The following is a 209,675-nucleotide window of genomic DNA, read 5'->3' on the forward strand; positions in this document are numbered from 1 at the left end:
CGCGCCCCTGTCGACGACCAGGTCGCCGAAGGTGATGCGGTCGGAGGTGGCCGACTCGGCCCTGCGCAGGATCGCCCTGATGCGCGCGTCGAGCACGCGCGGCTCGACCGGCTTGACCACGTAGTCGTCGGCGCCCGCCTCCAGGCCGACGACCACGTCGAGGTCGTCGCCCCTGGCTGTGAGAATGATGACGGGCAACTGGTCGAGCTTGCGGATACGCCGGCACACCTCGACGCCGTCGATGCCGGGGAGCATGACGTCGAGGATGGCGATCTCGGGCCGGCGCGACCTGACGTGGTCGAGTGCCTCCTCGCCGGTCGCGTAGGAGGTGACGGAATGACCTTGGCGGGTCAGTGCCAGCTCGAGCGCGGTCCGAACGGAGGGGTCGTCTTCGACGAGGAGGATTCCTGCCACGCGCACATTATTCTTCCGACTTGGGGAGATGCGTTCCGTGTCACGAAACTGTGACACGCCACGCACAAGACTACAAAGAACACCAGGCAGCCTGAGGGGGGACCTCCCCTCGGCACGGGGGTGCGAGGGGCGGACCCCCCTCTGTGTGACGAAAATCACATGATCCGAAAAGTCCTGGTTGGTCAAGGGAACTCCAACCGAATGCCACGTTCGGGTTGCGCAGCACCCCCCAAGTCAGGGCAAGCTCATAGGTCGTGAACCCAGGTCCGCAGTTGAGCGAGCACCCCGCGCCCGAGGTGCCCCGCGGTCGCCGCCGCCCGCCACGTTCCCCCAAGCAGTCGGCCAAGCGCGCTGTGATCATCGGGCTCACACTCGTCGTCGTTCTCGGCGGCGGCGGTTACACCGCCTACACCGCCTACCAGAACGCCACGGCCCCGCCCCAGGCCCCGCTCTCCCTGCCGGAGCTGAACGGCCTGCTCGGCGGCGACCCCTTCGCCCCCGACCCCAGCGCCGACGTCCTCAAGGAGGCGGCGGTCAGCGCCATGCGCAAGGACCAGCTCGCCGCCAGCCGCAAGGGCAAGCCCAAGCTCAACCCGATCGAGGTGGCCGAGCAGGGCCCCGGCGGCAACGGCATTCCCGCGGCCAACTTCCCGCCCGGCAGCACCCCCTCGCCGGGCAGCAACAAGGCCGTCGCCAAGGAGATGCTGGCGGGCTTCGGTTTCGGCGCCGACCAGTGGGGCTGCCTGGAGAAGCTCTGGCAGAAGGAAAGCGGCTGGAACGAGCGCGCCATGAACCGCTACTCCGGCGCCTACGGCATCCCGCAGTCGCTGCCGGGCAGCAAGATGGCCAGCGCGGGCGCCGACTGGCAGACCAATGCCGCCACCCAGATCAAGTGGGGTCTGGGTTACATCAAGGGTCGGTACGGCACACCCTGTGGCGCGTGGGGCCATTCCACGGCAACGGGCTGGTACTGACACTCCCAGTGATGGGCAAGCCTGCTCGCCGCGGCTGACCGGACGGCTCACGCTGACCGTGTGAAGGTCAGCGTGATCGTGAATGTCCACAATCCAGGCGATACAGCCGACGCGTGCATCCGCTCGGTGCTCGAGCAGACGCTGCCGCAGGACCAGTACGAAGTGATCTTCGTGGACGACGGCTCCACGGACGGCACCGCCGAGCGGCTCGACACGGTCGCCTCCGTGCGGCGCAACGTGCGCGTCCTGCACCTGCCGCGCACGGGCTCGGCCATGCGCGGCCGTAACGTGGGCATGGCCAGCGCCAGGGGCGATTACGTCTACCTGCTCGACCAGGCCGACCGGCTGGAGCGCGACGCCCTGGCGCTGATGCACGAGCGCGCCGTCGAGACGGAGGCCGACGTGCTGGTCGGCCGGCTCGTCAGGGACGACGGGCCGCCGATGGTCGCCTTCGAGGCCAACCGGGAGCGGGCCGACATCCTGCGCGACAGGTTGCTCACCCTGCTCACCCCGCACAAGCTCTACCGCAGGGCCTTCCTCGAGGAGGAACGGCTCGGCTTCGCCGTGTCCGGGGGGAAGGTGGCCGAGCAGGCCTTCTCGCTCGCCGCCTACCTGCGGGCCAAGGTCATCGCCGTGCTGGCCGACGAGGTGTGCTGCCACCTGGGCGAGCAGCGGGAGGAGCCGGACGACCCCCCGGTCGTGCTCACCGAGCTACGCGCGCTGCTCGACGTCATCGACAGCGGCACGGAAGAGGGGCGGCAGCGCGACCGGATCTACGCCTTCTGGTTCCGCTCGATGGTGCTGCGGCCGTTCCTCAGCCCCAGGTTCGCCGGGTCGTCCGTCGACAGGGGCCTCATCTTCACGATGTTCAGGGAACTGATCCTGGAGCGGTTCCCCGAGCGGCTGGACCGCTATCTGCCCGTCCACCTGCGCGCCGTCGCGTCCATGATGCGCGCGGGCCGCCTGGACCAGCTCGTCAGCTTCGCCAACGAGTCGCGGCGCGCCGAGCTGTGGGCCGAACTGGGCGACGTGCGCTGGTCGGACGAGGTGCTGGAGCTCGGCCTCGAGGTGGAGATCCACACCTCCGCAGACGAGCCCGCGAGATTCCGCGAGGAGGAGGGCCGGCTGTACTGGCGTCCGCCCGGCTCGGTCGACCAGACGCTGCTGCCCGACTCGGTCACGGACGTCACCGAGGCCGTCGAGCGGGCCCACATCGAGGTCTACGTCAAGCACGACAAGACCGGCGACGTCTACTTCGTCCCGGTGGTCTGCGAGGTCGTGCGCATCAGGGAACGCGGCAGGGTCAGGGTCCAGGTGCACGGGCAGGCGCGTCTGGACGTCGCCACCGCCGCGCTCGGCGAGGCGTTGCCGTCCGGCCTCTGGGCGGTCCACGTCAGGATGTACGGCGGGGCGCACCGCGCGTCGGCCAGGGTCAGGCACGCCGACGGGCAACCGTCCACCTGCCTGGGCGTGCTGGCCGAGCGGCCGCGGCGGCGGCTGATCGTGCCGTGCTGGAGCGACGAGGGCGAGCTCAGCCTGTGCATCGAGCCGCGGACGTTCGCCGACTCGATCGCGCTCGTCTCCCGCGGCACGACGGTCACCAGGCGGGAGGGCCACGTCTACGTGGTGGTGCCGGTGCCGTACGTGCCGCCGAGCGGCGGGCCCGCCATGGAGCTCGTGCTGCGCGGCACCGGCCGCCGCAAACGGGAGGTCAGCGTGCCCGCGCTGGTCGAGCCCGGGCTGCCCGGCAAGACCGCGGGGCAGCTGATCGCGAAGGTGCCCATGGCCCGGCTGCCCGGCAAGGACCAGATCGGCCCAGGGAGGTGGACGTCGTCGCTGCGCACCGACGAGCAGGAGACGGGGCTGCGTTTCGCGCTGGAGGTGCGCGGCGGCAGTATCCAGGTCACGCCGACCGCGCCCGTCGAACTCCCGCGCGACCCCATGGGCGGCGACACGCTGCTGCGCAGGCTGGCCCGTCGCGTGCCAGGCGCACGGCACGCCGTACGGCTGGCACGGGCGGGCAGGCACCGTTACCTGCGCGACTGAAGGTGCTCCACGAGATGCCCGCGGAACTCCTCGGGCTGTTCGATGTGGGGGCTGTGGCCGCAGTCGGCCAGCACGACCTCGCGGTAGTCGCCGTAGCGTTCCAGCGCCGCCCTGGTCTGGGCGACCATGGGCTGCGCCGGGGTGCCGGGCGAGCCGGGCACGACACCGAGCTGCCCGAGGTGGGCCAGGTCGAACGGCGAGCCGTCGGCGACGATCACGTCGTCGGCGCCCCTGATCCACAGGATGGGCGGCTTGGGGTCGATGGTGTGCAGGTCGTCGATGCGGAAGTGGACCGGGGCCAGGGCGTTGAGCACGCCGCGGGTGCCCGGCCGCACGCCCGGCCAGGCCTCGGACGTCACGGCGTCACCCGGGTAGTTGTCCTCGCCGACCCTGGTGGACAGCATCGAGGCCACGTAGAAGTCCTCGTCGGCGACCGGCTTGGCGACGTAGGCCGAGCGGAAGACCACGCGGGGCGAGGTGGGCGCCTCGTCCGACAGGTCGCCCGCGGCGAGCCTGGCGACGAAGTCCGGGTTCGCGGCGCCCGCGCCCGACCCGGTGCCGTCGGCGTGGGTGAGCAGGCCCTCGGCGCCCTCCGTGCCGCTGTAGCCGTACGGGGAGACGGGGTTGACCAGGGTGAGCGAGCGGACCATCGCCGGCCGGTCACGCAGGAGCTGCAGGATGATGCCGCCCCCCATGCTCCAGCCGACGAGGTGCACCGGGCCCAGCCCCATGGCCTCGATCAGCTCGGCCAGGTCGTCGGAGAAGTCGCGCAGGCCGCGCGTCGCGTCGACCGGCGCGGGATCGCTGTCGCCGAAGCCGCGCAGGTCCACCGCCAGCGGCCGGTACGGCTGCGGCAGGGCGGCCAGGCTGTCGCGCCAGAAGGCCGCCGACGAGACGTTGCCGTGGACGAACAGCACGGGCTCGCCCTCGTCGCGCGGTCCGGTCAGGACGTTGTGGGTGAGCCGTGCGGTGGTGACCTTCATGCGACGACCTTTCCTTCCGCCAGGTCGCTGCCCTGCGTTTCACGGGCGGCGTAGACGGCGAACAGCGTAAGGGCCGCGGCTGCGGCCAGGTAGACGGCGATCGGCACCCAGGTGCCGAAGTCCTGGAGCAGCTTGACGGCGATGATCGGGGCCAGCGCGCCCGCCACGATGGCCGACAGCTGCGCGCCGATCGACACGCCGGTGTAGCGCATCCTGGTGCCGAACAGCTCGGAGAAGAAGGCGGCCTGCGGGCCGTACATCATGCCGTGGAACAGCAGGCCCACGGTCACCGCCAGCGTGATGGCCAGGAAGCCGCCGGTGTTGATGAGCGGGAAGAAGGCGAAGATCCACACGCCGACGCCCGCCGCGCCCACCAGGTACATCGGGCGGCGGCCGACGCGGTCCGACAGCGCGCCCCACAGCGGGATGGTGACGAAGTGGATCGCCGAGGCGATGAGCACGGCGTTCAGGATGGTCGGCTTGTCCAGCTTCACGACGGTCGTGCCGTAGGTGATGACGAACACGGTGATCAGGTAGAACGAGATGTTCTCGGCCATGCGGGCGCCGATGGCGATCAGCACGTCCCGCCAGTGGTACTTGAGCACGGCCGCGAGCGGCGTCTTGTCCTCCAGGGGCGGGGCCTGCTGGAAGACCGGCGACTCGCTGATGGACAGCCGGATCCACAGCCCGATCAGCACCAGCACGCCCGACAGCAGGAACGGCACCCGCCAACCCCAGGACAAAAACGCCTCGTCGGACTGGAAGGCCGCCAGCAGCGCGAGCACGCCGGTGGCCAGCAGGTTGCCGCCCGGCGCGCCGGCCTGCGGCCACGAGGCCCAGAAGCCCCGGCGGCTGGAGTCGCCGTGCTCGGAGACGATGAGGACCGCGCCGCCCCACTCGCCGCCGAGCGCGAAGCCCTGCACCAGGCGCAGCGCGGTCAGCAGCACCGGCGCGCCCGCGCCGATGGCGGCGTGGGTGGGCAGGCAGCCGATCAGGAAGGTCGCGATGCCCATCATGAGCAGGCTGATGACCAGCAGCGTCTTGCGGCCGAGCCGGTCGCCGAAGTGGCCGAAGACCAGGCCGCCGAGGGGGCGGGCGACGAAGCCGACGGCGTAGGTGAGGAAGGCCAGCAGGGTGCCGGTCAGCGGGTCGGACTCGGGGAAGAACAGCTTGTTGAACACGAGGGCCGCGGCCGAGCCGTACAGGAAGAAGTCGTACCACTCGATGGTGGTGCCGATCAGGCTCGCGGCCACGATCTTTTTGATGCTCATGAGCTTTCGCCTGTCTGGGGGAGTGGGGGGTTGTTGCTCACGGTAAGGAGTGACCGGCATCACTCATATGGGCGCGCGCCCCATACTCGGCGGGGGTGATATGTGGGTCAGCCGCTGAGGCGGTGCAGGCGGAGCGCCAGCTGGATCTCCAGCGCCCGCTCCGGCTCCTGCCAGCCGTCGCCGAGGAGCTGGGCGACGCGGTCCAGGCGCTGGGTGACGGTGTTGACGTGGATGTGCATGACCTCGGCCGTGCGCGAGGGGGAGCCGCCCGAGCCGAAGTAGGCGGCGAGCGTCTTCAGCAGCGCCGTGCCCCTGCGCTCGTCGTAGTCGACGACGGGCCCGAGCGTGCCGGTGACGAAGGCGCCCACGTCGCGGCCCTCGCCGATGAGCAGCCCGACGAAGCCGAGCTCGGCGGCGCTCGCGCCGTCGCCGGCCCGGCCGAGCGCCAGCAGCGACTCGGCGCAGCGCAGCGCCTCCCTGTGGGCGCGCGGGACCTGCGTCGGGTCGCTGATCGGGCCGGTCGCGCCCGCCGTGGCGGACGAGCCGAGCGAGACGGTCAGCTCCGCGGCGACGCGCTGCGCCAGCGCGCCCGGATCGGTGCCGGGCAGCAGCAGCACCACCTCCTGGCCGCGCGCGGCGGCCAGCCCGCCGGAGAGCGTGGCCTGCGAGGAGGCCCAGAAGGCGGCCCGCTCGCGCTGCCCCTCGTGCCTGGCCACCACGACCACGTGCGGCGCGGCCAGGTCGACGCCGAGCCGGCGGGCGCGGTCGGTCAGCCCCTGGGGATCCTCGGCGGCCCGGGAGATCAGGTCGTCGAGCAGCTCGCCGCGTACCCTGCCCTCCGCCTCGGCAACGCTCCTGCGGAACAGCAGCAGCAGGGCGCAGACCAGCGCCGCGCGTTCGAGGATGCGCTCGTCGGCGGCGTCCCTGTGGTGCGGGTCGCTGCGCAGCACCAGCGTGCACAGCGGCGCGCTGGCGGTGACCATGAGGTCGCCCCTGCGCACGGTCCTGCCCGGCACCGCCGCGTCGAGGACACCCTGCTCCACCTCGCCGACCAGCGGCCGTCCCGTCTCGTCGAGAACGGCCAGCGTGCCGCCGAGCACCTCCGTCACCACGGCCGCCACGTCCTCGATGCCGCCGCCGCGCAGCACGAGCGAGGTCATCCTGTCGTGGGCCAGCGCCGCGCGCTCCACCGCGTCGCTGTGCTCCCTGGCGGTCCGGTGCGCGTGGGACAGCTCCTCCAGGGCGTTGCGCGTCTCCTGCAGCAGCCGCGCGTTGTCGATCGCGACCGCGGCGTGCGCCGCCAGGCTGGCCAGCAGCGCCACCTCCTCCTGCGCGAACGGCCGCGCGCTGCGGTTGGCCGCCATCAGCACGCCGATCACCCGCTGCCCGAGGCGCAACGGCACGCCGAGGATGGCCACCAGGCCCTCCTCCTTGACCGCCTCGTCGATGTCGGTGGTGTGGCGGAAGCGCGCGTCGGCGAAGTAGTCGGCCGTGGAGTACGGCGTCGCCGTCTGCGCCACCAGGCCGCCCAGCCCCGCGCCCATCGCGAGCCTGAGCGAGCGGAAGGCGGCCGAGATCGAGCCGTCGGTGACCCGCATGTAGGTGTCGCCGCGTTCGGGGTCGTGCAGCGTCATGTAGGCCGTGTCGGTGCCCAGCAGCTGCCTGGCCCGGTGGACGATCGCCTCCAGCACGGCGTCGAGGTCGCGCAGCCCGGCCAGGTCGCCCGCGGTGTCGTAGAGCGCGCTCAGCTCGGCCTCACGCCTGGCCCTGCGCCGCAGCAGGGCGCGGACCTTGAGCGCCGCCAGCTTGGCCTCCTCGAGCTCCTCGAGCGCCCGCGGGCCGGCGCCCTCGGCCCTGGCCTTGAGTATCGGGCCCTCGAACTCGACCGCCGGCGCCTCACGGGCCAGCAGATCGAGGAACGCTAGCGAGCCGTCCATCCGCCGTCCAGGGGGAGGGAGACTCCGGTGACGAACGACCCGGCGGGCCCGCACAGGTAGGCGACCAGCTCGGCGACCTCCTCGGGCTCGATCAGGCGCTTGATCGCGGCGGGGGCGAGCATGATCTGCTCCACGACCTCGGACTCCGGGATGCCGTGCGAGGCGGCCTGGGCGGCGATCTGCCTCTCCACCAGCTCGGTGCGCACGTAGCCGGGGTTGACGCAGGTGGAGGTCACACCCTTGGCCGCCCCCTCCAGCGCGATCACCTTCGACAGTCCTTCGAGGCCGTGCTTGGCGGCCACGTACGCCGCCTTGTACGGCGAGGCCCGCAGGCCGTGGACGGAGGAGATGTTGACGATCCTGCCCCAGCCTGCGGCGTACATGCCCGGCAGCACCCGACTGGCCAGCAGGAACGGGGCCTCCAGCATGACCTTGACGATCTTGGAGAAGATCTCCGGAGGGAACTCCTCGATCGGCGCCACGTGCTGGAAGCCCGCGTTGTTCACCAGGATGTGCACGGGCTCGTCGGGCAGCGCGTCCAGGAAGCGGGAGTCGGACAGGTCGGCGACGACGGCGACGCCGCCGGTCTGCTTCGCCACGCGCTCCGCGGACTCCCGCGACATGTCCACGACCAGCACCCTGGCGCCCGCGGCCGCCAGCCGGACGGCGCACGCCCTGCCGATCCCGCTACCCGCCCCCGTCACCAGGGCGGTCCGCCCGGTCAGCTCGTCGGTCATGCCTCGGACCCTAGACCCTCCTCCGCCGACGGCACATGGAGGCCGCCCACATACCTTTTCGCGGCACTATGTGGACATCTTGATGAGGCCGCCCGCGAACGCCTTCTGGCTCAGCGCGCCCAGCTTCACCACCGAACTGGGGTAGACGCTGCCGCAGCTGGTGTCCTTGGCGACCAGGTCGGGCCGGATCACCGCGGAGTCGATGACGCCCTGGCCGTAGCCCATGAGGAAGGAGCGCAGCTCGACGGGGGTGGGATCCACGCCCTCCTCCTCCAGTGACCTGTCGATCTCCGCGACCTCCCGCGCGATGGCGTCGGAGAGCGCGCGGTCCTGGGCGGCCTGGGCGAGGATGTCACGCCCGAACCGGGCGTAGATGTGTTCGAGCGGCGTCGCCGACAGGTGCCTCGTCAGGTCCTTGGCCCTGGCGTGGCGCATGGCCTGCATGAGGCGAAGCATCAGGATCTTCATCTGGTTGGTGGCACCGCCACGGCCAGGGCGGCGCCACTCCTCCTTTCGCTCCTTCAGGGGATGGTGTCGAAGCTCGGAACCTCATGCCGCGTCGGCGGGCCGCGCTGAGCGGACCTGTGCAGTCCAGGGGTGCCCACACCGCCTCCCTCGGCGCCCCGCGGACGCGAGGCGGAACCACCGGCATCGATACCCCGGTCGCCGGTGCCGCCCTCGCTCGCGCGCGAAACGCAATCCGGTTGTTGCACGGGGGCGTCCTGCCTTTCGCCAGAGGGTCGATGCCTTCCTCTGACGACGTGATGGGGGGATCGGATGGCGGCGTTGGCGAATCGTTATCGCAGCCCGGGGGGAACGTTGGGATTTGCCGGGAAATACCTTTACCCCGCGCCGGGTCACGGGGACCCGCGGGGTGGGGCGGTCCCGCCGTCCCTCAGGAGGGCCCGGTCATCGACAGCACGTCGAGCAGCGCGTCCAGCTCGGCCTCGGAGATGGTGCCGTTGGCGACGTGGCCGCGCTCGATGACCACCTCGCGGATCGTCTTGCGCTCCGCCAGCGCCTGCTTGGCGATCTTGGCGGCCTCCTCGTAGCCGACGTGACGGTTGAGCGGGGTGACGATCGAGGGGGAGGACTCGGCGTACTCGCGCAGCCGCTCGGTGTTGGCGGTGATCCCGGTCACGCACCGGTCGGCCAGCAGGCGGGAGACGTTGGCGAGCAGGCGGATCGACTCCAGGACGTTCCTGCCGATCAGGGGCAGCATGACGTTCAGCTCGAAGTTGCCCGAGGCGCCCGCGAAGGTGATGGCGGCGTCGTTGCCGATGACCTGGGCCGCCACCATGGCCGCGGCCTCGGGGATCACCGGGTTGACCTTCCCCGGCATGATCGAGGAGCCGGGCTGGAGGTCGGGCAGGTTGATCTCACCGAGCCCGGCCCGCGGTCCCGAGCCCATCCACCGCAGATCGTTGGCGATCTTGTTGAGGGAGACGGCGACGACCTTCAGCTGGCCGGAGAGCTCGACGATCGCGTCCTGGCTGCTCTGGGCCTCGAAGTGGTCAGGGGCCTCGACGAACGTGATGCCGGTCGCCTGGCTGAGCTTCTCGATCGCCTTGGCGGCGAAACCGGGAGGGGTGTTGATGCCGGTGCCGACGGCGGTGCCGCCGAGCGGGAGCTCCACCACGTGGGCGAGGGCCGACTGGACGCGGGTGACGCCGTGCTCGATCTGGGCGGCGTAGCCGCCGAACTCCTGGCCGAGCGTCACGGGGGTGGCGTCCATGAGGTGGGTCCTGCCCGACTTCACGGTCTGCGCGAACTCCGTCGCCTTGGCCCGCAGGGCGGTGGCCAGGTGCTGCAACGAGGGCACCAGGTGGAAGACGACCTCGGTGGCGGCGGCCACGCGGATCGAGGTGGGGAAGACGTCGTTGGACGACTGCGAGGCGTTGACGTGGTCGTTCGGGTGCACCGGACGGCCGAGCCGCGCCTGCGCCAGCGTGGCGACGACCTCGTTGGTGTTCATGTTCGACGAGGTGCCCGAGCCGGTCTGGAACACGTCGATGGGGAAGTGCTCGTCGTACTCGTTCTCCGCCACGTCGGCGGCGGCCTGGGCGATGGCCTCGGCCAGATCCTTGTCGAGGACTCCGAGCTCGGCGTTGACCTCGGCGGCCACCGCTTTGATCAGGCCGAGGGCGGCGATGTGAGAGGGCTCCAGGCGGCGACCCGAGATGGGGAAGTTCTCCACGGCTCGCTGGGTCTGGGCGCGCCAGTGGGCGTCGACGGGGACGCGGACCTCACCCATGGAGTCGTGCTCGATCCGGAATTCACTCATGTGTCCAAGTCTGTGCGATCCAGGTCGAGCACGACATGCCGGGGTCAGGAGATGGCGGCGATGACCAGGATGGCGATCACGGCCAGCGCCACGATGGCGACGCCGATGAGGACGAGGACGCCCGCCCTGTTGGCCTCCGGCTGGGGCGCCGGCGTGCCCGCGATCGCGAACAGGTCGGTGCCCAGGCCCGGCTGCCGGTCGGGGTGGTCGCTCCCGCGCCCACCGGGACGAGCCGGTACGGCCACGCCGCCCGGTCCGGGAGGCATGCCGTTGTACGGCACGGCACCCGGCGGACCCGCGTATCCGGGAACCCCCGGACCACCATGACCCGGACCACCATGACCCGGACCACCATGACCTGGACCAGGCCCCTGCCCGGGACCCGAGCCCTGGCCGCCCGGCCCTTGGCTCCAACCGCCCTGCCCGCCTGGTCCCTGCCCGGGTCCCTGGCTGTGTCCCTGCCCGGGTCTCTGCCCTGGTCCCTGCCCGGGAGCCTGTCCTGGTCCCTGTCCTGGTCCCTGTCCTGGGCCGTGGGTGGCCTGGCCGGGGCGCGGGCCGGGAGCGGCGGGGCCACCGGGACCCTGCTGCCCGGAACCGCCCTGGGCGGCAGGCGTGCCGGGACCGCCCTGGGCAGTAGGCGGCGTGCCGGGGCCGCCCTGGGCGGCCGGTGCCGCGAAGGCGCCCCTGCCCTCCGGCGCCACGGGTCCCGCGAACGCGCCCCGCCCCTGCTGCCCGGCCCCGGCCGTCCCCGAGAACGCTCCAGGCGCGCCTGGCTCGCCGTGCGGTCCGGCGGCGCCCGGCGGCGGGAAGACCGGCTTGTCGGCACGCACCGGGATGGACAGCCTCGAGGTGACGACGGCCCCCTCGTCCACCGGCTCGGCCGGCTGGGGACGGGCGGGCTTGGGCCGCTGCACGGCCATCGTCCTGTCGGGGTCGAACTCCTCCATCACCTGCGGGATGTCGTTGCTCGGGGTGTCGGCCACCATCCGCAGCAGGGTCTCGGTCTTGGCCGCGGTCAGGCGCTGGCGGTGGTCCTTGTGCAGCATCCCCTCGAGCACCGGGCGCAGCGCCCCCGCCTGCGTGGGCGGGTCGGCGCTCTCGGTCATCAGCGCGGCCAGCGTCTCGGCCACGGTCGCGCGCTCGTAGGCCGGCCTGCCCTCCACGGCGAAGTACAGGGTCGCGCCGAGCGACCAGATGTCCGACTCCGGCCCGGTGTACTCGCCACGCGCCCGCTCCGGCGCCGTGTAGCCGGGGGAGCCGATCACCATGCCGGTCTTGGTCAGGCGGGTGTCGCCCTCGACCTTGGCGATGCCGAAGTCGGTCAGGACGACCCGGCCGTTCTCGGTGATCAGCACGTTGCCCGGCTTGACGTCGCGGTGCGTGACGCCCTGCGCGTGGGCGGCGCGCAGCGCGCCCAGCAGGTCGACGCCGATCTCGGCCACCAGCCGGGGCGGCAGCGGACCCTCCTCCTCGATGACCTGTTCCATGGAGCGGGCCTCGACGAGCTCCATGATGATCCACGGACTGTTGTCCTGGATGAGGACGTCGTGGATGGAGGCCACGGACGGGTGGCTGATCCGCGCGGCGGTGCGGCCCTCGCGGACCATGCGCTCGCGCAGTTCGGCGCGCTGCTCGTCGGTGAGCCCCGGGTCCTGGCGGATCTCCTTGATCGCCACCTCGCGGCCGAGGGCACGGTCGTGGGCCCGCCACACGGTCCCCATCGTCCCTCTGCCGATCGGGGTGATCAGCTCGTAGCGTTCCGCGAGCAGGCGCTTCTGCTGTTCCGGCATGAGAAGAAGATATCTATTCCCGCTTGGAGAACGCTTTACCCGCGCTTGCGAAGTTCGCGCGGCCACCAGCGTCGTGGAAGGAACAACTTTATCAAAGTGGCCATGAATCGGGCATAGCCGGACGGGTTGGGGCGCTGCTCGACGACCTTCCTGTGCACGCCCTCGCCCGGTCTGCGGTGGCTCCTGGGGAGCGGCACCACCGGGGTCGGCGCGGTCGTCTCCGCCCGGTGCAGGCCGCGATGCGTGGGCCGGCGGACCGGGCCTGGGCGGGGGATCCTGCTCCTGGTGGCCAGCGGGTCCTCCGCCGCGCCCCCGGCCGCGACGCGGGCCAGCATGAGCGAGGCGCGCACCGAGTCGAGCCGGGTGGCGGGGTCGATCCTCAGCAGGGCGTCGAGCACGGGCGCCAGCGGTCCCGCCTTGACCATGGGGATGGGCTCCCCGCTGGTGAGCGCGGCCAGCGCCGCGGCCGCCGTACGTCTGCCGTGCAGGCCCCTGCCCTCGACCGCGGTGTAGAGGGTCGCGCCGAGCGACCACAGGTCGGCCGCGGGGCTGGCCTTCGCGCCCAGCACGCGTTCGGGGGCGATGTAGCCGGCCGAACCGAGCACGATGCCCGCCTGGGTGATGGAGGCGTCGCCCTCCATGGCCGCCAGGCCGAAGTCGGTGAGCACCGCCCGCTCGTCGGTGACCAGGACGTTGCTGGGCTTCACGTCGCGGTGGAGGATGCCTTTGGCGTGGACGGCCCGCAGCGCGCCGAGCACCTGCCTGCCGATCTCCGCGGCCCTGCGCGGCGGCAGCGGGCCCTCCTGCATGATGAGCTGCTCCAGGGACCTGGCCTGGAGCAGCTCCATCACGATCCACGGCCGTTCGTCCTCGGTGACGACGTCGAAGACGGTGATCACCGAGGGGTGCGCGACCATCGCCGTGGCCCTGCCCTCACGCTCGGTGCGGGCACAGAGCTCGGCGCGCAACTCCTCGTCGAGGACCGTCGGCAGGCGCACTTCCTTGACCGCTACGTAACGGTCGAGCAACTCATCGTGCGCTCGCCAAACCGTGCCCATGCCGCCGCGGCCGACCGGCTCCAAAAGCCGATAGCGCGCGGCAAGGAGGTAACCGGACGGCGCACGCATGGCAGGCAGCTTACCTATTTGCGGAAACCGACCAGTAGAGGCCGGGCCGATAAAAAGTTGCGAACTTCGGTCAAGCCGCCTGACTCGTCACGTCAGCAAACCTCTTGGCGACATCGTTCCAGTTCACCAGGTCCCACAGCCTCTCCACGTAGTCGGGACGCACGTTGCGGTACTGCAGGTAGTAGGCGTGCTCCCAGGCGTCGAAGACCAGCAGCGGCGTGGTGTTCATGCCGACGTTGCCGTGGTGGTCGTAGACCTGCTCCACCACCAGGCGCCCGCCGAGCGGCTCGTAGGCCAGCACGCCCCACCCGGAGCCCTGTACGCCGGTGGTGGCGGCGCTCAGCTGCTTCTGGAAGGCCTCGAAGGTGCCGAAGTGCTCGTCGATCGCGTCGCGCAGCGCGCCGTCGGGGCGGTCGCCGCCGTCGGGGGACAGGTTCTCCCAGAAGATCGAGTGCAGCACGTGGCCCGACAGGTGGAAGGCGAAGGTCTTCTCCAGGCCGACCAGTCCGCCGAACTGGCCCTTGTCGCGGGCCTCGGCCAGCTGCTCCAGCGTGTCGTTGGCGCCCTTCACGTAGGCGGCGTGGTGCTTGGCGTGGTGCAGTTCGAGGATCTCGCCCGTGATCGCGGGCTCCAGTGCCGCGTAGTCGTAGGGCATGTCAGGAAGGGTGTAGGCACCCATGATCCACCTCCAGGTGATCAACGCCCTCCCGACACTATTGCAAAGAGTTCGCACCTGCATCGGTCCAGAGACTTAGGACTCCGCTTCTTGCAAGTTATTCGCAACTACTACATGATGGCGGTATCAGTTCGGTCCCTGCGTGGGGCGGGCGGGGCCGCCCCGCCCGCCCACGTGCAGGTGGCTTGACTCTCTCGATCGTGGTCGCGTCAGCGGATTGCAAGCTGTTCGTCAGCGCCCTGACGCACGCTGAATCCGTGAACCTCACTACCGCAAAACGCGTCGAAACTGTCAGCGTCGAGCGTCATGATGAAAGTAGACGGGTTCACCGGAACTAGGCGGGACCCCGGAGGCGTTGGGGGAGAAAAGAGACGATCTCCAGCGCGCCGGGGACCTACCAGGGCAACGAGGCCCACCACATGAAGGATCAGGAGAGTCATCTGAGAGGTACATGATGTGCAGTCACTCACCCGCTTGCCCGGCCGCCGACGCAGCCGACCGTGAAGCCTCGCACGTGATCGCAGCCCACCCCGACCAGGGATGGAGCCTGCTGTGCAACGGTGTGGTCCTGTTCGAGGACACCGGCCTGCTGCTCCCCGACGGCACCGTCATCGCACCCCACCGCGGCCTGGTCGCCGCCTGACTCATCCCGCAGGTGCGGTCGTCCGAGACCGGCCACACCGCGGTGAGCCGTCACCCGTCCGAGAGGGCGCACCCCCGACGCCGCTCACACCTGGCGCACCACCCACCGTCCTGAGGGCACCGCCCGGCATGCCGTACGCCGTCGAAGGGTGTCCGGCCACCGGCTTGGGATTCATCACCGAGCTGGCTGACCAGGCGAGGGCACTCTCGCGACTACGACCGTCAAGTGGACGCCGTCACCGTGCCCCTGTAGGTGGCAGGGGTGTTCGAGGCCGAGCACCGGCCCATCATGGAAGCCGGCGGCTACCGGCTGTCACCGGGGGCAGGGGTGGTTCACGTGCCTGTTCGGGCAGCAGACCATGCCGACCGTGATGAAGCGGCCTCCGGACAGCCAGGAGCCCCATTGGACATCCACCCCGCGCGGCAACAGGTCGGCAGCCAGAGCCTCACGGCACTCCAAAGGGATCTTGTCTCCCGCGTCGCGGTGCCGAGCGTACGTCTGGGACATCCATTCGACGGCTTTGACCGCGTCATCGAACGTCTCGGCGATCCGCGCAGCGGGTTTGGCCAGCCATTCACCCGTCCGCATCGGCGGCAGGACAGAAGTAACGAAGTCCGGTGAGGTGGGTCGGCGTTCAGCCTCACGAGCCAGGTCGGCCCCGTTGCCGAGCCACGTGTAAGCGTGCCAGTGCATCGTTCCCCGTAGTGTCGAAGGGGGACGGCCCCTGCCTGATTCAGGCGGGCAGGGGCCGTCTCTGGTGGCGTTCTAGATGGTCGCCTTCTGGAACGCCTCCAGCTCGGACCTGGTGAACCGGAGCGTCCCGGCATCCGGGCGCTTGCTGTCGCGCAGGGCGAACACATCACTCGCGCCAGGAATCGGGGCGATCTCCACGCAGGATTCGCCTTCGCCGTCCTCGTTGTTGTTGCCGCCGCACAGGCGGCGGAACTTCAGCGAACCGAGATCCTTCCCATACAGATCCATCTACCTGCCTTCCTTCGCACTCGGACCGGGCGGCCCGAGGTGGTGGCACGGCTGGCGGCTGGATTCGTCTGCCAGACGCCGGCCGCGCGTCTATGGGGGCGGCCGGTGCCTTGCGCGCGCCGCTTGCTCGTCCAGCCGGGGTGTCAGGCCATCCAGGTTCCGCGCGAGGAGGACAGGCAGTAGGCCATGCCGTCGGGAGCCGTACTTCGTCTTGAGTTCGTCAGGCGTCATCGAGCTAGCTCACCGCCCTGAGGGGCGCCCGCCTGCGGGGCCGGCGGGTAGCCAGTTGGAGGGGTGTGACCCTTTCGACGTCGGCAACTCGCCGACGCAGCGCCGGAGCATCGGCGGCGCACACGATGTCGTCCCTGTTCATTTGGGTGACGATCCGCAGCCGGAGCATGTGTTCCCGGTACTCTTCACAGGTCCACGACGGCGGCACGTCTGATCGCGCGTCTCTGGCTCCGCAGGGATGCCAGAGCTGGCAGACCGAGCCTGGCGATCGCAGTGACTCAGCGCTGTCTGTCCGGAGGGCATGCCCCGACGGTAGGAAAGCCCTGACAGCGCGGCCTAGGGGCTTTCCTGTCCTGTCAACAACTCGCCCCGGACATGCTCAACGAGAGTCGTCATCTCGTTGTCATGGACGGCTACCCGAGTGAAGCCCTCGAACTTGGTGACGTACGTTCCGACGTCGCGGGGATCGGTCGTGACGATCTCCGCGTGTGGCGTCTCCACAGTCGCCAGCCGCTCGTCGAAGATGCAGAACGACGTACCCGGTAGGTCGGTCTGGGGGACCGACAGCGGCACGACGCCTATCCGTACGTTGGCCAGGCGCGAGATGGATACGAGCTTGTCCAGCTGCCCGGCCATCATCGCCGGGGGAAGGATGCGCCACCGTAGAACTGACTCGGTGATCAGGAAGTGAAACGACCTTCCCGAGTCGTACAGAACGGTCTGGCGCTCCAATCGCGCTCCCACGGTGCGCGTCGTCTCCTCGGGCGTGAGGTTCCGTCGTCCGACGACGGCCCGTACGTACTCCGGCGTCTGGAGTAGCCCGGGGATGGCAGAGCACTGAAAGAGCCTTAGGAATGCCGTCTGAGCTTCTACGGCTTGGATCTGCATCTGCTTCTTGTGCGGCCCCATACGCCGGTACAGCCGCCATGCCGTCACCTCTGTTGCTGCTCTGCGGGCAGCTTGGATGACTCCGGCCTTGACCTCTTCGGAGACCTCAAGGGCCGTGAGGATGCGTTCTACGTCCGTGAGGGACGGGGCAAGATGCCCGTTCTCGATCTTGCTCAGCTTGGACGGAGACATGACGGCACTCCGGGCAACTGCCTTGGCGGGTAGGCCGCTGGCTTCGCGCAGTTCCCGGAGGGCTGTCGAAAGGTCTTCCTTGTTCAGCCGTGACGCTCCCAGAAGGAAGCGAACGGCTCGGCGTGCTTGAGGGCCAGGTCCCGGTGCTGGATGTACTTCGAAGCCTGCGCTTCGGGCAGGATCTCGGCCCCGGTGAATGCTCCCTGGCCGTCGTAGTACATGCGGACGACCGTCCGTTCGTCGAACATCCAAAAGTCGTGATCGGGAAGTCCGGACACGTCGTGCTCGGCCAGATCCAGGACGAAGAACTCTTCCCCCGCCTTGGCGTTGCGGTGGTAGCCCCACGCGAACTCGAACCGGAGGTAATCCGTAAGCGGAGTGGTCACCACATGCACCCGGTACATGCGCTTGCCCGCCTGTACGGCGTTGCTCACCGTCGTTACCCACGGAGAGTTCCTGAACTGCTCGGGCTCCTCCTCGCCGGCGAGGAAGGCAGGGAGGCCGATGCGGGTTCCCGCTGAGTCGTAGTGGTTCAGCGTCTCCAGCCGAAAGGCTTCACGGTCGAAGCTCTCGAAGAGTTGGCCGAACTCCTCAGGTGAGATCACGGGCAACCTTCCGAAGGAGTTCTTCGGGGATCTCGACAATCGTTTCGTGATCAGGAATCGCTAATCCGTGATCGTCCAGCACTCTGGCACCTTGGATCACGTACGTTCCCCGGTCACTCCGGAAGACGGTAGGGCAGGTGCCGTCGTCACAGCCCTCGGTACCGCCGACCTTGGTGAGCCTCATGCCCGCTCCTCTGTGTCTGTGATCCCATGCTTCGGGGATCACCGGGCAGGGTCAAGCGTCGGGAGTTGAGAGAACAGGAAACCCCGTTCGGCTGTGGGACTGGGGATAGACGGCAGCCCCCGCCCCGATGCGCGGGCGGAGGCTTGGACGGCTCTCAGCCGCGCCCCAAGGCGTGGGAGGTTAGTCCAGACGCCTTGACCGGCTGACGACGACGAGTCCTCTGAACTCGCAGGCCCTCGTCCGTTGGAGTGAGGAGCATCCAACGACAGCGCCCATCTAGCTGCGGTTTCGGGTGGGGATGCCCATGAAGGTGGCTCCGCCGTCAAGTTGCCGCTGGTCAAAGAAGTCGTCACCCTTGTCGTCGACGACGATGAAGGCGGGGAAGTCCTCGACCTGGATCTTCCAGACCGCCTCCATCCCCAGCTCCGGGTACTCCAGGACCTCGACCTTCTTGATGCAGTCCTGCGCCAGGCGGGCGGCGGGGCCGCCGATGGAGCCGAGGTAGAAGCCGCCGTACTTCTGGCACGCCTCGGTGACCTGCTTGGACCTGTTGCCCTTGGCCAGCATGACCTTGGACCCGCCCGCGGCCTGGAAACGCTCGACGTAGGAGTCCATGCGGCCGGCGGTCGTGGGGCCGAAGGAGCCCGAGGCGTAGCCCGTGGGGGTCTTGGCCGGACCGGCGTAGTAGACGGCGTGGTCCTTCAGGTAGGCGGGCATCTCGCCGCCGGCGTCGAGCAGTTCGGCGATCTTGGCGTGCGCGATGTCACGCGCCACCACCAGCGGCCCGGTGAGCGACAGGCGCGTCTTGACCGGGTACCTGGTCAGCTCGGCGAGGATCTCCGGCATGGGCCGGTTGAGGTCGATCTTCACCACGTCGTCGGACAGGTGCTCGTCGGTCGTCTCGGGCAGGAAGCGGGCCGGATCGGTCTCCAGCTTCTCCAGGAAGACGCCCTCGGGCGTGATCTTGGCGAGGGCCTGCCGGTCGGCCGAGCAGGAGACGGCGATGGCCACCGGGCACGAGGCGCCGTGCCGTGGCAGGCGGATGACGCGGACGTCGTGGCAGAAGTACTTGCCGCCGAACTGCGCGCCGATGCCGAGCTTCTGCGTCAGCTCGAAGACCTTCTGCTCCATCTCCAGGTCGCGGAAGCCGTGGCCGGAGGCCGCGCCCTCGGTCGGGATCGAGTCGAGGTAGCGGGCGCTGGCGTACTTGGCGGTCTTCAGCGCGTACTCGGCGCTGGTGCCGCCGATGACCACGGCCAGGTGGTACGGCGGGCACGCCGCGGTGCCGAGCGAGCGGATCTTCTCCTCGAGGAAGGCCAGCATGCGCTTCTCGTTGAGGACGGCCTTGGTCTCCTGGTAGAGGAACGACTTGTTGGCCGAGCCGCCGCCCTTGGCCATGAACAGCAGCTTGTACTCGTCGGCGTGGCCGTGGGGGTCCTCGGCGTACAGCTCGATCTGGGCCGGCAGGTTGGTGCCGGTGTTCTTCTCCTCCCACATGGTGAGCGGAGCCATCTGGGAGTAGCGCAGGTTGAGCTTGGTGTAGGCGTCGTAGACGCCGCGCGCGATCGCCTCGGCGTCGCGGCCGTCGGTCAGCACGTGGCGGCCGCGCTTGCCCATCACGATCGCCGTGCCGGTGTCCTGGCACATGGGCAGCACGCCGCCGGCGGAGATGGAGGCGTTCTTGAGCAGGTCGAGCGCGACGAACCGGTCGTTGCCGCTCGACTCGGGGTCGTCGATGATCTTCCGCAGCTGGGCCAGGTGGCCGGCGCGCAGGAAGTGCGAGATGTCGTGGACGGCGGTCTCGGTGAGCAGCCGCAACGCCTCCGGGTCGACCTCCAGGAAGCTGCGTCCCGCAGCCTCGACCTTCCGCACCCCCTCGCTGGTGATCAGCCGATACTCGGTGTCGTCGGCGCCAAGCGGAAGCAGGTCGGTGTAGTCGAACTCGGGCATGTCCCTCGATCCTTTCGGTCCTCCTAGAGGGTACGGCTTGGCGCGTGCGAGGAAGAACCACCGGTCACCAGAGGCATCCCATAACGGATTTTTCCGATTTATGGGGTCAAAGAGGTGTCTTGTGGGGCCGCTCCGCCGAACGCTTGAGGGAGGAGGACGTCATGGATGTGCCCATTTTCTTCGTGCTCGGATTTGCGCTCCTCATGGCCGGAGCCCTCGGCCTCGCCGTCGTCGCCATCGTGCTGACGGGCATCAAGAGCGGCCAGTGGCCGGCAGGGGAACACCACCCGCATCGGCGTACCTGGCGCCACCACTGAGCCCCACCATGATCCCGGCGATGACCAGCGTCGCCCCCAGCAGGTCGGGCGCGGTCGGCACCGCGACGCCGAGTGCGAGCCCCGTGACGATCGCGCCGACCGGGATGAGCCCGGCGAACAGTCCTGCCCTGCCGGGGCCCAGCTTGGGGAGCGAGGAGTACCACAGGAAGAAGGCGATCGTCGTCACGACCACCGCGAGGTAGGCGAAGCCGAGCCCCTCGGCGAGGGTGGGCGTCCGCAGCATGGCGGGGCCCTCCACGACCAGCCCGATCACGGCCAGCAAGGGGACGGCCAGCGCCGTCGAGTAGGCCGAGACGCGCATCGCGCCGAGCTTCGGCAGGAGGGGGATGGCCAGCATGGAGAAGCTGACCTCCCCCACGAGCGCGCCCAGGGACCACAGCAGCCCTGGCAGGTCGCCGCTGCCGAGACCCGCGGCCAGCGTGGCGCCCGCCACCACGACCCCCGCGCCCACCAGCAGCCGCGGCGCCGGCCGCCCGCCGGCCAGTGCCAGGACGAGCGGCACGGTGCCCAGCACCGTGCCGGGAAGGGCAGGACCCGCATGCCTGGTGGCCTCGATGACGCACACGTTGAAGATGACCAGGCCGAACACCGACAGGCCGATGAGCAGCAGCGTCTCCCGCGCGGTGAGCTTGACGAAGCGGTGGCCCGCCATGCGCGTGACGGCCAGCAGGATGACCGCCGCGGCCAGGTAGCGGACGGCCTGCCCGCCGTACACCGGGTAGTCCTGGATCACTCCGGAGACCGCGGCGAGCGTGCCGACGAGGAACATGGCGGAGGCTGCTCCGATGACGCCGTTTCTCATGTACGGCATGCTAGGAATCGAATGGTTCGCCCAGACAGTCCAATGATGCGGTGAAAGCGGGGACCAATTGGCCGACCTTCATATACCGATAAATCGGGATCTGGGGGCGATCTCCGCGCAGATCGCGGGGCACCTGCGCGAGTCCATCCGGCAGGGCCGGCTCGAACCCGGCACCCGGCTGCCCGCCAGCAGGGAGCTGGCCGCGGATCTGGGCCTGTCGAGAGGCGTCGTGGTCGAGGCCTACGAGCAGCTCGTCGCCGAGGGCTTCCTGCTGGCCAGGGTCGGCGCGGGCACCGTGGTCGCCGCGACCGCCCGCAGGGATCCGGAACCGGTCGCCGCGCGGGAGCGCGCCCCCTACTACGGGCACCGGCCGACCTCGCCCGACCTGAGCGCCTTCCCCCGCGAACGCTGGCTGGCCGCGGTCAAGCACGTGCTGACCACGGTGCCCGGCGACGCCTTCGACTACTGCGATCCCGGCGGCGTCATCGAGCTGCGCGAGGAGCTGGCCTCCTACCTCAAGCGGGTGCGCGCCGCCGACGTCACCGCCGACAACCTGGTGATCGTCGGTGGGGTGGCCCAGGGGCTGAGCCTGATCCTGCACGTGCTGAACGGCCCCAGGCTCGGCGTCGAGGACCCGACGAGCCACCGCCAGGTGCCGCTGCTCAGGAGGTCGGGCTCCGAGCTGGTGCCGATCCCGGTCGACGCCGAGGGCCTCGACGTCACCGCCCTGGACGGGGTGGCGGCCGTCCTGGTGACGCCCGCGCACCAGTACCCGACGGGCGTCGTGCTCTCGCCCGCGCGCAGGGCCGCGCTGATGGAGTGGGGCGGCATGGTGCTGGAGGACGACTACGACGCCGAGTTCAGGTTCGACCGCGACCCCGTGGGCTGCCTGCAGGGCCTCGCGCCCGACCGGGTGATCCTGTCGGGCAGCGTCAGCAAGTCGCTGGCTCCGGGGCTGCGGCTGGGCTGGATCGCGGCCCCCCTGGACCTGGCCGACGCCGTACGGCGGGCCAGGGCCGAGTTCGACCTCGGCTCTCCCGTCGTCGAGCAGTACGCCCTGGCCCACTTCCTGCGGTCGGGCGGCTACGACCGCAACCTGCGCCGGATGCGCAGGGAGTACAGGAAGCGGCGTGACGCCCTGGCCAGGGCGCTGGCCGAGCACCTGCCCGAGGTGAGCGTCGGCGGCATCGAGGCGGGGTTGCACGTCTTCGTCGGCCTGCCCGAGCACTGGGACGAGCGGGAGGTGGTGGCCGCGGCCGAGGCGGAGGGGCTGTCCGCCGAGCCCGTCGGGCCGATGCGCTTCGCCGGAGGGTCGCCCGCGATCGTCATCGGCTTCGCCCGCCTGCCCGTTCATCACGCCGCTGACGTGGTACGACGAGTAAAGGTAAGAATGTCTGGACAAAGAAAGGGATAGAAGGTTAGAAAGGGATCCGATACCCGACTCCTGGGAGGCGTCATGCGTGTCGGTCTGCTCGGTTTAGGAAGAATCGGGGCATTCCACGCCGCGACCCTGACCGCGCACCCGCTGGTGGACGACCTGATCGTGTGGGATCCGGTGCGCAGCTCTCCCTACGGCAGGGAGGGCGACCCGTTCGAGGCGGACGCGCTGGTCATCGCCACGCCCACCAGTACTCACGCCGATCTGCTGATCAAGGCCTGCCGCCTCGGGATCCCGGTCTTCTGCGAGAAGCCGGTCGCTCCCACGGTCGAGGAGACGCTGAAGGTGTTGGCGGCCGCGGAGGGCAACAGGGTCCAGATCGGCTTCCAGCGCCGGTTCGACCCCGGCTACGTCGCGGCCGCCACCGCGCTGCGCGAGGGAGAACTCGGCGACCTGCACAGGGTCCACCTGCTGACCGCCGATCCCGCGCCCCCGCCCGCCGAGTACATCCCCATGTCAGGGGGCATCTACAGGGACTGCCACATCCACGACTTCGACATCCTGCGCTGGGTGACGGGCCGGGAGGTGGCCACCGTGTACGCCACCGGCGCCAACAGGGGTGCCGAATTCTTCAGGGAGGCGGGCGACGTGGACACCAGCGCGGCCCTGCTCACGCTGGACGACGGCACCCTGGTCACCCTCCAGGGCTCCCGTTACAACGGAGCGGGCTACGACGTGCGGATGGAGCTGGCCGGCACCCGCCGCACGCAGGTCGTCGGCCTGGACCCGCGTGCCCCGCTGACCAGCGCGGAGGGCCTGCAGCCGCCCGGCGAGCCATGGCCCGACTTCGTCACCCGCTTCCGCGCGGCCTACGTGGCGGAGATCGACGGCTTCCTCACCAGCGACACGAGCCCGTGCTCCATCGAGGACGCGCTCGCGGCGCTGTACATCGCGGAGGCCGCCGAGAAGTCGCGCAGGGAAGGCCGCGTCGTCGCCGTCGAGGAGGTCAGGAGATGAGGATCGCCGGAGCGCCGATCTCATGGGGTGTGTGCGAGGTACCCGGCTGGGGGCACCAGCTGGACCGCGAGCGGGTGCTCACCGAGATGCGCGAGCTCGGCCTGACCGCCACCGAGCTCGGCCCCGACGGCTTCCTGCCGCCCTCGCCCACGCACCGCAAGGCGCTGCTGGAGGAGTACAGCCTGCACGCCGCCGGCGGGTTCCTGCCGGTCGTCCTGCACGACCCGGAGCACGATCCGGTTCCGGGCCTGCGGGCCAGGATGCGCGACTTCGCCGAGGGCGGCGTCGACGTCATGGTGCTGGCCGCCGACAGCGGGGGCAGCGGCTACGACCAGCGCCCCGACCTCGACGCCGCCGGATGGAAGACGCTGCTGGAGAACCTGGACCGCATCACCGCCGAGGCGCGCGCGTTCGACCGCCCGGTCACCCTGCACCCGCACGTGGGCACCATGGTCGAGACGCGCGAGGAGGTCGACAGGGTGGTGGACGGCTCCGCCGTACCGCTGTGCCTGGACACCGGGCACCTGCTGATCGGCGGCACCGATCCGCTCGAACTGGTCCGTCGCGACCCGGGGCGGATCGCGCACGTGCATCTGAAGGACGTCGACGCCGGCCTCGCCGAGCAGGTCAGCAACGGCACCCTCACCTACACGCAGGCGGTGCGGATCGGGATCTACCGCCCGCTCGGCCAGGGGGACGTCGACATCGCGGGCATCGTGGCGGCGCTGGAGACGAGCGGCTACGCCGGCTGGTACGTCATGGAGCAGGACGTGGTGCTCACGGGCGACCGCGACGACCCGCGCGACGGGGTCCGGCAGAGCATCGCCTACCTGGGCGGCCTCGCATGATCGACGTCCTGACGATGGGACGGGTCGGGGTCGACGTCTACCCCCTTCAGGTCGGGGTGTCGTTGCGCGAGGTCGAGACGTTCGGCAAGTACCTCGGCGGATCGCCGACCAACGTCGCCGTGGCCGCCGCCAGGCTCGGCGAGCGGGCCGCGGTGATCACCAGGACGGGTGCCGACCCGTTCGGCGCCTTCATCCACGACGCGCTGCGCTCCTACGGCGTGGACGACTCGTTCGTGACGGAGGTGGAAGGGCTGCCGACGCCCGTGACGTTCTGCGAGATCCGGCCGCCCGAGGACTTCCCGCTGTACTTCTACCGCTACCCCAAGGCTCCCGACCTGGTGATACGCCCGGAGGAGCTGCCGCTCGACGCGGTGCGGACGGCCAGGTTGTTCTGGTCGACGGTCACGGGGCTGTCGGAGGAGCCCTCCCGCGCCGCCCACTTCGCCGCGTGGCGGGCGCGCGGGCGCGCCGTCCACACCGTGCTCGACCTGGACTACCGGCCGATGTTCTGGGCCTCGGCCCAGGACGCCATGCCTCAGGTCCGCCGGGCCCTCGCCCACGTCACCGTGGCCGTGGGCAACGTGGACGAGGTCGAGGTGGCCACCGGCACCCGCGACCCCGACAAGGCGGGCCGGATCCTGCTGGAGGCCGGCGTCGAACTGGCGGTGATCAAACGGGGGAGCGAGGGCGTGATCGGCATGACCGCCGCCGAGCGCGTCGAGGTCCCGCCCGTCGAGGTCGAGGTCGTCAACGGCCTCGGCGCGGGCGACGCGTTCGGCGGCGCCCTCTGCCACGGCCTGCTGGCGGGCTGGCCGCTGGAACGCACGCTGCGCTTCGCCAACACGGCGGGCGCGATCGTGGCGGGACGGCTGGCCTGCGCCCCCGCCATGCCCACCGTCGAGGAGGTGCTCGCGCATGGGTGACTACCGGCGGATCAGGGAGATCAGGGCCCGCCATCCCGAGCGGGTGGCGCAGGCGGCGGCCGTCCGCAGGCGCAGGCCGCTGCTAGGCGAGCGCGACCAGCTCATGATCATCGCGGCCGACCATCCCGCGCGCGGAGCGCTCGGCGTCGGCGGCAGGCCGCTGGCCATGGGCAGCCGGATCGAACTGCTCGACCGGCTGCGCACCGCGCTGGCCAGACCCGGCGTGGACGGCCTGCTCGCCACCCCCGACATCGTCGAGGACCTGCTGCTGCTCGGCGAACTCGACGACAAGGTGGTCATCGGTTCGATGAACCGCGGCGGCATCCAGGGCGCGGTGTTCGAGTTCGACGACAGATTCACGGCCTACGACACGGCCGCGATCGTGCGCATGCGGCTCGACGGCGGCAAGATGCTGTGCAGGATCGCCGTCGACGAGCAGGACACCGCGGCCACACTGGCGGCCTGCTCGCAGGCGGTGAGCGAGTTGGCCGGGGAGGGGCTGGTCGCCATGGTCGAGCCGTTCTGGTCGCGGCGCTCGGGGCACGACCTGACCCCCGAGGGCGTCATCAGGGCGATCAACGTCGGCCAGGCGCTCGGCACCACCTCGGCCCGCACCTGGCTGAAGATCCCCGTCGTCGAGGACATGGAGCGCGTCATGCAGGCGACCACGCTGCCGACGCTGCTGCTCGGCGGCGACCCCGGCGACACGCCCGACCTGGCCTACGCCGCCTGGCGCAAGGCGCTGAAGCTGCCCGGCGTGCGGGGGCTCGTGGTCGGCCGCGCGCTGCTCTACCCGCCCGACGACGACGTGGCCGCCGCCGTCGACAACGCCGTCGCGATGCTGGAGGACTCATGACGTTCATCCCGGCAGGCAGCACCGCTCGCTCGCCGTGGGCACTGGAGATCACCCCGGACACCGCCGGGTGGACCTACTCCGGGCTGCGCACGCTGAACCTGTCGGGGGAGACCGTCTCCTTCACGACGGATTCGGAGGAGATGCTGGTACTGCCGCTGTCCGGTTCGTGCATGGTGGAGGCCGACGGCGTGCGGGTGGCGCTCCAGGGGCGCCGCTCGGTCTTCGCCTCCGTCACCGACTTCGCCTACCTGCCCATCAACGCCGAGGTCAGGATCGTCGGCGAGGGCCGGTTCGCGCTGCCGTCCGCGGTCGCCACCCGGCGCTTCCCCGTCCGGTACGGCCCCGCCGAGAAGGTCCCCGTCGAGATCCGCGGCGCGGGACACGCCTCCCGGCAGGTCAACAACTTCTGCGCGCCCGACGCCTTCGAATGCGACAAGCTCGTCTCCGTCGAGGTGCTCACACCCGAGGGCAACTGGTCGTCCTACCCGCCGCACAAGCACGACACCGCCTCCGAGCGCGAGGCGGTGCTGGAGGAGATCTACTACTTCGAGGGCGGGCCCGGCTACCAGCGCGTCTACGGCGGTCACGAGGTGCTCGCCGAGGTGTCGTCGGGCGACGTCGTCCTGGTGCCGCGCGGCTACCACGGCCCCTCGATGGCCGCCCCCGGCTACGACCTGTACTACCTCAACGTGCTGGCGGGCCCGGCCGAGGAACGCTCGATGGCCTTCTGCGACGACCCCCGCCACGCCTGGATCCGCGGCACGTGGGAACAGCAGCCGGCCGACCCCCGGCTCCCGTTCGGGAGGAACTGATGAGACTCACCGTGGCGCAGGCGCTGGTGCGCTTCCTGGCCCAGCAGTACTCCGAGCGCGACGGCGTCGAGCACCGGCTCGTCGAGGGCTGCTTCGGGATCTTCGGGCACGGCAACGTGGCCGGGATCGGCCAGGCCCTGGCGACGCAGGACGTGCCGCTGCCGTACTACCTGGCCCGCAACGAGCAGGCGATGGTCCACACGGCCGCCGGGTTCGCCCGGATGCGTGACCGGCTGTCCACCTTCGCCTGCACCTCCTCCATCGGTCCCGGCGCGACGAACATGGTGACAGGCGCCGCGCTGGCCACCGTCAACCGTCTTCCCGTGCTGCTGCTGCCCGGCGACATCTTCGCCACCAGGGCGGCCAACCCGGTGCTGCAGGAGCTGGAGGACCCGCGCTCCCTCGACGTCAGCGTCAACGACGCCTTCAAGCCCGTCTCACGCTACTTCGACAGGATCAACCGGCCGGAGCAGCTTCCCTCCGCGCTCATGCAGGCCATGCGGGTGCTCACCGACCCGGCCGAGACCGGCGCCGTCACCCTCGCGCTCCCCCAGGACGTGCAGGCGGAGGCCTACGACTGGCCCGCCGCGCTCTTCGAGCGGCGCGTCTGGCACGTGGCCCGCCCCGCCCCCGAACCCGCGGCGCTGGCCCGCGCGGCCGAGCTGCTGCGCTCCTCCTCGCGGCCGCTCATCGTGGCCGGCGGCGGCGTGATCTACAGCGGCGCCACCGAAGCGCTGCGCGCCTTCGCCGCCGAGCACGGCGTTCCCGTCGCCGAGACACAGGCAGGCAAGGGCGCGATGGCGTGGGACTCGCCCCTGGCCGTCGGCGCCATCGGACACACGGGTACGGCCGCCGCCAACGAGCTGGCCCGCACCGCCGACCTCGTCATCGGCATCGGCACCAGGTACAGCGACTTCACCACGGCCTCCCGCACGCTGTTCGGCGGGGCACGCTTCCTCAACATCAACGTGACGGCCTTCGACGCGGCCAAGAACGCCGCGACCATGCTCGTCGCCGACGCCCGCTCGGCCCTCGAAGCGCTGGCGGCCGACGGCTGGCGCGCCGCTCCCGAGTGGACCGCGCAGGCGGGCGCCCTGGCCGCGTCCTGGTGGTCCTCCGTCCGCGCCGGCGACTCCCTCACACAGGAGGCGGTGCTGGAAGACCTGTGGTCGGCGATGCAGCCGACCGACGTGGTGGTGAACGCGGCCGGCTCGATGCCCGGCGACCTCCACCGGCTGTGGCGGCCCCGCGACCCGAAGGGGTACCACGTCGAGTACGGCTACTCCTGCATGGGATACGAGATCGCCGGCGGGCTCGGCGTGAAGCTCGCCGCGCCGGCGCGCGAGGTGTTCGTGCTGGTCGGCGACGGGTCGTACCTGATGATGGCGCAGGAGATCGCCACCGCGATCCAGGAGGAGGTGAAGCTGGTCATCGTCCTGGTGGACAACCACGGCTTCGCCTCCATCGGCAACCTGTCGGAGTCCGTCGGGGCGCGGCGGCTGGGCACCGCCTACCGCATGCGCGGCCCCTCCGGGCAGCTCGACGGGGCCTACCTGCCGGTCGACCTGGCGGCCAACGCGGCCAGCCTGGGCGCCGACGTGCTCAGGGCCGACGACCGGGAGTCGCTGCGGTCGGCGCTGGCCAAGGCGCGGGAGGCGGCCAGGACGACGGTGGTGTACGTGGAGACGCTGCCGGGCGCGTCGGCGCCGCCGTCGGGGGCGTGGTGGGACGTGCCGGTCGCCGAGGAGCCGGGCGAGATCTACGACCGGTACCGGGAAGCCAAACGCACCCAGCACCCCTACCTGTAGCCGAGCCCTTCCCCTCCCCGCCCCGACCGGGTCCAGGTCGAAAGGCCGACACCGCCCTCATGGTCTGGCCGGCACACGCTGTCCACATCCCGTCAGGCCACCGGCTGGGCGGTGACGCGCGGCTCGAAGCCCCGGGCCAGCACCACGATCGCCCCCGCCAGCACCAGCGGCGCCCCGAACGCCACCCGCATGTCCGAGGAGTCGGCGATCCCGCCCACCAGCGCCGCTCCCACGATGAACCCGACGTAGTTGAACAGGTTGACCCGCGCGATCGCCACCCCGGTGCCTGCCGGGTCCAGCCGCCCGGCCGCGGAGAACGACTGCGGCGCCACCACCGCCAGCCCCATCCCCGTCAGCCCGAACGCCACGATCGCCAGCGGCTGGGAGGGGGCGAACACCACTCCGGCGAACCCGATCGTCGCGATCGCACCGCCGATGCGCACGATGGCCGCCGGGCCGTACCGTCGCACGGTGAGGTCGCCGCCGAGCCGGACGAGGAGGGTGGCCCCCTGGTAGGCCCCGTATGCCAGGGGCGCCACGCTCGCGCTCGCGGCCAGGATGTTCTCCATGAACACGCCGTGGAAGTTGGAGACGGCGGCGTCCCCGACGTAGAGGAAGCCCATCGCGAGGCACAGTGGCAGGATCGGCCCCCACCGGACCCCGCCCGGCGCGCCGCCCTTGGCCTGCGCCGGGGCCTTCTCCTCCGCGATCGTGCACAGGCGGGGCGCGGCGAGGAGGGAGCCCAGGACGGCGACCGCCATCGGGATGGCCATCATCACGGGCAGGGTGAGACCGAGCCCGTTGGCCAGCGCCACCCACAGCGCCCCGGCCAGGCTCGACGCGCTCCACGCCGCGTGGAAGCCGTTCAGTACCGCCCGGCCGTAGAGGCGCTCGACGGCCACGCCCTGCATGTTCATGCCCGCGTCGACCGCGCCCACCGCCAGCCCGAACAGCGCGAGCGCGGCGAGCAGGTGCGGGATCTCGGCGGCGAGCCCGGCGGCCACCACGGACACGGCGACGGCGGGCTGGGACAGCCGCAGCAGCCACCTGCTTCCCCTGCGGGCGGCGAGGGCGCCCGCCGCGACGCTGCCCACCCCCGCCAGCACCGGCACCACGAGCAGCAGGAGGGTCAGGTCGCCCTCGCTGAGGCCGTGCTTGTCCTGCAAGGTGGCGACCTGGGTCAGGAGCGTCGCGAAGCTGAGACCCTGGACGGCGAAGACCGCGAAGGTGGCCGTTCTGGCCTGGCGGTGACGCACCGATACCTCCCTGTTCGGGGGGAAACATGAGGCTGCGTCAGGTTAGTCCTCTGTCGGCCCTCCGCGCTAGAGCCTGCCGGCAATGCCAAGTAGTCAGTAGGTTTTTGGCTGTTTCGTGATCCTGTTAGGGTGTCCGGGTGCGTCGACGGGGATATGCCGCAGGCGAGGCGCGGCGCGAGCGCATCCTCGCCCTCGCCCTCCAGGAGTTCGCCGAGTACGGCTATCGCGGGGCCTCGCTCGCCAGGATCGCCGAGCGGGCCGAACTCACCCAGGCCGGACTGCTCCACCACTTCAAGAGCAAGGAACTGCTGCTCGTCGCCGTTCTGGAGTATCGCGACGAGGTCGATACGCGCAGGTTCGACCTCGGGGAGGCGAGCGGGGCGGCGGCGCTGCGGGCGCTGGCCGACGTGGTCGACTACAACTCCAGGGTGCCCGGCCTGGTCCAGCTGTTCTCGGTGATCAGCGGGGAGGCGGTCACGGCCGACCACCCGGGGCACACCTGGGCCCGCGACCGGTACCGGCGGCTGCGGCAGTCGCTGGCCGACTCGCTGCGCCGCGCGGTCGACAGCGGCGAGTTCCGCGCCGACCTCGACGCGGAGGCCCACGCCGACCGCGTGATCGCGATGATGGACGGCCTGCAGACGCAGTGGCTGATCGACCCCGACCAGGTCGACATGGCGACGATCTTCCGGGGATACGTCGAGGACGTGATCGACCGCCTGAAGGCCCGGTGACCTCGGCCTCTCCCGGCGTGCCGTAGCGGATCGGGCGGTACGGCCGGGCCCGGTAACCGGCACCCGTGTCGGCCGGGTCCGGATTGCCGGCGCACCCGTGTCGGCCGGGTCCAGATTGCCGGCGGCCTGTGTCGGCCGCGTTCGGATTAGCGTCGCGCCTGTGTCGGCCGGGTTCGGATTGTCAGGGGTACCCGCGGCGGCCGGTCCGGTTACCGGGGGACCCTTGTCGGCCGGGTGGTGGTGTCGCCGCCGGGGTGGGACGCGGGGCCGTGCGGCGCGGCGGTGGCGGGGCCGTTCGCCACCGCCCTGGTGGCCGCCCACACGCCCAGCGCGACCAGCGCGCCCACCTCGGTGGCCGCCAGCCCGCGCTCGACCAGCCCGAGCGGCATCACCTGCCACCACGCCAGGCCCGAGCTGTTACCGATCGCGATCATCGTGACGATGCCCGCCACCCACACCAGCGAGGCGCCGCCCAGCACGAACGCCGCCAGCGCCGCCCGCGGATGCCGCCGCCACGTCCGCGCGATCAGCATCGCCGCCACCGGCAGGCACAGGAACGCGACCAGGCTGCCGACCCGATGGATGCTGCCGCTCAGGCTCGGTCCGACCGACCAGTCGTGCTTCGGGAACCATGCGACCACCAGCAGCCCGAGGCTCCAGCCGAGGAGCGCGACGAGACCCGGCCCTCCCGCCAGCCTCCGGCGCAGCAGCGTGATCCCGATCGCCAGGGAACCGAGGGCCAGCAGTGCCACCCCGAGCCCGAACACCCAGGCCTGGTCGCCGAGGCCGTGCTCGCTGATCGTCCGCCGGAGCGGGTTGATCTCGCCGAGGTAGGCGAGGTCCAGTCCGACGATGACGACGGCGCCCGCCGTCACCGCGGCAAGCCCTGCCCGCGCGGGTCCCTCCACGACCGCCTCCTTTCCCTGGGTGGTGCCGGTGTAACGGACGGAAGGGTAGATCGATTCCCAGTCCTTGAACTCTCAAGAAACTCTGGCTACATTCATGAGCGTTCAAGCACTTCTGAAGGAGAGACCATGAACATCGGTGGCGACCTTGACGTGACCCGCATCGGTTTCGGCGCGATGCGGCTGGCGGATGCGGCGATCTGGCACGGTCCGGCCGACCGTGCGAATGCCCTGGCCGTGCTCAGGCGCGCGGTCGAGCTCGGTGTGAACTTCGTCGACACCTCCGACGCCTACTCCCTGGGCGCCAACGAGGAGCTGATCGCCGAGGCCCTGCACCCGTATGCCGACGACCTGGTGATCGCCACGAAGGCCGGGGTGACCAGGCCCTCCCCTGAGGCGTGGGTGCCGCTCGGCAGGCCCGAACACCTCAAGCAGCAGGCCGAGCTGAGCCTGCGCCGGTTGCGCCGCGACCGCATCGACCTGTTCTACCTGCACCGGGTCGACCCGCAGGTGCCGCTGGCCGACCAGATCGGGGCGCTGGCGGAACTGCGGCAGGAGGGCAAGATCCGGCACATCGGACTGTCGGAGGTGAGCGTCGGCCAGCTCGTCGAGGCGTCCGCGATCGCGCCCGTCGCGGCCGTCCAGAACATGTACAACCTGGCCACGCGCGAGCACGAGGACGTGGTCGACTACGCGGAGAAGGAAGGGATCGCGTTCGTGCCGTTCTTCCCGATCGCCACCGGCGACCACGCCCGCCGCGACAGTCCGCTGGCGACGGTGGCGGCGGAGGCCGGGGCGACGCCCGCCCAGGTGGCACTGGCGTGGCTGCTGCGCCGCTCGCCGACGATGGTGCCGATCCCCGGCACGGCGTCGCCGGCCCACCTGGAGGAGAACGTCGGCGCACTGCGGGTGTCCCTGACCGACGCCCAGTACGACCGGCTCTCCACCCTCGTCTGATCCGGGTACGGCCACCCTCGTCTGACGCGGGTACGGCCGGGCTCGTCTGGCGGCCACCCTTGTCCGACCCCGGTTACGGTCACCCTCGTCTGGCGGTCACCCTCGTCCGACCCCGGGTACGGTCACCCCCGTCTGACCCCCGGGGCGGCCGGCCAGGACCGGCGGGGTCAGTCGATCAGGCGGGCGCGCATCTTCCACACCGCCAGCGACCACATGAGCGCGGCGTAGGCCACGAGCACCGCCGTATGCCCGAGATCGTCCACCCCGAGCCGGCCGAACACCGCCCCGCGCACCAGCTCGACACAGTGGTAGAGCGGGTTGAGCTGAGCCGCCGTCGCCACCCAGCCCGGCAGCTGGGTCACCGGGAAGAACGTGCCCGCCACCATGAACATCGGCGTCAGCGCACCGGTGATGACGTAGTCGAAGGTGTTGATCGACGGGACGATCGCCGACACCCACACCCCGAACAGCGCGAACAGCAGCCCGGTCAGGAACCCGATGAACGGCACGAGCAGCATGCCCCAGCTCGGTTCGAGGCCGAAGGCGATGCCGACCAGCAGGGGCGCGCAGCCGTACACGCCCGCCTTGGCGGCCAGCCACGAGGCCTCCGCCGTCACCAGCTCCTTGACGTCGACCGGCGCCGCCAGCATCGCGTCGTAGGTGTGCTGGAACGTGCGGCGGATGAAGGTGTTGAACATGCCGCCGAAGGCGCCGATGAACAGCACCGCCGTCGCCACGACGCCGGTCGCGACGAAGTAGCGGTAGTCGTAGCCGTAGAGGGCGCCGACCACCGAGCCGAAGCCGTAGCCGAAGGCCAGGAGGTAGATGGTCGGCTCGGTCATGGCGGCGAACGAGGTCGAGGCCCAGTAGCGCCGGTAGAGGGCCAGCTCGCGCCGCCAGACGGCCCGCACGGGGGCGAACTCCATCATCACTCGACCGCCTCCCCGGTCAGCACGACGAAGACGTCCTCCAGGTTGGCGGGACGCCTGACGGTGGGCACGCCCAGCTCCGCCTCCAGCGAGCGGGGCAGCTGGTCGGCCTTCAGCACCGAGATGGACGGGCCCGTCCTCCTGGTCGGGACGCCCGCCGCGGCGGCCAGCGCGGCGATCTCGGCCTGGCGCGGCGGCGAGGCGTGGTGCTCGGCGACCTCGGCGCCGGCGTGCTCCTTGATCAGCTCCTCGGGCGAGCCCCTGGCCACGACGCGGCCGTGCGACATCAGCGCGCAGTCGTCGGCCAGGCGCTCGGCCTCCTCGATGTAGTGGGTGGACATCAGCGTCGTGACGCCCTCGTCGCGCAGCCGTACGATCAACGACCACAGCTCCTGGCGCACCTGCGGATCGAGGCCCACGGTCGGCTCGTCGAGCAGGACCAGTCTGGGCTGGTGGACCAGGCCGCGCGCGATGAGCAGCCGCCTGCGCATGCCGCCGGACAGGTTGACCGTGCGGGTGGCGGCCCTGTCGGTGAGCTGGGCGATCTCCAGCGCCCGATCGACGGCCGCGCGGCGTCGCGGGCGGGGGACGCGGTAGAGATGGGCGAAAACCTCTAGGTTCTCCCTGGCCGTGAGCTCCTCGTCGAGGTTGTCGAGCTGCGGCACGACACCCATGAGCGCCCGCGCCCGCTTGGACTCCTCCGGCAGGCGCAGGCCGAGCACGTGGATCTCGCCCTCGTCGGCCAGCGACTGCGCGGTGAGCAGGCGCATCGTGGTGGACTTGCCCGCCCCGTTGGGACCCAGCAGGCCCAGGCAGATGCCCTCGGGCACCTCCAGATCGAGCCCGTCGACAGCGGTGACCTCGGGATAGCGCTTGGTCACCCCGCGCAACACGATCGCGTGCATGAACGCCACGATAAGCAACGCCACCGACAGAAATCCGGGGACCGCGACACCGTTCCGGAGGGCTATCGTCGAAGTGTGAACGAGCGTTGGCTTCCCCGCCTGCAGGAGGTCGGTGAGCGGCTGGCCGAGGAGTTCGTCTCGGCCCGGCGGCCGAAATCGACCGAAGGACCGCGACCGCACGAGCTCCGCGCCTCCGACGACGATCGCGACCGGGTGGCGCAGGTGCTGAACGAGGCGGTCGCCGACGGGCGGCTCGGCATGGACGAGTTCGAGGAACGGCTGACCGCGCTCTACAACACGCGCACGCTGGGCGAGCTCGCCGCGCTGACCGCTGATCTGCTGCCCGACGCCGAGCAGCCGTTCAGGCTGGACGGGCGGCCGGTCTCGGCGATCTTCAAGCAGGAGCAGCGCGAAGGGCGGTGGGTGGTGCCCGCCGAGCTGCCCGTGACGGCGATGTTCGGGACGACCAAGCTCGACCTGCGCGACGCGATCATGCAGAACCGGCGGGTGGTCATCAACGCGACGCTGATGTTCGGCGGGCTGGAGATCCACGTCCCCGAAGGCGTCGAGGTCATCCGGGTGACGAAGGACAAGACGGTACGGCTGACGCGCGAGCAGGCCGACCCCGACTGCCCGGTGATCGAGGTGCGCACGTCCAACTTCCTGGGGGAAGTCAAGGTCAAGGAGCCACCCAAGCGCAAGCGCCGCCGCTGAGGCACGCCGCGCCTGGCCCGGCGCCGCGCCTGGCCCCGCACCGCGCCTGGCCCCGCACCCGCGCGGCACCGGACCCCGCACCCCACCCCGCACCGCGCCGGACCCCGCCGCGCCGGACCCCGCGCCGCGCCGGACCCGCGGGGCAGGCCCGGCGCCGGGCGGAAGGCTCAGCCCGCGGTGTCGAAGTTGATCGCGCTGTAGGCGCGCAGCTTCCAGAGCTGGTGCTCGCTCTCCACCTTGCGGATCGTTCCAGAGCGCCCGCGCATGACCAGCGAACTCGTCACGGCCACCCCGCCGCGGAACCGCACGCCGCTCATGAGCTCGCCCTGGGTGATGCCGGTGGCCGCGAAGAACACGTCGTCGGACGTGACCAGGTCGTTGGTGGTCAGCACCCTGGTGAGGTCGTGACCGGCGTCGAGGGCCCGCTGCCGCTCGGCCTCGTCCTGCGGCCAGAGCCTGCCCTGGATGACCCCGCCCAGGCACTTGATGGCGCACGCGGCGATGACGCCCTCCGGCGTACCGCCGATGCCGAGCATGAGGTCGACGCCCGTGCCGGTGCGCGCGGCCATGATCGCGCCCGCCACGTCGCCGTCGGTGATGAACTTGATCCGGGCCCCGGTCTCCCTGATCTCCTTCACGATCTGCTCGTGGCGCGGCCGGTCGAGGATGACGACGGTGACGTCGGCGGCCGAGCAGCCCTTCGCCCTGGCCACCGCCTTGACGTTGTCGGCGACGGGCGCGTTGATGTCGACCACGTCGGCCGCCTCCGGCCCGGTGACCAGCTTCTCCATGTAGAACACCGCCGACGGGTCGTACATCGAGCCACGCGAGCTCACCGCGATGACCGAGATCGCGTCGGGCATGCCGAGGGCCGTCAGCCTGGTGCCGTCGATCGGGTCGACGGCCACGTCGCACTCGGGGCCGCTGCCGTCGCCGACCTGCTCGCCGTTGAACAGCATCGGCGCGTGGTCCTTCTCGCCCTCGCCGATCACCACCACGCCGTTCATCGACACCGTGTTGATGAGCTGGCGCATCGCGTTGACGGCCGCTCCGTCGGCGCCGTTCTTGTCGCCACGGCCGACCCATCGGGCCGCGGACATCGCGGCCGCCTCGGTGACCCTGACGAGTTCCAGCGCCAAGTTGCGGTCGGGTGCGTGCTCGCCCGTGGCAAGGGCAGGAGGAACGGACGTCTCGGACATGGTGATGGGCCTCCTCGTGGGACAACTGACTCGATCGTAGTTGCCACTCCATGCCCGGTCAGCGGAGGATAATGTGCCTGCCATGAGCAGCGATGTGGAACGCCTGGCGACCGGACGCGGAGCGGCCACCCGCGCGGCCCTGCTCGACGCGGCTCGCGAGGTGTTCGTCGACAAGGGTTTCGCCGAGGCGGGTGTCACCGACGTGGTCGCCAAGGCGAAGGCCAGCGTCGGCAGCCTCTACCACCACTTCTCCGGCAAGGCCGACCTCTACCTCACGCTGTTCGAGGAGTTCCAGGCCAGGCAGACCCAGCGCACCAAGCAGGCGGCGCGCGAGGTGCGCGCGGCGGGCGAGAGCGATCCGATGCGGGTGTTCCTCGCCGCCGCCCACGCCTACCTGGCCGGCTCGCTGGAGGAGCGCGAACTGGCCGCGCTGTTCCTGCGCGGCGACGGGCCTCCCGGGTTCGAGGTGGTCATGCGCGACAGGCTGCGCACCTGGGCCAAGCGCAACGCGGCCCTGTTCGACGACGACGAGGGAGCGCTGGTCGTGGTCGTCACGGGCGCGCTCGCCGCCGCCGTCTCCGAGGTCGTCCTGTCCGACGACGAGGCCGTCGCGCGCCGCCTCGCCGACGACGTGCTGGCCATCATCGGCCAGATCCGACCGGTCGCTTCGGCGGGCGGCGCCACCAGCGGGTAACCTCGCCATTCGTGCGACGGTTCACTCAAGGTTTCTACGGCTACGCGTTCGCCCTTCTGGTGTGCCTGGCGCTCGCCGTGATCATCGTGGTGTCCGCGCCCACCGGCAGGCAGGGGCAGCACGTGCCCCGTCTCGACTACGCGATCACCGTGGCCAACTACAACAGGGCGGTGCCGCAGCAGGTGTGGGCACCCGCCAAGGATCCCGCCGACTGGATCCCGAACAGCAACAGGATCGCCAAGGGCGCCGACGGCACGCAGGTGCTGTCGGTCGGCTACGCCACCGCCCCCGACGCCGGCGACCAGCGTCACCACGTGATGATCGTGCAGGGCGCGGAGAAGCCCGCCGCCGCGTTCGCCAGCCGTATCGCCAACACCGACAAGCCCGTCGGCACCGTCCAGATCGCGGGCGCCGACTGGGAGAAGCGCTTCCGCGAGGACAAGAACCAGCGCACGCTGGTCCGCTTCCTGCCCGACGCCACGGTGATGGTGACGGGCACCGCCGACTGGCCCGACCTCTCCGCCCTCGCCGCCACCCTGAAGCCCCAGCCCAAGCCCACCAGCTGACATCCCCGGGTCTCGCTCGGGCGGCCGCCTCCAGGCGACCGCTTGTTCGGACACCCGCTTCTCGAGCCGCCCGCCTCGAGGTGGCTGCGTGTTCGGACACCCGCTTCTCGAGGGTGCTGCTTGTTCCAGCGGTGGCTTCTGAGGTGGCTGCTTGGTTCGAGCGGCTTCTGTTTCGAGCGGCCCCTTTTCGGCTGCCCGCTGGTCGCGGTCTGGTGTCGGGTGCGGGCCGTTCGGGGGAGCCTCGGTGATGTCGTCGGGTGCGGGTCGTGCCGGTCGCCGCCCGCCGTCCGGCCCCGGCCCGTACGGCACGCCGGTCTGGCCCGTACGGCACGCCGGTCTGGCCCCTCCGCCGTCACGGGGTCCCGCCCGCCGAAGGCGCGCCGCCCAGCAGGACTCCGGTCCCCGCCGTCACGGCACAAACCACGGCGGCTGGAGACGGCGGCTGGACTGTCCCGGAAGACCCCAGCCCCGTGACGTGATCCCCGACCTCGTGAGCCGTGCGGGGCTCACAGCAGGCGTAGCAGTTCGTGAGCCGTGCGAGGCTCACAGCAGGCGTAGCAGGTCGTCCATGCCGGCTTTGATCGCCTCGGCGGTCATCCCGCGTTCGGACTGCTGGTGGCTGATCAGGCAGGCGTTGATCGGGGCGAGCAGCGCGTCGGCGAGGAAGCGCGCGTCCGCCTCGGGACGCACCTGGGCGAGCAGCGTCGCCAGGTGCGTGTGGTGGAGCTTGTACGGCCCGCTGAACCTGCCCTTGGGCGGCCCCGCCTCCAGCATCATGAACAGCTCCCGCTGCGACACCTTCCTGTCGATCAGCGCGTGCAGGAAGGCCCGGACCCGCTCGGCGGGTGGCGCGCCCGGCCCGATCGGCGGCGGGCCCGTCATGAACGCGGACTGGAACTCGCGCTCCTTGGCGTCGATGAGCGCGTAGATCAGCCCGGCGCGGTCGCCGAAGCGGCGGTAGACGGTGCCCACGCCGACGTTCGCCTCGCGGGCCACCTCATCCAGGGACAGGTGCTCCGCGCCGTGCGACGCGAGCATCCTGGCCGCCACCTCGATGATCTTCTGCCGGTTGCGTGCTGCGTCCGCGCGTTCGGCGGGAGGCTGCCCGGCGATCGGCAGTTCACGAGTCATCGCTGCATCATAGTCCTTGTAACCGGAGAGGTCTCCGATTATCCTATGGATCCGGAGAGATTTCCGCTTATGGGAGGCGCAGCATGCCGTCGGAGTTCAACCAGAAGATCATCGAGGAGTTCCGCGCGAACGGCGGCCAGGTCGGCGGTCACTTCCAGGGCTCCTCCCTGGTGCTGCTGTCCACGACCGGCGCCAGGAGCGGCAAGCGCGTCACGACACCGGTGATGTACCTGCGCGACGGCGACAGGATCGTGATCATCGCCTCCAACGCGGGCGCCGACAACCACCCCGCCTGGTACCACAACCTGCTGGCCAACCCGGACGCCACGGTCGAGCTCGGCACCGAGACCTTCGAGGCCGCGTCCGAGCTGATCGAGGGTGCGGAGCGGGACCGCCTCTACGCGGAGATGGTCGCCATCGCGCCCACCTTCGCCGACTACGAGGCGAAGACCACGCGCCGCATCCCGGTGGTGGGGCTGCGCCGCGCATCCTGAGGCGCAGCCGCACTGTGCGCCGTGCGTCCTGAGGCGCGTATCCTGAGCGCGCCACCTCCAGGCTCCACGCGCTCCCGCCGGTCGCATGTCCGGTCCCGGCGCTCCCGCCGGTCGCACGTCCGGGTCAAGCGCTCCCGCCGGTCGCATGTCCCGGGTCAAGCGCTCCCGTCGGTCGCACGTCCGGTCCACGCGCTCCCGCCGGTCGGACGTCCGGGTCAAGCGCCCCCGCCGGGTGCACGTCCCGGTCCACGCCCGTGGCACCGGCGCCTTCCCCTGCACGCTCGCCATGTCCCACCAGGACAAGGCGCCGTCAGACCCCCGCGCCCGCACCGTCGCCGCGTGGGAACGGCAGCGCCTAGAAGGGGCGGTCGTCGTCCTGCGGGGTGGGCTCGGCCCGGCGCGCCATGGCGGCGGCCAGCTTCACCCGGGCGCCCTGCAGCCACTCCTCGCAGATGGCCGCCAGCTTCTCGCCGCGCTCCCACAGCTCGATCGACTGCTCCAGGGTGAGGCCGCCGGTCTCCAGGCGGCGCACCACCTCGGTCAGCTCCTCGCGGGCCTGCTCGTAGGACGGCGTCTCGTTGTTTGCCACCGCACCACCCTAGGCCGATCGCCCGACAGAATCGCCCTCGACCGCGTCCGCCGCGTCGGCGTCCCTGACAGAATCGCCTTCGACCGCGTCCGCCGCGTCGGCGTCCCTGACAGAATCGCCTTCGACCACGTCGGCCGCGTCGGCGTGCCCGTCAGAATCGCCTTCGACCACGTCGGCCGCGTCGGCGTGCCCGTCAGAATCGCCCCCGGCCGCGTCCGCCGCGTCGGCGTGTCCGTCAGGCCGGAGGTCGCCGGCCGGGTCGGCAGTGACCGCGACCCGGCCGTCGGTGAGGCGGATGGTGAGCCGGTCGCCGGGCGAGACGTCCCGCGCCAGCCGTACGACGTCGCCCGACGGGTGTTGCACGATCGCGTAGCCCCGCTCCAGCGTCGCCGCGGGGGACAGCGACACCAGCCGGGCGCGCAGGTGGGCGAGGTCGTCGGTGGCCCGGTCGAGCGAACCGCCCATGACGCGCCTGGCCCGTTCGCGCAGCGCGTCGACCTGTTCGGCCCGCCGTTCGAGCTCCCTGACCGGGTCGGCGAGCGACGGACGGGACCGCACCGACGTCAGCCAGGACATCTCCCGGTCGAGCCAGCCGCCCACCACCCGCCGCCCGCGGTCGCGCAGCTGCCTGATCAGCGTGAGCTGCTCGCCGACGTCGGGCACCACCTTCTTGGCCGCGTCGGTGGGCGTGGACGCCCGGACGTCGGCGACCAGGTCGAGGAGCGGACTGTCCTGCTCGTGGCCGATGGCGCTGACGACGGGAGTTCGGCAGGCCGCCACGGAGCGCACCAGGGACTCGTCGGAGAACGGGAGCAGGTCCTCGAGCGATCCGCCGCCCCGGGCGATGACGATGACGTCGACCTCGGAGTCGGCGTCGAGCTTGCGCAGCGACTCGGTGACCTCGCCGACCGCGTACGGCCCCTGCACCGCCACCTGCTCCACCTTGAACCGCACGGCGGGCCACCTGCGCCGGGAGTTCTCGAGCACGTCGCGTTCGGCCGCCGAGTCGCGACCGCAGATCAGGCCGATGGTGCCGGGCAGGAACGGCAGGCGGCGCTTGCGTTCGGCGCCGAACAGCCCCTCGGCGGCCAGCAGCTGGCGCAGCCGTTCGAGCCTGGCCAGCAGCTCGCCGACGCCGACCGGGCGGATCTCCAGCGCGGTGAAGGCGAACGAGCCGCGGTTGACCCAGAAGTCGGGCTTGACGTTGACCACGACCCGAGCCCCGTCGGCTGGACGGGGCATCGCGGCCTCATAGACCCCTCGCGGGCAGGTCACCCTGGCCGAGACGTTGGCGACGGGGTCGCGCAGCGTCATGAACACCGTGCCACCCCTCGCGGTCAGCTCGGTGATCTGACCCTCCACCCACACCGTGCCGAGCTTGCCGATCCATCCCGCGACCATCTGGAGGACCGTGCGGACCGGCAGCGGCTGCTCCGGTGTGGTTTTCGCGCTCATGACAACGAAGGCTACGGGGCGCGACCGACTATTCGGCGGCCTGCAGCTTGGTCAGGCGGTTCTCGTACATGCGCACGACGTCCGGGCGGGCGGTGGTGGCCTTCTCGTAGGCGAGCAGCTCCTCGATCTGGGTGACGGACTTGCCGCGCATCCTGGCCCGCAGCGAGGCGACGCTGAGGTCGGCGTACCCGGCCAGCGGCTCGACCGGCACGCTCGCCTCCGCGGTGGCCGTGGTGGCGGCCGCGGCCTTCGCCAGCTCGCCGTCGGCCTCCTCGACGCTCACCGGCTGTACGGCAGGCGCGGCGGCCTCGGGCTCGGCGGTGTCGGGCTCGGCGGCGGGCTTGGCGGCCTCGGACTTGGCGGTGTCAGGCTCGGCGACGGCCGTCGCGACAGGCTCGGCCACCGGCTGCCGGGCGGTCGGCTCCTCGGCAACCGGCTCCTCGGTAACCGGCTGCTCGGCCACGGCCGGGGCGGCCTGCTCGGTGGTCGTCGCCGAAGCGGCCTGGGGCCCGGCTGTCTTTCCTGCGGGCTCGTGCTCGGCGGTCCTGGCAGCGGGCTCGGGCTCGGCGGGCTTTGCGGTGGGCTCGGCGGTCTTGACGGCGGTGCCGTTCGCCGACTCCTCCTTCGCGGGGGTGAAGATGACCGGCTCGGGCCGTTCCGCCGCCTTCTCCTTGCGCGGGGCGAAGATGACGGGCTCCCTGCGGGCCGGCTTCTCCTCGTCCTCGACGCCGGACGCCGGCTGATCCGCCACCGGAGAACGCTCGCTCTCGTCGTCCTCCTTGTTGCTCCCCAGCCCCTTGACGGCGTTCTTCACGCGGTCGGCGAGCAGCAGCGCCTGGCCCGCGGCGCTGAGCGTGGTCTGGATGACGAAGAGCGGCAGCTCCTTGGCCTTCTCCTTGAGCTCTTCGCGATTGGTGACAGTTTTAGCGATGTTGCGGACAACGTCACTGAGAGACATGCCGGCTCCCTGGGAGGTCTGTTGTGGTGGGCCAGTCTGGCAAACTCCCGCGCGCGGCGTGACACGGGCGGCCGGGTGGCCTCTTCCACGTAGCATAGGAACATGGAGCCAAAGACCCCCGCCCGACGTGTACTCGTAGCCAAACCGCGCGGTTACTGCGCCGGTGTGGACCGTGCGGTCGAGGCGGTCGAGAAGGCCCTCGAGCAGTACGGCGCCCCTGTCTACGTCCGCAAACAGATCGTGCACAACACCCACGTCGTCAGGACGCTCGAGGAACGTGGCGCGATCTTCGTCGAGGAGACGGCCGAGGTCCCCGAGGGCGAGATCGTGGTCTTCTCCGCCCACGGCGTCTCCCCGATGGTCCACGCCGAGGCCGAGCAGCGGCGCCTGCGCACCGTCGACGCCACCTGCCCGCTCGTCACCAAGGTCCACAACGAGGCCAAGCGGTTCGCCGGCCAGGACTACGACATCCTGCTCATCGGGCACGAAGGCCACGAAGAGGTCGAGGGCACCGCCGGTGAGGCGCCCGACCACATCCAGCTCGTCGACGGCCTCGACTCCGTCGACCGGATCCAGGTGAAGGACCCGAGCAAGCTGGTGTGGCTCTCCCAGACGACCCTCTCGGTGGACGAGACGATCGAGACGGTCACCAAGCTCAAGGAGCGCTTCCCGACCCTGATCGACCCGCCGAGCGACGACATCTGCTACGCCACCCAGAACCGCCAGGTCGCGGTGAAGGAGATCGCGGCGCAGGCGCAGCTGGTCATCGTGGTCGGCTCCGACAACTCCTCCAACTCCAAGCGCCTGGTCGAGGTGGCCAAGGGGGCCGGCGCGGCGTCGTACCTGGTCGACAACGCCTCCTTCATCCAGGACGCGTGGCTCGACGGGGTCAGCACGGTCGGTGTGACCAGCGGCGCCTCGGTGCCCGAGGAGCTGGTCGACGGGGTGCTGGCGTACCTGGCGGGGCACGGGTTCGCCGACGTCGACGAGGTCGAGTCGGTGAAGGAGAGCATGCGCTTCGCCCTGCCGCACGAGCTCCGCAAGGACCTGCGGGCCGGCTGATCCCGGCCTGCCCGGTACCGGTTCACGGGAAGGGCGCCCGCGGCTGTCCGCGGGGCCCTTCCCGTGCTCGGTGAAGGAGCGAGGCGGGAGTTCGGGGCCGCCGCACGCGGCCGTGAGCCGGGGGCGGTCAGTCCTCGGGGGAGCGCGGCGTGCCGTACACGCGGGGCTCGAAGTAGCCCTCTGGCTCCGGCACGAAGCTCTGGTCCTTGGGCTGCCGGGGGCGGGGCACGTCCACGCCCGCCCGCAGCTCCTCCCGCAGTTCCCTGACGTTGCCCGGCAGCCCCCGCTTCAGCGCGATCCCGAGCACCAGCGCCGACCCCGCGAACAGCCATGGGGCGCCCGCCGACAGCGATGTGAACAGCCCCAGGGCGAGCGCCTGCGCCAGCGAGCCGTTGCCGAGCGCCCGGCCCAGCTCGACGATCAGGGTGGCGCCGAAGAACACCATCGGTGGCGTGACCACCAGCGACAGCAGCTCGCGCGGGTTGACCAGGATGACGCTGACCAGGCACGAGCCGATGAACGTGAGCCCGACCACGATCGGCAGGTCGAGCAGCGCGGCCAGGACGTATCCCGCCAGCGTGCCGATGAGGACGAGCGCGATGGCGCCGCGGGCGGTCAGCCTGACGGCCGAACGCGTGCCTTTGTCACTCATGAGCCCGCCCCCTTTACCGGCGACCTACCATCATCGTGCTTCAGGACAGGTCGCCAGCCAACTTACCGTTCGCGTGCGGGATCAGAGACGAGGTTTCCAGCAGTTCGGGGGAGGCCAGCGGCCGCGGGAGGCCTTCCAGCATGTCGGGGGAGCCGAGCTCGCCGTCCACGACGCCCAGATCGTGCAGTTTGCGAGCGGTGACCAGGACCCTGGTCTCCAGCGAGCCGACCGTCTTGTTGTAGCTCTCGACGGCCCTGCTGAGCGCCTTGCCGAGCGACTCGACGTTGCGGCCGAGCGACGACAGCCGCTCGTACAGCTCCTTGCCGAGCTCGAAGACGGCGCGGGCGTTCTCGCTGAGCGCCGCCTGCTGCCAGGCGTAGTGGGCGGTGCGGAGCATGGTGATCAGCGTGGTCGGGGTGGCGATGTGGACGCGCTTGGCCATCGCGTACTCCAGCAGCCCTGGGTCGCGTTCGAGGGCGGGGGCCAGGAACGCCTCGCCGGGGATGAACAGCACCACGAACTCGGGCGAGGGGTTGAACGACTGCCAGTAGGACTTGGCGGCCAGGCGGTCGATGTGCTCGCGGACGTGCCGGGCGTGGGCGTCGAGGCGGACACCGGCCAGTGACTCGTCGCCCGCCTCGGCCGCCTCCAGGTAGGCGGCGAGCGAGACCTTGGAGTCGACGATGATGTTCTTGCCGCCCGCCAGCCGTACGACCATGTCGGGGCGGTGGGCGCCCTCGACGACCTGCTCGTCGAAGTCGCAGAAGCGCTGCATCCCCGCGATCTCGGCCACCCTGCGCAGCTGCAGCTCGCCCCACCTGCCCCTGGCCTCGGGCCGCTGCAGCGCCCGGACCAGGGCGGTGGTCTGGGAGCGCAGCTGTTCGTTGCTCTGCCGGACGAACTCCATCTGCTGGGTCAGCTCGGCGCGGGCGGCGCGCTGGCCGGACTCGGTGTCGCGCAGCTGCGTCTCCACCCGCCCCAGGAGGTCCTTGAGCGGCTCGACCAGGTGCTCGACCGCCTGCCTGCGCTGGTCGAGGTCGCCGGTCGCCTCGGCGCGGCTGGCGGCCAGGCGGGTCTCGGCCAGTTCGAGGAAGCGGATGTTGTTGACGTCGAGCGCGCGCGTCGACAGCGCCTGGAACCGCTCGCTCAGCTGCTCCTCGACGTAGACGAGCTTGTCGGCGGCGGCCTTGGCGCGGGCGTCCGCCTCCGCCACCCGTACGGCGGCGCGGGTCCTCGCCAGCAAGAAGCCGACCGCCAGTCCGAGTGCCAGGCCGATGAGCAGCGATGCGACGTCCATTGTCGGCATCTTTCCAGGGGGCGACCGCTCCGGCGCGCTCGACACGCCTTCCGCATTCCGCTTGTGCGGACGCGCCATCGTCACCGACAGTACCCATATGATTACCGGTTCGAAGATGACGGTCGCGCTCGCGGCCACGGCCGTCGTGGCGGCGCTCGTGGCCGCGGCGGCGGGAGCGGTCATCGCCGGCCGCGTCGGCGACGCCGGGCGCCCCGCGCCGCCGGGCTCGCCGGCGCGGGGCACGCTGGTGTGGACACCGGGCGCCTGCGTGAGCAAGACCGGGGTCAGGTTCGACCTCACCGCCTGCAACGGCGGCCATGCAGAGGTGCTGGCCATGGAGGCCGATCCGCGGCGCTGCCCCCTCGACACCGACGAGATCGCCCGCGTCGACGGCGGCAGGATCGCGTGCCTGCAGTACTTCCTGGAGCCCCACCCGGGCGCGGGCGGCGCCGGTGGCGGACTGCTGCGGGCCGGTGACTGCCTCGACCGCGAGGGCCGCGAGCTGCCCTGCGCCACCCCCGGCTGGTACGGCAGGGCGGTGGCCGTCGTCGCGCGCATGGACCACTGCCCGCGCGGCACGGCCGACGCGCTCGCGATGGAGGGCCAGGCGGTGTGCCTGGCCCCCGGCGGCAAGGTGCTGGCCGAGGGCGCCTGCGTCGACGAGAAGGTGCGCAAGGTCGGCTGCGGGTCGGGGCGGGCGTGGGCCCGCGTGACCGCCTTCGGCAGGTCGGGTGGCGACTGCCCGGTGGGCTCGGATCGTTACGTCACGGCTCGCGGGGCGTATCGGCCGGTGACCTGCCTGCGTCTGATGGCCGGGTAAACTCCGTCCACGTGAGCCTCAGCATCGGCATCGTCGGCCTGCCAAACGTCGGCAAGTCCACCCTGTTCAACGCCCTGACCAAGAGCGCCAACGCGCTCGCGGCCAACTACCCGTTCGCCACGATCGAGCCGAACGTGGGCATCGTGGGCGTGCCCGACGACCGCCTGGCCACCCTGGCCGAGATCTTCGGCTCCGCCAGGATCCTGCCGGCCAAGGTGGAGTTCGTCGACATCGCGGGCCTGGTGCGGGGCGCGTCCGAGGGGCAGGGCAGGGGCAACCAGTTCCTGGCCAACATCCGCGACACCGACGCCATCTGCCAGGTCATCCGGGTCTTCACCGACCCCGACGTGACGCACGTCGACGGCGAGATCTCGCCCAAGCGCGACATCGAGACGATCAACACCGAGCTCATCATGGCCGACCTGCAGACGGTCGAGAAGGCCATCCCGCGCCTGCAGAAGGAGGCGCGCACCAACAAGGACAAGAAGGCCGCGCTCGAGGCCGCCGAGGCCGCGCTGAAGGTCCTGGAGACCGGCAAGACGATCTTCGAGAGCGGGCTCGACCGCGCCGAGGTGCGCGACCTCCACCTGCTGACGGCCAAGCCGTTCCTCTACGTCTTCAACCTCGACGCCGACGAGCTCGTCGACACCGCGCTCAGGCAGCAGCTGTCGGAGCTGGTGGCGCCCGCCGAGGCGGTGTTCCTCGACGCCAAGATCGAGTCGGAGCTCGTGGAGCTGCCCGAGGAGGAGGCGCTGGAGCTGCTGCAGTCGGTGGGCCAGGAGGAGTCGGGGCTGTCGCAGCTGGCCAGGGTCGGGTTCGAGACGCTGGGGCTGCAGACCTACCTCACGGCGGGGCCCAAGGAGACTCGGGCGTGGACGATCCGCAAGGGCGCCACGGCTCCGGAGGCCGCCGGCGTCATCCACACCGACTTCCAGCGCGGGTTCATCAAGGCCGAGGTCGTCTCCTTCGAGGACCTGGTCGCGTCGGGGTCCATCGCGAACGCCAGGTCGGCGGGCAAGGCGCGCATCGAGGGCAAGGACTACGTGATGCGCGACGGCGACGTGGTGGAGTTCCGCTTCAACGTGTGATCCGTCCCGGTGCGACCGGAGGCCGGGAGAAGCCCCAACTGGGGACGAGTTCCACGGCCTCGGTGAAACCGGGACAGTATGGGGCGTCAACCCCTTCCAACCCTGGCGCGTCGAATCGTCACGGCGATCACGCTGACTCGGGAGGACAGATCATGATTCGTCGCATACTCGGGAACCGGCGCCCCACGACGCCCTCGTTGGCGAGCATCAGCCTGGAGGAGGAGCTCGCCCTGCTCCGGGTCGAGCTGATGTACGGCCTGCGTGTCAACAGGGAGGCCTACCTCCGCAGGAAGATGGAGGAGCGGGAGGAGGTCGTGCGCCGGATGCACCACCGCGACGCCCAGGCCATGCTCGCCGACCTGCGCGGCCGGCTCGAGAGGGTCAAGCCGCAGAACGACGCGCCGAGAGTGATCGATCTGCGAACTCGCCGCCACCTGCGTCCGGTCGACGGCCCCGAGACGGCCTGATCACCCCCGCTGACCAGCGCTCCTGTTCCCGAACGGGCAGCCGCATATACCAAATGTGTGGTTCGAGACAGTGCCTATGCCCTTTGGACAGCAATCCCTGGCCGTCCGGTAATGCAGGCCACCTGTCTGGCCTGGTCACACGCCAATTCCACAGGAATGGGACAGGAACCGGCACTCCGTCCTGTCATGCCCACTCGGTTTGCCCACACGCGGCGATGCCTGCAGCATAGGCGTGGCTTTCCTGGAACAATTGGCGGGACTCGATAGGGTGACTGCTTCGCCACGGATGATGCGACATCGCGCCAGCCGGGGGGATCGGCGCGAGCGGAGGCGTGATGGCTCGTAGGTCAACTGTCCACGGTCCTCGGATCGCTGGCGACCCCGAGCTTTCGGCATACCCGGACTTCGACCAACCCCCCGCGGGCGGCAGGCGGGCGGGCAAGCGCGGCGGCTGGTCAGGTGGCGGCGGACGCTGGCTCGTCTGGACCGGCCGCGCCATTCTCTGGGCGCTTATTGTGGTTATCGTGGTCAATGGGGTTCGTGCACCATTTGAGCGATTCACTCAGCCGAGCACTCCAGCGGCGAATGTCCCCTCGCCGACGGGCCAGGCATTTCCCGCCGAGCGCGCCTCGGCGTTCGCCACCCAGTTCGCCAGCATCTATCTGAATATGAAGTCCGAGGAGCTCGACCAGCGCAGCAGGCAGCTCGCGCCGTACCTGCCGAGCACCGACGACCCGCAGTGGGGCTGGGACGGCTACGGCCGCATGTTCGCCGCCAACCTGCAGCCCTTCGGGGTGGAGACCGTCGACGCCGACAACGCGGTCGTCACGCTGACCTTCCAGTCGGGCGCCCGCCGCTTCCTGCTGTCGGTGCCCGTCTACCACTCGGGCGGCCGGTTCGTGGTCTCGGGCCGTCCCGCGCTGCTGCCCGCTCCCGGGGCCGCGGAGCTGCCCCAGGTGGCCCAGCCGGAGGGTGACGAGGCGGCGGAGGCCGAGCTGCGACCGCAGCTGCAGGGCTTCTTCAAGGCGTACGCCGACGGCAGCTCCGACCTGTCCCGCTACCTGGTCGCGGGCAAGGGCCTGCCGAGTTTCGGAGGGGCCCTCTCCTTCGTCGAGCTCAAGAGTGTCGTGGTGCCTGTGGGGGGTGCCACCCGAGAGATCCAGGCGGTCGTGGTGTGGGGCGTGCCGACCGGCGCCACCCCCTCGGCCACGCCGGGCGCGGCCGAGGCCGGTGTGTCCGGCGGCCGCCTCGAGCAGGCCTACCGCCTCACGGTCGAGAAGCAGGGCGACAAGTGGTACGTCGAAGACATCCGCGGCGCCGGTCGGGCCGTTGGATAGACGCACGGCCACGCCGCTGATCGATACCCCCCGGGAGGACCAAGAGTGAAAACCATCATCCTGCACCTGATCGAACTGGCGACGCCGTCACCCGCCCCGACCGGTCCCGACACCGCCGGGCTCGCCAACATGCTGCGCGGCTTCTTCGCCCCGCTCTTCCTCGTCGTCGTCTCGATCGTCGCGCTGTTCTTCCTCTTCACCCGCGAGATCACGAGATTCGTACAGTTCCTGATTCTGGCCGTGGCGATCGGCGTGATCTTCTACGTTCCCAACATCATCGAAGTCACGGCCAAGGCGATCGCGGGGGCTCTCGGCATCAAGTGAGCACCGCTCCCTGGCGATATCGGCAGGGTTGAGACCGCGCCCGCGCGGTCATGGAACGAAGGGCAGCGGCGGCTGCCAGCGAGGGCGGAGAGGAGGACCGCGTGGACCTGCCTACCTACACGAACATCTGGCGCATCGAGAAGCGGCTCTACAAGCTGTACGACCTTCGGCTGCCCATGCCGCTCCCCATCGTCTGGATCGGCGTGTTCGCCGGCGTGCTCGCCCCGTGGTCCCTGCTGCTCTGGCTGGTCGGCATCGGCTTCGAGGCGCCGTGGCACGTGCTCTACCTCGTGCCGCCGGGCATCGTGACGTGGCTGTCCACCCGCCCCGTCATCGAGAGCAAGCGGCTCACCGAACTCCTGCAGTCCCAGCTGCGCTACATGGGCGAGCCGCGCTCGTGGTGCCGCCTCATCCCCACCGCCGAGCCCGAGAGCGTCACCTTCTCCGGCAGGGTCTGGCGCGCCGCCCCCGCCCCCGTCCGCGTCAAGGCCAAGGCGAAGGCCGGCGCGCACAAGCGCCGCGCCGTCCCCGCCGCGGTCAAGGCCCGCCAGGTACGGCCCGCCGTCGCGGCGGCCGCCGCCGCGGCCACCCACGCTCCCGTCGCCCCGCCCGCCGCGGCCACCCACGCGTCTGTCGCCCCGCCCGCCGCGGCCCGGCCCGCCTGGGGCGGCGCCACGGGCCGCCGCCAGGGCGTCGCCCCCGCCCTGCCCTCCGCCGACGTCGAGTCGCCGTTCCCGCCCGACACCCCGGTACGGCACGCGGAACCGGCCCGGGTGGCCGACGAGATCGCGGTGGCGGCTCCGGCGGCCGGTGTGGCGACGCCGGACGACGGCCTGGCCGTCGAGGGCGCCGCCGCGCTCCCGCACATCGGTGAGGTGTCGGAGACCGGAGCGCCCGTCGCCCAGGACGACGACGCGCACGTCGACGCCACCCACGGACCCGGCAAGCACGCCGAGGGTCGTGCCGGCGCGGGGTCCGAGGTCCGGGCCGGTGGTGGTCGTGCCGGTGACGGGTCCGAGGCGCAGGCCGGGGTGTCGCCGGTCCGGTGGGGGTCCAGGATCGAGCCCGGTCCCACCGAGGCGCCCGCCCAGACGCCCGCCGCGCCCGCCAAGCCCATCGGCGCCGAGGCGCTGCGCCGGCTGCGCCGGTTGGCGGCCACGGCGGACGCCCCCGACCAGCCGTCCCGCCCCGAGCCCGCCCCCACCCAGACCTCGGTCACCCGTGCCGCGACCGCCCGCCACGAGTCCAAGGCGCCTCGGCCCCAGGCCGCCCGGCCGGAGCTCGAGGCGACCCCGGATGCGGCCGCGCCCGTGACGGCGGCGGCCAGGGCCGAGGAGAGCCCGGCCGAGGAGAGCCAGGCCGAGGGCGTCCCCGTCGTCGAGGCCGCGTTGCCCGAGCTTCCGCCCGCCCAGGAGACCACCGCCGACAAGTTCGACCCCGCCGAGCAGGGCACTGGCCGCCACAGCGCGGACAAGCAGGGCACCGGCAAGCAGAGCGCCGACGAGCAGAGCGCCGACAAGCAGGGCGTCGGCGAGCGCGGCGCCGACAAGCAGGGCGCCGGCGAGCGCGGCGCCGGTAGGCAGGGCGCCGACGAGCAGACCACTGCCAAGCAGGGCACCGACGAGCAGGACACCGCCAAGCACGGCGTCGACGGGCAGGACACCGCCAAGCACGGCGCCGGCGAGCAGGTCGAGGACCAGGCCAGAGACCAGCACCGCAAGGGCCAGCCCCCGCTGACCACCGCCGTCGTGTTCCAGGGCCAGGTCAGGCCGACCATCCCCTCGATCGTCCCTGGCACGCGCCCGCCCCAGCCTCCTGCCCAGTCCGGCCGGCAGGCCCAGTCGCCGCCCCCCATGAAGCCCTCCACGAAGCCCTCCATGAAGTCCCCCGTGACGCCCCCCGTGACGCCCGCCGAACGCCGCCCGAACCCGCAGCCCACGCCGGCCGCCCAGAGCGCCCCGCCGCTCAACATCAGGGCCGTCCAGGCGCCGACCACACCGGGCGGGGCCGTCCCCGGACGGCGTGACGAGCCGCGCGTGCGCAGGGTCGAGTCGGTCGTCGGCCGCGACTCCTCCGGCGGGTGGCGCAGGCTCGCCCAGGTGGTGGTCGGCGGTGGCGGCAGCCGTACGGACGGGTCGGAGATCGACGAGGCGCGGACGCGCGCGGTGTTCGGCGGCGGCAGGAGGATCGTGGTGCTCGGCTGCACGGGCGGCGCGGGCCAGAGCACGACCGCGCTGATGCTCGGCCACACCTTGGCCCAGTACCGCGACGACCGGGTGCTCGCGGTCGACGCCAGCACCGGCGGCAGCACGCTGACCAGCCGCATCAAGGCCGAGTCGCCCGAGACGCTGACCAGCCTGCTGTCGGGGCTCGACCAGGTCAACGGCTATCTCGGCATGCGCGCGTTCACCACCCGCACGGGCAGCGGCCTGGAGGTCGTGGCGGCCGACACCGACAGCGGCGCCGAACAGCGACTCGCCGACCGCACGCTCTACTCCGACCACCGGCTCGGCCAGGCGATGCACCTGTTCGACCACCACTACAAGCTGACCGTTCTGGACCCTGCGCCCTCGCTGGCGGCCCGCGTCCTGCCGTACGCCGACCAGCTGGTGCTCGTCGTCCCCGCCAGCGAGGACGCGGCTGAGGCGGTGGCGATGACGTTCGAGTGGCTCGACGGCCACGGCTGTGCCGACCTGCGCAGGCGCGCGGTCATGGTGGTCAACGGGGTGAGCCGCCGCAGCATGGTGGACGTGGAGCAGGCCGAGGCGGTGGCGCGCGGGAGGTGCCGGGCCATCGTCAGGGTGCCGTGGGAGGACGACCTGGCGCAGAGCCGTACCGAACCGGTGGAGCCAGAACAGCTACGACAGGCGGGACGGCGGGCCTACCTCGCTCTCGCCGGGGTCGTGATCGCGGGTTTCGCGTCAGCACAGAGCACCCGTTCCAGCGAGGAGGAACTGGCCCAGTGACCCCCAGGGCACCCAACGAGGAGCGTGCCAGGTCGGCTGCCATCGCATCCGGACACCGGCACGACGGAGGTATGGCGGTCTGATGAGCACGCTTCTTGCCGGTCAGCGGGGCTCATGCGCGGAGGGGGCGGCATGAGCAGGGCGACTCGGGCGCACCAGCGTCTGGCGGTCCGATACTTCGACGACCGCATCCTGCTCACCGAGGGCTCCGCGTGGGCCTACTTCCGGTTGCCGACGGTCAGCTACGAGTTCGTCACTCCGGAGGAGCGGGAGGCGCTGGCCACCAACATCACGATCGCGCTGGCGGCGATCCGCATGCCGGACGCCGAGGTGCATCTCAGGGTCGCGCACCGCACCTATCCCGCGGCCGAGTGGGCGATGGCGCTGAACGGCACCTCCGACGAGGGCCCCGGCTGGCGCGACTACCTGGAGGAGATGTACCGGCACGTCTGGGCGAAGGACTTCTGGTCGAAGGAGGTCTACCTCGGCGTACGGCTCGGCCCGCGCGGCCGCCAGCTCGGCGCGGGCGTGCTGGCGCAGCTGTTCGGGTTCTACCAGCGCAGTGAGAAGGCGCTCGGGCTCGAGGACGACCACGTGCCCGACGGCGAGCTCGCCCGCTGGACCGAGCAGGCCGAACGGCTCGGCCGGGCACTGGCCTCCAGCGCCCTCTACGCCCGCCACGCGACCTCGGGCGAGGTGGCGTGGCTGTTCAGGCACGCGGCGACCGCCTCGCTCGGCGACCCGCCGGCCAGCGCGAGCCCGAAGCGGCGCTGGGGCAGGGGCGAGATCGAGTCGCTGGTCGAGGGGCAGATCCACAACGGCAGGTCGTTCCTGCGCATCGCGCAGCCGCAGGGCGACTCCTACGTGGCGCACCTGTCGTTCGCCCGCTTCCCCGACCTGATGCCCTTCCCGGACGGCGAGCCGTGGATGCACTTCGCCGACCAGCTGCCCTTCCCCGTGGAGATCTCCAGCCGGATGCGGCTGATCCCGCCGGTCAAGGCGTCCAAGGACGTCGCCCGCAAGCTCGCCCACGCCCGCGACATGGACATCCACATCCGTGAGGCCGGCGCGGAGGCGCCGATCGCGCTGGCCGAGCAGATCGACGCGGCCCGCATGCTGGAGCACGGCATCACGAAGGAACGCCTGCCCTTCGTCTACGGCTGGCACCGGCTGATCGTGAGCGCCCCGACCGAGGAGATCTGCCTGCAGCGTGTCGAGGCGGTCGTCGAGCACTACCGCGACATGGGCATCGACATCGTCAACTCCACGGGCGACCAGTTCTCGCTGTTCTGCGAGGCGCTGCCGGGGGAGAAGGTGACGGTCAACGCCTACGCCCAGCGCCAGCCGCTGCGCACGATCGCCGGTGGCATGGCGACCGCGACCGTCGACCTGGGCGACCGGATCGAGACCGAGGCCGGCTGGCACGGCCCGTACATCGGCGAGACGGTGGGCCGCGCCCGCAGCATCGTCCACTTCGACCCGCTGGTGGCCGCCGCCCGCAACCGGCCGACGGCCATCGCGATCACCGGCGAGCCCGGCGGCGGCAAGACGACGCTGGCGCTGCTGATGATCTACCAGATGGCGCTGCGCGGGGTCACCGTCGCGGTGATCGACCCCAAGGGCGACGCCGAGTCGCTGGTGCGGCTGCTGCAGAAGCGCGAGCGCAAGGCCCGCATCATCCCGCTGGGGTCGGCCGCGCCCGGCCTGCTCGACCCGTTCTCGTTCGGCGACGACATCGCGGCCAAGAAGACCATGGCCACGGAGACGCTGCGGCTGCTGCTGCCGCGCATGTCGGAGGAGCGAGAGTCGGCGATGATCCAGGCGGTGGCGGCCGTCTCCAACGCGCCCGACCCCTCGCTGGGCAAGGTGGTCGACTTCCTGGAGCAGGCTGGCGACGCGGCGTCGAAGAACCTCGGCGCCGTGCTGCGCTCGATGTCGGAGATGCACCTGGCGAGGCTGTGCTTCGACGCCTCCGGCGGGGAGCAGATCGACAGCGAGGGCTGGACGACCGTCTTCACGCTCGGCGGCCTCACCCTGCCCGACGCCACCACGGCGCGCGACGACTACTCCTACGAGCAACGCCTGTCGGTGGCGCTGCTCTACCTGGTCTCGCAGTTCGCCCGCAGGTTGATGAACGGCCTCGACCGGCGCGCGCCCAAGGCCATCTTCCTCGACGAGGCGTGGGCGATCACCTCCACGCCCGAGGGCGCCAAGCTGGTGCCCGAGGTCAGCCGGATGGGCCGCTCCCGCAACACCGCGCTCGTCCTGGTCTCGCAGAACGCGGGCGACCTGCTCAACGAGCAGGTGACCAACTGTCTCTCGTCGGTCTTCGCCTTCCGCTCCACCGAACGGGTGGAGGTCGGCCACGTCATGGCGCTGCTCGGCGTGGAGGCCTCGGAGGAGCACAAGGCCGTGCTGCGGTCGCTAGGCAACGGGGAATGCATTTTCCGTGACCTCGATGGCAGAGCGGGCCGCATCGGCGTAGACCTGATCTCCGACGAGCTGCTCAGGTGGCTCGACACGAACCCGACGCACGACAAACCCGGGGAGAACGTGCATGATCAGATTCGCGGGGGAGTGACCGGAGCCCAGGAGGTACGTTCATGAAGGGCCGACTAGGTCGGCGGCTGACGTTGGCGCTGGTGCTGCTCATCGGCATCGTCGCGCTGCCCATCGCCCTGCCCTCGGGCACGGCGGCCGCCGCCGCTCCGTTCTGTGACCTTTCACCCGACCTCGCCCCGCAGCTCGTCGACAGCGGTGTCGACGGCCTGCTGCAACCGCCGCCGCCGGAGGGTACGGCGGCGGCGCCGCAGGCGACGACCAACTACGCCCGTTACGGCATGGCCGGCCTGTTCTGGCACACCGACGGGCTCGGCTGCAGCGACGTCGCGGCCGTGCTCGGCAACACGTGGGCGAACATGATCTTCGACTGGGCCAAGGCCGTGGACCGGTTGACGATCACCACCTACCAGGCCGCGGCCACCGAGGGCCCGCTGCAGTCGATCAAGGACGTGGTCGACGACATCGTGGAGAACCTCGCCGCCGCGATGTACTGGCCCTTCCTGCAGCCGATCATCATCCTGGCCGCCATCTGGCTGGCCTGGTACGGACTGTTCAGGCGCAGGGCGTCGGTCACCACCGAGGCCGTCGTCTGGATGGTCATCGCGGTCACCGCGGCCGTGTGGTTCTTCAGCCGTCCCGGCGACTTCACCGGGCTCGGCAAGATCGTCACGGACAAGACCACCGAGGTGGTCAACCAGGCCTTCTCCGGGCTGCCCGGCGCGGGCGGGACCTCGTGCCTGCCGGCCAAGGGCGCGCAGGGCGACAAGCCGGTCGAGGGCGGCTACGCCAGGACCGGCGTGCCGAGCGTCGACCAGAACGCCGACGCGCTGTGGTCCACGCTGGTGTGCAGGCCGTGGCTGGTCGGCCAGTTCGGCACCTCCGACCCGAACGCGCCCGTCATCCGCGACTTCGGCGCCAAGCTCCTCGACATCCAGGCGATCGACAAACAGGAACAGGCGGGCCAGCCGCCCAGCAGCACCGCCCACCAGGCGGCCTACAACGAGATCGCCGAACCGCTGCGCACCACGCCCATCTACTTCCTGTTCCAGGGCAAGGACTGGAGCGGCAGGCTCGGCATCGCCATCGGCGCGCTGCTGGCCGCGCTCATCGCCGGGCTCCTGATCTTCCTGGTGGCCGTCTCGCTGCTGGTGCTCAAGGTCGGCTTCCTGCTGTTGCTGATCCTGGGGCCGGTCTTCCTGCTCATCGGCGTCCATCCGGGCAGCGGCCGGATCATCGCGATGCGCTGGGTCGAGATGCTGATCGGCATGCTGCTCAGACAGGCCGTGCTGGCGCTGGTGCTCGGGGTGCTGGTGTACGGCTACGCGCTGATCATGGCCACGGCGCTGCCATGGGGCATCCAGATCCTGTTCATGGCGCTGCTGACGATCGCGGTGTTCTTCTACCGGCGACCGTTCCAGCACCTGTTCGCCTCGATGAGCGGCCACACGCTCACCACCAGGATGCTCGGCGAGGCCGCCTCCGCGCCGACCCTGGAACGCGCCGCCAACGTGCTGCCGCCCGTCGCCATCACCAAGGCCGGACGCTGGGGCCTGCGCAAGGCCGAACCGTTGATCCAGGCGGCCGCCGCGGGCAGTACCGCGGGGGCCACGGCCGTGGGCGCGGCCGTCGCCCAGGGCAGGGTCAGGGGCGAGGAGGGCGCGGCGGCCAACGCGCAGGCCGGCACCAGGGTGCCCGCGCCGCTGGCCACCGACGCCGAAGGCAAGGCGGGCGCCAGGCCCGCCGCCGCGCAGCGCACCGGCGCGGCACCCCCGCTCAACCTCGGCTCGGGCGGCCGCGCCACCCCGCCCACCCGCACGGGCACCGGCGGCGTCTCGTCCGCCCTGTCCGCCGGCGCCGGATCCGGCACCGGATCCGGCGCGGCCACCTCCGGTGGGTCCAGGACCGGCGGCTCCGGCGGTTCCCGCGGATCCGGCTGGTTCGGCAGCAGGTCGGGCGGCGGCTGGGCCGCCACGGGCGGCTCCAGCGGTACGGCAGGCGGCTCACGCTCGGGCCGCGGCGTCCGCTCGTCCGGTGGCCTGTTCGGAGGTGGCTCGGGCTCGTCCTCTTCGCGTGGCTCGTCGGGCTCGCGCGGCTCGTCCTCGTCGCGCGGGTCGTCGGGCTCGCCGGCCGGGCGCGGTCCGATCGGCTCGTCCGGTGGCGGGCGTCCGGCCGAGGCCCCGCAGGCCCGTTCGGCTGAGCCGCCGCCGCTGTGGCTGCCCAGCCGTAAGAGCGAGGGCAGGAGCGACGAGCCGCCCGTGCCGTTCTGGCTGCGACCCAACAGCTCCGACAAGGATTGACGATGGCACAGCTGGGTGACAGGAGAGGGCTGGCCTTCGCCGCGATCGTGCTGGTGCTGGCGGCGGTCGGGCTCTTCGTCACGATGTGGCCCACCTCGGACGAGCCCGTGCCCGCCGCCGGTCAGGAGGCGGCGGGCCGTACGGGGTCCGGGGCCTCGGCGGCGCCCGCCGCCGTCACCCCGCTGGCCACGGCGAGCGACGCGCCCTTCGACATCTACTCCTACCTTCCGATGACCAAGCAGGAGCTGGCCGCGGCGGCGGACCTGGCCGTGCGCTTCGCCGCCGCCTACGGCAGCTTCCGCTACGACGAGGAACCGGCCGCCTACGCCGACCGGCTAAAGGTGTTCACCACCGCCGACCTGGCCGAGGTGCTGACGCGGACCGTCACCTCGCCGGGCACCGTCGAGGCGAACAGGACCGATCAGGTGGTCTCGCAGGCGACCGCGAAGGTCAAGGAGATCAGGCAGGTCGACAGGACCTCCATCGTCTTCGTCGTCACCGGCACCAGGCAGGTGTCGGCCAAGAGCGGGTCGACCAGGCGCGACGAGGACTACGCGGTGACCGTGCAACAGATGGGCTCCGACTGGCGGGTCTTCGACCTGCAGCCCGCCGACCAGGGACAGGACGGAGACAGCTCCGGGTGAAGTTCTCCTCCCGCACGAAAATCGTCGGGGCGCTCGGGCTCGCCGGGCTGGTACTGGTGACGCTGATCATGTCCCCGATGCTGATGACCAGCTTCCCCTCCTTCATCAGTGACGGCAGTCTTTCCGACTGCGAGGAGATCACGCAGGCGGACGAACCAGCCTCGGAAGGGGCGACAGCCGACATTCCCCCCGACTACCTGGCGCTCTACCAGAAGTTCGGCAAGCAGGTGGGCGTCCAGTGGACGATTCTGGCGGCCGTGGGCAAGCGCGAGACCGACCACGGCCGCTCCACGCTGCCCGGCGTGCAGAGCGGCACCAACTACGCCGGCGCCGCCGGGCCGATGCAGTTCCTGGTGAGTACGTGGGGCGGGGCAAAGCGCATCCCGATCCCGTCGGAGTTCAACGGGTACGCCTCGGACGGCGACGGCGACGGCTGGGCCGACATCTACAACCCGGCCGACGCCATCCTGGGCGCTGCCACGATGCTCAAGCGCAACGGGGCCCCGGAGAACGTGCGGCGGTCGCTGTTCGTCTACAACCGGGCGTGGTGGTACGTCGACCAGGTCGAGGAGATCGCGCGCAAGTACGCCGCCGACGGCGAGGTCAAGGTGCCGCCGCAGGCCGACGCCGGATGCGACGAACCGCTCATCGAGGCGGCGCCGAGCGGCGTGGTGGCGAGGATCCTCGCCTACGCGCTCGACCAGCGCGGCAAGCCGTACCTGTGGGGCGGCACCGGGCCCGACGCCTTCGACTGCTCCGGCATCATCTACATGGCCTACCGGAGCGTGGGGCTGACGATCCCCAGGACGACGTTCGGGCAGTGGCCGTTCGGGGTGAAGGTGCCCGACGGGCAGGAGCAGCCCGGCGATCTCGTCTTCTTCAACGCGGGGCCAGGAACCAGCGCCGACAATCCCGGACACGTCGGGATGGTGGTGTCGAAGGGGAAGATGGTCGAGGCGCGCTGCCGGTTGTGCGGCCCGATCAAGGTCACCAGCTATCGGGGCAGGGACGCCATCGTCGGATTCACCAGGCCGCTGGAGAACCCGGCCGTCAAGGAGCAACTGGCCAAGCTCACCCCCGTGTTGTAGCACTGTGATCCTTCACCAACCGTTGGCCTTCCGTCCCCTGCCCCGGCGCAGGGGCGGATGCGTAAGGTTGGGAGGCTCGAAGGCAAGGAGATGCGATGGCGGTTCTGGTGGTGGGCGCGGCGATCATCGCCGACGGCAGGTTGCTGGCGGCGCAGCGAGCAGAGCCACCCGAGCTGGCGGGCGGCTGGGAGTTCCCCGGAGGCAAGGTCGACGAAGGGGAGAACGACATCGACGCGCTGGTCAGGGAGTGTCACGAAGAACTCGGCGTGATCATCCGGGTCGGCGAGCGCGTGGGCGGCGACTGGCCGCTCGGCGACGACTACGTGATGCGGGTGTGGCTGGCGTCGCTGGTCTCCGGCACGCCCCAGACCAAGGAGCACCTGGCGCTGCGCTGGCTCGCGCCGGAGGAGTTCTACGACGTGCCGTGGCTGGCGGCCGATCTTCCGGTGGTCAAGGTTGTGGAGACTCTGCTGCGAGAGGATTAATCCACTCCACTGCGTGACATAACCACTACGCAGTGTATTTGTTGGCGCGTCCCGTCTCGGGGGAAAAGCGGAGAAGCGCAGTGAGTTGGTGGCGTCGTGCCCAGATAGCGTCGGCTGTCGGATCAGGGGCGCTGATCTTGGCGACCACGGCCACGACGTCGGCGGTCGAGGCTTCAGAGATCGAGGTACCTTCTGCGGGGGTTTCCCGCGAAGGGCTGATCGAGCTCAGAGTGGAGCGGGTGGCCGATCCGGACGTGGGTCGATGGTTGCGAACCGGTGATGTGCTGCGCTTCAGGGTGGCCGTGGAAGGTCCGGCACAGGACACCAGTCTGGCGGTCACGGCCCAGCCGGCGCGGGCGCTGTCGCAGGTGACGTGCGCCGCGTCGCCCGCCACCGGAGCTGACGCCGTCACCGGAGGAGCGGACGCCGCGCCCGGCGCGGGGTCGGCCGTCGACGGTGCGGGCTCGGCCGGAGGCGCAGGGTCTCCGGCGGGCTCGGTCTCTGCGGATGCCGCGCCGGGTGCGGGTTCCACCGGTGGGGGTTCCACCGGTGCGGGAGGCACGGGCTCCGCGGGGGCCGATGCGGGGATGTGCCGGTTCGGGGACGCCCAGGGAGAACGGGCGGCCGATGTCAGGCTCACCGTGCCCGAGGGTGCGAGAGAGGTCGTGCTGACCGCGGAGGCGCAGGCACGACAAGGCGCCGACGGCGTTCCGGAGCGGGTCACCAAGACGACCACGATCCCGGTCGCTTCGCTGCCGCTGCCGTGGTTCGCCGAGCCGCGCCCGGCGAACTATCCCGTCCCCATGTTCGCCGAACCGCGTCCCGCGAACTATCCGCTGCCGGTCTTCGCGGAGCCGCGTCCCGCGAACTACCCCGTGCCCCTGTTCGCCCAGCCGCGCCCGGCGAACTACCCGGCGCCGGGATCGGCCGAGTCGGGCTCGGGGAACGTCCCGCCGGCGTCCGCCGAGTCGCGCCCGGCGCAGGCGTCCGCCGACTCGCGCCCGGGGAACGTACCGGCGCAGGCGTCCGCTGCCTCGCGCCCGGGCAGCTACCCGGCGCAGGCGTCCGCTGAGCCGCGCCCGGCGAACTATCCGGCATCAGGGGCCGCTGAGCCGCGTCCGAGGAACTACCCGGCACCAGGGCCAGCCGGACCGCGCTCGGCGAACCCGCTGCCGTGGTTCGCCGAGCCGCGCCCGGTCAACTACCCGCTGGCGGGCTTCGCCGAGCCGCGTCCGGTGCGGCATCCCTCGCCCGGATCCGTCGATCCGCGCCCGATGTTGCTCGCTCCCGGTGACGCGCGGCCTGCGCAGGCCGCCGAACTGCCGGAGGTGTCCGAGGGCGCGGGCGGGGGCGCGGACTCGCGCGCCCAGGCCCAGGGGGCGGATGGCGGTGTCCGGGGTGGACCGGTGCGCCGCGTCGACGACGGCGGCAGGGGCACGACGGCGTGGAGCGCGGGGGAGGCGACCCGGCAGCCCAGAACCCTGCCCCACCCTGCCGGGGTCGGAGCCCAGGCCATGACCGGTGTTCAGCCGTCCGTGACGGGCGTTCAGCCGTCCGTGACCGGGGTTCAGCCGCCCGTGACCGGAGTTCAGTCGCCTGCGACGGGCGTTCAGCCGCCCGTGACCGGAGTTGGGTCGCCCGTGACCGGAGCTCGGTCGCCCGTGACCGGGGCCGGGGTCCAGTCGCCTGCGACCGGGGTCCAGCCGCCGGGGGTGAGCGCGCGGTCGTCTGCGACAGGTATGCGGCTTCCCAGGTCCAGGGCTGTGACGGGCAGGAGGCTTCCGAGGACGGGCGTCAAGGCGCCTGCCACGGGCGCCCTGCCTGCCGCCACCGGGCTGCAGCTCCCGGCCACCCGGTCTTCCGGCAGCGGCGTGCAGTCTCCCGTCACGGGGATTCAGACGCCCACCAGCGGGGTGCGGTCTCTCGCCACCGGGGTTCAGACTCCGGCGACCGGCGTCCGGTCCCCGGCCACGGGCACGAAGACCCCCGCGACCGGCGTTCGGTCTCCGGTGACGGGGTCGAAGGCTCCGGCGACCGGCGTTCGGTCTTCGGTGACGGGGTCGAAGACTCCTGCCACTGGTGTCCGGTCTCCGGCCACGGGCACGAAGGCTTCCGCTGGCGTTCAGTCTCGTGGCACGGGGACGAAGAGTCCGGCCACCGGGGTCAAGGCCCCCGCGACGAGCCGGTGGGCCGCGGAGGCGACGCCGATGACCGACGCGGCGCTGACCGGGGCGCAGGAGGCGCAGCAGGCGTCGGGTGGATCGGCGTTGCGCCTTCCGCAGGTCGCGCCCGAACAGTCGGCGGCGAGCTCGCCGTCCGTCATGGCGGCGCCGCTGGCCCGCGAACTCGCCGTCTCGCCCGCGAAGCCGCAGGCCGCGAGGAGGACCGATCTCACCACAGGGCTGAACGGCCTGCCGTACGTGGGGGGCGGCATTCTGGTGCTGCTCGCCGCGTTGTGGGGCGTCGCGCGGGCCCAGCGGAGCCGCGGTGTCAGGAAATCACAGCCGATGTCGTAAATCGGACTTTGCGCTGACATTTACCGTCCTAGTATTCTCGTTGACCAAGGTTTCGGGAATGCGCGGAGGGCAGCGGTGGCACCCAGGCGACTGACGGCCGTCTCCGCCCTGCTGCTCTCCTTAGGGATCAGCGGCGGCGTCGTGCTCGCGGCGGTCCCCCTCATCAGCCAGGTCGCCAGCGCGTCGGTCGTGGCACGCGACCCGGGAGACGCGATCCCGCCGTGTGACGCGGGTGAGGCCTGCGAGCCGACCGAGGTCGTCACCACGGTCACGATCACCACCACGCTCGGGTCGCCGACGCCGACGCCTACGCCGACCGATCCCGTCACGACCGTGACGACCACGGTGACGCCGTCGCCGACGAAGACCAGCAAGGCGCCCGAGCCCGAGAAGACCACGGCCAAGCCGCCGGCGACGCAGGCTCCGCCCGTCCAGCAGCCGCCGCCGGTGGTGCCCTCGACGGACGTGAGCGTGCCGTCGGCCCCCGCGGACACCGCCGAGGAGACGCCGACGTTCTCCTTCCCGACCGTGCAGGACGACACGCCCTCGCAGGCGCCGAGCGAGCCCACGACGGCCGTCTCCGACTCCGAGGAACTGGTGGTGCGCAACGCCGCACCGGAGTACGACCAGACCACGCTCAGCCGCAAGCTCGGCATCCCCGCGCTGGTGCTGGTCCTGCTCGCGTTGTTCGCCGTGCTCATCTTCGAGGGACGGCTGCGCAGGATGGCCCACGCCGCCGCCGTCCGCAGGGCCGGGCCGCAGCAGCCAGGACACCACCGGGGCGAGCCCGCCGCCGAGCCGTATGGTGGCTACCCGGCCGGACCCGGTTTCGCGGGCCCTGTCCCGGCCTACGCGCCGATCATCAGCTTCGTGCCGGTGCAGACCTACCCGGGCGGTCCCGCCCAGTACCAGCCGGTCTACCAGCACCCGTTCCCGCAGGACCCGTCGATGTACGGCCAGCCGGGTCCGACGGCCGACTACTCCGCGCAGGCGGGGCACCCGCAGCCCGGGTACCCGCACCCCGAGTACGCCCAGCAGGAATACCCGCACCCCGAGTACACCCAGCCGGAGTACACCCAGCCGGAGTACGTCCAGCCCGAGTCCGTGGAGAGCCACGACCAGCCGGCCGGCGACTTCGACGCCTTCAAGCCGCGCGAGTTCCACGTGGCCGGCGACGACCCGCTGCCTCCTGACCTGGCGCCGGGGCAGCAGCCGCAGTACCGCGACCTGTTCGAGCCGCTGGTTCCGCCGGACCAGCCGTCGCTCGGCGACATCCCGCCGGGCGGTGACGCGCCCTACGACGATCCGCACCACAAGGGTCAGGCGGGTGGCCCGACGATCGTCGAGGCGGGCGACGCCGAGCCCTGGAAGCTCGACGACGCCGCTCCCGCGGCCGAGGACCGCACGGCGATCCTTCCCCTGCGCGACATCGACGACCACCGCGAGTTCTGACCGGCCACAGACCCGGACCGGCCCGTGCGCCTGGCGACCGCTTGAAGGGCGCTCGGGGCTCAGCGAGCGTGTGACGGCCTGCCGGGGGTGATCGGTCACTGGATCGCCGTGTGATGGTTCTCCACATGGTCGGCTCGGCGGGTGTGGACGGCCTGCCGGGGATGACGCGAGCGTACGTCGGGTCCCAGCGGGTGCCTGACGGGCTTGCCGGGTGGGTCGGTGCGTGGCCCCGGTGTGCGCCTGACGGGGCGCCGTGGCGGTGGGAGGCGAAGTCCTGCTGGAGGAGCGCACGGTGACGGGGGCGAGCCCACGACGGCGGTCGGCGCGTGACCCGGCGGCAGCCGTACCGGAAGGAGCCGAGGAGCCTGCTGTACTGGAAGGAGCCGAGAGGCCCGCTGTACCGGATGGATGCGGAGCGCGCCGTATCCGATAAGTCCGGTGCCCGGTGGATGCGAGGAGGGGCCGGGTGGGGACCGCCCGGATGGCCGGGCGGTCCTGGAGGGGCCGGTGGGGTCAGCCCTGGCGCTTGAAGATCTTGCTGCCGAGCCAGACCAGCGGGTCGTACTTGCGGTCGACCACGCGCTCCTTCAGCGGGATCAGCGCGTTGTCGGTGATCTTGATGTGTTCGGGGCAGACCTCGGTGCAGCACTTGGTGATGTTGCAGTAGCCGAGCCCGTGGTCCTTCTGCGCGGACTCCTTGCGGTCGGCCACGTCGTAGGGGTGCATGTCCAGCTCGGCGATCCGCATGAGGAAGCGCGGCCCGGAGAAGGCCGGCTTGTTCTCCTCGTGGTCACGGATGACGTGGCAGACGTTGTTGCACATGAAGCACTCGATGCACTTGCGGAACTCCTGCGAGCGCTCGACGTCGACCTGCTGCATCCGGTACTCGCCGGGGCGCACGTCGGCCGGCGGCGTGAACGACGGCACCTCCCTGGCCTTCTGGTAGTTGAACGACACGTCGCACACCAGGTCCTTGATGACGGGGAAGGTGCGCATCGGTGTGACCGTGATCGTCTCGTCCTCCTCGAAGGTGGACATGCGGGTCATACAGCCGAGCCTCGGCTTGCCGTTGATCTCCATGGAGCAGGAGCCGCACTTGCCGGCCTTGCAGTTCCAGCGCACGGCCAGGTCGGGCGCCTGGGTGGCCTGGAGCCGGTGGATGATGTCGAGGACGACCTCGCCCTCGTTGACCTCGACGGTGAAGTCCTCGAGCTTGCCCTCGCCGCCCTCACCGCGCCAGACGCGGAACTTCGCCTTGTAACTCATTCGATCCCGTCCAACTCGTCGTCGGTGAGGTACTTCTTCAGCTCGGCCAGGTCGAACAGGGCCAGCAGGTCGGGGCGCATCGGCTGCTGCTGCTTCTCCTCGACGGTGACGGACGAGCCGTCGGCGGCGGCGGAGCAGACCAGCAGCTTGCGCCGCCATTCGGCGTTCATGCCGGGGAAGTCGTCGCGGGTGTGGCCGCCGCGGCTCTCCTCGCGCATCAGCGCGGCCTTGGCCACGCACTCGGACACGAGCAGCATGTTGCGCAGGTCGAGCGCGAGGTGCCAGCCCGGGTTGTAGATGCGCCCGCCGGCCGCGCCGACGAGGTGGACCCGCTCCTTCAGCTTCTCCACGACCTCGAGCGCCTCGGCGACCTCCGAGGACGTCCTGATGATGCCGACCAGGTCGTTCATGGTCCGCTGGAGCTCGTGGTGGACCTCGTAGGGGTTCTCGCCGGAGCGCTCGAGCGGGGCGATCGCCTCGGCCTTGGCGCTGTCGACGCTCTCCTGCGACACGGTGGGCCGCGCGCTCAGCGAGTCGATGTAGGCGGCGGCGCCGGCGCCCGCGCGCCTGCCGAACACCAGCAGGTCCGACAGCGAGTTGCCGCCCAGCCGGTTGGAGCCGTGCATGCCGCCGGAGACCTCTCCGGCGGCGAACAGTCCCGGTACGGCCGCGGCGGCGGTGTCGGCGTCGACCTCGACGCCGCCCATGATGTAGTGGCAGGTGGGGCCCACCTGCATCGGCTCGGCGGTGATGTCGACGTCGGCCAGCTCCTTGAACTGGTGGTGCATCGACGGCAGCCGCTTGACGATCTCGGCGGCGGGCAGCCGGGTGGAGACGTCGAGGAACACGCCGCCCTGCGGCGATCCGCGCCCCGCCTTCACCTCGGAGTTGATCGCCCTGGCCACCTCGTCACGCGGCAGCAGCTCCGGAGGGCGGCGGTTGTTGGCCTGGTCGGTGTACCAGCGGTCGCCCTCTTCCTCGGTGGTGGCGTACTTGTCCTTGAACACCTCGGGGATGTAGTTGAACATGAACCGCTCGCCGAGCGAGTTGCGCAGCACGCCGCCGTCGCCGCGGACCGACTCGGTGACCAGGATGCCGCGCACGGACGGCGGCCACACCATGCCGGTCGGGTGGAACTGGATGAACTCCATGTTGATGAGCTTGGCGCCGGCCAGGAGGGCCAGGGCGTGGCCGTCGCCGGTGTACTCCCAGGAGTTGGAGGTCACCACGTACGACTTGCCGATGCCGCCGGTGGCCAGCACGACGGCGGGGGCGTCGAAGACGACGAAGTTGCCGGTCTCGCGCCAGTAGCCGAACGCGCCGGAGACGGCGTCGCCGTCCTTGAGCAGCCGGGTGACCGTGCACTCGGCGAACACCTTGATGTAGGCCTCGTAGTCGCCGTGGTTCTCGTAGTCCTCCTGCTGCAGGGCGACCACGCGCTGCTGCAGGGTGCGGATCAGCTCCAGCCCCGTCCGGTCGCCCACGTGCGCGAGCCGCGGGTACTCGTGGCCGCCGAAGTTGCGCTGGCTGATCTTCCCGTCCTTGGTGCGGTCGAACAGCGCGCCCCACGCCTCCAGCTCCCACACCCGGTCGGGAGCCTCCTTGGCGTGCAGTTCGGCCATGCGCCAGTTGTTCAGGAACTTGCCGCCGCGCATGGTGTCGCGGAAGTGCACCATCCAGTTGTCGTCGGGGTTGACGTTGCCCATGGCCGCCGCCGCGCCACCCTCGGCCATGACCGTGTGGGCCTTGCCGAACAGCGACTTGCACACGATCGCGGTGCGCTTGCCCTGCTGGCGGGCCTCGATGGCGGCCCGCAGCCCCGCGCCGCCGGCGCCGATGACGACGACGTCGTATTCGTGACGCTCGATTTCCACTTGAGATCCCACGTGTTCCGGGTCCTTACGCGTACGGGAAGGTGATGATGCCCTTGGCCACGAGGCGGACGTAGAAGTCGGCGCCCATCACCGAGAACATCGACGCCCACGCCAGCGGCTGGTGCTTGGCGTTGAGCTTGGAGACGAACGTCCAGGCCTTGTAGCGCAGCGGGTGGCGAGAGAAGTGGTTGAGCCGTCCCGCGGTGATGTGCCGGCAGGAGTGGCACGACAGCGTGTACAGGTTGATCAGGATCGCGTTGCCGATGAGGATCCAGGTGCCGAGCCCGAGCGGCTTGTGGACGAGCGCGAGCACCGCGTCGTAGGCGAGCACGAGGCCGATCACGATCGCCGCGTAGAAGAAGTAGCGGTGGATGTTCTGGATGATCAGCGGGAAGCGGGTCTCACCGGTGTACTTGCCGTGCGGCTCCTGGACCGCGCATGCCGGCGGCGAGAGCCAGAACGAGCGGTAGTAGGACTTGCGGTAGTAGTAGCAGGTGAGCCGGAAGCCACCGGGCAGGCCGAGGATCAGCAGCCCCGGCGGCAGGGTGTACCAGTCGCCGAACGGCGCCAGCCCGAGGAACCTCGCCCCCTCGTGACACGAGGTCGCCAGGCACGGCGACGAGAATGGTGCGATGTAGGGCTCGACGAAGTAGCTGGTGTCGAGAATCGCCCACACACCGTAGACCAGAAAGGACATCAGCCCTAGAAAGGTCAAAAGCGGGGCGATCCACCATCGATCTGTGCGCAACGTGCGCACCGTGATTCGGGCGCGCTCTCGTCTGACCTGGGGTTCAGGGGTCGTCTGGGTCATCGCGGACCTCTCCACCTCCCGCGGAATGGGTGCTGCGAGGGTGGTGGAATCACTCGCCTCTCGCGCATTGGTGGGGGATACGTTACGACGCTGGCATCGGGTTGTGTGAGAAGCATCACTCACCTTTTCCGATGCCTGGCTGTGATTCCCGTCACCCATCCCCGTTAGGGGGCAGTTTAACCACGCTCACGAAGAACTCGTCGATCTGCCGGACGACCCTGACGAACTGATGAAGATCCACCGGCTTGGTCACGTACGCGTTGGCGTGGAGGCGGTAGCTGTGCAGGATGTCCTCCTCCGCCTCGGAGGTGGTGAGGACCACGACGGGAATGCTGCGCAGGTCGGGGTCGCTCTTGACGTCGGACAGCACCTCCCTGCCGTCCTTGCGGGGCAGGTTGAGGTCGAGCAGCATCATGTCGGGCCTGGGCGCGGCGGTGTAGGCGCCCTGCCGGCGCAGGAAGGCCATGGCCTCCTCGCCGTCGCTGACGACGTAGAGCGTGTTGCGCACCCGGTTGAGCTCGAACGCCTCCCTGGTCAGCAGGACGTCGCCGGGGTCGTCCTCGACCAGCAGCACGTTCATCACTCGCCCCTGCCCGGAAGGGTCCACCGCACGGTCGTGCCGGGGCCCTGCCTGGTGTCATTGTCCACCCAGATCCGGCCGCCGTGATACTCCACGATCTTCTTGCACAGTGCCAGCCCGATGCCGGTGCCCGGATAGCGGTCGCGGGTGTGGAGCCGCTGGAAGATCAGGAAGATCCGGTCGGCGTACTTCTGCTCGATGCCGATCCCGTTGTCGGCGCACGAGAACTCCCACATGCCGTCGGCGGCCTCACGGGCCGCGATGTGCACGACGGGCGGCTCGTCGCTCCGGAACTTGACGGCGTTGCCGACGAGGTTCTGGAAGAGCTGGGTGAGCTGGCTCCTGTTGCCCGTCACCTCGGGCAGGCCGGTGCAGGTCACCTCGGCGCCCGCCTCCTCGATCTGGGCGGCGAGGTTGGCCAGCGCGGCGTCGAGCGGCAGCGCGGCGTCGAGCGGCACCTTCTCGCCGCCGATCCTGCCCACCCTGGAGAAGTCCAGCAGGTCGTTGATGAGCAGCTGCATCCGCTTGGCGCCGTCGACGGCGAAGGAGATGTACTGCTTGGCCCGGTCGTCGAGCTGGTCGCCGTAGCGCTGCTCCAGCATCTGGGTGAAGCTGGCCACCTTGCGCAGCGGCTCCTGCAGGTCGTGGCTGGCCACGTAGGCGAACTGCTCCAGCTCGCCGTTGGAACGCCTCAGCTCCTCCGCCTGCTCGTCCGACCGCCGCCACTGGGACAGGATCCTGCGCCGCATCGCGTCGATGTGGCCCGACAGCTCCGCCAGCTCGGCGGGCCTGTCGACGCGCAGCGGGTGGTCGAAGTCGCCGTGGGCGACCGCGCGGACCTGCGCGGCCAGCTCGGTCACCGGGCGCAGCACCATGTGCCTGACGATCAAGCCGATCAGCACGAGCAGGCCGATCAGGACGGCGGCCAGCACGCCGAGGGCGAAGGCGAACGTCCTGGCCCGATCGGTCAGGCGCCCGACGCCGCTGTCATGGTGCAGCTTCAGGGCGGCGCGCTGGCCGGACAGCGCGAACCTCACCTGGTCGAACCTGCCCCGGTCGGCCTGGACGCTCTCCTTGGTCAAGGCTCTGCCCTTGAGAATCGGCTCGGCGACCTCCGCCCGCCAGGCCGCCGCGGCCCGCGTGATGCTGTCGATCCGATGTCCGGGCATCAGGCCGTTGATGCGCGCGACGGCCCTGTCCTCGCTCGCGCGGGCCCGCTCGTAGGCGTCGGCGTACTGCGGGTCGGCGGTCAGGCCGAAGTCGGTGACCGCCTCCCACTGGCTCGCCAGCGCGCCGGCCAGGTCGAGGGTGGCCAGCATGGTCGGATCGACGACCTCGACCACCTCGTGGCGCGCGTCGGACAGCCGGCCGAGCGAGCTGACCGTCACCGTGGCGCCCGCGACGACGACGAGCAGCCCGACGATCGCGGCGAACAGGAACCAGCGCCCGATGGGCAGCCTGCCGTACCCCGTGGGCGGCCTCGGGGCGGGGAGCGGGCGCAGCGCGGACATGCGGCTCAGCCCTTCCTCGTGATCAGTACGGCTGCGAGGTCGTCGCTCAGGACCTCCCCGTTGATCTCGGTGACGCTCTCGATGAGGCGGTCGAGATCGATGCCGCCGTGGTCGGCGATGATCGCCAGCAGGCCCTCGGTGCCGAGCAGGTCGGGCCCGCCGTCCACGGTGGCCTCGATCAGCCCGTCGGTGTAGGCCAGCAGCGACCACGCGTCGCCGAGCGGCACGTCGATGGCCTTCCACTCCACGTCGGGGAAGATGCCGAGCGGCGGCCCCGAGGGGCCGCCCCTGACGACGTCGATCTCACCCCCTCGGATGAGCACGGGCGGCGGGTGGCCGACCAGGTGCATGGTCGCGCGGGCCAGGCCGGGGTCGATGGTGGCGGTGCAGAGGGTGGTGAAGATCTCGGGAGACTTGCGCTCGTGCCGGAGGACGGTGTCGAGCGTCTGGAGCGCGTCGTTGCCGTGCCGTCCCGCGAGCGTCAGCGTGCGCCAGGCGATGCGCAGCGCCACCCCCAGCGCGGCCTCGTCGGGCCCGTGTCCGCACACGTCGCCGACCACGGTGTGGATCGCCCCGTCGGGGCCCTGCACGGTGTCGAAGAAGTCGCCGGCCAGCAGCGAGCGCTGGCGTCCCGGGCGGTAGCGGGTCCGGTGCTCGACCGCGCCGGGCTCCAGCAACGGCACCGGCAGCAGCCCGCGCTCCAGGCGGGTGTTCTCCCTGCGGATCAGCTCCGACTGGATGAGCCGCTGGTGGGCCAGGTCGGCGCGCTTGCGCTCGATGGCGTAGCGGATGGCCCTGGCCAGCAGGCGGGCGTCGATGTCCTGCTTGACCAGGTAGTCCTCGGCGCCCTCTGCGACGGCCGCGATGCCGACGTGCGCGTCGTTGAGGCCGGTCAGCACGACCACGGCCACGTCGGCCGCCATGGCCAGCACATGGCGCAGCGCGTCCATGCCGGTGGCGTCAGGGAGGGAGAGATCGACAAGAACGCACTGGATGTCGCGGTTGAAGCGGTCCTTCGCCTCGGCCATGCTGCGCGCCCACGTGATCTTCGGCGGCTTCTCCACCTCCTGAAGCAGCTCCTCGACCAGGAACGCGTCGCCAGGGTCGTCCTCGATCAGCAGCAGGGGCGGCATTTCAGGAAGGCCGTGGGCTGTCACGTACACCTCTGATGAGCTCGACACCTTGGGGGAGTTCGCCGCCATGCTCCGCTTCGGCCAGGAAGAAGAGCAAGGTGGCACGGAAGGCCTGGGCGGCCCTGGTCTGTTCGACGTCCTTACGATGCGCCAGCGCGATCGTACGGCGCAGGCCGGGAGGGGCGAGGGGGATGCCGGTCAGGCCCGGCCTGCCGTCCAGCACCATGGAGGGCACCACCGCCACGCCCAAGCCGGCTTCGACGAAGCGCAGCACGGCGTCCATCTCGCCGCCCTCGACGGCGAACCGCGGCTCGAACCCCGCCTGCCGGCAGGCGGCCAGCGTGGCCTCCCGCAGGTCGTAGCCGCGCCTGAACATCACCATGGGACGCCCGCGCAGGTCCTCGATCCGCAGGTACGGCCGGCGGACCCGCTCGTGTGACGGTGCGGCGACGACCAGGTTCTCACGCAGGACCTCCTCCGTCACCAGGGCCGGGTCGTCGCTCTGCAACGGCATGATGATCACCGAGAGGTCGAGCTGCCCTCTGGCGAGCGCTCTGACCAGGTCGCGCGAGCCGCCCTCCTCCACGAGCAACTCGATGCCCGGATAAGCACGATGAAAACGAGCGAGCGCGTCGGCCAGCAGGCCCGCGCACAGCGACGGCGTGGCGCCGAGCCGTACGCGGCCTTTCCTGAGGCCGGCCAGCTCGGCCACCTCCTGGCGGGCGGTGTCGGCGTCGGCCAGCATCCGGCGCGCCAGCGGCAGCAGGGCCTCGCCCGCGGGGGTCAGCGTGACGTTGCCGCGCGCGCGGGAGAACAGCGGGGCGCCCAGCTCCGACTCCAGCGCCTTGATCTGCTTGCTCAGCGACGGCTGCGCCACACGCATGCGCTCGGCGGCCTGGGTGAAGTGCCTCGTCTCCGCCACCGCGACGAAGTAGGCGAGCTGCTGGAGCTGCACTTTCCACAGCGTAGGGGTTGTGAGATTGGTCGCACGGCAGCGGGTGCCAAGCGCCCCTCTGCCGGATGTATAGCCTGAGGCTATCGAAACCAGAACTGTGATGACTTGGACGGATAAACGCAGCGTAAATAGCGTCGGACGTTGTGACAGCCACGATTGAGCGCGGATCCGCCACCGCGCCGGTTTCCACCCCCGCCAAGGCACCACAGCCACCGGCGAAGCCTTCAACGCCCAAGAAGACCGGCGGGTTCCTGGGCTCCTCGAACGGCAAGAAGGCCGTGATGGCCGTCACAGGCGCCATTCTCGTGCTGTTCCTGCTGCTCCACATGGTGGGCAACCTCAAGATCTTCCTGGGGAAGGCCTCCTTCGACGAGTACGCGCACTTCCTGCGCGTCATGGGCGAGCCGCTGGTGCCGTACCGGACGGTGCTGACGCTCACCGAGGCCGTCCTGTTCGTCAGCGTCGTCCTGCACATGTGGGCGGCCATCTCGCTGGCCAGGCGCGCGGCCAAGGCCCGCCCGGTGAAGTACGCGGTCAAGAAGTCGCAGGCCAAGGGCTACACCACGCACATCATGCGGTTCGGCGGCATCACGATCGCGCTGTTCGTCGTCTGGCACCTGCTCGACCTGACCTTCGGCGTCGTCAACCCGGCCGGTTTCTCCTCCGCCCCCTCCGAGCGGCTGGTCGACGGCTTCCAGCCCGGACGCTGGTGGGTGACCGTCTTCTACGTCGTGGCCGTCGTCATGGTGGGCCTCCACCTGCGCCACGGCCTGTGGAGCATGTTCCAGACGCTCGGCTGGTCGAACGGCCGCCGCCGCAAGCCGCTGAACACCGTGGCCGCCCTGGTCTCGGCCGTACTGGTCGCCGGCTTCCTCGCGGTGCCGTTCGCGGTCATGACAGGAGTGGTGAAGTGAAGTACACCGAGGGTCCCGAGATCAGGGACGCCAAGGCGCCCTCCGGGCCGATCGAGGAGCGCTGGGAGAAGCGGAAGTTCGGCGCCAAGCTGGTCAACCCGGCCAACAAGCGCAAGCTGAACGTCATCGTGGTCGGCACCGGCCTCGCGGGCGGCTCGGCCGCCGCGACGCTCGGCGAGCTCGGCTACAACGTCAAGTCCTTCTGCTACCAGGACTCGCCCAGGCGCGCGCACTCCATCGCCGCGCAGGGCGGCATCAACGCCGCCAAGAACTACCGCGGCGACGGCGACTCGATCTACCGGCTGTTCTACGACACGGTCAAGGGCGGCGACTTCCGCGCCCGCGAGTCCAACGTCTACCGGCTGGCCCAGGTGTCGGTGAACATCATCGACCAGGCCGTCGCGCAGGGCGTGCCGTTCGCCCGCGAGTACGGCGGGCTGCTCGACACCCGCTCCTTCGGCGGCGCGCAGGTCTCCCGCACCTTCTACGCGCGCGGGCAGACGGGCCAGCAGCTCCTGCTCGGCGCCTACCAGGCGCTGGAACGGCAGGTCGCGGCGGGCACCGTGCAGATGTTCACCCGGCACGAGATGCTCGAGCTGATCGTCTCGGACGGCAAGGCGCGCGGCATCATCGTCCGCGACATGGTGACCGGCGAGATCGAACGCCACGTGGCCGACGCGGTCGTGCTGGCCACCGGCGGCTACGGCAACGTCTTCTACCTGTCGACGAACGCCAAGGGCTGCAACACCACCGCGATCTGGCGGGCGCACGAGCAGGGCGCCTACTTCGCCAACCCGTGCTACACGCAGATCCACCCCACCTGCATCCCGGTCTCCGGCGAGTACCAGTCGAAGCTGACGCTGATGTCGGAGTCGCTGCGCAACGACGGCCGCGTGTGGGTGCCGCTGGCCAAGGGCGACACGCGGGCTCCCGGGGAGATCCCCGAGGACGAGCGCGACTACTACCTGGAGCGGATCTACCCCGCCTTCGGCAACCTGGTGCCGCGTGACATCGCCTCCCGCGCCGCCAAGAACGTCTGCGACGAGGGCCGCGGCGTCGGCCCCGGCGGGCTGGGCGTCTACCTCGACTTCCGCGACGCGATCAACCGCCTCGGGCGCGACGCCGTCGGCAAGAAGTACGGCAACCTGTTCGAGATGTACGAGCGCATCACCGGCGAGAACCCCTACGACGTGCCGATGCGCATCTACCCCGCCGTCCACTACACGATGGGCGGCCTGTGGGTGGACTACGACCTGCAGTCCACCATCCCCGGCCTGTTCGTGATCGGTGAGGCCAACTTCTCCGACCACGGCGCCAACCGCCTGGGCGCGTCGGCGCTGATGCAGGGCCTGGCCGACGGGTACTTCGTGCTGCCGACCACCATCGGCGACTACCTGGCCGACGGCCCCTTCGGCGAGGTCGACGAGGAGGCCGTCGCCGAGGCCGAGATCAAGGTCCGCACGAAGATCGACAAGCTGCTGTCGATCAACGGCACCCGCACGCCCGACTCCTTCCACCGGGAGCTCGGCAAGATCATGTGGGACTACTGCGGCATGGAGCGCACCGAGGAGTCCCTGCGCAAGGCGCTGGAGCTGATCCCGTCGCTGCGCGAGGAGTTCTGGCGCAACGTCAAGGTCTCCGGCACCGCCGAGGAGCTCAACCAGGTGCTGGAGAAGGCCGGCCGGGTGGCCGACTTCTTCGACCTGGCCGAGCTCATGTGCCTCGACGCGCTGGTGCGCACCGAGTCGTGCGGCGGTCACTTCCGCGCCGAGTCGCAGGACGCCGACGGTGAGGCGCTGCGCGACGACGAGAACTTCGCGCACGTGTCGGCGTGGGAGCACAGCGCCGACGGTCCGGTGCTGCACAAGGAACCGCTCGAGTACGAGTACGTCAAGATGAGCCAGCGGAGTTACAAGTGAACCTGACCCTCAAGGTCTGGCGCCAGAGCGGTCCCGGCGACGCTGGTCGGTTGGTGACCTACCTGGCCAAGGACGTCTCGCCCGACATGTCCTTCCTGGAGATGCTCGACGTCGTCAACGAGCAGCTGATCCTGTCGGGTGACGACCCGATCGCCTTCGACCACGACTGCCGCGAGGGCATCTGCGGCATGTGCGGCATGGTGATCAACGGCGTGGCGCACGGCGAGCAGGTCGCCACCACGACGTGCCAGCTGCACATGCGCCACTTCGAGGACGGCGCCACCATCACCATCGAGCCGTGGCGCGCCGCGCCGTTCCCCGTGGTGAAGGACCTGGTCGTCGACCGTTCGGCGTTCGACCGCATCATCCAGGCGGGCGGTTTCGTCTCCGTCCCGGCCGGCTCCGCCCCGGACGCGCACAGCCTGCCGGTGCGCAAGGAGGACGCCGACGCCGCCTTCGACGCGGCGACCTGCATCGGCTGCGGCGCGTGCGTGGCGGCCTGCCCGAACGGCTCGGCCTCCCTGTTCACCGCGGCGAAGATCACCCACCTGTCGCTGCTGCCGCAGGGCCAGCCCGAGCGCGTCAGCCGCGCCAGGGCCATGGTCGACCAGATGGACGCCGAGGGCTTCGGCGGCTGCACCAACACCGGCGAGTGCACGGCGGTCTGCCCGAAGGGCATCCCGCTGGACACCATCGCCAGGATGAACGCCGACTACCTGAAGGCCAACGCCAAGTAGCGCCGTCACGCGGGCCGTACCTCCCTGGGCGGGGGTACGGCCCGCCGTGTTTCCCGCGGTACCGCTGTGACGGGTGGGCACGGAAAATGGTTTGCCTGGTCAGCCGGGCCTTTGTCAATCTTGACGGGCTATGCGCTCCCTACCCCAGGCCGATCCCGGCATCCCTGACTCACGCACGCCCACGCGCTACCTCCTCTGGACCGCGCGCAACCAGGCGGGCGCCCTTGCCGTCGGCATCGGCTTCGCCACCCTGTGGTGGTTCGCGCAGGCGCTCATGCCGCACGTGCTCGGCAGGGGCATCGACGCCGTCCTGGGCAAGGACTCCGGCGGGCTGGTGACCTGGTCGGCCGCGCTGCTCGGGCTGGGGCTCGTGCAGGCCTACGCCGGCATCATGCGCCACCGGCTCGCCGTCTACAACTGGCTGGCCGCCGCCTACCGCACCGTCCAGGTGACCACCAGGCAGGCGACCAGGCTGGGCGCCACGCTGCCCAAGCGCCTGTCGACCGGCGAGGTGGTCAGCGTCGGCAACTCCGACATCGCGCACATCGGCAACTCGATGGACATCCTGCTGCGCGGCACCGGCTCGATCGTGGCGATCGTCACGGTCACCGTGATCATGATCTCCACGTCGCTGGAGCTCGGCCTGCTGGTGCTCGTCGGCGTGCCGCTCATGGCGATCGCGGTGGGCCCGCTGCTCAAACCGCTGCACAAGCGCCAGCAGGCGCACAGGGAGCTCCAGGGCGAGCTGTCCACCAGGGCCGCCGACATCGTCGGGGGCCTGCGCGTGCTGCGCGGCATCGGCGGCGAGCAGGTCTTCGCCGAGCGCTACCGCGAGGAGTCCCAGCGGGTACGGCACGCCGGCGTGCGGGTGGCCGGTGTCGAGTCGGTCCTGGAGGGCGCGCAGATCCTGCTGCCGGGGCTGCTGATCGCGATCGTGACCGGCATCGGCGCCTCGTTCGCCGTCGGCGGGCAGATCAGGACCGGCCAGCTGGTCGAGTTCTACGTCTACGCGGTCTTCCTGATCGGCCCGATGCGCACGCTGACCGAGGCCGCCGACAAGCTCACCAAGGGTCACGTCGCCGCCCGCAGGGTCATCCGGATCCTGGCGATCGAACCAGAGGTGAGCGGCGGCGCCGAGTCCTCGCCCGGCGGCCTGCTCCACGACGTCAAGAGCGGCGTCACCGTCCGGCCCGGCACGCTGACCGCCATCGCGTCCGGCACGCCCGAGGACGCCATCGAGATCGCCGACCGCCTCGGCCGCTACACCGACGGCCAGGTCTCCTTCGGCGGCATCGACCTGGGCTCGCTCCCACTGCGCGAGGTCCGCGCCAGGGTGCTGGTCGCCGACAACAACGCCAGGCTGTTCGCCGGCCGGCTGCGCGACGAGCTCGACGTCCGCGGCGACGCCTCCCCCGAGGCCGTACGGCAGGCGCTGCACGCCGCCTGCGCCGAGGACATCGTGGAGGCGCTCCCCGACGGCCTCGACGCCCACGTGGCGGAGGCGGGCCGGGAGTTCTCCGGCGGGCAGCAGCAGCGCCTGCGCCTGGCCAGGGCGCTGGTGACCGACCCCGAGGTGCTGATCCTGGTCGAGCCGACCAGCGCGGTCGACGCGCACAGCGAGGCGCGCATCGCCGACCGGCTGGCCAAGGCCAGGGCCGGCAAGACGACGCTGGTCTGCACGACCAGCCCGCTGGTGCTCGACCGCACCGAGCACGTGATCTACGTGGAAGGCGGCAGGGTGCGCGCCGAGGGCGCGCACCGGGAGCTGCTGGCCACCGAACCCGCCTACGCGGCGACCGTGACGAGAGGGGAGGACTGAGATGGCTCGGGAGATCCTGCCTGTCGCCGACCAGGCGCAGGTGCGCGCCTACGCCAGGCGGCTGACGCTGAAGTACCCGCGCGAGCTGACCGTCGCCCTCGCGCTGCACGCGCTGGCCGCCGCGGCCGGGCTCGCCGTGCCGTGGCAGCTCGGCGACCTCGTGGAGGACGTGCGGCGCGGCGCCGAGGTCGACGGCACGCTGGTGGCCGTCGGCATCGGAACGTTCCTGGTGCTGCAGTCGGTGCTGGTCCGCTTCGCGGTGCTGGCCTCCTCCAGGCTCGGCGAGAAGGTGCTGGCCGAGCTCAGGGAGGAGTTCGTCGAGCGGGTGCTGGCGCTGCCGCTGTCCACGGTGGAGCGGGCCGGTTCCGGCGACCTGATCACCCGGACCTCGCGCGACGTCGACTCGCTGTCGAGGACGGTGCGCCACGCGGTGCCCGAGACGCTGATCGCCCTCGTCACGGGGGCGATCACGATCGGTGCGATGCTGCTGGTCAGCCCGCTGCTCATGGTGCCGATGCTGCTGGCCGTACCGATCATCTGGATCTCGACCCGGTGGTACCTGAAGCGGGCGCGCGACGGGTACCTGCGCGAGAACGCCGCCTACGCCGACATGACCGAGGGCCTGGCCGAGACGGTCGAGGGCGCCAGGACGGTCGAGGCGCTCGGCCTGCAGGAGCGGCGCCACGCCCGCACCGACGGCGACATCGGGCGCTCGTGGGCGGCCGAGCGCTACACGCTCGGGCTACGCACGGTGTGGTTCCCGGCCGTCGAGCTGGGCTACGTGATCCCCGTGGTGGCCGCGCTGCTGGTCGGCGGGCTGTTCTACATCAACGGGTGGGTGATGCTCGGTCAGGTCACCGCCGCGGTGCTCTACGCCCAGCAGCTCATCGACCCGCTCGACAGGTTCCTGATGTGGATCGACGAGCTGCAGGTCGGCGGGGCCGCGATGGCGCGCCTGCTGGGCGTGGCCAACGTGCCGGACGACCGTACGGCCGGGGCCGACACCCCCGACGGCGAGGACCTGGTGGCCGCCGACGTCCGCTACTCCTACCGCGAGGGCCACGACGTCCTGCACGGCGTCTCGCTGACGTTGCGGCCCGGCGAGCGCCTGGCCATGGTCGGCCCCTCGGGAGCGGGCAAGTCGACGCTGGGCAGGCTGCTGGCCGGCATCCACGGCCCCCGCACCGGCACGGTGACCGTCGGCGGCGTGCCGCTGGTCGACCTGCCGCTCGACGACCTGCGCGGGCACGTCGCCCTGGTGACCCAGGAGCACCACGTCTTCCGCGGCACGCTGCGCGACAACCTGCTGATCGCCAGGCCGTCGGCCTCGTCCGACGAGGTGCTCGGCGCGCTGCGGGCCGTCGACGCGATGGAGTGGGTCGAGTCGCTGCCCGACGGGCTCGACACGATGGTCGGCTCGGGCGGCACGTCGATCTCGCCCGCGCACGCCCAGCAGCTCGCGCTGGCGCGGCTGGTGCTGGCCGACCCGCACACGCTGGTGCTGGACGAGGCCACCTCGCTGATCGACCCGCGCGCCGCCAGGAACCTGGAGCGGTCGCTCGCGGCCGTTCTCGACGGCCGCACGGTGATCGCCATCGCGCACCGCCTCTACACCGCGCACGACGCCGACCGGGTGGCCGTGGTCGAGGACGGGCGCATCAGCGAGCTGGGCTCGCACGACGAACTGGTGGCCGAGGGCGGCTCCTACGCCGCCCTCTGGGCGAGCTGGCACGGCGCCCCGGCGCCGACCGCCCGCTGATCACTTCCAGAAGCGCACCTCGGGGTAGGCGCGGGACGGGCCGTCGAGCAGCGGCTCGTCCCCGCCCCTCAGCTGCCGGTCCACGAAGGCGGCGACGTAGGCGCGGGTGATCCCGATCGCCCGCGTGCCCTCGATCGCGCTGCCCGGAAGGCCGAGCTGGGGCCGGAGAACCGCGTAGTCGACGAAGGCCGCGTGGTCGGTGCCCTCCACGGTGATCCACCGCTTCCAGCCCCCGAGATCGGCCCACGACTGCTTCCAGCTGGTGTCGCGGCCGTCCGGCACGTGCGCGGGGTTACCCGCCATCAGCACGGGCCTGTCCAGCTCCGCCACCACCGGGGCGAACGTGCCGTCCAGATTCGCCGCCGCCTTCACCCGGTGGTCGGCCAGCAGCAGCTGGACGGCGCTGTTGCCGCCCATCGAGTGGCCGACCGCGGCGATCATCGACCGGTCGGCGAGCCCGCGCCCGATCAGCTCGTCGAGGACGAACCGCAGGTCGGCGACCCTGACGGCGGCGACCTTCGCGCCGTCCTGTCCCTTGACGCACGCCAGGCAGGTGGTGGTCCTGCCGTCGGGGAAGGTCGTGGCGACCGACTCGTAGGTGTGCTCGACCGCCGCCACCAGGTAGCCCCTGCTGGCCAGGTCCTCGGCCAGGGAGGTGAGGGTCGCCTTGGGCATGCTGAATCCGGGCGACATCAGCACCAGCGGCAGCCGCTTGTTCGGCGGGGGGCTCTGCCGGGCGTGCGTCCTGGTCTTCACCAGCGCGCCGGGCGGCACGTCGAAGCCCTTCAGCACGGCCGCCGACTCCTCCCCGGTCAGGTACGGCGCGGGCCGGCCGCCGGGCCGCGTGGCGGGGTACCAGAGCGAGACCATCAGCTCCCGCCGGTCGGCCTCGGGGTTCCACGGGTCGGGGCGCGCGGTGTCCACCAGGTGCAGGGTGGTCGTGCCGACGGGCCGGCCGCCGGTCGGTGCGGGCAGGGCGGTCCGCGTGCTGGTCGGTGCGGGCAGGGCGGTCCGCGCGCCGGTCGGTGCGGGGACGGCGGGCCGGGCGCCCTCGGCCCCTGCGGGGACGGCGCCGCTCGTGAGCGCGACCGCTGACAGGGCTGCGACAACAAGTGTTCTCCTCATGCGGGCCACTCTGGTCGGCGTCGCGGGAGCCCGTCCGCCCTCGATCGTCGATCACTCTTTACGACTTTCGTCGTAAAGGGTCCGGTTCGCCGCGCCGTACGCTCGGACCATGCTGCTCGGTGCCGTGGTGTTCCTGGCCTGCCTGGCCGTCGTCAACGGCCAGATGGGGGTGGCGTCCAGCCTGCCCTGGCCGCTGACGACGACGGCCGCCGTACTCGCCGGGCTGGCCGCCTGCTTCACGCGGCGCTCCTGGTGGCCGCTGGCGGTCGCCGGCGCCGCCGGCTACGTGGCGCTGGCGATGTGGCCGCCGCTGCTCGTCGCCTCCTACTACGCGGGCACGACGTCGCGCGGGCCGCGGAGCGTCGCCGCCTACGCGGGCGCGGGCGTGGCCGTCACCGGCCTGTCGGCCGTGGTGGGCGCGCTGCTCGGCGGCACGCGCGAGACGGTGACCGGCACGTTGGCCAACGCGACCCTCGTGGGCGCGGCGGTGATCGCGCTGCCGCTGGTCTTCGGCCTGTGGGTCAGAGCCAGGCGCGACGTGCTCGCCGCCGCGAGGGAGCGCGCCGACCGGCTCGAACGCGAGCAGGTCATGCGCGCCGAGCAGGCCCGTGCACAGGAACGCGCCCGCATCGCCCGCGAGATGCACGACGTCGTCGCCCACCGGGTGTCGCTCATGGTGATGCACGCCGGCGCGCTCGAGGTCAGCACCTCCGACCCGCGCACCGCCGAGGCGGCCGCCCTCATCGGCGGCATCGGCAGGGAGGCCCTGGCCAACCTCCGCGACGTCCTGGGAGTGCTGCGCACCCCCGCGCAGGCCCCGCCCCGCGCGCCCCAGCCCACGCTGGCCGACCTCGACGCGCTCCTGGACCGCTCGCGCGCCCTCGGCCTCACGCTGACCAGGCTCGACGAGGGCCACACTCGAGAGATCGGTCCCACGGCCGAGCGCACCGCCTACCGCGTGGTGCAGGAGGCGCTCGCCAACATCCACAAGCACGCCGGGCAGACCGCCGCCGACGTCGCCATCCGCTTCCTGCCGTCCGCGCTGGAGGTGGTGGTCACCAACCAGCCCCCCGTACGGCCGGCCGCCCCGCTCCCCGAGTCGGGCTGGGGCCTGGTCGGCCTGCGCGAACGGGTCGAACTCGGCGGCGGCACCCTGCACGCCGCCCCCCGCGAGGACGGCGGCTTCGAGCTGCGGGCCAGGATCCCCGCGTGATCCGGGTCCTCATCGTCGACGACGAGGCCCTGGTCCGGTCGGGCCTGCGGCTCATCCTCGAAGCGGCGGGCGACATCGTGGTCGTCGGCGAGGCCAGGGACGGGGCCGAGGCGGTCTCCGCGGTGGCGCGGCTGCGGCCCGAGGTCGTGCTGATGGACGTGCGCATGCCGGGCACCGACGGGCTCGCCGGGGCCGCCCGCGTCCTCGGTGCCGCCGACCCGCCCAAGGTCATCATGCTGACCACCTTCGACCTGGACGAGTACGTGCACGAGGCGCTGCGGCTCGGGGCCGTCGGGTTCCTGCTGAAGGACACCCCGCCGCGTGAGCTGGCCGCGGCCGTACGGACCGTGGCCGAAGGGCAGGCGATGCTGTCGCCGACGGTCACCAAGCGGCTGATCGGGGCGTTCGTGGACAGGACGCCGTCGAGGGCCGAGACGGCCAGGCGGCGGCTCGCCTCGCTCACCGGGCGGGAGGAGGACGTGATCAGGGCGCTGGCCAGGGGACTGTCGAACGCCGAGGTGGGCCGCGAGCTCCATCTGACGGAGGCGACGGTGAAGGCCCACGTCAGCAGGGTGCTGGCCAAGCTCGGCCTGACCAACAGGGTCCAGGCGGCCATCCTCGTCCACGACGCCGACCTCGGCCTCTGAATAATAAGCGCAGCTATTATAGATATGTTTATCATTGCCTCATGGACAAGCCTTCCGAGATCTTCGATCGGGACTACGAGTGGTCTGAGCTCGCCAGGTTCATCGCATACCCGGGGCGAGAGGCGACGCTCGGCGTGGTGTCGGGGCGTCGGCGCCAGGGCAAGACGTTCCTGCTGGACGCGGTCTGCAGGGCGGCGGGCGGATTCTATTTCGCGGCGACGGAGGCGACGCGGGCGGAGTCGCTGCGCCAGTTCGGCACCGCCCTGGCTCACCATCTGGGCGACACCGTCCCGCGTCGCTTCGCTGACTGGGACGAGGCCATGCGCGCGCTCATGGGCCTCGCCGGAGACCGGCCCATCCCTGTTGTGATCGACGAGTTCCCCTACCTGGCGAAGGCGTCGCCCGAACTCCCGTCACTCATCCAGCGCGCGCTCGGTCCTCAGGGGCAGCGTGAGGGTTCGCCGGTACGTCTGTTGCTGTGCGGGTCCGCGCTGTCCTTCATGGGGTCGCTCCTGGCCGGAACGGCGCCTCTCCGCGGCAGGGCGAGCTTGGAACTGGTGGTGCCGACCCTTGACTACCGGATGGCCAGGCGATTCTGGGAGATCGATGATCCGGCCCTGGCACTGCGCGTTCATGCCGTGGTCGGCGGGACGCCCGCCTATCGGCGTGAATTCACGCTGGGGGACGTCCCCAGGGATCTGGAGGACTTCGGCCCTTGGGTGATCCGCAATGTTCTCAACCCCGGGCGTCCGCTGTTCCGCGAGGGCAGGTTCCTCCTGGCCGAGGAGCCGGAACTCCGTGACACCGCACTCTTCCACGGGGTCCTGTCGGCGGTCGCCGGAGGCAACCACACGCGAGGAGGAATCGCCGGTTATCTCGGCAGGAAATCAACGGATCTCGGGCACGCGCTTACCGTGCTCGAGGACATCGGCATGATCTGCAGGGAGCCCGACGCTTTCCACGGCAGGCGGTCGGCCTATCGCATCACCGAACCCATCCTCAGCTTCTATCACGCGATCATGCGGCCCGAGTGGACCGACCTGGAACGGCCAGGGCTGGCCGCGCGGGTATGGGACAGGTCGCAGGCGGCCTTCCGCAGCAAGGTCCTGGGGCCGCATGTGGAGCACCTCGCCCGGCTCTGGACCCGCTGGCATGCCGAGGCCGAGACCGTCGGCGGACGGGCCGCACGCGTCGCGTCGGGCGTGCTGCCGGATCCCGCCAACCGGACCGGGCACGAACTCGATGTCGTGGCGTTCGCCCGCGCGGACGACGGACGAGAGCGGATCATCGCTATCGGTGAGGTGAAGAGCGGCGACGTGGTGGGTCGGGCGCATCTCGACCGGCTGGAACACGCTCGCGGGCTGCTGTGGAGTAGGGACGAGCGGGCGACAGCCGATACGCGGCTGCTGCTGTTCAGCGCGAACGGGTTCACGCCACAACTGGAGGAGATCGCTCAGAGGCGTACGGACGTGCGGTTGGTGGGGCTGGACGAGCTCTACGAGGGCTCCTGAGCTGTCTGCGGACGTGGGCGGGCAGGTCACCGGCGGGCCCGAACCCCCACCGCCTGTGGGGGTTCGGGCCGGACGGTGGATCAGACCAGGCCCAGCGCCTTCTTGAGGAAGTCGACCTGCAGCAGCAGCAGGTTCTCCGCGACGACCTCCTGCGGCGTCATGTGGGTGACGCCGGACAGCGGCAGCACCGTGTGCGGGCGTCCCGCCGCCAGCAGCGCCGACGACAGGCGGAGGGTGTGGGCGGCCACCACGTTGTCGTCGGCCAGGCCGTGGACGAGCAGCAGCGGGCGGTCGAGCTTGGCGGCGTCGGCGAACAGCGACGACTGGTCGTACACCTCGGGCTGGACGGCGGGGTCGCCCAGGTAACGCTCGGTGTAGCAGGTGTCGTACAGGCGCCAGTCGGTCACCGGCGCCCCCGCGATGGCCGCGTGGAAGACGTCGGGGCGGCGCAGGACGGCGAGCGCCGCCAGGAAGCCGCCGAACGACCAGCCGCGGATGGCCACCTTGGACAGGTCGAGATCGTCGGGGTACTGCTGCGCGACGCCCTGGAGCGCGTCGATCTGGTCGTCGAGGACGGGCGTGGCCAGGTCGTTGAGGACGGCCCGCTCGAAGGCCGGACCGCGACCGGGCGTGCCGCGGCCGTCGATGACGACGACGGCGAAGCCCTGCTCGGCGAACCACTGGCTGGTGAGGTACATGCCCTGGGCGGCCAGGACGCGCTGGGCGTGCGGCCCGCCGTACGGGTCGAGGAGCACGGGCAGCTTGCGCGAGCCCGGCTCGTGCCAGGAGGGGAAGACGACCGCGGTCGACAGCTCGCGGGTGCCCGCGCGGCCGAGGTGGACGCGCAGGTCGAGGCCGGGACGCTCGGCGAGCGAGGGGATCGGGATGGTCATGCCGCTGGGCAGGACCACCGTGGCGGAGACGCCCTCCTTCTCGAGCGACTGCTCGGTCAGCACCCCGACGCCGCCCGACAGCCGGCCCGAGTAGACGCCGGACGAGGTGGAGACGGGCATGAGGGAGTGGCCGTCCCAGGTCCAGAGCTGGATCTCGGTCGGGTCGCCGCTGGCCCTGAACAGCACGGTGTCGCGGTCGATGTCGAGCACGTCGCGCACCTGGAGGGTGGGCGGGGTGATCGCGCGGTCGCCGACGAACAGCCGGCGCCCTCCCTCGTCGTCGGCCACCCAGACCAGGGAGCCGTCGTCGAGATGCCCCGGTACGCCGGTCACGATCTCGACCCAGGCGTCGTCGGTGTCCTCGCGCAGCAGCGTGGCCGCGCCGGTGGCCGGGTCGACGGTGAACAGGCGCAGCGCCTTCTGGTCGCGCGGCATGGTGACGATCGACAGCGCGTGGGAGTCCCAGGCGGCGGTGGTGAGGTACTCGTCCTCGAACGGCACCGCGACCCTGGAGCCGTCGAGCCCGATGACGAACAGCTCGGTGCGGGCGTTGGGCGTGCCCGCCGCCGGATACCGCTGCGGTACGGCGGCGCGGTCCGGATTGGCGGGGTCGGCGATGTACCAGGTCTGGACGGGCGCCTCGTCGGCGCGCTCGACCAGGAGTGCGTCGCTGCCGGGTGCCCACCAGTAGCCGCGGTGGCGGTCCATCTCCTCGGCGGCGATGAACTCGGCCAGGCCGTAGGTGACGGTGTCGCCCTCGGGCTCGGCCAGGGCGCGGTCGTCGCCGGTGGCCAGGTCGTGGACGCGGAGGCCGCCGCCGGTCACGTAGGCGATCAGGCGACCGTCGGGGGACAGGCGGGGGTCGATGACCGCGCCCGGCGTCTCCAGGCGGCGCGTGGCGCCCTCGGCCACGTCGGTGACGTACAGGCCGCCGGACAGCGCGAAGACGGCCGTCGTGACGGCGGAGTCGGTGGCGTAGGCCACGACGCCACCGGCCTGCTCCCTGCTGCGCTCGCGGCGGGCGCGCTCCTCCGGCGGCAGGTTCTCGTCGTCGGCGTCGAGGGCGCGGGGGTCGACGAGCAGGCGTTCGACGTGGGTGGCGGTGTCGAGCTCCCACAGGCAGGTCACCGGGTCGGTGCCGGACTGCGTCCGCAGGAACAGGACGCGGGCGCCGTCGGGGGAGATGGTGAAGCCTCTGGGCACTCCCAGGGTGAACCGGCGGGTCCTTGCGTGCAGGCGCGGGAAGCTCTCACTCATAAGCCCCCATCCTGCCAGGTGAGACGGTCGCCCCGCGCGTCCGGTGACGCCGTAGGAAACGCAGGTGGAGCGGGTGGAAGCAGTGGTGGAGGCAGGCGCCGGGTGGCATACGCTCGGGGCATGAGTGATCGACGCCTGCTGCTCGTCCACGCCCACCCCGACGACGAGACGATCGGCACCGGCGCCACCATGGCCAGGTACGCCGCCGAGGGAGCCCACGTCACCCTGGTCACCTGCACGCTGGGCGAGGAGGGCGAGGTCATCCCGCCGGAGCTGGCCCACCTGGCGGCCGACGGCGACGACGCGCTCGGCCCCCACCGCGTCGGCGAGCTCGACGCCGCGTGCAAGGCGATGGGCGTCGACGACCACCGCTTCCTCGGCGGTCCCGGCAGGTGGCGCGACAGCGGCATGATGGGCGCCGCCGCCAACGACCGGCCGCACGCGTTCTGGCGGGCCGACCTCGACGAGGCGGCGGCCGAGCTGGTGGCGATCATTCGAGAGGTGCGGCCGCAGGTGCTGGTCACCTACGACGAGGACGGCTTCTACGGTCACCCCGACCACATCCAGGCGCACCGGGTGGCGTGGCGGGCCTTCGAGCTGGCCGCCGACCCGGCCTTCGGCGAGGGCGAGCCGTGGCGGATCGCCAAGTTCTACTACACCGCCACCGCCAAGTCCGTCATGCGCAGGACGGCCGAGGAGATCGAGCGGTCGGGGGTCGGCTTCGTCGCCGAGAACGTCGAGGACGTGCCGTTCGGCGTTCAGGACCACGAGATCACCACCGAGGTGGACGCCCGGCCGTACCTGGGCAACAAGTTCGACGCGATGCGGGCGCACGCCACCCAGATCACCGTCGACCCGCCCTGGTTCGCGCTGTCCAACAACATCGGGCAGGAGGTGTTCGGGGTCGAGCACTTCATCCTGCGCAGCGGGATCACGGGCGAGACCGGGCCGGGCGCGCCGATCGAGGCGGGCGGGCTGGGCGAGCATCACGCCCTGGAGAAGGATCTGTTCGCGGGCATCCACTAACCTCCTCCGTTATGGAGCAACGGAGCCACGCCGAGTCCGCGCTGGCGGGGGCCGCGTACGGCATGCTGGCCGTGCTGGGGGTCGTCCTCGGCGTGGTGGGCGGGTTCACGCACGCGTGGTACGTCGGGCCGACGTGGCCGCTGGCGGCCATCGGCTGGGTGCCCGCGCTGTTCGCGATCTGTTTCGGCGCGGGCAGGCTGATGCGCGCCAAGCTCGGCGCCTCGGCGGTGGCGGCCGGCTGGCTGCTGGTGTCGATGGTGTTCTCGCTGAAACGCGCGGCGGGCGACCTGGTGATCGCCGGTGACGTGGCCGGCTTCGTCTACCTCTACGGGGGCATGGCGGTCGTGCTGGTGGCCGTGTTGCTCTCGCCGTCGTCGGCGGGCGGCGGCTCGTGGCTGCTGAAGGGCGTCGACCAGCAGGCCCCGATGATGCGGCAGCCCCCGCCGACGGTCGACGGGGGCCGCTGACGCGCTACCGGACCCGGGCCACTGGATCCGGGCTACTGGACCGGGGGCTGCGGAGTCGGGGTCGGGGTCGGGGTCGGAGTTGGGAGCGGGTCGGGCTCGGGCGTCAGGTCGCCTGTCTCGCCGTCGTCGTCCTCGCCGCCGTCACCCCCGTCATCCCCCGTGGTGGGGCAGGTGGTCGGGGTCGGCGTGGCGGCCAGCGGGGTCGTGGCGGCCAGGTCCACGGCCGGCGTGCCGCCGTCCGCGGGCGGGACCGCCTGGGGCGTGGGCGGGTTCGGACTCGGCGTCGGGCTCGGGCTCGGGTTCGGGGTCGGGATCGTGTCCTGGGCCGGGGGCGCGGGTGTGCAGGTGACGTAGACCGTGGCGGTCGCCGTGACCGTCGGGCCCGTCGTGACCGTGGTGGTCGCGGTGGTGGTGGCGTTCACCGTGGTGGTCGCGTTCACCGTGGTCGTCGAGGCGACCGTCACCGTGGCCGACGGGACCGCCGACGCGGTGACCGTGGCGGTCGCCGACGGTGTCGCCGTGGCCGTCACCGTGCGCGTCGGCCAGGGCAGCACCTTGAGCGAGACCGAGGCCTTGCCGCTCTTCTTGTAGGTGCCCTTGCCCAGCTTGGTGGAGGCCTTGCCGGCGCCGGTCGTCACCGGCAGGGAGGCGGTGGCCGTCCGGCAGGACTTGCCCTTGCACACCTTCTGCTTCACAGTGAAGCGAGCCGCACCGCCGTACGTGACGGCGACGTCCAGATAGGCGACGCCCTTCTTGGCCACCACCTTGGTGGTCGCGGTGTACTTGGCCGCGGTGGGCGTCGGCGTGGGGGAGGGGCTGGTGGAGACGGGTAACTCCAGCCGGTCAGCCGTGGGGGTGTCAGTGGCCGAGGAGGTCTGGGTGACGGCGAGGCCGCCGACGGTGGCCAGTGCCATGGTGCACACCAGGGCGGCCAGAATGATGAATCTCATGATCCTGCTCTTGGGGGAGATTTCAGGACGGGGATCATTATTCCGATTTGTCAAGTCGGGTCAAGGGTGAGAGGCATGGACAGGCGGCACCGGATCCGCAGGATCGCCAACTTCGTCAACCTCTCCACCCCTCTTGGCCTGCTGATCTCCGTCATCGGCGGGACGACGAGAAAGCCCGGCCCTCAGGGACTCATTCTCGCGTACGGCTACCGCTACGGCTTCCCCGTCGCCGGCGCCTTCACCGTCGGGAACGTCGTGCTGACCAAGCACCCCGAGACCTACCTGACCGGCAGGCTGCTCGACCACGAGGACCGGCACGCCACCCAGTGGGCCTGGTGCGCCGGCCTGCCCATGCTGCCGCTCTACCTGCTCTCCCTCGGCGTGTCGCTGCTGATCTGCGGCAACCAGGCCGCCTACAACCCCTTCGAGCGACTGGCCGGGCTCGACGACGGCGGGTATCCCCGCGCGGCGCCGCGGTGGAAGCGGAACCAGTCGCTCCCGGAGAGGATCGAGAAGGGCGAGTGAGCGAGTCGCGCCCGCTCACGGCGTGAGCGTGAGCGTGTACCTGGCCGCCTTCCTGATCGAGTCGAGCTTGGAGTGCATGGGCGTGGTCCGCCCGTCGGCCCACAGCGCCGCCTGGTCCCAGTAGTTGTCGTGGAAGGCATGTCCCGAGGCGCCGGTCAGGTTGATCCAGCGGGAGCGGTCCATGTCGGCCAGGTCGACGACCATCCGCATCGAGGGGACGGCGGTGATCCCGTAGTCGTCCTGGATGTTCCATCCCGTGGCGTTGACCGCGTCCTTGTTGCCGGGCGAGCCGAACGGGCCGCGGTTGAACAGCGCCTCGACAGGGCCGATGCCCGAGGTGCCGAAGGTCTGGTTGGTCAGGGTGAGCGTGTGCAGGTCGCCCCACCGCCACGCCTTCACGTCCGGGCCGAGCAGTCCGGCCAGCTCGTGGTGGGCGTCGGCCATGGCGGCGCGCAGGATGTCGTCGCGGGTCTCGGTGACGTTCTTGGTCGTCACGTCGTCCCAGTACGGGTCCTCCGGGCGCTCCAGCAGGTTGCGCACGACCTCGTACCAGCGGTCGCCGCCGCCCGGCCGGGCTCCCGAGGGCAGCTCGTCGTTGAACGTCGCCATGAGCAGGTGCCGCCAGACCGCGTTGAAGTAGGCGGCGGGCGCGGAGTCGAGGCCCTGGGAGCCGTCCCATCCGCGCAGCAGCGCCTGGGCGTCGGCGCTGGGGCCGGCCAGGCCCACCTTCAGCAGCGCGGGGACGAGGACCTCGGCCAGGCCGTTGTGGGAGTCCTGCTGGATGCGGCTCATGGTCTCGGCGTCGATCTTGCCGCTCTTGGTCGCCTGCCGGACCCGTTCGAGGATGCGCTTGGCGCGGTAGCCGTACGACCAGTCCTTGGTGAGGAGCTGCCGGTAGCGGTCGGGGTTGATGACGGCGTTGTTGGCGGTGACCACGAAGCCGTCGGCCGGGTCGGAGACGCTGGGCAGCTCGTCGAAGGGGATCGCGCCGCGCCACTCGTACTCGCCGGTCCAGCCCGGCACGGGCCAGGTGCCGTCGCCCTTGGCGCGCACGGGGATGCGGCCGGGCGCCTGGTAGCCGATGCGCCCTTCGGTGTCGGCGTACACGAGGTTCTGCGCGGGCACGTCGAACAGTGAGGCGGCGGCGCGGAACTCGTGCCAGTCGCCCGCCTCGTTCAGGTCGAAGATCGCCTCGGCGGCGGTGCCGGGGGTGAGCGCGGTCCACTGCAGGGCCACGGCGTTGGCCTCGTCCGACGGTTTGACGCTGCCCATCACCTCGTGCATCAGCGGCCCGTGCCTGGTCTTGCGGACCTTGATGGTCACGGGGTCGCCGCCGGCGACCTTGATCTGCACGTTCTTGGTCTCCAGCGGGAGCCATTCGCCCTTGTAGAGGTAGGTGTCGTCCTTGACCTGCTCCAGGAAGAGGTCGGCGACGTCGGGGCCGAGGTTGGTGAACCCCCAGGCGATCTTGTCGTTGTGCCCGATGATGACGCCGGGCACCCCGGAGAAGGTAAACCCTGTCACGTCATAAGCGCATTTTTCCGACTTCGTACGGCAGTGCAGCCCCGCCTGGTACCAGACCGACGGCAGCTGCGCCGACAGGTGCGGATCGTTGGCCAGCAGCGGCTTGCCCGTCGTGGTGTGCTCGCCCGAGACCACCCACGAGTTCGACCCGATCCCGTCGTTCTCCTCGGCCCCCATCAGGTCGGGCACCCTGCTCAGCGCCTCGGCCGCACCGGTGAGGACGGCCGAGCCCTCGCCGAGCCGCGGCTCGCTGCGCTCGTCGAAGCGGCCGTCGGCGATGGTGCCCTGCGTCACGATCGCCGGGTTGCGGTCGAACGGGTAGCCGGGGAAGAGCCGGTTGACCCGCTCCCTCGGCAGCTTCGTGGCGGCGAGGGCACGGTCGATCTCGTCGTCGAGGTTGGAGCGCAGGTCCCAGGCCATCGCCTTCAGCCACGACACCGAGTCGAGCGGTGTCCAGGGCTCGGGCTTGTAGCCGGAGTTCTGCAGCTTCAGGACGGAGTATTCGAGGCTCCTGTCCGAGGCGTTCGGGTGCTCGGCGAGGTAGGCGTTGACGCCCTTGGCGTACGCGTCGAGGTAGCGCTTGGTGCGCTCGGTGAGGTTCGCCAGCTCCTGCTCGGCCACCTCCCGCCAGCCCATCGTGCGGATGACCTTGTCCTCGGTCAGCGTCGCCGGCCCGAACAGCTCCGACAGGCGTCCCGCGGTGACGTGGCGGCGGAAATCCATCTCCCAGAAGCGGTCCTGGGCGTGGACGTAGCCCTGCGCCATGAAGAGGTCTTCGGAGGTGTCGGCGTAGATCTGCGGGATGCCCCACTCGTCGCGGTAGACCTCGACCTTGCCGGTCAGGCCCGCAACCTTGATGGTGCCTTCGAGCCGCGGGAACGACTGCCGCGCTATCCACACGCCGACCGCCGCGAGGACGAGCGCCAGGGCCAGGAGGACGGTCAGCACCCTCGCGAGCCAACGCAGCGGCCACGGCAACCCCACATAGGGCCTGAACCTCACGAAAACCTCCTTATGCCGTGGCTTCGCACCAAGTGTCGCAGCCGTTTCTCGGTGCGACGACCATGATCACCTCGCGTGACGGAAAGGTCGCGATCAGGCGACGTCCGGGCACGAAGGGAGCTAGGTCCAGGTCTGCCCGTCGGGGGTGTCGGCCACCTTGACCCCGAGCTCGGCCAGTTCCTCCCGCAGCCGGTCGGCCGCGTCCCAGTCGCGCGCCTCGCGGGCCCGCGCCCGCTGGTCGAGCAGCTCGGCCGCCCCCGGCGGGAGCACCCGCACCTTGCCGATCTCCGTCGACAGGTCCAGCGCGAGCACCTGGTCCAGATGCAGGAACGACTCGAACTTCGCGCCGGGCGCCACCGACTCGTCCTTCTCCAGCTCCCGCAGCACCCGCAGCGCCGACGGGGTGTCGAGGTCGTCGTCGAGGGCGGCCTCGGCGCGCCGTACCCACGGCTCGGCCATCGGCGCGCTGGGCGACTCGGCCCACTCGGCGACCCTGGTCCGCCACCGGCGCAGCGTCCGGTCGGCCGCCCGCAGGGTGTCCCACGTGAGGTTCATCTGGTGGCGGTAGCGGTGCTCCAGGAACGCCAGCCGGACGGCCAGCGGGTCGAGCCCGGCGGCGGTCACGTCCCGCAGCAGCACCACGTTCTCGGTGGACTTGGCCATCTTGCGCCCGTCGAACAGCAGGTGCTCACCGTGCACCCACCGCCGCACCACCTCGTGACCCGCGGCGGTGTCGGACTGGGCGCGCTCGTCCTCGTGGTGGGGGAAGCGCAGGTCGATCCCGCCGGTGTGGACGTCGATCCGGTCGCCCAGGTAGCGCAGCGACATGGCCGAGCACTCGACGTGCCAGCCCGGGAAGCCCCGACCGCCCCACGGGGTGTCCCACGCCAGCTCGCGGTGCGAGTGCTTCCACAGCGCCCAGTCGGCGTGGAACCGCTTGCGCTCGTCGACCCCCTCCACCCGGTGCCCCGGCCTGAGCGCGTCGAGCCGGTTGCCCGAGAGCTCGCCGTACGAGGGAAAGGTCTGCGCGGCGAAGAACACCGAGCCGTCCGGTACGGCGTAGGCGTGCCCCTTCTCCATGAGCTTGACGATCAGCTCGATCATGAGGTCGACGGACTCGGTGGCGCGCGGGGTGTACTCGGGCGGGCGCAGGTTGAGGGCGGCGGTGTCGCGGCGGAAGGCGTCCTCGTAGAAGCGGGCGATGTCGAGGGTGGAGCGGCCCTCCTCGCGGGCCTGTAGGACGATCTTGTCCTCGCCGACCTCGGCGTCGTCGACGAGATGCCCGACGTCGGTGATGTTCTGGCAGACGAGCACGCGGACCCGGTTGCGCTCCAGGACCCTGCGGACGAGGTCGGACAGGAGGTAGGAGCGCAGGTTCCCGACGTGCGCGAACCGGTAGACGGTCGGGCCGCAGGTGTACATCCTCAGGGCCCTGGCTTGGGGAAGCTCCTCGACCTGCCGGGTGCGCGTGTCGTAGATCCGCAACATGGAACGAGCCTAATCCGGCGCGTCGCCACCCCCAAGGCCCAGCCGTTCGCGGCCGGGCCCTGCTCCCGGCCGCGCCTCCAGGATGGGCTACTCGTCCAGGAAGCCTCCAGGACGGGCTACTCGTCCAGGAAGCCTCCAGGACGGGCTACTCGCCCAGGAAGCCGAGGATGTCGCGGTCGCCGCGCTCGCGCAGCCGGGCGACGACCTCCTCGCGCGTGGCCGTCTCCGGCAGCCCCACCCTGGCCCCGATGAGCCGCAGCCCCTCGGCCTCCGAGTCGACCGGAGCGGTGTAGCCGATCAGGTGCAGCGCCCTGTTCAGCGGGCGCAGCGCCGGCTGGGCGGCGGGAAGGAAGCGCGTCAGCAGCTCCCCGCCGTCCGAGACCGTCAGGAACACGTGGTCGCCCTCGGAGGCGTTGAACTCCGCCAGCACGTTCCTGATCGACCCCATCGTCGGCTGGTTGTGCCAGGAGATCACCACGTCACCCGACGGCGCGGAGGCGGTCAGCGACCCGCCGGGCGCCATCCCGAGGTGCGCGGCGAACCCGGTCGGCAGCGGGGAGCCAGACCCGCGCAGGTGCTCGGCGTTGACGTCCACCCGGTGCCACCAGCGCCCGTCACGCGACCTGAAGCAGCGCCGCGTCTCGGAGACGTCCTTGCGCGGCTGGTAGCCCGGCTGGTCGGGCGCGGCCACCCTGATCCAGCCACGCTGCGAGCGCTCGAACCCCGGCCCGCCCGAGTAGGCGCGCACCGAGCTCTCGCTCACGTCGTATCTCGACGTCAGGTTGGCCACGATGGTGTTGACCGAGGCCTCGCCGCCGGCCCGCTCGATCTCCCTGGCGATCATCTCCCTGATCCCCAGGTACTCCTCGCCGCCCCACCGCGCCAGGCCGTACTTGTTGCGGTCCACGCGGCGGAAGCGCGCGTCGGCGGTCAGCTGGTTGCGGATGCCGACCAGGCTGTAGTCCTCGCCGATCCGCTCCTGGATCTCCTCGGGCGTGAGCGCGTGCCCCGAGACCGCCAGCACGGCCTCGGCCTTCTCGTTCACGCTGCGCGGCCACAGCATGACGTGCCCCTCGTAGACCCGCAGCTGGGGCACCGTGGCCAGCCACCGCTCGGCCACGTCCTCGCGGACACCGAGCTGCGCGGTCATCGCCACCGCCTCCGCCATGGCCTTCGGCCCCTCGGCGAACAGCTGCCTGGTCTTCTCCCGCAGCTCGTCGACACCGCCCGCGATCAGCCAGCCGTCGACCTGGTCGTAGCCGGTCAGCAGCGTCCTGACGAACCGCCACACCGGGATGCCGAGCGTCACCAGCTCGGTGCGGTGCCACGGCGCCGCGTCGGCCAGGTGCTCAGCGGGTACGGCGGAGCCCAACTGCCCACGCAGCCAGGTGACGTGCGCCAGCAGCGGCCCCGCGTCGGGCGAGGCCAGCCACGCCTCCACGTGGTCGCGCAGGTCGCGCTCGATCTGCCTGATCCGCTCGCGCGTCACGGAGAAACGCTGGGCGAGCTCGTCGAGCGTGGCCCGCTGCTCGGCGTAGACACGGTCGCGCGCGATCGTGCGCTGCCGCTCATCGAGGGCGACGAACAACTCGTCGACCAGCTGCGGCAGCGCGACCGTCCTGATCTCGGCGACCGGCTCCAGCAGCCGCTCGAACACGCCGACGAACAGCTTGTGAACCACGTCGCGGCCGAGCACGTCGGGCGTGCGCTCGCTCTCGCCCGGGTTGGAGAACCTCAGCAACGGCAGGATGTCGCCCACCTGCAGATGCCCCCAGAAGGCCACGGCCACGTCGGCGAGACGGCCGGCCACGGCCTGCGTGCCGATCACGGCACACGCCCGGTCCAGCGGGATCGACTGCCACCACGCGTCGGGCAGCTGAGGATCATCCGCGAGAGGTGCGATCTGGACGGGAGAGGTCCAGCGCAGGGGCGGCGCGAGGTCACTCAGGCTGAGATTCATTGGGGTCCAACCAGCAAAGGGAAAGGATATCCGCAGTTCAGAGACTATGTGATTAGGACGACAAAAATGGGCTCCCTCTTCCCGCATGGGAAACGTAGAGCACCGACCGCGCCCGCGTACAGGCCACGTAGAGCAGCCCCCGCTCGCGCTGGAGCACCCGCGCCCGGTCGGCGGGGTCGTCCGGCAGCGGCTCGGGCACCACGCCCTCGGCGATCCCGATCAGCGCGACCCGCTCGAACTCCAGGCCCTTCAACCCGTGCAGCGTCGTGACCCGCACGTCGTGACCCGCTCGGGCGAGCGCCTCCCTGGCGGACCTGACGAGGCGGGTGGTGCGCGCGGCCACGGCCATCTCCGCGGCGGGCACGCCGTCCTCCAGCCACGACCCGATCGTGGACACCAGCCCGGCCAGCTCGGCCTCCGGCGAGTCGTAGGCCCTGATCGTCGGCCGTTCGCCGTGATGCGTGCTGCGGAAGTCGCGCAGCTCCTGCACGTGCTTGACCAGCCCGAGCGCCGGGCCGCCGCCGCGCAGCCGTACCCCGAAGGACAGCACCTCGTGCGGCAGCCGGTAGGAGATCGCCAGCTCGTGCTGCACGGCGTGGATGCCGACCGCCTCCAGCGCGCTGCGATGGTCGGTGATGCGCTGGTGCGGGTCGCCGACCACGAACAGGTCGTCCGGAGCGCGCGGCACCGCCGCGCGCAGCAGCCGCCACTGGGCCGGGCTCACGTCCTGCGCCTCGTCCACCACGATGTGCCGGTACGGCTTGCGCCCCGGCTCGCCGAAGCTCAGCACGTCGTCGAGCAGGTCGCCGGCCGCCCTGGTGAGCAGCCGCAGCGCCTCCTCCGCCAACTCGGCCAGCGAGCGCGCCCCCGGCCCCACGAGCACGGGCTGCCGCCCCTCCACGTCGGCCACGATCCTGACCGCCAGCCGGTCGACGTTGTCGACGTCGACGCGCTTGCGGACCGCCTCGTCCTCGATCAGCGTGTCCAGGCGCGCCGACAGGTCGGCCGCGAGCCCCTGCGTCAACGTCACCAGCAGCACCGGCCCGTTGCCGTGCTCGGCCAGGTGCGCGGCCCGGTGCAGGGCGGTGAGCGTCTTGCCCGTGCCGGCGCCGCCGGTGACGAGCACCGGGTGCTCGTAGTGGCCGGCGCGGGCCAGCCGGTGCTGGGGCGGGTGCAGGAAGACGCACCAGTCGGGCTTGCCGACGATCCTGTCGATCTCCTCGGGCCGCGCGGCGAACACCGCCAGGTCAGGGCTGCGCAGCAGCGCCCCGAGCAGGTCGGAGGTGTCGATCGGCTCGGGGGAGTCCCACGAGGTGCGGCGGGAGTCCAGCGCCTTCCACGCCTCGGGCAGCGAGCCGCCCCTGGCCATCACCGCCAGCGGCAGGTACTGCGTGGGCGGCAGCAGCGGCTCCAGCGCGTCCACGTCCGCCTCGTTGGTGACTAACCTGACCAGCGGCAGCAGCGCGAGGTCGACCCCCAGGCCCAGCAGGTCGGCGTCGTCCACGTCCGCGAACAGCCGCGTCGCCCCGGCCGAGCGGCGCAGGGCGTGCTCGACCCTGCCCAGCGCCTCGGCGTCCCACTGCTCGATCACCCCGATCAGCGGGTTGACGCTGAAGGCGTGCCGGCCCGCGTAGGTCTCGGCCTCGTCGTCGGGCAGCAGCGTGAGCAGCCACGACAGGTCGCCCTGCCGTACCACGACGCCCTTGAGCCCGTCGGCCATCCGCACCGTCCCCACCCCCTCGGGGGCGGGGACCTCGTCGAGGAATCCGTACAGCGCGGCCATGACCTGCCCGCGCTCTGGCGCAGCCAGAGCGCGGAGCTCCCTGGGGAAGCCGGGGGCGATCGCGAGCCGCGCCACGGGCTCAGTCCAACAGGTCGAGCAGGTCACGGTCCCCGCGTTCGCGGAGCCTGGTCTTGAGGTCGTCCAGACTGACGTTGCCCGACATGCCAATCCTTATGGCGATGATTCTCGCGGCGTGCTCGATCGCGCTGCTCAGGCCGGTGTAGTCGGCCAGGCGCAGCGCCTTGGAGATCTTACTGGCGCCCGGCGTGGCCACCGGCAGGTGCTTGGCCCGCAGCACGCCCTCCTTCGAGAGCGTGATGAACAGGTGCCCGCCCTCCCGCGCGCCGACGTCGGCCAGCAGCCTGCCCATCTGGCTGATGCACGGCCTGCCCAGCCAGCTGATCGACAGCTCGCCCGCCGCGCTCCTGACCGTCCAGCTCGCGCCCGCGGTCAGCCCCAGGTAGGCGGCGAACCCGCTCGGCAGCGCGCACTCACCGGTGGCCAGCTGCTCGGCGGTCACGTCGATCCGCAGCCACCAGCGCCCGTCGGGCTGCCGGAAGCAGCGTTTGGTCAGCGAGACGTCCTTGAAGGCCTGGTGCGGCTTGCCGTTGCCGTTGCCGTCGGATGGCGCGGGCGCAGGGAACTCCTCGAACCGGGCCGCCGCCTCAACGGGCGCACCCTGCGGCTCCGGGTGCGGCGGCGCCTGGACGGACCCGGCGTACGGCTCGGCCCCCGGCACGGACTGGAACCGCGGCTCCAGCACGGGCGCCGCTGCGGGCTCCTGCGGTCGTTGGAGGTGCGGTTCTCCCGCTCCAGGGCCGGGAAGATGCGGTTCTCCCACCCCGGGACCAGGAAGATGCGGTTCTCCCGCCCCGGGACCAGGAAGGTACGGTTCTCCGACCCCGGGACCAGGGAAGGGCGGCTCACCGGCCACCACCGGGCCGGAGAACTGCGGCTCCTCAGCCGCCGGGCCAGGGAAGTGCGGCTCCGGAACGGCAGGCGAGCCGGGCACCTCGGCGATCCGCGCCGGTGCGGCCAGCGTCGCCTGCACGAACTGCCAGGCGGGCACGTCGAGCGCGCGCACCTCTCTGCCGTGCCAGTCGGCCGCCCCGATCAGCAGGTCCCGCGGCGGATCCACGCCCAGCCGGGCGCGCAGGTCGTCGAGGTGCGCCCGGTACGGCGCGGTCTCCTCGGCGGCCAGCCACCGCAGCAGGCGCTGGCGCAGCTCGGCCTCGACGGCGACGATCTCCGCCTTGGGGGCCGCGAACAGCTTGGCCAGCTGCTCCACGGCCGAAGGAGCATCGGTGAAGACGCGGTTCTGCGCGACGGCCCACGTCTTGTCGTCCAGACCCGCGAAGGAGGCCTCGATCAGCGCGTGCAGGTCGACCGCCCCGGCGGGGGCACCCGCCGCCGACGGCTCGCCACCGGACACACCCGCCTCGGGCAGGCCACCACTCGCGAAACCCGCGTCGGCCGGCTCCCCACTCGCGTCGCCCACGTCGGGCAGGTCATTACCCGGGATGCCCGCGTCGGGCAGCCGGTCGTGGGGGACGTGCGCGTCGGATAGGTCGCCATGTGCGGCGCCCGCGTCGGCCGGCCGGTCGTGGGGGACGTCCGCGTCGGGAAGGTCACCACCCGGGACGTCCGCGTCGGGCAGTTCGCCGCCGGACGCGCCGGTGACAGGAAGGCCGTCGGGCGTGTCCGACCCGAACAGGTCGCCATCCTGGACGCGCGCAGCGGGCAGATCGTCATCCGGGACACCAGCAGCGGAGAGGTCGTCACCCGGGACGCGCGCTGCGGGCAGGTCGTCACTCGGGACCCGCGAAGCGGGCAGGTCGCCGTCCGGGACGCCCGCCGCCGGCTCGTCGTCCGGCACGGCGGCGAAGGACCACTCGCCCACCGGGTCGGCCACCGGGTCGGCCACCGTGTGCGGCCGCTCGCCATCCGGGGCGGCCTCGTCGGCCCTGTCGCCCTCACGCTCGGCGCGTTCCACACCGGGGCTCGCGGCGCCCGTGCCATCGAGGACGTCGGCTGCGGGCTCCTGGACGCCGTCCGCCCACAGAGCACCGGCACCGGCCGCCTCCTGAAGCCCGGACGCCTCGGGCATCCCCGGGGCCGAGGGCTCCTCGGACACCGGCTTGAACGCGGAGTCCTGGCCACTGTCGGCGGGACGCGGAGTGGACACCTGGAAGGCGTCCCAGCGCTCGGCTCGCGCGGACGCGGCCTGCTCGGGCGCCGCATGCGGGGTGGCGTCCTGCCCGCCCGTCGTGGTGCCGGTCCCGAAGGCGTCGAACGGCGTGCCGTAGGACTGCTTGGTGGAGCGGGGCTTGCGCGACGGGAGCGGCGGCGCCTCGGCCCGCGACCCGGCGACCGGCCGATCCGGCGCCACCGGGGCGCCCACGCTCGGCGAGACGGGTTCCACCGGGGACACGGCGCTCGGCGCGGGCATGCCGAACTCGACGGGGGAGTCGGCACCCGACGCCTGCAGACCGTGCCCCGAGGCGTCCGATCCCAAGGCGTCCGATCCCAAGGCGTCCGGCGAGGCGTCCGGTGCCGCAGCGTTCGCCTCCGGCTCCAGGGCGTCAGGCGCCGAGGTCTTGGGCTCCAGGTGGTCCGGCGCCGAGGTCTCCGGCTCCAGGGCGTCCGGCGCGAGAGCCTCCAGCCGTGCGACGCCCGCGGCGCCCCGTCCGGGCGCGGCGGACTCCAGGACGTCGGCTGCGTCCCGCTCCGGGGCCTCCGGCCGCGCCAGGGTCGGCTGCGCGGGGGCCGGCTGGGAGAGTTCCGGCTGTGCGGTGTCCGACCGTGCGGTGTCCGGCTCCGCGAAAGTGTCCAGGATGTCCCGCTCCGCGGGGGTGTCCAGGACGTCCGGCTCCGGCGGGAGCGATGCCGCGGCCTCCGGGCGCGACACGGCCTCCTCGCCCGGCGTCAGCCGTACGAAGACCGCCGAGAACAGCGAGGTGAGCACCGGCCGCGCCTTCACGAACGGCTGGTCCACCAGCTCGCGGCTGCTCAGCGACAGCAGCCCCGGCCACGAGCCCACCCGGTCGAGGGCGATCGCGACGTGCGGCTCGTCGGCCTCGTCGGGGTCCAGGACGTGCAGCGCGGGCAGGACGTCGCCGATGGCCGCGGCGGGCCACTGCTCCAGCGCGATCTCCGTCAGCAGCTCGCCGAGGGGCTCGGGTCCGATGGCGGCCAGCACCCGCGGCATGGGCAGGCTCCGCCACCACGCGTCAGGCAGGTGCGGTTGCCCGTGGAGCAGTGTGATCGCGGCAGCGTCGCTCCACCGCAAGGGTGGTACGAGGTCGCTCAGGCAGAAGTTCATCCTGTTCCGTTCACCAGTCCCTCGCGCCGCGGTCGCGGCGCAGCCATACTTGTGCCGCCACGGAACAGACCATAGCCGCGCAAAACAGCCCTGTGCATCATGGAGTACGTATCAGCGCCTGACGGCGGCGAAGCGTAGCCGCACGTAGTCGGCCATCCAGCCGCTCTCCCTGCGGAGCGCCGGGGCGGCCAGCTCGTTGACCCGCCTGAGCAGCGGTTCGATCAGGTCGGCGGGCAGCCCGTCGAGGAGCGTTCCGGCGTACACACGGACCCAGTCGGCGGCCCCGCGGGGGCACTCGTCGAGCGGGGTGGGCCGGTCGAAGTACTCGAGCAGCCTGACGACGAAGCCCTCCTTCTCCAGCAGCCTGGAGTGCTCGGCGGGCGTGGGGAAGTACCAGGGCAGCTCGGGCTCGCGCAGGCCGTACTCGCGCCATGCGGTGGAGACGGCGGCGGTCAGCTCCGCGCAGTTGCCGGCGCCGCCCATCTCGGCCACGAAGCGGCCGCCGGGCCGCAGCGCCTCGCGCACGTTGGCGACGACGGTGCGGGGGTCGCGGCTCATCCAGTGGAGGGCGGCGTTGGAGAAGACGGCGTCGTAGGCCTGCGCGACGGTGAAGTCGTGGCCGTCGCCCACGATGAAGTCGATGCCCGGGTACTGGGCCAGGGCCTTCTCGATCATCGCGAGCGAGCCGTCGATGCCGAGCACGCTCGCCCCCCTGGCGGCGATCTCGGCGGTCAGCACGCCGGTGCCGCAGCCGAGGTCGAGCACGCGCTCACCCGGCTGCGGATCGAGCAGGTCGACCAGTGGCGCTCCCTGCGGCGAGACATAGCCGAAGCCGCTGTCGTAGGCGCGAGCGGTCAACCGCGTCATGCTCGGTGTGTCGTATCGCAAGACCGATCAGCTCCCCCGTAGTGGGACAACAACTCTAGGGGCTGAAGGTCTCTACGACATATCAGTCACACCGGGCACACTTGTCTCACCGGGCCCAGTTCTTCTTCAGGTAGGCCTTCGCGGCGTCGGTCTGCGGGATCGTGAGCAGCACCGGCGGCCCGGGAGGGGCGGGCAGCTGCGCGGCGACCTGGGTGTCGAGGGTGCCCTTCATGACCATCGCCTCACCCCGCGCGGGACGGGCGTAGCCCTTGAGGAACAGGTTCTGGCCCTCGTCGGAGAACAGGAACTCCTGCCACAGCCTGGCCGCGGCGGGGTGCGGGGCGTCCTTGTTGATCGCCTGCACGTAGTACGCGCCGAGGGGCGCGTCCTTCGGGATCGTGACCTTCCAGCTCTCGCCGGGCTTGGCGGTGCGGGTCGCGTTGAGGTAGTCCCAGTCGACGACGACGTTGGCGGAGCTCTGCTGGGTCAGCTGGCCCGCCTTCCGCAGCTTGTCGAACAGCTCGACGCCGCGCTGCACCTGGGGCACGCCGTCCACCAGCGAGGCGGCCATGACGCCGTTGAAGGCGGCGGCGGTCTGCCGGGGGTCGCCGGGGAGCGCCACCTTGTAGCCGGGCCTGAGCAGGTCGGCGAAGGAGGCGGGCGGCCTGACGTGGCGGGAGTCGTACCCGAGCGACATGTAGCCGCCGTAGCCGGCGTACCAGGCTCCGTTCCGGTCCTTCACGTGGTCGGGCACGTCCTGCCAGCCCGCCACCTTGTACGGCGCGAAGCGCGCGGCGTTGGCGACCGCGGCCTCCAGGCTGAGGTCGAAGACGTCAGGCTTGAGCTGCGCGGCGGACTCGATCGCGCGCTGGCTGCTGGCGGTGGGCTCGAACTGGTTGACCTTGATGCCGTACTTGTCGGCGAAGGTGTCGATGATCTCGCCGTAGTTGGCCCAGTCACGCGGCAGGGCGATGACGTTGAGCTCGCCCTCCTTCTTGGCGGCCTCCGCCAGCCGCTCGACGGTGGTGAACCCGGCCTTCATCGAGGCGGCCTTCACGTCGACCGGAGGCAGCGGCTTCTCTTCCGTCTTCGCGGCGCCGCATCCGGCGCTGAGGAGAACGGCGGCTACGGCGGCACAGGTACGCACAGTCACATGAAAGATACTCGCCGCTACACTCGCTCAGGTCGAGGAGGCACGACCTTCGCGGCCACCAAATGCTCCTCCTGGATCTCCACGAGCGTGCCGTCGCGCTTGCGGACGCGCAGCACTCCGCCGTCCCACGATTCGAGAATGCCCACGGCGTCGCGGAAACCACCGGGCACCATTCTCCGTGTGGTAACCCTGGCCCCAATATCCGCACTTGTCAGGGCGATGATGAGGCGAGCGGCCATGAGTTTGCCACCCTCCGTTCCCGACACTTGGCTGACCCGGCAATACTAGGGCGTAGAAAACCCGCGGTCTAAGAAGGAGCTCGACGTGACGTACGTCATCGCGCAGCCTTGCGTGGACGTTCTGGACAAGGCGTGCATCGAGGAGTGCCCCGTCGATTGCATCTACGAGGGCGAGCGCATGCTTTACATCCACCCCGACGAGTGCGTGGACTGCGGCGCGTGCGAGCCTGTCTGCCCCGTAGAGGCGATCTTCTACGAAGACGACCTTCCCGAGCAGTGGAAGGACTTCTACAAGGCCAATGTGGACTTCTTCGAGGACCTGGGCTCGCCGGGCGGCGCCTCGAAGGTCGGCAAGATCGACAAGGACCACCCCGTCGTCGCCGCACTGCCGCCGCAGGCCGAGGAGCACTGACAGGTGCACAATCTGCCGGACTTCCCGTGGGACCGGCTGGCGCCCTACAAGGAGCGCGCGCAGGCGCACCCCGACGGCATCGTCGACCTGTCGGTCGGCACCCCGGTCGATCCCGTGCCGCAGATCGTGCAGGACGCGCTGGCCGGGGCCGCCGACAGCCCCGGCTATCCGCTGACGTACGGCACGCGCGAGGTGCGCGCCGCGGCGGCGGGCTGGTTGCGCCGCAGGCACGGCGTCACGGTCGACGAGCGTGCCGTGCTGCCGCTCATCGGCTCGAAGGAGTTCGTGGCCTGGCTGCCGACGCTGCTCGGCGCCCGGCGGGTCGTCATCCCCGAGCTGGCCTATCCCACCTACGACGTGGGCGCCCGCATCGCGGGGGCCACGCCGATCGCCGCCGACGGGCTGCTGGCCCTCGGTCCCGCCGACGTCGACCTGATCTGGGTCAACTCGCCCTCCAACCCCACGGGCAAGGTGCTGCCCGCCGAACACCTGCGCAAGGTGGTCTCCTGGGCGCGTGAGCGCGGCGCGATCGTCGCCTCCGACGAGTGCTACATCGAGCTCGGCTGGGAAGAGGAGCCGATCTCCATCCTCCACCCGGACGTGTGCGGCGGCTCCCACGAGGGGTTGCTGGCCGTCCACTCGCTGTCCAAGCGCTCCAACCTGGCCGGATACCGTGCCGGGTTCGTCGCGGGCGATCCCGCGCTGGTCGCCAGGCTGCTGGAGATCCGCAAGCACGCGGGCATGATCATGCCGGAGCCGGTCCAGACCGCGATGACGGTCGCGCTAGGCGACGACGCCCATGCCGACGAGCAGCGCGAGCGCTACTCCGCCAGGCGGCGGCTGCTCCGCCCGGTGCTGGAGAAGGCCGGCTGGCGCGTCGACCACTCCACGGCTGGGCTCTACCTGTGGGCCTCCGACGGCACCGACTGCTGGGATCAGGTGCGCCGCCTCTCCGAAACCGGCATTTTGGTCGCACCCGGGGATTTCTACGGAACCGCTGGTGGCAGCCACATCCGGATCGCCGTGACGGCCACCGACGAACGCATCAGTGCGGCGGTGCGTCGCCTCCAGTAGGATCCCGCGGCATGACCTCCATGGTCGTCATCGGGCTGAGCGTCGTCACCATCGTCCTCCTGCTGGGCGCCTTGCTCACCACCATGCGCAAGGGCCGCCCAGCCGCGGGCGCGGCGTCCCCCCTTCCTTCCTCCGGGCAGGGCACGGTCGGCTCCGACTACGACGACCCGCGCACGATCAGGGTCGGCGACAAGATCGAGACTCACGGCAAGCCCGCCCAGGTGCGTGGCGCCGTCCACGTGTCGTGCCAGGGCCAGCAGTGGACCGAGTACCTGCTCGACGACGGCTCCCGGCGGCCGGTGTGGCTGTCGGTCCAGGTACGGCACGGCCTCGTCTCCACCGATCCGCCGCACCTGGAGGTCCTGCTCTGGACGGACGTGCCCACGCAGGGCATGATCCCGGCCAAGACCATGCTGATCATGGAAGGGGTGGAGTTCCACCCCGTCGACAGGGGCACCGCGGCCTTCCGGTCGGAGGGCGAGACCGGGCGGCCCGAGCGCGGCCTGCTCGACTTCGCCGACTACCGGGCCGCCGACGGGCGGTTGCTGTCGTTCGAGCGGGTGCAGGGCCAGGGCTGGACCGCCAGCTACGCGCAGCCGCTGCCGCCGGGCTCGATCACCATCGTCAGCCGCGCTGCCTGACCCAGCTCAGCTCGACGTCCCGCCTTCCGCCGTGCCGCCGGGCGCGGTCTCCGTCGTCTGCCGCCCGGCTCAGATCAGTTCGACGTCCCGCTTTCCCGCCGTGCCGCCGGGCGCGGTCTCCGTCGTCTGCCGCCTGGCTCAGGTCAGTTCGACGTCGCGCCTTCCCGCCGTGCCGCCGGCCTTCCAGCCCTCCGACGACCAGACGATCCCGTCGAAGCCGACGCTGCGCAGGCCGTACTCCTGGGCGTGGGCGACCGACCACGCGGCGATCAGCCACCCGCGCCTCGACGTCGGCACGCTCACGGCGCCGAGCGCCCTGGTCAGCTCCCGCCGCGCCTCTCCCGGCCGCGAAGGCGCGGGCGTCGCCGTCTTCGGATAGGTGCAGTGGACGGCCCGCGGCACCCTGCCGGTGAACGCCGCCGCCAGGATGCGCGCGCTCGTCTCGTGCGGCCCGTAGGCGTACCCGGCGGCGGAGCGCTGGACGGCCTGCGCGGCCTCCGCGACGGGCAGCTTCCGGTAGTCCTTCACCTTCACCAGCGCGGCGAAGAAGCGGTTGGTCGCGTAGACCGGGTCCATGATCTGTTTCTTCCTGCCCCAGCCCTGCGAGGGCCGCTGCTGGAAGACACCCACCGAGTCGCGGTCGCCGTACGAGAGGTTGTAGAGCTTCGACTCCTGGATCGCCGTGGCGTACGCGATGACGACGGCCTGCTCCGGCAGGCGCCTGCGCTCGGCCACCGCCGCGATCGTGGCGGCGATGCGCGCCTGCTCGATGTCGAGCTCCAGCTCGCCCTTCGCGGTGCGCACCACGCAGCTCTCGATGTCCTCGGCCAGCGGATCGGCCTTCCTGAGCAGCACGTAGACGCCCACGGCGATGGCGACCGCGAGCGCGACGACGATGATCGCGATGGTCAGGACGGCTCGGGAGAAGCTATGCCGCACGCTGAGAAACCTACCCGGACAGATAAGCTCCGTGGCCATGAGCAAGAGCCATGCGAGTCCGCTGCCGGCGGCCATCGATGAGCTGTGGGCCCACAGGGAGGCGCTCTCTCCTTCCGACGCGGCCGCCAGAGGCGTCGTCGTCGGCGCGATCGACCAGCTCGACACCGGCAAGGCGCGGGTGGCCACGATCTCCGCCGACGGTGAGGTGGTGGTCGACGAGCGGGCCAAGCGGGCCATCCTGCTCAGCTTCAAGGTGCTCGGCATGGCCAGGTCGCAGGTGGGCGACTTCCAGCACCACGACAGGCTGCCGTTGAAGACCACGTTCGACGGGGTCAGGGTGGTGCCGGGCGCGATCGCCAGATGGGGTTCCTACCTCGCGCCCGGCGTGGTGCTCATGCCGTCGTTCACCAACATCGGGGCGTACGTCGGCGGCGGCACCATGGTCGACACCTGGGCCACCGTGGGCTCCTGCGCGCAGATCGGGGAGAACGTCCACCTGTCCGGCGGGGTGGGCATCGGCGGCGTCCTCGAACCGCCCAACGCGGTGCCCGTCGTCGTGGAGGACGACGCGCTGATCGGCAGCAGGGCGATGCTGGTCGAAGGAGCGCGCGTGGGACGCGGGGCGGTCGTCGGGGCTGGAACGATCCTGTCCGCCTCGATGCCGGTGATCGACGTGGAGACGGGGGAGGAGCTCGGGCGCGGGCGGATCCCCGACTGGTGCGTGGCGGTGGGCGGCACGCGGCCGAAGGAGTTCGCCGGGGGGACGTTCGGGTTGCCGTGCGTGCTGGTGCTCAAGCGGCTCGAGCCCGGCCAGCGGCACGACAAGGCGGCGCTGAACGACGTGCTGAGGGAGCACGGCGTCAACGCCTGACCCCGGCGGCGGCCCCCGTGCCTGCCGGTCCGGCCTGTGGCCGGCCGTACGCCCGAGGTTAGGGTTGGGTGCCATGCTGGACTTGACGCAGGACGTAGGCGCGCTGACCGCCACCATCGTGGACATCGAATCGGTCAGCGGCAACGAGAAGGTGCTCGCCGACGCGGTCGAGGAGGCGCTCAGACGGCTTCCGCACCTCACCGTCGACAGGTCCGGCGAGACCGTCGTCGCCCGCACCAACCTCGGCCGCCCCGAGCGCGTGCTCATCGCCGGACACCTCGACACCGTCCCCACGGCGGGCAACCTGCCCAGCAGGATCGAGGGCGACCTCCTCTACGGGTGCGGCACCTCCGACATGAAGGCGGGCGTCGCCGTCGCGCTCAAGCTCGCCGCCCTCCTTCCCGCCCCCAACCGCGACGTCACCTACGTCTTCTACGACTGCGAGGAGGTCGAGGCCGAGCGCAACGGCCTGACCAGGGTCAGCCGCGACCACGCCGACTGGCTGGCCGCCGACTTCGCCGTCCTCATGGAGCCGACCGACGGCGTGATCGAGGGCGGCTGCCAGGGCACGCTCCGCGCGGACATCACCACGCGAGGCAGGCGCGCCCACAGCGCCAGGTCATGGCTCGGCGTCAACGCCATCCACGCCCTCGAGCCGATCCTGGCCAGGCTCACCACCTACGAGGCCAGGCAGCCCGTGGTCGACGGCCTGCAGTACCACGAAGGGCTCAACGCGGTGTCGGTGCGCGGCGGCGTGGCCGGCAACGTCATCCCCGACCAGGCCGTGGTCACCGTCAACTTCCGCTTCGCGCCCGACCTGTCGCTGGCGCAGGCCGAGGAGCACGTGCGGGAGGTGTTCGACCGGTTCGAGGTGGCCATCACCGACGGCGCCCCCGCCGCCCGCCCCGGGCTCACCCACCCCGTGGCCGCCGCGTTCGTCTCCGCCGTCGGCGGCACACCCCGCGCCAAGCTGGGCTGGACCGACGTCGCCCGCTTCTCCGCCCTCGGCGTCCCCGCCGTCAACTACGGCCCCGGCGACCCCAACCTCGCCCACCAGCAGGGTGAATACGCCTCGCTCAGCCAGATCAGGGCCAGCGAGACCGCGATGCTGAACTGGCTCTCCCCGGGCGCGTAACCCCCCCTACAACGTGAAAGTGGCTTTCCTCGCCGGCCATTTGGCGGGGAAAGCCACTTTCAGTCCCGAGCAGCACCCTCGGCAGTTAGACGCAGCGGCTTCGAAATCCGGTTCCCTCCTTTTTTCAAGATTTTTTAACCGGGCGCGCTAGCGTGCTCCGTATGAAACGGACACGTCCCGAACGTCGTCAGGGTCTTGCGGTCGTCCGCGGCCAGCTCGTTCCTGAATCCACCTATGACCAGCGCCTTCTCGATCGCCAAGGGCCCACCGACTGGGTTCACATGGATCCGTGGCGGGTGCTGCGCATCCAGGCCGAGTTCGTCGAGGGCTTCGGCCAGCTGGCCGAACTCCCCACCGCGGTCACCGTGTTCGGCTCGGCGCGCACCACCGTCGACTCCCCCGAGTACCAGCTGGGCGTCGAACTGGGGAGCAAGCTGGCCAAGGCCGGATACGCCGTCATCACCGGCGGCGGACCCGGCGCCATGGAGGCGGCCAACAAGGGCGCGTCCGAGGCGGGCGGCATCTCCGTCGGCCTCGGCATCGAGCTCCCCTTCGAGCAGCGCATGAACGACTACGTCGACCTCGGCATCGAATTCCGCTACTTCTTCGTGCGCAAGACGATGTTCGTGAAGTACTCGTGCGGGTTCATCACGCTGCCCGGCGGGTTCGGCACGCTCGACGAACTCTTCGAGGCGCTCACCCTGGTGCAGACGCACAAGGTCACCTCGTTCCCCGTGGTGCTCGTAGGCACCGAGTACTGGAGCGGCCTCCTCGACTGGATCAAGGGAACGCTGCTGTCGACCGGCAAGATCTCCGCCCCCGACCTCGACCTGATCCACCTCACCGACGACGTCGACGAGGCGGTGAACATCATCGTCGAGTCCGAGCACAACCGCAGCCGCCTCAGCACCGAGGAGTTGGAGGCCGTCGCGAGCCACCGGACAGAGCCTCAATAGACTCCGTTTCCGTGAACATCTGCGTTTTCTGTGCATCCAGTCAGAAGATCGACCCCAAGTACGTGGACCTCGCCACCGAGGTCGGCACCGAAATCGCCCTCAGGGGTCACACCCTGGTGAGCGGCGGGGCCACGGTCTCCTGCATGGGCGCGGTGACCAGCGCAGCCAGAGCCGCCGGTGGCCGCACCATCGGCGTGATCCCCCAGGTGCTGGTCGACATCGAAGTCGCCGACACCGAGTCGGACGAACTGGTCATCACCGCCGACATGCGCGAACGCAAGGGCGTCATGGACGCCCGCTCCGACGCGTTCCTGGTGCTCCCCGGGGGCATCGGGACGCTGGAGGAGCTGTTCGAGATCTGGACGGCGCGCGTGCTCGGCGTCCACACCAAGCCGCTGGTGATCCTCGACCCGTGGGGGCTGTACGAGCCGCTGCGGGCGCTGGTGAAGCACATGTACGACGAAGGGTTCACGCGCGCGAACGTCTTCGACGCGATCACGTGGACCACGTCGGTGGAGGAGGCGTTGAACCTCCTGGAGTCGCCGGGACAGCCGATGGAACCCAGCGTGGAGGAGCTGGGCGAATCGACCGGCGGGTAGCTGCTTCCCGCGCGGGGGCGCGGGGTCCCGATGATGGGCGCGCAGGCTTCCTACGGCAGGCCGCCACGCTGGGTGCGGTCTGCGGGCTCCCGACCATCGGCAGGCCGCCGCGCGCTCGGTGCCTACGGCAGGCGGCCGCGCTGGGTGCGGTCTGCGGGCGTCCCTACCTACGGCGCGCCGCCGCGCTCGGCGCCTCCTACAGCACGCTGCCCCGCGCTGGGTGCGGTCTGCGGGCTTCCTAGCAACGGCACGCTGCCGCGCTGGGTGCCTACGGCACGCTGCCCCGCGCTGGGTGCGGTCTGCGGGTTTCCGACCCGTGGCATGCCGCCGTGCTCGGTGCCTCCTACGGCACGCCGCCATGTTCGGTGCGGCCTGCGGGCGTCCACGGGACCCGCGGGCCGGCCCATCCCAAGGGGCTCGGCGTTGGCCGTGGGGTGGGTGGCGCCTGCGCTTCCTGCCTCTCGGATCGCTCACGACACGCCGGGACCCTTGAGTCGCTCACGACACGCGTGGCCCCCGGGGGTCGCTCACGCCACGCGTGGCCCCCGGGGGTCGCTCACGCCACGCGTGGCCCCCGGGGGTCGCTCACGACACGCCTGCCCCCCCGGGGGTCGCTCACGACACGCCTGCCCCCCCGGGGGTCGCTCACGACACGCCTGCCCCCCCGGGGTCGCTCATGACGCGCTGGGCCCTTGGGCCGCTCAACCACGACACGCCCGGCGGGAAACCCTTCGCACACTGATTTCCCGGGCCTCAACCCACACCTTTTCCTGGGGCTGGGATCGCACCGTTCCCTGGGGATGAACCCACACGTGTCCCGGGCTGCCTCTCCCTGGGGTGAAGCACACCGCTCGGGCTTCCGGCAAACCCTCGGGAAGGTGCCCGCGCCCGCGAGGTTCCACGTGCCAAGCGCCTCCCGCGCACGCCTTCGCGTACCGGCGACAGCACACCTCGTCGAGGCGCGGCGGGCGATCAGGCCAGGCCGCGGCGGGTCACTGCGGGGGCGCGGGTGCCTGCGAGGGAGTCGGTCATGTCCAGCGCGAGCCGTACCTGGTCGGCGTGCTCCGTCACGAACACGCCCGCGCCGGCCCATCGGAAGACGGCCGCGGCGGCGAGGGCGGCGTCGAGCTGCCGTGGCAGCCTGACCAGCGCCGTGCCCCCGTTCCGCACGAGCTGCCGCACCTCGTCGGGGGTGTCGGCGGGCGTCCACCCGGACTCTTCGGGCGCGCCTGGCGTCAGCACTACAGGCCTCATGTCTCGATCGTACGAGTACGATTCCAATGTGCTGGTCGTACTCGCCATCGCCGCGCTGGCGATCCTCGCCTGCGTCGTCGTGGTATCCCTTGGCAAGGGCGGTGAGCTGGGAGAGTTCCCGCCTGATGTCCCGCCGCTCGGCCTTCCCGAGGCTGGGCAGCTCACGGCCGTCGATTTCATGGCGTTGCAGCTGCCGGTGAACCTGGTCGGCTACCACACGCAGAGCGTCGACGAGAGCCTGCGCAGAGCCGCCAACGCGATCAGCGCCCGCGACACCCGCATCGCCGTGCTGGAGCAGCGCGTGTCGGAGCTGCTGGCCAGCCGGCTGCAGGCGCGCCAGGAGGCTTACGCGAGTCCCGGTGCCGCGCCACGCACCGACCACCGCCCCACCGCGCCCTCCGTCGCGCTGCCTGACGACGACGAGGCCGGGCCCGCCGGCCGTACCGACGAAGACGACGCATCCCTCGCGACCGCACATCAGGATGACAAGGGCGACGCGACCCTCGCCGACACCTTCGCGCACGGGGATGACGAGGACGCCTCCGCACTCGGCGATCGCGACCGCGCCGTCGGCGCTGCCATGCGTGTGTCCGGCGACCATGGCTCTGTTGCCGCCACTACTGCGGGCGGGGATGACGAGGACGCCTCGGCGGCTGGCGATCGCGCTGCGGTGCGTGTGTCCGGTGACCATGGTTCGGTTGCCTCCACTGCTGCGAGCAGGGACGATACGGGCGCTTCCGCGACTGTCGATCGTGACCTCGCGCCCGGCGCTGCGGTGCGCGACGTCGCCGACGATCTCGGGGTCGGCGCTGCCGGCGACTCTGGTGTGGCATCCTCCTCCGCCGCGCACAGCGATGACGCGGACTCCTCTTCGCCCGGCGATGGCGACCACGTCTCTCGCTTGGGGGAGCCCCCGTCTTCTCTCGGGGAGTATGAGGCCGACGCAGGCATGGCTTCCACCGGCGTGTGGCGGGACAGCGAAGCGGTCTCTTCCCCCGAAGAGCACGAGGGCGACAACGGCGCGTCGCCCGTCGGATCGGATGGGGACGCCGGCTCGCCTGCCCGTCCCGCCGCGCACCAGGATTCTCTGCCCAGCCGCCGCAGCGGGGCGGGTGCCGATGCCCCGGCCGGTGAGCACGACTCCGGTGACGACGGTGACGCCGCTCCGAACGCCGAACACGAGGACGGCGATGCGGCGAGCACCGAGAAGGTCAGCCGCTCGTGGGGCGACATCGGTTCGCCCGTGGTGGGTTCCTCCCATGCCGGGACGGAGCGCGCGTCCGCGAGCCGCGACGGCCGCAGCGGGCGGCCTGCCTCGATCGGCCGCGAGAAGAAGAGCCGTTCGTGAGCGAGGTCATTCGGTGCGAGTGGACCGGCATGACGACCCCGCTCTACATCGCCTACCACGACGACGAGTGGGGTCGCCCTGTTCACGGCGATGACAGGGTGTTCGAGCGGGTGAGCCTGGAGGCGTTCCAGTCGGGCTTGTCGTGGCTGACGATTCTGCGCAAGCGGGAGAACTTCCGAAAGGCGTTCGACGACTTCTCCATCGAGAAGGTCGCGACCTACACCGAGGCGGACGTCGACAGGCTGCTCGCCGACGAGGGCATCATCCGCAACCGGGCCAAGATCCAGGCCACCATCGCCAACGCCCGGGCCGCGCTCGAGGTGCCCGGAGGGTTGTCCGAGCTGGTCTGGCGACATGCTGATCCTGATTCTCCTGTTCCCAGCTCGATGGCTGACGTTCCTGCGATCACGCCCGGGTCGAAGGCGCTCGCCAAGGAGCTGAAGGGGTACGGTTTCCGGTTCGTGGGGCCGACCACCGCGTACGCGCTCATGCAGGCCATCGGCCTGGTGAACGACCACATCGCGGACTGCATCGTGCGCCTTCGCGCTGGCTGATCGACTCGCGCTTTGGGCGGGTTCGTCGGGCGGTGTGTTCGTCGGGCTGAGAGACGGCTCCGCGCGTCAGGCGTGATCGTGTTCGCTGGTCGGCGCATGGGATGGTCAGCGCGTTGCGCCTTGTGTTCTGGGGTCGAGCGGCGGTTTTCGCGCTGACTGTTCTCTGCGCGCTGCGTCTGGAGAGGTCGCGTGAACGCCCTCTCATGCGACCGACCCGGTTCTGTGCGCCGCGATATTGGCGTGCGGCGATGGGCCACCATGGGACATCCTGCGGCAGTATGGCGATCTTCTACGTGGTTCAGCATGGCGAGAAGGAGCAACGCGCCGGTGATCCGGGTCTGACCGCGATCGGGCGCCGCCAAGCGCATCGAGCCGCTCGCCGGCTGCAGGCCGTTGATCCGGGCGCCGTGTTCAGCAGCCCGATGCGGCGGGCCCGCGAGACCGCCGACATCATCGCGTCGGCGGTCGGTGTCCCCGTGCGAGAGGATGCCCGACTGCGCGAACGGATGAACTGGGACGGTACGCAATCTCTCGAGGACTTCCTGGCCGATTGGGCGACAGCAGTACGACATCGCGACTTCGTTCCTCTCAGCGGCGACTCGTCGTACCGGGCTGCCGAGCGCTTCCAAGCCTTCCTCGCTGATCACGCACACGAGTCGTCCGCGATCGTCGTCTGCACTCATGGCGGCATCACCGTCGATCTGCTGCGCACGCTGGTGGGCGACGCATCAGTCCCCGCCCGCATGCTGGTGGACGGAGTGCCGCCGTGCGCGATCACCACCCTGGATGGGCACGTGGTGGACATCGCCTCGGTCAGACATCTCCAGGACTGACAACAGTCGGTCGTGCCGGAGGTTCGGTGGTTGTGCCGGGCGTTCGGCGGTTGTGCTGGACGTTCGGTCCCGGAGGTTCGGCGGTCGTGCTGGACGGTTCGTTGGCTGTGCCGGGCGTTCGGCGGTTGTGCCGGGCGTTCGGTGGTCGCACCGGGGTCGAGCCTGGCGTTCAGGCGGGTCGGGTTTTCGTGCGGTGCCCGTGTGGGTGGCGTGCATGGTGTCGCGCGGTCGAGGACGTCTTCTGGGGACGTGGTGTTCGGATCGATCTTCTGGGGACGTGGTGTGCGGGTGGGTGGGCACGGGAGTCGGGGGCGGGCTTCCGGGTTCATGAGGGCATGGCTGATGGTTCGGCGTGTGGGGAGTGGGCCAGGTGCGTCGGTGGGGTGGTCAGGGGGTGCGTCTGGCGGTCGCCGTCGGGGAAGGCGACGGTGACCGCGTGGGATGACACGTCGACCGTGATCGCCTCGCGGAGCGCGGACGGGTGGACGGTGTCGCCTGACAACACGACGAGCGAGACGTGCAGGCCCGGCGTGTCGGCGTGCAGGCAGGGGACGGCCGAGTGGGGGCCGAAGGCGTTCGACTCCACGTCACGGGACACGTCCGCGCGTTGCCAGCCGTACAGGCCGATGATCGCGGAGGTGAGCCCGTCCGTACGGCGGGCCAGCGCCCACCCTGGACCGGTGGCGATGTCGGGGGGTGAGGTGTCGGACACGGCGTAGCCGCCTTCTCGTACCGCCGGTCCGGCAGGCCTTTCACTGGTCTGGGTGGCGATGGGGGAGCGCTCGTCGGTGTGGGGAGATCGGGCGAGGGGCGGCGGGGATTCCGCGTCACCGGGGCTAGGGGTGTGCGCTGCCGTGGAGGGTTCTTCTCCGGGTGAGGTCGGGGTGGCGGCATGCCGGGTGGTTTGGGCTGAACCCGGCTCGGTGGTCTCGGTGGGTTGGGGTGCAATCGGCTCAGTGGTGGAGCCGGTGGTCGAGCCGGTTCGGGGTGTGGCTGGCTCGTTGGTCGGGCAGGTCGGGCAGGTCGGGCAGGTCGGGGGGTCGGTTCGGGGTGCGGATCGCTCGGTGGTGGGGCGCGTGGTCCAGGCGGGTTGGGATGCGGTCGGCTCGGTGGTGGGGTTGGTGGTCGAGCCGGTTCGGGGTGTGGCCGGCTCGGGGTCGAGGCGGGTGGTCGAGTCGAACCGGGGCGTGGCTGGGTCTGTGGCAGGGCGCGTGGCTGCGTGGGGTTGGGGTGGTGCTGCGTCTTGAGGTGGCGAGGGGGTGGGGTGGAGCGTGGCTGTGGGCGGTTGTGTCAGCGTGGCTGTGGCTGTGGCTGTGGCTGTGGCTGTGGCTGTGGCTGTGGCTCTGGTTCTGGTTGTTGGCTGGAGCGGGGGGCGGGGGGTTAGGTCCGCTGGGTTCGGTGTGGGGGTGAGTGGCTGGGGGGTGGCGATCTCGTGGATGCGGACTTCCCACGGGCCGCGGACGATGGAGGTCGTGGTGATGCGGGTGCCGTCGGGGGTTGCCGTGTAGGAGGAAGCGGTGCGTCCCTCACAGGTCAGCGGATGGATCGCGCCGCGCGCGGAGGGCAGGCCGTCAGGGGAGACGAGCGCGAGGTGGTTGTCGACGTTTCGGGTCCAGGCGTGTTCGGCGGCTTCGGGGGCGGTGCGGGTGGAGTAGGCGAGCTTGGCGTAGTGGGGGTCGTCGGGTGGCGCGCCGTGGTCGCTGCCGTGGTTGACCAGACGGACGATACCGTCGTGGCGGGTGCCGTGAAGGAGCAGGCCGGTGGCGGGGATGGCCACGGTGACATGGTGCTCGTCGATGGGGAGCATCTGTTCGCGGGCGGTCCACACCGGATGCTCGGGCGGGAGCAGCAGGCCGAGCAGGCCCTTGGACGCCCAGTACGGCGAAGCCGGTCCCGAGTACGCCTGCGTGGTGGGCAGGAAGGTGTCGTACCAGCCCAGGGAAAGCAGGCCCCGGCGGTCGGGGACACCGCGTTCGGCGAAGTGGCGGGCGACGGACGAGGCCAGCTTCCTCGTCTGACCGGGGGCGAGAGGTGTCGCCTCGACGAGGGCGCCGAGCCAGACCGGGGCGAGTGAGGCGAATCGGTAGCAGAGCGAGCGGCCCTGGTGGATCGGCGCGCCGTCCGCGCCGAAGAAGTGCTGGTAGGTCGTGAGGAACTCGGTCAGGCGGGCACGGTAGAGCTTGGCGCGGTCGGCGTCACCGGACATGCGCGTCCACAGCAGCGGGTAGAGGTGGAGCGCCCAGCCTCCGTAGTAGTCGAAGTTGCGGGTGCCGCCGTCGGTGTACCAGCCGTCGCCGACGTACCACTCCTCGATCCGGTCGAGGCCTCTGTCGATCTCGTCCTGCGCGTAAGGCCCGCCGACCGACTTCACGAACTCCTCGCTCACGGTCTGGAACAGCATCCAGTTGTTGTCCCAGGTCCGCTTGCCGAGGAACCCGCTCAGCCAGGCGACGACCCGCTCCCGCACCTCGGAAGGGAGCCGGTCCCACAGCCATGGCCTCGACTCGTGCAGCCCGACGGCGATGGAGGCCGCCTCGACCATCTGCTGGGAGCAGTCGGTCAGCTCGGGCCACGCCTCGCCGCTGGCGGGGTCGGTGCCGTTGGCGAGGCCGGTCGCGTAGCGCTCGATCAGCGCGGGATGTACCTGGCCACGCGCGCCCGCGATGCGGAACGCGGCGGCCAGGAACGTGCGGGCGAATCCCTCCAGACCGTCGAGCGCCCTGCCCGACCAGCTGGCGCGTCCCGGGAGCCGGTACTGGGCGAACCCAGGAGACGCGTACGGCACGACCGAGTCGAGCAGGTGGTCGGTCAGCGCCTCCCAATGGGCGCGCGTCCAGCCGGTACGCGGCGAGAGCAGCCGGTCGGTGGGCGGCAGGGACAGGTAGGGAGGGATCATGCCCAGCCTTCTCGATGGCGGCCGACGGTGAGCTCGGCCGTGTGGGTGTGACCGCGCGATCCGGCCAGGTTGACGGTGATCGTGGGGTTCTTACCCGGTCGGACGGTCACGGTGTCGTCGCTGCCGACCACGCCGTGGGCGGGGTGGTCGAGGGTGAGCGTGACGGTGCCGACCGTGCGGCCGGGGTCGGAGACCGCCAGGGAGACCCGGTCGCCCGCGCGCCGTACGAGGACGGCGCAGGGCGCCGAGGCGGTGACTCCGCCCGCCTCGCCCGCTGACCAGAAGGTGGCGGCGAACAGCCGGGCGTCGCCCTGCTCGGCGGCGATCGCCTGGACCTGCGCGGTGTTGGCGAGGATCTCGACTCCGGAGTGGGCGGCGGTCTGCGCGGCGGTCGCGTTGGGGAGCAGCAGGTAGGCGTAGCCCGCGCCCGACGGGTTGGCGCCGTGGTCGAACCAGAGCGTGACGTACTCCCTGGACACCGGCCCTGGCGTGCCACCCGTGTCGGCGCCGTCGTTGATCGCCCTCCAGGTGTCGGTACGCACCTCGCGGAGCGTGCGCAGCCGCGCGCCACCAGGGAAGACGTAACCGCCCACGCCCTCCAGGTGTGCCCACGAGGCGGTGGACGAGCTCTCGCCATCCTCCCGGGGCATGCCGTCGACGATCAGCGGCCCGGAGGCGCCGCGGTTGTCGACGACGGTCTCGATCGTCCTGCCGTCGGTGCTGGTGATGCCCGCTCCCAGGCAGACGACCGCGTCGTCGAGGCAGACCCAGGTCTTCCTGGCCGTGAGCGTGGTGCCCATGGCCATGAGTTCGAGGCTCGCCACGCCGTACCCGCCGAGGACGGCGCCGCCCGCCCACGCGTTCGCCGGGCGGAAGGTGCCGGTGCCGCTGACCGAGACGGCCGGGTCGCGGGGCCGCGTGTCGACCGTGGTGCCCGGCAGCCGGTAGGAGTCGACGGTCGGCCAGTAGTCGGCGCTGTAGTGGTCGAGGTCGGTGTAGAGGTAGGTGACGCCGTCGCCTTGGTACCAGGCGCGGTAGTTCTCCCCGTTGCCGCACTCGTAGCCGGCGATCCGCCTGGAGTCGAGGCTGAGGGCGAACGACCAGGAGGGACGGCGGTGCACGACCCGATCCATGTCGGCGAAGACGTGATGTCCGACCGGTCTGGGCGCGGCGGTGACAGCGGCGTCGGCGAGCACGGCACGCGCCCTGGCCGTCGCCGCGATGCCCGCGCGCTCCATGAACCTGCCCCTGCTCGCCCAGCCCTTGGCCAGCGCCCGGAACCTGCTCGCGTAGGGCTCGGGCGCGCCGGTCGCGAGCTGGAGCACGGCGTCGACCGTGTCACGCCCGGCGTCGTGGTCGCGGTAGGCGCCGCGTGACACCGCGCGGCCTCTGACGCTGTCCATCATCAGGCCGTCGTGGATCCACGGCGCGAACGTCCGCTCCACGGCGTCGAGGATCACCGCCCGCCTGGGGTCGGTGACCTCCCAGCTCGAACCGCCCAGCAGACCGAGCACCGCGCTCACGGACTGGAGCAGCACGACGCCGTAGGAGCCGGTGTAGGCGACGGTGTCGTGCTGGATGAACGAGCCGTCGGCGTAGAAGCCGTCGCGTGCGGTGACGTAGCCGAACAGGGTGTTGCGCCCGGCGTCGCGCACGTCGGACAGCCCGTCGCGGGCCAGGGCGATCTTGGCGGCGTCGTCGCCGACGATTCCGCGCAGGGCGACGATCAGTGCCTTGTCGGCCCGGTTGGCGCCGGTCTCCGAGAAGTTGGTGAGGTTGGTCCGGCGGTCTGGGTTGGGACAGAAGCGGTCCACCGCCCGGATCCAGGCGGCGCGCTGGCCGGGGCTGATGACGTCGTACATCAGCAGGCAGGTGTCGATCAGGGATCGGGCGGCGCCGATCTCCCAGTGCCACCAGTTGCCGACTTCCTTCTTGGTCTCGTTGTAGGCGCGGGCGTAGAGGAAGTCGAGAGCGCTGAGGAGCTCCGTCGCGAGCGTGGTGTCGCCGTGGAGCTTCGAGCCGGGGGTGGCCCAGGCGGTGGCCAGCGTGCGCAGGCGCTGGTGACTGCTGGAGATGTCGCCGGAGGCGCCTTTGAGGGGGAGATCGGGCCAGAGGGAGGTGCGCTCAGGTGAGCGGTCGAGGGTGTCGCGCAGGGTCGTGGCCGAGGCGTCGAGCCGTGCGAGAGGGGCCGCGAAGGCAGGGTCGGCGGGGTCGAAGGGGGCGCCGGTGAGCATCGCGGTGGCCTTGGCGCGGAGGGTGGCGAACTCGGTCACGCCGGAAGTCTGGCTGGTCGGGGTGGTGGGGGTGGGGGCCGAGCGGGGTTCTGTGGAAAAGGTGGGGCCGGCCGGGGTGGCTGTGGACAACGGACCGTCGGGGAGGAGGAACGCGGCCAGGCCGCCGGCGAGCCCGAGGAACCCGCGCCGATGAAGGGCCTGCACCGGATCCGGCGATGCGGCCCGAAGGAGCGCGCCGCGGGCGTCGGTCGACGTGGGGGAGGGAGAGTCGGGCGCGGCATTCAAGGAGGGGGTCGGGTGGGGCTTGGAGGGTGAGTCGGGCGTGGGGTTCGGGGAGGTCTGGTGGGGTTCGGGGTTCGGGGTGGAGGGGGAGGGGCGCATCGGTGTCGGGCTCCTACTCGGCCAGCGTGCTCGGGTCCACGTCGGGCGCAGGCAGTCCGAGGGCCGCCACCCGTGCCAGGTACTCCGCCGTCACCGGCGCCCCCCACCGCTCCCAGAACCCGCGCAGGTCCCGCCCCGCCGTCCGAGAGGTGTAGAGCGCCAGGTATCCCCACCGCCTGTCCGTCTCCGTCCACTCCGACGGCGGCCGTTCGTCGCGGACCAGCCGGTGCAGCCGGGGCCAGAAGTCGTCCCCGAACGCCAGCTCCAGCTGCCGGAACGGCACCAGCTTCTCAAAGGCGCCGAACCCCTTCACGTATCCCGAGCTGGGCAGCTTCGGCAGCGCGCTCTGGTACGGCGTGAGCCCGGTCTTCGCGTCCGGCTTGGTGAGGTTCGACGGCTGCCCGAGTGTCCGCTGCGCCGCCAGCGAGTAGATGTTGACCGTGACCTCGGTGAGGTCGGTCGGCTTGTAGGCCATCTGCTGGTGCTGGTGCCCGAGCTCGTGGTAGACGCCCCACCCCCGGGTGCGCAGCCCGTCCACGGTGAGCAGCCGGTCCAGGTAGGTGCGCGGGTAGGCGGTCCAGCCGTGGGTGGCGTAGGCGCCCGCGCCGGTGGGCATGCGCGGCGCCTCCACCAGGTGGAACGGCAGCGGGCTGCGCTCCTGCCGGTCGATGCCCGAGATGGCCGCGTGGGAGGAGATGATCGTCTCGAGCAGGGAGAGCAGCGCGTGGTGGTCCTGGTCGCGCCAGGCCAGCATGCCGTCCCTGGTCACGGTGACGATCCCGTACGGTGAGACCAGCTCGACCTGCGGTGCCGTGGTCAGCGTGTCGAGCTGTGCCTGGAAGGCCGATTCGGTCGTCTCCCCCATCACGAAGGTCGGGACGGGCCTCGCGCCGCTGACGAACTTGACCTTGGCCTTCCTGCCGTCGTCGCTCGCGGCGCCGACGAGCGACAGGTAGATCATGCCGCCACCGGGGTCGGTGACGGTGTTGGCGCCCGCGGTGAGCGGGTAGGCGCGTGGGTTCTTGTAGGTGACGTCGGCGTGGGTGTCGGGGGCGCCGACGTGGAGCGTGGGCAGCAGGCCGCCCTTCGCCTCGACCTCGACGGTGAGCGTGCCGGCGGCGGGCAGGTGGAGGCCGGTGTGGTGGAAGTTCGTGGTGCCGAGGGCCTGCTGGAGCCGCAGCCGCTCGCTCTCCGCGCTGGGCCTGGCCCGCAGCACCACGGTACGGCGGGCGGACGCGGTGGCCGCGCGCGCGGGGGACGAGCCGAGCAGGACGGCGCCGACGGTGGCCGCGCCGAGGAAGCCACGGCGGGAAAGGGGGGTGGTGGTCATGACGGCAGCATGTAAGCGCTTTCTATAGCGCGTCAAGGCCAACGGAATCTTTCTATGAGTTTCTATGCAGGGTAGGACCGCAGTGCTCAGTAAGCGCTTGCTACCGAGTCGCGCACGACGACCGTGGTCCCCACCCGCGTGGTGGTCTGCACGGGCGCCAGGTAGTCGCCCTCGCCCGCCACGCCCAGCGCCAGCCGTACCGCCTGGCGGCCCATCTCCTCCAGCGGGATGCGCACGGTCGTCAGCTGCGGGCGCAGCTCCTGGGCCACCGGCACGTCGTCGTAGCCCACGACGGAGATCTCGCCGGGCACGGAGACGCCCGCCAGCTCCAGCGCCTGCATGACACCGGCCGCGACCGTGTCGTTGGCCGCGAAGACCGCGGTGAAGTCGAGCCGCTCGGCCAGCAGCTCCCTGATCCTGTCGTAGCCGAACCTGCGGCTGAACGACCCGGTGTGCACCAGCTCCTTGGCCTGCGGCAGCCCGCGCATCTCCAGCGCCCGGCGGTGTCCCGCCAGGCGGGCGATCGTCGTGGACAGCGAGGACGGCCCGCCGAGGAACAGGATCCGGCGATGCCCCTGCGTGATGAGATAGTCGGTGATCGCGAACGCGCCGCCCTCGTTGTCGTACTCCACGACCTTGGTCGGCACGTCGTCGCCCAGCGAGGGCCGCCCGCACAGCACCAGTGTCGAGCCGGCGGCGTGCAGCGCGCGGGCCCTGCGGCCGACCTCGGCGGCGTAGGCGCGGTCCTCGTGCGCCCCGCCGACCAGGATCACCGCGTCGGCGCGCTGCTCGTGCAGCAGGTCGATGAGGGCCAGCTCCTGCTGGTGGCTCCCCTCCGTGCAGCACACCATGCACAGCCGGCCGTGCCTGGTCGCCTCGCGCTCGACGCCCCTGGCGATGTAGGCGTAGAACGGGTCGACCACGTCGTTGATGATGATGCCGACGGTCCTGTTGGTGGCTCCGGCCAGCGCCCTGGCGTGGGCGTTGACGACGTAGCCCAGCTCGGCGATGGCCGCCTCGACCCGTTCCCTCGTCGACGTGGCGACGGGGTAGTTGCGGTTGATCACCCTGGAGACCGTCGCGCTGGAGACGCCGGCCCGTCTGGCGACGTCGGCGATGGTCGCCGAGCTCATCTCGGTCACCGGCTCCTCCTTGCCCGTGTGAAGATCATGCCATCCGGTCGAGCGCGTCGAGATGGATCTCGTGCAGCAGCGGCTGCCCCGCGCAGTACCTGGCCACCTCCTCGACCGTGGAGTCGGCCAGTCTGCCGAGCTCGTTGCCCTGCGCGCCCGCCAGGTGCGGGGTGAGGAAGACGTTCGGCAGCCCGAACAGCGGGTGCCCGGCGGGCAGCGGCTCGGGGTCGCTGACATCAAGTATCGCGTCCAGCCGGCCGCTCGCGACCTCTTCGAGCAGGGCCTCGGTGTCGATGAGCGTGCCTCTGGCGGTGTTGACCACGACCGCGCCGTCCATGAGCCTGGCCAGCAGGGAGCGGTCGAGCATCCGGTGGGTCTCGGGGGTGCTCGGCGCGTGCAGGCTCACCACGTGCGAGCGGCGCGCCAGCGTGTCGAGGTCGACCAGGGCCGCGCCCAGGCCCGCCACCTCGACGGGGTCGGCGTACGGGTCGTAGACCAGGATCTCGGCCTCCAGGCCGCGCAGCAGCTCGACGACCCGCCGCCCGATCCGCGACAGTCCCACGACGCCGACCGTGATGCGCCGCGCGCCCAGCCACGGAATGCCGGTGAAGTCGCGTTTGGTGCCGTGCTCCCGATACCGGTGCGCCAGGGTGAAAGCGCGTTTCGCGCCGAAGACGATGGCGGCGTAGGTGAACTCGGCCACCGGTACGGCGTTGGCCTCGGCCGCGCTCGACACGCGCACGCCGCGGGCCAGCACCGCGGGGTCGAGGAAGGTCTTCACCGTGCCGGCCGCGTGGGCGATGAACCGCAGCCTGGGCGCCCGCTCCAGCAGCTCGGGCCCGAGCGGCGGGCAGCCCCACCCGGTGACCAGCACCTCGGCGCCGGCCAGCGCGCGCCGCGCGGCGCCGGTCGACAGGTCGTGCAGGACGTCGTCGTGAAGGTCGGCCAGCTCGGCGAGCCGGTCGAGGGCGCCCTTGGCGAAGACCTCCTCGCGCACACCCGGCGCCATGGCCAGAACCGTGCGCGGTCTGAGCCGCACCTCCATGACCGTCACATCACTCCCCGCGGTTGAAGACCCAAGGCCATAGTAAGCGCGTTCTATGGAGAACGTGCGCCGCACGCTAGGCCCTTCCTGGGAAACCGTCAAGAAGCTCTTGACGAATGAGGAAAGCGCTTACTACGGTCACGCCAACTGGAAGGACCACGCATGACGACTCCCCTCGAAGCCGTCGGCCCCGGTACGGCACGCCGTACCGGGGCCGAATCCCCCGCGGTCACGCCCCAGCGCCTACCGCTCAGGAAACGCCTCTGGCGGGACCGGGTCATGCTCGCCCTCACCCTGCCCGGCCTGCTGTACTTCCTGGTCTTCCACTACGTCCCGCTCTTCGGCTACGTGGCGGCCTTCCAGGACTACCAGCCGTACATCGGCTTCCTGGACAGCCAGTGGGTCGGGCTGCAGAACTTCGCGACCATGCTGGGCGACCCCCGGTTCTGGGACGCGGTGGGCAACACGCTGCGCATCACGCTCACCCAGCTGGTGCTCTTCTTCCCCGCGCCGATCGCGCTGGCGCTGCTGCTCAACAGCGTCGTCAGCGAGAAGCTGCGCAGGTTCGTGCAGAGCGTGGTCTACCTGCCGCACTTCATCGGCTGGGTGATCATCGTCTCGATCTTCCAGCAGGTCGTCGGCGGAGCCGGCGTGCTCCCCGACGTGCTGGAGAGCGCCGGCCTGCCGCGCTACGACCTGATGACCGACCCCGACGCCTTCCCGCTGCTGGTCACCCTCCAGGTCATCTGGAAGGACTGCGGCTGGGGCACGATCATCTTCCTGGCCGCGCTGCTGTCCATCCCCTCCGAGCTGTACGAGGCGGCGGCGATGGACGGGGCCGGCCGCTGGCGCAGGCTCTGGCACGTCACGCTGCCCGGGATCACCCCGATCGTCATCCTGCTGCTCATCCTCAACCTCGGCAGCATCCTGTCGGTCGGCTTCGAGCAGATCCTGCTCCAGCGTGACGCGGTCGGGCCCGAGTCCGGGGAGGTGCTCGACACCTTCGTCTACTTCAACGGCGTCCAGGACGGACAGTGGGGCCCCGCGGCGGCCGTCGGCCTGGTGAAGGCGGTCGTCGGCGCGGTCCTCGTCCTCGGCGCGAACAAGGTGGCGCACCTGCTGGGCCACGAGGGGGTGTACCGCAATGCGGGCAGGTGACCGTCCCGCGTGGATGGAGAAGCCGTCCGGGCTCGGCGCGGGCCTCAAGGCGATCGTCATCACCGCGATCACGCTGCTGGTGATCTACCCCTTCGTCGGCGTCCTCGGCACCAGCCTGTCCTCGGAGTCGGAGATCGCCAGAAGCGGCGGGTTCGTCCTGCTGCCCACCTCGCCGCAGCTCGACGCCTACCGGGCGGTCTTCGACGGCGGCACGGTCACCCGCGCGCTGCTCGTCAGCGTGCTGGTCACGAGCATCGGCACGCTGGCCGGCGTCACGGTCACGGTCTGCATGGCCTACGGCCTGAGCCGCCGCGAGGTCACCGGATCGAAGTGGATCCTGATGGTCGCGCTGTTCACCATGCTCTTCAACCCCGGCATCATCGCCAACTTCCTGCTCGTCAACCAGCTCGGCCTGCTCAACAGCTTCGGCGCGCTCGTCCTGCCCAGCCTGGTCAGCGCGTTCAACCTGGTGGTGCTGCGCTCCTTCTTCATGAACCTGCCGGGCGAGCTGCTGGAGAGCGCCCGCATGGACGGCGCCGGCGACCTGCGGATCCTCGCGCGTATCGTGCTCCCGCTGTCGAAGGCGGTGATCGCGGTGGTGTCGCTGTTCTACGCCGTCGCCTACTGGAACAACTTCTTCAACGCCCTGCTCTACATCGACGACTCCGAGCGCCACCCGCTGCCGAACATCCTGCGCACCTTCATCCTGCAGGGCAGGACGCTGGAAAGCGCCGTGGGCACCGAGGCCCCGGCCCCCGTGCAGGCGATCCAGATGGCCGTACTCGTCGTGGCCATCGTCCCGATCCTGCTCGTCTATCCCTTCCTGCAGCGCTACTTCACCAAGGGCGTGCTCACCGGCGCCATCAAGGGCTGAGCCCGCCCCCCACCCCCGAAGGAAGACCATGAACCTGTCCAGGCGCGGACTCCTCCGCCTCGGCGCGACCGCGACCGCGGGCGCCGCCCTCTCCCCGCTGCTGGCCGCCTGCGGCGGCGCCGCCGGCCCCGCACCCGCGACCAAGGCGCAGGGCCTGACCATCAAGCTGCCGACGTACGTGCCGCTTCCCGGCGCGGCGCGGCCGGACCTGCCCGGCACCCCCGCGGGCGTGCCCGAGGGCTACTTCACCTACCCGAAGGAGCTGTTCAAGGCGGTGGCCAGGCCGCCGATGTCGGGCGGCACGGTGACGATGGCGTCGAAGACCTTCCTGCCGCCGCCCCCGCCCCGCGAGCAGAACGCCGCGTGGCAGGAGATCGAGAAGCGGCTCGGCGGCCGGGCCGAGCTGATGATCGTGCCGGAGGCCGACTGGCCGACCAAGTTCAACACCATGGTCGCCGGCGGCAACCTGCCCGACCTGTTCCCGTACGTGTCCACGCAGGGCGTCAACAACCTGCCCGCCTTCGTGGCCAGCCAGTGCAGCGACCTGACGCCGTTCCTCAGCGGCGACGCCGTCAAGGAGTACCCGAACCTGGCGGCCATCCCTGAGGTGTTCTGGAAGCAGGGCATCGTCGCCGGCAAGCTCTACGGCATCCCGATCCCGCGCAACATGGTCGGCGGGCTCGGCTTCTACCGGGCCGACCTCTTCGCCGCCGCGGGCGTGACCGACCTGGCCCAGGTCGGCGACACCGAACGGCTGGCCGAGCTGCTCAAGGCGGTGACCAACCCCAAGGAGAAGCGCTGGGGCCTGGTCACGGCCACCGGTGGCCTGTTCGGCCTGTCCATCTTCGCCCAGCTGTTCGGCGCGCCCAACGGCTGGCGCCTGGAGCCGAGCGGCAAGCTGGTGGCCGGGTTCGAGACCGAGGAGTACCGCGCCGCCGTCGAGTACACCCGCAAGCTGCGCGAAGCGGGCGTCATCTACCCGGGCTCCGAGGGCTTCGACTCGCTCAAGCGCAAGAACGAGTTCAACGCCGGACGCGCCGCGCTGACCTACGACGGCATGCCCGCCTTCCTCGGGCCCGCCGGCTACCTGCAGACCCAGAAGAAGATCGACCCGAAGGCCGATCCCCGGCCGCTGCTCCCGATCGGGAGCACGACCGCGGCCTTCCTCAACAACATCGTCTTCGCCGTCAACTTCGTGAAGAAGGCCGACGCCACCAAGGTCAAGGAGGTCCTGCGCGTCGCCGACTTCTTCGCCGCCCCCTTCGGCAGCGAGGAGTACACCCTCATCCAGTACGGCGTCGAGGGCACCGACCACACCCGCGACGACAAGGGCAACCCGGTCCTCACCGAGCAGGGCGCCAAGGACACGACGGTGCCGTGGAAGTATCTCGGGGCGCCGACCCAGCCGGTCTTCGACGCCTCCTCAGGCGAGGCCGTCAAGCTCACCCACGACGCGCTGGCCAAGATGATCGCCGTCGGTGTCGAGGACCCGACCACGGGCCTGTTCTCGCCGACCAGCGAGAACCGGTTCGAGGCGCTGTCGACCATGCGCACCGACCGGCTCACCTCGATCATCGCGGGCCGCGCCCCGCTGTCCGACCTCGACCAGCTCATCAAGGACTGGAAGGCACAGGGCGGCGACAAGATCCGCGCCGAGTTCGAGAGCGTCATCCAGAAGAGCGGCGGCACCAGCTGAGCCGTCCCCGACGATAGGTGTGACACCCCCCATGAAGCGAACCATCGCCACCCTGGCCCTCGCCGCCCTGGCGGCGGGCGCCCTCGCCCCACCCGCCGCCGCCACCCCCGCCCCCGGCTCGCCGGGCCTGGGCGACCCGCTCTTCCCCGATCTCGGCAACGGCGGCTACGACGTCCGCCACTACGACGTCGCCTTCGACTTCACCCCGGTCACCTACGACTTCACCGCCACGGTGACGATCAGCGCCACCGCCGTCCAGGACCTGTCGTCCTTCAACCTGGACACCGACGGCCACGTCATCGACTCCGTCACCGTCGACGGCCGGCCCGCGACGTGGGCGCTCGCCCAGGGCCGTACGGGTCAGGAACTGACCGTCACCCCCGCCGAGCCCGTGAAGGAGCATCGCCCCTTCACGGCGACGCTGACCCTGCACGGCAACGGCAAGGCCCCGCGCTCCGGCCTCACCGGGTGGCGGTTCGGCCCCGACGGCGGGTTCGCCGCCGCCGCGCAGGCCAGCAGGGCCGACACCTTCTTCCCCGTCAACGACCACCCCTCCGACAAGGCCACCTGGACCTTCCGCGTCAAGGTCCCCGACGGCTACGTCGCCACCGCCAACGGCGAACTCGCCGCGAAGGAGGGCGAGGTCTGGCGGTTCGAGGAGCGCGAGCCGATGCCGCCCGAGCTGCTCGGGCTCGCCGTGGTCAAGGGCACCTACCTGTACGGCACCGGCCCCCACGGCCTGCCCCTGCGCCACATCGTCCCGCAGGGGCAGGAGGGCACCTACGCCCCGATCGCCGCCGAGACGGCCGGGCAGCTCGAGTGGGCCGAGGCCAGGTTCGGCCGCTTCCCCTTCTCCACCTACGGCGTGCACATCTACCCCGGCTACACCGACGCGCTGGAGAACCAGACCCTGTCCCTGTTCGGCACCGGCTGGTTCACCAGGCCGACGTACTCCAACACCATGGTCCACGAACTGGTGCACCAGTGGTTCGGCGACTCGGTCACGCCCGCCACCTGGCAGGACGCCTGGCTGAACGAGGGCCCGGCGGTCTTCTACGCCGCCGTGTGGGCCGAGGAGCAGGGCGGGCAGCCGCTCGCCGACAAGATGCGGACGGTGTACGGCAAGCTTGACGAGGTCCGCGCCAAGGACGGCCCGCCCGGCAGGCCCAAGGGCCTCGGCGGCTACAACATCTACGACGGCGGCGCGCTGGTCCTCTACGCGCTCCGCCAGGAGATCGGCGAGCGCGACTTCGACCGTGTCATGCGCCGCTGGGTCCAGCGCAACAAGGACGGCAACGCCTCCACCGAGGACTTCATCACGCACGCCGTGAAGACGGCCCACCGCCCGGGCCTGGACGCGTTCCTGCGCGCCTGGCTCTTCGGCGAGAAGAACCCCCCGCTGGAGATCCCATGAGACGCCTGCTCGCCCTGACCGTCCTGCTCACCCTCCCCCTGACCGGCACCGCCGAGGCCGCCTCCCTGACCGGGGCCGCCCCCTTGACCGGCGCCGCCGAGGCCGGTCCTCTGAGCGGCGCCGCCGAGGCCGCGTCGCCGGCCGGCCCGGTCGACGCCGCGCCCGGCCCCAAGGTCTACTACGCCGCCCCAGACGCCACGAGCGAGGCGTGCAACATGGTCGTCGCCACCGCGGCCGACCTGTCGGACACGAAGCGGGTGAGCCTGCCGGGCAAGGTGCTCCGCCCCTCGCTGGTGGAGATCGCGGCCGATGCCCGCTACGTCCGCGTCCAGCGCGCGGGCACTGGCAGGATCGGGCTCTCCGGAGTTTCGGTCCACCCGTAATCAACGCACCCTGAAGGGGTACGGCGCGGCCGTACCCCTTCCCCGCTTGGAGAGCAGATGAGCTGGTTCACCGAGGCGCGGTTCGGCCTCTTCGTCCACTGGGGCATCTACGCCGCCGCCGCCCGCCACGAGTGGGTGAAGTCCTACGAGAAGCTGGACGACGCGCACTACCGGCGCTACTTCGACCACTTCGACCCCGACCTGTACGACCCCGAGGTCTGGGCGGAGGAGGCGTGGAACGCGGGCATGCGCTACCTGGTCGTCACGACCAAGCACCACGACGGGTTCTGCCTGTGGGACTCCGCGCTCACCGACTACAAGGCCACGGCCACGCCGTACGGCAGGGACCTGCTGCGGCCGATGCTCGACGCCTTCCGGGCCAGGGGGATGCGCGTCGGGCTCTACCACTCGCTGATCGACTGGCACCATCCGGAGTTCCCCGTCGACCTGTATCACCCGCAGCGTGACCTCGGCGAAGACTCCAACCGCGATATCCGGAAATATGCCGACTATCTGCACGGGCAGGTCCGCGAGCTGCTCACCGGCTACGGGCGGATCGACACCATGTGGTTTGACTTCAGCTACCCGGGACGCGGCATGGGCGCCAAGGGCAGGGACGAGTGGCGCTCGGCCGAGCTGGAGGCGATGGTCCGCGAGCTCCAGCCGGACATCATGATCAACAACCGGCTCGACCTGGGCAGCGGCGACTTCATGACCCCCGAGCAGGTCATGCCGCCCGGCGGGGTGCCCGGCCACGTGCCGTGGGAGGCGTGCCAGACGCTCAACGGCAGCTGGGGCTACGACCGCGACAACCTCGACTGGAAGTCGCCCGAGCTGCTGCTGAGCATGCTCGTCGACACCGTCTCCAAGGGCGGCAACATGCTGCTGAACGTGGGCCCGAACGCGCGCGGCGAGTTCGAGCCGCGCGCGGTCGAGCGGCTGCGCGCGATCGGCAGGTGGACCAGGCTGCACGGCAGGGCCGTCCACGGCGCGGGCGCCGCGGCCTTCACCCCGCCGCAGGACTGCCGCTACACCCAGCGCGGCGACCGGCTCTACCTGCACCTGCTGAACTGGCCGATGAAGTACGTGCACCTGGACGGCCTGGCCGGCAGGGTGAAGTACGCGCAGTTCCTGCACGACGCCTCCGAGGTGCGCGTGCTCCGCGTCGATCCGCACGAGCCCGGCCACGCCTACCTGCGCGGCGTGCCCGAGGACACCCTCACCCTGCAGCTGCCCGTGACCAGGCCCGACGTGACCGTCCCCGTGATCGAGCTCTTCCTCTGACCGGGCGAGCCCGCGGGTTTCGGGCCGAGCCGGGCCGGCGGGAGGATGCCGAGCAGCCGGTGCCGGCGGTCAGCGGCCGGTGAAGGTCGGGCGCTGCTTGGCCAGGAAGGCGCGGGTCGCGCCCTGGTGGTCCTCCGTGGCGGCGAGCTGGTCCTGCAGGTCGGCCTCCAGCGCCAGCGACTCGCCCAGCGTGTGCGTGGCCGCGAACGCCAGGGCGCGCTTGGTGGCCGCGAACGCCTTCGTCGGGCCGGCGGCCAGCCGTACCGCGAGCTCGTGGGCGGTCTTCAGCAACTCGTCGTCGGGCACCACGCGCGCGACCAGGCCGAGCTCGAGCGCGCGGGCGGCGTCCAGCGGCTCGCCGAGCAGCAGCAGCTCGGCCGCGCGCCCCTGGCCGACCAGCCGCTGCAGCGTCCACGAGGCGCCCGAGTCGGGAGCCAGCCCGATGCCGGTGAACGCCATCGCGAACTTGGCCCGCTCCGATGCCACGCGCAGGTCGCAGGCGTAGGCGAGGGAGGCGCCCGCGCCCGCGGCCACGCCGTTCACCGCGGCGACCACCGGCTTGGCCATGCCGGTGATCACCTCGACCAGCGGGTTGTAGTGCTCGCGGACGGTGTCGGCCAGGCCCCTGCCGGCCGCCAGGTTGTCCGCGTGCTCGCGCAGGTCCTGCCCGGCGCAGAAGGCCCTGCCCGCCCCGGTGATCAGTACGGCCCGCACGGCGCCGGACGCGGCCGCCTCGCGCAGCGCTTCGAGCAGGGCGGCCTTGAGCTCGGCGGTCAGCGAGTTCATCGCGTCGGGACGGTCGAGCGTGACGGTGGCGACGGCGTCGGCGACCTCGTAACGGATCACAACAGCTCCTTGTCGACGAAAGCGGCGGCCGCAGGCAGCAACCTGGCGGCCTCCTGTTCGAAGTACGCCCGCGCCTTCTCGCCCGGCCAGCCGGGCGGCAGCAGCTCGGCGGGCAGCCCGGGGTCGCGGAACAGGAAGTTGCGCCAGCCGTGCACCAGTCTGCTCCTGGTGGCGAAGACGCGGGAGTTCGGCGCGCCGCCCGGCAGCCCCGCGATCAGCTCCTGCGCCTCGGACAGCCACTCCTCGTAGGCCCTTCCGATGGCTGTCAGGTCCCACGCGCTCGCGACCAGCGCGCGCGGGTCGCCGTCGAGGACGGCGTCGAACATGTCGGCGCGGACGCCCTCGTTGGCCAGCAGCGGATCGAGCTCGGGGGAGCGGCGAGGGCCGACCCAGGTCGTCTCCGACAGCGGCGCGTAGCCGAGGAAGGCCAGGTCGGCGCGGAAGCGTTCGCGCTTGGCCCGGTCCCTGACCGGCTCCAGCACGACCAGGTGCCAGTGCCCCTGCCAGCTGATCGTTCCGGGTCGGTAAATTCTCAGCGCCGCCTCGTCCAAGCGCCTGACGCACTTGGCGGTGACCTCGTAGCCGGGCCCCTGCGGCAGCCTGACCCGGTCGAGCCAGCCCTGCCGCACCATGCGCGAAACCGCCGTCCTGACGGCAGGAGCCGCGATTTCCAGCGGCGCGAGCAGCCTGACCAGGGCGGCGACCGACGCCTTCCCACCACGGGAACGCAGGTGGTCCCCGTACAGATCGAACAGCGCCGCGCGTGCGTTCACGAGCACCAGTTTGGACGGCTTCGCGACCCTGGACAACGGATGCTGGGAGGAGATCGTTACCCATTTGGCACTCCGATGCGGGAGAATAGGACATCACAGAAGACGTGAATGCGTCGGCCACCCACCGGGGCGGTCGTTGATCGCAACCGCGGAGTCCATGGCAGGAAGGGATACACGCATGGCGGCGATGAAGCCGCGGACCGGCGATGGTCCGCTGGAGGTCACCAAGGAAGGGCGCGGCATTGTCATGCGGGTCCCGCTCGAAGGTGGCGGCCGGCTCGTCGTGGAGATTTCGGCCGACGAGGCGAAGGCGCTCGGCGAAGCGCTGAAGAACGTGGTCGGCTGACGCCGGCTCAACCACCTGATCGAACGGCCCTGGCGTACCCTCCGCCGGGGCCGATCACGTTTGGAGACTATCCCGTGCCCATCCAGACGACGGTGTCCGTGCTCCCCGAAGCGCCCGCCGACGCCGCACTGCTCGCCCTCCCCTACGACGCGGAGCTGAACCCCAAGGTCGAGCTGCCCGTGCCGGTGGCCGCGCTGCTGGCGCACTACGAGGCCAAGGGTGAGGCGGGCGAGATCGTCGAGGTCCCGGTCACGCGCGGCGACGCGGTGGGAAGGGTCCTTCTGTACGGCGTCGGCGACGGCTCGCCGCGTGCCCTGCGCAAGGCGGCCGCCGGCCTGACGCGCAGGGCCAGGGGCAAGCAGGAGCTGACCGTCGTGCTCCCGGCCTGCGACGCCGCCGTCTTCGCAGAGGCCGCCCTGCTGGCGGCCTACACCTTCAAGATCGGCGGCCAGGGCGCCCCGCCCGTCGCCGCCCTCACCCTGGCCGGCGCCGACGAGCCGGCCGTACGGCGCGGCGAGGCCGTGGCGCAGGCCGTCGCGCTGGCCCGCGACCTGACCAACACCCCCTCCTCGACCAAGAACCCCGCCTGGCTGGCCGAGCAGGCCGCCGCCACCGGCCTGGAGGCCAAGGTCTGGGAAGAGGACGCGCTGCGCGCCGACGGTTTCGGCGGCATCCTGGCCGTCGGCCAGGGCTCGGTCCACCCGCCCCGGCTGATCCAGCTCTCCTACACCCCCGAGGGCGCCGAGAGGCACGTCGTGCTGGTCGGCAAGGGCATCACGTTCGACTCGGGCGGCCTGTCGCTCAAGCCGACCGACAACATGAAGACCCAGAAGACCGACATGGCCGGCGGCGCGGTCGTCATCGCGGTCATGGGCGCACTGGCCGCCATGGGCTCGCGGGTGCGGGTCACCGGCCTGATCGCCGCGGCCGAGAACATGCCGTCCGGCAGCGCCCAGCGGCCCGGCGACGTCATCACGCACTACGGCGGCACGACCGTCGAGGTGACCAACACCGACGCCGAGGGGCGCCTGGTGCTCGCCGACGCGCTCGCCTACGCCGACGCCGTGCTCGACCCCGACGCGATGGTCGACATCGCCACCCTCACCGGGGCGATCAGCGTCGCCCTCGGGCGGAGCATCGGCGCCGTCTACTCCCCCGCCGACGAGCTGGCCGACGAGCTGGTCGAGGCGGGCGCCAGGAGCGACGACCGGTTGTGGCGGATGCCGCTGATCGAGGACTACCGCCCGGCCCTCGACTCGCCCATCGCGGACATGCAGAACGCCGACGTGGGCGGGCGCTACGGCGCCGGCTCGATCACCGCGGCGCTGTTCCTGCGGGAGTTCACCGGCAAGCGTCCGTGGGCGCATCTGGACATCGCGGGCGTGGGTCGCAGCACGGTCGACGAGGGCACGCTGACGAAGGGCGCCACGGGCTTCGGCGTCCGCGTCCTGCTCGACTGGCTCACCCGCTCCTGAGCCGCCGCGCGCCGATCCGGTGGGCGGTGACGTCCACCGGATCGATGTCCGGGACCGGCGGTGGCCGGCCGGTCAGGCGGAGACCTTGACGGCGGCCAGCAGGCCGTCGCCGAGCGGGATCATCACCGACCGCAGCCGGTCGTCGCCCTGCACGAGCTTGCCCAGCTCGCGTACCGCGACCGTGTCGGGGTCGCGCTGGGAGGGGTCGGCGACCCTGTTGTGCCACAGCGCGTTGTCGAAGGCCACGATCCCGCCCACCCGCAGCAACCGCACCGCCTCGGCCAGATAGTCGGCGTACTCCTGCTTGGCCGCGTCGGCGAACACCATGTCATAGCCGCCGTCCGACAGCCTGGGCAGCACGTCGAGCGCGCGCCCGGCGATCAATCTGATCCGGCCGCCGGAGAATCCGGCGTCGGCGAAACTCTGCCGGGCCAGGCGCTGGTGCTCGGGCTCGACGTCCACGCTCGTGAGGGTGCCGTCGGCGCGCATGCCGCGCAGCAGCCACAGCCCCGACACCCCGCACCCGGTGCCGATCTCCACCACGGCGCGCGCGTTGAGCACGGTGGCCAGGAAGCACAGCGCGGCACCGCCTCCGGGAAGGATGGGCGGCGCACCCATCTCATGGCCGCGCTGCCGCGCCGCGTGCAGAATCTCGTCTTCCTGATGGAACTGCTCCGCATAGGCCAGAGTGGCCTCTACCGGGCTGGTCATCGGCCTCTCCTCCCCACTTCCGTGCAATTGGTCACCGATCGCAGCCTAGGGGAGACACGCCAGGACGGGAACTCTGGTCGCGCCCAACGCGTTGCAGGTTTAAACGGGCTTTGCCGGTCCTGAAGGCAGGCAGTGCGCACGAAGGGACGAAACCAGGCACTATGACGGTAGCGGTGGTCCCAGAGAGAGGAGTGCTGGTGGACGGAAGCGACCACCAGGCCGGTCCTCACGTGTCAGATGTGTCTGAGTGGACTCCTCCCACCTGGGAGGAAGTGGTGCGGACGCACTCCGCGCGCGTGTATCGGCTTGCGTACAGGTTGACCGGCAACGTGCACGACGCGGAAGACCTCACCCAAGAGGTCTTCGTCCGGGTCTTCAGGTCGCTGTCGAGCTACACACCCGGCACTTTCGAGGGCTGGTTGCACAGGATCACCACGAACCTGTTCCTCGACATGGCGCGCAGGAGGCAGCGGATCCGCTTCGAGGGGCTGGGCGACGACGCGGCCGAGCGGCTGCAGGGTCGCGAGCCCTCACCCGCCCAGGCGTGGGACGACGCCCACATGGAGCCGGACATCCAGGCGGCGCTCGACTCCCTGGCCCCGGAGTTCAGGGCGGCGGTCGTGCTGTGTGACATCGAAGGCCTGTCGTACGAGGAGATCGCGGCCACGCTCGGCGTGAAGCTTGGCACGGTCAGAAGCAGGATTCACCGTGGCCGGGCACAGCTGCGGGAGGCTCTGGAGCACAGGGCGCCCCGTGGTTCTGAACTCCCCCCGACCGTGACCCGTGGGGAGGAAGTCTGATATGTCGCACCTTGGAGAGCGCGTATCCGCGCTGGTGGACGGCGAGCTGCGCCACGCCGAGCGTGAACGCGCCCTTGCTCACCTGGCCTTCTGCGCCGACTGCAGGAGGGAGGTCGAGTCGATGCGGGCGCTGAAGTCGCGCCTGCGGTCGCTCGAAGGCCCTCCGATGCCGGCCGACCTCACGATGTCTCTGCTGCGAATGGGTGAGCCTGGCGACCCGGTGCCGCCCAGGGAGCGGCCCTTTCCCACCTTCGGCGGTGTTCCGCTTCCCGGCCCGCGCAGCATCGCTCCGCCCGACAACCGGCCTCGCGGCGCCTCGGGCGCTTCGTCGCGGCCCGGACGGTCCCGCAGGCGTCCGGCCTACGTGGCCGTAGGCGTCGTCTCCGCGGCGGTCGCGCTCGGCACCCTGTTCGTGGTCGCGGGCCAGGACCAGGGCCCGTCCGTCTCCCCTCCGGTCGAGGTGTTCAAGCAGGTCCACAAGACCACGGCCCCCTACGGCAACCCGCCCTCCGCCACCCCGTGAGACGGCTGCCCGCCGTCCTCACCCTGGCGCTGCCGATGGCAGTCGGCCTGCCGGGCGCGGTCCACGCCGTGCCCGACGGGTCCGAGAACGAGGACACGGGTCTGTCGCTGCTCAGACGGTCGGCGATGGCCGCGAGGGGCCAGCCGTACGAGGGGACGCTGGTCAGCACGTCCGGCGCGGTGCTCGCCGTACGCAACAGCCCCGGGACAGGGATGACGGTCGACCGGCGCGCCGCCGACCCGGGGACACCCGCGGGCGGCCTGCTGGCCCCCTCCGACGGGATGCTGCGCGCGCTCGCCGCCAACTACCGGGTGGTCGAGGCGCCGGCCGGGAGCGCGTGCGGCAGGACGGCCCGCGTGATCCAGGCGCTCCGGCACGACGGGCGCCCGGCCGCGCGGTTCTGGGTCGACGCGGCCAGCGGTGTCCCGCTGCGGCGCGAGGTGCTGGACGGCCGCGGCAGGGTGGCGATGGCCGAGGCGTTCGTCGACGTGACGATCCCCGCGCCGCTTCCCATGGCGCAGTCCGCCCCGCTCGCCCGGACGGCGCTCGGCTCCGGGACTCTCACCGCCCTGAGGGCGCGGGGCTGGAGCCTGCCCAGCGTTCTGCCCGGCGGTTTCGAGCTCGCCCATGCCGCCGAGAACGACGGCTACCTGAAGCTGGGATACTCGGATGGGGTGTCCGTTGTCTCGGTGTTCGTGCAGCGGGGCACCCTGGACGAGGAGCGGCTGGCGGGCTGGCGTAGCCGGTCTCGCGACGGGAATACGATCTGGATCCGGGACGCTGCAGGACGGGAGATGATCTGGGCGAGTGGAGGCCATGTCTACACCGTCGTCGCCGACGCTCCCGCGGACGTGGTCGAGGCCGCCGTCCGGGGGCTGCCGCACGAGGCGGAGCCTGGCTTCTGGCAGCGGTTCGCCCGGGGCGCCCACCGTGTGCTTTCCTGGGTCAACCCGTTCGCTTGACGCTCGCGTAACAACTCTCGTACACCGTAAGCGGGAAGATGACGGTGTCCGAACAAGGAGTGGTGAGACTAGATGACCGACGAGACGCGCCCCATGGACGGACGCACGCCGTCGGACCTCGCCGAGCCCCAGGGACGGCCCGACTTCCTGCCCGCCCAGGAGGGATGGGACAGCGCGAGGACGGAGCAGCTCGGCTGGGAGCACGCCGAGCAGCCCGCCCAGCCGTACGGCACGGGCTGGGGCGATCCGTCGGGACGACCGGCCGCCAACGACACGGCCGTGTTCGGCGCCCCCGATCACGGTCCCTCGCTGCCGCCCCCGCCCACGCAGGCGGTCGGCATGGGTCACGGATGGGGGCCGCCGCCCACGCCCGCCGACGGCGGGGCCGCCGCCGCGCGCCGGGGGCCGGGCATCGGAGTGCTGGTCGCGCTGGCCGTGGTGATCGCGCTGCTCGCCTCGATCATGGGCAGCGTCGGCACCTACCTGCTCACCAGGCAGGGCAGCTCGGGCACCGACCCGTCCTACTCGCTCGGGCCCGCGCCGTCCGGCGACACCAGCAGGGCGGCCGACTCGATCGCGGGGGTGGCCTCGCGGGTGCTGCCCAGCGTGGTCTCCCTCGAGGTCGAGGGCAACAGCGACGCGGGAACCGGCTCCGGCTTCCTGATCAAGGGCGGTTACGTGGTCACCAACAACCACGTCGTCGCGGTGGCCGCCCAGGGCGGCGCCATCAAGATCGTATTCAACAACCGCAAGAGCACCAGCGGGCGCATCGTCGGCCGTGACCCCGGCTCCGACCTGGCCGTGGTCAAGCCCGAGGAGACCTTCGGCACGCCGGAGATCACGCTCGGCAACTCCGACCAGGTCGTCGTCGGCGACCCCGTCATCGCCATCGGCTCGCCGCTCGGCCTCACCGGCACCGTCACCACCGGCATCGTGAGCTCGCTCAACCGGCCCGTCGTGGCCGGCGAGGACAACGACCCCGACCCCGCCTACATCAGCGCCATCCAGACCGACGCCGCCATCAACCCCGGCAACTCGGGCGGGCCGCTGGTGAACGCCAAGGGTGAGGTCGTCGGCGTCAACTCCGCGATCGCCACGCTCAGCCGGGCGGTCTCCAGCCAGAGCGGCAGCATCGGCCTCGGCTTCGCGATCCCGATCAACCAGGCCAGGCGCGTCGCCCAGGAGATCATCACCACCGGCTCGGCCAAGCGGGTCAAGATCGGCATCGTGGTCGACTCGGGCTACCGCGGCGAGGGCGTGCGCATCGCCTCCCAGCCCACCCAGGGCCGCCAGCCGGTCGAGGCCGACGGTCCCGCGGGCAAGGCGGGCCTGAAGGCCGGCGACGTCATCCTCGAGATCGACGGCCTGCGCATCCAGGACAGCACCGAGCTCATCTCGCTGATCCGCGGCAAGGCCCCGAACTCGAAGATCTCCATCAAGTACAAGCGCGGCGGCGAGGAGCGGATGGCCACCCTCGTCGTCACCGCCGAGCCGGAGCCCACGCCGCGACCCTCCTGACGGTGACCTCGCCCGGGCTCGGGTGCTCCATCGCCCGGGCGAGCCCTTAGTCTGGAACTGGCCCGGATCGTCCCCTGGCCCCGGTTGCACAGTGTAGGAGCTTGCGGTGTTCGGACTCGGTTGGATGGAGGTCGGAGCGCTCGTCGTGATCGCGCTCCTGGTCTTCGGTCCTGACAAGCTGCCGCAGGCGGCCGCGCAGGCCGGCAAGACGCTGCGCAACCTGCGGCGCATGGCCACCAGCGCGCGCGACGACCTGAGATCCGGCCTCGGCCCGGAGTTCGCGGACTTCGACCCCGCCGACCTCAACCCGAAGAACTTCGTCCGCAAGCATCTGCTGGACGACGTCGAGGACGCGTGGAAGGACCGGCCCGCCGCGATCGAGCCCGTGTCCGTCACCGTCGAGCCCGTCTCCGAGCTCGGGTACGGCGAGCTGCCCCCCTACGACTCCGAGGCCACCTGAGGCTCCGGGCCACCTGAGACTGCGGGGCCGCCTCGGGCTCCGGGGCCGCTTCGGGGCCACCTTGAGACTTCGGGGCCACCTGAGGCGGCCGTCACGTCTCGGTGGTCACCCTCGCCGCCCGAGTGCCGTGAAGGACGGGCGGCGAGCGGTGACCACGGTGGGCTGTCGTGGGCGTGCCGTACGGGCGGCGGTCAGCGACCCGAGGGTGACAGGCCCAGCTGCAGGCCCTTGATGCTGGAGGAGCGCTTCGACAGCTGCGCGGCGATGCGGCGCAGCTCGGCCGCCGCGGGAGCGTCGGGGTCGGTCAGCACCAGCGGCTTGCCCTCGTCGCCGCCCTCGCGCAGCCGCGTGTCGAGCGGCACCTGACCGAGCAGCGGCACCCTCGCGCCCAGCGTGCGCGTCAGCGCGTCGGCGACGATCTGTCCGCCGCCCTCACCGAAGACGTTGATCTTCTCGTCGCAGTGGGGGCAGGGCAGCCACGCCATGTTCTCGATGACGCCGGCGATCTGCTGGTGCGTCTGCGCGGCGATGCTGCCGGCGCGCTCGGCCACCTCGGCCGCGGCCATCTGCGGCGTCGTGACGACCAGGATCTCCGCGCCGGGCAGGCGCTGCGCGACCGAGATCGCGATGTCGCCGGTGCCCGGCGGCAGGTCGAGCAGCAGGACGTCGAGGTCGCCCCAGTAGACGTCGGCCAGGAACTGGTGCAGCGCGCGGTCGAGCATCGGCCCGCGCCAGACCACCGGCGAGTTGCCCTCGGGCTTGAACATCCCGACCGAGATGACCTTGATGTCATGCGCCACCGGCGGCATGATCATGTCCTCGACCTTGGTGGGCCGCTCCGACGCGCCGAGCATGCGCGGGATGCTGTGGCCGTAGATGTCGGCGTCGACGATGCCCACCTTGAGGCCCTGGGCGGTCATCGCGGCCGCCAGGTTGACGGTCACCGACGACTTGCCGACGCCGCCCTTGCCGCTGGCCACCGCGAACACGCGGGTCAGCGAGCCCGGCTGGTTGAACGGGATCTCCTTCTCGGGAGCCCGGTTGCCGCGCAGCTTGGTCTGCAGGTCCTTGCGCTGCTGCTGGCTCATCACGTCGAGGTCGACGCGCACGGCGGAGACGCCGTCGAGCCGGGAGACGGCGGCGGTGACGTCGCGGGTGATCGTGTCTTTCAACGGACACCCCGCCACCGTCAGGTAGATGCCCACGACGACCTCGCCCGTGGGGGAGATGTCGATGCTCTTGACCATGTCGAGGTCGGTGATCGGCCGGCGGATCTCGGGGTCGTTGACCGTGGCGAGCGCGGCTGTCACCTGTTCCGGGGAAGGTGCCATGAGTCCATGGTATGAACCCAGACAGGGTATGCCGAACGAAGGGGCCGATCTGGGTCCCCGATCGTCGCCGCTCTTCTCAGTAGGATGCCGCCATGGTGGGGATCTCGCCGCAGGAGTCGGCCGTCTGGCGCATGATGCAGCGGGCCCAGGTGCGCATCACCCGCCGCCTGGAGACCGAGCTGCTCGCCGCCCACGACCTGCCGCTGGCCTCCTACGACGTGCTGCTCCAGCTCTCCGAGGCGGCGGGACGGCGGCTGCGGATGAACGACCTGGCCGACCGGGTCCTGCTGTCGCGCAGCGGCCTGACCCGCCTCATCGACCGGCTGCAGCGCGAGGGGCTGGTCCAGCGCGAGGCGTGCGCCGACGACGCGCGCGGCCTGTTCGCGGTGCTGACCGAGGCCGGTGCCGTACGGCTGGCCGAGGCCACGCCCACCTACCTGGGCGGCATCCGCGCCGAGTTCCTCGACGTGCTGGAGCCCGAGGAGCTCGCCCAGTGCACGGCCATGCTCACGAAGATCCTGGTCGCTCCTCGCTGAGGCGCTGCAGCTCCGAGCGGAGGAAGTCGCGGGTGACGACCTCGCCCATGGCCATGCGCAGTCCCGCGATCTCGCGGGTCAGGTACTCCAGGTCGGCCTGGGTGCGCTCGTCGGCCATCCGGTCCTGCTCGTACTGCACGCGGTCGCGGTCGTCCTGGCGGTTCTGCGCCAGCAGGATCAGCGGCGCCGCGTAGGAGGCCTGGAGCGAGAGCATCAGCGTCAGGAAGATGAACGGGTAGGAGTCGAACACCAGCTCGTCAGGGGCCAGGACGTTCCAGCCCACCCACAGCACCACGAAGACCGTCATGTAGACGAGGAACCGGGCGGTGCCGATGAAGCGGGCGATCTCCTCCGACAGCCTGCCGAACGCCTCGGGATCGTAGTGGGGGCGGAAGCGGCGTCTGAACTCCCGCGGTTGGTCGAGCCGGTCAATCGCCATCGCGCCAGTCCTCGGTGTAGCGCCAGTCCTCTGGCAGCAGGTGGTCAAGAACGTCGTCGACGGTGACCGCGCCCACGAGCTGGCCGAGCTCGTCGACGACCGGCGCCGCCACGAGGTTGTAGGTGGCCAGGTAGGAGGTGACCTCGGGCAGCGGCAGGTCGGGCCTGATCGGGTCGAGCGAGGCGTCGATGACCGCGCCGAGCAGCGTGGACGGCGGGTCGCGCAGCAGCCGCTGGAAGTGGGTGACACCCAGGTAGGTGCCGGTGGGCGTCTCGTTCGGCGCGCGCGTGACGAAGACCTGCGCGGCCACCGCGGGGGACAGGTCCTTCTGCCTGATCTGCGCCAGCGCCTCGGCGATGGTGGCGCTGGGCGGCAGGATCACCGGATCGGTGGTCATCATGCCGCCCGCCGTGTTCTCGCCGTAGGACAGCAGCCTGCGCACCGGCGCCGCGTCTTGCGGTTCCATCAGTGCCAGCAGCCGCGCGGACTGCCCCTCCGGCAGGTCCTGCAGCAGGTCGGCGGCGTCGTCAGGGTCCATCTCCTCCAGGACGTCGGCGGCCCGTTCGGGCGCGAGGGTGCCCAGGATGCCCATCTGGTCGCGCAGCGGCAGCTCCTCCAGGACGTCGGCGAGACGCTCGTCGTCGAGCGCGGCGGCGACCTCGATGCGCCGCTTGCCGGGCAGTGAGTGCAGGGCGTTGGCGAGGTCGGCGGCCCGCATGGACTCGAAGGCGGCGATGAGGCGCGCCGCGCCCTGGTCGTGCTGGAGGGTGTCGAAGCCGGACACGTCTCGCCAGTCGACGACCCTGGCGTCGCGCCGCTTCCGCCCGACGACCGCCACCTTGGTGATCTCCCAGATGGCCGGCCGTACCTCCTCCATGGCGAGGTCGTGGACGGTCATCGGCTCGCCGTCCACCTCGACCCGCAGGTCGAGCATCTCGCCGAGGACGAGGGTCTCGGTGGGGCGCTGCTCGAACCTGCGCATGTTCAGCCGGCCCGTGAAGATCACCGCGCCGGCCTCGATGCCGCGGACCCGGGTGATGGGCAGGAACACCCGGCGGCGGGGCTGGATCTCCACCACCATGCCGTGGACGCGTGGCGGCTGCCCGGGGCGCACCCCCGCGACGACGTCCCTGATGCGGCCGATCTGGTCGCCGGCCGGATCGAAGACCGCGGTGCCCGACAGCCGGGCAACGAAGATCCTCACGTCACTCAGGGTATCCGGGCCCGAGGCATTGCCTCCGCCGCGACCGGCATGTAAGTATCAAAACCTACTATTGGTGGTGACAGATGAAGCATGCAGGACTGGCGATCGCGTTCGTCTCCTCATGGTGTTTTGCCTTCTCAGGGCCGATGGCCAAGTTCCTGGGCGCCGCGGGACTGGCGCCGCTGGAGGCCGTGTGGGCCCGCATGGCGGGCGCGGGGCTGTTGTTGCTGGCCGTACTCGCGGTGGTCAAACCGCGGGCGCTGCGGATCCCGCGTTCCAGGCTGCCGTTCTTCGGCGCCTACGCGGTCATGGCGGTGGCCGGCGTGCAGTCGCTGTACTTCGTGGCCATCACGAGGCTGCCGGTGGGGATCGCGTTGCTGCTGGAGTTCATGGCGCCGGTGATGGTGGTGCTGTGGGTGCGGTTCGTCCGCAAAGTACGGCTGCCGCGGGCCGCGTTCGTCGGCGCGGTGGTCGCGGTCGCCGGGCTGGCCATCGTGGTCGAGGCGTGGCAGGGCATGCGGATCGACGCCGTCGGTCTGCTGCTCGGCCTCGCGGCGGGCGCCTGCTGCGCCGGCTACTTCCTGATGAGCGACAGCTTCGGGGACGACGTCGACCCGCTCGGGCTGATCGCCTGGGGCATGATCGGGGCGGCCGTCGTGCTGCTGCCGTTCTCGCGGCCCTGGAACATCCCGTGGGAGGTGTTCACGACCGAGGCCACCCTCGGCGGGCACACGCTGCCCGTGCTCGGCGCCTACCTGTGGATGGTCGTCGTGGCGACCGTCGTCGCCTACATCCTCGGCGTCAACGCGGTGCGCCGGCTGTCGGCCGCCGTGGGCGCGACCGTCGCCTCGCTGGAGGTGATCGGCGGCGCCGTGGTGGCGTGGGCGCTGGTGGGAGAGTCGCTCGGCGGCTACCAGATCGTCGGCGGCCTCATCGTGATCAGCGGCGCGCTGCTGGCGCAGACCGCGACCGCCCAGCCCGCCGTCGAGCCGGTGCGCGAGCTCAGCCACGTCTGAGCTCCCCTGACGCTCGGCCGGCCCTGCCAGGGCCTCCCTCGGCTCCTGAGGGCTGTGGACGGGGCGTCCGGCCGCTCCCGGGGTGTGGACGGGACTTACGGCGGGCGTGGGTGCCCGGCCGCTCCCGGCGGCTGTGGACGGGTCGTCCCACGGGCGCCCGGCCGCTGCCGGCGGCTGTGGACGGGTCGTCCCACGGGCGCTCGGTCGCTCCCGGGGCGGCCGCGCTCCGTCAGCTCCCGGGACGGCCGGGGGCGGGTCCCCGCGCGCGGGAGCGCGGGCGGGGACAGGGCTCAGCCGCCCTTGAGCTCGGTCAGCTCGGGCTCGGGGCTGGGGGACTCCTCAGCCGTCGTGGGCGTCGGATTCTGCGGCTCGGGCGTCGACTCCTCCGTCGGCTCAGGCTCCTGCTCGCCCGAATCGCCGGGGTCGGTGGTGGGGCTCTGCGACGGGTCGACGGCCTGCTCCCCTTCCGGGCCGGCCGACACGACGATCGTCACGGTGCTGCCCTTGGCCAGGCGGCGGCCCGAGGCGGGCGATGTCGAGATCACGATGTCCATCGCCGCCTCCTCGTCGGGCACGCTCTTCAGCCTGACCGCCAGGCCGAGGTCCTCCAGCTCCGCGACGGCGTCGTCGATGTGCCAGCCCTCCAGCGCGGGAAGGGTCACGGTCGCCCTCGCCTTGGCCTTGGTGGTCTGCTTGACGGGCGGATCCTCGACCTGGCCGGTGATCGGGCCGGGGTCGACGTACTGCTGCCGCACGGATGAGCCGCCGCCATTCCCCGAGCTCGACATGAGGTTCGGCATGATCACCACCGCGGACAGCCCGGCGAGGACGGCCCCGGTGGCCATCAGGAGGGCGGGGCGCAGCCGCCGCCGCTTCCGGGTGAGCGTCGGACGCGCGGCGTTCAGCTCGGGCAGGAGAGCGGTCGGGACCGGCTCGACCGGCGCGGTGTCCTCCCGGCGGCGCGTCCTCCCCGGCTTGCCGGGCATCGCGGGCATGGCGCGGCGGGCAGGCGGGATGCCGGGGTCGGTGGCGGCGTCGCCCACCGCCTGGAGGGCAGCCGTCGCTTCGTCGGGGGTGTTCCTGCGGCTCCCGGTTCTCTTCCGCCGGGCCGTCCCCGCCGCCTTCCTCGGCGCCGAGCCCTCCTCGGCCCCCTGCCCCGCGCGTCCAGGTGACGCCGAGCCGCCGGGCGGCGTTCCGTGCCCAGGGCCGCCAGACGGGGTTCCGTGCCCGGGACCGCCGGGCGGGGTTCCGTGCCCGGCTGCCGGCGCGGGGCCATGGGGTGGCGTTCCGTGTCCGGGGCCGGATGGGGTCGCGTGCCCTGAGCCGGCCTCACCGTTGGGTGGGGCTGGCTGGCCGGGGCGCGCTGGGGTGTCCGCCGGAGCCGCCCGGCCGGGGGAGGGCGGCTGCCCGGGCGGGGTGGCAGGTCCGGACGCCGCGTCCACGGCGGGTGCCGCGTGCCCGGGTACGGCTGAGCCGCCGGGTGCCGCGTGCCCGGGTGGAGCGGTCTCGCCACGGGGCGGGGCCTCCTCGGAGTGCGGCGCTTCCCCGGGCGGCGTGGAACGCCTCGGGGGCTCGGCCTTCCTCGGCGGTCGCCCGGCCGGGTCCGAGGACGCGGCCTCGTTCGAGGACGCCTCATTCGGGTGCGCGGACCCACCCGAGGGCGCGGCCTCGTGCGGGTGCGCGGCCTGATGCGGGTGCCCGGCCGCATGCTGTGCGTGCTCGTGCTGCGCGGCTTCATACTGCGCGGCCTCGTGCGGGTGCGCGGCGTCGGCCGGGAGTACGGGCTCGCCGAGCCTGGCCGTCCCGCTCGGGCCTGCCGTCCCGCTCGGGTGTGCTGCCCCGCTTGGCTGTGCTGTCCCGCTCGCGGGTTCCGGTGCGCTCCGCTCGGCGGCTCTGCCGGGGTGTGCCGGCTCCATCTCGGTCGCGGTCTCGACCAACGTCCGCGGGAGCACGCCCTCAGGACGCGTCGCCGGCCCGGCGGACGGCGGGAACGGCGCCTGCGCGGCCGGTGCGGGCCGTACGTCGGGCTGGTGGCGCACGAGGCGCAGCAGCGCCTCCTGAGCGGTCGGGCGCGCCGACGGATCCTTCGCCAGGCAGCCCCTGACCAGCGAGCCGAGCGGCTCGTCCAGCTCGGGCAGCTCGGGCTCCTTGGTGAGGATCCGGTGGAAGATCGCCGGCACGGTGTCGCCGCCGAACGCCAGGCGCCCCGTCGCCGCGAACACCATCGTCACCGCCCACGCGAACAGGTCCGAGGCGGGGCCGACGGCCTCGCCCGAGATCTGCTCGGGCGACATGTAGGCGGGGGTGCCGATCAGGCCGCTCGCGCTGGCCGTCGTCGCGTCCAGCGCCTTGGCGATGCCGAAGTCGATGACCCTGGCGCCGTCGAGACCGAGCAGCACGTTGCTCGGCTTGAAGTCGCGGTGCACGACGTCGGCCCGGTGGATGGCGGCCAGGGCCGCCATCGTGCCCACCGCCAGCCGTTCGAGGGCTCCCGCGGGTCGCGGGCCGTTCTCCCTGACCAGCTGGTCGAGGGAGACGCCTTCCACGTACTCGCTGACGATGAACGGCCGGTCGCCCTCGGTGGAGGCGTCGAGCACCCTCGCGGTGGAGAACTCCGCGACCTTCCTGGCCGCGGCCACCTCCCGCAGGAAACGGTCGCGGGCGGTGACGTCGCCCGAGAACCGGGCATGCAGCATCTTGACGGCCACGCGCTCGCCCGAGGACGACCTGCCCAGATAGACGACCCCCTGGCCGCCTTCGCCCAACCGGCCGAGCAGCTCGTAGTCGCCCACACGAGCGGCCTCATGGGCCAGGAGGGGCTGTAGTTCCTGCACTTATAGCACCTTATGGGGTAAGTCGAAGAACGGTGGCGGTATCCGCCCATCGGTCGGCCAGCCCGGCCGCGTCGGGCGCGTTGAGCCGCTCCTTCGCCAGCGCGGCCACGGCGTCGGCCGCCTGTGTCTGATCCACCACCTCGACTCGCGCGTCGAACACCACCAGCTCCGCCCCGTTGTCCTTGCTCCTCAGCGTTACTCGCACGCTGTCCTTTTGATCCAGTCCGGGCAGATTTTGTTCCCCGCTGCCAGTAACTAGATAGATCGCCCCATCGTGCCAGACATGCCATGCCAGGCGTGGCCGATCCAGGTGCACCCACAACACTCCGGACTTCTTCGCGCCCTCCTCGATCGCTCCCATGCCCGTCTCCCCTCCTGGTCAGGCCGTACCTGTCTCCGGTCGGCGCAGCTCGTCCCCGGCCCGCCCGCTCGTCCCCCGGCCGCCCGCGCTCCTGCCCGTACGGCAAGCCGCCCCGGCGCCACCGTGGTCACGTGGCCGGCGCCCGTCACACCACGCCACTCCAGCAGGACGTGGCGGGCGTCCGCAACGTCGCCCGTGCAACGGGACTAGGGTGCTGGGCGTGCTGCACGCCGCCTATACCCGCTATCTGCGCTCCCAGGTGCTGAAGGGTCCGCTCCCCGCCCATGTCGCGCTGGTGATGGACGGCAACAGAAGGTGGGCCGAGGAGATGGGCCTCGAGAGCCCGAGCCACGGGCACCGCCACGGCGTCGAGCACATCGAGACCGTGCTCGGCTGGTGCGCCGACCTCGGCATCAGGCATGTCACGATCTACGTCGCCTCCGCGGACAACGTCCGCAAGCGCGAGTCCCGCCAGGTCGCCTTCTACATGCGGCTGATCGAGGAGATCATCGCCGGGCGGCTGATCCACTCGGCCACGCGCTGGCGGCTCCACGTGGCGGGACGGCTCGACGAGCTGCCCGACTCCACCGCCCACGCGCTCAAGCTCGCCATGGACCACACCCGTGACAGGGCGGGCTTCGACCTGACCGTCGCCATCGGCTACGACGGACGCCAGGAGGTGGTCGACGCGCTGCGGTCCCTGCTGACCGACCGGGCCGCCGCGGGCGTGCCCATCGCCGAGCTCGCCCGCACGATCACCGCCGACGACATCGCCGCCCACCTCTACACTGCGGGCCGCCCCGACCCCGACCTCATCGTCAGGACGAGCGGGGAGCAGCGGCTGTCGGGGTTCCTGATCTGGCAGGCGGCCTCGGCACGGCTCCACTTCTGCGAGGCGTACTGGCCCGGGTTCCGCCATGTCGACTTCCTCCGGGCGCTCCGCTCATACGCCGCCCGCCACCGCTGACCCGGTCGCACCCACGCTCCGTTTCCTCCGGGCGCTCCGCTCATACGCCGCCCGCCACCGCTGACCCGGTCGCACCCACGCGCCATGCATGGGCGCGATAGAACGACCCAGGCTCCCCTCCCGCGTGGCGCGACGCTAGCGTTTGGGCATGCGCTCACGCCGTTCCTGCCTCGCGGTTCCGGGATCCAACCCGCGCTTCCTCGAGAAGGCCCAGACCCTCCCCGCCGACGAGGTCTTCCTGGATCTCGAGGACTCGGTCGCCCCCCTGGCCAAGGAGGAGGCGCGCAAGAACGTCGTGGCGGCCCTGCGCGAGGGCGACTGGGGCGGCAAGGTGCGCGTCGTCAGGGTGAACGACCTCACCACCCAGTGGACCTACCGCGACGTGATCGAGGTCGTGGAGGGCGCGGGGGAGTTCCTCGACTGCGTGATGCTGCCGAAGGTGCAGGACCCGACCCAGGTGCTGTGGCTCGACACCCTCCTCACCCAGATCGAGCGCACGATGGGCTTCGAGGTGGGCCGGATAGGCATCGAGGCGCAGATCGAGAACGCGCGCGGCCTGGTGAACGCCGACGCCATCGCCGGGTCGTCGCCGCGGCTGGAGACGCTGGTGTTCGGGCCCGCCGACTTCATGGCCTCGATCAACATGCGGACGCTGGTCGTGGGGGAGCAGCCGCCCGGCTACACCGAGGGCGACGCCTACCACTACATCCTGATGCGGCTGCTGATGGCCGCCCGGACGCACGACCTCCAGGTGATCGACGGGCCGTACCTGCAGATCAGGGATGTCGAGGGATACCGGCGGGTGGCGCGCAGGGCGGCGGCGCTGGGGTTCGACGGCAAGTGGGTGCTGCACCCGTCGCAGGTGGAGGCCGCCAACGAGGTGTTCTCACCGGCCCAGGAGGACTACGACCACGCCGAGCTGATCCTGGAGGCGTACGAGTACTACACGACCGTGGAGCGGCGGGGCGCGGTGATGCTCGGCGACGAGATGATCGACGAGGCGTCGCGCAAGATGGCGCTGGTGGTGGCCGCCAAGGGCAGGGCCGCGGGCCTCCGGCGCACCACCACCTTCACGCCCGGGTCCTGAACGGTTCAGAAGGTCACGCCTACCGCGGTGAAGAACCAGAACGACGAGGTGAGCCACAGCCCGACCAGAGCCGCGAACGCCGTCCCGCCGAGCACCGGCAGACTCCACCCCGGCAGTCCCCTGCGCGGCAGCGCCAGCATCTTCGCCACGAACACCCCGTAGAAGAAGCAGCCGAGGAGCGAGTGGACCAGCACGCGGGGCGCGTCGAACTGCAGGCCGAGCGCGTACAGGCAGTGGAAGGCGACCGGCACGCTGAGCACGAACGCCAGCCGTCCCGACCACCGGTGCACCCAGGCGGGGATGCTGACGCCGAGCTTGCCCCACATCGACAGCGCCGAGACCACCTGGACGATCGCCAGCAGGAAGACGCCCGTCGTCAGCCAGGACTTCATCGCCAGGGCCCCCGAGAACCCGGCGGGCCCGACCGCGTAGCCGGTGGGGGTGTGCAGGCGCCCGTAGACGCCGAGCGCGACCGCGACCAGCGCCCCGGTCAGCAGCGGCACCAGCAGGCCCACGGCGGTGCGCTTGTCCGTGGCGAAGGTCATGGCATCTCCTCGATGAATCCGTCGACGTCCTTCGGGGTGACGGCAGCGCCGTCGATGGCGACCGGCAGACCCGGTGTCAACGTGGGCACGGGCACCGGCTGGTCGTCCCTGACCATGGCTCCGACCTGGGTGAAGCCCTTGCCGTCCGGGAGCGCCAGGACGATCCACCCGGCCCGGTAGCGCGCGCCGCGCACCAGGGCGGTCGCCCGGTAGAGCCCCGAGGGCTTCTTGACCGTGGACGCGGAGAAGCTCAACGTCCTGTCGCCGAAGCGCAGCTCGCCCTTCGCCTTGCCGCCGCCGACGACGGCCGTGAGGCTGGCGTCGTTGAAGCCCTTCAGCGTGACCCGGCCGTTGACGGCCTTGCCGGCGAACCAGGCCTCGGTGATGCCGTCGCAGAAGTATCCGATGGCCTTGCCGTCCCTGACGGAGACGGCGACGAGCCCGCCGTTGTCCCGTACCCGGCCCGCGTAGTCGGCCTTGACGGCCGCCGGCCGTACGGATCTCGAGGGTGAGGGGGTGGCGGACGCGGTCGAGACGGCGGTCGCCACGGCGACCGGCGCGGGCGTCGAGTCCGCCGGCCCCCCCGCGTTACTGACCACCCCCAGGCCGACGGCGAGCGCGGCGCCCGCCGCCAGGGTGATGAACGGCCCCAGCCTTGACATGAGTGCTCCCCAGATTCGGATGTCTCTCTTCGAGAATCCGCCTCGCCTGGCGCCTTGTCTGTGAACTAATGCGCATCCGCCGGACAGAATGAAGGGATGCACGACAACCAGCCTCCGGCTCCCTACGGCGCGCAGCCGCCATACGGCCCGCAGTACCAACCTGGGCCATACCCCCAGGCCATGTACGGCACGCCGCCTCCCAAGCCGGCGTGGTTCGTGCCGGCGCCGCCCGGCACCAGGTACGACCATCTGGCGAGGAACCCGCTGAACGCCTGGTGGCGCCAGGTGGTCGGCACGCTGTTCGTGGCGGCGTGCTTCTTCGGGGTGGCGGTGCTGGTGGTGGTGGCCGGAACCGTCGTGGCGGTGATCGCCGGCATCCCGGCGCCGATGGCGGGGGAGCAGCTGTTCGGTGACCCCGTGTTCACGCTGGCCGTCACGCTGCTGTCGATCGCCGGGGTGCTCCCGCTGGTCTACGCGGCCGTGGCGCTGTTCCAGCGCAGGCCGCCCGGCACGCTGTCGTCGGTCGTGGGGCGCCTGCGGTGGGGGTGGCTGGCGCGGTGCACGGGCGTCGCCGTGGCGGCGCTGGTGCTCGGGCAGGGGGCGCTCTACGTCGCCTACGCCGTCACCGGCCAGAACACCTCGGACCTGTTCGGCTGGAAGGGCTGGGCGGCGTTCGTGCCGGGGTTCGTGGTGATCCTGTTGCTGGTGCCGTTCCAGGCGGCGGCGGAGGAATACATCTTCAGGGGCTGGCTCCTGCAGGCCTTCGGCGCCTACGTCACCTCGCCGTGGCCCGGCATCGTGCTGGGGTCGGCCGGTTTCACCGCGCTGCACGCCTACACCGACTGGGGCATCCTCGACGTGTTCAGCTTCGGGGTCGTCATGGGCTGGCTGGCGGTGAAGACCGGCGGGATCGAGGCGCCGGTCGCCATGCACGTGGTGAACAACGTGTTCGCGTTCTCGCTCAGCTCGGCTGCCGGAGATCTCGAGGACGCCATGAGGCAGGGCTCCGTGCCGTGGCAGTCGCTGACGGGGACCGTCGTCCAGCTGTCGGTGTTCGCCCTGGGCGTGCTGTGGCTGACCAAAAAGCGGGCGATCGCCACCGTTTCTTCCTAAACCACGCCGGGGGTTCCACGAATCTCGCTAGAGAGGTCTCGTCAGCGCGGCGCGGGCGTGCTGGTGTGGATCCTGTGGAGGTGCGCGCAGGTGATCATTTCGGCGGGATGGGGTAGAAGTACCGGCGTACGTCTCCCGTTTTAGGCGTACATAACTGGACGGTCCGGATATTTCCTGACTAGGAGGTGCGTCGCGTGGCCTCGGGCCCCAGCGATCCGCGCTCGCCACGGCAGCCGCCGGAAGACGATCCGCGCGCTCCAGAGCCTCGCTCACCCGAGGACGCGGCGCACAGGGAAGGCGAGCCGCCGCGCCCCTCAGGCGGATCCGGTACGCCGGAGGAGCCGAGGATCAGGCACGCGCCTCCGGGGCCCAGCGACGACCGCGCCCGTGGGGTGCCCGTCGCCTCGCCGTGGGGGATGCCGCCGTTCGCCTCGCCGACCCCCGACGACCACCAGGCGGAGGAGGAGGCCGCCGCGTGGCCGAAGGGGCGCAGACCTTACAGCTCACCGGCCGCACCCCAGGAGCCGAGAGCCCCCCGGCAGGCCACACCTCCCACATCCGCGTCGTCCGAGGGTGAGCCGTCCCGCCCCCGCAGGATCGTGCACCCCGACAAGCTGGTCGCCTCCGGGCCGCCCCGCCCGCGCCCCCTGGTCTCCCCGAGCACGCCGCCCGGGAGCGGAGACAAGCCGGGCACGTCGGCCGGGAGTGGTGAGCAGCCGGGCGCGTCGGCCGGGAGTGGTGAGCAGCCGGGCGCGTCGGCCGGGAGTGGTGAGCAGCCGGGCGCGTCGGCCGGGAGTGGTGAGCAGCCAGGCACGCCGGCCGGGAGCGGGAAGGAGCCGGGCGCACCCGACCCCGGCCTGTCCGAGCGCGACAGGCCGACCGCTCCGCATCCCCGCCCGCCGGGCATCAGGACGGGACCACCCCCGTCCCGCGTCGAGCCGTACCGGATGCCGCCGCGCCCCGAGCCGCACGAAGACAAGGGGCAAGGCGTCCACGGCCCGCCCCTCCTCCACGAGCACGACCAGGCCCCCGGCGAGACCTCCGCCCAGCCGGAAAGGGCGCGCGGCGAGGCCTCCGCCCACTCGGAAGGCACACACCGCCAGGCCCAGACCCCTGCCCAGCCCGAGCCCGAGCCCGAGCTGCACGAGCACGACCAGGCCCCCGCCCACCCCGAAAGGGCGCGCGGCGAGACCTCCGCCCACCCCGACGGCACGCGCGACCAGGTCCCCGCCCACCCCGAAGGGGTGCGCGACCAGGTACCCGGCCAGCCCGAAGGCGGCCCCGGCGACGAGTTCGGGCAGGACGCGCCCGTGCGCAGGGTCGGTCGCCCGCCGGGCGGTCGCCCCACCCGTCCCGACCTGCTCGTCGCCTCGGGCCCGACCCCGCCGGGCGGCGCCGCCGGCAGGCACCACCGCGGTCCCGCGCCCTCGGCGATGCGCAGGTCGAGCCCGGTCAGGCGGCGCCGCGTCGGCCCCTACCTGGTGGTGATCACGCTCGCGCTGACCGTGGCCGCCGGCGTCATCGCCTGGCAGTGGTGGAACGGCGGGCAGCAGGGCCTCCGCCTGGCCGCGGGCGCCGGCCGTTCGGGTGACGAGCTGTTCGTGGTCCCCGCGGCGGGTGACGGCTCCAACCAGAAGCTCAACGATCTGGCCGCCGTCGGCAGCACGGTCGTCGCCGTCGGCAGCGACACCACCAGCCCCGTCCCCCGCCCGCTGTTCCTCTTCTCCCCCGACAGCGGCGCCACCTGGCAGCTCGCCGACGTCACCGGCTCCACGACCACCACCGTCCAGCGCGTGGTCGGCGCGAACGGCCGGTGGCTCGCCTTCGGCCAGGACGGCACGGGCGACGAGCGCGGCCTGTGGACCAGCACGGACGGGTCGACGTGGGCGGCCGTCGAGCAGAGCGGCCTGGAGGCGTTCAGGAAGGGCGACCTCATCCACGACATCGCCAGGACGTCGTCGGGGTTCGTCGCCGTCGGCCGTACGGTCCTGCAGGACGGCACGCCGGGCCCCGTCGCCTGGCACTCGCCGGACGGCCGCGCGTGGACGCGGGTCGACAGCCGCGACATCGGCACGCCCGACAAGGTCCGCGAGTTCAGGACCGTCGTGGCCAGGGAGGATCAGGTCGTCGTCCTCGCCCAGCCGGCCCAGGGCGGCGGGTCGGTCGTCATGCGGTCGACGGACGGCGGGCGGACCTGGGTGCGCACCGCCACCCAGCTGCCAGGCATCGCGCCGCGGCCGGGCACGCTCGCCGTGCTCCCCGAGCGTTTCGTGCTGATCCCGACCAGGCACCGCGAGCCCGGCGGCGACGTGCACGTGTACTGCTCGCCCACCGGCGCGGAGTGGACCAGGTGCGGCGCGATCGGCGGCCTCGGCGCCCAGAGCACCGGCGTCAACGCGGTCGTCGCCCACAGCGCCGGCCTGGCCGCCGTCAGCCAGTCGGGTCTCGACAGCTACACCGTTCACACCAGCCCCGACGCGGCCACCTGGACCAAGCGCACCGACCTCGGCAGCATGCCGGGCGCGACCGTGCGCGGGCTGGCCCTGGCCGACTCGGGCACGCTGGTCGTCGGCGGCGACCAGGCCGCCGCCGACGTCGACAACCGGCTCGTGCTGATGACGGTCAAGGACGGCGAACGGCCCGCCACGGTACGGCTGGCCGACATCAGGGGCCTGACCAGGGTGGCCCGCGAGACCGCAAGGGTCGCGGCGGCCGACGGCCGCTTCGTCGCCGTCGGCTCCGCGTCGGCCGACGCGGGCATCTGGACCAGCACGAACGCCGTCGACTGGAAGTCCGTCACCCTCGCCGCGCCCCGCCGGCAGCAGCTGTCCGACCTCGCGCACGGCCGCAAGGGCTGGCTCGCCGTCGGCACCACCATGCCGGACGCCTCCTCCACCGAGCCGTTGCTCGTCGCGTCGGCGGACGGCCGCTCGTGGAAGAAGATCGAAGGGCCCGCCCGGGGTGACGGCCAGCCGTACCTGGCCACGCAGTCGGTGGCCGCGGGCGAGGGCGGCTACGTGATCGCCGGCGAGGAGCGATCGGCCTCGGGTACGGCGGCTGCCGCCCTCTGGTACTCGACCGACCTGCGGAAGTTCAGCCGCGTGGCCAAGCTGCCGCGTGACGGCGCGGGCGTCCGCATCCACGACGTCGCCGCAGGGCCGGGCGGCTACGTGGCGGTCGGCGGCTCCGGCGGCGCGGAACGCGAGAGCGGCGTCGTGTGGACCTCCGCCGACGGGCTCGCCTGGAAGGCACGCGGCCGGCTCCTGCCGCCCGACGCCACCTCCGCCGGCCTGCGCCAGGTCGCCTGGTACGGCGAGCGGGTCGTCGCCATCGGGACCGCCCAGGTGTCGGGCTCGCGCAAGGCGTTCGCCGCCGTGTCCGACGACGAGGGCGCCACCTGGGACTACGCCTGGCTGCCCGCCGAGCGGGCCGCCGCCGTCCACGACCTGGCCGCCGCCCCCCAGGGGCTGGTCGCGGTGGGCTGGCACGGCGTTCCCGGCAGCGGCGACAGCGCGGCCTGGACCTCCGAGGACGGGCTGACATGGCACCGCCAGGACCTGACCAGGGATCGGCTGGGCGGGGAAGGCACGCAGTGGCTCGGCGCCGTCACGGTCTCCGGCTCCAACGTGGTCGCGCTCGGCCGCTCCACGACGTACAACTCCGACCATCTCGTCCTGTGGACCTCCACGCTGTCGTCCGACCGGTGACGGGCGACGTCACGGCGGCCCGCCGAAGTCGCGCTGGAGTGGCGTGATGGACGGGCGCCCGCCACGCGCCCGCGGTGGGGCCGGCCCGGCTTGCCGTACGGGGGGACCCAGGGGCAGGACGCAAGCGCCCGGCCAGGCAGCCCGCGGCAGGACGTCGGCGGGGCCGTCAGGAGGGCAGGACGTTCCTAGGCGGGGGCGGCCAGGAGGGCAGGACGGTGGTCGGGAGGGCACGACGTTCCTTGGCGGGGCGGCCAGGAGGGCAGGACGTTCCTAGGCGGGGTGGTCGGGGGGCAGGACGTGCCACGCCTGCAGGGCGGCGAGCAGGCCGTCGGTCAGCGGCAGGGTGTCAAGTTCCGCGCGCGAGCACCAGCGCGCGTCCGCCGCGTCGTCGCCCGGCGCGAGCGACCCCGCGACCACCGTGGCCACGTAGTCGCGGATCACGTAGACCACCCCGTCGGGCCCCGGCCGCTCGACCACGCCCGCCAGCACGCCGACCGCCACCCGCAGCCCCGTCTCCTCCAGGACCTCCCTGCGCAGCGCCGCCTCGTCGCTCTCGCCCGCCTCGACCCGGCCGCCCGGGATCGACCACAGCCCTTCACCGGGCGGGTGCCCGCGTCTGACCAGGAGTATCTCCGAATCCGCGACGATGATCGCGCCCACACAATTTACGCGCACATGGTCAAGATTACGGCGGCATAACGGGCTCCGCCCTTGACGGATCGGTGCCCGGGGACGCACCGTGAGTAGCTGTGAGAGCGGCACCAACCTGCCCACGGTGTTTCGGCCCGCTTCACGCACCGAGTGCGTGGTCGAGCGCGTGGCGCTGTGGCGCGCATGGCGATGTCCTGCCCTTCCAGACGCTGCAGCCGGCCAATACGGCCCGCGACGCGATCCGGCTCGGCGCGGTCGTGCCGGTGTGGCTGCCCTGGCCGCTGCCGCCCGGCTGGCTGGTGACCGGCTTCGGCGTGGCGGGCGACGAGCGCACGGGTGCGCGGGCGAGCCTGGTCGCGCTGACCGGCCCGTCGGTCACGCACGGCCCCGCCGACCTGGTCGTCATCGCGGAGGAGCCGGGCGTCGGGCTGGGCGCGGCCTACGCGGGCATCGACGGCCCCGACCCTGGCAGGGGTTTCGGCGAGGGGCCGCCCAACGCCAAGATCGAGGTGCTCGGCCACCCGACGCCGCTGTGGTGCGTCGCGGCGCCCGACGACAGGGCCGTCTACGCGGGCGAGGCGCTCGGCAACTGGCTGTGGACCATCGTGTGGCCGGCCGAGGCGGGCTGCCTTCTCGTGCTCGACCAGCTGAGCCTGCGCGACCTGCGCGAACACGACCAGGAGCTGGACCTGCCGTTCGGCGCGTTCTCGCCGAGGCTGGAGGGCTAGGCTCGGGCACGGTCCCCCCTGACGGATCTGGGGGGCACGGTGTTCGACGTCAGGTTCTTCGTCGAGGCGTTCGTCACGATGTTCGTCATCATGGACCCGCCCGGCATCATCCCCCTCTTCCTCGCCTACACCGGTGGGCGCACTCCCGCCGAACGCAGGCGCATCGCCAGGCAGGCGGCGGTCACGGCGTTCTGCCTGATCGTGGTGTTCGCGGTCTTCGGGCAGGTCATCCTGGGCTACCTGCACGTCGAGGTGCCCGCCATGCAGATCGCGGGCGGCCTGCTCCTGCTGCTGGTCGCCCTGGAACTGTTGCGCGGGACGACGGAGCCGCAGGCGGGCACGGTCAAGTCGAACGTCAACGTGGCGCTGGTGCCGCTGGGCACGCCGTTGCTGGCCGGTCCCGGCGCGATCGTGGCCACGATCGTCTTCGCGCAGCAGGCGGGGGCGGTGCGGGGCGGCATCCTGACGCTGGGGCTGGCGATCGCGGCGGTGCACGTGGTGCTGTGGTTGTTCATGCGGTTCTCAGTGGGGATCATCCGGGTGATCAAGGAGAACGGGGTGGAGCTGGTCACGCGGATCGCGGGTCTGCTGCTGGCGGCGCTGGCCGTTCAGCTGATCATCACCGCCGTCCGCGCCCTCGTCGCCTGACCCGCCCCGCGACCCCACCCCGCCCGACAGGTCCCGGCCCACGACCCCGCGCCGCCCGACGGCTCCCGGTCCCGCGACCCCGCGCCACTCGACGGACCCTGGCCTGTGGGTACGGGCCGCGCGACGGGCCCCGGCCCGCGACCCCGCGCCGCTCGACGGCTCGCAAGGCGGGATCCGGGCCCCGGTTGGCGATAGGGTGGCAGCGTGGGAGCGCGTATCGAGCGAGTGGTGACCGAGGGCGTCGTCGAGATCGACGGTGCCGAGCACAAGGTCGAGAACAACACCTGGATCGTGGGCGACGACGAGGAGGTCATCGTCATCGACCCGGCGCGTGACGCCGACAAGATCCTCGACCGGATCGGTGAGCGCGAAGTGCTCGCCGTCATCTGCACGCACGGCCTTCCCGACCACGTCGGCGCCGCCATCGAGGTGGCCAGCAGAGACGAGTCGGTGATCGCCCTGCACCCCAAGGACAAGCCGTTCTGGCGGGAGACCTGGTCGGAGACCTGGCCCGACATCGAGATGGAGGACGAGGGCGTGTTCGGCGTCGGCGACGTCCGTCTCGAGGTGCTGGAGACCCCCGGCATCACGATGGGCGGCGTCTCCCTCTACTCCGAGGAGCTCGGCGCCGTCTTCACGGGCAAGTCGCTGCAGGCCGACGGTCCCGGCAAGCTCGGCGGCGAGTACCCTGCGCTGGCCGACCAGCTGACCTCGATCGGCGGCAGGCTCTTCACGCTGCCCGGCGCCACCAGGGTGCTGCCCAACCAGGGCGAGGAGACCACGATCGGCGATCTGGAGCCGCACTTCGACGACTGGGTGTCCGGGTCGCTGACCCGCGAGGCGCCCGCCGAGGGCCCGCTGACCGACGGCACGAACGCCGCCGGGATCAGGCTGAACCTGGGCGACCGGTAGGTGCTGGAGCAGCTCCCGCTCGAGGGCATGCCGCGACGGCTCTACTCGTGCACGCCGTCGCGGCTCAACTCGTGGCTCGACTGCCGCAGGCGCTACAGGTTCTCCTACCTCGACCGGCCGCAGCCGCCCAAGGGCCCGGCATGGGCGCACAACAGCGTGGGCGCCAGCGTGCACAACGCGCTGGCGGCGTGGTGGCGGCAGCCGTACGAGCGAAGGACCCCGGCGATGGCGGCGATCCTGCTGACCAACGGGTGGATCTCCGAGGGCTTCAGGGATGCCGAGCAGTCCACGCAGTGGCGTGATCGCGCCCGCGGCCTGGTCTCGGGGTACGTCGAGACGCTCGATCCCGCCGACGAGCCGGTCGGTGTGGAGCGGACGGTCGCCGCGCGGACGAAGGCCATCGCCGTCTCCGGGCGTATCGACCGGCTCGACAGGCGTGGCGACGAGCTGGTCGTGGTCGACTACAAGACCGGCCGGCGCCCGCTGACCGAGGACGACGCCCGGGGCTCGCTCGCCCTGGCGATCTACGCGATCGCCGCCTCGCGGGTGCTGCGGACCCCGTGCGCCACCGTCGAGCTGCACCACCTGCCGACCGGTGAGGTCGTCGAATGGCGGCACACCGACGAGTCGCTGGGCCGCCACCTGCGCAGGGCCGAGGAGATCGCGGAGGAGGCCGGCGAGGCCGACGAGCGTTACCGCGCGGGCGAGACGGAGGAGCCGTTCCCGCCGAACCCCGGCCCGCTGTGCTCCTGGTGCGACTTCCGTCGCCACTGCCCCGAGGGCCGTACGGCGGCGCCCGACAAGCTGCCGTGGGACGCCCTCGCCTGAGCTCCCGGGGCCTGACCGGTCCTGGCCCGGCACGGCCGGCGGACCGGCGTGCTCTCACCTGGGTCCCGGATCGGGCGATCGCCGGCGAACCGGCGTGCTCTCATCTGTGGCCAGGGTCGTGCGGGCGGGGTCAGGCGGCCAGGGTGGTGCCCGGCCACCTGCGCGGGTCGGTCAGGCCCTTGAGTCCCTTGCTCACGTCGTAGCCGGCCTTGGCCAGGCGCTCCCGCGAGGCGGTCAGCATCTGCCGGGTCGGCTCGGCGAAGGCCAGGTCGTGCACGTGCTCGGGCAGCGAGTTGGCGCCCAGCCGGAACGCCCTCAGCGCCGCCGTGACCGTCGAGCGGGGCACCTCCGGCAGCGTGCCGTACATCCGCCTGGCCCAGCCGGGCAGCGTGTAGTAGCACAGCGCGCCGAAGGGGAAGTAGACCGGCTTGCCGGGTGAGAGCCTGCGCAGTTCCTGCGGCAGCCGCGGCCACAGCAGGAAGCGCACGGTCGCCGCCGACTCGTCGATGACCCGCAGCTTGGGACGCATCTCGGCGAAGTAGGCGGCCATCTCGGCCTGCGAGCCTGGCACGTCGTCCGGGTGCAGTCCGACGTAGGTGGCGCTCTTGCGCTGCTCGTGGAGGTAGCGGTCGGCCTGCCGGTCGGTCAGCCCGAGACCGCCCCTCCTGGCCACCTCCAGGTAGGACGACACCTCGGCGCAGTGCACCCACAGCAGGAGCTCGGGGTCGTCGACACGGTAGGTCCTGCCGCCGTCGCTGATGCGCAGCATCCGGTGGATGCCGCGCACCTTGCGCCCGATCTCGTCGGCCTCCTGCGGGCTGCCGAACGTGACCCTGCCCACGAAGTCCGCGGTACGGCGGAGCCGCCCGAACGGGTCGTCCTGGAAGTTGGAGTTCTGCCAGACGCCGCGCATGGCCAGGGGATGGAGCGCCTGGAGCATGAGGCCGCGCACGCCGCCCACCCACATGGTGCGGTCGAGGTGCACGAGCCACGTCACAGCCTGGGGCGGCTGGACGACGATCTCTTCGATGCTCGCCATAGTAAGTAAATGATTACACGGCTGGGCGCCGGTTGGCCTCGGCGGTGTTCCAGAATCTCGTCAGCGCGGCCGCCGTCGTCTCCGGCGCCTCGACGGCGGGGGAGTGGACGGCGCCCGGCACCACCACGGTCTCGGCGCCGAGCCGTGTGGCCATCGCCGCCTGCGCGCTGGGCGGCCAGCCGTCGTCGTGCTCGCCGAACAGCACGAGCGTGGCCACCTCGATCTGCTTGAGCTCCTCGGTGCGGTCGGGCTGGTCGAGCACCTGCTCGGCCATCGTCGTCAGCGCCGTGGGGTTGTTGGCGAACAGCCGCTTGCGCAGGAAGGCCACGATCTCGTCGGGCACGCCGCCGCCGAGCGCCTCGGGTTCGTAGCGGGTGGTCCACACGTGTTCGAGGCCCAGCTCGGGCAGCTCGCGCATGATGGCCCGGCCCACCCGCTCGCGCGGTCCGACGATGCCCGAGGGCCCGGAGCTCATCAGCGTGAAGGAGGCGAACTTCGTGCGGCCGTCGATGACCGCCTCCCTGGCCACCAGGCCGCCGAAGGAGTGGCCGACCAGGTGGACGAGGCCGCCCCCGCCGACGGCCGTCGCGACCGCGTCGACGTCGTTGCCGAGCGCGGGGCAGGTGTAGGCGGCGGCGTCGTCCGGGCCCGGCGTCTCGTACTGCCCGCGCATGTCGATCGCGACGACCTTGCGGTTGGCGGCGGCCAGCGTCTGCAGGACGGCGATGAAGTCTTCCTTGCTGCCGGTCAGGCCCGGCACGAGCAAGGCGGGTAGCCGCTCGATGACGCCGCTGATCGGCGTGGCCTCCAGGGCGGCGAACGAGCCGAGGGGCGTGTCGATCTGCACGGGGGTGACCCCGGGCGGCAAGGACAGGAAGCGCGGCGTACTCACGTAAGGCAACAATACCCAGAGCGCAGGGTGGGAACACGCCGAAATGGCGCATCTACCCAGCTTGACGTGCCAAAAGGCACACGCGGGAAAGCGCGAAGGCCGGGGCGCTCCCGTGGTGGGGCGCCCCGGCCTTCGTGGCGTCAGCGGCGCCTGGGGCCGCCCGAGCCACCACCGGTGCTACGCGGCCGACGCCGCTGCTGCTGGCGCTCGGACGCGGCCGACGGGGCGATCTCGTCGTCGTCGGTCGCCAGGTCGGGCGACTGGAAGATGACCGTGAACGCGTTCGGCGGCACGATCCGCTCGGGCTCCCTGCGCGCAGGGGGCGGCGGCGGGGTGGTGAGGAAGCTCGGCTCCTCGACGGGCGGAGCCGCCTGCTGCTCGGCCACGGAGGCGAGAGCTCCTTCCAGCGCCTCCGAGGAGGCGCCCCTGCGGGTCCTGGTCCGCCTGGACGGCTGGTCGGCGGCGGCCTCGATCTCCTCGGTGGAGATGATGGCAGGGGTGTCGTCGTTCCTGCGGGAGCGCCTGCGCATGGGCTTCTCCTCTGGCGCGATCGTCGATGCGGTGCTTTCGGTGTCCTCGATCAGCCCGGTCGCGGGCGCGCCGGCCGGAGCGGTGGCGACCGCCTCGGTGACAAGCGCGGCGTCGTCCGGCACGGTCGGGACGAGTTCGTCGGCACCGGCCTCCGTGGAGCGGCCGCCCCTGGTGCGGCGACGCTGGCGGGGCGTGCGGGCGGGGCGCGTCTCGCGCTCCTCCCTGTCCTTGCGGCCACGCGAGCGCGAGCGCCCCGTCTCGCCGAGGTCCTCGAGCTCCTCGGCCGCCAGACCCGCCCTGGAGCGGGCGGCGCGCGGCAGCACGCCCTTGGTGCCTTCGGGGATGCCCAGCTCGCTGTAGACGTGGGGCGAGGTGGAGTAGGTCTCCTCCGGCTCCATGAAGTCGAGGCCGAGCATGTTGTTGATCATCTTCCAGCGGGTCAGCTCCTCCCACTCGACGAAGGTGACCGCGGTGCCGGTGCGTCCGGCCCTGCCCGTGCGCCCGATGCGGTGCACGTAGGTCTTGTCGTCGGTGGGGGCGTCGTAGTTGACCACGTGGGTGACGTCGTCGATGTCGATGCCGCGCGCCGCCACGTCGGTGGCGACCAGCACGTCGATCTTGCCGTTGCGGAAGGCGCGCAGCGCCTGCTCGCGCTGGCCCTGCCCGAGGTCGCCGTGGACGGCCGCCACCGCGAAGCCGCGGGTGTCGAGCTGCTCGGCGACCATGTCGCAGGCGCGCTTGGTCTCGCAGAACACCATCGTGAGGCCGCGGCCGTCGGCCTGCAGCAGGCGGCCCACGATCTCGATCTTGTCCATCCGGTGGGTACGCCAGACGAGCTGGCGCACCTGCGGTGTGGCCTCACCCTCGCCGCTCTCCATCTCGGCGCGCACGTGGGTGGGGCGGTTGAGGTACTTGCGCGACAGCGCGACGATCTCGCCCGGCATGGTCGCCGAGAACAGCATCGTCTGCCGCTGGTCGGGGATCAGCTTGAAGATCCGCTCGATGTCGGGAAGGAAGCCCAGGTCGAGCATGCGGTCGGCCTCGTCGAGAACCAGTGTGGTGATCTGCGACAGGTCGAGGTGCTTCTGCTTGACCAGGTCGAGGAGCCGGCCGGGGGTGCCGACGATGACGTCGACGCCCACCTTCAGCGCCTCGATCTGCGGCTCGTAGGCGCGCCCGCCGTACACGGTGAGCACGCGGGAGCCGAGCTTGCCCGCGGCGGTGACCAGGTCCTCGGAGACCTGGACGGCCAGTTCGCGGGTGGGTACGACGACCAGCCCGCGGGGCTTCTTGCGGTTCTTGCGCGGCTTGCCGATGCTCTGCAGCATCGCGATGCCGAACGCGTAGGTCTTGCCCGTGCCGGTGCGGGCCTGACCGATGAGGTCCTGACCGGCGAGGGCGAGTGGGAGCGCCATCTCCTGAATGGGGAACGGCGCGACGATGCCCTCGGTCTCGAGGGCATCAGCGATCTCTGGTGTGACTCCGAGGTCTCGGAAAGTCGTCAGCGTGGCCTGCCTCAGTCTCAAATGAAGGCGGGCCTGCCGGGACCATCGGGCCGAAAACATCCCCGTGCCTGGGTCCTCGCGGTAGAGCCTGCCCTCTCGCGTCATCAGCGACCGCAGGCCCGGAAGTGGGGGTTAGCGGGAGCGAATCTCCCGGATTAACACAGTGCGGTCGCACTTTCACAGAGCAGTGTACTCGATACCACAACGCAGGCCGAGATTCATTATGTTCCCGAAGTACGCTGCCTCCATGACAGATTCCCCGGGTGTCGTCGATCTTCTCGGCGTGCTGGCCTACGCCGAGCTCACCGCCTTCCTCCGGCTGGCCGAGGACGCGGCCCAACTGGCCCCCACGCTGACCGACCGGGCCGTGCTTGGCGAGCTGGCGGTGGCCGAGTACGCGCACTTCCAGCTCCTGCGCGACAAACTGGTCTCCCTCGGGGTCGATCCTGACAAGGCGATGTCGCCGTTCGTGGACGCGCTGGACGACTGGCACGCCAACACCGCCCCGGGCGACTGGCTGGAGGCGCTGGTCAAGGCGTATGTCGGCACGGGGATCGCGCTCGACTTCTACCGTGAGGCGGCCAGGCACCTCGACCCGTCCATCGCCGGGCTGGTCGACGAGGTGCTGGCCGACCAGGGCCGGTCGGCGTTCGCGGTGGAGCGGGTGCGGTCGGCGGTCGAGGCCGACCCCGCGCTGGCGGGACGGCTGGCGCTGTGGGCGCGCCGGCTGGTCGGCGAGGCGCTCAGCCAGGGGCAGCGGGTGGCGGCGGCGCGTCCTGAGCTGGCCCTGCTGCTGGTCGAGGCGGTGCCCGACGACCAGGCGGAGATCTCCAGGCTGTTCGCGCGGCTGACCGAGGAGCACGGCAAGCGGATGGCGGCGCTGGGCATCTGACGGCCTCGCGGGGCGGGAGCGCCCGGGCGCCGGGCTTCACGGTGAGAGAGAGCTGACCGGGTACGCGCATCGGGCGGCGCGAGAACGCGGACGGTTGTACCGTGCCAGATATGAGGGCCTCGCGCCGCTACAGCAGCTCTATGACCAGATGTGGACCGAATCGCTGGGCCTCGCGCGCCGTACTCCGGCGGGAGAGCGCGGGCTGCCCCACCGGAGAGCCGAGGCGGGAGCACGTTCCCCGGCGGCGGTGGCCACCCCGATGCCGTCTCGGTCTCCAGGCCCGGGAGCCCCGTCCGCGGCCCTGACGTAAGAAGGGGACCGCCCAGGGGTACGGCGGCGCCCGCCGTACCCCGACTGTCATGGGGCCGCCCTACATGGTGCCGCCGAAGCCCACCGGCCTCGTCTCGTCCTCGCCGATCTCGACGAACCCGATCGAGATCACCGGGACGATGACACGCCTGCCCTTGACGTCGCTGATGGCGAAGACGCCCCGGTCGGCGGCGAGCGCGTTCCGGATCTCCTCCTCGACCTGATCGGCCGACAGGTCGGTCTCCACAACGATTTCGCGGTGTACGGAGCGTACGCCGATCTTGATTTCCATCGTGCTCCTCTTCAGACGGGCCAGCTCATCCCATCGTCACCCGTCACGGGGGAACGGGAAGCACTGATCGCCCCGAGCGAACGCGGTTAAGCCGTACGCGGAAAACCGCTGATGCCGCGCCAGGCGAGCCTGGCCATGAGCTGTTCGGCGGCGTCCTTGGGGATGGAGCCGTGCTGGGTGATCCAGTAGCGGGCGCTCACCTCGGCCATGCCCACGAGCCCGACGCCGAGCAGGTGCGCCTCCTCGCTGGAGCAGCCGGTGTCCTCCTGGATCACCTGGCTGACCATCTCGGCGCACTCGCGCAGCGACCGCTCGACGCGCTGCCGTACGGGGGCGACGTTGCGCAGGTCGGACTCGAAGACGAGCCTGAAGGCCTCACCCTGGCTGGAGACGAAGTCGAAGAAGGCGCGGAAGGTGGCCTGGACGCGGAGCTTGTTCTCGTTGGTGGAGGCCAGGGCCTCGCGCACCCTGTTGACCATGTCGTCGACGTGGAGGTCGAGCAGGGCGAGGTACAGCTCCAGCTTGCCGGGGAAGTGCTGGTAGAGCACCGGCTTGCTGACCCCGGCACGGTCGGCGATCTCGTCCATGGCCGCCGCGTGGTAGCCGTTCTCCACGAACACTTCCTGCGCGGCGTTCAGCAGCTGGCGCCGGCGGGCGAGTCGGGGCAGCCGGGTGCCCCGGGGCTTGGCGTCCGGGGTTGCTGTCACGCGGGTCTCCTAGGGGACGGATGCTGTGTGCCCGCACATCCTACGCACGGGTAACCAGGTCAGCGGTAGTCATCGTCGTCATCGTCGCCGACGGTGCGGTCCTGTTCGAAGGCGTCGGCCGGGTCCACGTCGAAGGGATGTTCGTGACGGACGTCGAGATCCTCCTCGCGAAGCGTCCTGAGCTGTTCGGCCGCGTCGGCTTCGGGCACCTCGATCGACAGCGTGGGAGGTACCTCGATGGAGAGCTCGGCCTCGTTCTGCGACATTCCCATCCCCCTCTCGTTACCGGACGGCTTCCACCTTACGCCTGGCCGAACAGGTCGCCGTGTTGCTCCACCCTGGCCAGCGCATCGGGCGCGGTGAAGACCAGCTCGTCGGGGTTCTCGCAGTCCTCGACCTCCGTCCAGAGCAGCGGGGTGGAGACCGTCGGGTGCGGTCTGGCGCGCAGCGAGTAGGGGGCGACGGTGGTCTTGGCCGGGTTGTTCTGGCTCCAGTCGATGAAGACCTTGCCGGGCCTGAGCTTCTTGGTCATCACGCTGACGATCTGGCGGGGATGTTCCTTCTCCAGGCGCTGGGCGAGCTCGCGGGCGTAGTGCGAGGGCTCGACCCGGTTGTCCCACGCGGCGTACAGCTGCATGCCCTTGTTGCCGCTCGTCTTCGGCCAGGCGGTCAGCCCGTCGGCGGCCAGCGCCTCGCGCAGCAGCACGGCGACCCGGCAGCAGTCGACGATCGTGGCGGGCGGTCCCGGGTCGAGGTCGAGCACCAGCAGGTCGGGCGGGAGCGGCTTGCCGTCCTCGCCGACCTTCCACTGCGGCACGTGCAGTTCGAGCGCGGCCAGGTTGGCGTAGTAGGCGAGCGAGGGGAGGTCCTCGATGACGGCGAAGTCGATGGTCTCGCGGTTCTTGGTGCTGCCCGGCACGGGCAGCGTCACGACGCGCAGCCACGAGGGGGAGTGCTGGGGCGCGTTCTTCTCGAAGAAGAAGCCGTCGTCGACGCCGTTCGGATAGCGCTTCACGGTCAGCGGCCTGTCCCGCAGATGCGGCAGCAGGACGGGGGCGATCCTGGTGTAGTAGTCGATGACCTCGGCCTTGGTGAAGCCGGTCTCGGGGTACAGTACCTTGTCCAGGTTGCTGAGCGTCAGCCGGCGTCCGTCGACCTTGACGGGAACCTTCACAGGGTCACCTCTGCCGGAAGCTTGTCGGGTCGCAGGCCGCGCCACACCGGGTGCCGCAGCCTGCGGTCGTGGGTCCACATCGTGTAGGCCACCTCCCCGACCAGCTCGGGTCTAACCCATCTGGCGCGTCCCGGTACCTCGCTGGAGAAGGGGCTGTGGGGCACCTCGAGCGGTTCGAGGAGCGCCAGCAGGCGCGCCAGCGCCGCGTCGGTGAACCCGGTGCCCACGTGGCCGACGTAGCCGAAGCCCTCGGCGCCGAACATCCCCAGCAGCAGCGACCCGATGCCGCCGGCGCGCCGTCCCTTGCCCGGCTTCCACCCGCCGATCACCACCTCGGCGCTCTCGTGGTGCTTCACCTTGATCCACCACGGGGAGCGCACCCCCGCGCGGTACGGCGAGTCGAGCCGCTTGGCGATCACGCCTTCGAGCCCCTGCTCCAGCGTCGCGGCCAGCAGGTCGGAGTCGCCAGGGAAGCAGGGCGGCGCGCCGATGTCCAGCTCGTCGAGCAGCGCCCTCCGATCCCTGTACGGCAGGTCGAACAGCGGCCGGCCGCCGAGGTGGAGCAGGTCGAAGGGTAAGAAGGTGACCGGCACCCGGTGCACCAGCGCCGGGCTCGGATCGCTGAGGTGCATCCGCCGCTGTAACCGGGAGAACCACGGCCGCCCGTCGGGGCCGAGCGCCACCAGCTCGCCGTCGACGACGGCCTGGCCGAGCCCGAAGCCCGCCGCCGCCCGGCACACCTCGGGATACCTGCTGGTGTAGTCGGTACCGTGCCGGCCCGTCACCCTGCATCCGCCCGCCGCCAGATGGACGAGGGCCCTGATGCCGTCCCACTTCACCTCCAGCCCGTACTCCTCGCGGTCGGCCGGCAACGGCCCTGGTACGGCGAGCATTGGTTCGATCGGATATGGCATCGGATCGCCCATGAGGGGTATGTGCCCATGAGGACAGCCCGCTATTTCTCCTGGAGTGCCCCATGCGCAGCATCTGGAAAGGTGCGATCTCCTTCGGGCTGGTGACGATCCCGGTCAAGCTCTACTCGGCGACGGAGCAGAAAGACGTCACCTTCCACCAGGTGCACCGCGAGGACGGCGGCAGGATCCGTTACAAGCGCGTGTGCACGGTCGACGGTGAGGAAGTGCCCTACTCCGACATCGCCAAGGGGTACGAGCTGCCCACCGGCGAGATCGTCGTGCTCACCGACGAGGACTTCGAGGAGCTGCCGCTCAGCACCTCGCGGCGGATCGACGTGCTGCAGTTCACCCCGGCCGACCAGATCGACCCGATCTACTTCGCCAAGTCCTACTACCTGGAGCCCGACTCGCAGGGCGCCAAGCCGTACGTGCTGCTGCGTGACGCGCTGGAGAACTCCGGACAGGTCGCGGTGGTCAAGGTGGCGTTGCGGCAGCGCGAGTCGCTGGCCACGCTCCGGGTGCGCGAGGGGGTGTTCGTCCTCGAGACGATGCTGTGGCCCGACGAGATCCGCAAGACCGACTTCGGCTTCCTGGAGGAGGACGTGGACGTCCGGCCCCAGGAGCTGAAGATGGCCGAGTCGCTGATCGCCACGATGGTGGCCGACTTCGATCCCGGCGAGTACCGCGACGCCTACCGCGAGGCGCTGCAGCAGGTGATCGAGGCCAAGGTGGCGGGCAAGGAGGTCATCGCCGCTCCCGAGGGCGAGGAGGAGGCGGGCCCGGCCGTCGACCTCATGGCCGCGCTGCGGGCCAGCGTCGAGGCGGCGAAGAAGGAGCGCGGCGCCACCACGAAGAAGGAGCCGAAGAAGAAGGCACGCAAGTCCGCCTAGGGTGCTCCATGTCCGTTTCGGGCTGACCACGCGACAAGCGGGTTATCGTCGAGGAAACGGAAGGGGGACGAGCGGTGACCGAACCCATCGCGCGCTGGCCCGGCAGGATGGTCGGCGACGTGCACGTGCGCTCCACGCCTGAGGGCGGCTCCGAGCAGGCGGTGTTCGTGCACGGCCTGGCGGGCTCGGCCACCAACTGGACCGACCTCATGGGAGAGCTGCGCGACCTGGTCACCGGCCACGCCATCGACCTGCCCGGCGCCGGCTACTCGCCCGCGCCCGCCGACGGCGACTACAGCGTCGCCGCCCACGCCGCGGCGGTGATCGGTCTCATGGAGCGGACCGGCCCCGCCCACCTGTTCGGCAACTCGCTCGGCGGGGCCGTCTCGGTGACCGTGGCCGCCACCCGTCCCGACCTGGTGCGCTCGCTCACCCTCATCTCGCCCGCGCTGCCCGACCTCGTCCCCCGGTACGGCCCGGCGCGCGTGGCCGCCTCGGCGACCCCACGGCTCGGCGAATGGGTGGCCGACCGGCTGCGCTTCGTGCCCGCCGAGCAGCGCGTCAACGCCTCGCTGGCCATGTGCTACGCCGACATCTCCCTGGTGCACCCGGTCAGGCTCCGGGAAGCGGTCGAGGAGCTGCGCAGGCGGGACGGCCTGCCGTACGCGGGCAGCGCGCTGATCGGCTCGGCGCGCGGCATCGTCACGGAGTACTTCAGACGCGGCGAGCGGAACCTGTGGCGGCTGGCGGAGGGGGTGACCGCGCCCACCCTGATCATCCACGGCCGCAAGGACCGGCTCGTCCGGCCCGCCATGGCCAGACGGGCGCTCAGGGCGTTCCCTCAGGTCAGGCTCGTCCTGCTGCGTGACGCCGCGCACGTCGCCCAGATGGAGGCGCCCAGGGCGGTCGCCGTGGAGGCCCGCCGTCTGATCCGTGAGACGCGATTGGGGAATGCCCCACTCCCGAGCTAGGTTTCAGTGGAGATAGGACCCCTAATCGGGAGCGTAGAACTGTGTCGTTGCCACCTCTGGTCGAGCCGGCCGCCGAGCTGACCGTCGATGAAGTGCGCCGCTACTCGCGCCACCTGATCATTCCCGACGTGGGCATGGCCGGGCAGAAGCGGCTGAAGAACGCCAAGGTGCTGTGTGTGGGCGCGGGGGGCCTCGGCTCGCCGGCGCTGATGTACCTCGCCGCGGCGGGCGTCGGCACGCTGGGCATCATCGACTTCGACGTCGTCGACGAGTCCAATCTCCAGCGTCAGATCATCCACGGTCAGTCCGACGTGGGCCGGCCCAAGGCCGAGAGCGCCGCGGCGACGGTCCGCGAGATCAACCCGCTCGTCGAGGTCGTCATCCACAACACCGCGCTGTCGACCGAGAACGTGATGGAGATCTTCTCCGGCTACGACCTCATCGTCGACGGCACCGACAACTTCGCCACGCGGTACATGGTCAACGACGCGGCGGTGCTGCTGGGCAAGCCGTACGTCTGGGGCTCGATCTACCGCTTCGACGGCCAGGCCAGCGTGTTCTGGGCCGAGCACGGCCCGTGCTACCGCTGCCTCTACCCCGAGCCCCCGCCCCCCGGCATGGTGCCCTCGTGCGCCGAGGGCGGCGTGCTCGGCGTGCTGTGCGCGTCGATCGGCTCGATCCAGGTCAATGAGGCCATCAAGCTGCTCACCGGCATCGGCGACCCGCTCGTCGGGCGGCTGATGATCTACGACGCCCTGGAGATGAAGTACCGCGACGTCAAGGTCCGCAAGGACCCCGAGTGCGTGCTGTGCGGCAAGAACCCGACGGTCACCGCGCTGCTCGACGACTACGAGGCGTTCTGCGGCACGATCTCCGACGAAGCGGCCGAGGCGGCCTCGGGCTCGACGATCACCGCGCAGGAGCTCAAGGCGATGCAGGACGGCGGGGAGAACATCTTCCTCATCGACGTCCGCGAGCCGAACGAGTACGAGATCGTCTCCATCCCGGGCGCGACGCTGATCCCCAAGGGCGAGTTCCTGAACGGGTCGGCCCTGGAGAAGCTGCCTCAGGACAAGCGCATCGTCCTGCACTGCAAGTCGGGCGCCCGCTCGGCCGAGGCGCTGGCCGTCGTGAAGAACGCCGGCTTCTCCGACGCGGTGCACGTCGGCGGCGGCGTGCTGAGCTGGGTCAAGACCGTCGACCCCAGCCTTCCCACGTACTAGCGGCCGGGCCGCGCGACCGGGGACACCGCGCCGCGGTGTCCCCGGTCCCGTTCACGGCACGGTGCGGCCCGACTGGGCGAGCGGCCTCGAGCGCGCTCGCGTGCTTCGACAGCACCGGGTCGCTCACCCCCAACCTGATCGCGCACGAAGGAGAACTCCGCCTCCTCCGAGGCCGCGGGCAGCGAGACGATCCGGAGTCTTGCAGGGACGCGTATGACAGGGTTGAGGGGATGTCGCCGGGCGCTCCGCATTAAGGTCGAGTTGTGAGCAACCGACGAGCATGGCCGTCGCTGGTCGTGACGTCCGCGTTGGCGCTGATCTGCGCAATCACCGCGGGCGTCGCGGCGAGCGCGTCCGGCGCGGAGCTCACCAGAGGGCCCACGCAGGCCGAGCTCGAGAACGCCGCCGAACGCGAGGTCGCCGAACGGTGGCACAGCTGGCCGGCAGGCAAGATCTTCCCGGCCACCCTGCCCTACATCGCCGAGCAGGGCGGCCAGGAGCGAGCGCGCCGCGTGGGCATCGCCCGCTCGACCGGCTGCGCCGGCGCGGTCGACACGAAGGCGGCCGCCGCGCTGCGCAAGGCCGGATGCAGGGGCGTGCTCAGGGCCACCTACCTCGACGCGCTGCAGGGCGTCGTGGTGACCGTGGGCGTGGTCGCGCTGCCCGACGAGCTGCGTGCCGTACGGGCCAAGAAGGTCTTTCCCATCTCGGGGCGGCCGGTGCCGGGGCTGCGGCCCGTGGCGTTCGAGGGAACCGTGACCGACCGGTTCACCGCGCAGGGACGCCAGGCAGGCTCCGTACGGCAGGCCGGCCCCTACCTCGTGCTGACGACCGCGGGCCAGGTGGACGGCAGGCCCGCGCGAGCCGTCGGCGAGCAGCGGCCCGCCGTGTTCGCCTTCGCCGCCGACCTCGGCGAGCGCGTGCTGGCCGAGCTGAGCACGCCGCGGGTGCCGCAGTGCGGGGCCAAGGGGTGGCGATGCTGAGGCGGCTGGGCGTCGCCGTGGCGCTGGCCCTGTTGGTGGCGCCGGTCGCGCACGCCGACAGCGTGCGAGACAGCCAGCAGCAGGTGATCGACACGCTGCGACTGCCGGAGGCGTGGCGGACCAGCAAGGGAGCGGGCGTGCTGGTGGCCGTCCTCGACTCGGGGGTCGATCCCGCCCACCACGACCTGGCCGGTTCGGTGACGGTCGGCGCCGACTTCACCAAGGGCGCCAACCCTCCGAACGTGCAGCCGCTGCGGCTGCACGGCACCTACATGGCCTCCCTCATCGCGGGGCACGGCCACGGGCAGGGCAACGGCGACGGGGTCATCGGCGTCGCCCCGCGCGCCAGGATCCTGTCGGTCAGGGTGATCCTCGAGGACGAGGAGCCGGGGTTCGGCGAGTTCAACACCGCCAAGCGCTACGAGGACGTGGTGGCCAAGGGCATCCGCTACGCCGTCGACCAGGGCGCGCAGGTGGTCAACATGTCGATCTCCAAGGAACTCGCCACCCAGCAGGAGCGCGAGGCGATCCGCTACGCGATCTCCAAGGGTGTCGTGCTGGTGGCGGCGGCGGGCAACGAGGGCGCGCGCAAGCCCGAGGCCAGCGGGTACGCCCCCTACTCCTATCCGGCGGCCTTTCCCGGGGTGGTCTCGGTGGCGGCGACCGATCGGGGGCTGCGCCGGGCGTCGTTCTCCAACTGGAACCCCTCGGTGCTGCTGGCCGCGCCCGGTGTCGACATCCTGGGCGCGGGGCCGGGCAACGAGTACTGGGTGGGCAAGGGCACCTCGCAGGCCAGCGCCCTGGTCTCGGGTGTCGCCGCACTGATCAAGGCCAGGTATCCGAGGATGTCGCCGGCCCTGGTGTCGCAGGCCATGACGCTGAGCGCGTCCAGGCGCCCGTCCGGGGGCTACGACACGGGCACGGGCTTCGGCGTGGTCGACGCGGCCGGAGCGCTCGCCGAGGCGGGCAGGCTGGCCGGCCACACGCACACGGCCCGAGGGAAGGACGCCTACGATCCGGACCGGCCGCTCGGCAGGGCCGCCGCGCCCATCCAGGTGATCCACCGGGATCATCGCCGGATCGTGGTCTTCGGTTCCATCGCGGTGGCCGCGGCGGTGGTGGCGCTCGCCGCCGTGCTGGTGATGGCCGCACTGGTCAAGCGGACGCGCAGGGCAGACCATCACCAAGAGGCATGATCCGCGTCCGTAGGGGGACGAATTACCTATGAGAAACGCACAAAAGGGGCCGTCACCGCCAGGGTGAGCTCACGTTTCTCCTGGGCGAGAACCAAGAATGAGTGAGGAGCGGTGGGGGACACGTCAGGGAGGGCACGCAGGCGGCCCGTGTCCGGGCTACCTCGATCGGGACAGCCGGCGCGGAGCGGATCGCCGCTCGGCGCCTCTGTGACCCGGCGCTCCCGCGTGCGCTCGTGGCCCTCGGCCACCGGCCGCAGGGACGGGCAGGCGGCGAAGGATCGGGCCGAGCTCGCGGCGCTGGCCCGCGGCGTCAGGTTCCGCACGATGTTCCTCGGCCTGCTGGGCGCGATCGTGACGCTGTCCGCCGTGGTGGTCCTGCTCGGCACCACGGGCCTGTTCGCCGAGTCCAGGTCGCGCCCGCTGACCGCCGCCGAGCAGACCCGGTACAAGCAGGAGGAGGTCGCCCGGCGGTGGCAGGCGTGGCCTGCCACGGGAGTCTTCCCGGAGGAGGTCGCCTACCAGGGGCTCGACCAGGCCCAGCAGTACGCCAGGAGGGTCGGCATCGCGCCCGAGGCCGGGTGCTCGGCGGCGACCGACAGGGCCGTGGCCAGGGTGCTCGAAGAGCACGGCTGCCTGACCGTGCTGCGCGCCACCTACGTCGACCAGAGCGCCATGTTCGTCTTCACCGTGGGCGTCGCGGTGCTGCGGGACGAGGAGTCGAGGGCGGCGGCGACCGAGGAACTGACGATCGACGACCGCGTGGGCGTGCTGCCCGTCGCCTTCCCCGGCACCGTGGCCGAGCGGTTCGGGCTCGACCAGCGCCAGCGCAACGGCTGGGTGGGCGCGGGGCCGTACATCGTCTTCTCCGCCGCCGGCTACACCGACGGCCGCACCCGCGCCGCCATCCCCGCCGAGGAGATCCTGCACAGCGAGCTGTGGTCCGCGGCCAAGTCCGTGAGCGGCCAGATCGCCTACTTCCTCGCCGAACCGCCCAAGGTTCCGCGCTGCACCCAGGGGAACGCGTGCTGACGGTCGTGCGGTCGCTGCTCGCGGCCATCCTGGTCCTGTACGGCACAGCGGCGCCCCCCGAGCGCGAGCAGCAGCGCTGGGTGCTGACCGCGATCAACGCCGAGCAGGCCTGGCCGGTGAGCAAGGGCGCGGGCGTCACCGTGGCGGTGATCGACAGCGCCGTCGCGCCTGGCACGACCGGCCTCAAGGGCAAGGTCACCGTCGCCCCCGACATGTCGTCGCCGACGCTGGAAGCGACAGCAGCCGTCCCCGGCGAGCACGGCACCGCGATGGCGGGGCTGATCGCCGCCTCAGGGGACAGGGGCGGCTTCATCGGGGTCGCCCCTCGGGCCCGGATCCTGTCGGTCCCGATCACCGTGGACGAGACGCTGGGCGGCGACGTCGTCCCGCCCCAGGAGGATCTGCTGATGAGCAGGGAGAGCCCGCTGGCCAGGGCGATCCGTTACTCCGTCGACCACGGCGCCAAGGTCATCAGCATGTCGATCGGCACGTACGGCGTGCAGAGGTCCGAGCGTGAGGCCGTCGCCTACGCCCTGGACAGGGGTGTGGTGCTCGTCGCCGCCGTGGGCAACGACGGCGAGACCGCCTACGCCAGGGCCAACAGCACCTCCTACTGGACCTTCCCGGCCGGGTACCCGGGTGTGATCGGCGTGTCGGCGGTCGACCGGCAGGGCAGGCGGGCCGCCTTCAGCAGCGACAACGCCTCCGTCATGATCGCGGCGCCGGGCGTGGACGTGCCCGTGCTCAGGAAGAACGGCGCGCTCGGCTCCGGCAAGGGCACCAGCGTGGCCGCGGCGCTGGTGGCGGGGGTCGCCGCGCTGGTCAAGTCGCGGTACCCGAACCTGCCGCCCAGCACGGTCACGCAGGCCATCACCAGCAGCGCCCGTGCCCGGCCGTCCGCCGGCTACGACGACAAGGTGGGTTTCGGCGTGGTCGACGCGGCCGCGGCGCTCGACCGGGCGGGAGAGCTGTCCGGCCGGCAGCGCGGCGTGCCCGTGCCCGAGGACAAGCACTTCGGCGCGGGGAAGAAGGCGCCGCTGCCCTCCCCGCCGGGGCCGAGCCCGTGGCGGATGTGGCTGTTCGGCTCGGGCGTGGTGATCGGGCTCATCGCCTTCGGCGGCGCCGTCATGCTGCTGAGCCAGCGCAACAAAGGACGATGAAACGGGCTTTTCTGTCATAGATTTCGCAAGGTGCCCCAGGACTTGTGGGGATCATGAGTATGCTCCCGCCTCATGAGCTACGAGCTGCACGTGGAGCGTGAGTCTCCGCTCGCCTTCGCCGAGCTCGCGAGAGCGATAGCGCCCGCCGGGTTCTCGCTGCGCGAACCCGGGGAGATCCTGGCCGGGAACGAGCACCACCCCGTCGCGCGCTGGCGCGACCGCGTCGTCGGCACGCCCGCCTCCGACTGGGACGTCGCCCAGCTCGTCCGGCTGGCCGCGGTCCTCGGCGGCCGGCTGCGCGGCGAGGACGGCGAGCACTACTACCTGCGTGACGGCGTCATCGAGGTCGACGGTGACGCCATCGGCAAACTCGACGAGATCCTCGCCGCAGGGCCCGCCGCGTGGTGACACCGTACGGCGAGCGGGTGCTCGACCTCGTCGAACGCATCCCGCCCGGCCAGGTCATGTCCTACGGCGACATCGCCGAGTATCTCGGTGAGGGCGGGCCGCGGCAGGTGGGCACCGTGATGTCGACGTGGGGCGGCGGCGTGCCGTGGTGGCGCGTCGTGCACGCCGACGGAACCGCCGCATCCGGCCTGGTCGACCGGGCACTGCCGCACTGGCGGGAGGAGGGCACGCCGCTGCGTGGCGAACGCGTGGACATGCGCGATGCCCGATGGCTGCCTACAGAGGACTTTCAGGAACCAACTGACCTGGCATGACACCCTTTTTGCGGATTTACGGTATGTGACGCGCATTACCATAGCGAGGGACTGCCCACCGTTCCCGGGTCCGAAAGGCGGTGCCCTTCATGGCCACCCCAACCGGCGATGTCGTCGCCGAGCGCCTGAAGGTTGTCCAGGACCTCTGTGACCGGGGGGAGCCGCTCGACGCGATCATGCGGACCGTCCGGGCAGGAGGCCTGCCGGCCACCGAACGACGCGCGTTCGACGCCGCGGTGCTCAGCGGCTCGCTCGGGCCGCGCTTCGACCAGGCCGTCAAGCGCGGCGCCGCCCGCAGGCGCGAGCTGGTCAACCTGTTCAAGCCCTACCTGGCCGAGGTCGACGCCGAGGTCAAGCGCGCACTGCCCGTCGAGCGCCGCCTCGCCTACCACCTCGTCGAGCACCGTCCCGACGCGGAGCTGATCGACGGCGACACCCTCACCAAGGTCGTCACGGCCGCCGCCGAGCCGTCCAAGCGCATCCGCAGGGGCCTGCGCTGGTACGCCGACCTGCCGTTCGCCGACGAGCTGCCCGCCGACCTCTACCGCCTGCGCCGCTCCGACCTGGTGCCGGTCACCCAGATCGACGACATCGTCTGGGAGAACGGCCGGCTGCGCGTCGACGGCTACGCCTACCTGGCCGGCCTGTCCGTGCGCAGCCGCCGCTTCAACCGGGCCACCGTCGTGCTGCGCGGTCCCCGCTGGCTGCCGCCCGTCCGCATGCGCACCCGCCGCACGCTCGCCCCCGAGGCCACCCACGCCGCGCGCGAGCCGGGCTGCAACTACGACTGGTCCGGCTTCACCGCCACCCTCAGCCCGTGGCCGCTGCGCTGGCGCGCCTCGCTGCGCGCCGTCGTGTCGGCGGTGCGGCGCAAGATGCGCCACCGGCCCGCCGTCCAGGACACCACCACCTGGCGGGCCGAGATCGTCTTCTGGTCGCGCGGCGCGCGGGCCACCGGCCTGCTGCGCGGCGCCTCGCTCGGCAGGACCGAACGGCCCGCCGGGCTGCGCGTCAAGCCGCGCTGGTGGGTGCGCCCCGTGTGGACCTCCGACCGGGCGCTCCAGGTCGTGCTCCAGCCGAACCGGGCCGAGCTGACCGGGGTCCGGCTCGACGGCGAGCGTCTCGAACTGACCGTCTTCCTGCCCGGACGCACCTGCACCAAGGGCCACGCCAGGCTGGGCGGCCACCGCATGGCGGCCGAGTTCCACCCCGTCGAGGGCGGCACCAACGTCACCGTGGCGCTGGCCGTACCGGCTCTGCTGCAGGAGAAGGACGGCCGGAGGCTGTGGGTCGAGCCCAAGGGCGACCCGGCGGCCTCGGTCATGCTCGGCGACTCCCTGGAGGAGACCAGGGCCACCGTCGGCGACAGGGAGATCACCGTGCTCGGCGACCGGCGCGACCGCGTCGTCGTCTCCGCGCACCGGATCAGGCCCGTCATCACCTCCGCCACCTGGGACGGACCCGTCCTCGAACTGCGCGGCGAGTACCCGGACGCCGAAGGGCCCCGTCGCCTGTCGATGCGGCACCGCTCGGGGCTGATGTTCCACGCGGACATGACCCGCACGGGCCACCAGTTCACGGTACGGCTGACGCCGTCGGAGACGGAGCGGTTCGGCGAGCGGATCCCGATGCCCTCCGGCACCTGGAACCTGTCCGTGCGCCACCCCACGGGCGAGATCGTCCCCGCGCGCATGGCCCACGGCGCGCTGCCCACCCTCGACGAGACGTGGCACTCCTTCTCCGGACGCGGCTACCGGTTCGTCTCCACCCGCTTCGACGTGCCCGTGCTGATGGCCGAGGAGACCCGGCCGGCCGACGAGAAGGGCGTGGCGGGCACCCACGTGCTGCGCCGCGTGTTCTACCCGGCCCAGCGCGGCGAGCCGATCCAGGAGGCGACCGTCTACGTCGTCAACGACGGCCGCCACTACGCCGACAGCGTCCGTGCCATCTACGAGGAGCGGCTGCGCCGCGGCGACGACCGCGAGCACATCTGGATCGTCAAGGACGGCGCCTTCGTCCCGCCCGGCCCGGCCACCGTCGTCCGCGCGGGCAGCAGGGAGCATCACGCCGCGCTGGCACGTTCCCGACACATCGTGACCAACGCCTTCCTGCCCGCCTGGTTCAGGGCGCGCGAGGACCAGGTGGTCCTGCAGACCTGGCATGGCACACCGGCCAAGCGCATCGGCAACGACCTGCCCCACATGTCGCGCGACCCGCGCCCGCCCGTCTGGCACCGGCAGGCCGCCGAAGTCCGCGGCTGGGACGTGCTGCTGTCGCAGTCGCCGTGGGCCACGCCCGTCCTGCGGGAGGCGTTCGGCTACAAGGGCGAGGTGCTGGAGAGCGGGCTGCCGCGCAACGACGTCCTCACCTCGCCGGACAGGGAGGTTCTCGCGGCGGCCATACGGCGGCGCCTCGGCCTGGCCGAAGGCAAGAAGGTCGTGCTGTACGCGCCCACCTGGCGCGACTACGACAGGAAGAACAGCGCCATCAAGCTGGACCTGTCGCTGGCCAGGGCCGAACTCGGAGCCGACCACGAACTCCTGGTGAGGGCGCACCCGATGCAGGCCATGCCGGTCGTGCCCGCGGACGTCGCCCACGACGTCACCACCTACCCCGACATGTCCGACCTGCTGCTGGTGGCGGACGTGCTGGTCACGGACTACTCCTCGTCGATGTTCGACTTCGTGGCCACCGGGCGGCCGATCGTGTTCCTCGCCTACGACCTGGACAAGTACGCGGCGAAGCGCGGGCTGTACCTGGACCTCGCCGAGCAGGCACCCGGACCGGTGCTGTCGCGGTCGGCCGAGGTGGTGGAGGCGCTGCGCTCGATCGACACGGTGGCGGCGGCGCACGCTGACCGGTACGAGGCGTTCAGGGCCACGTACGCCCCCCGCGACGACGGCAAGGCCACGGCCCGCGTCGTCGACCACCTGTTCTCGTAGGGTTCCCGCGGAAGGGCCTTGGGCACGCGCCCGGGCCCTTCGCGCGTTCCTCCACCGTGTGACATCGCGGATGCGCGACGGCGGCGTCAGTCCCGCAGGCTGTGGAGCGCCTGCCGGGCCGCGGCGAGCGCCTCCTCGTCAGAGGCTCCCGCCTGCCGGGCGGCCTTCGCGAACTCCTCGGCCGCCGCCGCGAGGCGCAGCCGCAGCTGGTCCGCCGTACCTGAGATGACGGCCGTACGGCCGCGCCGCAGTTCGACCAGGCCCTCGTCGCGTAGCTGCTGATAGCCCCGCAGGACGGTGTGCAGGTTGATGCCGAGGGTGGCGGCCACGTTGCGCGCTGAGGGCAACCGGTCTCCGGGCCCCGCCGTACCGCCGGCCAGCGCCGCGCGTACGGCGCCCGCCACCTGGTCCGCCAGCGGCTGGGCCGACGAGAAATCCACCGTGATCAGCATGAGCCCGTCTCTTCGCGTCGTTGCCTGGTGAGCCAGCCGTTGACCAGCGCGGCCGCCGTGTCCGCCTCCGGGGTGGAGTACACGAACGAACGGTCGTCGGCGAGCGAGAGCACCAGCACCGGCCCCCTGCCGCTGACGGCCCCCCAGCCGTGCTCCCGGTCGTCCAGCTTGTAGCGGCCGGCGGGGGCCTCGGGCCTGGCCTCGGCAAAGCGTATCCGCGCCCACGGGACGGTGCGGCGCAGCCGCAGCCAGGGCAACGTCATCGTGACGCCGGAGCCGTCGATCTGCAGACGGGTACGCGCCTGCGCCGTCTCCACCACCGTCCACAACGCCAGCAGGGCCACGCCGAGCCATCCGGTGTACGCCTGGACGGCCACCCACACGGCCGCGGCCGCCAGCAGAGCGCCGATCAGCAGGCTGCGAACCGACCAGGCGGAGGTCACGAACATCACCCGCTGCCACGGGCCGATCGCCATGGCGTTCACGTGCGGGGGCGGGGCGCTCCTGGCCTCGGGGTGCGCCGGCGACGGGCCCGCCGCCATCCATCCGAGCGCGAAGGCCCCCAGGGTCCCCGCGATCTCGACCGTCACGGGCCGGCCCGGCGGCGCCGCGTCCCCGAGGACGTCGACCAGCCCCAGCGACCAGGTCATGAAGGCCACGGGGATCGTGAGACCGACCACGAAGCCGATCGCCACCAGGAGGCGCTGCACCACGGGCACCCGCCAGTAACGCAGGAACGTGATGACGAGCAACGCCTCCATCCACACCATCACGCCGAAGACCGGCTGCGCGGACCAGTCCCGCCAGGTGAACTCGATCCTGGTGTCGAAGCTCCAGTGGTTGACCGTGACCCGATCGGGCAGGCGCTCGCCGAGCAGACCGACGAGGAGCATGGGGACGATGAACACCAGCAGTGGACCGAGCACCGTCAGGACCAGGCGGCGAGGACGCCGCTGCGCGGCGAAGTCCGTGGATGGGGACACCGGCCACCTCCAAGTGTTTGCTTTTGACTATAACACTGCTAACAGTTTGGCGAGCGGAACGGACCGGTGCGAACTCGGGACGTCAACTTCCCCGACAAAGTGCTCATTCGGTGAGCACTTTGCGGCGGAGGATAGGACCTGTCACGGACCGAAGGAAAGGGCCCACCCATGTCGCGAGCACCCATCACCAGCAGCGCCGGCGACCCCGAGCGGGCGATGCTCTTCGCGGACGCCGCGGGGTGGGAGACGTGGCTGGCCGAGCATCACGACGCCGGCGGCGGGGTCTGGCTGAAGATCGCCAAGAAGGGGTCGCCCGTCGCATCGGTCACGATCGCGCAGGCGCTGGAGGTCGCGCTGTGCTACGGCTGGATCGACAGCCGGCGCAAGTCCTGTGACGAGCACGTCTACCTGCAGCGGTACTCGCGCCGCCGGAAGGGCAGCCCCTGGTCACGGGTGAACGTCGAGCACGTGGAGCGGTTGACCGCCGCGGGGCGCATGCGTCCGCCCGGTCTCGCGGAGGTCGCCACGGCCCGGGCGGACGGCCGCTGGGAGGCGGCGTACACCGCGCAGCGCGACGTCACCGTCCCGGCCGACCTGGCCGAGGCGCTGGCGGCGGAACCGGAGGCCGCCGCCCGGTTCGAGGCACTCGACAAGACCGGCCGCTACCTGCTGATCCTCCCGCTGCTCAAGGCCAGGACGCCGGCCGGGCGGGCCGTTCGCCTGCGGACGGCGATCGCCGGCCTGGCTGGGCCCGGCGGTCGGCTCCCGGCGAGCGACTGATCACCGGGCGGCCGGGCCACCGGGCCACGGCGTGCGGCCGGTCGCGCGGTGATGCGGCTGACGTGGCATGCGGGAAACGGCTCGGGTGAAGAGCGTGCGGCGACCGGCGGGTGCCGGCCGCCACGGGAAGCGGCTCAGGTGAAGAGCATGCGGCGGCCGGACACGCGGTATCCGGCCCGTTCGAAGACGGCCGCCATGGGCGCGTTGCCCGCGTCGGTGTTGTCGTTGATCTCCGTCTCTCCTTCCTCGGCGAACAGGTGCATCGCCTCGGCAAGCAGGTCGAAGGCATAGCCGTTGCCGCGATGGCGATGGTCGACGCCGATGTAGCCGACGGTCGCCGACTTCGCGTTCCTGGTGGGCATGACCATCCCCACGAGCGCGCCGGACGCGTCGTGGGCCAGCCGCCACCGGCCGCGTCCACCGGGCATGTCCGCGAGCAGCGTCATCGTCTCGGCGGCCACCTCGCGCGGCGTCCTGGTGAGCAGCTCGCGGCTGTCCCAGGCGTCGAGGCTGCCGATCAGGACGTTCGCCAGGAGGTCGAGCAGCACCTCGTCGTCCGTGACGGGGCTGAACGTCAGCCTGGCCGGACGGGACGGCAGGCCGTCCTCGCGCTTCCAGGTGAGGTTGAGCCGTTCCACGTGGAAGTCCAGGCCGGCCAGCTCGGCCGCCTTGGCCCGCGCGTCGGCGTCGGCCCTGGCGTCGGGACGCTCGCGCCAGTCGGCGGGCAGGAAGAGGTGGTATTCGGGCCGCCTGCCCAGCGGGGAGTGGTAGCCGGGTGGGACGAGGGCGGCGTAGGCGGCGCGGAGCAGGGCGGCGCCCGTCTCGACGGTGTCGAAGTCGAAGAAGTCGAGGGCCCACGGGTGCTCGGCGTCGGCCGGGCCCCAGAACGCGGCGCGGGCGACGACCTCGTCGCCGCGCTGGGCGATCCAGACCCAGGCGGGCCGGTACTCGCCATCGGCCGCGAGCTCGGCGAAGGTACGGCTGCGCCGGCCGACGCCGGAGTCAGGAAGGCGGGTGACGCGGTCGAACAGGGGGAACTCGCGCTCGTCGGTGAGAGCGCGAAAGTCGGTTTCGGTCAAGGGATCTCCTTGCGGGAGCGCTCCCTCAGGCGGACACCCGTCCGGAGGGGGAGCACGACGACATGGCGGACGACATGCGGTTCCTCACCTCCTCCGATCGATCATTGCCCGGACCCTAGCGGCCTGCCGCCGTCCGGCGCAACAGGGGAATGCGCCGTGCGTTCCAGGGGTTGAACGCATCTAGTTTAAGTTTCAATTAGATCGGAGCTCGTCGTGAACATGGGACACATCCTGATGCTGCTCGTGGGCGTGCTGGTCGTCGGCGGCATGGGCGCCGCCCTGATCGCGCTCGTCCACTCCGGGGTCCGCGCCGGCGAGTGGCCCGTGGAGAACAGGCGTCGCGTCGTCTGGCGCGGTTTCGTCGTCCGTTGAGGCCCGCGGCGGCCGCATGCCGGTCAGCGGGGACGGCGAGCGGCCTCGCGGTGGTTAGACGGGCGTGCCCACGGCCGTGCCGCTGCCCGCCTGACCCGGCGAGAGTCGTGCCGTGGCCGGATCAGCCGGAGGCTCGTGCGCGGAAGGCGGCGGCCTTGGCTCGGTTGCCGCATCCGCGCATGTCGCACCACCGCCGCGTGCGCCGGTGCGAGGTGTCCACGTACAGCCGGGTGCAGGGGGCGGCCTCGCACTCCCTGACGCTCGCCGCCTGGGCCCCGCCGAGCAGGTCGATCGCCGCCCTGGCGGCGGTGGCGAGGGCGGCGGCCACGTCTCCCGCGCGCGCCACGTCCCCGGACGGGAGCAGCCGCACGTCCGGGAGCCGCCCCCCGGCGGCCTGGTTGACCAGGTCGAGGTCGGCGGGCTCGAACCCGGCGCCGAGCCGTACGGCCGAAGCCAGCCGGTAGATCGCCTCGCGCAGCGCCCTGGCCCGCGCCAGGTCGTCCGCGTCCGCGGCGGGCGGGGCGTCCAGCAGCCCGGCGGCGACCGTCCACCGGGCCAGGTCGGCGGGCGTGCTCAGCAGGTCGACGCGCTCGTTGCGCCGGTGGCCGACCGTCCCGGCGAGGTCGAGGCCCAGGTTCCCGCTGACGAAGGTGAACTCCACGAACCCCATAGTAACCGACTTGACAGGTTAGTTTGTGGCCTGCGACGGTCAGATAACCGCCTTTGCCGGTTATTACAGGGAGCTGATCGTGCCAGGACCCAACCACCGATGGATCGTCCTGTCGCTGGGTGTCGCCGCGCAGGCGAGCTTCTCAGCGATGTTCTCCGGGCTGCCGGTCACGGGGGTCACGATGCGCGCCGACTACCACCTCTCGACCGGCCGGCTCGGACTGGTCCTGGGCGGTCTGGGGCTCGGCGTGGCGATCTCCGAGATCGGGTGGGGACTGCTGACCGACAGGTACGGCGACCGCCGGATCCTGCTCACCGGCCTGCTCTCGACGGGGGCGCTCATGGCGATGATGGCGCTGGTCCCCCTTCACTCCGTGGCGGCGCTGGCCGCCTGCATGGTGGCCGCGGGGGCGCTGGGCGGCAGCGTCAACGGCTCCTCGGGACGGGCGGTCATGACCTGGTTCGCCGACGGGCAACGCGGCTTCGCCATGAGCGTGCGGCAGACGGCGATCCCCGTCGGCGGCGCGGTCGGGGTCGCCCTGCTGCCGTGGCTGGCCGAGGCCCACGGCTTCGCGCTGGTCTACGGCGTGCTGGCCGGGTTCTTCGCGCTCACCGCGGCCGCCACGTGGCGCTGGCTGCCCGCCGCCGAGGTCGCCGCCGTCGTGCGCGAGCGTTCCGCCTCCCCGCTTCGCCGCTGGGACGTCTGGCGTTTCGCGCTGGCCGGCGGGCTGCTGACGGTGCCGCAGTTCGCCGTGCTGGCCTTCTCCGCGATCTTCCTGCACGACGTCAAGGGCGAGGGCATGGCGCTGGCCGGCCTGGTCGTACTGATCGCGCAGCTCGGTGGGGGCGCGGCCAGGGTGTGGACGGGACGGCTCAGCGACCGCGGCGGCGACCGCCGTACCATGATCAAGGGGATCGGCGTGCTCATCGCGGTGGTCATGGCGGGCGCCGCCGTCCTCACCCACGCGCCCACCCCGCTGACCGTCGCCGCCCTCGCGCTGGGCGGGCTGCTGGCCAACGCGTGGCACGGCGTCGCCTACACCGAGATCGCCGTCATGGCGGGTCCGGGACGTGAGGGCGCGGCTCTCGGTCTGGAGGGCACCACGCTCTTCGCCGCCGGCTTCCTCACTCCCGTCCTGATCCCGGTCGTGCTGGCCGCGACGTCGTCGTGGACCGTCGTCTGGGCACTCGCGGCCCTGGCGCCGCTCCTGGCCGTACCGCTCATCCCCGGCTCCCCGAGGCGGATGGCGGCGGTCGAGGCGCCGGCGGCCTGAAAAGAACATGCCCACCAGGGGCCCAGTCGGTACGGTTGCCGAAATGACCCCCATTTTCCGGCTTTGTGATGAATACGTCACCAGAGCGGCTCAGCTCGACCCCATCGATGCCGTCTACCTCGGAATCACCGGCGACTTCGGCGTGGCCACCGACTACAGCCCCGAGGGACACGCCGCCAGGCACGAGCTGACCAGGTCCACGCTGGCCGAGCTCGACACCCTCAGGCCCACCTCGGCCGACGACCGCCGCGCCGCCGACCACCTGCGGGAACGCCTGCAGGCGCAGGCCGCGTGGTTCGAGACCGGCGAGCAGTACCGCGACCTGCGCAGCCCCTTCGGCATGCTCTCCTCGGTGCGGGACAGCGTCGACCTGCTGTCCACCGGCGACGACGACAAGTGGCGCGCGGTGGCCGCGCACCTGGCCGCGGTGCCGGAGATGCTGGCGAGCTGGCGGGCCTCGCTCGACGAAGGTCTGCGCAGGGGACTGGTGGCGGCACGACGGCAGGCGGTGGAGGGCGCGGCCCAGGCCGAACAGTACGCGGGCACGCACGACGACCTGGTCGCCGCCTACGGCGACGGGCCGCTGGCCGGCGAGCTGGCCAAGGCCGCCGCCCAGGCCCACCAGGGCTACGCGGACGCGGCCCGCTACCTCCTGCGGGAGTACGCGCCGCGGGCCGCCGAGCACGACGGCGTCGGCCCCGAGCGCTACGCCGTCGCCGCCCGGCAGAACCTCGGCGCCGACATCGACCCGCTCGACGCCTACGAGTGGGGCTGGGCCGAACTGCACAGGATCGAAGAGGAGATGGCCGAGGAGGCCCACGCCATCCTGCCCGGCGCGAGCGTCGACGAGGCGATCGCGCACCTCAACGAGACGCAGTACGTCGAGGGCGCCGAGGCCTTCCACGCCTGGCTCAGGGACAGGCACGACTTCGCCGTCGAGGCGCTGCACGGCACCCACTTCGACATCGCCGAGCCGCTGCGCACGGTCGACGTGAAGCTGCTGCCAGGCTCGACGGCCGGCGCGCCGTACTACACGGGGCCGAGCGAGGACCTGACGCGCCCCGGCCGCACCTGGTGGCCGGTGGGCGGGCGGGAGCGGTTCGCCACGTGGAACGAGCTGTCGGTCGTCTTCCACGAGGGCGTCCCCGGACACCACCTGCAGATCGGCGCGGTCGCCGTGGCGGGTGACCGGATGTCGCGCTTCTCGAAGTTCTCCTGGGTCAGCGGGCACGGCGAGGGCTGGGCGCTGTACGCCGAGCGGCTGGCCGACGAGCTGGGCTGGCACACCGAGCCGGGCACCCGCATGGGCATGCTGGCCGAATCGGCCCTCAGGGCCGCGCGCGTCGTGATCGACATCGGCGTCCACCTGGACCTGCCGCTGCCCGACGGCTCCCGGTGGAGCTTCGAGAAGGCCTGCGAGACGCTGCGTGACCGTGGCCGCGCGCTGCCGCACAGCGTCCACGCCGAGATCGTCAGGTACTTCGGCTGGCCCGCGCAGGCGATCAGCTACAAGCTGGGCGAGCGGGCGTGGCTGGAGGCGCGTGCCGAGGCCGCCCGCAAGCCGGGCTTCGACCTGAAGCAGTGGCACACCGCCGCCCTCAACCTGGGCCCGATCGGCCTGGGCAACCTCAGCGCCGCACTCCGCGAGATCTGACGTAGGGGAAACGGAGGGGAACGGGCGCGGTCCCTCGTGTCCGGCGGGGGACCGGCCTGGCCGGACGCGTGGCGCCGGCTCGACCAGTGCCGATGGAGCCCTGCGTGCCGTACAGATCGGCAGGAAAGCGGGCGTGTCGGAAAACGGGCGCGACGATTTCTCCCGGTACGGTGGGCGGATCGCGCAGGGAGACCGGGCAAGTCGGCACGATCTGTCCCTGTGGTCTGGTGGAATCTAGTGCTGTGAGTTCTCAGACCTGGCGGTTGGTGCGGCGACGAGGCAGTGGGCCCGGTGCGGCCCCTGCGCTCGACCGTGACCAGCGCGCCGTGGTCGAGCACCCAGGCGGCCCGCTGCTGGTCCTCGCGGGCCCCGGCACCGGCAAGACCACCACGATCGTCGAGGCCGTCGTCGACCGCGTCGAGCGGCGCGGCGTCGACCCCGAACGCGTTCTCATCCTCACCTTCAGCCGCAAGGCGGCCGAGGAACTGCGCCAGCGGGTGACCAGCCGCATGCGCCGCACCACCAGGACCCCGCTCGCGCTCACCTTCCACAGCTACGCCTACGCGCTGCTGCGCAGGGAGGCCGTCCTCGAGGGCAGGGAGCCGCCGCGCCTGCTCACCGGTCCCGAACAGCTGCTGGAGATCCGCCGCCTGCTCCACGGCGAGCTCGAGGACGGCGCCCGCCTGTGGCCCGAGTCGCTGCGCGAGGCGCTCAAGACGCGCGGCTTCGCCGAGGAGCTACGCGACTTCCTGGCCCGCGCGGGCGAGCGCGGCCTCGACGCGGCGCGCCTGGTGGAGCTGGGCCGGCAGTACGGCAGGGCGGACTGGGCGGCCGCGGGCCGCTTCTCCCAGCGCTACCAGGAACGGTTCGACCTCGACCCCGAGCTGTCGCTCGACTACGCCGAACTGGTCAGAGCCGCCGCCGCGCTGCTCGCCGACCCCTCGGTACGGCACCGCGAGCGCTCGGCGTACGACGCGGTGTTCGTCGACGAGTACCAGGACACCGATCCCGCGCAGGAGCACCTGCTGCGCCAGCTGGCGGGCGACGGGCGCGACCTCGTCGCCGTCGGCGACCCCGACCAGTCGATCTACGGCTTCCGCGGGGCTGACGTCCAGGGGATCCTGCGCTTCCCCGAACGCTTCCGCGACCGTGCGGGGCGTCCCGCGCCCGTGGTGGCGCTCCACGTCTCGCGCCGCAGCGGCACCGACCTGCTGGCCGCCTCGCGCCGCGTCGCCGCCCGCCTGCCCGCCGCTCCCGCTCCCAGCGTCGGCTACCCGGCGGCGTCCGGCGGGCGGCCTTCCGCCGCCTCGGACGCTCGTGTCCCCCCGGTGGCCGGGACGCGTCCGGGGGAGGCCAGGAAGGCGTGGGAGCGGCCCGACCGGCGGCAAGCGCGCGGTCACCGGGACCTGGTCGCGCCCGAGGACGTCGACCCCGGGCAGGTCCGGGTGCTCCTGGCCGACAGCGTCAGTCAGGAGGCGGCGGTGGTCGCCGACACCCTCCGCCGGGCCCACCTCATCGACGGGATGCCGTGGCATCGGATGGCCGTGCTGGTGCGGTCGGCCACCCGGCAGGTGCCGCTGCTCAGGCGTGCGCTGGTGAGCGCCGGTGTGCCGACGATGGTGGCGGGCGACGAGGTGCCGCTGGCGCAGGAGCCCGGCGTCCGTCCGCTGCTCACCACGCTCCGCGTCGTCCTCGACCCGCGCGCGCTCGACGAGGCGGCGGCCGAGGAACTGCTGACCGGGCCGTTGGGGGGCACCGACATGCTCGGCGTCCGCCGGCTCAGGCGCGCCCTCAAGATCGCCGAGAACGAGATCACCCACCTCCTGCCCGCTGTCGACGAGGTCCCCGTCGACGGCGCCCCACTCGCCCCCGGCGACTCCGACCCAGCCGGCGTCAGCGGCCCGACCGGGGCCGGCGGCATGACTGGAGCCGGCGGCGTGACTGGGGCTGGCGGCCTGACTGGAGCCGGGGCCAGCGGCATGACTGGGGTCAGCGGCATCACGGGCGACGGCGGGCCGGCCGAGGTGGCCGATCAGGTCCAGCCCGTCTCCCTCACCGAGCCGACCGGCCGACCCGGCCGCGCCGGGGTGTCCGGTCCGGCCGGGACGACCGGTCCGGGTGGCGGTGCCGGGCTGACCGCTGCCGGGAAAGCGCGCCCCTCCGCCGGACCCGCTGACGCGTCCGCCGGTCCCGACGCGTCCGCCGGCTCCGACGCGTCCGCCGGTTCCGACACGTCCGCTGGCCCCGACACGCTCGAAGACGCCGGGAAGGTCGCGCCTCGGGACCGGTCCGGGCCGCCGCGGTCGTCGGGCGAGCTGCTCATCGCCGCCCTCAAGGACGTCAGAGAGCTGGTCAGGATCGAGCCGCACATCGCCCATCCCGCCGAACGCGTGGCCAAGCTCATCCAGACCGCCCGCGACGCCGTACAGGCCGGGGGCACGGCGGAGGACGTGATCTGGGCGGTGTGGCAGGCCAGCGGCCTGGCCGAGCGGTGGACCGACCTCAGCCTCGCGGGCGGCGCCAGGGGAGCGCAGGCCGACAGGGACCTGGACGCCGTGGTCGCCCTCTTCGACTACGCCGCCAGGTTCGTGGACCGGATGCCGAAGGCGGGCCCTGAGGTGTTCCTGGAGGATCTGTCCTCCCAGGAGATCCCCGGCGACACGCTCGCCGAGCGGGCCCCGGACGGCGACGCGGTCAGGGTGCTCACCGCGCACCGGTCCAAGGGCCTGGAGTGGGACCTGGTCGTCGTGGCGGGCGTCCAGGAGGGGGTGTGGCCCGACATCAGGCTCAAGGGCTCGCTGCTGGGCATCGACGAGCTGGTCGAGCTGGCCGAGGGCGCGCCGCTCGACTCCACGGACGCGACCGTCGCCGCGCTGGCCGCCAGGCAGCTGGCCGAGGAGCGGCGCCTGTTCTACGTGGCCGCCACCAGGGCGCGGGAGAAGCTGGTCGTCACCGCGATCGGCGGAGAGGACGCCGACGAGCGTCCGTCGAGGTTCCTGTCGGAGCTGATGCCGGGCGCGGTGGAGGAGGCGACGGTCGACGACCACGCCAGGTGGCTGAACCTGGCCGCGCTCGTCGCCGACCTGCGCAGCGTGGTCACCGACGCCGCGCAGCCGGAGCGCATGCGCACGCAGGCGGCGCGGCATCTGGCGCGCCTTGCCAGGCAGGGTGTACAGGGCGCGCATCCCAGCGAGTGGTACGCGCTCACCCCGCTGTCCGACGATCGCCCGCTGAGCTGGCCCGACGGCATCGTGCGCATCTCGCCCTCGGCCGTGGAGAGCTTCACCAAGTGCGGGCTGCGCTGGCTGCTGGAGACGGCGGTGGGCGCGGCGGGCACGAGTTCGGCGCAGGGTCTCGGCACGGTCGTCCACGCGCTGGCCGTTCTGGCCACCGAGGATCTGGCCGGGGAGGAGCTGCTGGGCAAGCGGCTCGACGACATCTGGACCGAGCTCGACTTCGGCGGCGTCTGGTTCAACCGCAAGCAGCGCAGGGTCGCCGAGCAGATGATCGCCAAGTTCATGGAGTGGCAGCGCCGCAACGGCAGGACCGTCGTCGCCACGGAGGAGTCGTTCGTGGCGATGGTGTCGGAGGGCGTGCAGATCAAGGGCCGGGTCGACCGGGTGGAGATGGACGAGCAGGGCAGGGCGTTCATCATCGACCTCAAGACCGGCAGTTCGAAGCCGCGGCCCGAGGAGCTGGACCGGCATCCTCAGCTCGGCGTCTACCAGCTGGCGGTGCTGCTGGACGCGTTCAAGCGGCACGGCCTGGCCGAGCCGGGCGGCGCCGCGCTGGTGCAGGTCGGCAAGGCCGCCGGCAAGGAGGCCAAGGAGCAGGCGCAGGCCCCGCTCGACAGGGACGACAACTGGGCCAGGGACATGGTCGACACGGTCGCCATCGGCATGTCGGGCCCGTTCTTCCAGGCGAAGGTCAACGACGGCTGCCGCACGTGCGCGGCCAAGGGGAGCTGCCCGGTCAACGACAGCGGGGGGCAGGTGTGCTGAGCCCCGTCGAGCTGGCGGACAAGCTCGGCATCCTGCCGCCCACGCCGGAGCAGGCCGCGGTCATCGAGGCGCCGCTCGAACCCATGGTCGTCATGGCAGGAGCGGGCTCGGGCAAGAGCGAGACCATGGCGGGCCGGGTCGTCTGGCTGGTGGCCAACGGCCTGGTCAAACCCGAGCGCGTCCTCGGTCTCACCTTCACCCGCAAGGCCGCCGCCGAGCTGGCCCACCGCGTGCGGGAGCGCCTGAACGGCCTGGCCGAGGCGGGGCTGGTGCCGGCGCAGGTGCTCGACAACGAGCCGACCGTCTCGACCTATCACGCCTACGCCGCCCGCCTGGTCACCGACCACGCCGTCCGCGAGGCGCTCGAACCGACGATGCGCCTGGTCACGCCCGCCGTCTCGTGGCAGCTGGCCTCGCGGGTGGTCGCGATGTACGACGGGCCGATGGACCGGATCGAGCTGGGCCCGCCCTCGGTCACGGCCGCCGTGCTGGAGCTGGCGGGTGAGATGTCGGAGCACCTGCGTTCGAGCGCGGACGTCAGGAGGGTGGGCGAGTGGCTGCGCGAGCGCCGGGGCGAGGCGACCACCGTCCGCCAGCGCCGGCCGATCGGCGTGCACGACGCCCGCGAGCAGTTGCTTCCCCTGGTGGAGGCCTACGAGCGGCTCAAGCGGGCCCGCGAGGTGATCGACTACGGCGACCAGATGTCGCTGGCGGCCCGCATCGCCGCCAACCATCCCGACGTGGGCCGCATCGAGCGTGCCCGCTACTCGGTGGTGCTGCTCGACGAGTACCAGGACACCAGTCACGCCCAGCTCGTCCTGCTCAGGAGCCTGTACGGCACCGGCCACCCGGTCACCGCCGTCGGCGACCCCTGCCAGTCCATCTACGGCTGGCGCGGCGCCTCGTCGGGCAACCTGCGGCGCTTCGTCGCCGACTTCCCGACGGCCAAGGGCGACCCGGCGCCGGTCAGGCAGCTGAGCGTCAGCTTCCGCAACGGCGACCGGGTCCTCGACGTGGCCGCGCGCGTCCAGCTGCCGCTGCGCATGGAGGCCCGCGAGGTGCCGGTGCTCGTGCCGGGGCCGAACCGGGTCGACAGGGGCCGCGTGACGTGCGCCTTCCACGAGACCGCCGAGGACGAGGCGCGGTGGGTGGCCGAGCAGGTCAGGCAGGCGCTCGGCCATGAGGTGGCGCCCGACGGCCTGCCGTGGGGCGGTGGGGAGCGCAAGAAGACGCCGGCCGTCCAGCCCCAGGACATCGCGGTGCTGGCGCGCAAGCGGTCGCAGTTCCCCGTGCTGCGCCGGGCGCTCGAGGAGCGCGACATCCCGGTCGAGGTGGTGGGCCTCGGCGGGCTGCTGACCGTGCCGGAGGTCAGTGACCTCGTGGCCACGCTGAGGGTGCTGTACGACGCGGGCGCGGGCGACGCGCTGGCCCGGCTGCTGGCGGGCCCGCGCTGGCGGATCGGCCCGGCGGACCTGCGGCAGCTCGGCGAGTTCGCCAGGGAGCTGAACCGTGAGCTGCGCGAGGGCACCGAGCGCGTGGCCGACCCGCTGGACCAGGCCGTCGCGGACCTCGCCGAGGAGCGCGGCAGCCTGGTCGACGCGCTGGACGAGCTGCCGGACCGGCCGGAGTGGCTGGAGGCGTTCTCGCCGCTGGCCAGGACCAGGATGGTGGCGCTCGCCCAGGAGCTGCGCCACCTGCGCGCGCACACGCACCAGCCGCTGCCCGACCTGATCACCGAGGCCGAGCGCCGCATGGGCCTCGACATCGAGGTGGCGGCCCGAGCCGGTACGGCAGGCGCCGTCGCGGCCCGCGCGGATCTGGACGCCTTCCTCGACGCCGCCTCCCGTTTCGCGGGCGACGCCGAGGACCCGACGCTCGGCGCCTTCCTGGCCTACCTGGAGGCGGCAGAGAGCGAGGAGTTCGGCCTGGAGGCCGGCAGGGTCGGTGAGAGCAACAGCGTGAAGCTGATGACCGTCCACGCCTCGAAGGGCCTGGAGTGGCCGATCGTCGTCGTGCCGGGGCTGTCGCAGCTGGTGGGCAGGACCGGCATCACCAAGGGCAGCATCTTCCCCTCCACCCCGGTCACCAACAGCCGCTGGACCGACAATCCGCGCAAGCTGCCCTACCCGCTGCGCGGCGACGTCGCCGACCTGCCCAGGCTGGCCGGGCTCACCAGGGACGAGCTGGACGCCTTCGACGAGCGCTGCCGCGACCGTGACCTGATGGAGGAGCGCCGCCTGGCCTATGTGGCGGTCACCCGCGCCCACTACCACCTCATCGCCTCCGGGTACCGGTGGGGGACCGCGTCCAAGCCGCTGGAGCCGTCCGACTTCCTGCTGGAGATCAGGGACACCTGCGGCAGGGTCGCCTGCTGGGCGCCGGAGCCGGCGGAGGGGGCCACCAACCCGCTGCTCGCCGAGCCCGCGGAGGCCACCTGGCCGCTCGCTCCCGGCGGCGTTCGCCGGCAGGCCATCGAGGAGGGCGCCGACCTGGTGCTGCGGGCGCTGATGGAGCCGCCCGACCTGGGGGAGACGGCCGGGCTCGACGACGAGCCCGACACGGAGGGCGTGGAGAGTGCGGAGGGCGCGGAGGGCGCGGAGGAGATCGGCGAGGGCGACGCGGAGCGGCTGCGGGCCTGGGCGCGCGACACCGACCTGCTGCTCAGGGAGCGGGCCTCCGGCGGGCGCCGCACGCAGACCGTGGTGGAGCTGCCCGCCAGGCTGACCGTCTCCTCGCTGGTCACGCTCGCCACCGACCCGCGCGCGCTGGCCCGCAGGATCCGCCGGCCCGTTCCCACCCAGCCGGCTCCGCTGGCCCGCCGCGGCACCTCCTTCCACAAGTGGCTGGAGTCCAGGTGGGGGCAGCAGCGGCTGATCGACGACTTCGAGCTGCCCGGCGCCTACGACGAGCCGGAGGAGATCGACGCCCGGCTGGCGGAGCTGCAGGAACGCTTCGAGGAGAGCGAGTGGGCGGGCAGGGAGCCGCTCGACCTGGAGGTCCCGTTCGAGACCATGATCGCCGACCGGCTGGTGCGCGGCCGCATGGACGCCGTCTTCGAGCGGGACGACGGCTCCTACGAGGTGGTCGACTGGAAGACGGGCCGCCCGCCCTCCGGCAAGGCGGCCCGCGGCGCGGCCGTGCAGCTGGCCGCCTACCGGCTGGCGTGGTCGCACCTGGCCGGGGTGCCGCTGGAGCGGGTGGGCGCCGCCTTCCACTACGTGCGCTTCAACAGGACCGTCCGCCCCGTCGACCTGCTGGACGCCGACGGCCTGGTCGCGCTGATCGAGTCGGTCCCGCTGCGCCGCTGACCCGCCCGGCTCCCCGGGCGGGTCAGGTGAGGTAGTGGAATCCGGGCTTCGGATGCATCAGGAAGTCGTGGTGGGAGATGTTCCACGCGTAGGCCCCCGCCATCGCGAACACCACCGTGTCGCCCACCCTGATCGACGTCCGCACTCCACTGGCCAGCACGTCCTTCGGCGTGCACAGCTGCCCGACGATCGTCACCGGCGTGTCCGCCACGCCGGGCCCCGATCCCGTCGGCAGCACGGTGAACGGCTGCGAGTGCCCCTTCGTCGCGGGTGTCCGCAGGTGGTGGGTGCCGCCGTGCACGATCGCGAACACCTCCCCGTGCACCCGCCGTACGTCGATCACCCTGGTCACGTAGGACCCGCAGTAGACGGTCAGCGCCCGCCCCGGCTCGATCCGCACCACCTGCCCGGGGCGGCGCAGCGCGGCCAGCCCGGCCCCGTAGGCGGCCCAGTCGAAGCGGGCGGAGGGCGAGGTGTAGGAGACGGCCATGCCGCCGCCCACGTTGACCTCCTCGTCGTGCCGCGCCAGGACGACCGCCGCCAGATCCAGCAGCGCGGGCGCGTCCAGGCCGCTGGCCAGGTGGGCGTGGACGCCGCGCAGCCGTACCGTGTCGGTGAACAGCGGCAGGCAGGCGGCCAGCCCGTCGGCGTCCATGCCGAACGGCCCGCTCATGGTCAGCGCCGCGCCGGTGGTCTCCACCCGCAGGTTCAGCCGCAGCAGCACGTCGGCGGGCACGCCCGCCGCGACCAGCCGCCGCAGCTCGAAGGGCGACTCGACGTGCACCCGGTGTGCGGGCAGGCGCAGCTCGGCGTCCGTCTTGCCGGGCCCGCCCAGCGCCAGCCGCGCCTTCGGCAGGATGGCGCCGACGTGCGCGTGCTCGCCCGCCGACGACACCTCGAAGCCGTCGACGTGGGGGGCGAGGACCCGCAGCAGCGCGGGGTCCGGGTTGGCCTTGACCGCGTAGTACAGCTCGACCCCGGGGAGGGCGGCCCGTACGGCGGCGGCGTGCGCGTCGAGCCCCGCCAGGTCGTAGACGAAGGCGGGGGCGTCCAGCGTCGGAGCGATCTCGTCGATCATGCGAAGTCGGTCATGCGAAGGGGTTTCCGATCGGCACGTAGCCGGCGCTCCTGTCGGCGCCGCGGGCCCACCTGACGGTCAGGTTGGCCTTGGCGGGCAGCGGAGCGCCCGCCAGCAGGTCCGACAGCGGCAGCGGCCGGCCCGCTGCGTCGCCGTACCCGGCCAGGACGTCCCTGGCCACCGCCCACAGCTCGCGCAGCCCGGCGTCCGTCGTGGCCAGCGTGGCGGCGATCTCGGTGAGGTGGTTGACCATCAGGCAGTAGACCACCCGGGCCCAGCCGCGCGCGGCGTCGTAGGTGAGGGCCTGGGCCACCCGCGGGTGCATGCCGGACAGGTCGTGCCCGACGAGCTTGGTGCCCTCCAGGTCGCGGAAGATCGCCTCGACGGGACGGCCGGCGGGGTCGAGGCAGACGAGGACGTTCTGCAGGTGGGGTTCGAGGACGACGCCGTGGGTGAAGTACGCGTCGAGCACCGGCAGCGCGACCACGCGCACGTAGGCGGCCCACCAGGAGACCGGGTCGGCCGGCGGCGCCGCGCAGGCCAGCGCCCCCGCCAGCACCGGGGTCAGGCCCGGCGAGCACACCGACCACGGGCCGGCCCGCACGATCACCCCCAGCCCTTCCAGCAGCCTGCCGCCGAGGGCCGCCGAGCGGTAGCCGGGCTCGGGCAGCCACCGCGTGCCGGGGTACTTCGCCGACAGCTCGGCGAAGACCGGGGCCAGCCGCTCGGTCAGCGCGACCGCGCCCGACAGCTCGTACCAGGCGTTCTTCCTGACGCAGTTGGTGATCCGCACGTCCAGGCTGAACTTCAGGCAGGTGCCGCTCACCGGGTCGTACACCGTGCGGACCGAGGAGGTCGGGGCGACGAGCGGGCCGGGACCGAGGTCGATCAGCCGGTCGTCGAACGCGGGCCTGAGCAGGTCGAGCTGCCACGGGTGCGCGGGCAGCAGCGCGTAGCCAGGCGGCGCGACCCCGGCCAGGTCGAGGGCGGCGGCGTCGCCCTCCTCCGCCAGCACGTCCTCGCGCACGCCCAGCAGCCGCAGCGGGAAGGCGGCGTGGGCTTCAGGGGCGTACCTCAGCCAGTCGTCGCCCGCCCGTGCCTTCGGCGAGGGATGGAACGGATGCCCGAGCACCAGCGCCTGCTCCGAGGCCAGCCAGGGGTCGTTCGGCGGCGGCGCGGCGGCGCGGGCCCGCAGGATCGCCGCCAGCGCGTCCCTGCTGGCCGCCACCTGCGCGGCGAACTCGGGGTTGCGCCCGTCGAGCTCGGCCTCGGCCAGCCGGACCAGCTCGTCGGCGGTCAGCGGCACCCACGCGCCGAACTCCAGGCGCTCCACCGGCCCCTCGAACCGCAGGGCGGCGCCGCCGCCCGCGCGCGCCCTGATGAGCGTGTCGGCCACCGTCAGCAGCAGGTACGGCGAAGCCGGCCACACGTGCCCTCGCGGCCCCGCCACCTCCCGCACGCAGCAGCGCAGCAGCGCCGCCAGCGTGGCCTGCTCGGCGATCGCCGCGGGCGGGTCGAGGACCAGGCCTTCCATGATCAAGCACTCCTCAGAAGGGACTAATGGGAAAGGTGCCAAGTGGACTGCCACTACGGTCCTGACCCGGCACGACGGTGGGGTGGCAGGCCGACGAGCAGGTTTCCCGTTAGGGACAGGGCCCGCAGGTAGTTGGGCCCGCTGGTGCCGTAGAACTTGTTGACGTCGCGCGCCCCCGAGCGCTCCTTGGCCACGAGCGTGCCCGCGGTGATCATCGACTTGCCGGTCAGCCTGACCGCGTCGAGCGTGCGGGCGCGCAGCAGCTTGGCCATCGGGTCGTCGCCGTGCTCGGCCAGCGCCTCCTCCAGGCAGCCGCGTACCAGCATGGCGGCCCGGTCGGCGGGCAGCGCGCCGAAGGCGATCGAGGCCGCCGCCAGGTGCAGGGTGATGGTGACGAACACGTCGGCCAGCGCGTGCGGGTCGTCGGTGAGCATCCGCTCGTCGGTGAAGGACGGCGGGGTCACTCCCGCGGCGGCCAGCCTGGCGGGGGAGACGAGCAGGCCGTCGTTGTCCTTGACGAGGAGCTTGAGGTCGGCGCCGCCGTCGATGACGAGCGCCAGGTTCTGCTGGTGGGCCTCCAGGGCCACGCCGTACCGGACGAACAGCCGCACGTTCCAGCGCAGCAGCGTCGTGAGGTAGCGGGTCAGCAGGTCCTCCACGTCGCCGAGCTCCTCGCGCACCTCGGGGACGTTCAGCGCGGCGACCGGGATGATCCGGCCCTCCGGCAGGCGGCGCAGCATCCAGCCGAGGTACTCGTGGCCCGCGTGGGCGTAGGTCTGCTCGTCGGCGAGCAGGATGCCGGGGTCGGCCAGGGCGCGCAGCAGCCGTTCGGCGGAGGCGCCGTCGGCCAGCGTCGACGGTTTGATCGAGCGGCGGTTGCGGCGGCCGAGCGTGCTGGTGGGCAGCGGCAGCTTCAGCTGCGTGCGGTCGTCGAGCTGCACGGTCCGCATCGACAGCGTCGGCCTGACCGTGATCCGCGGCCCGCCGTCCGCCAGGCGGGCCCGCGGCGGCAGGGCGCCCACGCTCAGCGGATGGACGGGCATCAGCACCGCGCCGCCCTCCTGCGGCCCCCACTGCGTGGCCGCGCCCGTCACGTCGGCCCGTGGCACCCACGCCCAGCGCAGCTCGAAGGAGGGCGCGAACTCGGGGGCGTAGGCCAGCAGTTCCTCGTCCGACAGGCCGGCCCGCGCCCGCGCCGTCGGGTAGACGGGATGGTCGACGAAGGCGGCGAGCGCCTCGTAGTCGGCCAGCCGCCTGCCCGTGATGCGCGGCCGGTGCTCGTCGTGCAGTTCGAGCGCGTGCAGGGCCTCCACGCACTCGTCGAAGAAGGCCGCCACACCCTCGGCGTCGGCGGGGTCGGCGATCTCCTGGAGCGTGTTGAGCACCTGTTCGAGACCGAGCAGCTCGTCGTCGGCGACCACGAAGTCCTGGAAGAGCAGGCCGGGCGCCAGCCGTACCCGCCTGCCGTCGGCCAGCAGCAGCGCCACGCCCTCCTTGCTCCTGGTGACCCGCTTGGCCAGGTCGCCGTAGTCCTCCCGCAGCAGCGCGTCGAGGATCCTCCTGGCCAGGTACGGCTCCCGCCGCCTCATCCGATCACCCACGGGTGCCGTTCCATGAACGACCCGACGGCCGCCTCGACCTTCTCCGCCGAGGGCCCGACCGCCCTGATCACGCCCAGGTAGTCGCGGTTGGTGTTGGTGAGCTCCACCCTGTCGCCCACGCTTCTGAGCGGTCTGTTCCACAACCCGTCTCCTTCGAAGGCGGGCGGCGCCTCGACGACCACGCCCGATCTGTCGGCCACCACGCTGACCGCGCACCCGTGACCGCCGGCGGCCGGAACCTCGGGAACCGGCTCGCCCAGGTGCACCCGCAGGATCCACTCGAACAGCGGCACGCCGAGGATGTCGGCCAGCAGGAAGTCGCAGTGGTCGCCGATGACCCGGTAGTTCACCTCGACGATCCTGGGACCCCGCGCGGTGACCACGTACTCGGTGTGGCACGCCCCGAACCCGACGCCAAGCGCCTCCAGCGCCCGCAGCACGTGCGGGTCGGCCTCCGGCGCCCAGTCCAGCCGCTCCTCCACGAAGTGCGGCAGCGGCCCGAGCGTGGTCGCGAACCCGCCGAGCACCCGCGTCGTGGCGCCGTCGCCGAGCGTCTCCAGCGTGCGCAGCGGCCCCTCCAGGTACTCCTCGACGACCAGCGGGAGGTCTCTCAGCCCGGCGATCGCCCGCTCCAGGTCGCGCTCGACCAGCATGACGTTCTCGCTGGCCACCCCCTCGCGCGGCTTCACCACCACCGGGTACGGCACGCGGCCCGGCACGGGGTCGCCGGGGGCCAGCCGTACGGACCAGACCTTCTCCACCCCCGCCTGGGCGAGCCTGCGACGGGTCAGTGCCTTGTTCTTGGCCGCCAGGCACGCCCGCCAGTCCTTGCCCGGCAGGCCGAAGTACTCCGCCGCCAGCGCGGTCTCCACCTGCAGGTGGTCGGAGTTGGAGAAGATCGCGTCCGGCCGGTGGTGGTGGGCGATCGTGTCGATCACTGCCCGTGGATCCCACACGTCGCACGCGATGGCGTCAGGGTGTTGCTCCGGCCGGTCGGTGAGGATCGTGACGTCGCAGCCCAGCGCGCGGGCCGCGGGCAGGAAACCGTCGGTCACCGAGTCGGTCGGTTTGGCAGCGGTCATGTAGAGCCGCAACGCGTGGCACCCCCGGGCTCAGGTAAGGCTAACCTAACTCGGCAGATCCTAGCGTGGTGGAGATCATGATGCGGCACGGACAGCGTAATCGCCCTGTATGAGAGTCATCTCCGCTCCTACTCGCTCGTGTTCGACGAGAAGAGCCGCGGCTACCGCGACAACCTGGTGGTCTACGCTGCCTGACACAAGGGCCCGGCGTTCACGCACCGGGCGCCCCGCGTCCTGTCACGGTCAACCGACCGTCATAAGATGGCATCGAATTCCGGGAGGAAGTGGCGCGTGGAGACGACCGCAGAAGAGCAGCTGCTGGGGCCCCTGCTCCTCGCGCGCGGCACGATCGACAGGTCGGCCCTGCTGCGTGGCGACGCCGACTGGCTCGCCAAGGCGTGGGCGGACCCGACGAGCAGGGTGCTGCTCGTCAGCGACGGCCACACCCTCGTCAGGCGCGCGGGTGACCAGGTCGAGGTGATCCTGTACACCACGCGGGAGGCGCCCGAGGGCGAGCGCTACCTGCTCGGCGTCGAGCACGGCGTCGCCTACTTCGCGGTCGCCGCGCCGCTGCCGGGGTTCGCCACGGCCGACACCAACGGCCGCGTCGTGAGCCCGCTGGGCCTGGGCGACACCCCCGAGGGCGAGCCGTTCCCCGCGGGCCTGCGCCAGGCCGGGGCGCTCCTGGGCGACCGTGACGCGGGCCTGCTCGTCTACGCGGTCGCGCTGGAGGCCTGGCACACCACGCACGAGTTCTGCCCGCGGTGCGGCAGCCGTACGAAGGTCGAGGCGGGCGGGCACATCCGCGTCTGCCCCGAGGACGGCAGCCAGCACTTCCCGAGGGTGGACCCGGCGGTCATCATGCTGGTCCGCGACGAGCACGACCGCTGCCTGCTCGCCCGCGGCCCGCAGTGGCCGGAGGGGCGGCTGTCGATCCTGGCCGGCTTCGTGGAGCCCGGGGAGTCGCTGGAGCACGCGGTCGTCCGCGAGGTGGCCGAGGAGGTCGGCATCACCGTCGTCGACCCGCGCTACCTGGGCAGCCAGCCGTGGCCCTTCCCCCGCAGCCTCATGCTGGGCTTCTTCGCCAGGGCCATCAGCACCGAGGTGGTCTGCGACGCAGACGAGATCGCCGAGGCCCGCTGGTTCTCCCGCGCCGAGCTGCTGGCCGCCCTGCAAAGTGGCGAGGTACGGCTCCCGCCGCCCGTCTCCATCGCCCGCCGCCTGATCGAGACCTGGTACGGCGACCACCTGACCGGCGACTGGTGACCTGGCCCGGCGGCCCGGGCGAGCCCGGCCGCCGCGTCACGCGGGCACGTGGTTGCGCAGGCGCAGTTCCTCGGGGAACGGCAGGAAGTAGGTCTGCTCCCTGACGTAGGAGGCGGCGGGCTCGCCGCGCGCGTGATGCCGCAGCAACGTCGCGGGGACGCTCAGCGGCACCCTGCCCGCCCGGTACGACCCGATGACCTCGACCAGATCCGCCCGCCTGGCCCGGTCCAGCTCGACCATCCCCATGCAGTGCTGCAGCACGTTGACGTTCCTGCCCACGGTGGCCCTCCTGGCCAGTGCCGCGCGGAAGGCCGCGGCGTAGGCGGCGCCCAGCTCCTGCCCTGGCCGCACGCCCGCTCCCGCCACCAGACGCCCCGCCTCCCGGTGGCGGGCCGGGTCGTGGGCCAGGATCTGCATCTTGTGCCTGGCGTGGAAGGCGACCAGGTCGGCGGGCCGCCAGTCGCCCTCCAGCAGCTCGCGCAGCCTGGCGTGGGCGAAGACGCGTTCCACGAAGCTCTCCCTGAGCAGGTCGTCGTTCAGCCGCCCCTCATCCTCGACGGGCAGCTCGGGACGGGAGTCCATCACGACGGCGGCGAAGAGACCCCGGTTGCGCTTGCCGACGGGCTTCCCGCCGCCCTCGGGGTACAGCGGGATGCCGTGGACGCCGCAGCTGGGGCTCCTGGACTTGAAGACGTACCCGTCGACGTCGAGCTCGGCGCCGCGGGCGCTGGCCAGCGCGGTCATGCGGTCGGTGAGGTCGACGCCGGTCGTCCGGGTCACCAGCCGCGGGCCGTCCGGTGAGCGCTCCAGCCTGAGCGTCTCGCGCGGGGCGCCGAGCCCGGCTTCCATCTCCGGGCAGATCCGCACCCAGTCCACGAAGGGGTCGAGGGCGCCCGACAGGAACCGGTCGCGGCTGTGCCCGCCGTTGAACCTGACGGGATCGCCCAGCAGGCAGCTCGAGACGGCGATCCTGGGCCTGACGGTCGTCATGCCGCCGCCAGGAGGGTCGAGAGGCGGTGCAGGCCGCGTGCCGTACGGGCCTTGACGGTGCCGAGCGGGACGCGCAGCCGTTCGGCGATCTCCCGCTGGCTCAGGTCGCCGTAGTAGGCCAGTTCGATGGCCTCGCGCTGCGGCGCGGGCAGTTCGGCCAGCGCCCGGCGGACCAGGTCGCGGTCGGCGAGGGAGTCGCCGTCGGCCCTGCCGTCGGACCCCTCGGGCTCGCCGACGGCCTCCAGCGAGACCGTGGGGACGCGCCGGGCGCGCAGGTGGTCGACGGCCCGCTTGTGGGCGATGCCGAGGACCCACGTCGTCAGGCTCCTGGCCGGGTCGTATCGGTGCCTGGACCGCCACACCTCGGTGAACACCACCTGGGTGACGTCGTCGATGTCCTGCGCCGGCACGAGGCGGCGCAGGTAGCAGCGGACCAGTGAGGCATGGGTTCGGTAGCACTCGGCGAGCGCCTCCATGAGAAAGCCTCCCTGCGAGATAACTTATTCAAAACTCATTCAACCTCCGCCGCGGGCGACCGTGCAACCAAGCCGAGGGAGATCAGCCGGCGGCGCCGGCGATCACCGTGATGGCCTCCTCCAGCGAGGTCACCCTGGTGACCCTGGCGGGCAGCGCCCCGCCCCACCCCGGCCCGCCGACGACGATCCCGGCGGGCGGGCGGACCGCCGGCAACCCCGCCAGCGGGGCGGGGTCACCGGTCGAGGACTGCTGCGACCAGACGAAGACCACCGAAGGACCGAGGCGGCGCATCGCGTCCCCCAGCGCGGGATACGGCGTGCGAGCGCCCAGCACCCGCGTCTCCACCCGCCGGTCGACGGTGAGCGCGGCGGCCAGCACGTAGACGGGCAGGCTGTGCTGCTCCTCCGCCGCGCAGGCCAGCAGCACCGGCCGCGCGTTCACGGGCCGGGCGGGACGCTCGACCAGCGGAGAGAGAGCGGCCAGCAGCCGGTCGGAGAACAGGTGCTCGACGTCGATGCCCGCGCCCGTCTCCGCCTGCCTGCGAGAGATCGCCGTGAAGACGGGGCGGACCAGCCGTTCCCAGGTCCACACCACCCCGTGCCGGGCCAGCGCGGTCCCGACGCCCTCGGCCACGGCCCGCCCGTCGAGCGTCTGGGCCGCCCGCGCCAGCATCGCCGCCGTGGGCACCGGCCCAGGGGCCGGAGCGCCAGGGCCCTCGGCCCGCGGCGTACCGGCCTCCGGTACGGCAGGCAGGCCGGCCACGTCGCCCGGCGTGACGGTGAGGCGGAGGGCCTGGCGGGCGGCGTCGGCGGGTGCGACGCCCTCGCGGATCAGCCGGCTCATCTCCGCCAGCCGCAGCAGGTCCCCCGCGTCGTAGCGGCGATGGCCGCCCGGACTGCGCCTGCTGGGGCCGATGCCGTACCGCAGGTTCCAGGTCCGCAGGGTGGGCGCGGGCACGCCGAGCCGCCTGGAGACGGCGCCGATGCCGTACCCAGGCTCCTCCTCGGGCAGCTCGCCCCGCTCATGCGCGCCGATCCCGACATTGTGGCGGATCGGCCGCCCCCGGTCGCAACCGCGGGGCGGCGGCCCTCGAATACCTGGGTGATGGACACCGTCATCGTGCTCTTCACCAGGGACCTCAGGGTCCGCGACCACCCGGCGCTGGCCGCCGCCTGCGCGCAGGCCCGGCGGGTGGTGCCGCTGTTCGTGCGCGACCCCGCCGTGCCCTCGGGCCGCCGCGCCGCCTTCCTGTCCGACTGCCTGTGGGACCTGCGCGACTCGCTGCGCGCCCGCGGCGGCGACCTCCACGTACGGCAGGGCGACACCGTCGCCGAAACCATGCGCCTGGCCCGCGAGACGTCCGCCACAGCCGTCTTCATGAGCGCCGACGTCAGCTCGCTCGCCCGGCGCAGGCGCGAGCGGTTCGCGAGGGAACCGATCGAGGTCAGGCACTTCCCCGGCGTGACCGTCGTGCCGCCCGGCCTGCTGCGCCCCTCAGGCGGCGGCGACCACTACCGCGTCTTCACTCCCTACTGGCGGGCCTGGTCGCAGGCGCCACGACGGCCGGCGGCCGAGACACCCCGCGCCGTCCCGACCCCCGAGGGGCTGCCGGCGGGCCCGATCCCGCGCGGCGTGCCGTACGGGGGGATCAGGGGCGGCGAGACGGCGGCGAGGGAGAGGATGCGCGCCTGGACGCGTCGCTCGCTGGACGACTACGCCGGCCTGCACGACGACCTGGCGGGCGACGGCACCTCCAGGCTCAGCCCGTACCTGCGGTTCGGCTGCCTGTCACCGCTGGAGCTGGCCGGATGCGGCAACGAGGACTTCGTCCGGCAACTGTGCTGGCGAGACTTCCACCACCAGGTGGCCTGCGCCTTCCCCGACCTGAACCGGCGCGACTACCGGCCGCGCGGCACGGCATGGCGCTCCGACAAGGACGCCGAGCAGGCCTGGCGCGAGGGCATGACAGGAGTGCCGATCGTCGACGCGGGCATGCGACAGCTGCTCGCCGAGGGCTGGATGCACAACCGCGCCCGCCTGATCACGGCCGCCTACCTCGTCAAACATTTGCGCGTCGACTGGCGGGTGGGCTACGAGCACTTCTTCGAGCTGCTCCTGGACGGCGACGTGGCCAACAACGCGGGCAACTGGCAGTGGGTCGCGGGCACCGGCAACGACACGCGACCCAACCGCACGTTCAACCCGCTGCGGCAGGCCAGGCGGTTCGACCCCGAAGGGGAGTACGTCCGCCGGTACGTGCCCGAGCTGGCCGGACTGCCCACGACGCTCGTCCACGAGCCGTGGCTGCTGACCGATGGCCGGACCGGCGCTTATCCCGCGCCTCTCACGCCGCTCTAGGAATCTCGGATGGGCCCCGCTCGGGGCGGGGCCCGCCGTACCTGCTCAGACCATCGCCGCGAGGCGGGCCTTCACCTCGTTCACCGAGGGGTTGGTGACCGCCGTCCCGTCGGGGAACACGACGGTCGCTCGCATGGATGACTTCGACATCCTGGCGTGTTGGAAGATCGACCGCGTATCCCGCCGGACTCTTCACTCGTACAACCTGGTGAAGGTACTCAAGGACGCAGGGAAGCGCGTCAAGGCCACGAACGACGACATCGACCCCATGTCCAAGACGGGAGAGCTGATTTGGTTCGTGATGTCTTGGCTCGCTGAAGGCGAGCTTGAAGCCATCGCAACCAGGAACAAGGCCAATCACGTCTACATGATTGCCACCGGACAGTGGCGTGGCGGCGTGCCACCCTTCGGCTACGAGCCCGACCCGGAGACCAAGCGGCTCAGGGTTGTCCCGAGTGAACAGGCGATCGTGGAACGGATGGTAAATGACATCCTGCCTGGGAAGGCTTCCCCGGGCGACGTGGCCGATTGGCTGAATGCCGAAGGCGTCAGACCCCGCAAGGCTGAGCGCTGGTCGGCCAATACGGTTCGCGCGCTACTCAAAAGCCCTGTCCTGATCGGCCAGTACCAGACGCGCACGGGTGAAGTGGTCCGAGATCAGGAAACGGGACTCCCTGTCCAGCGGGCCGAACCGCTCATAAGCGTTGAGGACTTCCTGAGACTCAAGGGTGTCCTTCAGGAACGAACCTCGGGTAAGACGAGCCACCGCAAGAACGTGACGCCGTTGCTGGGTGTCGCGTTCTGCGCGGAATGTCAGGCTCCGCTCTACACGACAGAGGGCTACTACAGATGCCAGACCCGAGGATGCGCATCCAAGCGCATCCGGGTCGAAAGGCTTCACGAGGAGACAGAGAAAGCCCTCCTCAACCTGTACGGGGATCAGATGATCTATCGCACCGTACGCACCCCGGGCCAGGACCATGCGGCCGACATAGCCGAGGCCGAACGGACGTTGGAGGAACTACAGGAAGACCGCGCGGCCGGTCTCTACAAGGGGGAGCGTGGAACAGCACGCTTTCGAGCCATGTACGCCAAGCTTGAGGAGAGGCTGGAGCGCCTTGAATCGCTGCCCAGTCGTCCAGCTCAGATGACTCACGAACCGACAGGAAAGACCGTTCGGCAAGAGTGGGAGTATCGGGACTGGCCGCAGCGTGGGGCGATGCTACGCGACGCGGGCCTGAGAGTCCTTTTCAAGGACACCAGCCCCGGAAGGGGGCTCAAGGACCCGCTCGTTTACCTCACGGGGACCGACCTTTCGAAGGAGGCGCAGTCACTCACAGGCAATCCGGTCCTGGTTCTTGAGCCAGCCGAACTTGGATATCTCAAGATCGGGACTGCTCACCCGGTTGGTCGAGTTCCCCCGTTGATTAGCTCTGGCCGTAACTGAGCCAGCGGATACCCAAGCCCCAACTCGCGGCACCGGTCGCGAGTCTGGGGCTTTCGTCGTTTCGCCTTGGCCCCCCTGTCTGCACAAGCTCGTGGCGGGACGTGATCTTCGACACAGCCCCCCCTTTCTCAAGTTCTGATGTGTTCTCCGTTGTCCTCAAGTGTTTTTAGGTCTTCGCTGGACACCTCCTTCGTGCCATCCATGGGGCCGTGCAGTAGTCGGAAGCGCGGACGCTGGCTAGCCTTCCTTCTACGTGACCAAGATCTCGGCCTAGCCGGATGCTCGGGCACAGCAAACAACGACAAGGGGAGAGCGGCGTGGAGGAAGTAGAGGGCGGCAAGTTCTTCGTCAGCGATCAGGAGCTAGAGGATCTGGTCATCGCGGAAGCCGACCAAGCATGATCAACCCGGCTTCGTCCTTCAGTCGCCGAAGCTCCACGCCGCGCCTTGGACGGTCTGGCTCGCCTTGCTGATTGTCGTCCGGGCTGAGCGTTCAGTTGAATAGATCAGCTCAGTCCAGGAGCGTAGACCGACTGTTGCTTCCTGGTGAACCGGTCGAGGTCCAGGCGAACGCCTGTCAGTGCCTCAACGGTTGCCAGTGCAGTCTCCCAGTCAGGGTAGGGCGTAGCGGGTGTCACCCCCGCCTCATCATCGGCCTTCATCCGCGCTCCCAGCGCCCGCAAGGCTCCCAGATGGTCATCGAGCGCGGCGGGGTCCTGGCCGAAGCACTCCAGGGAATGAGGGAACGAGTGCATGTTCACCGATGTGACGAGAACGCCGTCGGCCGCATAGAACAGCTCGTGGGCGTTGTTGACAAGCCACCAGAAGCCCCATGCCTGCGCGTTCTCGGTCAGTCGGGCCCAGATGTCTGGATCGCTGGGATAGGCGTTCTGCGCCAGCACGATCACACCATGGTCGCTATGTTCCAGGACGACGTGTTCCCCCAGCTCCAGCACCGTGCCGGGACTCGCGGCGTGGGGGTCGGCCCCCAGTCGGCGTGCGACATCGGCGACCGTTAGGGGCTCTCCGTGCCCTCGCACTACCATCCAGAACATCGCGTCGTTGATGTAGGGGTCTACTCGACCCAGATCCTGACGGAGCTGCACGTAGTAGTTGATCATTTCGGGCGTGACCGGGCTCATGCTCTCCCCTCTCGCATGGTGGAGACGACAGGGTAGCGGCCGGTTCCGACATTTCCGATCAAGCACGGTGACCATTGGCCTTGAGAGATGTTGGCCGTCTACCTGGAGAAATCCTGGCCGTGAGCCAGGATGCTCATGGCCTTGCATCAGGAGAACTTCATGTCCGTCTACACTGGCAACAGCCGTTGGCCTAGACAAGGCAAAGCCCCGGCTCTGGAACACGCCAAGCCGGGGCAGCTCTGCACTACCCCAGGGACGCTGCGGCCTCAAGTAGGCGCTTGATCTGGGCGACGGGCGGATTGGTCAGTACCGTGCGACCGTTCGGGGAATCTACAACAACCGTTGGTACGGTCTGGTTGCCGTTGTTGACGCTCATCACGAACTCCGCCGCGGCGGGGTCGCGCTCGATGTCGACCGTTTCGTAAGCGATGCCCTCGCGGGTGAGCTGGCTCTTGAGCCGCTTGCAGGGACCGCACCAGGTGGTGGTGTAGACGGTGAGCGCCATGAAGCAATCCTTCCGGGTTCAAATGAAGGCCAAAGAGCGCAACAACCTGGAGGGCGCGGGTAATCCCCGGGTCAGCTCGACAGTCGCTCCTCGATCCACTTCTGCACGCGCTCGGCGACCCCCGGCTCCCGGTACAGCGGCGCGCTGTGCGAGATGCCGGGCTCGGTGAAGACCGTCATCTTCACCCCGACCTGGCCGAGCATGTCCTTCAGCAGCAGGCTCTGCGCCGCGGGCACGAACTCGTCGTCGGAGTGCACGGTCAGCATCGGCGCGTCCTTCTTGCTGGCGTGCCACGGCACCTCCATCGAGGCCCACACGCGCGAGCACTTGCCCTTGGGCTCGCAGCCGCCCGCCAGCCTGATGGCGGCGTCGCGCAGCTTGACGCGGTTGGGGTCGGTGGAGTCGGCGCCGTCGGTGTAGGCGCGCAGCGGCGAGATCACGGGCGAGACGCCGACGACGCCCTTGAGGCCCTGGAGGGTGCCGTCGCCGTACGTGCCGACGGCGGCGGCGATGTGGCCGCCCGCGGAGAAGCCGACGACCACGTAGTTGTTGGGGTCGAAGTTCCAGCGCTCGGCGTGCCTGCGGGCGGTGGCGATGGCGTCGAAGGCGTCGGTGCGCTGCGCCGGCCAGGGCGCCTCGGTGGACAGCCGGTAGTTGAGGTTGAAGACCGTGTAGCCGAGCTCGACGTAGCTGCGGGTGATCTCGGTCATGTACTTCTTGTCGCCGCCCGACCACCAGCCGCCGTGGATGAGGAAGACCGCGGGGTGCTTGGAGTAGTCAGGCGTCCACCAGATGTCCATGGCCTGGCGCTTGCCGGGGCCGTACGAGACGGTCTCGAACGTCGTGCCGCCCAGCGCGTCGCCGTACGAGGGGGACGGATCCTTCGACGCGTGCGCCGCTCCTGGGATCAACGCGACGGCAGCGAGAACACTCGCGATCACCGCAGCTCGCACGGGCCTTCCTTTCCCCATGATTCGGTCGGGCCCCATTGTGGGGGAAATGACCTACTTTTCGCATCTCAGCGATGAAGAAACAGGTGACGGCGGCATGTTGCCAGAATGGCGCAGGCCCCCGCCACCTGCTGCGAGGATGTTTCATGTGATGACAGGCGACGACGTTCTGGCCGGGCTCGACCCTGAGCAGCGCGCCGTGGCCGAGGCCGTCCGCGGCCCGGTCTGCGTGCTCGCCGGGGCCGGCACCGGCAAGACCAGAGCGATCACCCACCGCATCGCCCACGCCGTGCACACAGGGGTGGTCGACGCGCAGGGCGTGCTCGCGGTGACCTTCACCACACGGGCGGCAGGCGAGCTGCGGCAGCGGCTGCGCCGGCTCGGCGCGCCGGGCGTGCAGGCGCGCACCTTCCACGCCGCCGCGCTGCGCCAGCTCACCTACTTCTGGCCCAAGGTGATCGGCGGATCCGCGCCGGCGGTGATCGAGTCGAAGCTGCCGCTGCTCGTCGAGGCCTCCCGGCAGATCCGCCGCGGCCGCGACCGCTCGGAGCTGCGCGACATCGCATCCGAGATCGAGTGGGCCAAGGTCACCCAGATCGGCCCTGAGGACTACGTCGCCGCCGCGGCCAAGGCCCACCGCTCACCGCCCGCCGCCGCCGACGAGATCGCCGCCCTCTACGAGGCCTACGAACGGCTGCGCCGCGAGCGTCACCTGGTCGACTTCGAGACGATCCTCGAGCTGACCGCCGCGGTGATGACCGAGCACGCCGACGTCGCCCACCAGATCCGCCAGCAGTACCGCTACTTCGTCGTCGACGAGTACCAGGACGTCAACCCGCTGCAGAAGCTCCTGCTCGACACCTGGCTCGGCGGGCGCGACGACCTGTGCGTGGTCGGCGACCCCAACCAGACGATCTACTCCTTCACCGGCGCGACCCCCCGTTACCTCACCGGGTTCGCCGTGGAGTACCCGAACGCCTCGGTGATCAAGCTCGTCCGCGACTACCGCTCCACGCCCGAGGTCGTCGGCCTGGCCAACCTCGTGATCGCCAAGGCCAGGAGCCCCCACCGCCTCGATCTCGTCGCCCAGCGCCCCCAGGGTCCCGCGCCCACGTTCACCGAGCACGACGACGAGCCCGCCGAGGCCGCCGGCATCGCCCGCGCGATCAGGAGACTGATCGACAAGGGGGTGCCGCCCAGGGAGATCGCCGTCCTGTTCCGCGTCAACGCCCAGTCCGAGGCCTACGAGGAAGCCCTCGCCAAGGCCGGCATCCCGTACCTCGTGCGCGGCGCCGACCGCTTCTTCGAGCGTCCCGAGGTACGGCGGGCGGTGGTCCTGCTGCGCGGCGCGGCCCGCTCCGCCTCAGGCGAGCCCCTGGCGCAGGAGGTTCACAGCATCCTGGGCGGCATCGGCCTCACCCCCGTCCCGCCCGGCGGCGGCAAGGCCCGCGAGGAGTGGGAGTCGCTGCGCGCCCTCGCCGACCTGGCCGAGGACATGGCCGCCGAGGGCGGCGACCTGCCCGCCCTCGTCACCGAACTCGAACGCCGCGCCACCGAACAGCACGCGCCGCCGGTCGAGGGCGTCACCCTCGCCTCCCTCCACGCGGCCAAGGGTCTGGAATGGGACGCGGTGTTCCTCGTCGGGCTGACCGACGGGATGATGCCGATCATCTACGCCGAGACACCCGAACAGATCGAGGAGGAACGCCGCCTCCTCTACGTCGGCATCACCCGCGCCCGCGAGCACCTCGGCCTGTCCTGGGCCCTGGCCCGGGCACCCGGCGGGCGCAAGGGCCGCCGCCCCTCCCGTTTCCTCGACGGCCTCACCGGGCGGCCTCCTCGCTCCTCCTCATCCCCCGGTACGGCTACCGCCGGGCCCCGGCGCTCGGTCGCCGCGCCGGTCAACTGCCGGGTGTGCGGCAAGACGCTGGTGGCCGCGGCCGAGCAGAAGCTGGGCCGGTGCGCGACCTGCCCATCCGACTACGACGAGGCGCTGCTGGAGGCGCTGAAGGCGTGGCGCACGGCGACGGCCAAGGAAGGGAAGGTGCCGCCGTACGTGGTGTTCACCGACGTCACCCTGCAGGCCATCGCTGAACGGGCGCCGCGCAGCGAGCAGGAACTGCTGTCGATCGCGGGGATCGGGAAGGTCAAACTCGACCGGTACGGCGCCGCCGTCCTCGACATCTGCCGCACCCACACCTGACCCCGCCTGACCTCATCGCCCGGACGGTCCCGTGACCTTCCCCACACAAGACGGTCAGCGGCTCGCCCGCAGGAGGCCGCTCACCCGCCGAGAGCCACGCACCTCCGCCCTTGGTACGCCCACAGGGCCGAACCTGCACCGCAGGAGGTGACTGGCCCCTCCCTCCCTCCGGGAGACCGGTCACGCACGTCCACAGACCCGCGTCTCGACGTCGGGACGGCACGCTCACCACACCCTTCACCACGGAACGGCTCACCTCGGGGGAACGGCTCGCCACGGGGGAACGGCTCACCACGGGGGGAAGGGCCAGTTCCGCCTTGAGGAAGACCAGCCACCCACCGGCAGGCCCGCCTCCCAGGCTTCCTGCGCCGCGTGCAGCCTCCCGGGAAGACCTCCGCCGCAGGAGGCGGCCGGTGGGAGGTCACCCGGGCCCTGGGTGGCGCGTGCCGATGGCCTCCTGGGGGAGAGGTTCGCCGCAGGAGGCGGTCGGTTCCGTGGTTGAGGTCACTCGGGCCTTCAGGGGTGGACGGCCTCCTGGGGAGACCTTCGCCACAGGAGAAGGCCGGTCCCGCGCCTCCAAGGCGCCGTCCGGTCGCGAAGGCCGGTTCCAGGCATGGGGTTGGGATGAGGGATGCCCCGGGGCACTGCCACGGCACCGGTCCCGTCACACTAGGTTGGGATGGCTTCAGCCATAGGAGGGACCCATCGTGAACGAAGCGCTCAAGGAGTTGCTCGACCTGCTCGACCTGGAGCAGATCGAGCTCGACATCTTCCGCGGGCGGAGCCCCGAAGAGCGCATCCAACGGGTCTTCGGCGGCCAGGTCGCGGCGCAGGCGCTCGTCGCCGCGGGCCGTACCGTCCCCAAGGACCGCGACGTGCACTCCCTGCACGCCTACTTCATCCGCCCCGGCGACCCGTCGATCCCGATCGTCTACAACGTCGAGCGGGTCAGGGACGGCAGGTCCTTCACTACCCGCCGGGTCGTCGCCGTCCAGCACGGCAAGGCGATCTTCACGATGTCCGCCTCGTTCCACATCCACGAGGAGGGCGTCCACCACCAGGCCGCGGTGATGCCGCAGGTCCAGGCGCCCGAGATGTTGCCGACGTTCCAGTCGCGCATGCTGGAGCTCGTGGGCGACGACTCGCAGTGGAAGGAGTGGCTGGCCCGCCCCCGGCCGGTCGACGCCCGCTACGTCTCGCCGCTGACCTGGGAGGCCTACAAGGATCCGTCGCTGCGCAGCGCCGAGAACAACGTGTGGTTCCGCTACGACGCCGACCTTCCTGACGACCCGCTGCTGCACGTCGTCCTGGCCGCGTACGCCTCGGACTTCACGCTCGTCGACACCGTCCTCCTGGCTCACGGACTCGCCTGGGGTGCCTCGAACGTCAGCGGCGCCTCGCTCGACCACGCCATGTGGTTCCACCGTCCCTTCAGGGCCGACGAGTGGCTGCTCTACGCTCAGGAGTCCCCATGGTCCGGAGGGGCGCGCGGCCTGGCGAGGGGTCAGATGTTCACCTCGTCGGGAGACCTGGCGGTGTCGGTGGTTCAGGAGTGCATGATTCGCGTGGCAGACTCGTAACACCGCAGGTAGAAAATGTGTTGCCCCTTCCCGGCTTTCCGGTTTAGGGTCATGGTCAAGCGAGTCGGACGGTCCTGTCCGACGATCACAGATGGAGGTGAGCCCGGTGAGGAACATGACTGAAATGTCGGCCACGCAGTGGCTCGCTTCCGCATGCCGTGACTCGGTCAGGCTCGCCAGTGGCCTGGCCAAGGTCCGACGGGACAAGTCTGCCCGTAGCCAGCTCGTGTTCCACGCAGGCTACGGCGCAGCCGTTGCCCAGGGCGCCCCCGCCTACGTCGCGGGCGCCGACGTGCCGACCCCTCAGATCACCAAGGGTGGACTGCGCGGTCCGCAACCCTGGAGGGATGACCCGGTCATAACCTGACCGGCAGTCAAGCCTCCAGGCCGCGGATCCGCAGACAGGATCCGCGGCCTTCTTGTTTGTCCGTGATCCCCCGACCCACGAGGTACCAGACCAAGAACAACCGAAGGAGACAGCAGATGGGGGCCCAGACGATCATGGACCTGATCGACGAAGCCAAGATCCCCTGTCGTACCGACCCCGACCTGTGGTTCGCCGAGTCGCCCGAAGACGTCGAGTTCGCGAAGACGCTCTGCGGCGGCTGCCCCATCCAGAAGGCCTGCCTGGCCCGCGCGCTCGAGCGCGAGGAGCCGTGGGGCGTCTGGGGCGGCGAGCTCATCCTCCGGGGAACGATCGTTCCCCGTAAGCGGCCTCGCGGGCGTCCGCGCAAGCACCCGGTCGCTGCCTGAAACCTCACATTCACCGCACCACAGAAAGCCGAGACATCCGATGAGCATCGTCCCTGGTAGGAGCTTTGAAATGCCGTATATCTATCAAGAACTGGTCAATGACCGAATACAAACCCTCCACAAGGAGGCCGAGGAGTACCGGATGGTGTCCCGCTTCAAGCGCGTCCAGCGCGCGCGGCGTGACCTGCAGCGGGCCAACGACCGGCTGCGCAAGGCTCTCATCGCCCAGGGGTAGGTCGTGAGATCCTGCCGCCGGCGGAGGATCTCACGGTCTGACCTCACGTGAAAGGCCGGGTGCACACGATGCACCCGGCCTTTCGGCTGTCCCGGGCCCTCACCCATCGGACCTCCGGGCATTGACCTCCACCCGACCCCTCCTGCAAAGCGGCCAGCCGGCGCCACGCCACGAGATGGCCTCATGGCGGATCAAGAGCTGTCAGTGGTCGCTCGGCCAGGGTGGGTCGAGAGCGACCGGCGGTCCTGCGCTGATTTCGGGCGGCTGGTGGGCACGGCTGAGAGGTCCGCCGCAGAAGGGGTCAGTGGTTCCTCGTGCGAGGTCTCGACGGCCGGGTCGGCCGAGGGCCGCCGGTCCTGGGGTGACCCCAGGCGGTCGACGGGGTCGGCTGATGGCCTCGGGCGCGGGTCAACCCAGTGAACGGCCGAACTCCCACGGATGGGGCGAATGACCGCCTGGAGCGCGGTGACCGTCGGTGAGACCGGTCCTCGCGTGGATGGGTCGGTGAGATCGGTCGTCGCGTGGATGGGTCGGTGAGATCGGTCGTCGCGTGGATGGGTCGGTGAGATCGGTCGTCGCGTGGATGGGTCGGTGAGATCGGTCGTCGCGTGGATGGGTCGGTGAGATCGGTCGTCGC

The 209,675-nt window shown here is 71.5% G+C and carries 184 protein-coding genes (1 of these 184 only partly in view); 99 read left to right on the forward strand and 85 right to left on the reverse strand.

The genetic code is table 11. The features are described from left to right. Positions 1 to 414, reverse strand: the 5' portion of a protein-coding gene (locus ACWENQ_RS21585) for a response regulator transcription factor (protein ID WP_354905702.1). The gene continues 261 nt to the left of window position 1, outside the view; the window shows 414 of its 675 coding nt (coding positions 1-414); it begins with the start codon at positions 412 to 414; its stop codon lies off the left edge, out of view. A 254-nt stretch (positions 415 to 668) separates the two neighbouring features. On the opposite strand from ACWENQ_RS21585, the gene ACWENQ_RS21590 reads away from it, so the two are divergent. Next, positions 669 to 1,388 (forward strand): aggregation-promoting factor C-terminal-like domain-containing protein, encoded by a 720-nt coding sequence (locus ACWENQ_RS21590; protein WP_354905703.1) that lies wholly within the window; start codon positions 669 to 671, stop codon positions 1,386 to 1,388. Between the two features lie 72 nt (positions 1,389 to 1,460). Then, positions 1,461 to 3,434, forward strand: a complete 1,974-nt coding sequence (locus tag ACWENQ_RS21595; protein WP_452415795.1) for a glycosyltransferase family 2 protein — start codon at positions 1,461 to 1,463, stop codon at positions 3,432 to 3,434. Here ACWENQ_RS21595 and ACWENQ_RS21600 read toward each other — a convergent pair. The 9 genes from ACWENQ_RS21600 to ACWENQ_RS21640 all read right to left on the reverse strand — a co-directional run bounded on the left by ACWENQ_RS21600 (position 3,419) and on the right by ACWENQ_RS21640 (position 14,242). Further along, positions 3,419 to 4,417 (reverse strand): alpha/beta fold hydrolase, encoded by a 999-nt coding sequence (locus tag ACWENQ_RS21600; protein WP_452415797.1) that lies wholly within the window; start codon positions 4,415 to 4,417, stop codon positions 3,419 to 3,421. The two genes, ACWENQ_RS21595 and ACWENQ_RS21600, sit on opposite strands and share 16 nt — an antisense overlap. Then, a complete protein-coding gene (locus ACWENQ_RS21605; protein WP_449917941.1) occupies positions 4,414 to 5,688 on the reverse strand; it encodes an MFS transporter in 1,275 nt (424 codons plus the stop codon). The genes ACWENQ_RS21600 and ACWENQ_RS21605 overlap by 4 nt, the downstream gene beginning before the upstream one ends. A gap of 107 nt (positions 5,689 to 5,795) precedes the next feature. After that, positions 5,796 to 7,625: a helix-turn-helix domain-containing protein gene (locus ACWENQ_RS21610; protein ID WP_449917939.1), complete on the reverse strand. Its 1,830-nt coding sequence runs from the start codon at positions 7,623 to 7,625 to the stop codon at positions 5,796 to 5,798. After that, positions 7,610 to 8,362 (reverse strand): 3-hydroxybutyrate dehydrogenase, encoded by a 753-nt coding sequence (locus ACWENQ_RS21615; protein ID WP_449917936.1) that lies wholly within the window; start codon positions 8,360 to 8,362, stop codon positions 7,610 to 7,612. Before ACWENQ_RS21615 ends, ACWENQ_RS21610 begins: the two co-directional genes overlap by 16 nt. Before the next feature lie 66 nt (positions 8,363 to 8,428). Then, the gene (locus tag ACWENQ_RS21620; RefSeq protein ID WP_354905712.1) at positions 8,429 to 8,818 is read right to left on the reverse strand and encodes a hypothetical protein; all 390 of its coding nucleotides are present in this window, start codon (positions 8,816 to 8,818) and stop codon (positions 8,429 to 8,431) included. A 439-nt stretch (positions 8,819 to 9,257) separates the two neighbouring features. Beyond that, complete coding sequence (locus ACWENQ_RS21625; RefSeq protein WP_449917934.1) at positions 9,258 to 10,646, reverse strand: class II fumarate hydratase; 1,389 nt, start codon at positions 10,644 to 10,646, stop codon at positions 9,258 to 9,260. Positions 10,647 to 10,690: 44 nt separating this feature from the next. Then, positions 10,691 to 12,436: a protein kinase domain-containing protein gene (locus ACWENQ_RS21630; RefSeq protein WP_452415798.1), complete on the reverse strand. Its 1,746-nt coding sequence runs from the start codon at positions 12,434 to 12,436 to the stop codon at positions 10,691 to 10,693. Between the two features lie 35 nt (positions 12,437 to 12,471). Further along, the gene (locus tag ACWENQ_RS21635) at positions 12,472 to 13,563 is read right to left on the reverse strand and encodes a serine/threonine-protein kinase (RefSeq protein WP_452415800.1); all 1,092 of its coding nucleotides are present in this window, start codon (positions 13,561 to 13,563) and stop codon (positions 12,472 to 12,474) included. 70 nt (positions 13,564 to 13,633) lie between these two features. Then, entirely contained in the window at positions 13,634 to 14,242 is a 609-nt protein-coding gene (locus ACWENQ_RS21640) for a superoxide dismutase (protein ID WP_354905717.1), read from the reverse strand. 451 nt (positions 14,243 to 14,693) lie between these two features. Between ACWENQ_RS21640 and ACWENQ_RS21645 the strand changes: the two genes are divergently transcribed. Next, a complete protein-coding gene (locus tag ACWENQ_RS21645; RefSeq protein WP_354905977.1) occupies positions 14,694 to 14,882 on the forward strand; it encodes a DUF5999 family protein in 189 nt (62 codons plus the stop codon). Positions 14,883 to 15,143: 261 nt separating this feature from the next. Further along, positions 15,144 to 15,503 carry a hypothetical protein gene (locus ACWENQ_RS21650; protein WP_449917925.1) on the forward strand — a complete coding sequence of 120 codons (360 nt, stop codon included), beginning with the start codon at positions 15,144 to 15,146 and terminating at the stop codon, positions 15,501 to 15,503. 144 nt (positions 15,504 to 15,647) lie between these two features. Here the strand turns inward: ACWENQ_RS21650 and ACWENQ_RS21655 are convergent, their stop codons facing one another. The 6 genes from ACWENQ_RS21655 to ACWENQ_RS21680 form a co-directional block, all read right to left on the reverse strand. Further along, positions 15,648 to 15,863: a DUF397 domain-containing protein gene (locus ACWENQ_RS21655; RefSeq protein ID WP_452415802.1), complete on the reverse strand. Its 216-nt coding sequence runs from the start codon at positions 15,861 to 15,863 to the stop codon at positions 15,648 to 15,650. A 567-nt stretch (positions 15,864 to 16,430) separates the two neighbouring features. After that, the gene (locus tag ACWENQ_RS21660) at positions 16,431 to 17,276 is read right to left on the reverse strand and encodes a helix-turn-helix domain-containing protein (protein WP_452415930.1); all 846 of its coding nucleotides are present in this window, start codon (positions 17,274 to 17,276) and stop codon (positions 16,431 to 16,433) included. After that, complete coding sequence (locus tag ACWENQ_RS21665; protein WP_449917920.1) at positions 17,258 to 17,779, reverse strand: DUF6879 family protein; 522 nt, start codon at positions 17,777 to 17,779, stop codon at positions 17,258 to 17,260. Before ACWENQ_RS21665 ends, ACWENQ_RS21660 begins: the two co-directional genes overlap by 19 nt. Beyond that, entirely contained in the window at positions 17,766 to 17,963 is a 198-nt protein-coding gene (locus ACWENQ_RS21670) for a hypothetical protein (RefSeq protein WP_449917917.1), read from the reverse strand. Before ACWENQ_RS21670 ends, ACWENQ_RS21665 begins: the two co-directional genes overlap by 14 nt. A 276-nt stretch (positions 17,964 to 18,239) precedes the next feature. After that, the gene (locus ACWENQ_RS21675; protein ID WP_452415804.1) at positions 18,240 to 19,913 is read right to left on the reverse strand and encodes a fumarate hydratase; all 1,674 of its coding nucleotides are present in this window, start codon (positions 19,911 to 19,913) and stop codon (positions 18,240 to 18,242) included. Between the two features lie 252 nt (positions 19,914 to 20,165). After that, the gene (locus ACWENQ_RS21680) at positions 20,166 to 21,053 is read right to left on the reverse strand and encodes a DMT family transporter (protein WP_449917912.1); all 888 of its coding nucleotides are present in this window, start codon (positions 21,051 to 21,053) and stop codon (positions 20,166 to 20,168) included. 67 nt (positions 21,054 to 21,120) lie between these two features. Between ACWENQ_RS21680 and pdxR the strand changes: the two genes are divergently transcribed. The 7 genes from pdxR to iolD are packed head-to-tail and all read left to right on the forward strand — an operon-like array spanning position 21,121 to position 28,695. Further along, complete coding sequence (gene pdxR, locus ACWENQ_RS21685; RefSeq protein ID WP_449917909.1) at positions 21,121 to 22,467, forward strand: MocR-like pyridoxine biosynthesis transcription factor PdxR; 1,347 nt, start codon at positions 21,121 to 21,123, stop codon at positions 22,465 to 22,467. Positions 22,468 to 22,509: 42 nt separating this feature from the next. Next, the gene (locus ACWENQ_RS21690) at positions 22,510 to 23,448 is read left to right on the forward strand and encodes a Gfo/Idh/MocA family protein (RefSeq protein WP_452415806.1); all 939 of its coding nucleotides are present in this window, start codon (positions 22,510 to 22,512) and stop codon (positions 23,446 to 23,448) included. Next, positions 23,445 to 24,296 carry a TIM barrel protein gene (locus ACWENQ_RS21695; RefSeq protein ID WP_452415807.1) on the forward strand — a complete coding sequence of 284 codons (852 nt, stop codon included), beginning with the start codon at positions 23,445 to 23,447 and terminating at the stop codon, positions 24,294 to 24,296. The genes ACWENQ_RS21690 and ACWENQ_RS21695 overlap by 4 nt, the downstream gene beginning before the upstream one ends. Next, entirely contained in the window at positions 24,293 to 25,219 is a 927-nt protein-coding gene (iolC, locus tag ACWENQ_RS21700; RefSeq protein WP_452415808.1) for a 5-dehydro-2-deoxygluconokinase, read from the forward strand. Before ACWENQ_RS21695 ends, iolC begins: the two co-directional genes overlap by 4 nt. Continuing rightward, complete coding sequence (locus tag ACWENQ_RS21705) at positions 25,212 to 26,075, forward strand: Cgl0159 family (beta/alpha)8-fold protein (protein WP_449917902.1); 864 nt, start codon at positions 25,212 to 25,214, stop codon at positions 26,073 to 26,075. Before iolC ends, ACWENQ_RS21705 begins: the two co-directional genes overlap by 8 nt. Continuing rightward, a complete protein-coding gene (gene iolB, locus ACWENQ_RS21710; protein WP_449917899.1) occupies positions 26,072 to 26,887 on the forward strand; it encodes a 5-deoxy-glucuronate isomerase in 816 nt (271 codons plus the stop codon). Before ACWENQ_RS21705 ends, iolB begins: the two co-directional genes overlap by 4 nt. Further along, the gene (iolD, locus tag ACWENQ_RS21715) at positions 26,887 to 28,695 is read left to right on the forward strand and encodes a 3D-(3,5/4)-trihydroxycyclohexane-1,2-dione acylhydrolase (decyclizing) (protein ID WP_452415809.1); all 1,809 of its coding nucleotides are present in this window, start codon (positions 26,887 to 26,889) and stop codon (positions 28,693 to 28,695) included. The genes iolB and iolD overlap by 1 nt, the downstream gene beginning before the upstream one ends. Positions 28,696 to 28,787: 92 nt before the next feature. Here the strand turns inward: iolD and ACWENQ_RS21720 are convergent, their stop codons facing one another. Beyond that, positions 28,788 to 29,951 (reverse strand): MFS transporter, encoded by a 1,164-nt coding sequence (locus tag ACWENQ_RS21720; RefSeq protein WP_452415811.1) that lies wholly within the window; start codon positions 29,949 to 29,951, stop codon positions 28,788 to 28,790. A 137-nt stretch (positions 29,952 to 30,088) separates the two neighbouring features. Between ACWENQ_RS21720 and ACWENQ_RS21725 the strand changes: the two genes are divergently transcribed. Further along, positions 30,089 to 30,685 (forward strand): TetR/AcrR family transcriptional regulator, encoded by a 597-nt coding sequence (locus ACWENQ_RS21725; protein WP_452415813.1) that lies wholly within the window; start codon positions 30,089 to 30,091, stop codon positions 30,683 to 30,685. Positions 30,686 to 30,894: 209 nt separating this feature from the next. On the opposite strand, the gene ACWENQ_RS21730 is transcribed toward ACWENQ_RS21725, so the two are convergent. Further along, complete coding sequence (locus ACWENQ_RS21730) at positions 30,895 to 31,593, reverse strand: DUF998 domain-containing protein (protein WP_452415814.1); 699 nt, start codon at positions 31,591 to 31,593, stop codon at positions 30,895 to 30,897. Positions 31,594 to 31,719: 126 nt separating this feature from the next. Between ACWENQ_RS21730 and ACWENQ_RS21735 the strand changes: the two genes are divergently transcribed. Then, positions 31,720 to 32,547, forward strand: a complete 828-nt coding sequence (locus tag ACWENQ_RS21735) for an aldo/keto reductase (RefSeq protein ID WP_452415816.1) — start codon at positions 31,720 to 31,722, stop codon at positions 32,545 to 32,547. 167 nt (positions 32,548 to 32,714) lie between these two features. On the opposite strand, the gene ACWENQ_RS21740 is transcribed toward ACWENQ_RS21735, so the two are convergent. Continuing rightward, on the reverse strand, positions 32,715 to 33,476 hold the full coding sequence (locus ACWENQ_RS21740) for an ABC transporter permease (RefSeq protein WP_354905740.1): 762 nt from the start codon (positions 33,474 to 33,476) through the stop codon (positions 32,715 to 32,717). Then, entirely contained in the window at positions 33,476 to 34,381 is a 906-nt protein-coding gene (locus ACWENQ_RS21745; protein WP_354905741.1) for an ABC transporter ATP-binding protein, read from the reverse strand. Before ACWENQ_RS21745 ends, ACWENQ_RS21740 begins: the two co-directional genes overlap by 1 nt. Positions 34,382 to 34,456: 75 nt before the next feature. Between ACWENQ_RS21745 and ACWENQ_RS21750 the strand changes: the two genes are divergently transcribed. Next, on the forward strand, positions 34,457 to 35,095 hold the full coding sequence (locus ACWENQ_RS21750) for a DUF1707 SHOCT-like domain-containing protein (protein ID WP_452415818.1): 639 nt from the start codon (positions 34,457 to 34,459) through the stop codon (positions 35,093 to 35,095). 167 nt (positions 35,096 to 35,262) lie between these two features. Here the strand turns inward: ACWENQ_RS21750 and glpX are convergent, their stop codons facing one another. Beyond that, positions 35,263 to 36,294 carry a class II fructose-bisphosphatase gene (glpX, locus tag ACWENQ_RS21755; protein WP_354905744.1) on the reverse strand — a complete coding sequence of 344 codons (1,032 nt, stop codon included), beginning with the start codon at positions 36,292 to 36,294 and terminating at the stop codon, positions 35,263 to 35,265. A gap of 82 nt (positions 36,295 to 36,376) precedes the next feature. Here glpX and ACWENQ_RS21760 point away from each other — a divergent pair, with 82 nt between their 5' ends. Beyond that, the gene (locus ACWENQ_RS21760) at positions 36,377 to 36,988 is read left to right on the forward strand and encodes a TetR/AcrR family transcriptional regulator (protein ID WP_354905745.1); all 612 of its coding nucleotides are present in this window, start codon (positions 36,377 to 36,379) and stop codon (positions 36,986 to 36,988) included. An 11-nt stretch (positions 36,989 to 36,999) separates the two neighbouring features. After that, on the forward strand, positions 37,000 to 37,554 hold the full coding sequence (locus ACWENQ_RS21765) for a DUF4245 domain-containing protein (RefSeq protein ID WP_449917883.1): 555 nt from the start codon (positions 37,000 to 37,002) through the stop codon (positions 37,552 to 37,554). Positions 37,555 to 38,097: 543 nt separating this feature from the next. On the opposite strand, the gene ACWENQ_RS21770 is transcribed toward ACWENQ_RS21765, so the two are convergent. Further along, on the reverse strand, positions 38,098 to 38,685 hold the full coding sequence (locus ACWENQ_RS21770; RefSeq protein WP_452415819.1) for a TetR/AcrR family transcriptional regulator: 588 nt from the start codon (positions 38,683 to 38,685) through the stop codon (positions 38,098 to 38,100). An 83-nt stretch (positions 38,686 to 38,768) separates the two neighbouring features. Here ACWENQ_RS21770 and ACWENQ_RS21775 point away from each other — a divergent pair, with 83 nt between their 5' ends. Then, a complete protein-coding gene (locus ACWENQ_RS21775) occupies positions 38,769 to 39,179 on the forward strand; it encodes a nitroreductase family deazaflavin-dependent oxidoreductase (protein WP_354905749.1) in 411 nt (136 codons plus the stop codon). A gap of 355 nt (positions 39,180 to 39,534) precedes the next feature. Here the strand turns inward: ACWENQ_RS21775 and ACWENQ_RS21780 are convergent, their stop codons facing one another. The 3 genes from ACWENQ_RS21780 to ACWENQ_RS21790 are packed head-to-tail and all read right to left on the reverse strand — an operon-like array spanning position 39,535 to position 42,181. Continuing rightward, positions 39,535 to 39,768, reverse strand: coding sequence for an exodeoxyribonuclease VII small subunit (locus ACWENQ_RS21780; protein ID WP_354905750.1), 234 nt, complete (start codon positions 39,766 to 39,768; stop codon positions 39,535 to 39,537). A gap of 9 nt (positions 39,769 to 39,777) precedes the next feature. Further along, positions 39,778 to 41,223 (reverse strand): exodeoxyribonuclease VII large subunit, encoded by a 1,446-nt coding sequence (gene xseA / locus ACWENQ_RS21785; RefSeq protein ID WP_452415821.1) that lies wholly within the window; start codon positions 41,221 to 41,223, stop codon positions 39,778 to 39,780. Positions 41,224 to 41,251: 28 nt separating this feature from the next. Next, positions 41,252 to 42,181 carry a hypothetical protein gene (locus ACWENQ_RS21790; protein ID WP_452415822.1) on the reverse strand — a complete coding sequence of 310 codons (930 nt, stop codon included), beginning with the start codon at positions 42,179 to 42,181 and terminating at the stop codon, positions 41,252 to 41,254. A 102-nt stretch (positions 42,182 to 42,283) separates the two neighbouring features. Between ACWENQ_RS21790 and ACWENQ_RS21795 the strand changes: the two genes are divergently transcribed. Continuing rightward, on the forward strand, positions 42,284 to 43,243 hold the full coding sequence (locus ACWENQ_RS21795) for a 4-hydroxy-3-methylbut-2-enyl diphosphate reductase (protein ID WP_452415824.1): 960 nt from the start codon (positions 42,284 to 42,286) through the stop codon (positions 43,241 to 43,243). A gap of 127 nt (positions 43,244 to 43,370) precedes the next feature. Here ACWENQ_RS21795 and ACWENQ_RS21800 read toward each other — a convergent pair whose 3' ends face one another. Next, positions 43,371 to 43,895 carry a DUF6542 domain-containing protein gene (locus ACWENQ_RS21800; protein ID WP_452415825.1) on the reverse strand — a complete coding sequence of 175 codons (525 nt, stop codon included), beginning with the start codon at positions 43,893 to 43,895 and terminating at the stop codon, positions 43,371 to 43,373. A 40-nt stretch (positions 43,896 to 43,935) separates the two neighbouring features. After that, positions 43,936 to 45,192 carry a DNA recombination protein RmuC gene (locus ACWENQ_RS21805; RefSeq protein ID WP_354905756.1) on the reverse strand — a complete coding sequence of 419 codons (1,257 nt, stop codon included), beginning with the start codon at positions 45,190 to 45,192 and terminating at the stop codon, positions 43,936 to 43,938. Positions 45,193 to 45,307: 115 nt separating this feature from the next. On the opposite strand from ACWENQ_RS21805, the gene ACWENQ_RS21810 reads away from it, so the two are divergent. From ACWENQ_RS21810 to ACWENQ_RS21870, 13 genes are all read left to right on the forward strand, one after another. Next, positions 45,308 to 46,012, forward strand: a complete 705-nt coding sequence (locus ACWENQ_RS21810; RefSeq protein WP_452415827.1) for a hypothetical protein — start codon at positions 45,308 to 45,310, stop codon at positions 46,010 to 46,012. A gap of 11 nt (positions 46,013 to 46,023) precedes the next feature. Next, the gene (ychF, locus tag ACWENQ_RS21815; protein ID WP_449917866.1) at positions 46,024 to 47,100 is read left to right on the forward strand and encodes a redox-regulated ATPase YchF; all 1,077 of its coding nucleotides are present in this window, start codon (positions 46,024 to 46,026) and stop codon (positions 47,098 to 47,100) included. Positions 47,101 to 47,252: 152 nt separating this feature from the next. Continuing rightward, positions 47,253 to 47,567, forward strand: a complete 315-nt coding sequence (locus ACWENQ_RS21820; protein WP_354905760.1) for a hypothetical protein — start codon at positions 47,253 to 47,255, stop codon at positions 47,565 to 47,567. A gap of 668 nt (positions 47,568 to 48,235) precedes the next feature. Then, positions 48,236 to 48,904, forward strand: a complete 669-nt coding sequence (locus ACWENQ_RS21825; protein ID WP_449917863.1) for a conjugal transfer protein — start codon at positions 48,236 to 48,238, stop codon at positions 48,902 to 48,904. Positions 48,905 to 48,949: 45 nt separating this feature from the next. Further along, the gene (locus ACWENQ_RS21830; RefSeq protein WP_354905764.1) at positions 48,950 to 49,228 is read left to right on the forward strand and encodes a hypothetical protein; all 279 of its coding nucleotides are present in this window, start codon (positions 48,950 to 48,952) and stop codon (positions 49,226 to 49,228) included. 101 nt (positions 49,229 to 49,329) lie between these two features. After that, complete coding sequence (locus ACWENQ_RS21835) at positions 49,330 to 52,194, forward strand: TcpE family conjugal transfer membrane protein (RefSeq protein ID WP_452415828.1); 2,865 nt, start codon at positions 49,330 to 49,332, stop codon at positions 52,192 to 52,194. Between the two features lie 132 nt (positions 52,195 to 52,326). Beyond that, positions 52,327 to 54,801, forward strand: coding sequence for an ATP-binding protein (locus ACWENQ_RS21840; RefSeq protein ID WP_354905767.1), 2,475 nt, complete (start codon positions 52,327 to 52,329; stop codon positions 54,799 to 54,801). Next, positions 54,798 to 57,053 carry a type IV secretion system protein gene (locus ACWENQ_RS21845; protein ID WP_452415830.1) on the forward strand — a complete coding sequence of 752 codons (2,256 nt, stop codon included), beginning with the start codon at positions 54,798 to 54,800 and terminating at the stop codon, positions 57,051 to 57,053. Before ACWENQ_RS21840 ends, ACWENQ_RS21845 begins: the two co-directional genes overlap by 4 nt. A 2-nt stretch (positions 57,054 to 57,055) precedes the next feature. Next, a complete protein-coding gene (locus ACWENQ_RS21850) occupies positions 57,056 to 57,697 on the forward strand; it encodes a hypothetical protein (RefSeq protein ID WP_449917856.1) in 642 nt (213 codons plus the stop codon). After that, a complete protein-coding gene (locus ACWENQ_RS21855; RefSeq protein WP_452415831.1) occupies positions 57,694 to 58,785 on the forward strand; it encodes an NlpC/P60 family protein in 1,092 nt (363 codons plus the stop codon). The genes ACWENQ_RS21850 and ACWENQ_RS21855 overlap by 4 nt, the downstream gene beginning before the upstream one ends. A gap of 95 nt (positions 58,786 to 58,880) precedes the next feature. Continuing rightward, positions 58,881 to 59,270: a (deoxy)nucleoside triphosphate pyrophosphohydrolase gene (locus tag ACWENQ_RS21860; RefSeq protein ID WP_354905774.1), complete on the forward strand. Its 390-nt coding sequence runs from the start codon at positions 58,881 to 58,883 to the stop codon at positions 59,268 to 59,270. 2,207 nt (positions 59,271 to 61,477) lie between these two features. Continuing rightward, positions 61,478 to 61,786 carry a hypothetical protein gene (locus ACWENQ_RS21865; protein WP_449917851.1) on the forward strand — a complete coding sequence of 103 codons (309 nt, stop codon included), beginning with the start codon at positions 61,478 to 61,480 and terminating at the stop codon, positions 61,784 to 61,786. Positions 61,787 to 61,861: 75 nt separating this feature from the next. After that, positions 61,862 to 63,238 carry a hypothetical protein gene (locus ACWENQ_RS21870; RefSeq protein ID WP_452415832.1) on the forward strand — a complete coding sequence of 459 codons (1,377 nt, stop codon included), beginning with the start codon at positions 61,862 to 61,864 and terminating at the stop codon, positions 63,236 to 63,238. A 513-nt stretch (positions 63,239 to 63,751) separates the two neighbouring features. On the opposite strand, the gene ACWENQ_RS21875 is transcribed toward ACWENQ_RS21870, so the two are convergent. The 7 genes from ACWENQ_RS21875 to ACWENQ_RS21905 all read right to left on the reverse strand — a co-directional run bounded on the left by ACWENQ_RS21875 (position 63,752) and on the right by ACWENQ_RS21905 (position 71,368). Then, positions 63,752 to 64,504: a succinate dehydrogenase/fumarate reductase iron-sulfur subunit gene (locus tag ACWENQ_RS21875; protein WP_452415833.1), complete on the reverse strand. Its 753-nt coding sequence runs from the start codon at positions 64,502 to 64,504 to the stop codon at positions 63,752 to 63,754. After that, positions 64,501 to 66,378, reverse strand: coding sequence for a fumarate reductase/succinate dehydrogenase flavoprotein subunit (locus ACWENQ_RS21880; protein ID WP_449917847.1), 1,878 nt, complete (start codon positions 66,376 to 66,378; stop codon positions 64,501 to 64,503). The genes ACWENQ_RS21875 and ACWENQ_RS21880 overlap by 4 nt, the downstream gene beginning before the upstream one ends. A gap of 25 nt (positions 66,379 to 66,403) precedes the next feature. Further along, positions 66,404 to 67,189, reverse strand: a complete 786-nt coding sequence (locus ACWENQ_RS21885; RefSeq protein ID WP_449917846.1) for a hypothetical protein — start codon at positions 67,187 to 67,189, stop codon at positions 66,404 to 66,406. Positions 67,190 to 67,340: 151 nt separating this feature from the next. Then, positions 67,341 to 67,769 carry a response regulator gene (locus ACWENQ_RS21890; protein WP_449917844.1) on the reverse strand — a complete coding sequence of 143 codons (429 nt, stop codon included), beginning with the start codon at positions 67,767 to 67,769 and terminating at the stop codon, positions 67,341 to 67,343. After that, positions 67,769 to 69,280, reverse strand: coding sequence for a sensor histidine kinase (locus ACWENQ_RS21895; RefSeq protein ID WP_452415834.1), 1,512 nt, complete (start codon positions 69,278 to 69,280; stop codon positions 67,769 to 67,771). Before ACWENQ_RS21895 ends, ACWENQ_RS21890 begins: the two co-directional genes overlap by 1 nt. Positions 69,281 to 69,285: 5 nt before the next feature. Further along, positions 69,286 to 70,413: a PP2C family protein-serine/threonine phosphatase gene (locus tag ACWENQ_RS21900; RefSeq protein ID WP_452415835.1), complete on the reverse strand. Its 1,128-nt coding sequence runs from the start codon at positions 70,411 to 70,413 to the stop codon at positions 69,286 to 69,288. A 1-nt stretch (position 70,414) separates the two neighbouring features. Then, positions 70,415 to 71,368: a LysR family transcriptional regulator gene (locus ACWENQ_RS21905; protein ID WP_449917835.1), complete on the reverse strand. Its 954-nt coding sequence runs from the start codon at positions 71,366 to 71,368 to the stop codon at positions 70,415 to 70,417. A gap of 281 nt (positions 71,369 to 71,649) precedes the next feature. Here ACWENQ_RS21905 and ACWENQ_RS21910 point away from each other — a divergent pair, with 281 nt between their 5' ends. The 5 genes from ACWENQ_RS21910 (at position 71,650) to ACWENQ_RS21930 (ending at position 78,516) form a co-directional block, all read left to right on the forward strand. Next, positions 71,650 to 72,282, forward strand: a complete 633-nt coding sequence (locus tag ACWENQ_RS21910) for a succinate dehydrogenase cytochrome b subunit (RefSeq protein ID WP_354905978.1) — start codon at positions 71,650 to 71,652, stop codon at positions 72,280 to 72,282. Next, positions 72,279 to 74,201, forward strand: a complete 1,923-nt coding sequence (locus ACWENQ_RS21915) for a fumarate reductase/succinate dehydrogenase flavoprotein subunit (protein ID WP_354905792.1) — start codon at positions 72,279 to 72,281, stop codon at positions 74,199 to 74,201. Before ACWENQ_RS21910 ends, ACWENQ_RS21915 begins: the two co-directional genes overlap by 4 nt. Further along, a complete protein-coding gene (locus tag ACWENQ_RS21920; RefSeq protein WP_449917831.1) occupies positions 74,198 to 74,938 on the forward strand; it encodes a succinate dehydrogenase/fumarate reductase iron-sulfur subunit in 741 nt (246 codons plus the stop codon). The genes ACWENQ_RS21915 and ACWENQ_RS21920 overlap by 4 nt, the downstream gene beginning before the upstream one ends. Before the next feature lie 130 nt (positions 74,939 to 75,068). Then, complete coding sequence (locus tag ACWENQ_RS21925; RefSeq protein ID WP_449917828.1) at positions 75,069 to 76,757, forward strand: ABC transporter ATP-binding protein; 1,689 nt, start codon at positions 75,069 to 75,071, stop codon at positions 76,755 to 76,757. Between the two features lies 1 nt (position 76,758). Further along, a complete protein-coding gene (locus tag ACWENQ_RS21930) occupies positions 76,759 to 78,516 on the forward strand; it encodes an ABC transporter ATP-binding protein (RefSeq protein ID WP_449917826.1) in 1,758 nt (585 codons plus the stop codon). On the opposite strand, the gene ACWENQ_RS21935 is transcribed toward ACWENQ_RS21930, so the two are convergent. Beyond that, the gene (locus ACWENQ_RS21935) at positions 78,517 to 79,641 is read right to left on the reverse strand and encodes an alpha/beta hydrolase family protein (protein ID WP_452415837.1); all 1,125 of its coding nucleotides are present in this window, start codon (positions 79,639 to 79,641) and stop codon (positions 78,517 to 78,519) included. A gap of 109 nt (positions 79,642 to 79,750) precedes the next feature. On the opposite strand from ACWENQ_RS21935, the gene ACWENQ_RS21940 reads away from it, so the two are divergent. Genes ACWENQ_RS21940 through ACWENQ_RS21950 form a run of 3 tightly spaced genes read left to right on the forward strand, consistent with a single transcriptional unit; the run spans position 79,751 to position 83,012 of the window. After that, entirely contained in the window at positions 79,751 to 80,854 is a 1,104-nt protein-coding gene (locus tag ACWENQ_RS21940; RefSeq protein ID WP_452415839.1) for a sensor histidine kinase, read from the forward strand. Then, a complete protein-coding gene (locus ACWENQ_RS21945) occupies positions 80,851 to 81,501 on the forward strand; it encodes a response regulator (protein WP_452415840.1) in 651 nt (216 codons plus the stop codon). Before ACWENQ_RS21940 ends, ACWENQ_RS21945 begins: the two co-directional genes overlap by 4 nt. 41 nt (positions 81,502 to 81,542) lie before the next feature. Then, the gene (locus tag ACWENQ_RS21950) at positions 81,543 to 83,012 is read left to right on the forward strand and encodes an AAA family ATPase (protein WP_452415841.1); all 1,470 of its coding nucleotides are present in this window, start codon (positions 81,543 to 81,545) and stop codon (positions 83,010 to 83,012) included. Between the two features lie 80 nt (positions 83,013 to 83,092). Here the strand turns inward: ACWENQ_RS21950 and ACWENQ_RS21955 are convergent, their stop codons facing one another. Then, positions 83,093 to 85,162 carry a prolyl oligopeptidase family serine peptidase gene (locus ACWENQ_RS21955; RefSeq protein WP_452415843.1) on the reverse strand — a complete coding sequence of 690 codons (2,070 nt, stop codon included), beginning with the start codon at positions 85,160 to 85,162 and terminating at the stop codon, positions 83,093 to 83,095. 120 nt (positions 85,163 to 85,282) lie between these two features. On the opposite strand from ACWENQ_RS21955, the gene mshB reads away from it, so the two are divergent. Both mshB and ACWENQ_RS21965 read left to right on the forward strand, forming a co-directional pair. Then, positions 85,283 to 86,188 (forward strand): N-acetyl-1-D-myo-inositol-2-amino-2-deoxy-alpha-D-glucopyranoside deacetylase, encoded by a 906-nt coding sequence (gene mshB / locus ACWENQ_RS21960; RefSeq protein ID WP_449917816.1) that lies wholly within the window; start codon positions 85,283 to 85,285, stop codon positions 86,186 to 86,188. 11 nt (positions 86,189 to 86,199) lie between these two features. Next, a complete protein-coding gene (locus ACWENQ_RS21965) occupies positions 86,200 to 86,655 on the forward strand; it encodes a DUF6113 family protein (RefSeq protein WP_449917814.1) in 456 nt (151 codons plus the stop codon). A gap of 32 nt (positions 86,656 to 86,687) precedes the next feature. Here ACWENQ_RS21965 and ACWENQ_RS21970 read toward each other — a convergent pair whose 3' ends face one another. After that, a complete protein-coding gene (locus tag ACWENQ_RS21970) occupies positions 86,688 to 87,605 on the reverse strand; it encodes a hypothetical protein (protein ID WP_452415845.1) in 918 nt (305 codons plus the stop codon). Between the two features lie 75 nt (positions 87,606 to 87,680). Here ACWENQ_RS21970 and ACWENQ_RS21975 point away from each other — a divergent pair, with 75 nt between their 5' ends. Further along, positions 87,681 to 88,130 carry a hypothetical protein gene (locus ACWENQ_RS21975; protein WP_452415846.1) on the forward strand — a complete coding sequence of 150 codons (450 nt, stop codon included), beginning with the start codon at positions 87,681 to 87,683 and terminating at the stop codon, positions 88,128 to 88,130. Positions 88,131 to 88,145: 15 nt separating this feature from the next. Here the strand turns inward: ACWENQ_RS21975 and ACWENQ_RS21980 are convergent, their stop codons facing one another. The 8 genes from ACWENQ_RS21980 to ACWENQ_RS22015 all read right to left on the reverse strand — a co-directional run bounded on the left by ACWENQ_RS21980 (position 88,146) and on the right by ACWENQ_RS22015 (position 101,468). After that, the gene (locus ACWENQ_RS21980; protein ID WP_452415848.1) at positions 88,146 to 90,656 is read right to left on the reverse strand and encodes a penicillin acylase family protein; all 2,511 of its coding nucleotides are present in this window, start codon (positions 90,654 to 90,656) and stop codon (positions 88,146 to 88,148) included. 120 nt (positions 90,657 to 90,776) lie between these two features. Continuing rightward, on the reverse strand, positions 90,777 to 92,144 hold the full coding sequence (gene cysS / locus ACWENQ_RS21985) for a cysteine--tRNA ligase (protein ID WP_449917803.1): 1,368 nt from the start codon (positions 92,142 to 92,144) through the stop codon (positions 90,777 to 90,779). Positions 92,145 to 92,289: 145 nt separating this feature from the next. Beyond that, positions 92,290 to 94,104, reverse strand: coding sequence for a sigma factor-like helix-turn-helix DNA-binding protein (locus ACWENQ_RS21990; protein WP_449917800.1), 1,815 nt, complete (start codon positions 94,102 to 94,104; stop codon positions 92,290 to 92,292). Between the two features lie 52 nt (positions 94,105 to 94,156). Further along, positions 94,157 to 95,962 carry a UvrD-helicase domain-containing protein gene (locus ACWENQ_RS21995; protein ID WP_452415849.1) on the reverse strand — a complete coding sequence of 602 codons (1,806 nt, stop codon included), beginning with the start codon at positions 95,960 to 95,962 and terminating at the stop codon, positions 94,157 to 94,159. Between the two features lie 4 nt (positions 95,963 to 95,966). Next, complete coding sequence (locus ACWENQ_RS22000) at positions 95,967 to 99,095, reverse strand: hypothetical protein (RefSeq protein ID WP_452415851.1); 3,129 nt, start codon at positions 99,093 to 99,095, stop codon at positions 95,967 to 95,969. 225 nt (positions 99,096 to 99,320) lie between these two features. After that, entirely contained in the window at positions 99,321 to 100,076 is a 756-nt protein-coding gene (locus ACWENQ_RS22005) for a class I SAM-dependent methyltransferase (RefSeq protein WP_452415852.1), read from the reverse strand. Positions 100,077 to 100,182: 106 nt separating this feature from the next. Then, complete coding sequence (locus ACWENQ_RS22010; RefSeq protein WP_452415853.1) at positions 100,183 to 101,229, reverse strand: ABC transporter substrate-binding protein; 1,047 nt, start codon at positions 101,227 to 101,229, stop codon at positions 100,183 to 100,185. Between the two features lie 17 nt (positions 101,230 to 101,246). Further along, entirely contained in the window at positions 101,247 to 101,468 is a 222-nt protein-coding gene (locus ACWENQ_RS22015) for a putative acetyltransferase (protein ID WP_449917789.1), read from the reverse strand. Between the two features lie 85 nt (positions 101,469 to 101,553). Here ACWENQ_RS22015 and fdxA point away from each other — a divergent pair, with 85 nt between their 5' ends. Genes fdxA through ACWENQ_RS22030 form a run of 3 tightly spaced genes read left to right on the forward strand, consistent with a single transcriptional unit; the run spans position 101,554 to position 103,595 of the window. Further along, a complete protein-coding gene (gene fdxA / locus ACWENQ_RS22020; RefSeq protein WP_354905819.1) occupies positions 101,554 to 101,880 on the forward strand; it encodes a ferredoxin in 327 nt (108 codons plus the stop codon). Between the two features lie 3 nt (positions 101,881 to 101,883). Continuing rightward, on the forward strand, positions 101,884 to 102,954 hold the full coding sequence (dapC, locus tag ACWENQ_RS22025; RefSeq protein ID WP_452415854.1) for a succinyldiaminopimelate transaminase: 1,071 nt from the start codon (positions 101,884 to 101,886) through the stop codon (positions 102,952 to 102,954). Positions 102,955 to 102,965: 11 nt separating this feature from the next. Then, entirely contained in the window at positions 102,966 to 103,595 is a 630-nt protein-coding gene (locus ACWENQ_RS22030) for a DUF4178 domain-containing protein (RefSeq protein WP_354905821.1), read from the forward strand. A 138-nt stretch (positions 103,596 to 103,733) separates the two neighbouring features. Here the strand turns inward: ACWENQ_RS22030 and ACWENQ_RS22035 are convergent, their stop codons facing one another. Further along, positions 103,734 to 104,534: a hypothetical protein gene (locus ACWENQ_RS22035; protein WP_452415855.1), complete on the reverse strand. Its 801-nt coding sequence runs from the start codon at positions 104,532 to 104,534 to the stop codon at positions 103,734 to 103,736. 37 nt (positions 104,535 to 104,571) lie between these two features. On the opposite strand from ACWENQ_RS22035, the gene ACWENQ_RS22040 reads away from it, so the two are divergent. The 4 genes from ACWENQ_RS22040 to ACWENQ_RS22055 all read left to right on the forward strand — a co-directional run bounded on the left by ACWENQ_RS22040 (position 104,572) and on the right by ACWENQ_RS22055 (position 108,095). Further along, the gene (locus ACWENQ_RS22040; protein ID WP_354905824.1) at positions 104,572 to 105,405 is read left to right on the forward strand and encodes a 2,3,4,5-tetrahydropyridine-2,6-dicarboxylate N-succinyltransferase; all 834 of its coding nucleotides are present in this window, start codon (positions 104,572 to 104,574) and stop codon (positions 105,403 to 105,405) included. Positions 105,406 to 105,478: 73 nt separating this feature from the next. Next, positions 105,479 to 106,540, forward strand: a complete 1,062-nt coding sequence (gene dapE / locus ACWENQ_RS22045; protein ID WP_354905825.1) for a succinyl-diaminopimelate desuccinylase — start codon at positions 105,479 to 105,481, stop codon at positions 106,538 to 106,540. Between the two features lie 161 nt (positions 106,541 to 106,701). Then, positions 106,702 to 107,496, forward strand: coding sequence for an LOG family protein (locus tag ACWENQ_RS22050; RefSeq protein ID WP_354905826.1), 795 nt, complete (start codon positions 106,702 to 106,704; stop codon positions 107,494 to 107,496). 11 nt (positions 107,497 to 107,507) lie between these two features. After that, the gene (locus ACWENQ_RS22055; protein ID WP_354905827.1) at positions 107,508 to 108,095 is read left to right on the forward strand and encodes an LOG family protein; all 588 of its coding nucleotides are present in this window, start codon (positions 107,508 to 107,510) and stop codon (positions 108,093 to 108,095) included. Between the two features lie 972 nt (positions 108,096 to 109,067). Here ACWENQ_RS22055 and ACWENQ_RS22060 read toward each other — a convergent pair. After that, the gene (locus ACWENQ_RS22060; protein ID WP_354905829.1) at positions 109,068 to 109,349 is read right to left on the reverse strand and encodes a hypothetical protein; all 282 of its coding nucleotides are present in this window, start codon (positions 109,347 to 109,349) and stop codon (positions 109,068 to 109,070) included. A 28-nt stretch (positions 109,350 to 109,377) separates the two neighbouring features. On the opposite strand from ACWENQ_RS22060, the gene ACWENQ_RS22065 reads away from it, so the two are divergent. The 3 genes from ACWENQ_RS22065 (at position 109,378) to ACWENQ_RS22075 (ending at position 112,084) form a co-directional block, all read left to right on the forward strand. Next, the gene (locus tag ACWENQ_RS22065) at positions 109,378 to 110,697 is read left to right on the forward strand and encodes a hypothetical protein (protein ID WP_452415856.1); all 1,320 of its coding nucleotides are present in this window, start codon (positions 109,378 to 109,380) and stop codon (positions 110,695 to 110,697) included. Further along, positions 110,694 to 111,251: a DNA-3-methyladenine glycosylase I gene (locus ACWENQ_RS22070; RefSeq protein ID WP_354905832.1), complete on the forward strand. Its 558-nt coding sequence runs from the start codon at positions 110,694 to 110,696 to the stop codon at positions 111,249 to 111,251. Before ACWENQ_RS22065 ends, ACWENQ_RS22070 begins: the two co-directional genes overlap by 4 nt. A gap of 278 nt (positions 111,252 to 111,529) precedes the next feature. Then, the gene (locus ACWENQ_RS22075; RefSeq protein ID WP_452415857.1) at positions 111,530 to 112,084 is read left to right on the forward strand and encodes a histidine phosphatase family protein; all 555 of its coding nucleotides are present in this window, start codon (positions 111,530 to 111,532) and stop codon (positions 112,082 to 112,084) included. Between the two features lie 325 nt (positions 112,085 to 112,409). Here the strand turns inward: ACWENQ_RS22075 and ACWENQ_RS22080 are convergent, their stop codons facing one another. The 5 genes from ACWENQ_RS22080 to ACWENQ_RS22100 all read right to left on the reverse strand — a co-directional run bounded on the left by ACWENQ_RS22080 (position 112,410) and on the right by ACWENQ_RS22100 (position 121,103). Beyond that, on the reverse strand, positions 112,410 to 114,980 hold the full coding sequence (locus tag ACWENQ_RS22080; protein ID WP_452415858.1) for a DUF2264 domain-containing protein: 2,571 nt from the start codon (positions 114,978 to 114,980) through the stop codon (positions 112,410 to 112,412). Continuing rightward, entirely contained in the window at positions 114,977 to 117,253 is a 2,277-nt protein-coding gene (locus tag ACWENQ_RS22085) for a polysaccharide lyase 8 family protein (RefSeq protein ID WP_452415860.1), read from the reverse strand. Before ACWENQ_RS22085 ends, ACWENQ_RS22080 begins: the two co-directional genes overlap by 4 nt. A 355-nt stretch (positions 117,254 to 117,608) precedes the next feature. Further along, entirely contained in the window at positions 117,609 to 118,925 is a 1,317-nt protein-coding gene (locus ACWENQ_RS22090) for a M60 family metallopeptidase (protein ID WP_452415861.1), read from the reverse strand. Between the two features lie 86 nt (positions 118,926 to 119,011). Further along, on the reverse strand, positions 119,012 to 120,058 hold the full coding sequence (locus ACWENQ_RS22095) for a LacI family DNA-binding transcriptional regulator (protein WP_354905980.1): 1,047 nt from the start codon (positions 120,056 to 120,058) through the stop codon (positions 119,012 to 119,014). Positions 120,059 to 120,092: 34 nt separating this feature from the next. After that, positions 120,093 to 121,103: a hydroxyacid dehydrogenase gene (locus ACWENQ_RS22100; RefSeq protein ID WP_452415931.1), complete on the reverse strand. Its 1,011-nt coding sequence runs from the start codon at positions 121,101 to 121,103 to the stop codon at positions 120,093 to 120,095. 162 nt (positions 121,104 to 121,265) lie between these two features. Here ACWENQ_RS22100 and ACWENQ_RS22105 point away from each other — a divergent pair, with 162 nt between their 5' ends. From ACWENQ_RS22105 to ACWENQ_RS22130, 6 genes are read left to right on the forward strand one after another with little or no spacing between them, the layout of a single operon-like run. Beyond that, a complete protein-coding gene (locus ACWENQ_RS22105) occupies positions 121,266 to 122,261 on the forward strand; it encodes an ABC transporter permease (RefSeq protein ID WP_449917769.1) in 996 nt (331 codons plus the stop codon). Next, a complete protein-coding gene (locus ACWENQ_RS22110; RefSeq protein WP_452415862.1) occupies positions 122,248 to 123,135 on the forward strand; it encodes a carbohydrate ABC transporter permease in 888 nt (295 codons plus the stop codon). Before ACWENQ_RS22105 ends, ACWENQ_RS22110 begins: the two co-directional genes overlap by 14 nt. Before the next feature lie 28 nt (positions 123,136 to 123,163). Then, positions 123,164 to 124,831, forward strand: a complete 1,668-nt coding sequence (locus ACWENQ_RS22115; protein ID WP_452415863.1) for a hypothetical protein — start codon at positions 123,164 to 123,166, stop codon at positions 124,829 to 124,831. A 31-nt stretch (positions 124,832 to 124,862) separates the two neighbouring features. Next, the gene (locus ACWENQ_RS22120; protein ID WP_452415865.1) at positions 124,863 to 126,245 is read left to right on the forward strand and encodes a M1 family metallopeptidase; all 1,383 of its coding nucleotides are present in this window, start codon (positions 124,863 to 124,865) and stop codon (positions 126,243 to 126,245) included. Further along, positions 126,242 to 126,628: a hypothetical protein gene (locus ACWENQ_RS22125; protein WP_452415866.1), complete on the forward strand. Its 387-nt coding sequence runs from the start codon at positions 126,242 to 126,244 to the stop codon at positions 126,626 to 126,628. Before ACWENQ_RS22120 ends, ACWENQ_RS22125 begins: the two co-directional genes overlap by 4 nt. A gap of 57 nt (positions 126,629 to 126,685) precedes the next feature. Next, positions 126,686 to 127,912: an alpha-L-fucosidase gene (locus ACWENQ_RS22130; RefSeq protein WP_449917758.1), complete on the forward strand. Its 1,227-nt coding sequence runs from the start codon at positions 126,686 to 126,688 to the stop codon at positions 127,910 to 127,912. A 69-nt stretch (positions 127,913 to 127,981) separates the two neighbouring features. On the opposite strand, the gene ACWENQ_RS22135 is transcribed toward ACWENQ_RS22130, so the two are convergent. Together ACWENQ_RS22135 and ACWENQ_RS22140 are read right to left on the reverse strand one after the other, a co-directional pair. After that, entirely contained in the window at positions 127,982 to 128,758 is a 777-nt protein-coding gene (locus ACWENQ_RS22135) for an enoyl-CoA hydratase-related protein (protein ID WP_449917755.1), read from the reverse strand. Continuing rightward, complete coding sequence (locus ACWENQ_RS22140) at positions 128,755 to 129,531, reverse strand: PaaX family transcriptional regulator (protein ID WP_452415868.1); 777 nt, start codon at positions 129,529 to 129,531, stop codon at positions 128,755 to 128,757. Before ACWENQ_RS22140 ends, ACWENQ_RS22135 begins: the two co-directional genes overlap by 4 nt. 178 nt (positions 129,532 to 129,709) lie before the next feature. Here ACWENQ_RS22140 and ACWENQ_RS22145 point away from each other — a divergent pair, with 178 nt between their 5' ends. Together ACWENQ_RS22145 and ACWENQ_RS22150 are read left to right on the forward strand one after the other, a co-directional pair. Next, positions 129,710 to 129,877 (forward strand): DUF3117 domain-containing protein, encoded by a 168-nt coding sequence (locus tag ACWENQ_RS22145; protein ID WP_020545024.1) that lies wholly within the window; start codon positions 129,710 to 129,712, stop codon positions 129,875 to 129,877. A 74-nt stretch (positions 129,878 to 129,951) separates the two neighbouring features. Further along, the gene (locus ACWENQ_RS22150; RefSeq protein ID WP_452415870.1) at positions 129,952 to 131,352 is read left to right on the forward strand and encodes a leucyl aminopeptidase family protein; all 1,401 of its coding nucleotides are present in this window, start codon (positions 129,952 to 129,954) and stop codon (positions 131,350 to 131,352) included. Between the two features lie 72 nt (positions 131,353 to 131,424). Here the strand turns inward: ACWENQ_RS22150 and ACWENQ_RS22155 are convergent, their stop codons facing one another. Further along, on the reverse strand, positions 131,425 to 132,063 hold the full coding sequence (locus ACWENQ_RS22155; RefSeq protein WP_449917748.1) for an O-methyltransferase: 639 nt from the start codon (positions 132,061 to 132,063) through the stop codon (positions 131,425 to 131,427). A gap of 161 nt (positions 132,064 to 132,224) precedes the next feature. On the opposite strand from ACWENQ_RS22155, the gene sigE reads away from it, so the two are divergent. The 5 genes from sigE (at position 132,225) to ACWENQ_RS22180 (ending at position 136,326) form a co-directional block, all read left to right on the forward strand. After that, positions 132,225 to 132,863, forward strand: coding sequence for an RNA polymerase sigma factor SigE (sigE, locus tag ACWENQ_RS22160; protein WP_354905982.1), 639 nt, complete (start codon positions 132,225 to 132,227; stop codon positions 132,861 to 132,863). 1 nt (position 132,864) lies between these two features. Continuing rightward, a complete protein-coding gene (locus ACWENQ_RS22165; RefSeq protein WP_354905855.1) occupies positions 132,865 to 133,386 on the forward strand; it encodes an anti-sigma factor family protein in 522 nt (173 codons plus the stop codon). After that, positions 133,383 to 134,348 (forward strand): sigma-E factor regulatory protein RseB domain-containing protein, encoded by a 966-nt coding sequence (locus ACWENQ_RS22170; RefSeq protein WP_452415872.1) that lies wholly within the window; start codon positions 133,383 to 133,385, stop codon positions 134,346 to 134,348. Before ACWENQ_RS22165 ends, ACWENQ_RS22170 begins: the two co-directional genes overlap by 4 nt. A 72-nt stretch (positions 134,349 to 134,420) precedes the next feature. Beyond that, positions 134,421 to 135,866 (forward strand): S1C family serine protease, encoded by a 1,446-nt coding sequence (locus ACWENQ_RS22175; RefSeq protein WP_354905857.1) that lies wholly within the window; start codon positions 134,421 to 134,423, stop codon positions 135,864 to 135,866. 106 nt (positions 135,867 to 135,972) lie between these two features. Beyond that, the gene (locus tag ACWENQ_RS22180) at positions 135,973 to 136,326 is read left to right on the forward strand and encodes a sec-independent translocase (protein WP_354905858.1); all 354 of its coding nucleotides are present in this window, start codon (positions 135,973 to 135,975) and stop codon (positions 136,324 to 136,326) included. A gap of 191 nt (positions 136,327 to 136,517) precedes the next feature. Here the strand turns inward: ACWENQ_RS22180 and ACWENQ_RS22185 are convergent, their stop codons facing one another. Continuing rightward, the gene (locus tag ACWENQ_RS22185) at positions 136,518 to 137,657 is read right to left on the reverse strand and encodes an Mrp/NBP35 family ATP-binding protein (protein WP_354905859.1); all 1,140 of its coding nucleotides are present in this window, start codon (positions 137,655 to 137,657) and stop codon (positions 136,518 to 136,520) included. Between the two features lie 92 nt (positions 137,658 to 137,749). On the opposite strand from ACWENQ_RS22185, the gene ACWENQ_RS22190 reads away from it, so the two are divergent. Beyond that, positions 137,750 to 138,193, forward strand: a complete 444-nt coding sequence (locus ACWENQ_RS22190; RefSeq protein ID WP_354905861.1) for a MarR family winged helix-turn-helix transcriptional regulator — start codon at positions 137,750 to 137,752, stop codon at positions 138,191 to 138,193. On the opposite strand, the gene ACWENQ_RS22195 is transcribed toward ACWENQ_RS22190, so the two are convergent. After that, entirely contained in the window at positions 138,165 to 138,632 is a 468-nt protein-coding gene (locus tag ACWENQ_RS22195) for a DUF1003 domain-containing protein (protein WP_354905863.1), read from the reverse strand. The genes ACWENQ_RS22190 and ACWENQ_RS22195 overlap by 29 nt on opposite strands. Further along, positions 138,622 to 139,836: a magnesium transporter MgtE N-terminal domain-containing protein gene (locus tag ACWENQ_RS22200; RefSeq protein ID WP_354905865.1), complete on the reverse strand. Its 1,215-nt coding sequence runs from the start codon at positions 139,834 to 139,836 to the stop codon at positions 138,622 to 138,624. Before ACWENQ_RS22200 ends, ACWENQ_RS22195 begins: the two co-directional genes overlap by 11 nt. A gap of 83 nt (positions 139,837 to 139,919) precedes the next feature. Here ACWENQ_RS22200 and ACWENQ_RS22205 point away from each other — a divergent pair, with 83 nt between their 5' ends. Then, the gene (locus ACWENQ_RS22205) at positions 139,920 to 140,852 is read left to right on the forward strand and encodes an EamA family transporter (protein WP_449917737.1); all 933 of its coding nucleotides are present in this window, start codon (positions 139,920 to 139,922) and stop codon (positions 140,850 to 140,852) included. A gap of 290 nt (positions 140,853 to 141,142) precedes the next feature. On the opposite strand, the gene ACWENQ_RS22210 is transcribed toward ACWENQ_RS22205, so the two are convergent. Then, positions 141,143 to 143,686, reverse strand: a complete 2,544-nt coding sequence (locus ACWENQ_RS22210) for a protein kinase domain-containing protein (RefSeq protein WP_452415874.1) — start codon at positions 143,684 to 143,686, stop codon at positions 141,143 to 141,145. 10 nt (positions 143,687 to 143,696) lie between these two features. Beyond that, on the reverse strand, positions 143,697 to 144,047 hold the full coding sequence (locus tag ACWENQ_RS22215; RefSeq protein WP_354905869.1) for a hypothetical protein: 351 nt from the start codon (positions 144,045 to 144,047) through the stop codon (positions 143,697 to 143,699). 220 nt (positions 144,048 to 144,267) lie between these two features. Here ACWENQ_RS22215 and uppS point away from each other — a divergent pair, with 220 nt between their 5' ends. After that, entirely contained in the window at positions 144,268 to 145,014 is a 747-nt protein-coding gene (uppS, locus tag ACWENQ_RS22220; RefSeq protein ID WP_452415876.1) for a polyprenyl diphosphate synthase, read from the forward strand. A gap of 148 nt (positions 145,015 to 145,162) precedes the next feature. After that, positions 145,163 to 146,101 carry an HpcH/HpaI aldolase/citrate lyase family protein gene (locus ACWENQ_RS22225; protein ID WP_354905872.1) on the forward strand — a complete coding sequence of 313 codons (939 nt, stop codon included), beginning with the start codon at positions 145,163 to 145,165 and terminating at the stop codon, positions 146,099 to 146,101. Between the two features lie 5 nt (positions 146,102 to 146,106). Here the strand turns inward: ACWENQ_RS22225 and ACWENQ_RS22230 are convergent, their stop codons facing one another. Both ACWENQ_RS22230 and ACWENQ_RS22235 read right to left on the reverse strand, forming a co-directional pair. Then, complete coding sequence (locus ACWENQ_RS22230; protein WP_449917728.1) at positions 146,107 to 146,646, reverse strand: DUF6529 family protein; 540 nt, start codon at positions 146,644 to 146,646, stop codon at positions 146,107 to 146,109. Beyond that, complete coding sequence (locus tag ACWENQ_RS22235) at positions 146,643 to 147,308, reverse strand: hypothetical protein (RefSeq protein WP_452415878.1); 666 nt, start codon at positions 147,306 to 147,308, stop codon at positions 146,643 to 146,645. The genes ACWENQ_RS22230 and ACWENQ_RS22235 overlap by 4 nt, the downstream gene beginning before the upstream one ends. Positions 147,309 to 147,404: 96 nt before the next feature. On the opposite strand from ACWENQ_RS22235, the gene ACWENQ_RS22240 reads away from it, so the two are divergent. After that, positions 147,405 to 148,421 (forward strand): CPBP family glutamic-type intramembrane protease, encoded by a 1,017-nt coding sequence (locus ACWENQ_RS22240; RefSeq protein ID WP_449917723.1) that lies wholly within the window; start codon positions 147,405 to 147,407, stop codon positions 148,419 to 148,421. 599 nt (positions 148,422 to 149,020) lie between these two features. Continuing rightward, the gene (locus tag ACWENQ_RS22245; RefSeq protein ID WP_452415880.1) at positions 149,021 to 152,128 is read left to right on the forward strand and encodes a hypothetical protein; all 3,108 of its coding nucleotides are present in this window, start codon (positions 149,021 to 149,023) and stop codon (positions 152,126 to 152,128) included. Positions 152,129 to 152,398: 270 nt separating this feature from the next. On the opposite strand, the gene ACWENQ_RS22250 is transcribed toward ACWENQ_RS22245, so the two are convergent. Then, complete coding sequence (locus tag ACWENQ_RS22250) at positions 152,399 to 152,803, reverse strand: NUDIX hydrolase (protein ID WP_449917719.1); 405 nt, start codon at positions 152,801 to 152,803, stop codon at positions 152,399 to 152,401. A gap of 74 nt (positions 152,804 to 152,877) precedes the next feature. Between ACWENQ_RS22250 and ACWENQ_RS22255 the strand changes: the two genes are divergently transcribed. The 4 genes from ACWENQ_RS22255 to ACWENQ_RS22270 all read left to right on the forward strand — a co-directional run bounded on the left by ACWENQ_RS22255 (position 152,878) and on the right by ACWENQ_RS22270 (position 155,895). After that, positions 152,878 to 153,507, forward strand: coding sequence for a DUF6758 family protein (locus ACWENQ_RS22255; protein WP_354905880.1), 630 nt, complete (start codon positions 152,878 to 152,880; stop codon positions 153,505 to 153,507). A 39-nt stretch (positions 153,508 to 153,546) separates the two neighbouring features. Then, positions 153,547 to 154,155 carry a MarC family protein gene (locus ACWENQ_RS22260; RefSeq protein WP_354905881.1) on the forward strand — a complete coding sequence of 203 codons (609 nt, stop codon included), beginning with the start codon at positions 153,547 to 153,549 and terminating at the stop codon, positions 154,153 to 154,155. 204 nt (positions 154,156 to 154,359) lie between these two features. Continuing rightward, a complete protein-coding gene (locus ACWENQ_RS22265) occupies positions 154,360 to 155,067 on the forward strand; it encodes an MBL fold metallo-hydrolase (RefSeq protein WP_354905883.1) in 708 nt (235 codons plus the stop codon). Beyond that, positions 155,068 to 155,895 (forward strand): RecB family exonuclease, encoded by an 828-nt coding sequence (locus ACWENQ_RS22270; protein WP_452415881.1) that lies wholly within the window; start codon positions 155,068 to 155,070, stop codon positions 155,893 to 155,895. It abuts the gene before it with no gap. A 130-nt stretch (positions 155,896 to 156,025) separates the two neighbouring features. Here the strand turns inward: ACWENQ_RS22270 and ACWENQ_RS22275 are convergent, their stop codons facing one another. The 3 genes from ACWENQ_RS22275 to ACWENQ_RS22285 form a co-directional block, all read right to left on the reverse strand. Beyond that, positions 156,026 to 156,934 carry an oxygenase MpaB family protein gene (locus tag ACWENQ_RS22275; RefSeq protein WP_449917711.1) on the reverse strand — a complete coding sequence of 303 codons (909 nt, stop codon included), beginning with the start codon at positions 156,932 to 156,934 and terminating at the stop codon, positions 156,026 to 156,028. 13 nt (positions 156,935 to 156,947) lie between these two features. Further along, positions 156,948 to 157,826 (reverse strand): alpha/beta fold hydrolase, encoded by an 879-nt coding sequence (locus ACWENQ_RS22280; RefSeq protein WP_354905889.1) that lies wholly within the window; start codon positions 157,824 to 157,826, stop codon positions 156,948 to 156,950. Between the two features lie 140 nt (positions 157,827 to 157,966). After that, complete coding sequence (locus ACWENQ_RS22285) at positions 157,967 to 159,772, reverse strand: DEAD/DEAH box helicase (protein WP_452415883.1); 1,806 nt, start codon at positions 159,770 to 159,772, stop codon at positions 157,967 to 157,969. Between the two features lie 337 nt (positions 159,773 to 160,109). Here ACWENQ_RS22285 and ACWENQ_RS22290 point away from each other — a divergent pair, with 337 nt between their 5' ends. After that, complete coding sequence (locus ACWENQ_RS22290; RefSeq protein WP_354905890.1) at positions 160,110 to 160,754, forward strand: ferritin-like fold-containing protein; 645 nt, start codon at positions 160,110 to 160,112, stop codon at positions 160,752 to 160,754. A 370-nt stretch (positions 160,755 to 161,124) separates the two neighbouring features. On the opposite strand, the gene ACWENQ_RS22295 is transcribed toward ACWENQ_RS22290, so the two are convergent. The 5 genes from ACWENQ_RS22295 to ligD (ACWENQ_RS22315) all read right to left on the reverse strand — a co-directional run bounded on the left by ACWENQ_RS22295 (position 161,125) and on the right by ligD (ACWENQ_RS22315) (position 164,129). Next, the gene (locus ACWENQ_RS22295; protein WP_354905892.1) at positions 161,125 to 161,355 is read right to left on the reverse strand and encodes a DUF3107 domain-containing protein; all 231 of its coding nucleotides are present in this window, start codon (positions 161,353 to 161,355) and stop codon (positions 161,125 to 161,127) included. Between the two features lie 86 nt (positions 161,356 to 161,441). Next, complete coding sequence (locus ACWENQ_RS22300) at positions 161,442 to 162,062, reverse strand: TetR/AcrR family transcriptional regulator (RefSeq protein ID WP_449917703.1); 621 nt, start codon at positions 162,060 to 162,062, stop codon at positions 161,442 to 161,444. A 59-nt stretch (positions 162,063 to 162,121) separates the two neighbouring features. Beyond that, a complete protein-coding gene (locus ACWENQ_RS22305) occupies positions 162,122 to 162,328 on the reverse strand; it encodes a hypothetical protein (RefSeq protein ID WP_452415885.1) in 207 nt (68 codons plus the stop codon). A 35-nt stretch (positions 162,329 to 162,363) separates the two neighbouring features. Then, the gene (gene ligD / locus ACWENQ_RS22310) at positions 162,364 to 163,236 is read right to left on the reverse strand and encodes a non-homologous end-joining DNA ligase (RefSeq protein WP_452415887.1); all 873 of its coding nucleotides are present in this window, start codon (positions 163,234 to 163,236) and stop codon (positions 162,364 to 162,366) included. After that, positions 163,233 to 164,129, reverse strand: coding sequence for a non-homologous end-joining DNA ligase (gene ligD / locus ACWENQ_RS22315; RefSeq protein WP_449917696.1), 897 nt, complete (start codon positions 164,127 to 164,129; stop codon positions 163,233 to 163,235). Before ligD (ACWENQ_RS22315) ends, ligD (ACWENQ_RS22310) begins: the two co-directional genes overlap by 4 nt. A gap of 83 nt (positions 164,130 to 164,212) precedes the next feature. On the opposite strand from ligD (ACWENQ_RS22315), the gene ku reads away from it, so the two are divergent. From ku to ACWENQ_RS22365, 10 genes are all read left to right on the forward strand, one after another. Next, entirely contained in the window at positions 164,213 to 165,040 is an 828-nt protein-coding gene (gene ku, locus ACWENQ_RS22320; protein WP_452415889.1) for a non-homologous end joining protein Ku, read from the forward strand. Between the two features lie 74 nt (positions 165,041 to 165,114). Continuing rightward, positions 165,115 to 166,011, forward strand: a complete 897-nt coding sequence (locus ACWENQ_RS22325; protein WP_452415890.1) for an alpha/beta fold hydrolase — start codon at positions 165,115 to 165,117, stop codon at positions 166,009 to 166,011. A 41-nt stretch (positions 166,012 to 166,052) separates the two neighbouring features. Beyond that, complete coding sequence (moeZ, locus tag ACWENQ_RS22330; RefSeq protein WP_449917691.1) at positions 166,053 to 167,234, forward strand: adenylyltransferase/sulfurtransferase MoeZ; 1,182 nt, start codon at positions 166,053 to 166,055, stop codon at positions 167,232 to 167,234. A 263-nt stretch (positions 167,235 to 167,497) separates the two neighbouring features. Beyond that, the gene (locus tag ACWENQ_RS22335) at positions 167,498 to 168,217 is read left to right on the forward strand and encodes a hypothetical protein (RefSeq protein WP_452415892.1); all 720 of its coding nucleotides are present in this window, start codon (positions 167,498 to 167,500) and stop codon (positions 168,215 to 168,217) included. Then, entirely contained in the window at positions 168,211 to 169,413 is a 1,203-nt protein-coding gene (locus ACWENQ_RS22340) for a S8 family serine peptidase (RefSeq protein WP_452415893.1), read from the forward strand. Before ACWENQ_RS22335 ends, ACWENQ_RS22340 begins: the two co-directional genes overlap by 7 nt. Before the next feature lie 207 nt (positions 169,414 to 169,620). Then, positions 169,621 to 170,442 carry a hypothetical protein gene (locus ACWENQ_RS22345; protein WP_449917684.1) on the forward strand — a complete coding sequence of 274 codons (822 nt, stop codon included), beginning with the start codon at positions 169,621 to 169,623 and terminating at the stop codon, positions 170,440 to 170,442. Beyond that, complete coding sequence (locus ACWENQ_RS22350) at positions 170,436 to 171,602, forward strand: S8 family serine peptidase (protein ID WP_452415895.1); 1,167 nt, start codon at positions 170,436 to 170,438, stop codon at positions 171,600 to 171,602. The genes ACWENQ_RS22345 and ACWENQ_RS22350 overlap by 7 nt, the downstream gene beginning before the upstream one ends. A gap of 72 nt (positions 171,603 to 171,674) precedes the next feature. After that, positions 171,675 to 172,010 (forward strand): hypothetical protein, encoded by a 336-nt coding sequence (locus tag ACWENQ_RS22355; protein ID WP_354905909.1) that lies wholly within the window; start codon positions 171,675 to 171,677, stop codon positions 172,008 to 172,010. Beyond that, a complete protein-coding gene (locus ACWENQ_RS22360; protein WP_354905911.1) occupies positions 172,004 to 172,324 on the forward strand; it encodes an MGMT family protein in 321 nt (106 codons plus the stop codon). Before ACWENQ_RS22355 ends, ACWENQ_RS22360 begins: the two co-directional genes overlap by 7 nt. A gap of 89 nt (positions 172,325 to 172,413) precedes the next feature. Continuing rightward, a complete protein-coding gene (locus tag ACWENQ_RS22365) occupies positions 172,414 to 175,266 on the forward strand; it encodes a CDP-glycerol glycerophosphotransferase family protein (protein ID WP_452415897.1) in 2,853 nt (950 codons plus the stop codon). Positions 175,267 to 175,352: 86 nt separating this feature from the next. Here ACWENQ_RS22365 and ACWENQ_RS22370 read toward each other — a convergent pair whose 3' ends face one another. Next, complete coding sequence (locus ACWENQ_RS22370; protein WP_449917677.1) at positions 175,353 to 175,718, reverse strand: GntR family transcriptional regulator; 366 nt, start codon at positions 175,716 to 175,718, stop codon at positions 175,353 to 175,355. After that, positions 175,712 to 176,701 (reverse strand): hypothetical protein, encoded by a 990-nt coding sequence (locus ACWENQ_RS22375; RefSeq protein WP_452415898.1) that lies wholly within the window; start codon positions 176,699 to 176,701, stop codon positions 175,712 to 175,714. Before ACWENQ_RS22375 ends, ACWENQ_RS22370 begins: the two co-directional genes overlap by 7 nt. A 168-nt stretch (positions 176,702 to 176,869) precedes the next feature. Here ACWENQ_RS22375 and ACWENQ_RS22380 point away from each other — a divergent pair, with 168 nt between their 5' ends. Continuing rightward, positions 176,870 to 177,481, forward strand: a complete 612-nt coding sequence (locus tag ACWENQ_RS22380; protein WP_452415899.1) for a YdeI/OmpD-associated family protein — start codon at positions 176,870 to 176,872, stop codon at positions 177,479 to 177,481. Between the two features lie 134 nt (positions 177,482 to 177,615). Here the strand turns inward: ACWENQ_RS22380 and ACWENQ_RS22385 are convergent, their stop codons facing one another. Continuing rightward, positions 177,616 to 178,560, reverse strand: coding sequence for a GNAT family N-acetyltransferase (locus ACWENQ_RS22385; RefSeq protein WP_452415901.1), 945 nt, complete (start codon positions 178,558 to 178,560; stop codon positions 177,616 to 177,618). Positions 178,561 to 178,773: 213 nt separating this feature from the next. Here ACWENQ_RS22385 and ACWENQ_RS22390 point away from each other — a divergent pair, with 213 nt between their 5' ends. Continuing rightward, a complete protein-coding gene (locus tag ACWENQ_RS22390; protein ID WP_449917669.1) occupies positions 178,774 to 178,932 on the forward strand; it encodes a hypothetical protein in 159 nt (52 codons plus the stop codon). A gap of 121 nt (positions 178,933 to 179,053) precedes the next feature. Here ACWENQ_RS22390 and ACWENQ_RS22395 read toward each other — a convergent pair whose 3' ends face one another. Then, complete coding sequence (locus tag ACWENQ_RS22395) at positions 179,054 to 179,593, reverse strand: CGNR zinc finger domain-containing protein (protein ID WP_449917666.1); 540 nt, start codon at positions 179,591 to 179,593, stop codon at positions 179,054 to 179,056. A gap of 88 nt (positions 179,594 to 179,681) precedes the next feature. Between ACWENQ_RS22395 and ACWENQ_RS22400 the strand changes: the two genes are divergently transcribed. The 4 genes from ACWENQ_RS22400 (at position 179,682) to ACWENQ_RS22415 (ending at position 189,838) form a co-directional block, all read left to right on the forward strand. Next, positions 179,682 to 180,875 (forward strand): MFS transporter, encoded by a 1,194-nt coding sequence (locus ACWENQ_RS22400; RefSeq protein WP_452415902.1) that lies wholly within the window; start codon positions 179,682 to 179,684, stop codon positions 180,873 to 180,875. A gap of 43 nt (positions 180,876 to 180,918) precedes the next feature. Next, a complete protein-coding gene (locus ACWENQ_RS22405; protein ID WP_452415903.1) occupies positions 180,919 to 182,529 on the forward strand; it encodes a DUF885 domain-containing protein in 1,611 nt (536 codons plus the stop codon). 266 nt (positions 182,530 to 182,795) lie between these two features. Further along, positions 182,796 to 186,530 carry an ATP-dependent helicase gene (locus ACWENQ_RS22410; RefSeq protein ID WP_452415932.1) on the forward strand — a complete coding sequence of 1,245 codons (3,735 nt, stop codon included), beginning with the start codon at positions 182,796 to 182,798 and terminating at the stop codon, positions 186,528 to 186,530. Beyond that, the gene (locus tag ACWENQ_RS22415) at positions 186,524 to 189,838 is read left to right on the forward strand and encodes an ATP-dependent helicase (RefSeq protein WP_452415905.1); all 3,315 of its coding nucleotides are present in this window, start codon (positions 186,524 to 186,526) and stop codon (positions 189,836 to 189,838) included. Before ACWENQ_RS22410 ends, ACWENQ_RS22415 begins: the two co-directional genes overlap by 7 nt. A gap of 22 nt (positions 189,839 to 189,860) precedes the next feature. On the opposite strand, the gene ACWENQ_RS22420 is transcribed toward ACWENQ_RS22415, so the two are convergent. From ACWENQ_RS22420 to ACWENQ_RS22435, 4 genes are read right to left on the reverse strand one after another with little or no spacing between them, the layout of a single operon-like run. After that, positions 189,861 to 190,916 carry a type III PLP-dependent enzyme gene (locus tag ACWENQ_RS22420; RefSeq protein ID WP_452415907.1) on the reverse strand — a complete coding sequence of 352 codons (1,056 nt, stop codon included), beginning with the start codon at positions 190,914 to 190,916 and terminating at the stop codon, positions 189,861 to 189,863. Between the two features lie 10 nt (positions 190,917 to 190,926). Continuing rightward, the gene (locus ACWENQ_RS22425) at positions 190,927 to 192,450 is read right to left on the reverse strand and encodes an IucA/IucC family protein (RefSeq protein ID WP_449917653.1); all 1,524 of its coding nucleotides are present in this window, start codon (positions 192,448 to 192,450) and stop codon (positions 190,927 to 190,929) included. A 53-nt stretch (positions 192,451 to 192,503) separates the two neighbouring features. Next, on the reverse strand, positions 192,504 to 194,051 hold the full coding sequence (locus ACWENQ_RS22430) for an IucA/IucC family protein (protein WP_449917651.1): 1,548 nt from the start codon (positions 194,049 to 194,051) through the stop codon (positions 192,504 to 192,506). Further along, positions 194,036 to 195,145: an ATP-grasp domain-containing protein gene (locus tag ACWENQ_RS22435; RefSeq protein ID WP_452415908.1), complete on the reverse strand. Its 1,110-nt coding sequence runs from the start codon at positions 195,143 to 195,145 to the stop codon at positions 194,036 to 194,038. Before ACWENQ_RS22435 ends, ACWENQ_RS22430 begins: the two co-directional genes overlap by 16 nt. A 279-nt stretch (positions 195,146 to 195,424) precedes the next feature. Between ACWENQ_RS22435 and nudC the strand changes: the two genes are divergently transcribed. Next, positions 195,425 to 196,399, forward strand: coding sequence for an NAD(+) diphosphatase (gene nudC, locus ACWENQ_RS22440; protein WP_449917646.1), 975 nt, complete (start codon positions 195,425 to 195,427; stop codon positions 196,397 to 196,399). A gap of 36 nt (positions 196,400 to 196,435) precedes the next feature. Here the strand turns inward: nudC and ACWENQ_RS22445 are convergent, their stop codons facing one another. The 3 genes from ACWENQ_RS22445 to ACWENQ_RS22455 form a co-directional block, all read right to left on the reverse strand. Then, a complete protein-coding gene (locus ACWENQ_RS22445; RefSeq protein WP_452415909.1) occupies positions 196,436 to 197,389 on the reverse strand; it encodes a YbgA family protein in 954 nt (317 codons plus the stop codon). Continuing rightward, the gene (locus ACWENQ_RS22450; RefSeq protein WP_354905932.1) at positions 197,386 to 197,865 is read right to left on the reverse strand and encodes an RNA polymerase sigma factor; all 480 of its coding nucleotides are present in this window, start codon (positions 197,863 to 197,865) and stop codon (positions 197,386 to 197,388) included. The genes ACWENQ_RS22445 and ACWENQ_RS22450 overlap by 4 nt, the downstream gene beginning before the upstream one ends. A gap of 82 nt (positions 197,866 to 197,947) precedes the next feature. Continuing rightward, entirely contained in the window at positions 197,948 to 198,919 is a 972-nt protein-coding gene (locus ACWENQ_RS22455; protein WP_452415933.1) for a MerR family transcriptional regulator, read from the reverse strand. Positions 198,920 to 198,970: 51 nt separating this feature from the next. Here ACWENQ_RS22455 and ACWENQ_RS22460 point away from each other — a divergent pair, with 51 nt between their 5' ends. Then, entirely contained in the window at positions 198,971 to 200,224 is a 1,254-nt protein-coding gene (locus ACWENQ_RS22460) for a cryptochrome/photolyase family protein (protein ID WP_452415911.1), read from the forward strand. A gap of 133 nt (positions 200,225 to 200,357) precedes the next feature. Continuing rightward, positions 200,358 to 201,671 carry a recombinase family protein gene (locus ACWENQ_RS22465; protein WP_452415912.1) on the forward strand — a complete coding sequence of 438 codons (1,314 nt, stop codon included), beginning with the start codon at positions 200,358 to 200,360 and terminating at the stop codon, positions 201,669 to 201,671. A 505-nt stretch (positions 201,672 to 202,176) separates the two neighbouring features. Here ACWENQ_RS22465 and ACWENQ_RS22470 read toward each other — a convergent pair. From ACWENQ_RS22470 to ACWENQ_RS22480, 3 genes are all read right to left on the reverse strand, one after another. Continuing rightward, complete coding sequence (locus tag ACWENQ_RS22470) at positions 202,177 to 202,812, reverse strand: hypothetical protein (RefSeq protein WP_452415914.1); 636 nt, start codon at positions 202,810 to 202,812, stop codon at positions 202,177 to 202,179. 244 nt (positions 202,813 to 203,056) lie between these two features. Further along, a complete protein-coding gene (locus ACWENQ_RS22475) occupies positions 203,057 to 203,317 on the reverse strand; it encodes a mycoredoxin (RefSeq protein WP_449917635.1) in 261 nt (86 codons plus the stop codon). 71 nt (positions 203,318 to 203,388) lie between these two features. Next, positions 203,389 to 204,270, reverse strand: a complete 882-nt coding sequence (locus tag ACWENQ_RS22480; RefSeq protein WP_449917632.1) for an alpha/beta hydrolase — start codon at positions 204,268 to 204,270, stop codon at positions 203,389 to 203,391. A gap of 148 nt (positions 204,271 to 204,418) precedes the next feature. Between ACWENQ_RS22480 and ACWENQ_RS22485 the strand changes: the two genes are divergently transcribed. The 4 genes from ACWENQ_RS22485 to ACWENQ_RS22500 all read left to right on the forward strand — a co-directional run bounded on the left by ACWENQ_RS22485 (position 204,419) and on the right by ACWENQ_RS22500 (position 209,038). After that, the gene (locus ACWENQ_RS22485) at positions 204,419 to 206,470 is read left to right on the forward strand and encodes an ATP-dependent DNA helicase UvrD2 (protein ID WP_452415915.1); all 2,052 of its coding nucleotides are present in this window, start codon (positions 204,419 to 204,421) and stop codon (positions 206,468 to 206,470) included. 707 nt (positions 206,471 to 207,177) lie between these two features. Further along, positions 207,178 to 208,050: an acyl-CoA thioesterase gene (locus tag ACWENQ_RS22490; protein ID WP_452415917.1), complete on the forward strand. Its 873-nt coding sequence runs from the start codon at positions 207,178 to 207,180 to the stop codon at positions 208,048 to 208,050. A gap of 483 nt (positions 208,051 to 208,533) precedes the next feature. Continuing rightward, positions 208,534 to 208,803: a WhiB family transcriptional regulator gene (locus tag ACWENQ_RS22495; RefSeq protein ID WP_354905942.1), complete on the forward strand. Its 270-nt coding sequence runs from the start codon at positions 208,534 to 208,536 to the stop codon at positions 208,801 to 208,803. Positions 208,804 to 208,873: 70 nt separating this feature from the next. After that, positions 208,874 to 209,038 (forward strand): hypothetical protein, encoded by a 165-nt coding sequence (locus ACWENQ_RS22500; RefSeq protein WP_354905944.1) that lies wholly within the window; start codon positions 208,874 to 208,876, stop codon positions 209,036 to 209,038. Positions 209,039 to 209,675: the final 637 nt, after the last annotated feature.

The organism is Nonomuraea sp. NPDC004354 (genome assembly GCF_053602555.1).

Coding starts and splice junctions, on each gene's coding strand:
- ACWENQ_RS21600 (WP_452415797.1), bottom strand. CDS start 4,417: ATGAAGGTCACCACCGCACGGCTCACCCACAACGTCCTGACCGGACCG.
- ACWENQ_RS21605 (WP_449917941.1), bottom strand. CDS start 5,688: ATGAGCATCAAAAAGATCGTGGCCGCGAGCCTGATCGGCACCACCATC.
- ACWENQ_RS21610 (WP_449917939.1), bottom strand. CDS start 7,625: ATGGACGGCTCGCTAGCGTTCCTCGATCTGCTGGCCCGTGAGGCGCCG.
- ACWENQ_RS21615 (WP_449917936.1), bottom strand. CDS start 8,362: ATGACCGACGAGCTGACCGGGCGGACCGCCCTGGTGACGGGGGCGGGT.
- ACWENQ_RS21620 (WP_354905712.1), bottom strand. CDS start 8,818: ATGCTTCGCCTCATGCAGGCCATGCGCCACGCCAGGGCCAAGGACCTG.
- ACWENQ_RS21625 (WP_449917934.1), bottom strand. CDS start 10,646: ATGAGTGAATTCCGGATCGAGCACGACTCCATGGGTGAGGTCCGCGTC.
- ACWENQ_RS21630 (WP_452415798.1), bottom strand. CDS start 12,436: ATGCCGGAACAGCAGAAGCGCCTGCTCGCGGAACGCTACGAGCTGATC.
- ACWENQ_RS21635 (WP_452415800.1), bottom strand. CDS start 13,563: ATGCGTGCGCCGTCCGGTTACCTCCTTGCCGCGCGCTATCGGCTTTTG.
- ACWENQ_RS21640 (WP_354905717.1), bottom strand. CDS start 14,242: ATGGGTGCCTACACCCTTCCTGACATGCCCTACGACTACGCGGCACTG.
- ACWENQ_RS21645 (WP_354905977.1), top strand. CDS start 14,694: ATGTGCAGTCACTCACCCGCTTGCCCGGCCGCCGACGCAGCCGACCGT.
- ACWENQ_RS21655 (WP_452415802.1), bottom strand. CDS start 15,863: ATGGATCTGTATGGGAAGGATCTCGGTTCGCTGAAGTTCCGCCGCCTG.
- ACWENQ_RS21670 (WP_449917917.1), bottom strand. CDS start 17,963: ATGAGGCTCACCAAGGTCGGCGGTACCGAGGGCTGTGACGACGGCACC.
- ACWENQ_RS21675 (WP_452415804.1), bottom strand. CDS start 19,913: ATGCCCGAGTTCGACTACACCGACCTGCTTCCGCTTGGCGCCGACGAC.
- ACWENQ_RS21680 (WP_449917912.1), bottom strand. CDS start 21,053: ATGAGAAACGGCGTCATCGGAGCAGCCTCCGCCATGTTCCTCGTCGGC.
- ACWENQ_RS21690 (WP_452415806.1), top strand. CDS start 22,510: ATGCGTGTCGGTCTGCTCGGTTTAGGAAGAATCGGGGCATTCCACGCC.
- ACWENQ_RS21695 (WP_452415807.1), top strand. CDS start 23,445: ATGAGGATCGCCGGAGCGCCGATCTCATGGGGTGTGTGCGAGGTACCC.
- iolC (WP_452415808.1), top strand. CDS start 24,293: ATGATCGACGTCCTGACGATGGGACGGGTCGGGGTCGACGTCTACCCC.
- ACWENQ_RS21705 (WP_449917902.1), top strand. CDS start 25,212: ATGGGTGACTACCGGCGGATCAGGGAGATCAGGGCCCGCCATCCCGAG.
- iolB (WP_449917899.1), top strand. CDS start 26,072: ATGACGTTCATCCCGGCAGGCAGCACCGCTCGCTCGCCGTGGGCACTG.
- iolD (WP_452415809.1), top strand. CDS start 26,887: ATGAGACTCACCGTGGCGCAGGCGCTGGTGCGCTTCCTGGCCCAGCAG.
- ACWENQ_RS21735 (WP_452415816.1), top strand. CDS start 31,720: ATGAACATCGGTGGCGACCTTGACGTGACCCGCATCGGTTTCGGCGCG.
- ACWENQ_RS21740 (WP_354905740.1), bottom strand. CDS start 33,476: ATGATGGAGTTCGCCCCCGTGCGGGCCGTCTGGCGGCGCGAGCTGGCC.
- ACWENQ_RS21745 (WP_354905741.1), bottom strand. CDS start 34,381: ATGCACGCGATCGTGTTGCGCGGGGTGACCAAGCGCTATCCCGAGGTC.
- glpX (WP_354905744.1), bottom strand. CDS start 36,294: ATGTCCGAGACGTCCGTTCCTCCTGCCCTTGCCACGGGCGAGCACGCA.
- ACWENQ_RS21760 (WP_354905745.1), top strand. CDS start 36,377: ATGAGCAGCGATGTGGAACGCCTGGCGACCGGACGCGGAGCGGCCACC.
- ACWENQ_RS21770 (WP_452415819.1), bottom strand. CDS start 38,685: ATGACTCGTGAACTGCCGATCGCCGGGCAGCCTCCCGCCGAACGCGCG.
- ACWENQ_RS21775 (WP_354905749.1), top strand. CDS start 38,769: ATGCCGTCGGAGTTCAACCAGAAGATCATCGAGGAGTTCCGCGCGAAC.
- xseA (WP_452415821.1), bottom strand. CDS start 41,223: ATGAGCGCGAAAACCACACCGGAGCAGCCGCTGCCGGTCCGCACGGTC.
- ACWENQ_RS21790 (WP_452415822.1), bottom strand. CDS start 42,181: ATGTCTCTCAGTGACGTTGTCCGCAACATCGCTAAAACTGTCACCAAT.
- ACWENQ_RS21795 (WP_452415824.1), top strand. CDS start 42,284: ATGGAGCCAAAGACCCCCGCCCGACGTGTACTCGTAGCCAAACCGCGC.
- ACWENQ_RS21800 (WP_452415825.1), bottom strand. CDS start 43,895: ATGAGTGACAAAGGCACGCGTTCGGCCGTCAGGCTGACCGCCCGCGGC.
- ACWENQ_RS21805 (WP_354905756.1), bottom strand. CDS start 45,192: ATGGACGTCGCATCGCTGCTCATCGGCCTGGCACTCGGACTGGCGGTC.
- ACWENQ_RS21810 (WP_452415827.1), top strand. CDS start 45,308: ATGACGGTCGCGCTCGCGGCCACGGCCGTCGTGGCGGCGCTCGTGGCC.
- ACWENQ_RS21820 (WP_354905760.1), top strand. CDS start 47,253: ATGATTCGTCGCATACTCGGGAACCGGCGCCCCACGACGCCCTCGTTG.
- ACWENQ_RS21825 (WP_449917863.1), top strand. CDS start 48,236: ATGAAGTCCGAGGAGCTCGACCAGCGCAGCAGGCAGCTCGCGCCGTAC.
- ACWENQ_RS21840 (WP_354905767.1), top strand. CDS start 52,327: ATGAGCAGGGCGACTCGGGCGCACCAGCGTCTGGCGGTCCGATACTTC.
- ACWENQ_RS21845 (WP_452415830.1), top strand. CDS start 54,798: ATGAAGGGCCGACTAGGTCGGCGGCTGACGTTGGCGCTGGTGCTGCTC.
- ACWENQ_RS21850 (WP_449917856.1), top strand. CDS start 57,056: ATGGCACAGCTGGGTGACAGGAGAGGGCTGGCCTTCGCCGCGATCGTG.
- ACWENQ_RS21860 (WP_354905774.1), top strand. CDS start 58,881: ATGGCGGTTCTGGTGGTGGGCGCGGCGATCATCGCCGACGGCAGGTTG.
- ACWENQ_RS21865 (WP_449917851.1), top strand. CDS start 61,478: ATGACCGACGCGGCGCTGACCGGGGCGCAGGAGGCGCAGCAGGCGTCG.
- ACWENQ_RS21875 (WP_452415833.1), bottom strand. CDS start 64,504: ATGAGTTACAAGGCGAAGTTCCGCGTCTGGCGCGGTGAGGGCGGCGAG.
- ACWENQ_RS21885 (WP_449917846.1), bottom strand. CDS start 67,189: ATGACCCAGACGACCCCTGAACCCCAGGTCAGACGAGAGCGCGCCCGA.
- ACWENQ_RS21890 (WP_449917844.1), bottom strand. CDS start 67,769: ATGAACGTGCTGCTGGTCGAGGACGACCCCGGCGACGTCCTGCTGACC.
- ACWENQ_RS21895 (WP_452415834.1), bottom strand. CDS start 69,280: ATGTCCGCGCTGCGCCCGCTCCCCGCCCCGAGGCCGCCCACGGGGTAC.
- ACWENQ_RS21900 (WP_452415835.1), bottom strand. CDS start 70,413: ATGCCGCCCCTGCTGCTGATCGAGGACGACCCTGGCGACGCGTTCCTG.
- ACWENQ_RS21910 (WP_354905978.1), top strand. CDS start 71,650: ATGGCCGTCACAGGCGCCATTCTCGTGCTGTTCCTGCTGCTCCACATG.
- ACWENQ_RS21925 (WP_449917828.1), top strand. CDS start 75,069: ATGCGCTCCCTACCCCAGGCCGATCCCGGCATCCCTGACTCACGCACG.
- ACWENQ_RS21930 (WP_449917826.1), top strand. CDS start 76,759: ATGGCTCGGGAGATCCTGCCTGTCGCCGACCAGGCGCAGGTGCGCGCC.
- ACWENQ_RS21935 (WP_452415837.1), bottom strand. CDS start 79,641: ATGAGGAGAACACTTGTTGTCGCAGCCCTGTCAGCGGTCGCGCTCACG.
- ACWENQ_RS21940 (WP_452415839.1), top strand. CDS start 79,751: ATGCTGCTCGGTGCCGTGGTGTTCCTGGCCTGCCTGGCCGTCGTCAAC.
- ACWENQ_RS21950 (WP_452415841.1), top strand. CDS start 81,543: ATGGACAAGCCTTCCGAGATCTTCGATCGGGACTACGAGTGGTCTGAG.
- ACWENQ_RS21955 (WP_452415843.1), bottom strand. CDS start 85,162: ATGAGTGAGAGCTTCCCGCGCCTGCACGCAAGGACCCGCCGGTTCACC.
- mshB (WP_449917816.1), top strand. CDS start 85,283: ATGAGTGATCGACGCCTGCTGCTCGTCCACGCCCACCCCGACGACGAG.
- ACWENQ_RS21965 (WP_449917814.1), top strand. CDS start 86,200: ATGGAGCAACGGAGCCACGCCGAGTCCGCGCTGGCGGGGGCCGCGTAC.
- ACWENQ_RS21970 (WP_452415845.1), bottom strand. CDS start 87,605: ATGAGATTCATCATTCTGGCCGCCCTGGTGTGCACCATGGCACTGGCC.
- ACWENQ_RS21975 (WP_452415846.1), top strand. CDS start 87,681: ATGGACAGGCGGCACCGGATCCGCAGGATCGCCAACTTCGTCAACCTC.
- cysS (WP_449917803.1), bottom strand. CDS start 92,144: ATGTTGCGGATCTACGACACGCGCACCCGGCAGGTCGAGGAGCTTCCC.
- ACWENQ_RS21990 (WP_449917800.1), bottom strand. CDS start 94,104: ATGAATCTCAGCCTGAGTGACCTCGCGCCGCCCCTGCGCTGGACCTCT.
- ACWENQ_RS22000 (WP_452415851.1), bottom strand. CDS start 99,095: ATGCCGCGGGTGCTGGCCGCCATCGGACCCGAGCCCCTCGGCGAGCTG.
- ACWENQ_RS22005 (WP_452415852.1), bottom strand. CDS start 100,076: ATGACGCGGTTGACCGCTCGCGCCTACGACAGCGGCTTCGGCTATGTC.
- ACWENQ_RS22015 (WP_449917789.1), bottom strand. CDS start 101,468: ATGGCCGCTCGCCTCATCATCGCCCTGACAAGTGCGGATATTGGGGCC.
- ACWENQ_RS22030 (WP_354905821.1), top strand. CDS start 102,966: ATGACCTCCATGGTCGTCATCGGGCTGAGCGTCGTCACCATCGTCCTC.
- ACWENQ_RS22040 (WP_354905824.1), top strand. CDS start 104,572: ATGAGCAAGAGCCATGCGAGTCCGCTGCCGGCGGCCATCGATGAGCTG.
- dapE (WP_354905825.1), top strand. CDS start 105,479: ATGCTGGACTTGACGCAGGACGTAGGCGCGCTGACCGCCACCATCGTG.
- ACWENQ_RS22050 (WP_354905826.1), top strand. CDS start 106,702: ATGAAACGGACACGTCCCGAACGTCGTCAGGGTCTTGCGGTCGTCCGC.
- ACWENQ_RS22060 (WP_354905829.1), bottom strand. CDS start 109,349: ATGAGGCCTGTAGTGCTGACGCCAGGCGCGCCCGAAGAGTCCGGGTGG.
- ACWENQ_RS22075 (WP_452415857.1), top strand. CDS start 111,530: ATGGCGATCTTCTACGTGGTTCAGCATGGCGAGAAGGAGCAACGCGCC.
- ACWENQ_RS22080 (WP_452415858.1), bottom strand. CDS start 114,980: ATGATCCCTCCCTACCTGTCCCTGCCGCCCACCGACCGGCTGCTCTCG.
- ACWENQ_RS22090 (WP_452415861.1), bottom strand. CDS start 118,925: ATGACCACCACCCCCCTTTCCCGCCGTGGCTTCCTCGGCGCGGCCACC.
- ACWENQ_RS22095 (WP_354905980.1), bottom strand. CDS start 120,058: ATGAGCTCGGCGACCATCGCCGACGTCGCCAGACGGGCCGGCGTCTCC.
- ACWENQ_RS22100 (WP_452415931.1), bottom strand. CDS start 121,103: ATGGAGGTGCGGCTCAGACCGCGCACGGTTCTGGCCATGGCGCCGGGT.
- ACWENQ_RS22105 (WP_449917769.1), top strand. CDS start 121,266: ATGACGACTCCCCTCGAAGCCGTCGGCCCCGGTACGGCACGCCGTACC.
- ACWENQ_RS22110 (WP_452415862.1), top strand. CDS start 122,248: ATGCGGGCAGGTGACCGTCCCGCGTGGATGGAGAAGCCGTCCGGGCTC.
- ACWENQ_RS22115 (WP_452415863.1), top strand. CDS start 123,164: ATGAACCTGTCCAGGCGCGGACTCCTCCGCCTCGGCGCGACCGCGACC.
- ACWENQ_RS22120 (WP_452415865.1), top strand. CDS start 124,863: ATGAAGCGAACCATCGCCACCCTGGCCCTCGCCGCCCTGGCGGCGGGC.
- ACWENQ_RS22125 (WP_452415866.1), top strand. CDS start 126,242: ATGAGACGCCTGCTCGCCCTGACCGTCCTGCTCACCCTCCCCCTGACC.
- ACWENQ_RS22130 (WP_449917758.1), top strand. CDS start 126,686: ATGAGCTGGTTCACCGAGGCGCGGTTCGGCCTCTTCGTCCACTGGGGC.
- ACWENQ_RS22145 (WP_020545024.1), top strand. CDS start 129,710: ATGGCGGCGATGAAGCCGCGGACCGGCGATGGTCCGCTGGAGGTCACC.
- ACWENQ_RS22155 (WP_449917748.1), bottom strand. CDS start 132,063: ATGACCAGCCCGGTAGAGGCCACTCTGGCCTATGCGGAGCAGTTCCAT.
- sigE (WP_354905982.1), top strand. CDS start 132,225: ATGACGGTAGCGGTGGTCCCAGAGAGAGGAGTGCTGGTGGACGGAAGC.
- ACWENQ_RS22165 (WP_354905855.1), top strand. CDS start 132,865: ATGTCGCACCTTGGAGAGCGCGTATCCGCGCTGGTGGACGGCGAGCTG.
- ACWENQ_RS22175 (WP_354905857.1), top strand. CDS start 134,421: ATGACCGACGAGACGCGCCCCATGGACGGACGCACGCCGTCGGACCTC.
- ACWENQ_RS22185 (WP_354905859.1), bottom strand. CDS start 137,657: ATGGCACCTTCCCCGGAACAGGTGACAGCCGCGCTCGCCACGGTCAAC.
- ACWENQ_RS22190 (WP_354905861.1), top strand. CDS start 137,750: ATGGTGGGGATCTCGCCGCAGGAGTCGGCCGTCTGGCGCATGATGCAG.
- ACWENQ_RS22195 (WP_354905863.1), bottom strand. CDS start 138,632: ATGGCGATTGACCGGCTCGACCAACCGCGGGAGTTCAGACGCCGCTTC.
- ACWENQ_RS22205 (WP_449917737.1), top strand. CDS start 139,920: ATGAAGCATGCAGGACTGGCGATCGCGTTCGTCTCCTCATGGTGTTTT.
- ACWENQ_RS22215 (WP_354905869.1), bottom strand. CDS start 144,047: ATGGGAGCGATCGAGGAGGGCGCGAAGAAGTCCGGAGTGTTGTGGGTG.
- ACWENQ_RS22225 (WP_354905872.1), top strand. CDS start 145,163: ATGCGCTCACGCCGTTCCTGCCTCGCGGTTCCGGGATCCAACCCGCGC.
- ACWENQ_RS22230 (WP_449917728.1), bottom strand. CDS start 146,646: ATGACCTTCGCCACGGACAAGCGCACCGCCGTGGGCCTGCTGGTGCCG.
- ACWENQ_RS22235 (WP_452415878.1), bottom strand. CDS start 147,308: ATGTCAAGGCTGGGGCCGTTCATCACCCTGGCGGCGGGCGCCGCGCTC.
- ACWENQ_RS22240 (WP_449917723.1), top strand. CDS start 147,405: ATGCACGACAACCAGCCTCCGGCTCCCTACGGCGCGCAGCCGCCATAC.
- ACWENQ_RS22275 (WP_449917711.1), bottom strand. CDS start 156,934: ATGGCGAGCATCGAAGAGATCGTCGTCCAGCCGCCCCAGGCTGTGACG.
- ACWENQ_RS22285 (WP_452415883.1), bottom strand. CDS start 159,772: ATGGCGCTCCCACTCGCCCTCGCCGGTCAGGACCTCATCGGTCAGGCC.
- ACWENQ_RS22290 (WP_354905890.1), top strand. CDS start 160,110: ATGACAGATTCCCCGGGTGTCGTCGATCTTCTCGGCGTGCTGGCCTAC.
- ACWENQ_RS22295 (WP_354905892.1), bottom strand. CDS start 161,355: ATGGAAATCAAGATCGGCGTACGCTCCGTACACCGCGAAATCGTTGTG.
- ACWENQ_RS22305 (WP_452415885.1), bottom strand. CDS start 162,328: ATGTCGCAGAACGAGGCCGAGCTCTCCATCGAGGTACCTCCCACGCTG.
- ligD (WP_449917696.1), bottom strand. CDS start 164,129: ATGCTCGCCGTACCAGGGCCGTTGCCGGCCGACCGCGAGGAGTACGGG.
- ku (WP_452415889.1), top strand. CDS start 164,213: ATGCGCAGCATCTGGAAAGGTGCGATCTCCTTCGGGCTGGTGACGATC.
- ACWENQ_RS22340 (WP_452415893.1), top strand. CDS start 168,211: ATGCTGAGGCGGCTGGGCGTCGCCGTGGCGCTGGCCCTGTTGGTGGCG.
- ACWENQ_RS22355 (WP_354905909.1), top strand. CDS start 171,675: ATGAGCTACGAGCTGCACGTGGAGCGTGAGTCTCCGCTCGCCTTCGCC.
- ACWENQ_RS22365 (WP_452415897.1), top strand. CDS start 172,414: ATGGCCACCCCAACCGGCGATGTCGTCGCCGAGCGCCTGAAGGTTGTC.
- ACWENQ_RS22370 (WP_449917677.1), bottom strand. CDS start 175,718: ATGCTGATCACGGTGGATTTCTCGTCGGCCCAGCCGCTGGCGGACCAG.
- ACWENQ_RS22380 (WP_452415899.1), top strand. CDS start 176,870: ATGTCGCGAGCACCCATCACCAGCAGCGCCGGCGACCCCGAGCGGGCG.
- ACWENQ_RS22405 (WP_452415903.1), top strand. CDS start 180,919: ATGACCCCCATTTTCCGGCTTTGTGATGAATACGTCACCAGAGCGGCT.
- ACWENQ_RS22420 (WP_452415907.1), bottom strand. CDS start 190,916: ATGATCGACGAGATCGCTCCGACGCTGGACGCCCCCGCCTTCGTCTAC.
- ACWENQ_RS22425 (WP_449917653.1), bottom strand. CDS start 192,450: ATGGAAGGCCTGGTCCTCGACCCGCCCGCGGCGATCGCCGAGCAGGCC.
- ACWENQ_RS22445 (WP_452415909.1), bottom strand. CDS start 197,389: ATGACGACCGTCAGGCCCAGGATCGCCGTCTCGAGCTGCCTGCTGGGC.
- ACWENQ_RS22450 (WP_354905932.1), bottom strand. CDS start 197,865: ATGGAGGCGCTCGCCGAGTGCTACCGAACCCATGCCTCACTGGTCCGC.
- ACWENQ_RS22460 (WP_452415911.1), top strand. CDS start 198,971: ATGGACACCGTCATCGTGCTCTTCACCAGGGACCTCAGGGTCCGCGAC.
- ACWENQ_RS22465 (WP_452415912.1), top strand. CDS start 200,358: ATGGATGACTTCGACATCCTGGCGTGTTGGAAGATCGACCGCGTATCC.
- ACWENQ_RS22470 (WP_452415914.1), bottom strand. CDS start 202,812: ATGAGCCCGGTCACGCCCGAAATGATCAACTACTACGTGCAGCTCCGT.
- ACWENQ_RS22475 (WP_449917635.1), bottom strand. CDS start 203,317: ATGGCGCTCACCGTCTACACCACCACCTGGTGCGGTCCCTGCAAGCGG.
- ACWENQ_RS22485 (WP_452415915.1), top strand. CDS start 204,419: ATGACAGGCGACGACGTTCTGGCCGGGCTCGACCCTGAGCAGCGCGCC.
- ACWENQ_RS22495 (WP_354905942.1), top strand. CDS start 208,534: ATGGGGGCCCAGACGATCATGGACCTGATCGACGAAGCCAAGATCCCC.
- ACWENQ_RS22500 (WP_354905944.1), top strand. CDS start 208,874: ATGCCGTATATCTATCAAGAACTGGTCAATGACCGAATACAAACCCTC.